This window comes from Pseudomonas sp. R15(2017) (assembly GCF_002112685.1).
GTDB classification, from domain to species: domain Bacteria; phylum Pseudomonadota; class Gammaproteobacteria; order Pseudomonadales; family Pseudomonadaceae; genus Aquipseudomonas; species Aquipseudomonas glycinae.
The window spans coordinates 335,438-562,495 of sequence record NZ_NEII01000003.1; the positions used below are offsets into that span (position 1 = coordinate 335,438).

220 protein-coding genes, 4 tRNA genes and 4 pseudogenes (1 of these 228 running past the window's edge) are annotated in these 227,058 nt (G+C 60.8%); 102 read left to right on the plus strand and 126 right to left on the minus strand.

All coding sequences use genetic code 11. The features are described 5' to 3' along the window. Positions 1-918, plus strand: the 3' portion of a protein-coding gene (locus CAF77_RS08460) for a leucine-rich repeat-containing protein kinase family protein (RefSeq protein WP_064380784.1). It extends 396 nt beyond the left edge of the window; the window shows 918 of its 1,314 coding nt (coding positions 397-1,314); its start codon lies off the left edge, out of view; its stop codon occupies positions 916-918. A 39-nt stretch (positions 919-957) separates the two neighbouring features. On the opposite strand, the gene CAF77_RS08465 is transcribed toward CAF77_RS08460, so the two are convergent. Beyond that, positions 958-1,662, minus strand: coding sequence for a YebC/PmpR family DNA-binding transcriptional regulator (locus tag CAF77_RS08465; protein WP_011335021.1), 705 nt, complete (start codon positions 1,660-1,662; stop codon positions 958-960). Between the two features lie 219 nt (positions 1,663-1,881). Here CAF77_RS08465 and CAF77_RS08470 point away from each other — a divergent pair, with 219 nt between their 5' ends. Further along, complete coding sequence (locus CAF77_RS08470; protein ID WP_064380786.1) at positions 1,882-3,285, plus strand: type VI secretion system Vgr family protein; 1,404 nt, start codon at positions 1,882-1,884, stop codon at positions 3,283-3,285. A gap of 3 nt (positions 3,286-3,288) precedes the next feature. Here the strand turns inward: CAF77_RS08470 and CAF77_RS08475 are convergent. Both CAF77_RS08475 and CAF77_RS08480 read right to left on the minus strand, forming a co-directional pair. Further along, a pseudogene (locus tag CAF77_RS08475) lies at positions 3,289-4,686 on the minus strand (FAD-dependent oxidoreductase). Positions 4,687-4,752: 66 nt separating this feature from the next. Then, positions 4,753-6,078 (minus strand): MFS transporter, encoded by a 1,326-nt coding sequence (locus CAF77_RS08480; protein ID WP_064380788.1) that lies wholly within the window; start codon positions 6,076-6,078, stop codon positions 4,753-4,755. Between the two features lie 289 nt (positions 6,079-6,367). Here CAF77_RS08480 and CAF77_RS08485 point away from each other — a divergent pair, with 289 nt between their 5' ends. After that, positions 6,368-7,240 (plus strand): LysR family transcriptional regulator, encoded by an 873-nt coding sequence (locus tag CAF77_RS08485; protein WP_064380790.1) that lies wholly within the window; start codon positions 6,368-6,370, stop codon positions 7,238-7,240. 136 nt (positions 7,241-7,376) lie between these two features. Here CAF77_RS08485 and CAF77_RS08490 read toward each other — a convergent pair whose 3' ends face one another. Next, complete coding sequence (locus CAF77_RS08490) at positions 7,377-8,237, minus strand: LysR substrate-binding domain-containing protein (RefSeq protein WP_064380791.1); 861 nt, start codon at positions 8,235-8,237, stop codon at positions 7,377-7,379. 113 nt (positions 8,238-8,350) lie between these two features. Between CAF77_RS08490 and CAF77_RS08495 the strand changes: the two genes are divergently transcribed. Next, the gene (locus CAF77_RS08495; protein WP_064380792.1) at positions 8,351-9,460 is read left to right on the plus strand and encodes a 2-aminoethylphosphonate--pyruvate transaminase; all 1,110 of its coding nucleotides are present in this window, start codon (positions 8,351-8,353) and stop codon (positions 9,458-9,460) included. A 153-nt stretch (positions 9,461-9,613) separates the two neighbouring features. After that, positions 9,614-10,441: a phosphonoacetaldehyde hydrolase gene (gene phnX / locus CAF77_RS08500; RefSeq protein WP_064380793.1), complete on the plus strand. Its 828-nt coding sequence runs from the start codon at positions 9,614-9,616 to the stop codon at positions 10,439-10,441. A gap of 103 nt (positions 10,442-10,544) precedes the next feature. On the opposite strand, the gene CAF77_RS08505 is transcribed toward phnX, so the two are convergent. Then, positions 10,545-10,850, minus strand: a complete 306-nt coding sequence (locus CAF77_RS08505; RefSeq protein ID WP_139831574.1) for a hypothetical protein — start codon at positions 10,848-10,850, stop codon at positions 10,545-10,547. Between the two features lie 16 nt (positions 10,851-10,866). Here CAF77_RS08505 and CAF77_RS28890 point away from each other — a divergent pair, with 16 nt between their 5' ends. After that, entirely contained in the window at positions 10,867-11,295 is a 429-nt protein-coding gene (locus tag CAF77_RS28890) for a hypothetical protein (RefSeq protein ID WP_139831575.1), read from the plus strand. A 241-nt stretch (positions 11,296-11,536) separates the two neighbouring features. Continuing rightward, the gene (locus tag CAF77_RS08510) at positions 11,537-12,091 is read left to right on the plus strand and encodes a cytochrome b (RefSeq protein ID WP_064380796.1); all 555 of its coding nucleotides are present in this window, start codon (positions 11,537-11,539) and stop codon (positions 12,089-12,091) included. On the opposite strand, the gene CAF77_RS08515 is transcribed toward CAF77_RS08510, so the two are convergent. Together CAF77_RS08515 and CAF77_RS08520 are read right to left on the minus strand one after the other, a co-directional pair. Further along, positions 12,088-12,996 (minus strand): 1-aminocyclopropane-1-carboxylate deaminase/D-cysteine desulfhydrase, encoded by a 909-nt coding sequence (locus CAF77_RS08515; protein ID WP_064380798.1) that lies wholly within the window; start codon positions 12,994-12,996, stop codon positions 12,088-12,090. The genes CAF77_RS08510 and CAF77_RS08515 overlap by 4 nt on opposite strands. 41 nt (positions 12,997-13,037) lie before the next feature. After that, positions 13,038-15,077, minus strand: a complete 2,040-nt coding sequence (locus CAF77_RS08520; protein ID WP_085654293.1) for an NADPH-dependent 2,4-dienoyl-CoA reductase — start codon at positions 15,075-15,077, stop codon at positions 13,038-13,040. Between the two features lie 205 nt (positions 15,078-15,282). On the opposite strand from CAF77_RS08520, the gene CAF77_RS08525 reads away from it, so the two are divergent. Then, positions 15,283-16,410, plus strand: coding sequence for a nitrilase-related carbon-nitrogen hydrolase (locus CAF77_RS08525; RefSeq protein WP_064380801.1), 1,128 nt, complete (start codon positions 15,283-15,285; stop codon positions 16,408-16,410). Between the two features lie 3 nt (positions 16,411-16,413). Then, positions 16,414-17,454: an AraC family transcriptional regulator gene (locus CAF77_RS08530; RefSeq protein ID WP_064380803.1), complete on the plus strand. Its 1,041-nt coding sequence runs from the start codon at positions 16,414-16,416 to the stop codon at positions 17,452-17,454. A gap of 4 nt (positions 17,455-17,458) precedes the next feature. On the opposite strand, the gene CAF77_RS28895 is transcribed toward CAF77_RS08530, so the two are convergent. From CAF77_RS28895 to CAF77_RS08540, 3 genes are all read right to left on the minus strand, one after another. Then, positions 17,459-17,647 carry a hypothetical protein gene (locus CAF77_RS28895; protein WP_139831576.1) on the minus strand — a complete coding sequence of 63 codons (189 nt, stop codon included), beginning with the start codon at positions 17,645-17,647 and terminating at the stop codon, positions 17,459-17,461. A 127-nt stretch (positions 17,648-17,774) separates the two neighbouring features. Further along, complete coding sequence (locus tag CAF77_RS08535) at positions 17,775-18,620, minus strand: DUF2242 domain-containing protein (protein ID WP_064380804.1); 846 nt, start codon at positions 18,618-18,620, stop codon at positions 17,775-17,777. A gap of 92 nt (positions 18,621-18,712) precedes the next feature. Further along, entirely contained in the window at positions 18,713-19,612 is a 900-nt protein-coding gene (locus CAF77_RS08540; RefSeq protein ID WP_085654294.1) for a LysR family transcriptional regulator, read from the minus strand. 122 nt (positions 19,613-19,734) lie between these two features. Here CAF77_RS08540 and CAF77_RS08545 point away from each other — a divergent pair, with 122 nt between their 5' ends. Beyond that, on the plus strand, positions 19,735-20,940 hold the full coding sequence (locus CAF77_RS08545) for an MFS transporter (protein ID WP_064380810.1): 1,206 nt from the start codon (positions 19,735-19,737) through the stop codon (positions 20,938-20,940). A 60-nt stretch (positions 20,941-21,000) separates the two neighbouring features. Here CAF77_RS08545 and CAF77_RS08550 read toward each other — a convergent pair whose 3' ends face one another. The 10 genes from CAF77_RS08550 to CAF77_RS08595 all read right to left on the minus strand — a co-directional run bounded on the left by CAF77_RS08550 (position 21,001) and on the right by CAF77_RS08595 (position 30,400). Next, positions 21,001-22,872 carry a SurA N-terminal domain-containing protein gene (locus CAF77_RS08550; RefSeq protein ID WP_064380813.1) on the minus strand — a complete coding sequence of 624 codons (1,872 nt, stop codon included), beginning with the start codon at positions 22,870-22,872 and terminating at the stop codon, positions 21,001-21,003. 231 nt (positions 22,873-23,103) lie between these two features. Next, entirely contained in the window at positions 23,104-23,376 is a 273-nt protein-coding gene (locus CAF77_RS08555; protein ID WP_002552737.1) for an HU family DNA-binding protein, read from the minus strand. Positions 23,377-23,524: 148 nt separating this feature from the next. After that, positions 23,525-25,921, minus strand: coding sequence for an endopeptidase La (gene lon / locus CAF77_RS08560; protein WP_064380816.1), 2,397 nt, complete (start codon positions 25,919-25,921; stop codon positions 23,525-23,527). 163 nt (positions 25,922-26,084) lie between these two features. Further along, on the minus strand, positions 26,085-27,368 hold the full coding sequence (gene clpX / locus CAF77_RS08565) for an ATP-dependent Clp protease ATP-binding subunit ClpX (RefSeq protein WP_007951558.1): 1,284 nt from the start codon (positions 27,366-27,368) through the stop codon (positions 26,085-26,087). 113 nt (positions 27,369-27,481) lie between these two features. Beyond that, entirely contained in the window at positions 27,482-28,117 is a 636-nt protein-coding gene (gene clpP, locus CAF77_RS08570) for an ATP-dependent Clp endopeptidase proteolytic subunit ClpP (protein ID WP_007951559.1), read from the minus strand. A 92-nt stretch (positions 28,118-28,209) separates the two neighbouring features. Next, the gene (gene tig / locus CAF77_RS08575) at positions 28,210-29,520 is read right to left on the minus strand and encodes a trigger factor (protein ID WP_064380817.1); all 1,311 of its coding nucleotides are present in this window, start codon (positions 29,518-29,520) and stop codon (positions 28,210-28,212) included. Between the two features lie 400 nt (positions 29,521-29,920). Beyond that, positions 29,921-29,996, minus strand: a tRNA-His gene (locus CAF77_RS08580). Between the two features lie 76 nt (positions 29,997-30,072). Then, a tRNA-Leu gene (locus CAF77_RS08585) sits at positions 30,073-30,157 on the minus strand. A 58-nt stretch (positions 30,158-30,215) separates the two neighbouring features. Continuing rightward, positions 30,216-30,291, minus strand: a tRNA-His gene (locus tag CAF77_RS08590). A gap of 32 nt (positions 30,292-30,323) precedes the next feature. Next, positions 30,324-30,400: transfer RNA gene (locus CAF77_RS08595), tRNA-Arg, on the minus strand. Between the two features lie 274 nt (positions 30,401-30,674). On the opposite strand from CAF77_RS08595, the gene folD reads away from it, so the two are divergent. After that, a complete protein-coding gene (folD, locus tag CAF77_RS08600; RefSeq protein WP_011335038.1) occupies positions 30,675-31,529 on the plus strand; it encodes a bifunctional methylenetetrahydrofolate dehydrogenase/methenyltetrahydrofolate cyclohydrolase FolD in 855 nt (284 codons plus the stop codon). A gap of 31 nt (positions 31,530-31,560) precedes the next feature. After that, on the plus strand, positions 31,561-32,697 hold the full coding sequence (gene pbpG / locus CAF77_RS08605; protein ID WP_139831577.1) for a D-alanyl-D-alanine endopeptidase: 1,137 nt from the start codon (positions 31,561-31,563) through the stop codon (positions 32,695-32,697). Positions 32,698-32,749: 52 nt separating this feature from the next. On the opposite strand, the gene CAF77_RS08610 is transcribed toward pbpG, so the two are convergent. From CAF77_RS08610 to CAF77_RS08620, 3 genes are all read right to left on the minus strand, one after another. Continuing rightward, positions 32,750-32,956: a hypothetical protein gene (locus tag CAF77_RS08610; RefSeq protein WP_011335040.1), complete on the minus strand. Its 207-nt coding sequence runs from the start codon at positions 32,954-32,956 to the stop codon at positions 32,750-32,752. Between the two features lie 12 nt (positions 32,957-32,968). After that, a complete protein-coding gene (locus CAF77_RS08615; RefSeq protein ID WP_064380821.1) occupies positions 32,969-33,175 on the minus strand; it encodes a DUF6021 family protein in 207 nt (68 codons plus the stop codon). Positions 33,176-33,269: 94 nt separating this feature from the next. Beyond that, entirely contained in the window at positions 33,270-33,941 is a 672-nt protein-coding gene (locus tag CAF77_RS08620) for a peptidase C39 family protein (RefSeq protein WP_064380822.1), read from the minus strand. A gap of 243 nt (positions 33,942-34,184) precedes the next feature. Here CAF77_RS08620 and CAF77_RS29335 point away from each other — a divergent pair, with 243 nt between their 5' ends. Beyond that, on the plus strand, positions 34,185-34,340 hold the full coding sequence (locus CAF77_RS29335) for a hypothetical protein (RefSeq protein ID WP_170928935.1): 156 nt from the start codon (positions 34,185-34,187) through the stop codon (positions 34,338-34,340). 74 nt (positions 34,341-34,414) lie between these two features. On the opposite strand, the gene CAF77_RS08625 is transcribed toward CAF77_RS29335, so the two are convergent. Both CAF77_RS08625 and CAF77_RS08630 read right to left on the minus strand, forming a co-directional pair. After that, positions 34,415-35,164: a TerC family protein gene (locus tag CAF77_RS08625; RefSeq protein WP_011335043.1), complete on the minus strand. Its 750-nt coding sequence runs from the start codon at positions 35,162-35,164 to the stop codon at positions 34,415-34,417. 29 nt (positions 35,165-35,193) lie between these two features. Continuing rightward, positions 35,194-35,433, minus strand: a complete 240-nt coding sequence (locus CAF77_RS08630; RefSeq protein ID WP_039767627.1) for a hypothetical protein — start codon at positions 35,431-35,433, stop codon at positions 35,194-35,196. A gap of 145 nt (positions 35,434-35,578) precedes the next feature. On the opposite strand from CAF77_RS08630, the gene nhaR reads away from it, so the two are divergent. Then, positions 35,579-36,478: a transcriptional activator NhaR gene (nhaR, locus tag CAF77_RS08635; RefSeq protein WP_007951569.1), complete on the plus strand. Its 900-nt coding sequence runs from the start codon at positions 35,579-35,581 to the stop codon at positions 36,476-36,478. On the opposite strand, the gene CAF77_RS08640 is transcribed toward nhaR, so the two are convergent. Beyond that, a complete protein-coding gene (locus CAF77_RS08640) occupies positions 36,475-37,635 on the minus strand; it encodes an MFS transporter (protein WP_011335044.1) in 1,161 nt (386 codons plus the stop codon). The genes nhaR and CAF77_RS08640 overlap by 4 nt on opposite strands. A 338-nt stretch (positions 37,636-37,973) precedes the next feature. Here CAF77_RS08640 and sstT point away from each other — a divergent pair, with 338 nt between their 5' ends. Next, positions 37,974-39,206: a serine/threonine transporter SstT gene (gene sstT, locus CAF77_RS08645; RefSeq protein ID WP_041475589.1), complete on the plus strand. Its 1,233-nt coding sequence runs from the start codon at positions 37,974-37,976 to the stop codon at positions 39,204-39,206. Positions 39,207-39,271: 65 nt separating this feature from the next. On the opposite strand, the gene CAF77_RS08650 is transcribed toward sstT, so the two are convergent. Next, positions 39,272-39,781: a DUF1993 family protein gene (locus CAF77_RS08650; protein WP_011335046.1), complete on the minus strand. Its 510-nt coding sequence runs from the start codon at positions 39,779-39,781 to the stop codon at positions 39,272-39,274. A gap of 126 nt (positions 39,782-39,907) precedes the next feature. Here CAF77_RS08650 and CAF77_RS08655 point away from each other — a divergent pair, with 126 nt between their 5' ends. After that, entirely contained in the window at positions 39,908-40,558 is a 651-nt protein-coding gene (locus CAF77_RS08655) for a YceH family protein (protein ID WP_085654296.1), read from the plus strand. Positions 40,559-40,574: 16 nt separating this feature from the next. Here CAF77_RS08655 and CAF77_RS08660 read toward each other — a convergent pair whose 3' ends face one another. Next, complete coding sequence (locus tag CAF77_RS08660; protein ID WP_085654297.1) at positions 40,575-41,093, minus strand: cupin domain-containing protein; 519 nt, start codon at positions 41,091-41,093, stop codon at positions 40,575-40,577. Between the two features lie 97 nt (positions 41,094-41,190). After that, positions 41,191-42,009: a shikimate 5-dehydrogenase gene (locus CAF77_RS08665; protein WP_064380830.1), complete on the minus strand. Its 819-nt coding sequence runs from the start codon at positions 42,007-42,009 to the stop codon at positions 41,191-41,193. 254 nt (positions 42,010-42,263) lie between these two features. Here CAF77_RS08665 and CAF77_RS08670 point away from each other — a divergent pair, with 254 nt between their 5' ends. The 3 genes from CAF77_RS08670 to CAF77_RS08680 all read left to right on the plus strand — a co-directional run bounded on the left by CAF77_RS08670 (position 42,264) and on the right by CAF77_RS08680 (position 43,351). Beyond that, a complete protein-coding gene (locus CAF77_RS08670; protein WP_007951578.1) occupies positions 42,264-42,614 on the plus strand; it encodes a hypothetical protein in 351 nt (116 codons plus the stop codon). 257 nt (positions 42,615-42,871) lie between these two features. Continuing rightward, entirely contained in the window at positions 42,872-43,066 is a 195-nt protein-coding gene (locus CAF77_RS08675) for a hypothetical protein (protein ID WP_007951579.1), read from the plus strand. A 102-nt stretch (positions 43,067-43,168) separates the two neighbouring features. Further along, positions 43,169-43,351: a hypothetical protein gene (locus tag CAF77_RS08680; protein ID WP_064380832.1), complete on the plus strand. Its 183-nt coding sequence runs from the start codon at positions 43,169-43,171 to the stop codon at positions 43,349-43,351. Here the strand turns inward: CAF77_RS08680 and CAF77_RS08685 are convergent. Further along, positions 43,348-44,409: an AI-2E family transporter gene (locus CAF77_RS08685; RefSeq protein ID WP_064380833.1), complete on the minus strand. Its 1,062-nt coding sequence runs from the start codon at positions 44,407-44,409 to the stop codon at positions 43,348-43,350. The genes CAF77_RS08680 and CAF77_RS08685 overlap by 4 nt on opposite strands. Before the next feature lie 156 nt (positions 44,410-44,565). Here CAF77_RS08685 and yegQ point away from each other — a divergent pair, with 156 nt between their 5' ends. After that, positions 44,566-45,894 carry a tRNA 5-hydroxyuridine modification protein YegQ gene (gene yegQ / locus CAF77_RS08690; protein WP_085654298.1) on the plus strand — a complete coding sequence of 443 codons (1,329 nt, stop codon included), beginning with the start codon at positions 44,566-44,568 and terminating at the stop codon, positions 45,892-45,894. A 6-nt stretch (positions 45,895-45,900) separates the two neighbouring features. Here yegQ and CAF77_RS08695 read toward each other — a convergent pair whose 3' ends face one another. Continuing rightward, positions 45,901-46,764 (minus strand): LysR family transcriptional regulator, encoded by an 864-nt coding sequence (locus CAF77_RS08695; protein ID WP_064380837.1) that lies wholly within the window; start codon positions 46,762-46,764, stop codon positions 45,901-45,903. A gap of 101 nt (positions 46,765-46,865) precedes the next feature. Between CAF77_RS08695 and CAF77_RS08700 the strand changes: the two genes are divergently transcribed. Further along, the gene (locus CAF77_RS08700; protein ID WP_234420577.1) at positions 46,866-47,759 is read left to right on the plus strand and encodes a DMT family transporter; all 894 of its coding nucleotides are present in this window, start codon (positions 46,866-46,868) and stop codon (positions 47,757-47,759) included. A 156-nt stretch (positions 47,760-47,915) separates the two neighbouring features. Here the strand turns inward: CAF77_RS08700 and CAF77_RS08705 are convergent, their stop codons facing one another. Next, on the minus strand, positions 47,916-48,629 hold the full coding sequence (locus CAF77_RS08705) for a FadR/GntR family transcriptional regulator (protein WP_085654300.1): 714 nt from the start codon (positions 48,627-48,629) through the stop codon (positions 47,916-47,918). 364 nt (positions 48,630-48,993) lie between these two features. On the opposite strand from CAF77_RS08705, the gene CAF77_RS08710 reads away from it, so the two are divergent. Both CAF77_RS08710 and gudD read left to right on the plus strand, forming a co-directional pair. Beyond that, positions 48,994-50,340, plus strand: coding sequence for an MFS transporter (locus tag CAF77_RS08710; RefSeq protein WP_011335053.1), 1,347 nt, complete (start codon positions 48,994-48,996; stop codon positions 50,338-50,340). A 14-nt stretch (positions 50,341-50,354) separates the two neighbouring features. Continuing rightward, positions 50,355-51,698, plus strand: coding sequence for a glucarate dehydratase (gudD, locus tag CAF77_RS08715; protein WP_064380841.1), 1,344 nt, complete (start codon positions 50,355-50,357; stop codon positions 51,696-51,698). Positions 51,699-51,819: 121 nt separating this feature from the next. Here gudD and CAF77_RS08720 read toward each other — a convergent pair whose 3' ends face one another. Beyond that, entirely contained in the window at positions 51,820-52,692 is an 873-nt protein-coding gene (locus CAF77_RS08720; protein WP_064380843.1) for a LysR family transcriptional regulator, read from the minus strand. Positions 52,693-52,852: 160 nt separating this feature from the next. Between CAF77_RS08720 and ampC the strand changes: the two genes are divergently transcribed. Further along, positions 52,853-54,019 carry a class C beta-lactamase gene (ampC, locus tag CAF77_RS08725; protein ID WP_064380845.1) on the plus strand — a complete coding sequence of 389 codons (1,167 nt, stop codon included), beginning with the start codon at positions 52,853-52,855 and terminating at the stop codon, positions 54,017-54,019. A gap of 72 nt (positions 54,020-54,091) precedes the next feature. On the opposite strand, the gene CAF77_RS08730 is transcribed toward ampC, so the two are convergent. Further along, complete coding sequence (locus CAF77_RS08730; RefSeq protein ID WP_064380847.1) at positions 54,092-54,658, minus strand: DUF4174 domain-containing protein; 567 nt, start codon at positions 54,656-54,658, stop codon at positions 54,092-54,094. 210 nt (positions 54,659-54,868) lie between these two features. On the opposite strand from CAF77_RS08730, the gene CAF77_RS08735 reads away from it, so the two are divergent. Next, on the plus strand, positions 54,869-55,333 hold the full coding sequence (locus CAF77_RS08735) for a GNAT family N-acetyltransferase (protein WP_064380849.1): 465 nt from the start codon (positions 54,869-54,871) through the stop codon (positions 55,331-55,333). Here the strand turns inward: CAF77_RS08735 and CAF77_RS08740 are convergent. From CAF77_RS08740 to CAF77_RS08750, 3 genes are all read right to left on the minus strand, one after another. After that, entirely contained in the window at positions 55,323-55,598 is a 276-nt protein-coding gene (locus CAF77_RS08740; protein WP_335743284.1) for a hypothetical protein, read from the minus strand. The genes CAF77_RS08735 and CAF77_RS08740 overlap by 11 nt on opposite strands. A 79-nt stretch (positions 55,599-55,677) precedes the next feature. Next, positions 55,678-56,463 carry a sulfite exporter TauE/SafE family protein gene (locus CAF77_RS08745; RefSeq protein ID WP_011335062.1) on the minus strand — a complete coding sequence of 262 codons (786 nt, stop codon included), beginning with the start codon at positions 56,461-56,463 and terminating at the stop codon, positions 55,678-55,680. A gap of 95 nt (positions 56,464-56,558) precedes the next feature. Then, a complete protein-coding gene (locus CAF77_RS08750; RefSeq protein WP_064384079.1) occupies positions 56,559-57,308 on the minus strand; it encodes a hypothetical protein in 750 nt (249 codons plus the stop codon). A 247-nt stretch (positions 57,309-57,555) separates the two neighbouring features. Between CAF77_RS08750 and CAF77_RS08755 the strand changes: the two genes are divergently transcribed. From CAF77_RS08755 to CAF77_RS08765, 3 genes are all read left to right on the plus strand, one after another. Further along, positions 57,556-58,704, plus strand: a complete 1,149-nt coding sequence (locus tag CAF77_RS08755; RefSeq protein WP_064380853.1) for an aldose epimerase family protein — start codon at positions 57,556-57,558, stop codon at positions 58,702-58,704. A 91-nt stretch (positions 58,705-58,795) separates the two neighbouring features. Beyond that, a complete protein-coding gene (locus CAF77_RS08760) occupies positions 58,796-59,617 on the plus strand; it encodes an aldo/keto reductase (RefSeq protein ID WP_064380854.1) in 822 nt (273 codons plus the stop codon). 29 nt (positions 59,618-59,646) lie between these two features. Further along, on the plus strand, positions 59,647-60,117 hold the full coding sequence (locus CAF77_RS08765) for a DUF1810 domain-containing protein (protein WP_064380855.1): 471 nt from the start codon (positions 59,647-59,649) through the stop codon (positions 60,115-60,117). On the opposite strand, the gene CAF77_RS08770 is transcribed toward CAF77_RS08765, so the two are convergent. Next, positions 60,082-62,442, minus strand: coding sequence for a DNA polymerase II (locus CAF77_RS08770; RefSeq protein ID WP_170928940.1), 2,361 nt, complete (start codon positions 62,440-62,442; stop codon positions 60,082-60,084). The genes CAF77_RS08765 and CAF77_RS08770 overlap by 36 nt on opposite strands. Before the next feature lie 189 nt (positions 62,443-62,631). On the opposite strand from CAF77_RS08770, the gene CAF77_RS08775 reads away from it, so the two are divergent. Next, positions 62,632-63,072: a CBS domain-containing protein gene (locus CAF77_RS08775; protein ID WP_064380861.1), complete on the plus strand. Its 441-nt coding sequence runs from the start codon at positions 62,632-62,634 to the stop codon at positions 63,070-63,072. 144 nt (positions 63,073-63,216) lie between these two features. Here the strand turns inward: CAF77_RS08775 and CAF77_RS08780 are convergent, their stop codons facing one another. Next, entirely contained in the window at positions 63,217-63,840 is a 624-nt protein-coding gene (locus CAF77_RS08780; RefSeq protein WP_011335069.1) for a glutathione S-transferase N-terminal domain-containing protein, read from the minus strand. A gap of 1,066 nt (positions 63,841-64,906) precedes the next feature. Between CAF77_RS08780 and CAF77_RS08785 the strand changes: the two genes are divergently transcribed. From CAF77_RS08785 to CAF77_RS08840, 12 genes are all read left to right on the plus strand, one after another. Next, a complete protein-coding gene (locus tag CAF77_RS08785; RefSeq protein WP_064380863.1) occupies positions 64,907-65,725 on the plus strand; it encodes a TonB family protein in 819 nt (272 codons plus the stop codon). Positions 65,726-65,786: 61 nt separating this feature from the next. Then, on the plus strand, positions 65,787-66,491 hold the full coding sequence (locus tag CAF77_RS08790) for a MotA/TolQ/ExbB proton channel family protein (protein ID WP_007959058.1): 705 nt from the start codon (positions 65,787-65,789) through the stop codon (positions 66,489-66,491). Beyond that, positions 66,491-66,892, plus strand: coding sequence for a biopolymer transporter ExbD (locus tag CAF77_RS08795; RefSeq protein WP_011335072.1), 402 nt, complete (start codon positions 66,491-66,493; stop codon positions 66,890-66,892). The genes CAF77_RS08790 and CAF77_RS08795 overlap by 1 nt, the downstream gene beginning before the upstream one ends. A gap of 207 nt (positions 66,893-67,099) precedes the next feature. Then, complete coding sequence (locus CAF77_RS08800; protein WP_085654302.1) at positions 67,100-69,805, plus strand: TonB-dependent receptor; 2,706 nt, start codon at positions 67,100-67,102, stop codon at positions 69,803-69,805. Positions 69,806-69,893: 88 nt separating this feature from the next. After that, on the plus strand, positions 69,894-71,765 hold the full coding sequence (locus CAF77_RS08805) for an extracellular solute-binding protein (protein ID WP_085654303.1): 1,872 nt from the start codon (positions 69,894-69,896) through the stop codon (positions 71,763-71,765). 1 nt (position 71,766) lies between these two features. Further along, positions 71,767-72,831: a microcin C ABC transporter permease YejB gene (locus CAF77_RS08810; protein WP_085654304.1), complete on the plus strand. Its 1,065-nt coding sequence runs from the start codon at positions 71,767-71,769 to the stop codon at positions 72,829-72,831. Continuing rightward, a complete protein-coding gene (locus CAF77_RS08815) occupies positions 72,831-73,853 on the plus strand; it encodes an ABC transporter permease (RefSeq protein ID WP_011335076.1) in 1,023 nt (340 codons plus the stop codon). Before CAF77_RS08810 ends, CAF77_RS08815 begins: the two co-directional genes overlap by 1 nt. Before the next feature lie 14 nt (positions 73,854-73,867). Continuing rightward, positions 73,868-75,481: an ABC transporter ATP-binding protein gene (locus CAF77_RS08820; protein WP_085654305.1), complete on the plus strand. Its 1,614-nt coding sequence runs from the start codon at positions 73,868-73,870 to the stop codon at positions 75,479-75,481. Positions 75,482-75,629: 148 nt separating this feature from the next. Then, positions 75,630-76,151 carry a DUF3455 domain-containing protein gene (locus tag CAF77_RS08825; protein WP_011335078.1) on the plus strand — a complete coding sequence of 174 codons (522 nt, stop codon included), beginning with the start codon at positions 75,630-75,632 and terminating at the stop codon, positions 76,149-76,151. Between the two features lie 42 nt (positions 76,152-76,193). Then, complete coding sequence (locus CAF77_RS08830; RefSeq protein ID WP_170928941.1) at positions 76,194-76,727, plus strand: sigma-70 family RNA polymerase sigma factor; 534 nt, start codon at positions 76,194-76,196, stop codon at positions 76,725-76,727. After that, complete coding sequence (locus CAF77_RS08835; RefSeq protein ID WP_085654306.1) at positions 76,724-77,419, plus strand: anti-sigma factor domain-containing protein; 696 nt, start codon at positions 76,724-76,726, stop codon at positions 77,417-77,419. The genes CAF77_RS08830 and CAF77_RS08835 overlap by 4 nt, the downstream gene beginning before the upstream one ends. 113 nt (positions 77,420-77,532) lie before the next feature. Further along, complete coding sequence (locus tag CAF77_RS08840) at positions 77,533-77,895, plus strand: hypothetical protein (RefSeq protein WP_085654307.1); 363 nt, start codon at positions 77,533-77,535, stop codon at positions 77,893-77,895. Positions 77,896-77,973: 78 nt separating this feature from the next. Here the strand turns inward: CAF77_RS08840 and CAF77_RS08845 are convergent, their stop codons facing one another. Further along, the gene (locus CAF77_RS08845) at positions 77,974-79,062 is read right to left on the minus strand and encodes a DUF1615 domain-containing protein (protein ID WP_064380878.1); all 1,089 of its coding nucleotides are present in this window, start codon (positions 79,060-79,062) and stop codon (positions 77,974-77,976) included. 194 nt (positions 79,063-79,256) lie between these two features. Here CAF77_RS08845 and CAF77_RS08850 point away from each other — a divergent pair, with 194 nt between their 5' ends. Continuing rightward, positions 79,257-80,786: an FAD-dependent oxidoreductase gene (locus CAF77_RS08850; protein ID WP_064380880.1), complete on the plus strand. Its 1,530-nt coding sequence runs from the start codon at positions 79,257-79,259 to the stop codon at positions 80,784-80,786. A gap of 128 nt (positions 80,787-80,914) precedes the next feature. Here the strand turns inward: CAF77_RS08850 and hemB are convergent, their stop codons facing one another. Then, positions 80,915-81,889: a porphobilinogen synthase gene (gene hemB / locus CAF77_RS08855; protein ID WP_064380881.1), complete on the minus strand. Its 975-nt coding sequence runs from the start codon at positions 81,887-81,889 to the stop codon at positions 80,915-80,917. Positions 81,890-82,142: 253 nt separating this feature from the next. Further along, on the minus strand, positions 82,143-82,841 hold the full coding sequence (locus tag CAF77_RS08860) for a glutathione S-transferase family protein (protein WP_064380883.1): 699 nt from the start codon (positions 82,839-82,841) through the stop codon (positions 82,143-82,145). A 295-nt stretch (positions 82,842-83,136) separates the two neighbouring features. Here CAF77_RS08860 and CAF77_RS08865 point away from each other — a divergent pair, with 295 nt between their 5' ends. After that, a complete protein-coding gene (locus tag CAF77_RS08865; RefSeq protein ID WP_011335086.1) occupies positions 83,137-83,811 on the plus strand; it encodes a hypothetical protein in 675 nt (224 codons plus the stop codon). Between the two features lie 27 nt (positions 83,812-83,838). On the opposite strand, the gene mnmH is transcribed toward CAF77_RS08865, so the two are convergent. From mnmH to CAF77_RS08880, 3 genes are all read right to left on the minus strand, one after another. After that, entirely contained in the window at positions 83,839-84,942 is a 1,104-nt protein-coding gene (gene mnmH, locus CAF77_RS08870; protein WP_064380885.1) for a tRNA 2-selenouridine(34) synthase MnmH, read from the minus strand. Beyond that, a complete protein-coding gene (gene selD, locus CAF77_RS08875; RefSeq protein WP_064380887.1) occupies positions 84,942-85,976 on the minus strand; it encodes a selenide, water dikinase SelD in 1,035 nt (344 codons plus the stop codon). The genes mnmH and selD overlap by 1 nt, the downstream gene beginning before the upstream one ends. Before the next feature lie 100 nt (positions 85,977-86,076). Next, complete coding sequence (locus tag CAF77_RS08880) at positions 86,077-96,600, minus strand: autotransporter-associated beta strand repeat-containing protein (RefSeq protein WP_085654308.1); 10,524 nt, start codon at positions 96,598-96,600, stop codon at positions 86,077-86,079. Positions 96,601-97,007: 407 nt separating this feature from the next. On the opposite strand from CAF77_RS08880, the gene CAF77_RS08885 reads away from it, so the two are divergent. Beyond that, positions 97,008-97,967, plus strand: a complete 960-nt coding sequence (locus CAF77_RS08885; RefSeq protein ID WP_085654309.1) for a nucleoside-specific channel-forming protein Tsx — start codon at positions 97,008-97,010, stop codon at positions 97,965-97,967. Between the two features lie 63 nt (positions 97,968-98,030). Here the strand turns inward: CAF77_RS08885 and CAF77_RS08890 are convergent, their stop codons facing one another. The 3 genes from CAF77_RS08890 to CAF77_RS08900 all read right to left on the minus strand — a co-directional run bounded on the left by CAF77_RS08890 (position 98,031) and on the right by CAF77_RS08900 (position 100,070). Then, positions 98,031-98,987, minus strand: a complete 957-nt coding sequence (locus tag CAF77_RS08890; RefSeq protein WP_064380892.1) for a zinc-binding alcohol dehydrogenase family protein — start codon at positions 98,985-98,987, stop codon at positions 98,031-98,033. Between the two features lie 31 nt (positions 98,988-99,018). Next, positions 99,019-99,192: a DUF1427 family protein gene (locus tag CAF77_RS08895; protein ID WP_007958996.1), complete on the minus strand. Its 174-nt coding sequence runs from the start codon at positions 99,190-99,192 to the stop codon at positions 99,019-99,021. Between the two features lie 89 nt (positions 99,193-99,281). After that, complete coding sequence (locus tag CAF77_RS08900; protein WP_064380894.1) at positions 99,282-100,070, minus strand: helix-turn-helix domain-containing protein; 789 nt, start codon at positions 100,068-100,070, stop codon at positions 99,282-99,284. 137 nt (positions 100,071-100,207) lie between these two features. On the opposite strand from CAF77_RS08900, the gene CAF77_RS08905 reads away from it, so the two are divergent. Both CAF77_RS08905 and CAF77_RS08910 read left to right on the plus strand, forming a co-directional pair. Beyond that, positions 100,208-100,435 (plus strand): DUF6555 family protein, encoded by a 228-nt coding sequence (locus tag CAF77_RS08905; protein WP_011335095.1) that lies wholly within the window; start codon positions 100,208-100,210, stop codon positions 100,433-100,435. A 38-nt stretch (positions 100,436-100,473) separates the two neighbouring features. Further along, on the plus strand, positions 100,474-100,746 hold the full coding sequence (locus CAF77_RS08910) for a hypothetical protein (RefSeq protein ID WP_074689143.1): 273 nt from the start codon (positions 100,474-100,476) through the stop codon (positions 100,744-100,746). Between the two features lie 24 nt (positions 100,747-100,770). Here the strand turns inward: CAF77_RS08910 and CAF77_RS08915 are convergent, their stop codons facing one another. The 3 genes from CAF77_RS08915 to CAF77_RS08925 form a co-directional block, all read right to left on the minus strand. Beyond that, positions 100,771-100,938 (minus strand): metallothionein, encoded by a 168-nt coding sequence (locus CAF77_RS08915; RefSeq protein WP_074689145.1) that lies wholly within the window; start codon positions 100,936-100,938, stop codon positions 100,771-100,773. Between the two features lie 482 nt (positions 100,939-101,420). Continuing rightward, positions 101,421-101,876, minus strand: a complete 456-nt coding sequence (locus CAF77_RS08920; RefSeq protein ID WP_039770319.1) for a DMT family transporter — start codon at positions 101,874-101,876, stop codon at positions 101,421-101,423. Between the two features lie 3 nt (positions 101,877-101,879). Beyond that, the gene (locus CAF77_RS08925; RefSeq protein WP_085654310.1) at positions 101,880-102,368 is read right to left on the minus strand and encodes a DMT family transporter; all 489 of its coding nucleotides are present in this window, start codon (positions 102,366-102,368) and stop codon (positions 101,880-101,882) included. A gap of 111 nt (positions 102,369-102,479) precedes the next feature. Between CAF77_RS08925 and CAF77_RS08930 the strand changes: the two genes are divergently transcribed. Then, positions 102,480-103,415 (plus strand): LysR family transcriptional regulator, encoded by a 936-nt coding sequence (locus CAF77_RS08930; RefSeq protein WP_064380899.1) that lies wholly within the window; start codon positions 102,480-102,482, stop codon positions 103,413-103,415. 137 nt (positions 103,416-103,552) lie between these two features. Here the strand turns inward: CAF77_RS08930 and CAF77_RS29665 are convergent, their stop codons facing one another. From CAF77_RS29665 to CAF77_RS08940, 3 genes and pseudogenes are all read right to left on the minus strand, one after another. After that, positions 103,553-104,374 (minus strand): methyl-accepting chemotaxis protein, encoded by an 822-nt coding sequence (locus tag CAF77_RS29665; RefSeq protein WP_371855536.1) that lies wholly within the window; start codon positions 104,372-104,374, stop codon positions 103,553-103,555. A gap of 84 nt (positions 104,375-104,458) precedes the next feature. Beyond that, a pseudogene (locus CAF77_RS29670) lies at positions 104,459-105,235 on the minus strand (cache domain-containing protein); the annotation flags it as partial. Positions 105,236-105,443: 208 nt separating this feature from the next. Then, positions 105,444-106,760: a Na+/H+ antiporter family protein gene (locus tag CAF77_RS08940; RefSeq protein ID WP_064380903.1), complete on the minus strand. Its 1,317-nt coding sequence runs from the start codon at positions 106,758-106,760 to the stop codon at positions 105,444-105,446. 1,457 nt (positions 106,761-108,217) lie between these two features. Between CAF77_RS08940 and CAF77_RS29675 the strand changes: the two are divergent. After that, positions 108,218-108,364: pseudogene (locus CAF77_RS29675) on the plus strand (HAMP domain-containing protein); the annotation flags it as partial. A 102-nt stretch (positions 108,365-108,466) separates the two neighbouring features. After that, positions 108,467-109,222 carry a methyl-accepting chemotaxis protein gene (locus CAF77_RS29680; RefSeq protein ID WP_371915537.1) on the plus strand — a complete coding sequence of 252 codons (756 nt, stop codon included), beginning with the start codon at positions 108,467-108,469 and terminating at the stop codon, positions 109,220-109,222. 66 nt (positions 109,223-109,288) lie between these two features. On the opposite strand, the gene CAF77_RS08950 is transcribed toward CAF77_RS29680, so the two are convergent. The 4 genes from CAF77_RS08950 to CAF77_RS08965 are packed head-to-tail and all read right to left on the minus strand — an operon-like array spanning position 109,289 to position 111,890. Continuing rightward, positions 109,289-110,602: a sensor histidine kinase gene (locus CAF77_RS08950; protein ID WP_085654313.1), complete on the minus strand. Its 1,314-nt coding sequence runs from the start codon at positions 110,600-110,602 to the stop codon at positions 109,289-109,291. Then, positions 110,599-111,267, minus strand: coding sequence for a response regulator transcription factor (locus CAF77_RS08955; RefSeq protein ID WP_011335105.1), 669 nt, complete (start codon positions 111,265-111,267; stop codon positions 110,599-110,601). The genes CAF77_RS08950 and CAF77_RS08955 overlap by 4 nt, the downstream gene beginning before the upstream one ends. A 3-nt stretch (positions 111,268-111,270) precedes the next feature. Beyond that, complete coding sequence (locus tag CAF77_RS08960) at positions 111,271-111,582, minus strand: PepSY domain-containing protein (protein ID WP_011335106.1); 312 nt, start codon at positions 111,580-111,582, stop codon at positions 111,271-111,273. Then, entirely contained in the window at positions 111,582-111,890 is a 309-nt protein-coding gene (locus CAF77_RS08965) for a PepSY domain-containing protein (RefSeq protein ID WP_011335107.1), read from the minus strand. Before CAF77_RS08965 ends, CAF77_RS08960 begins: the two co-directional genes overlap by 1 nt. Positions 111,891-112,036: 146 nt before the next feature. Here CAF77_RS08965 and CAF77_RS08970 point away from each other — a divergent pair, with 146 nt between their 5' ends. The 7 genes and pseudogenes from CAF77_RS08970 to CAF77_RS08995 all read left to right on the plus strand — a co-directional run bounded on the left by CAF77_RS08970 (position 112,037) and on the right by CAF77_RS08995 (position 118,973). Further along, positions 112,037-113,116 carry a patatin-like phospholipase family protein gene (locus tag CAF77_RS08970; RefSeq protein ID WP_085654314.1) on the plus strand — a complete coding sequence of 360 codons (1,080 nt, stop codon included), beginning with the start codon at positions 112,037-112,039 and terminating at the stop codon, positions 113,114-113,116. 86 nt (positions 113,117-113,202) lie between these two features. Continuing rightward, positions 113,203-113,559: a 6-carboxytetrahydropterin synthase QueD gene (queD, locus tag CAF77_RS08975; protein ID WP_007955941.1), complete on the plus strand. Its 357-nt coding sequence runs from the start codon at positions 113,203-113,205 to the stop codon at positions 113,557-113,559. Positions 113,560-113,644: 85 nt separating this feature from the next. After that, positions 113,645-113,779: pseudogene (locus CAF77_RS28920) on the plus strand (alpha/beta hydrolase); the annotation flags it as partial. Between the two features lie 195 nt (positions 113,780-113,974). After that, a complete protein-coding gene (codB, locus tag CAF77_RS08980) occupies positions 113,975-115,246 on the plus strand; it encodes a cytosine permease (RefSeq protein ID WP_011335109.1) in 1,272 nt (423 codons plus the stop codon). Between the two features lie 13 nt (positions 115,247-115,259). Next, positions 115,260-116,495, plus strand: a complete 1,236-nt coding sequence (codA, locus tag CAF77_RS08985; RefSeq protein WP_064380913.1) for a cytosine deaminase — start codon at positions 115,260-115,262, stop codon at positions 116,493-116,495. A gap of 113 nt (positions 116,496-116,608) precedes the next feature. Next, a complete protein-coding gene (locus CAF77_RS08990) occupies positions 116,609-117,265 on the plus strand; it encodes a carboxymuconolactone decarboxylase family protein (RefSeq protein ID WP_064380914.1) in 657 nt (218 codons plus the stop codon). A 136-nt stretch (positions 117,266-117,401) separates the two neighbouring features. Continuing rightward, complete coding sequence (locus CAF77_RS08995) at positions 117,402-118,973, plus strand: glucan 1,4-alpha-maltotetraohydrolase domain-containing protein (protein ID WP_064380916.1); 1,572 nt, start codon at positions 117,402-117,404, stop codon at positions 118,971-118,973. 7 nt (positions 118,974-118,980) lie between these two features. Here the strand turns inward: CAF77_RS08995 and CAF77_RS09000 are convergent, their stop codons facing one another. Continuing rightward, the gene (locus CAF77_RS09000; protein WP_064384080.1) at positions 118,981-119,973 is read right to left on the minus strand and encodes a diaminopimelate epimerase; all 993 of its coding nucleotides are present in this window, start codon (positions 119,971-119,973) and stop codon (positions 118,981-118,983) included. Between the two features lie 136 nt (positions 119,974-120,109). Between CAF77_RS09000 and CAF77_RS09005 the strand changes: the two genes are divergently transcribed. After that, positions 120,110-121,261, plus strand: a complete 1,152-nt coding sequence (locus CAF77_RS09005) for an MFS transporter (protein WP_064380919.1) — start codon at positions 120,110-120,112, stop codon at positions 121,259-121,261. Between the two features lie 133 nt (positions 121,262-121,394). Here the strand turns inward: CAF77_RS09005 and CAF77_RS09010 are convergent, their stop codons facing one another. The 5 genes from CAF77_RS09010 to CAF77_RS09030 form a co-directional block, all read right to left on the minus strand. Further along, the gene (locus tag CAF77_RS09010; protein ID WP_064380921.1) at positions 121,395-123,818 is read right to left on the minus strand and encodes a TonB-dependent receptor; all 2,424 of its coding nucleotides are present in this window, start codon (positions 123,816-123,818) and stop codon (positions 121,395-121,397) included. A gap of 98 nt (positions 123,819-123,916) precedes the next feature. Beyond that, complete coding sequence (locus CAF77_RS09015) at positions 123,917-124,900, minus strand: FecR family protein (protein WP_064380923.1); 984 nt, start codon at positions 124,898-124,900, stop codon at positions 123,917-123,919. Positions 124,901-124,940: 40 nt separating this feature from the next. After that, positions 124,941-125,441, minus strand: a complete 501-nt coding sequence (locus CAF77_RS09020; protein ID WP_039770278.1) for a sigma-70 family RNA polymerase sigma factor — start codon at positions 125,439-125,441, stop codon at positions 124,941-124,943. A 279-nt stretch (positions 125,442-125,720) separates the two neighbouring features. Beyond that, on the minus strand, positions 125,721-130,190 hold the full coding sequence (locus CAF77_RS09025; protein ID WP_085654315.1) for a hemagglutinin repeat-containing protein: 4,470 nt from the start codon (positions 130,188-130,190) through the stop codon (positions 125,721-125,723). 94 nt (positions 130,191-130,284) lie between these two features. After that, positions 130,285-132,012 carry a ShlB/FhaC/HecB family hemolysin secretion/activation protein gene (locus CAF77_RS09030; protein WP_085654316.1) on the minus strand — a complete coding sequence of 576 codons (1,728 nt, stop codon included), beginning with the start codon at positions 132,010-132,012 and terminating at the stop codon, positions 130,285-130,287. A gap of 237 nt (positions 132,013-132,249) precedes the next feature. On the opposite strand from CAF77_RS09030, the gene CAF77_RS09035 reads away from it, so the two are divergent. Together CAF77_RS09035 and CAF77_RS09040 are read left to right on the plus strand one after the other, a co-directional pair. Next, complete coding sequence (locus CAF77_RS09035) at positions 132,250-133,371, plus strand: HlyD family secretion protein (protein WP_064380928.1); 1,122 nt, start codon at positions 132,250-132,252, stop codon at positions 133,369-133,371. Beyond that, entirely contained in the window at positions 133,368-134,960 is a 1,593-nt protein-coding gene (locus CAF77_RS09040) for a DHA2 family efflux MFS transporter permease subunit (RefSeq protein ID WP_085654317.1), read from the plus strand. Before CAF77_RS09035 ends, CAF77_RS09040 begins: the two co-directional genes overlap by 4 nt. Before the next feature lie 4 nt (positions 134,961-134,964). Here the strand turns inward: CAF77_RS09040 and CAF77_RS09045 are convergent, their stop codons facing one another. Further along, positions 134,965-135,405, minus strand: a complete 441-nt coding sequence (locus tag CAF77_RS09045; protein WP_011335126.1) for a carboxymuconolactone decarboxylase family protein — start codon at positions 135,403-135,405, stop codon at positions 134,965-134,967. A gap of 240 nt (positions 135,406-135,645) precedes the next feature. Between CAF77_RS09045 and CAF77_RS09050 the strand changes: the two genes are divergently transcribed. The 4 genes from CAF77_RS09050 to CAF77_RS09065 all read left to right on the plus strand — a co-directional run bounded on the left by CAF77_RS09050 (position 135,646) and on the right by CAF77_RS09065 (position 140,009). Then, positions 135,646-136,152, plus strand: a complete 507-nt coding sequence (locus CAF77_RS09050; protein ID WP_085654318.1) for a sigma-70 family RNA polymerase sigma factor — start codon at positions 135,646-135,648, stop codon at positions 136,150-136,152. After that, positions 136,152-137,111 carry a FecR domain-containing protein gene (locus CAF77_RS09055; RefSeq protein ID WP_085654319.1) on the plus strand — a complete coding sequence of 320 codons (960 nt, stop codon included), beginning with the start codon at positions 136,152-136,154 and terminating at the stop codon, positions 137,109-137,111. Before CAF77_RS09050 ends, CAF77_RS09055 begins: the two co-directional genes overlap by 1 nt. 99 nt (positions 137,112-137,210) lie before the next feature. Continuing rightward, positions 137,211-139,640: a TonB-dependent receptor gene (locus CAF77_RS09060; protein WP_085654320.1), complete on the plus strand. Its 2,430-nt coding sequence runs from the start codon at positions 137,211-137,213 to the stop codon at positions 139,638-139,640. 78 nt (positions 139,641-139,718) lie between these two features. Next, positions 139,719-140,009 (plus strand): hypothetical protein, encoded by a 291-nt coding sequence (locus CAF77_RS09065; protein WP_085654321.1) that lies wholly within the window; start codon positions 139,719-139,721, stop codon positions 140,007-140,009. A 59-nt stretch (positions 140,010-140,068) separates the two neighbouring features. Here the strand turns inward: CAF77_RS09065 and CAF77_RS09070 are convergent, their stop codons facing one another. The 3 genes from CAF77_RS09070 to CAF77_RS09080 all read right to left on the minus strand — a co-directional run bounded on the left by CAF77_RS09070 (position 140,069) and on the right by CAF77_RS09080 (position 143,321). Continuing rightward, a complete protein-coding gene (locus CAF77_RS09070; RefSeq protein ID WP_085654322.1) occupies positions 140,069-141,640 on the minus strand; it encodes a GGDEF domain-containing protein in 1,572 nt (523 codons plus the stop codon). Between the two features lie 187 nt (positions 141,641-141,827). Beyond that, positions 141,828-142,601: an aldolase gene (locus tag CAF77_RS09075; protein ID WP_085654323.1), complete on the minus strand. Its 774-nt coding sequence runs from the start codon at positions 142,599-142,601 to the stop codon at positions 141,828-141,830. A 12-nt stretch (positions 142,602-142,613) separates the two neighbouring features. Next, positions 142,614-143,321 (minus strand): haloacid dehalogenase type II, encoded by a 708-nt coding sequence (locus tag CAF77_RS09080; RefSeq protein ID WP_064380946.1) that lies wholly within the window; start codon positions 143,319-143,321, stop codon positions 142,614-142,616. 109 nt (positions 143,322-143,430) lie between these two features. On the opposite strand from CAF77_RS09080, the gene CAF77_RS09085 reads away from it, so the two are divergent. Next, positions 143,431-144,288 carry a LysR substrate-binding domain-containing protein gene (locus CAF77_RS09085; protein WP_085654324.1) on the plus strand — a complete coding sequence of 286 codons (858 nt, stop codon included), beginning with the start codon at positions 143,431-143,433 and terminating at the stop codon, positions 144,286-144,288. A 21-nt stretch (positions 144,289-144,309) separates the two neighbouring features. Here CAF77_RS09085 and CAF77_RS09090 read toward each other — a convergent pair whose 3' ends face one another. The 4 genes from CAF77_RS09090 to CAF77_RS09105 all read right to left on the minus strand — a co-directional run bounded on the left by CAF77_RS09090 (position 144,310) and on the right by CAF77_RS09105 (position 146,855). Next, a complete protein-coding gene (locus CAF77_RS09090) occupies positions 144,310-144,714 on the minus strand; it encodes a hypothetical protein (RefSeq protein ID WP_256576144.1) in 405 nt (134 codons plus the stop codon). A 113-nt stretch (positions 144,715-144,827) separates the two neighbouring features. Further along, entirely contained in the window at positions 144,828-145,556 is a 729-nt protein-coding gene (locus tag CAF77_RS09095; RefSeq protein ID WP_064380951.1) for an alpha/beta hydrolase, read from the minus strand. A gap of 3 nt (positions 145,557-145,559) precedes the next feature. Further along, positions 145,560-146,057, minus strand: a complete 498-nt coding sequence (locus CAF77_RS09100; protein ID WP_085608250.1) for a PAAR domain-containing protein — start codon at positions 146,055-146,057, stop codon at positions 145,560-145,562. Between the two features lie 138 nt (positions 146,058-146,195). Continuing rightward, complete coding sequence (locus tag CAF77_RS09105; protein WP_085654326.1) at positions 146,196-146,855, minus strand: ribonuclease T2; 660 nt, start codon at positions 146,853-146,855, stop codon at positions 146,196-146,198. Between the two features lie 165 nt (positions 146,856-147,020). On the opposite strand from CAF77_RS09105, the gene CAF77_RS09110 reads away from it, so the two are divergent. The 6 genes from CAF77_RS09110 (at position 147,021) to CAF77_RS09135 (ending at position 152,328) form a co-directional block, all read left to right on the plus strand. Then, a complete protein-coding gene (locus CAF77_RS09110) occupies positions 147,021-147,503 on the plus strand; it encodes a hypothetical protein (protein ID WP_045121792.1) in 483 nt (160 codons plus the stop codon). A 95-nt stretch (positions 147,504-147,598) separates the two neighbouring features. Continuing rightward, on the plus strand, positions 147,599-149,302 hold the full coding sequence (locus CAF77_RS09115; protein WP_064380955.1) for a copper resistance system multicopper oxidase: 1,704 nt from the start codon (positions 147,599-147,601) through the stop codon (positions 149,300-149,302). A gap of 11 nt (positions 149,303-149,313) precedes the next feature. Beyond that, positions 149,314-150,204 carry a copper resistance protein B gene (locus tag CAF77_RS09120; protein WP_064380957.1) on the plus strand — a complete coding sequence of 297 codons (891 nt, stop codon included), beginning with the start codon at positions 149,314-149,316 and terminating at the stop codon, positions 150,202-150,204. A 31-nt stretch (positions 150,205-150,235) separates the two neighbouring features. Further along, on the plus strand, positions 150,236-150,610 hold the full coding sequence (copC, locus tag CAF77_RS09125; RefSeq protein ID WP_064380958.1) for a copper homeostasis periplasmic binding protein CopC: 375 nt from the start codon (positions 150,236-150,238) through the stop codon (positions 150,608-150,610). A 3-nt stretch (positions 150,611-150,613) separates the two neighbouring features. Continuing rightward, the gene (gene copD, locus CAF77_RS09130; protein WP_085654327.1) at positions 150,614-151,477 is read left to right on the plus strand and encodes a copper homeostasis membrane protein CopD; all 864 of its coding nucleotides are present in this window, start codon (positions 150,614-150,616) and stop codon (positions 151,475-151,477) included. 59 nt (positions 151,478-151,536) lie between these two features. After that, on the plus strand, positions 151,537-152,328 hold the full coding sequence (locus CAF77_RS09135) for a transporter substrate-binding domain-containing protein (protein WP_170928942.1): 792 nt from the start codon (positions 151,537-151,539) through the stop codon (positions 152,326-152,328). 3 nt (positions 152,329-152,331) lie between these two features. Here CAF77_RS09135 and CAF77_RS09140 read toward each other — a convergent pair whose 3' ends face one another. After that, entirely contained in the window at positions 152,332-152,541 is a 210-nt protein-coding gene (locus CAF77_RS09140; protein WP_064380963.1) for a hypothetical protein, read from the minus strand. Positions 152,542-152,694: 153 nt separating this feature from the next. Beyond that, a complete protein-coding gene (locus CAF77_RS09145) occupies positions 152,695-153,054 on the minus strand; it encodes a DUF6124 family protein (RefSeq protein WP_007955862.1) in 360 nt (119 codons plus the stop codon). 1,069 nt (positions 153,055-154,123) lie between these two features. Here CAF77_RS09145 and CAF77_RS09150 point away from each other — a divergent pair. The 3 genes from CAF77_RS09150 to CAF77_RS09160 all read left to right on the plus strand — a co-directional run bounded on the left by CAF77_RS09150 (position 154,124) and on the right by CAF77_RS09160 (position 156,516). Further along, positions 154,124-154,339 (plus strand): hypothetical protein, encoded by a 216-nt coding sequence (locus CAF77_RS09150; protein ID WP_085654329.1) that lies wholly within the window; start codon positions 154,124-154,126, stop codon positions 154,337-154,339. A gap of 278 nt (positions 154,340-154,617) precedes the next feature. After that, entirely contained in the window at positions 154,618-155,886 is a 1,269-nt protein-coding gene (locus tag CAF77_RS09155) for an ATP/GTP-binding protein (RefSeq protein ID WP_085654330.1), read from the plus strand. A gap of 3 nt (positions 155,887-155,889) precedes the next feature. Continuing rightward, on the plus strand, positions 155,890-156,516 hold the full coding sequence (locus CAF77_RS09160; RefSeq protein WP_085654331.1) for an RloB family protein: 627 nt from the start codon (positions 155,890-155,892) through the stop codon (positions 156,514-156,516). A gap of 467 nt (positions 156,517-156,983) precedes the next feature. Here CAF77_RS09160 and CAF77_RS28925 read toward each other — a convergent pair whose 3' ends face one another. Then, positions 156,984-157,379: a hypothetical protein gene (locus tag CAF77_RS28925; RefSeq protein WP_139831579.1), complete on the minus strand. Its 396-nt coding sequence runs from the start codon at positions 157,377-157,379 to the stop codon at positions 156,984-156,986. Between CAF77_RS28925 and CAF77_RS09165 the strand changes: the two genes are divergently transcribed. The 3 genes from CAF77_RS09165 to CAF77_RS09175 all read left to right on the plus strand — a co-directional run bounded on the left by CAF77_RS09165 (position 157,378) and on the right by CAF77_RS09175 (position 159,005). After that, complete coding sequence (locus CAF77_RS09165; protein WP_139831580.1) at positions 157,378-157,566, plus strand: hypothetical protein; 189 nt, start codon at positions 157,378-157,380, stop codon at positions 157,564-157,566. The genes CAF77_RS28925 and CAF77_RS09165 overlap by 2 nt on opposite strands. A gap of 8 nt (positions 157,567-157,574) precedes the next feature. Continuing rightward, positions 157,575-157,871 carry a hypothetical protein gene (locus tag CAF77_RS29495; RefSeq protein ID WP_085654333.1) on the plus strand — a complete coding sequence of 99 codons (297 nt, stop codon included), beginning with the start codon at positions 157,575-157,577 and terminating at the stop codon, positions 157,869-157,871. Between the two features lie 93 nt (positions 157,872-157,964). Further along, a complete protein-coding gene (locus tag CAF77_RS09175) occupies positions 157,965-159,005 on the plus strand; it encodes a hypothetical protein (protein WP_085654334.1) in 1,041 nt (346 codons plus the stop codon). Here the strand turns inward: CAF77_RS09175 and CAF77_RS09180 are convergent, their stop codons facing one another. The 24 genes from CAF77_RS09180 to CAF77_RS09290 all read right to left on the minus strand — a co-directional run bounded on the left by CAF77_RS09180 (position 159,006) and on the right by CAF77_RS09290 (position 176,466). After that, a complete protein-coding gene (locus CAF77_RS09180) occupies positions 159,006-159,986 on the minus strand; it encodes a hypothetical protein (protein ID WP_085654335.1) in 981 nt (326 codons plus the stop codon). After that, a complete protein-coding gene (locus CAF77_RS09185) occupies positions 159,959-160,663 on the minus strand; it encodes a hypothetical protein (RefSeq protein ID WP_085654336.1) in 705 nt (234 codons plus the stop codon). Before CAF77_RS09185 ends, CAF77_RS09180 begins: the two co-directional genes overlap by 28 nt. Next, complete coding sequence (locus CAF77_RS09190; protein ID WP_085654337.1) at positions 160,660-161,205, minus strand: DNA-binding protein; 546 nt, start codon at positions 161,203-161,205, stop codon at positions 160,660-160,662. The genes CAF77_RS09185 and CAF77_RS09190 overlap by 4 nt, the downstream gene beginning before the upstream one ends. Beyond that, positions 161,202-162,125, minus strand: a complete 924-nt coding sequence (locus tag CAF77_RS09195; protein ID WP_085654338.1) for a hypothetical protein — start codon at positions 162,123-162,125, stop codon at positions 161,202-161,204. Before CAF77_RS09195 ends, CAF77_RS09190 begins: the two co-directional genes overlap by 4 nt. Further along, positions 162,122-162,829, minus strand: a complete 708-nt coding sequence (locus CAF77_RS09200) for a hypothetical protein (protein WP_085654339.1) — start codon at positions 162,827-162,829, stop codon at positions 162,122-162,124. The genes CAF77_RS09195 and CAF77_RS09200 overlap by 4 nt, the downstream gene beginning before the upstream one ends. Before the next feature lie 8 nt (positions 162,830-162,837). Then, positions 162,838-164,535 carry a phage tail protein gene (locus CAF77_RS09205; protein WP_085654340.1) on the minus strand — a complete coding sequence of 566 codons (1,698 nt, stop codon included), beginning with the start codon at positions 164,533-164,535 and terminating at the stop codon, positions 162,838-162,840. Between the two features lie 9 nt (positions 164,536-164,544). Continuing rightward, positions 164,545-165,069: a phage tail protein gene (locus CAF77_RS09210; RefSeq protein ID WP_085654341.1), complete on the minus strand. Its 525-nt coding sequence runs from the start codon at positions 165,067-165,069 to the stop codon at positions 164,545-164,547. Further along, on the minus strand, positions 165,066-166,238 hold the full coding sequence (locus tag CAF77_RS09215) for a baseplate J/gp47 family protein (protein ID WP_085654342.1): 1,173 nt from the start codon (positions 166,236-166,238) through the stop codon (positions 165,066-165,068). Before CAF77_RS09215 ends, CAF77_RS09210 begins: the two co-directional genes overlap by 4 nt. Beyond that, a complete protein-coding gene (locus tag CAF77_RS09220) occupies positions 166,235-166,552 on the minus strand; it encodes a DUF2590 family protein (RefSeq protein WP_085654343.1) in 318 nt (105 codons plus the stop codon). The genes CAF77_RS09215 and CAF77_RS09220 overlap by 4 nt, the downstream gene beginning before the upstream one ends. After that, positions 166,549-168,534 (minus strand): phage tail tape measure protein, encoded by a 1,986-nt coding sequence (locus tag CAF77_RS09225; RefSeq protein WP_085654344.1) that lies wholly within the window; start codon positions 168,532-168,534, stop codon positions 166,549-166,551. The genes CAF77_RS09220 and CAF77_RS09225 overlap by 4 nt, the downstream gene beginning before the upstream one ends. 5 nt (positions 168,535-168,539) lie before the next feature. Then, complete coding sequence (locus tag CAF77_RS29340) at positions 168,540-168,680, minus strand: hypothetical protein (RefSeq protein WP_170928943.1); 141 nt, start codon at positions 168,678-168,680, stop codon at positions 168,540-168,542. 23 nt (positions 168,681-168,703) lie between these two features. Continuing rightward, a complete protein-coding gene (locus CAF77_RS09230; RefSeq protein ID WP_085654345.1) occupies positions 168,704-168,994 on the minus strand; it encodes a putative phage tail assembly chaperone in 291 nt (96 codons plus the stop codon). Further along, a complete protein-coding gene (locus CAF77_RS09235) occupies positions 168,991-169,506 on the minus strand; it encodes a lysis protein (RefSeq protein WP_085654346.1) in 516 nt (171 codons plus the stop codon). The genes CAF77_RS09230 and CAF77_RS09235 overlap by 4 nt, the downstream gene beginning before the upstream one ends. Beyond that, on the minus strand, positions 169,506-170,039 hold the full coding sequence (locus CAF77_RS09240) for a lysozyme (protein ID WP_085654347.1): 534 nt from the start codon (positions 170,037-170,039) through the stop codon (positions 169,506-169,508). Before CAF77_RS09240 ends, CAF77_RS09235 begins: the two co-directional genes overlap by 1 nt. Continuing rightward, positions 170,036-170,332: a hypothetical protein gene (locus CAF77_RS09245; RefSeq protein ID WP_085654348.1), complete on the minus strand. Its 297-nt coding sequence runs from the start codon at positions 170,330-170,332 to the stop codon at positions 170,036-170,038. Before CAF77_RS09245 ends, CAF77_RS09240 begins: the two co-directional genes overlap by 4 nt. Beyond that, on the minus strand, positions 170,329-170,541 hold the full coding sequence (locus CAF77_RS09250; protein ID WP_085654349.1) for a TraR/DksA C4-type zinc finger protein: 213 nt from the start codon (positions 170,539-170,541) through the stop codon (positions 170,329-170,331). The genes CAF77_RS09245 and CAF77_RS09250 overlap by 4 nt, the downstream gene beginning before the upstream one ends. Then, the gene (locus CAF77_RS09255; protein WP_065257744.1) at positions 170,541-170,993 is read right to left on the minus strand and encodes a phage protein; all 453 of its coding nucleotides are present in this window, start codon (positions 170,991-170,993) and stop codon (positions 170,541-170,543) included. Before CAF77_RS09255 ends, CAF77_RS09250 begins: the two co-directional genes overlap by 1 nt. A 6-nt stretch (positions 170,994-170,999) precedes the next feature. After that, positions 171,000-172,115, minus strand: coding sequence for a DUF2586 domain-containing protein (locus CAF77_RS09260; protein WP_085654350.1), 1,116 nt, complete (start codon positions 172,113-172,115; stop codon positions 171,000-171,002). An 11-nt stretch (positions 172,116-172,126) separates the two neighbouring features. After that, a complete protein-coding gene (locus CAF77_RS09265) occupies positions 172,127-172,810 on the minus strand; it encodes a phage virion morphogenesis protein (protein WP_085654351.1) in 684 nt (227 codons plus the stop codon). Then, a complete protein-coding gene (locus CAF77_RS09270; RefSeq protein ID WP_085654352.1) occupies positions 172,797-173,249 on the minus strand; it encodes a phage tail protein in 453 nt (150 codons plus the stop codon). The genes CAF77_RS09265 and CAF77_RS09270 overlap by 14 nt, the downstream gene beginning before the upstream one ends. After that, a complete protein-coding gene (locus CAF77_RS09275; protein WP_085654353.1) occupies positions 173,246-173,707 on the minus strand; it encodes a head completion/stabilization protein in 462 nt (153 codons plus the stop codon). The genes CAF77_RS09270 and CAF77_RS09275 overlap by 4 nt, the downstream gene beginning before the upstream one ends. 98 nt (positions 173,708-173,805) lie before the next feature. Beyond that, positions 173,806-174,525 (minus strand): phage terminase small subunit, encoded by a 720-nt coding sequence (gpM, locus tag CAF77_RS09280; protein ID WP_085654354.1) that lies wholly within the window; start codon positions 174,523-174,525, stop codon positions 173,806-173,808. Next, positions 174,522-175,541 carry a phage major capsid protein, P2 family gene (locus CAF77_RS09285; protein ID WP_085654355.1) on the minus strand — a complete coding sequence of 340 codons (1,020 nt, stop codon included), beginning with the start codon at positions 175,539-175,541 and terminating at the stop codon, positions 174,522-174,524. Before CAF77_RS09285 ends, gpM begins: the two co-directional genes overlap by 4 nt. A gap of 1 nt (position 175,542) precedes the next feature. After that, entirely contained in the window at positions 175,543-176,466 is a 924-nt protein-coding gene (locus CAF77_RS09290; protein WP_085654356.1) for a GPO family capsid scaffolding protein, read from the minus strand. Positions 176,467-176,628: 162 nt separating this feature from the next. Here CAF77_RS09290 and CAF77_RS29500 point away from each other — a divergent pair, with 162 nt between their 5' ends. The 3 genes from CAF77_RS29500 (at position 176,629) to CAF77_RS09305 (ending at position 179,784) form a co-directional block, all read left to right on the plus strand. Further along, a complete protein-coding gene (locus CAF77_RS29500) occupies positions 176,629-178,671 on the plus strand; it encodes a terminase large subunit domain-containing protein (protein WP_085654357.1) in 2,043 nt (680 codons plus the stop codon). Beyond that, on the plus strand, positions 178,610-179,452 hold the full coding sequence (locus CAF77_RS09300) for a phage portal protein (protein WP_256576145.1): 843 nt from the start codon (positions 178,610-178,612) through the stop codon (positions 179,450-179,452). Before CAF77_RS29500 ends, CAF77_RS09300 begins: the two co-directional genes overlap by 62 nt. A gap of 74 nt (positions 179,453-179,526) precedes the next feature. Next, positions 179,527-179,784 carry an ogr/Delta-like zinc finger family protein gene (locus CAF77_RS09305; protein ID WP_081794887.1) on the plus strand — a complete coding sequence of 86 codons (258 nt, stop codon included), beginning with the start codon at positions 179,527-179,529 and terminating at the stop codon, positions 179,782-179,784. A 40-nt stretch (positions 179,785-179,824) separates the two neighbouring features. Here CAF77_RS09305 and CAF77_RS09310 read toward each other — a convergent pair whose 3' ends face one another. Together CAF77_RS09310 and CAF77_RS09315 are read right to left on the minus strand one after the other, a co-directional pair. After that, the gene (locus CAF77_RS09310) at positions 179,825-180,010 is read right to left on the minus strand and encodes a hypothetical protein (protein WP_025111113.1); all 186 of its coding nucleotides are present in this window, start codon (positions 180,008-180,010) and stop codon (positions 179,825-179,827) included. A 102-nt stretch (positions 180,011-180,112) separates the two neighbouring features. Beyond that, complete coding sequence (locus tag CAF77_RS09315) at positions 180,113-180,460, minus strand: helix-turn-helix domain-containing protein (RefSeq protein WP_170928945.1); 348 nt, start codon at positions 180,458-180,460, stop codon at positions 180,113-180,115. A 92-nt stretch (positions 180,461-180,552) separates the two neighbouring features. Here CAF77_RS09315 and CAF77_RS09320 point away from each other — a divergent pair, with 92 nt between their 5' ends. The 8 genes from CAF77_RS09320 to CAF77_RS09355 all read left to right on the plus strand — a co-directional run bounded on the left by CAF77_RS09320 (position 180,553) and on the right by CAF77_RS09355 (position 185,674). Next, the gene (locus tag CAF77_RS09320; protein WP_085654360.1) at positions 180,553-180,753 is read left to right on the plus strand and encodes a DNA-binding protein; all 201 of its coding nucleotides are present in this window, start codon (positions 180,553-180,555) and stop codon (positions 180,751-180,753) included. Positions 180,754-180,782: 29 nt separating this feature from the next. Beyond that, the gene (locus tag CAF77_RS09325) at positions 180,783-181,262 is read left to right on the plus strand and encodes a YmfL family putative regulatory protein (RefSeq protein WP_085654361.1); all 480 of its coding nucleotides are present in this window, start codon (positions 180,783-180,785) and stop codon (positions 181,260-181,262) included. After that, on the plus strand, positions 181,259-181,624 hold the full coding sequence (locus tag CAF77_RS09330) for a hypothetical protein (RefSeq protein WP_085654362.1): 366 nt from the start codon (positions 181,259-181,261) through the stop codon (positions 181,622-181,624). Before CAF77_RS09325 ends, CAF77_RS09330 begins: the two co-directional genes overlap by 4 nt. Before the next feature lie 73 nt (positions 181,625-181,697). Continuing rightward, on the plus strand, positions 181,698-181,931 hold the full coding sequence (locus CAF77_RS09335) for a hypothetical protein (protein WP_085654363.1): 234 nt from the start codon (positions 181,698-181,700) through the stop codon (positions 181,929-181,931). A gap of 4 nt (positions 181,932-181,935) precedes the next feature. Continuing rightward, a complete protein-coding gene (locus tag CAF77_RS09340; RefSeq protein ID WP_085654364.1) occupies positions 181,936-184,731 on the plus strand; it encodes a toprim domain-containing protein in 2,796 nt (931 codons plus the stop codon). A gap of 16 nt (positions 184,732-184,747) precedes the next feature. Further along, the gene (locus CAF77_RS09345) at positions 184,748-185,041 is read left to right on the plus strand and encodes a hypothetical protein (protein WP_085649276.1); all 294 of its coding nucleotides are present in this window, start codon (positions 184,748-184,750) and stop codon (positions 185,039-185,041) included. 64 nt (positions 185,042-185,105) lie between these two features. Continuing rightward, complete coding sequence (locus tag CAF77_RS09350; RefSeq protein ID WP_085649277.1) at positions 185,106-185,402, plus strand: hypothetical protein; 297 nt, start codon at positions 185,106-185,108, stop codon at positions 185,400-185,402. Then, positions 185,399-185,674 carry a pyocin activator PrtN family protein gene (locus tag CAF77_RS09355; protein ID WP_085654365.1) on the plus strand — a complete coding sequence of 92 codons (276 nt, stop codon included), beginning with the start codon at positions 185,399-185,401 and terminating at the stop codon, positions 185,672-185,674. Before CAF77_RS09350 ends, CAF77_RS09355 begins: the two co-directional genes overlap by 4 nt. A 1-nt stretch (position 185,675) precedes the next feature. Here CAF77_RS09355 and CAF77_RS09360 read toward each other — a convergent pair whose 3' ends face one another. Continuing rightward, positions 185,676-186,800, minus strand: a complete 1,125-nt coding sequence (locus CAF77_RS09360; protein WP_085654388.1) for a site-specific integrase — start codon at positions 186,798-186,800, stop codon at positions 185,676-185,678. A gap of 102 nt (positions 186,801-186,902) precedes the next feature. Between CAF77_RS09360 and dusA the strand changes: the two genes are divergently transcribed. After that, positions 186,903-187,913, plus strand: a complete 1,011-nt coding sequence (gene dusA, locus CAF77_RS09365; protein ID WP_085654366.1) for a tRNA dihydrouridine(20/20a) synthase DusA — start codon at positions 186,903-186,905, stop codon at positions 187,911-187,913. Between the two features lie 75 nt (positions 187,914-187,988). Further along, on the plus strand, positions 187,989-188,369 hold the full coding sequence (locus CAF77_RS09370; protein WP_256576146.1) for a DUF2388 domain-containing protein: 381 nt from the start codon (positions 187,989-187,991) through the stop codon (positions 188,367-188,369). Here CAF77_RS09370 and CAF77_RS09375 read toward each other — a convergent pair whose 3' ends face one another. Then, complete coding sequence (locus CAF77_RS09375; protein ID WP_085654368.1) at positions 188,370-189,203, minus strand: undecaprenyl-diphosphate phosphatase; 834 nt, start codon at positions 189,201-189,203, stop codon at positions 188,370-188,372. A gap of 506 nt (positions 189,204-189,709) precedes the next feature. On the opposite strand from CAF77_RS09375, the gene CAF77_RS09380 reads away from it, so the two are divergent. The 3 genes from CAF77_RS09380 (at position 189,710) to CAF77_RS09390 (ending at position 193,178) form a co-directional block, all read left to right on the plus strand. Next, entirely contained in the window at positions 189,710-190,450 is a 741-nt protein-coding gene (locus CAF77_RS09380) for a winged helix-turn-helix domain-containing protein (protein ID WP_064381050.1), read from the plus strand. A 291-nt stretch (positions 190,451-190,741) separates the two neighbouring features. Continuing rightward, positions 190,742-191,401, plus strand: a complete 660-nt coding sequence (locus tag CAF77_RS09385; protein WP_064381052.1) for a helix-turn-helix domain-containing protein — start codon at positions 190,742-190,744, stop codon at positions 191,399-191,401. Positions 191,402-191,783: 382 nt separating this feature from the next. After that, entirely contained in the window at positions 191,784-193,178 is a 1,395-nt protein-coding gene (locus tag CAF77_RS09390; protein WP_011335155.1) for an undecaprenyl-phosphate glucose phosphotransferase, read from the plus strand. A gap of 362 nt (positions 193,179-193,540) precedes the next feature. Here CAF77_RS09390 and CAF77_RS09395 read toward each other — a convergent pair whose 3' ends face one another. The 6 genes from CAF77_RS09395 to galE all read right to left on the minus strand — a co-directional run bounded on the left by CAF77_RS09395 (position 193,541) and on the right by galE (position 199,740). After that, a complete protein-coding gene (locus CAF77_RS09395; RefSeq protein WP_085654369.1) occupies positions 193,541-195,619 on the minus strand; it encodes a YjbH domain-containing protein in 2,079 nt (692 codons plus the stop codon). Continuing rightward, complete coding sequence (locus tag CAF77_RS09400) at positions 195,616-196,347, minus strand: capsule biosynthesis GfcC family protein (protein WP_085654370.1); 732 nt, start codon at positions 196,345-196,347, stop codon at positions 195,616-195,618. Before CAF77_RS09400 ends, CAF77_RS09395 begins: the two co-directional genes overlap by 4 nt. A 29-nt stretch (positions 196,348-196,376) precedes the next feature. Continuing rightward, positions 196,377-197,042 (minus strand): YjbF family lipoprotein, encoded by a 666-nt coding sequence (locus CAF77_RS09405; RefSeq protein WP_084776947.1) that lies wholly within the window; start codon positions 197,040-197,042, stop codon positions 196,377-196,379. An 11-nt stretch (positions 197,043-197,053) separates the two neighbouring features. Beyond that, positions 197,054-198,169: a polysaccharide biosynthesis/export family protein gene (locus CAF77_RS09410; protein WP_176243895.1), complete on the minus strand. Its 1,116-nt coding sequence runs from the start codon at positions 198,167-198,169 to the stop codon at positions 197,054-197,056. 90 nt (positions 198,170-198,259) lie between these two features. Continuing rightward, positions 198,260-198,496: a hypothetical protein gene (locus CAF77_RS09415; RefSeq protein WP_003226528.1), complete on the minus strand. Its 237-nt coding sequence runs from the start codon at positions 198,494-198,496 to the stop codon at positions 198,260-198,262. A gap of 227 nt (positions 198,497-198,723) precedes the next feature. Continuing rightward, positions 198,724-199,740: a UDP-glucose 4-epimerase GalE gene (galE, locus tag CAF77_RS09420; protein ID WP_039772766.1), complete on the minus strand. Its 1,017-nt coding sequence runs from the start codon at positions 199,738-199,740 to the stop codon at positions 198,724-198,726. 379 nt (positions 199,741-200,119) lie between these two features. Here galE and galU point away from each other — a divergent pair, with 379 nt between their 5' ends. Both galU and CAF77_RS09430 read left to right on the plus strand, forming a co-directional pair. Next, a complete protein-coding gene (galU, locus tag CAF77_RS09425; protein WP_011335161.1) occupies positions 200,120-200,953 on the plus strand; it encodes a UTP--glucose-1-phosphate uridylyltransferase GalU in 834 nt (277 codons plus the stop codon). A 46-nt stretch (positions 200,954-200,999) separates the two neighbouring features. Then, positions 201,000-201,407, plus strand: coding sequence for a mannose-1-phosphate guanylyltransferase (locus tag CAF77_RS09430; protein ID WP_039772767.1), 408 nt, complete (start codon positions 201,000-201,002; stop codon positions 201,405-201,407). 3 nt (positions 201,408-201,410) lie between these two features. Here CAF77_RS09430 and CAF77_RS09435 read toward each other — a convergent pair whose 3' ends face one another. From CAF77_RS09435 to CAF77_RS09470, 8 genes are read right to left on the minus strand one after another with little or no spacing between them, the layout of a single operon-like run. Then, the gene (locus CAF77_RS09435; protein WP_085654371.1) at positions 201,411-202,559 is read right to left on the minus strand and encodes an SGNH/GDSL hydrolase family protein; all 1,149 of its coding nucleotides are present in this window, start codon (positions 202,557-202,559) and stop codon (positions 201,411-201,413) included. Positions 202,560-202,571: 12 nt separating this feature from the next. Further along, positions 202,572-203,615 carry an acyltransferase family protein gene (locus CAF77_RS09440; RefSeq protein WP_085654372.1) on the minus strand — a complete coding sequence of 348 codons (1,044 nt, stop codon included), beginning with the start codon at positions 203,613-203,615 and terminating at the stop codon, positions 202,572-202,574. A gap of 12 nt (positions 203,616-203,627) precedes the next feature. Then, positions 203,628-204,731, minus strand: coding sequence for a hypothetical protein (locus CAF77_RS09445; protein WP_011335164.1), 1,104 nt, complete (start codon positions 204,729-204,731; stop codon positions 203,628-203,630). Further along, positions 204,722-205,954 (minus strand): polysaccharide biosynthesis C-terminal domain-containing protein, encoded by a 1,233-nt coding sequence (locus tag CAF77_RS09450; RefSeq protein WP_064381064.1) that lies wholly within the window; start codon positions 205,952-205,954, stop codon positions 204,722-204,724. Before CAF77_RS09450 ends, CAF77_RS09445 begins: the two co-directional genes overlap by 10 nt. After that, complete coding sequence (locus CAF77_RS09455; protein ID WP_039772772.1) at positions 205,951-207,063, minus strand: polysaccharide pyruvyl transferase family protein; 1,113 nt, start codon at positions 207,061-207,063, stop codon at positions 205,951-205,953. The genes CAF77_RS09450 and CAF77_RS09455 overlap by 4 nt, the downstream gene beginning before the upstream one ends. 14 nt (positions 207,064-207,077) lie before the next feature. Next, positions 207,078-208,154 (minus strand): glycosyltransferase, encoded by a 1,077-nt coding sequence (locus CAF77_RS09460; RefSeq protein WP_064381066.1) that lies wholly within the window; start codon positions 208,152-208,154, stop codon positions 207,078-207,080. Between the two features lie 41 nt (positions 208,155-208,195). After that, the gene (locus CAF77_RS09465; protein ID WP_085654373.1) at positions 208,196-210,418 is read right to left on the minus strand and encodes a polysaccharide biosynthesis tyrosine autokinase; all 2,223 of its coding nucleotides are present in this window, start codon (positions 210,416-210,418) and stop codon (positions 208,196-208,198) included. Positions 210,419-210,456: 38 nt separating this feature from the next. Further along, positions 210,457-210,897, minus strand: a complete 441-nt coding sequence (locus tag CAF77_RS09470) for a low molecular weight protein-tyrosine-phosphatase (RefSeq protein WP_011335170.1) — start codon at positions 210,895-210,897, stop codon at positions 210,457-210,459. 291 nt (positions 210,898-211,188) lie between these two features. On the opposite strand from CAF77_RS09470, the gene CAF77_RS09475 reads away from it, so the two are divergent. Together CAF77_RS09475 and tal are read left to right on the plus strand one after the other, a co-directional pair. Then, the gene (locus CAF77_RS09475) at positions 211,189-212,133 is read left to right on the plus strand and encodes a glycosyl hydrolase family 5 (protein ID WP_085654374.1); all 945 of its coding nucleotides are present in this window, start codon (positions 211,189-211,191) and stop codon (positions 212,131-212,133) included. 188 nt (positions 212,134-212,321) lie between these two features. Then, on the plus strand, positions 212,322-213,248 hold the full coding sequence (gene tal / locus CAF77_RS09480) for a transaldolase (protein WP_085654375.1): 927 nt from the start codon (positions 212,322-212,324) through the stop codon (positions 213,246-213,248). A gap of 73 nt (positions 213,249-213,321) precedes the next feature. Here the strand turns inward: tal and rssC are convergent, their stop codons facing one another. From rssC to CAF77_RS09495, 3 genes are all read right to left on the minus strand, one after another. Next, positions 213,322-213,804, minus strand: coding sequence for an anti-sigma factor antagonist RssC (gene rssC / locus CAF77_RS09485; RefSeq protein WP_003226553.1), 483 nt, complete (start codon positions 213,802-213,804; stop codon positions 213,322-213,324). Further along, positions 213,804-214,985, minus strand: coding sequence for a two-component system response regulator RssB (gene rssB, locus CAF77_RS09490; RefSeq protein WP_041475374.1), 1,182 nt, complete (start codon positions 214,983-214,985; stop codon positions 213,804-213,806). The genes rssC and rssB overlap by 1 nt, the downstream gene beginning before the upstream one ends. Positions 214,986-215,307: 322 nt before the next feature. After that, the gene (locus tag CAF77_RS09495) at positions 215,308-215,997 is read right to left on the minus strand and encodes a VacJ family lipoprotein (RefSeq protein ID WP_011335174.1); all 690 of its coding nucleotides are present in this window, start codon (positions 215,995-215,997) and stop codon (positions 215,308-215,310) included. Positions 215,998-216,183: 186 nt separating this feature from the next. Between CAF77_RS09495 and CAF77_RS09500 the strand changes: the two genes are divergently transcribed. Together CAF77_RS09500 and CAF77_RS09505 are read left to right on the plus strand one after the other, a co-directional pair. Beyond that, positions 216,184-216,804 carry a hypothetical protein gene (locus CAF77_RS09500; protein ID WP_064381073.1) on the plus strand — a complete coding sequence of 207 codons (621 nt, stop codon included), beginning with the start codon at positions 216,184-216,186 and terminating at the stop codon, positions 216,802-216,804. Between the two features lie 108 nt (positions 216,805-216,912). Then, complete coding sequence (locus tag CAF77_RS09505; RefSeq protein WP_039772780.1) at positions 216,913-217,176, plus strand: DUF4404 family protein; 264 nt, start codon at positions 216,913-216,915, stop codon at positions 217,174-217,176. Positions 217,177-217,240: 64 nt separating this feature from the next. Here CAF77_RS09505 and queF read toward each other — a convergent pair whose 3' ends face one another. Then, positions 217,241-218,071 (minus strand): NADPH-dependent 7-cyano-7-deazaguanine reductase QueF, encoded by an 831-nt coding sequence (queF, locus tag CAF77_RS09510; protein WP_085654376.1) that lies wholly within the window; start codon positions 218,069-218,071, stop codon positions 217,241-217,243. A 61-nt stretch (positions 218,072-218,132) separates the two neighbouring features. After that, complete coding sequence (locus tag CAF77_RS09515; protein WP_064381078.1) at positions 218,133-218,666, minus strand: plastocyanin/azurin family copper-binding protein; 534 nt, start codon at positions 218,664-218,666, stop codon at positions 218,133-218,135. A gap of 154 nt (positions 218,667-218,820) precedes the next feature. On the opposite strand from CAF77_RS09515, the gene CAF77_RS09520 reads away from it, so the two are divergent. Both CAF77_RS09520 and CAF77_RS09525 read left to right on the plus strand, forming a co-directional pair. Continuing rightward, positions 218,821-219,501, plus strand: a complete 681-nt coding sequence (locus tag CAF77_RS09520) for a heavy metal response regulator transcription factor (RefSeq protein ID WP_064381080.1) — start codon at positions 218,821-218,823, stop codon at positions 219,499-219,501. After that, on the plus strand, positions 219,501-220,838 hold the full coding sequence (locus CAF77_RS09525) for a heavy metal sensor histidine kinase (protein ID WP_085654377.1): 1,338 nt from the start codon (positions 219,501-219,503) through the stop codon (positions 220,836-220,838). Before CAF77_RS09520 ends, CAF77_RS09525 begins: the two co-directional genes overlap by 1 nt. A 39-nt stretch (positions 220,839-220,877) precedes the next feature. On the opposite strand, the gene CAF77_RS09530 is transcribed toward CAF77_RS09525, so the two are convergent. The 3 genes from CAF77_RS09530 to CAF77_RS09540 form a co-directional block, all read right to left on the minus strand. After that, entirely contained in the window at positions 220,878-222,122 is a 1,245-nt protein-coding gene (locus tag CAF77_RS09530; RefSeq protein WP_064381083.1) for a lipoprotein-releasing ABC transporter permease subunit, read from the minus strand. Positions 222,123-222,185: 63 nt separating this feature from the next. After that, positions 222,186-222,869: a lipoprotein-releasing ABC transporter ATP-binding protein LolD gene (gene lolD, locus CAF77_RS09535; RefSeq protein ID WP_162831788.1), complete on the minus strand. Its 684-nt coding sequence runs from the start codon at positions 222,867-222,869 to the stop codon at positions 222,186-222,188. A gap of 7 nt (positions 222,870-222,876) precedes the next feature. Further along, positions 222,877-224,127, minus strand: coding sequence for a lipoprotein-releasing ABC transporter permease subunit (locus CAF77_RS09540; RefSeq protein ID WP_039772786.1), 1,251 nt, complete (start codon positions 224,125-224,127; stop codon positions 222,877-222,879). A 94-nt stretch (positions 224,128-224,221) separates the two neighbouring features. On the opposite strand from CAF77_RS09540, the gene CAF77_RS09545 reads away from it, so the two are divergent. Together CAF77_RS09545 and CAF77_RS09550 are read left to right on the plus strand one after the other, a co-directional pair. Next, the gene (locus CAF77_RS09545; protein WP_007968195.1) at positions 224,222-224,803 is read left to right on the plus strand and encodes a PilZ domain-containing protein; all 582 of its coding nucleotides are present in this window, start codon (positions 224,222-224,224) and stop codon (positions 224,801-224,803) included. A 14-nt stretch (positions 224,804-224,817) separates the two neighbouring features. Beyond that, on the plus strand, positions 224,818-225,540 hold the full coding sequence (locus tag CAF77_RS09550) for a glycerophosphodiester phosphodiesterase family protein (RefSeq protein WP_064381085.1): 723 nt from the start codon (positions 224,818-224,820) through the stop codon (positions 225,538-225,540). A gap of 42 nt (positions 225,541-225,582) precedes the next feature. On the opposite strand, the gene sthA is transcribed toward CAF77_RS09550, so the two are convergent. Next, the gene (gene sthA, locus CAF77_RS09555; RefSeq protein WP_007953019.1) at positions 225,583-226,977 is read right to left on the minus strand and encodes a Si-specific NAD(P)(+) transhydrogenase; all 1,395 of its coding nucleotides are present in this window, start codon (positions 226,975-226,977) and stop codon (positions 225,583-225,585) included. Positions 226,978-227,058 lie beyond the last annotated feature (81 nt).

Genomic DNA, 227,058 nt, shown 5'->3' on the forward strand with positions numbered 1-227,058 from the left:
ATGCTCGCCGGCAATCGTCTACGTACCCTGCCGCCGTCACTGAGCCAGTGCCATCGGCTGGAGCTGATCCGCATCGCCGCCAACCAGTTGACCGAGTTGCCGCAATGGCTGCTGACCCTGCCGAGCCTGACCTGGCTGGCCTACGCCGGCAATCCGCTGGAAACCGAAGCCGATGCGGCCGCCCTCGACAAAGCGCCACTGATCGACTGGTCGGCGCTGCAATTGGAGCAACGGCTCGGCGAAGGCGCTTCCGGGGTCATTTACCGAGCGCGGTGGCAGCCTGCGGATCAGTCGGCCATGCCTGTGGCGGTCAAGTTGTACAAGGGCGAGATGACCAGCGACGGCTCGCCGCTGCATGAAATGAACGCGTGCATCACCGCCGGGCTGCACCCGAACCTGATCCGCGTCGAAGGCCGCATCGCCCGGCATCCCGATGGCCAGCAAGGTCTGGTGATGCAGTTGATCGATCCGAGCTACCGCAACCTGGCCGGGCTGCCGAGTCTGGCGTCCTGCTCACGGGATGTGTATGCCGACGATTGCCGCTTCAGTGCCGAGGTTGCCTTGCGCATCGCCGGGGGCATCGCCTCGGTCGCCGGGCATCTGCACGGTCATGGCATCACCCATGGCGATCTCTACGGGCACAACATTCTGTTGAACGATCAGGGCGACTGTCTCCTGGGGGATTTTGGTGCGGCGTCATTCCATGCCACGGCGGATACACCTGAAACCCGCGCACTACAGCGTCTTGAAGTGCGGGCATTCGGGATTCTGCTGGGGGAACTGCTGGCGCGCATCGACTCGGGGTTGAGTGATGGACAGCGTCAGGTGCTGGAAGCCCTGGAACAGCGCTGCTGTCAGCCGGATGTGCTGGCGCGACCGGGGTTTGGCGAGATCAGCCAGGCGTTGCAACACGCCTGAAAAAAAATCGCAGCCCGAGGGCTGCGATTTTCTGGTGTGTCAGCCGGCCAGACCGACGAACATGTCTTGCACGTCGTCATGGTTGTCCAGGCCTTCGAGGAACGCCTCGACTTCAGCCATCTGCTCGTCGCTCAGACCGCTGACCGGGTTCTTCGGCTGGTAGCCCAGTTTGGCCGACAGCACGGTGAAGCCTTGTTCCGGCAGGGCTTTCTGCACGGCATCGAGGTCGGTCGGATCGGTCAGGAACAGGGTCGCTCCCTCTTCGCCAGCCTCGAAATCCTGGGCGCCGGCTTCGATCGCGGCCATTTCAGGATCGGCGTCCGGGGTGTCCGGCGACGCTTCGATCATGCCGACATGGTTGAAGTCCCAGGCAACCGAACCGGAAGCACCCAATTGGCCCTTGCGGAACGCCACGCGGATTTCCGCCACGGTACGGTTGATGTTATCGGTCACACACTCCACGATCAGCGGCACCTGGTGCGGTGCGAAGCCTTCGTAGGTGACGCGATGGTATTGCACGGTTTCGCCCAGCAGGCCAGCACCCTTTTTGATGGCGCGGTCCAGGGTTTCCTTGGGCATCGAGGCTTTCTTGGCCTGTTCGACCACCAGACGCAGGTGTGCGTTGGTCGCGGTATCGGCACCGTTACGCGCAGCAATGGTGATTTCCTTCACCAGTTTGCCGAAGATCTTGCCCTTGGCGTTGGCTGCCGCTTCTTTGTGTTTAACCTTCCACTGTGCGCCCATTACTCACTCTCTTGATCTGTGGCGCCGAGACATCTATTGGCCGACGCATGGCGCCAAGTTTATACGGCCTAAAGTCGGCAATCGACCAAAAATTCCGATGCGCATCGACATCTTCTACACGCCTTGTAGGGCGATTCTGAAAAACCGGTTTGCCACGTCCAATCAACGTCGCGTTTTCGTAACCTCTGTCGCCCGTATTGCCTGACAGAGCCCGCCCGAATGCTCAATGACAAGGAAAGTCCGTTTTCGCTGACCCTGGCCGAAGGCGGGATAAGCCTGCCGGTCCTGCGCTTCAGCGGTCATGAAGCGCTGAATCAGCCCTACCGGTTCGACATCGAGGTCATGGGCCTGGCGCCCGCCTGGTCACCCGGCGCTCTGCTGCACCAGGCAGCGTTTCTGCACCTGGATAACGATCACGGAATTCATGGTGTCATTCAAAGTGCCAGTTGCGAACACCGCGCCACACACCGGATCGCCTACCAACTGGTACTGATGCCGCGTCTGCAAGCGCTGGAGCAACGTCCCGTGCGCCGGGTCTTCACGCAATTGAGCGTACCGGCCATCCTTGAGCAACTGCTGTGCGAACATCACCTGCCCGGCGACAGCTACCGGATCGAGATGACCGTCGGCCACTATCCCCCGCGCCCGTTCTGTATTCAGTACGATGAGACCGATCTGAACTTCTTGCAGCGGCTTTGCGAAGAGGAAGGCATCCACTACCACTTCGAACATCAGCCGGACGGCCACGTGGTGGTGTTCGCCGATGACAGCCTGAGCCTGCCGCAACAACCGACGACCCTTCCTTTCAACACGCAGAACGATGGGCCCTGCACCGGCCTAAGCAGCCTGTTTCAACGCCATGAGGCGGTGCTGCCGCAGATGCCCGCAGGCGCGCGTGAGCGAGGGCAACTGATCGAAGGCCAGGAGGCCGCCAATCACACACTGAAAAATGCCGCCACAACTGGATTTCTGCCGGCGGCACAACGTCACGCCGTTCAGCGCAGTCGTCGTCTGCTGGAGCGCCAACGTTGCCGCGCACGTTCGATTCAGGGCCGCAGCGATTGTCTGCGACTGCTCAGCGGGCGTCTGTTGCACGTCATGGATCACCCGGTAAGCACCTTCAACGAACAGTGGCTGATCACAAGCTTGCGTCATCAGGGCCAGCAACCGTCGATTCTCGATCCATTGCCGACGGTCCGTCGCTACCACAACGATTTCACCGCGCTGCCCTGGTCGACCCCGTTTCGCCCACCACTGGAACAACCGCGCCCTAGCATTCCGGGCTATCACCCGGCGCAAGTGCTCGGCATCCCGGGACAAGCGGCGCAAGTGGACGATCAGGGGCGGATTGCCGTCCGGTTATGGCCCGACCAGCCTCAAGCCGACACCAGCGAAGGGCTGTGGTTGCCGGTGGTCATGCCCCATGCCGGCGGCCGCTTGCCTCGGGAAAATCTTCCCTGCGCCGGCAGCGAGGTCTGGGTGAGTTTTCTCGACAGCGATCCCGACCGACCGATCCTCTGCCTCGATGCTTGTCGGCTCCGCCAGGCACCGCCGACAGAAACCGAACCCGACGACGACCTCCTGCTCGACTGGCTGCTCAACCGTTCCGCCCCGCCAAGCTGACGCTCAAGCCTTGTCGGCCTTGCCCGCTGCCGCCGCGAATTTCGCCAGACGCACGTCAAGGTGCCGAGGCCGCCGACCGTGATCCTCGGCGCGTTCCTTGCGGCGAATGGCGTTGCGCACCATCAGCGAGCCGAGGTAGCGGATCGGCTCCGGCGGAAAGTATCCCAGCGGCCCGTTGACCAGCGGCGAACGCGTCCACGGGTTGTCGAGGCCCTGCACCAGCGAGGCGAGAATCTGCCCGCCCATGTGGCAGGGTCCGACGCCGCTGCCGGAATAACCGAAACCGTAGAACACGTTGCCGCTGTCACTCATCTGGCCGAAAAACGGCAGGCCGGTGACCGAGCGATCCGAAGGGCCGTTCCAGGTTGCGTCGACCTTCACATCGGCGAACGCCGGGAAGAAGTCGTCGAGGCTGCGCTTGAGCAGTCCGGTATAGGGCGAGGGCTGGTCGAACACCGGCAGCATCCGCCCGCCGTAAGCGAAGGTGTTGCCGCCCTTGCCGAGCATGATCCGGCCGTCCGGGGTGTTGTGGTAGTAGTGCACGAAAATCCGCGAGTCGAGCACGGTGACGCCGCTGGTCAAACCGATTTCCTGCAACAGATCCGGACGCGGTTCGGTGATCAGCATGTCGCTGGAGACAATCGCCACGCTGCGCTCGAACTGCGGGAAAGCGCGGGCCATCCACGCATTCATCGCCAGCACCACGCGGTCGGCGGTCACCCGGCCGTTCGCCGTGTGAAGGCGCGCCGGACGGCCCTCCTCCAGCCCGGTCATCGCCGTGCTTTCGTGAATTCGCACGCCCAACTGCAACGCCACCCGGCGCAAGCCACGCACCAATTTGCCCGGCTGCACACTGGCGGCGGCCGGCGAGAACCAGCCCTCCAGGTGTTTTGCCGAACCGGCCATGCGCTGTACATCGGCGACCGGCCGCTGGGTAAACGAGTTGATGCCATTGCGCTCCAGCGCCGCAATCACCGCGTCGGTGGAGCCGCATTGCGCGCGGTTGGTGGCGGTGTAAAGCGTGCCATCGAGGCGGTAATCGGCATCCACGCCGTACTACTCACAGAACTCGCCGATGGCGTGGATGCTGCGTTCCGACTCCTTGACCAGCCGCACCGCCTCTTCGACGCCGAACAGCCGCTCCAGGGTGAAATACTTCGCCGACCACGACAGCGCACAACCGCCGTTGCGCCCACTGGCGCCGGCGCCGCAAATGTCGGCTTCGATCAGCAACACATCGAGTTCGGGGTTCTGCTGCTTGAGCATGATCGCCGTCCACAACCCGGTGTAACCGCCGCCGACGATGCACACATCAGTGCGCACATCGCCTTGCAGCGGCGGGCAAGGTTCGGACGTATCGAGCTGCAAAGCCTGCTCCAGCCAAAACGGTCTCATGAACATTCTCCAGTCAGTCGGCCACGGCACAGCCTGCCGCGAGTGCCGCAGCAGGCCGCGAGGCAAGGGGTTTCAGTTACGCAGGGGTTTGACGGTCAGGGCGCGATTGGGCACGTAGGCGCGCGGTTCCATGACGCCGACCGGGCGACTGTTCCAGTGCGGAATCAGCACCAGCGCCGAGAACAGCGCGCAACCGGCGAACACGATGAACACGGTCACCGAGTCGAAGTAACCCGGCAGCAAACCACCGAGCACCGCACCGACCGAGCCGCAGCCGTTGACGAATCCCGCCGCCGTGGCGCCGGCCTTGGCCTTGCCGAAATCGATCGCCGCCGCGCCGCTGATCATCGAGTCCGGGCCGTACAGGGTCAGGCCCATTACGAACAACAATGCGACCACCAGCATCACGCTGCCGGTGTGCAAGGCGCCCATGAACAGCGCCAGCGTCACGGTCAATGCCAGCAGACTCAACACGCAGGCCGGCATGCGTCGGGCGCCGAACAGTTTGTCCGAGGCCAGGCCGATCATGATCGGACCCAGGAGACCGGCCAGTTCAAACGCCGTGGGGATGATCGCCGCGCCGACCTTGCCGACCGAGGGCATCTGTTCGAACACGATCACCGGGCCCCAGAGCAGAATCGCGTAACGCGCCGGTTTCAACAGGAAATACGCCAGACCCAGCACCAGCACCGTGCGGTTGCGCAGGATTTCCTTGAGCGGCTCCCACACGCTGAGTTTGCTGTTGGCTTCGGCTTCCTCGGCGCTGATGACCGGCTCCGGTTCCACCGCCGGCAGGCCGACATCTTCCGGTTTGTTGCGCTGAAAGATGAAGAACAACACCGCCACCGCCGCGACCACCGCCGCACTGGAAATGAACGCCGCGTGCCAGGTGCCGACCAGCGTGTACGCCCACCAACCGGCGAACGGCGAGGCCACCAATCCACCGAAGGCGTAGCAGGAACTCCACAACCCGAGCACTCGCCCGCGCTGTTCCGAAGGGAAAAAACTACCGAGGTTCTTGCACAACCCCGACCAACCGGTGGACTGCGCCAGCCCCTGAATCAGCATGCAAGTGGCGAAGATCGGCAAGGTGGCGAAGCTGCCCATCACCAGCGCTGCCGCAGCGGAAATCAGCAACCCGCCAAGCACCACGACCCGTGGGCCGAAGCGGTCGGCGAGCATGCCCCAGGTGAACTGGCCGATGGCGTAGGCCGCCAGGTAAATCGCGTCGAGGTTGGCCATGGCCATTTTGTCGAGGGTGAAGCTGGGGTCTTCGGCGATGCCCAGTTTGGCCACCGAAAAGGCTTTGCGGGTGAAATAGAACGCGGCGTAAGCGAGCCAGGTGACAGCGAAGATCTGCATGCGCCAACGCGCAAGGGTGCCGATGTGCTTGTTCATTGTGGTTCTGACCTCAGGGTGTGAGTGTGCCGGCAGAATCGATAAGTAAACGCCTGTGTTTTTTATTGTTGAGCACTGCGATATCACCCCGTCCCTTCGGTGATACCGGTCAGATGAGTCCTGGTGTTGCACGCACAGGCTCATGGCCAGCGTCGCTGCCCGACCGGGCAGTCAGCGTTGGCGTGAGCCGATCAAAGCAATTACTGTTTAATAAATAAAATCGATTTATCGTATTTCACACATAAGCTCAGCTTGTTACTGAAGTTCGCCTGTAAACGAGGAATCAGCCATGTCGGTTTCACACGCCCAGCTCAAAGCCTTTCACGCCGTGGCCGTGCACGGAAGCTTCACCAAGGCCGCCGAGCGGCTTTATCTGACGCAACCGGCGATTTCCGACCAGGTGCGCAAGCTGGAAGAACGCTTCGGCGTGTTGCTGTTCCATCGCAACAAACGCTCGGTGCGCCTGACCGATTTGGGCGAACGCTTGCTGGCAATCACCCAGCGTCTGTTCGTGGTCGAGGCCGAAGCCCAGGAGTTGCTGCAGGAATCCCAGGCCTTGCAGACCGGCAGCCTGATTCTGGCGGTGGATGCCCCGGTGCATGTGTTGCCGCAGATTGCCCGGTTTTGTGAGCGCTATCCGGGGATCAGCGTGAAGATCGAGACCGGTAACACCGATGAGTCGCTGTTTCGCCTGTTCAACTATCAGGCCGATCTGGCGTTGCTGGGGCGCGATGTCAGCGATGAACGCCTGTTGTGCGTGCCGCTGCGTAACGATCCAATGGTGGCGTTTGTCTCGCGCCATCATCCGTGGGCCGAGCGCGAGTCGATCTGTCTGGAAGATCTGGACGACACGCCGCTGGTGCTGCGCGAACACGGCTCGGTGACTCGCCAGACCCTGGAAGAAGAAATGGCCCGCGCCGGCTTCCGCATCCGCCCGGCGATCCAGGTCGAAGGCCGGGAAGCCGCGCGAGAGGCAGTGGTGGTGGGGATTGGCGTGGGGGTGGTGTCGGCGGCGGAGTTTGGTGCGGACTCAAGGGTTTGCGCGTTGCCGATCACCGATTGCACTCGGCGCTTGACCGAAACACTGGTATGCCTGCGCGAGCAGAGTTCGCGGAGGGTGGTGGCGACGTTTCTCGAGATGGTGCGCGAAAGCCTCGTCTAGATCGTTCCCACGTCGAGGCGTCGAACCGTCCGCGTGGGAATGCAGCCCGGGACGCTCCGCGTCCTATTCGAGAGCTGGAACGCGGAGCGTCCCTTGAGGCGTTCCCACGCAGAGCGTGGGAACGATCTGGTGGTGATCAGTTGGGGGCCAACCCGAAAAACGCCTGAATCAACCGCAACTCCCGCCGCCGCTCCACGCAGCCGATCATGTGCCGGTTCACCAGCCCTTCTCCCACGATGGGAACCGCAACGACACGGGGGTCATGACTGACCTCCACCGATGAAACCACGCCAACCCCCAACTCAGCCGCCACCGCCTCCGTCACCGCCTCGCGGCTATCCAGTTCCAGCAACACCCGTGGGCTGACCGACGCCTGCGCACAGGCCTGATCAAAGGTGCGCCGGGTAATCGAACTCGGCTCGCGCAACACCATGATCACCTGATCCAGCTCCTTGAGCCTGACCTCGCCACTGCGAGCCGCCCACGGATGCCCCGCCGGCACCAGCGCGCAAATCCGCGATTCACTCAGCGCTTGCAGATGCAGCCCTTTGCGCGGTTCGACTTCGGTCAGCACCGCCACGTCAGCATGCTCGGACAACAACGCCGCCAACGTTTCCTGGGCATTGCCCAATCGCAGATTCACGGTGATCCCCGGATAGCGCGCCCGCAGGCTGGCGAGCATCGGCATGACCAAGTGCGGGCCATCCGCCGCCACCTCAAGACGTCCGGTGAGCAATTGCCGATTGGCCTCAAGCAGCGCCTGAGCCTCTTCCGCCATGCCGAACATCGCCCGGGTGATCGCTGCCAGTTTGGTGCCCTCCTCGGTCAGCTCGACCCGGCGCGCCGTGCGTCGTAACAGGGTGATCTGGTAATGCTCTTCCAGCGCCTTGATGTGCCCGGTGACCGCCGGTTGGCTGATGAACAGGCGAGCGGCGGCACGGGTGAAGCTGCCTTCCCGGGCCACGGCGTCGAAGGCGCGGAGCTGGAACAGATTCATGAATAACCCTCACTGATGGCTGGCATAACAACAAACAATTTGATTGATGATCCGCCGAATTGCAACGTAGCCCCCGTAGCTTCATCCCACAGCGCTATCGCGAGGACACACGAATGAGTACTGCCGCACCCATCCTGCTCACTCCCGGCCCGTTGACCACCTCGGCCCGCACCCGCCAGGCGATGATGGTCGACTGGGGTTCATGGGATGACCGCTTCAACCAATTGACCGCCAGCCTGTGCGAACAACTGCTGGCGATTCTCAACGGCGCCGACAGCCACCACTGCGTACCGTTGCAGGGCAGCGGCACCTTTGCCGTCGAAGCCGCGATCGGCACCCTCGTCCCCCGCGACGGCAAGGTGCTGGTGCTGATCAACGGCGCCTACGGCAAGCGTCTGGCGAAAATCTGCGAAGTGCTCGGCCGCTCGTTCAGCACCTTCGAAACCGCTGAAGACGAACCGACCACCGCCGCCGACGTCGACCGGCTGCTGCGCGCCGACAGCGACATTACCCACGTCGCGCTGATCCACTGCGAAACCAGCACCGGCATCCTCAATCCGCTGCCGGAAATCGCCCAGGTTGTAGAGCAGCACGGCAAACGCTTGATCATTGATGCCATGAGCTCGTTCGGCGCGTTGCCGGTGGACGCGCAAAAAGTCCCGTTCGACGCGCTGATTGCCGCCTCCGGCAAATGCCTGGAAGGCGTACCGGGCATGGGCTTCGTGTTCGCCCGCAAGGAATCCCTGGCCGCAGCCGCCGGCAATTCGCATTCGCTGGCGATGGACCTGTTCGACCAACACAGCTACATGAAAAAAACCGGCCAGTGGCGCTTCACCCCGCCGACCCACGTGGTCGCGGCGCTGCACGAAGCGCTGCTGCAATACAACGAAGAAGGCGGCCTGCCGGCGCGACATGCGCGCTACGCCGCCAACTGCCAGGCGCTGATGGAAGAGATGGGCAAGCTCGGTTTGCGCAGTTTCCTGCCTGCTGCGATTCAGGCGCCGATCATCGCGACCTTCCACGCACCGAAAGATCCGCGTTACCAGTTCAAGGAGTTCTACGAACGGGTCAAGGCCAAGGGTTACATCCTCTACCCCGGCAAGCTGACCCAGGTCGAAACCTTCCGCGTCGGCTGCATCGGCCACGTCACCCCGGCGCAGATGCGCGAAGCCGTCGCGGCGGTGGGTGAAGTGCTGCGCGAGATGGAAGTGTTAGAGATTTAAACCACACCTCAAATCCCCTGTGGGAGCGGGCTTGCCCGCGATGAGGCCCTGGCAGTCGACATCAATGGTGAATGTCAGACCGCCATCGCGGGCAAGCCCGCTCCCACAGGGACAGCGAACTCCGAATTGCGTGTTATCACAGGAATTTTTGCCATGAACTACAACAACCCAACCCAGCTGCAAGCCGCCATCCTCGACTGGGCCGGCACCGTGGTCGATTTCGGTTCCTTCGCACCGACCCAGATCTTCGTCGAAGCCTTCGCCGAGTTCGATGTCCTGGTCTCCATCGAAGAGGCCCGTGGCCCGATGGGCATGGGCAAGTGGGATCACATCCGCACCCTGTGCAATCAGCCGCAGGTTGCCGAGCGCTATCGCAAGGCGTTCGGTCGCACCCCTACCGACGATGACGTGACCGCGATCTACAACCGCTTCATGCCGCTGCAGATCGAGAAAATCGCCGAGCACTCGGCGCTGATTCCCGGTGCGCTGGAGACCATCGCCAACCTGCGCCAGCAAGGGATCAAGATCGGTTCCTGCTCGGGCTATCCAAAGCAAGTGATGGACAAGGTCGTGGCACTGGCCGCCACCAATGGCTACGTCGCCGACCACGTCGTGGCCACCGACGAAGTGCCGAACGGTCGTCCATGGCCGGCGCAGGCGCTGGCCAACGTGATTGCGCTGGGCATCGACGATGTCGCCGCCTGCGTGAAGATCGACGACACCGTGCCGGGCATTCTTGAAGGCCGTAGTGCCGGGATGTGGACCGTGGCGCTGATTTGTTCCGGCAACGCGCTGGGTCTGGATTACGAGGGCTACCGCGCATTGGGCAGCGACGCGCTGGCCAGCGAACGCAAGCGCATTCACGCGCTGTTCGAAGGCTCACGCCCGCACTACATGATCGACACCATCAGCGATCTGCCGGAAGTGATCGCTGACATCAACCGGCGCCTGACCAAAGGGGAAATGCCGCAAAACAACTAACCTGACAAAAAAGGCCGCCAGCCGATAAAAGCAGGCGGCCTTTTATTTATAGATTACAAACTTTTGAAGAGACAACTTTCAACCCACAGTCATTACAACCGGATTACTCAGAAACCAAGTTACCCTGCGCATCAAAATTGAGCCCGTCCGGATACTTCACCGAACCATCTGCCAGTTGTTCGGTTCCGTCGGCCCAGACGATGCGTCCATCGGGATATTCGATTGTATTGTCTGGCCACACAATACGTCCGTCGGGGTGTTCAACCCTGCCGTCTATATGCTGAATGATCCCGTCCGGACGCGTCACTGCCGTCTGTTGCGCATTTACCAGACTTCCGTCGGCCAACAACGTGGAGCCATCTGGATGACGGCTGTTTCCAATCGCATTCAGCAAATTGATCAACGCCACAGGATCCACATTGATATTGAGCGTAGGCCACGGCATTGGCGGCCTGGCGACGGCGACTGGCTTGCTCGGCGCCACAGGAGGCTTGCTAGCTGGCGAAACAGGCCTGGCGGGAGAAGCAGGTTTTACCGGTGGCTTGACCGGAGGCACAGCTGGTTTGACTGGCGGTACGCCGGGTTTCACTGGAGGCTTTACCGGCTGCACAGGTGGCTTGACGGGCGGAACGGATGGCTTGACGGGCGGAACGGATGGCTTGCTCGCCGGCTTGGGGGGTTGCGTAACCGCAGGCCGCGGTTTTGGTCTGGGTACAGGCGCCTTAGCCATTGCTTTTTTGACAATACAGCCATGTTTATTATTAAGAAGAACATTAAAAGCCATTGCTGAATCCTTTTTCCAGTACAGCATCCTTGAACGACGCTATTGGTTTATTTATCGAGCCGAACTTTAACTATCGACTGCGCCCAACAATAACCACATGGCTTCACGCACTCAAACTTTCGCAAATACAAAATATAAACAATGCCTTGTTACAGCCACCCCGTCAGCGCAGGGATCATGTCACTGCAATGCCAATGATGTGCATCAATAAAAAACCGGATCGTGGAGGAAGAATGACCTTAATACGATTACAGTTAAGGCATGCCGTCACAGAACGGCACGCTTGAGCCCTGAACCGTGAGGAACGCCGTATGCCGTGGACAAATTCCGAATCCCGTTACAGCACCGTGTCGATCCTGTTGCACTGGTTGATGCTGGTGCTGTTGGTACTGGTGTACGCCAGCATGGAATTGCGTGGTCTGTTTCCCAAGGGCAGCGGCGGCCGCACGCTGATCCGCGAAGTGCATTACATGCTTGGGCTGACGGTATTCGTGCTGGTCTGGTTTCGCCTGTTCGCCCGCAGCCTGGGCCCGGCGCCGAAAATCTTCCCGGCCTCGCCACCGTGGCAAACCATCCTCGCACGCTTGATGCACTGGGCCTTGTACCTGTTCATGATCAGCATGCCGATCCTCGGCTGGCTGATCACCAGCGCCGAGGGCCATCAGGTGATGTTCTACGGTTTCGACCTGCCGTTGCTGGTGAGTGAAGACAAGGCCTTTGCCAAACAGGTTGAATATTGGCACGTACTGATCAGCACGATTGGCTACTGGCTGATCGGTCTGCATGCGCTGGCGGGGATCTATCACCATTACGTGGTGCGCGATAACACGTTGCTGCGGATGATGCCCAAGCGCAGCCAGGGTTAGCCGTCGAATCCGCGCCGGCCCTGCAAGCCGCCGGTGTGGACGAAGATCAAGCGTGAACCCCGGGCCAAGCGAGCCGCCTCGATCTGTTGCTTGAGCGCCAGCATGGCCTTGCCGGTGTACAGCGGCTCGAGGGGAATGCCGCTGGCCTGTTCGGTTTGCAAAATGAATTCAAGCAGCGCCGGATCGACCTTGGCGAAGCCGCCGCGGCTGGCGTCGATCAACTCATACCCTCCGGTTTCGCCGACAATCGCCTCGACATTGGCCGCGACGCCGTGATCGTCGGGCACGGCCATTGCGCCGTACACCGCATGTTGTCCGGCCTCGGCCAACACCAATCCCGCGAGCGTGGTGCCCGTGCCACAGGCCAGCCACCAACCGTGATAGTCGTCCCAGCCGAACTTGCCGAGTTGTTCACTGACTTGATCCTTCAGCGCCGCGCAACCCTGCGCACCCGGCAGACCACCGCCCCCTTCGGGCACCGGGTGCAGCGTCGGATATTGCTCTCGCCAAGGCTGCCAGAACCCCGGTTCGTGCCGCGCCCGATAACCGCCGTAACCGAGCCAGTGCAGTTGCATGCCGAAGTCGTGCAGATCCCTGACCGTCGGCGTGTCCTGCGGATGCCCGCGCAACAGCCCGACCGTCGTGAATCCCAGGCGCTTGCCCGCAGCCGCCAATGCATGCAGATGATTGGAATGCGCACCGCCCAGGCTGATGATGCCTTCGGCACCCGCGCGGTCGGCGGCTTTGAGGTGTTCTACAAGTTTGAACCACTTGTTGCCGCTGATCAGCGGATCAATCAAGTCCAGGCGCAGGATCGCGACTTCAATGCCGGCGGCGGTGAGCCAGTCCAGATGAAGCGGTTCGAGTGGGGCTTGAGGTAGCCAGTCGGTGGGAGGCAGAAACATGAAGGCCGGCTCTGTGCAAAGAGCCGGCATTCTAGGGTGGATCAGAGCTCGGCGGCCAGACGCGAACCCTGATTGATCGCACGTTTGGCATCCAGTTCGGCCGCCACATCGGCGCCGCCGATCAGGTGCACTCTCTGCCCGGCTGCCACCAGACCGTCGTGCAGCTCGCGCAGCGGATCCTGGCCGGCGCAGATGACGATGTTGTCCACCGGCAGCACTTGCGGCTCGCCGGTTTCGCCGATGCGGATGTGCAGGCCTTCGTCGTCGATCTTCAGGTATTCGACGCTGTTGAGCATCTGCACCTGCTTGTTCTTCAAACCGGTGCGGTGAATCCAGCCGGTGGTCTTGCCCAGGCCGTCACCGACCTTGGATTTCTTGCGTTGCAGCAGGAACACGTCACGCGCTGGTGCGTGCGGTGCAGCCTTGATCCCGGCCACGCCACCACGGGCTTCCAGATTCGTGTCGATGCCCCACTCTTTCCAGAACGCGGCGCGATCCTGACTGGTGGCCACGCCTTCATGGACGAGGAATTCCGACACGTCGAAACCGATACCGCCGGCACCAATCACCGCCACACGCTTGCCGACCGGTTTGCGCTCGAGCAGCACATCCAGATAGCTCAGCACTTTGGCGTTGTCGACACCCGGAATCGCCGGCAGACGCGGCGCAATGCCGGTCGCGAGGATGACTTCGTCGTAACCGCCCTCGACCAGTTTTGCCACATCGACGCGGGTGTTCAGACACACCTCAACGTTGGTGGTCTGCAACTTGCGTTTGAAGTAACGCAGGGTTTCGTAGAACTCTTCCTTGCCCGGCACACGTTTGGCGACATTGAACTGGCCACCGATCTCGCTGGCCGAATCGAACAAGGTCACCTGATGCCCGCGCTCGGCGGCCACGGTGGCGGCAGACAGACCGGCAGGACCGGCACCGACCACGGCGATTTTCTTGATCTGCTTGACCGGCAGGTAATTGAGCTCGGTTTCGTGGCAGGCACGCGGGTTGACCAGGCAGCTGGTGAGCTTGCCGCCGAAGGTGTGATCGAGGCAGGCCTGGTTGCAGCCGATGCAGGTATTGATTTCGTCGGCGCGGCCTTCGGCGGCCTTGTTGACGAAGTCCGGATCGGCGAGGAATGGCCGCGCCATCGAGACCATGTCGGCATCGCCTTCAGCGAGGATCTGCTCGGCGACTTCCGGGGTGTTGATGCGGTTGGTGGTGATCAGCGGAATATTCACCGAACCGCGCAGCTTGGCCGTGACCTTGCTGAACGCCGCACGCGGCACTTTGGTGGCGATGGTCGGGATCCGCGCTTCGTGCCAGCCGATGCCGGTGTTGATGAGGGTCGCGCCGGCCTGCTCGATGGCTTTTGCCAGGGTGACGATTTCTTCCCAGGTGCTGCCACCTTCCACCAGATCGAGCATCGACAGACGGAAGATGATGATGAAGTTCGGGCCCACCGCTTCACGCACCCGGCGAACGATCTCCACCGGCAGGCGCATGCGGTTTTCGTAGCTGCCGCCCCAACGGTCGGTGCGGTGGTTGGTGTGAGCGGCGAGGAACTGGTTAATGAAATAACCTTCCGAGCCCATGATTTCCACGCCGTCGTACTCGGCGGTCTGGGCCAGTACCGAGCAGGTGACGAAATCGCGGATCTGCTTCTCGATGCCTTCCTCGTCCAGCTCTTTGGGCTTGAACGGGTTGATCGGCGCCTGAATGGCGCTCGGCGCGACCTGTTTCGGACTGTAGGCATAACGGCCGGCGTGGAGGATCTGCATGCAGATCTTGCCGCCCGCCTCGTGCACGGCGCGCGTGACGATGCGGTGTTTGAGCGCTTCTTCCTCGGTGGTCAGCTTGGCTGCACCGGAATACACGCCGCCCTCGTCGTTCGGACCGATACCGCCGGTGACCATCAGGCCAACGCCGCCACGGGCACGCTCGGCGAAATACGCCGCCATGCGTTCGAAACCGCCCGGTTTCTCTTCAAGGCCAGTGTGCATCGAGCCCATGAGGGTGCGGTTGCGCAACGTGGTGAAGCCCAGGTCCAGCGGGGCCAACAGGTGCGGGTATTGAGTGGCGGTCATCGTTAACTCCACAGCGAGCGATCACGGAAAATGCGGGAGCTCTGCGTCCCCCGTCAGTCATGCTCGACAGATTAGGAGTCGCCTCGCTGTCACTCAATGACCGTAACTGACAAGTTATTGATCCAAATGCGCAGCACCCCTTGGCAAGCCGGGGCTGGCGCCCTACCCTGTCCGCACACCCTGTACCCGGTTGTTGTTGGATTTCATGCGCAAACTTCTGTACCTGACTTTTTCCATGGCGCTCATCGCCGCACTCACCTTCTACGCCATGTGGGCGGCTGACCGTCCGGCCGGTCATTACCTGTCGGACCTGCGGATCAAACTCGCGGTCGATCAGGGCACGCCCGCCGACCGTGGCAACCTGCTGGGCATCCAGCCCGAGCTGTTCCCCACCGACTACCAAAGCCCCGAACGCCTGCACCGCAAGCTCGCCGCCTATTTGCAGCAGGCGCAGGATCAGGGGCTGTTGAATGAAAAAACCGTGGTCATCCTGCCGGAGCATGTCGGCACCTGGCTGATGATCAGCGGCGAAAAAGACGAGCTGTACCAGGCCGCCACCCTCGCCGAAGCGATGAACTGGCTGGCAGCGAGCAACCCGGTGCAGTTTGCTCGCGCCTGGCTCACCGCCAAGGGCAGCAGCCGTCTGGATGACGCGCACCTGCGCATGAAGTCCCGGGACATGGCCAAGGACTATCAGGCGCTGTTCGGTGGTTTGGCCAAGGAGTTCCACGTCACTCTGGTGGCCGGCACGATCGTGTTGCCTGAACCGAACATCACCGACGGCCGGCTCAAGGCCGGCAGTGGCGCGCTGTACAACAGCACGGTGGTGTTCGGTCGCGACGGTGCCCCGCTCGGCCAGCCGCAGCGGCAGATGCGTCCGGTCTTCGATCAGGATGACTCCGGCACCCGCGAAGCGTCGCGGATCAATGTGATCGACACCCCGGCCGGACGCCTCGGCGTGTTGATCGGCAACGACAGCTGGTACCCGGACAACTACCGCAAACTCGACGAGCAAGGCGCGCAGCTGATCGCGGTGCCCGCGTTTGTCGTCGGTCATGGCGTGTGGGATCAACCCTGGAAGGGTTACAAAGGCTCGAGCGTGCCGGACTCGGTCAGCCTGAAACCAGGAGCAGTCAGTGTAGGCCAAGCCTGGCACCAACTGACCCTGACCGCGCAACCGCCGGCCAGCAAGGCGCAGGCCGGTATGAGTGTGTTTCTGCGCGGGCAGTTCTGGGACAAGCCGAGCGCCGGGCAAAGTTTCCTCAGTAGCAACGGCCAGCAATTCGCCGACAGCGAAGCCCGTGGCGCGCGCCTGCTGAACCTCTGGTTGTAACCCGTGAAGCCGCTGCCGATGCGTCTTGGGGATCTGTCAGTGGGCTTCGTCCACAGCCTGGCCGATGCCGTGCGCAGCCATGACATCGATCCCCTTCCCTTGCTCGAACAGTACGGCCTGGATGCCGCCCGGCTGGCCGAAGCCGGAGCGCGCCTGTCGATCCCGCGCTACATGCGCCTGGGACATGGCGCGATCCAGCTGACTGGCGATCCGGCATTGGGTTTGCGCATGGGCCAACTCAGTCGCTTGAGTCAGGCGGGGCTGGCCGGTGTGACTGCCGCGCAGGCCCCGACCGTGCGCGAAGCCGCGCGCTGCCTGACGCGCTTCGAACCCTTGTACGGCTCCAATTATCGCGGCCAGTCGAGTTTCCACGAGGACGCCAGCGGTGCGTGGCTGCGGTTCTATTCCATCAGCCCGTACAACGCCTACAACCGCTTTGTGGTGGATTCGATCATCGCTGGCTGGCTGCATCAGCTGTCCAGCATCAGCCCCGAACCGTTGCGCGCTGAACGGATCGAGATCGAATTTGACACCCCGGATTATCGCGACGCTTATGCGGTGCTCGGTGAATGCCCGATCCAGTTTGGCGCCGAACACAATCAACTGCGTCTGAGCCTCACCGACCTGGCCCGACGCAACCCGGAGCATTGCCCCAGCACCTGGAAACATTTGCTCGGCTTGTGTGAACGGGAACTGGAACAACTGACCCGCACCCGCAGCCTGCGCGAACGCATCACGCAATTGCTCGGGCCGTTGCTCAATGGTGGCCGGGAACCGGACCTGGAAGAAGTGGCGGCACGTTTGAAGCTGCCGACCTGGACGTTACGGCGAAAGCTGGCCGAAGAAGGCACGCAGTTTCGCGCGATCCTCAATGACACCCGCCGTGATCTGGCGATGACCTACATACGCGACACCGAACTGGCATTCGGTGAAATTGCCTACTTGCTGGGCTTTGCCTCGGCCGAAGCTTTCCAGCGCGCCTTCAAGCGCTGGAACGGCCAGACTCCGGGCGAATTTCGCCGTAGTCACCGCAAGACAGGCTGACGCCTCACAGCTCGGTGGCGTCTTCCGCAGGCTCTGGTGAATCCAGCTCAAAGGCCTGGAATTCCAGCAGTTCTTCTTGATAGTCATCCATTGCGTAATCCCCCTGACGCTTGCTTGAAATGGCCTGGAACAAATGACCAGCGCCTCGAGCATAAAGTGCCCGTGTGAAGGAAAAATGAAACACGGCCTTCATGAAATAAACGTAGCAGGCGGTCAGGGATTTATCGCGGGATATTTTTCGACGGGGCTGGCAGGAAGAAGCTCAAGGGAGACAACAAAACGCCACGCGTCCGACAGGAGCCGGAGGCGTGGCGTGAAGTTTACTGCCCGGACGCAGGCATGGCCGGAATCGGCTCGGACGGCGGCGGAATGTCCGTCGGGTTGGCCGGAGGGGTGATGGTTTCCGTTGCGGGCGCAGGCTCGGCAACCGGTGCCGGAGTGATCGGTGCAGCTTCGGCCGGCGGGGCTACCGGTTCGGAGCTCACCGGGGTTGCCTCTGCAGGCGCTGGCGTTGGCGCCGCAGCGGGCGCCGGGGTGGGTTCAGTCGCAGGGGCTGGAGCCAACGGAGCCGGCGCCGCCTTGGCTTCCGGCACACCCAGATCGGTCTTCGGTTTTTCGGTGATATGCGCAGCTTTCTTCGCGTCGGCTGGCAGGAACAGCTCGACCAGAGTGAAGAAACGTTCGTAGAACTTCTGCGAAGACACGGTTTCGCTGGCCACCTTGACCATCGAATCGTCAGACGAGCCGATCGGCATCGACACCGAGCCCAATACGCCGACACCGAGGCTGGCCGAGTTGTTGGTCTTCTTCAGCGCATAGCGGTCCTGCAAGGCGTTGGCGAACACGGTGGCGTGATGGCCGGCGCTGCCATCATCGGCGCACACCACGTTGAAGCTGATCTCCAGATGGGTTTCGCCGGTCTGCTGGAAGCTCTTGTGGCCGCTGACCAGTTTCGGGTCATTGCTGGTAATGATGTAGCCCTGGCTGAGCAACGCTCGGCGGGCCGCTTCGCAACTGGCGGTGTCGGTCACCGGGTAATTGCGCGAAAAGGTGCCGGAGTCGTCGAAATTCTCATGCTCGTAGATAGGCTTGTCCTTGGAGCAGCCGGCAGCGGCGGTCAGCAACAACGCCAACCCGATGAAACGCACGGGAATAGAATTCAACATTAAACATCCTGAGGGAAAACGGTCCGGGGCGTATTGTGCAACAGATCGCTGCCCCGCGGCGTATGGATTAGTGTCTTAAAACAGTTACAACTCTACCGGTCATGGACGACAGGAAAAAGTCGCGCCGATAAATGATCGATGAACACGCGCAATTTGGCGGTTGCATGCCGGCTTGATGGCCACAGGACCCAGAACTGCCCGACGTGCTCCAGATGCTCATCGAGCACGCGCTGCAGGCGACCCTGCTGCTGCGCCTCGAAGATCATGAAATCCGGCAGACAAGCGATGCCCATGCCCGCCAGCGCTGCATGCCGCACGGCTTCGATCGACGCACTGACCAGGCGTGTCGGCAAGATCGGCTCAGGAGCGCCCTCCTCGCGTTTGAACGGCCAGGACTCCAGTTTGCCGGTGGCGTGAAACGTATGGCGCAGGCAGGCGTGCTCCGCCAGATCAGCCGGGGTCAGCGGTTCGCCGCGCTCGCGCAGGTACGCAGGACTGGCCACCAACACCATGTGAAACTCGCCCAACGGTCGTGCCATCAGTCGCGAATCTCGCGGTTTACCCGTCCGGATCACCGCATCGAAGCCTTCTTCAACCACATCGACCATGCGATCGGTCAGGTCCAGATCCAGTTCGATCTGCGGGTACAACGCCATGAACTCGTTCATGACCGGCATCACCAGGTCATGCACCTGCGGCAGGCTGACCCGCAACTTGCCGTGAGGCGCCGCTGCGGCATCGCACAGTTCAAATTCCGCCGCCTCCACTTCGGCGAGGATCTTGCGGCAACGTTCAAGAAACAGCGCGCCTTCGCTGGTCAGCGTGATGCTGCGGGTGGTGCGGTGAAACAAGCGCACATTGAGTCGAGCTTCCAGGCGGGCGATGCTTTTGCCAACCGCCGACGAGGACACGCCCTGCAAGCGGCCGGCCTCGGTAAAGCTGCGGGTTTCCGCCACCTGCACAAACACTGAAATACTGCCCAGGCTGTCCATTCATCCCTCCCTGATTCGCGACATTCTTGTCCGAGATGTTCGGAACCCTAACCTGTTTTTCCCGAATGTGCAGCGCCCTAACCTATGGCCTTCGTCTCCTTTGGCAAAATGGAAACCCGCCCATGAACGATGCGCCACTCACTTCCCCCTCGCTCGCCGGCACGGTCGAGCCCGCGGAACGATTACCGCTGGGCGCATTGCTAGCGCTCGCCACCGCCGGGTTCATCACCGTGCTGACCGAGGCGATGCCCGCCGGCCTGCTGCCGCAAATGAGCGCGGGGCTTGATGTCTCTCAAGCCCTGATCGGGCAACTGGTCACGCTGTACGCCATCGGTTCGATGCTGGCGGCGATTCCGCTCACCATTGCCACACGGGGCTGGCGTCGGCGCCCGCTGTTGCTGGCGGCCATTAGCGGGTTTGCCATCGCCAACAGCATCACTGCGTTGTCCGAGCTGTACTGGCTGACCCTGATTGCACGCTTGATCGCAGGCGTGTTCGCGGGGCTGCTCTGGGCTTTGCTGGCGGGGTACGCGAGCCGGATGGTCACACCTCACTTGCAAGGCCGGGCGATTACGGTGGCCATGCTCGGGGCGCCGCTTGCGCTGTCGCTGGGCATTCCGGCCGGGACGCTGCTGGGCACGGCAGTCGGCTGGCGCCTGAGCTTCGCGATCATGACCGGGCTGACCGTGCTGTTGGTGATCTGGGTGCGTTGGCAAGTACCGGACTTCGCCGGTGAACGCGCCGGAAAGCGCCTGCCACTGCGTCAGGTGTTTACCTTGCCGGGCGTGCGATCCGTGTTGTTTGTGACTTTGTCCTACGTCGTCGCGCACAACCTTCTGTACACCTATATCGCGCCATTTCTGGAGCCATCGGGACTTGGCGTAGAAATCGACCGGGTGCTTCTGGTTTTCGGTCTGGCATCGGTACTGAGCATATGGATCGTCGGCAGCCTGATTGATCGCTGGCTGCGTCAGCTGGTACTGGCCAGCACCCTGTTGTTCCTGCTGTCGGCGATCGCACTGGGGCTATGGCGCGAATCGCCGGGAGTGGTCTACACCGCTACCGCTGTCTGGGGCCTGGCATTCGGCGCGATGCCCTCACTGTTGCAGACGGCCCTGGCGAAAACCGCCAGGGAGGCTGCCGATACCGCGCAATCGATGCTGGTGACCCTGTGGAATGTCGGCATTGCCGGCGGCGGGCTTGCGGGAGGCCTGTTGCTGAACAACCCGGGCGTCGGGAGTTACCCGTGGCTGGTCGCAGGTCTGTTGCTGCTGACTCTGCATGCGACCGTCAATGCCCGAAGTCATGGCTTCCCGAACGCGGGATAGCGCGCACAAAAAAGCCCCGGATTTTCATCCGGGGCTCGGGTCTTGCGGCTCAGCCAGGCATCAGAAACGCTTGATGTCGGCTTCGGCTTCCAGCTGCTTGCGGTACGCCGCGAAGTCTTGCTGACCCACACGCGATGCGAGGAAGCGACGGTATTGCGCTTTCTCTTCATCGGTCGGAGCCGCTGCTTCGTTCACGCCGTTCAGGCGCACGATGGTCAGGCTGCCATCCGCCAGCGTCACGCTGGTGAAGGTCGGCTTGTCCTTGGCAGCCGGCTTAGGCATGCGGAACAGTGCTTGCAGCACCGCCGGGTCAACGCCTTCCTGAGCGCGGTTCGCCGCTTCAGTGACTTTCCAGCTCTGACCATCCACCGCCTTGTCCAGCGGGGTCTTGCCATCACGCAGACTGGCGATCAGTTGCTCCGCCTTGGTCTTGGCAGCCGCGCTGGCGTGCTCTTTGGTCAACTGGGCGCGAATGGCGGTGGCCACGCTTTCCAGCGGCAATTGAGCAGGCTTCAGATGCTCCTTGGCGCGCAGCACGATCACGGTTTCCGGATCCAGCTCGATGGCGGTGCTGTTGGCACCCTCTTCCAGCACTTCGGTGCTGAACGCGGCAGTCACTACAGCACGGTTGGCTGCAACGCCTTCGCCACCTTCACGGCCGAACGGCTTGGAGGTGTGCACGGTCAGTTTCAGATCCTGCGCTGGCTGGGCCAGGTCGGAGGCTTCGAACGAAGAGTCTTCCAGTTGCTTGGTCGCCTCGACGAAACGCTGCTCGACTTGCTGGGTTTTCAGCTCGCGGGTCAGCTTGTCTTTCAGGCTGGCCAGGGTCGGCACTTCAGGCGCCTCGACACCCAGCAGCTTGATCAGATGGAAACCGAAGTCGGTGCGAACCGGCTCGGAAACCTGATCCTTGTTCAGCGAATACAGGGCTTTCTCAAAGGCTGGATCGTAAACGCCAGGACCGGCATAACCGAGGTCACCGCCGTTGTTGGCCGAACCCGGATCCTGCGAGAACTCCTTGGCCAGCGCCTCGAATTTCTCGCCCTTGGCCAGACGCGCCTGGACTTCTTCGATCTTCGCCTTGGCCTGGGCCTCGGTGGTCTTGTCGTTGACTTCGATCAGAATGTGCGCCGCACGACGCTGTTCCGACAGGTTGGCGATCTCTTTCTGATACGCCGCCTGCAGGTCTTCGTCCTTGACGGCGACCTGATCGAAGAACGAAGACTTCTTCAATTCCAGGTAATCGATGACCACTTGATCCGGGGTCATGAATTCCTTGGCGTGCTCGTCGTAGTAAGCCTTGACCTCGTCATCGGTCAGCTTCACGGCCGAAGGGTCAGCCTTGATGTTCAGCGTGGCGAAGTCGCGGGTCTGTTTTTCCAGACGGGCGAAGGCCAGCACCTGAGCGTCGGTCACGAAACCGCTGCCCGCCACACCGGCGCGCAGTTGGCCGATCAGCATTTCCTGAGCCAGCATCTGGCGGAACTGCATGCGGCTGTAGCCCAGTTGACGGATCACCTGATCGAAACGGTCGGAGCTGAACTTGCCGTCGACCTGGAATTCAGGCGTCTGCAGGATCACTTGGTCCAGGGCCGCTTCGGAGAAAGCGAATTTCGATTGTTCTGCGCCTTGCAGCAGCAGCTTGCGATCGATCAGACCCTTGAGGGCCGATTCGCGCAGCATTTTTTCGTCCAGCAAGGAAGCGTCGAAATCCTTGCCCAGTTGTTGCATCAGCTGACGGCGTTGCATATCCACCGCCTGGCTCAGCTCGTTCTGGCTGATTTCTTCACCGTTGACCTTGGCCGCCTCATTCTTGTGAGTCGTGGCCTGGAAAATGGCGTCGAAACCGGTCAGGGCCATCAGTGCAACGATGACTCCGATAATGGTCTTGGCAATCCAGCCTTGTGAATTGTCCCTGATATTCTGCAGCATGCGTCCCCCAGAAACGGTTGAACTTCAAAATTTGGCAACCGTGGAGTGTGGGTAGAATCCGGATAGAAGAAAGGCGCATCCGAGGATGCGCCTTCTCGTAACTGGCGGAGCGGACAGGGCTCGAACCCTCGATCCCGGTGTGACAGGCAACTGTTTCAACTACCTGCTCTACCGCTCCGCTGCCAAGTCAGGCATGACCCCGACCCGGATGGGTAAAATCCTGAATCAAACTTAGTTGACGGCTTCTTTCAGGGCTTTACCGGCTTTGAAACCTGGCTTTTTGGCTGCCGCGATTTCCAGAGTCTTGCCGGTCTGTGGGTTACGACCGATGCGAGCTGGACGATCAGTCACGGAGAAAGTACCGAAACCAACCAGAACAACGGAGTCGCCGGCCTTGAGAGCGCCAGTGACGGATTCGATTACAGCGTCCAGCGCACGGCCAGCAGCAGCTTTCGGGATATCAGCGGATGCAGCGATAGCATCAATCAGTTCCGACTTGTTCACTCTAAGTCCCCTTATATCTATTTGAGTATGATTCTAAGTTTTTTGGTGAAAGCAAAAACGAGTGCTGAATGGCCTACAGACACTTAAGAGCCGCTTTATAACAAGGGCTCTAAAAAGCTGTCAAGGAAGCCCCCCAGGCAAAAGCGTATTAATGCGTGCTAATTCTTTCCTTAGAGTCAGACTCACGTTTTTCGTCCTTGGCAACTATCTCCGGAGCCACATCCGGCAAGGGCTCCGGCGCGTATTGCAGCGCAATTTGCAGGACCTCGTCAATCCATTTAACCGGTTTGATCTGCAGATCCTGCTTGATATTGTCAGGAATCTCCTTCAGATCACGCACGTTCTCTTCCGGAATAATCACGATCTTGATTCCGCCACGGTGAGCGGCCAGCAGTTTTTCCTTCAGACCACCAATGGCGAGAACTTGACCACGCAGGGTGATCTCGCCGGTCATGGCGACATCGGCACGCACAGGAATACCGGTCAACGCCGACACCAGCGCAGTACACATGCCTACACCAGCGCTCGGGCCGTCTTTTGGCGTCGCGCCTTCCGGCATGTGAATGTGGGTGTCACGCTTCTCGTGAAAGTCCAGGGGAATGCCCAGGCTCTTGGCACGGCTGCGCACCACCGTCAGAGCCGCAGTGATCGATTCGACCATTACGTCACCCAGCGAACCGGTCTTGATCAGTTGACCTTTACCCGGCACCACAGCGGCTTCGATGGTCAGCAGTTCGCCGCCCACCTGAGTCCAGGCCAGGCCGGTCACCTGACCGATCTGATCCTGCTGCTCGGCCAGACCGTAGCGGAACTTGCGAACGCCGAGGAAATGCTCCAACAGATCAGCTGTCACTTTTACCGAGAAGCGTTTTTCCAGCGCGTGCTCTTTGACCGCCTTGCGGCAGACCTTGGCAATCTGCCGCTCGAGGCCACGCACACCGGCTTCGCGGGTGTAGTAACGGATAATGTCGCGGATCGCTTCTTCGTCGAATTCCAGCTCGCCCTTCTTCAGGCCGTTGGCTGCAATCTGTTTCGGCGACAGGTACTTGACCGCGATGTTGATCTTCTCGTCTTCGGTGTAGCCCGGCAGACGGATGACTTCCATCCGGTCCAGCAGCGCCGGCGGAATGTTCATCGAGTTCGAGGTGCACAGGAACATCACATCCGAGAGGTCGTAATCGACTTCCAGATAGTGGTCGTTGAAGTTATGGTTCTGCTCCGGATCGAGCACTTCCAGCAACGCCGACGCCGGGTCGCCACGCATGTCGCTGCCCATTTTGTCGATTTCATCGAGCAGGAACAGCGGGTTGCGCACACCCACTTTTGTCATCTTTTGAATCAATCTTCCTGGCATCGAACCGATGTAAGTCCGACGGTGACCACGGATTTCCGCTTCATCACGCACGCCACCGAGGGCCATGCGCACGAATTTGCGGTTGGTGGCATGGGCGATCGACTCGGCCAGCGAGGTTTTACCCACGCCCGGAGGACCGACCAGGCACAACACCGGGCCACGAATTTTCTTCACGCGTTTCTGCACGGCGAGGTATTCAAGGATGCGTTCCTTGACCTCTTCCAGGCCGTAGTGATCGGCGTCGAGAATGTCTTCGGCCCGGGCCAGGTCCAGACGCACCTTGCTCTGAGCCTTCCACGGCACCTGAACCAGCCAGTCGATGTACGAGCGCACCACGGTGGCTTCAGCGGACATCGGCGACATTTGCTTGAGCTTGTTCAACTCGGCAGTGGCCTTGGCCAGGGCATCTTTTGGCAGACCGGCAGCGTCGATACGCTTTTTCAGGTCTTCGATTTCGTTGTGACCTTCGTCGCTGTCGCCGAGCTCTTTCTGAATGGCCTTCATCTGCTCATTCAGGTAGTACTCGCGCTGACTGCGCTCCATTTGCTTTTTGACGCGGCCACGAATGCGTTTTTCAACTTGCAGCAGGTCGATCTCGGCGTCCAGCAAGGCGAGAACGTGCTCGACCCGGGCCGACAAATCGATGATTTCGAGGATTTCCTGCTTCTGCTCGATCTTCAGCGCCATGTGCGCGGCCATGGTATCTACCAGTCGGCCAGGCTCGTCGATGCTGTTAAGCGACGACAGGACTTCAGCGGGGACTTTCTTGCCCAACTGCACATATTGTTCGAACTGCGACAGCAGGCTGCGCACGAACACTTCCGATTCGCGCTCGGCGGCATCGAATTCGTCGATCAGCGACACTTCAGCACGGCAGTGGCCATCAACTTCGCTGAAGCGCTCCACAGCACCACGCTGCTCGCCCTCGACCAGAACCTTGACGGTGCCGTCCGGCAGCTTCAGCAACTGCAAAACAGTGGCGATAGTACCTACGCGATAGAGAGCTTCTTCACCGGGATCGTCGTCAGCCGGATTTCTCTGGGCCAGCAGCAGGATCTGCTTGTCGCCCGTCATCGCGGCCTCGAGGGCTTCGATGGATTTCTCGCGCCCCACGAACAGCGGGATAACCATGTGCGGATACACAACGACATCACGCAATGGCAGGAGAGGCAATTCGATGGTGGTCTTCATGATTTCGCCTCTACGGCGGCCATACGGCCGTAATCAGATGGAATTAAACTTGAAACCAAGATGGGGGCTGACTTGAAAAAAAACAAGCGCAAAGCGGATGTAAAAAACGACATAAAAAAAAAGAGGCCCGAAGGCCCCTTCCTTGTTCCGGCAGACCGGGCGCTTACGCGTCCGGCGCAGCCTTGGCAGCCGGCTCACTGTTTTCATAGATATACAGTGGCTTGGACTTGCCTTCGATCACGCTTTCATCGATCACGACTTTGCTCACCTCGGACTGTGAGGGGATTTCATACATCGTGTCGAGCAGCACACCTTCGAGAATCGAACGCAGGCCACGGGCACCGGTTTTGCGCTCCAGGGCACGCTTGGCGACCGATTTCAGCGCGTCGGAACGGAATTCCAGATCCACGCCTTCCATCTCGAACAGCTTGGCATACTGTTTGGTCAGCGCGTTTTTCGGCTCGGTGAGAATCTGCATCAAAGCAGCCTCATCCAGCTCGTCCAGCGTCGCGAGAACCGGCAGACGACCGACGAATTCCGGGATCAGACCGAACTTGACCAGATCGTCAGGCTCGACTTCACGCAGGGATTCACCGACTTTCTTGCCTTCTTCCTTGCTGCGCACTTCTGCGTTGAAACCGATGCCACCCTTGGTGGAACGGTTCTGAATGACCTTCTCCAGACCGGAGAATGCGCCACCGCAGATGAACAAGATGTTACGGGTATCAACCTGAAGGAATTCCTGTTGCGGATGCTTGCGGCCACCTTGCGGCGGAACGGAAGCGACCGTGCCTTCGATCAGTTTGAGCAAGGCCTGCTGCACGCCTTCACCGGAAACGTCCCGGGTGATCGACGGGTTGTCGGACTTGCGCGAAATCTTGTCGATTTCGTCGATGTAGACAATACCCATCTGGGCCTTCTCTACGTCGTAATCGCACTTCTGCAACAGCTTCTGAATAATGTTCTCGACGTCTTCACCCACGTAACCCGCCTCCGTGAGGGTGGTTGCGTCGGCGATAGTGAACGGAACGTTCAGCAAGCGGGCCAGAGTTTCGGCCAGCAGGGTTTTACCGGAGCCGGTCGGGCCGATCAGCAGGATGTTGCTCTTGCCGAGTTCGACGTCGTCAGCCTTTTTGTCACGCTGGTTCAGACGCTTGTAGTGGTTGTATACCGCTACCGCCAGAACCTTCTTGGCACGTTCCTGACCAATGACATATTGATCAAGGATGCCGCTGATTTCTTTAGGCGAAGGCAATTTATGCGCGCTGCTTTCGGCCTGTGCTTCCTGCACCTCCTCGCGGATGATGTCATTGCACAGGTCGACGCACTCGTCGCAGATAAAGACCGAGGGGCCGGCAATCAATTTGCGCACTTCATGCTGGCTTTTGCCACAGAAGGAGCAATAGAGCAGCTTGCCGTTGTCCTCGCCGTTGCGGGTGTCAGTCATTCGTTCGATCCAAATCCGATAGGCTTGCAACACAAGATGAAGGCTATTGCGGGCTTTTTCAAGCCCGCCGCTGATCAGACGCGCCGACCAAGCCTATTTTGAGTTGCTTATTTTTAAGCTGGGCGCTGGTTGATCACTTCGTCGATCAGACCGTATTCCTTCGCAGCTTCTGCACTCATGAAGTTGTCGCGGTTGGTGTCGCGCTCGATTTCTTCAAGCGTACGACCGCTGTGCTTGGCCATCAGCGTGTTGAGACGCTCGCGGATGAAGAGGATTTCCTTGGCATGGATCTCGATGTCCGACGCCTGCCCCTGGAAACCGCCCAGCGGCTGGTGAATCATCACGCGCGAGTTCGGCAGGCAGAAACGCTTGCCAGGTGCACCGGCCGTCAGCAGGAATGCGCCCATGCTGCACGCCTGACCGATACAGGTCGTCGATACGTTTGGCTTGATGAACTGCATGGTGTCGTAGATCGACATACCCGCTGTCACCGAACCGCCCGGGGAGTTGATATAAAGATGGATGTCCTTGTCCGGGTTTTCCGCTTCAAGGAACAGCAATTGCGCACAAATCAGGTTGGCCATGTAATCCTCTACCGGCCCAACCAGAAAGATTACTCGCTCCTTGAGAAGACGCGAGTAAATGTCATAGGCGCGCTCGCCACGAGCAGATTGCTCGACAACCATCGGGACCAGGCCGCCGGCGGCCTGGATATCAGAGTTCTGCTGAATATAGGAATTACGGAACATGCTCTGCAGTCACTCCCAAATAGTCATGTCTTGAATACGCATAAGCCAGCTCGAAGGCTGGCTTATGGTGTGTGCTTCTAACGCAAAAACAATCAGTCGGCTTTTGGAGCTTCTACCGGCTTGACCGCTTCTTCGTAAGAGACCGATTTGTCGGTCACGCTAGCTTTCTGCAGAACAGTATCCACAACTTGTTCTTCCAGCACAACCGAACGAACTTCGTTCAGTTGCTGCTCGTTCTTGTAGTACCAGGACACGACCTGCTCAGGCTCTTGGTAAGCCGAAGCCATTTCCTGAATCATTTCGCGAACGCGGGCTTCGTCTGGCTTCAGGTCGAACTGCTTGACCACTTCAGCCACGATCAGACCCAGGACAACGCGACGCTTGGCTTGTTCTTCGAACAGCTCGGCCGGCAGTTGGTCAGGCTTGATGTTGCCACCGAACTGCTGAACAGCCTGCACGCGCAGACGGTCAACTTCGTTGGACAGCAGAGCCTTAGGCACTTCGATCGGGTTGGTGGCCAGCAGACCGTCCATTACCTGATTCTTGACCTTGGATTTGATCGCCTGACGCAGTTCACGCTCCATGTTCTTGCGAACTTCGGTGCGGAAACCGTCGATGCCGCTTTCCTTGATACCGAATTGAGCGAAGAACTCTTCGTTCAGCTCAGGCAGTTTTGGCTCGGAAACGGTGTTTACAGTCACGGTGAACTCGGCGGTTTTGCCAGCCAGGTCCAGGTTCTGATAGTCCTCTGGGAAGGTCAGGTTCAGAACGCGCTCTTCGCCGGCTTTAGCGCCGACCAGGCCTTCTTCGAAGCCTGGGATCATGCGGCCGGAACCCAGTACCAGCTGAGTGCCCTTGGCGGAACCGCCAGCGAATACTTCGCCGTCAACCTTGCCAACGAAATCGATGTTCAGCTGGTCTTCGTTCTGGGCAGCGCGATCGGCCACTTCGAAACGGGTGTTCTGCTTGCGCAGGATGTCCAGCATCTTGTCCAGATCGGCGTCAGCCACTTCAGCGCTCAGACGCTCGACGGTGATGCCTTCGAAGCCGGCAACGGTGAACTCGGGGAACACTTCGAATACGGCTACGTATTCCAGATCCTTGCCAGCTTCGATCGATTTGGGCTCGATCGATGGCGAGCCAGCCGGGTTCAGCTTCTGCTCAACCACAGCCTCATAAAAAGACTTTTGAATGAGGTCGCCTACAGCATCGCGCTCTGCTTCTTGACCGAAACGACGCTTGATTTCGCTCATAGGCACTTTGCCTGGGCGGAAGCCAGCAATCTTGGCCTTTTTGGCAGTCTGCTGCAGACGGTTGTTGACCTGGCTCTCAAGTTGCGAAGCCGGCACAGTGACGCTCATGCGGCGCTCAAGAGCAGTAGTATTTTCAACAGAAACTTGCATGGATATTCCTCGTTGCACAGACGTTAGCCGGCCGTTTCCGACCCAAGAATCAAGGGCAAGCATTCTAGTAGGTCAAACTCAAGAAGTCACCCTACTGAAAACGGGTAAAAAAACAGCAGGCCATTTGAAGGCGGGGACAAACGGTTGCGCCTCGCCCTGTTAGCAAATACAGCCAATTCAAGCCAGAGCTCTGCGCCAACCTCTTCTATATATAGAGGCGGTTGAATCATCTCCCTGACAGTCGACCTTGCAAGCAAGGTTGGCAGGCAGCGCAGCATCATCGAGTAACATTGATACGACGAAGCGCCCTGCCCGGCGACCCGAAACCTGCAGCCGCCAAAATCCGAAACCGTAAAACAAAAAAGGCGCCAGACTGTTAAATCTGGCGCCTTTCGGAATATGGGGTGGACGATGGGGATCGAACCCACGACAACGGGAGTCACAATCCCGTGCTCTACCAACTGAGCTACGCCCACCATATTGCGTGCCAAAGAAGCCAAACAACTTCTTTGTAGAACTTCACCCGGCCAACGGCATGAATGAAGCTTTGATTGGTGCGGATGAAGAGACTCGAACTCTTACGCCTCGCGGCGCTGGAACCTAAATCCAGTGTGTCTACCAATTCCACCACATCCGCAGATGAAGCTTTTTAAAGCAAAGGCGCCAGACTGTTACATCTGGCGCCTTTCGAAATATGGGGTGGACGATGGGGATCGAACCCACGACAACGGGAGTCACAATCCCGTGCTCTACCAACTGAGCTACGCCCACCATATCGCGTTACTTGTGCCAATGCTGCCTAATGGCGCACCCGGCAGGACTCGAACCTGCGACCATCCGCTTAGAAGGCGGATGCTCTATCCAGCTGAGCTACGGGCGCCTTGTTAGCTGTACCCTTGGAGGACTACAAACTAAGTGCTTTCCAGCCTTGCAAAACGTTGATTTCGCTCGACCTTCTTAACCAGTGCTAGGCTGTGCCCGACAAGTGCGACGAATAGTATAGAGCGACCCGAGGGTCGTCAAATCCTTTTTAAAAAAAATTCATTTAATTAAAGGGCTTAGGGGAATTTGCTGACCAAGCGCCTTTGCCCTCACCGTTTGACATGCGAGAATGCGTTCTCTTTTTTTCCCCTCTCGATGGTTAATCACGCGCAATGACTGCACAACTAATCGACGGCAAATCGATCGCCGCCAGCCTGCGCCAGCAGATCGCCCAACGGGTTGCCGAACGTCGCCAGCAAGGTCTGCGCACGCCAGGCCTCGCGGTGATCCTGGTCGGCAGCGATCCTGCCTCTCAGGTTTATGTCTCGCACAAGCGTAAAGACTGTGAAGAGGTCGGCTTCCTCTCTCAAGCGTACGACCTGCCTTCCGAAACCACTCAAGAAGCGCTGACCGATCTGATCGATCGACTGAACGACGACCCGGCAATCGACGGCGTTCTGCTTCAACTTCCTCTGCCAGAGCACCTGGACGCTTCCAAACTGCTGGAACGCATCCGCCCGGACAAGGACGTCGACGGTTTCCATCCTTATAACGTCGGCCGTCTGGCCCAGCGCATTCCATTGCTGCGCCCGTGCACCCCGAAGGGCATCATGACCCTGCTGGAAAGCACCGGTGCCGATCTGTACGGAATGGACGCCGTGGTTGTCGGCGCGTCCAACATCGTCGGTCGCCCGATGGCGATGGAACTGCTGCTGGCCGGTTGCACCGTGACCGTGACTCACCGCTTCACCAAGGACCTGGCCGGCCACGTCGGCCGCGCTGACCTGGTGGTCGTGGCCGCCGGCAAGCCGGGCCTGGTCAAGGGCGAGTGGATCAAGGAAGGCGCGATCGTGATCGACGTCGGCATCAACCGCCAGGAAGACGGCAAACTGGTCGGTGACGTGGTGTACGAAACCGCCCTGCCCCGCGCCGGCTGGATCACTCCGGTGCCGGGTGGCGTCGGTCCGATGACCCGCGCTTGCCTGCTGGAAAACACCCTCTACGCGGCAGAAACCCTGCACGCCTGAGTCGTGTTTTCCATGCTCCGGGAACCCCGCCTTGTGCGGGGTTTTTCATGCCCTCGAAAAAACCTTTACCGTTCGCCGGAAACCCCTATTTTTACAGGGCTTTTCACGACTTTTTCATGCCTTGCGGACAACCATCGACAGTTCTTCAACCATACTCCTACAATGCGTCGTTTTTACGACACAGCCCGTTACAAAGAACGGCATTTCCAACCTTCATGAGTTCGCCCGCGTGAATATTCGTCTGTCCATCCTGAGCCTGGTTTTTGCATTTTCAGGCACACTCCTCACGCCCACGGTCAACGCCGCCGAAACCACCGCTGCCCCCCGAGACGCCTCGCAACTGAAGATTGCGTCTGGCAGCGCCCTGCTGATGGATCTGCAGACCAACAAAGTCATCTATTCCAGCAATCCGGACGTGGTGGTACCCATCGCTTCCGTGAGCAAGTTGATGACTGGCTTGGTAGTGGTCGAAGCCCACCAGAACATGGACGAATGGATTGACGTCGACATCAGCCATACCCCGGAAATGAAAGGTGTATTTTCTCGCGTCAAACTGCGAAGCGAACTGCCCCGCCGAGAGATGCTGCTGATTGCCTTGATGTCCTCGGAAAACCGCGCCGCCGCCAGCCTGGCCCACCACTATCCGGGCGGTTACGCGGCATTCATCGCAGCGATGAACGCCAAGGCCAAGGCGCTGGGCATGACCAGCACGCATTTTGTCGAACCCACCGGTTTGTCGGAGCGTAATGTCTCCACTGCCCGCGACTTGAGCAAGTTGCTGGTGGCCGCCCACAAACAACCATTGCTTATTGAGCTGACCACCACCAAGGAAAAGACCGTCTCGTTCCGCAAACCCAATTACACCCTGGGTTTCCGTAACACCGATCACCTGGTCAACAAGGCCGACTGGGATATCCGCATCACCAAGACCGGTTTCACCAACCCTGCCGGTCATTGCCTGGTGCTGGTGACCCGCATGGCCAACCGTCCGGTCGCCCTGGTGATTCTCGATGCGTTCGGCAAATACACCCATTTCGCCGATGCCAGCCGCATTCGCAGCTGGGTGGAAACCGGCAAGAGCGCCAGCGTCCCGGCGGTGGCCCAGCAATACAAGGCCGACAAAAACCTCAAGAGTCGCCAGAGCGGCGTGATCGAAGCCTCCAAATAATCCGTCACCCATGAAAAAGCCCCGACTCGTCGGGGCTTTTTCGTTTATGCACTCAGTCGTTGGGCAACGGCATCTTGTCGTCATCGGGAATACCATCACCGGCACTCGGGTCGCGCGCATGCTCTGGCGTTACCACCGCTGGACGCGCGAGCGGATCGCGCAGGGGGCTGTCCGGATCCAGCACCGGATCGACATCCGGCTCGGGGGTAGTGGGCACACTGTCAGGCTTGTGGTCGTCGAAACTCGAATCGGTACTCATACGCACCTCGCTTCAAGGCTTGAGATCAGCCAAGGGGTCATAAGGCTTGGCCGGACGCTTTGGATCATCGCCTGGCTGCACATCCTTCGGCGCCTTTGCCGGGCCAATGGGATCGACTTGCGGATCGTCCAGATCAGGCGAGTCCGGATCGAAACCCAGGTCGTCGCCACTGCCATGCTCGGAAGAATGCGGCCCACTGGGTGAATTTGGAATTGCCATGTTCATCTCCTGATACCAGGCCCGTAAAACACGGGACGCTACAGTTCAGAAGCGCGTCCCCCGCCAGGGTGCCCGACAAGCGACGAACGGAACCTCAATGCGCCGCCAGCGCCTTCCTCGCCTGCGCCGCTTCCCGCTCCTGCCCGGCTTGCGCCAGTGCGTCGGCAGCCTTGAGCCAGCGCTGTTGATCGACCGCCACCGGAATCTGCGTCGGCTTCTGAATCAACACCGCCCAGCCGCCGGATTTTTCCAGGGCCGACTCAAACGAGCTGAAGCTCATCAATTCACGGCGATTCATCCCGGCGCGCAGCAGCACTTTCTGCTTCAGACGATCATAGCCGGACAGGATCGCGTAACGCGGCTCCGCCCAAAACGCCGAGCCCTCACTGAAACGCACCATCACCGGGTACCCGGCCGCCACCTGAGTCAGCAGCGCCGGCAGATTGCTGTCCAGCGGATACACGACCATGCCGTATTCACGCGCCAGGCTCTGCAGATTCTGTTGCAACTTGTCCTCGGCGCCCGGCAAGTGCAGCGGTTTTTCCAACAGCCCCGGCGTGATCACGATGCCCTGCTGCGACAGCAGACTGGCCAGCACCTGTGGCCCGCTTTGATAGGCCTCACCGCGGTAGAAGGTGCCGCTGAGCTCGACACGTTCCGGCAGGCGCTTGACCTCCGGCGCCACACTGCCCGCACACCCCACCAATGCTGTCACGCAACCGGCCACCAGCAGCGCTGCGCGAATCCGGGAAAATAGCTGCACCATCATCACTCTCTTGATCAGTTACCGGTCATCGTGTTCCGGCTTGGTCGAGGATCATAGGACGGCGCAACGTTGCGGTATAGCCCAAAGCGGCAGATGCCAGAGCTGCATAGAGCGAACTGATTGATCACCACCGACCTTTGGTCAATAGCCTGAAACACACCAGCGACTAGACTGTCAGTCAGATAAGAGCCAAAGAGCGTTAGCCCGACGCAGGGCAAAGACGAGGCACAGATGAGCCTGACCATGACCATCGTAATGCTGATCGCCGGCTGGCTGGCCGTTGCCGCCGCCATGCTGTGGGGCGTGTTGCGGATTTCCCGCCGCCATCACCACCCGGTTCAACCTGCACCGACCAGGAAGATCGAGAAACACGACGCCCGCCACGCCACCGCGCACTGACGCTCTGCAACCAACAAAAACAAAAAGGCCGCCTGGACTCTCGCGAGTTCAGGCGGCCTTTGGTTTTCCAGCGATTACGCTTCGGCAGTCAGCTTCTTCTGCTTGGCGCGGCGCGACATCATGTTCAGCACTTCAATCGCAGCCGAGAACGCCATGGCGGCATACACATAACCTTTCGGTACGTGGGCGCCGAAGCCCTCTGCAATCAGCGTCATGCCGATCATGATCAGGAAGCCCAGCGCCAGCATCACCACCGTCGGGTTGTCATTGATGAACTTGGCCAGCGGATCAGCTGCAAACAACATCACCAGCACCGAGACAACCACTGCAATCACCATGATCGGCAAGTGTTCGGTCATGCCGACCGCGGTAATGATGCTGTCGATCGAGAACACCATGTCCAGCATCAGGATCTGCCCAATGGCGGCTGCAAAACCCAGGGTCACCGTCGACGTCGCGGTCTTCGGATCTTCCGGCGCCGGGTCCATGCTGTGATGGATTTCGGTCGTCGCCTTCCACACCAGGAACAGGCCACCGGCAATCAGGATCATGTCCTTCCAGGAGAACGCCTGGCCGAGGATTTCGATGACCGGCGCGGTCAACTGAACGATGAACGCGATGGTGCTCAACAAGGCCAGACGCATGATCAGCGCCATGCCGATCCCCAGACGACGGGCTTTCTGCCGGTACTGCTCGGGCAGCTTGTTGGTCAGGATCGAGATGAAGATCAGGTTATCGATGCCGAGTACGATCTCCATCACCACCAATGTGGCCAAGGCAATCCAGGCGGTCGGGCTGGAAGCGAGTTCTAACAGATATTCCATGGGTCAGTCCTGACTCTGTGTAAGACGGTTTAGATTTCCTGGGAGGACGATTCGGATTTTTCTTCGTCGTCTTTCGGTTCTTTCTTGCTGATCAGATTGCCGGTGGCATCGCTGAGCGCCTGCTCGGCGGCTTTGTGCGTGTCATCGATGGCTTGCTTGGCCGCTTCAGCCGCCTGCCCCATCAGTTGCTGGGCGCTCTTTTCGGCCTGATCGCAACCGGCCAGTACCAGTAAAGACGCGATCAATAACGCCGTAGTTTTCAGTTTCATGATGCTTCCCTCGATAGAACAGACAGCGCCGTACAGACCGGCCGTCGATGGCTGGGCATTCTAGGGAGACAAACACTTCAGGAAAATTCGTATTTTTAGCGGCTATACTTCGATTTATACGAACTGTATTGGACGGAGCGAACCCATGCTCAATTACCGACAACTGCACTACTTCTGGGTGGTGGCCAAGACCGGCAGCATCGTGCGCGCCTGCGAGCAGCTGAATCTGACGCCACAAACCATCAGCGGGCAGATTTCCCTGCTCGAACAGACCTACGGTATCGAGTTGTTTCAACGGGTCGGCCGGCAACTGGAGCTCACCGAGGCCGGGCGCCAGGCCCTGCCCTACGCCGAGCAGATGTTCCAGCTCGGCGGCGAACTGGAGTTGATGCTGCGCGCCCAGCCCAACGAACAGCAAATCCTGTTCCGGGTGGGCGTGGCGGACGTGGTGCCCAAATCCATCGTCTATCGCCTGATCGCGCCGACCATGGAATTGAGCGAGCCACTGCGCATCACCTGCCGCGAAGACAAACTCGAAAGGTTACTGGCGGACCTGGCAATCCAGCGCCTGGACCTGGTGATCTCCGACAGCCCGATGCCCTCGCACCTGGACATCAAGGGCTACAGCCAGAAACTCGGGGAATGCGGGATCAGCTTTTTCGCCACCGCAGAACTGGCGGCGCAATACGGTCAGGATTTCCCGCGCAGCCTCCACGGTGCGCCGCTGTTGATCCCCGGCGCGGAAACCGTGGTGCGCAGTCGTTTACAGCGCTGGTTCGCCGAGCAGCAGATTCAGCCGAGGATTGTCGGGGAGTTCGATGACAGTGCCCTGATGCAGGCGTTCGGCCAGTCCGGCAGCGGGATTTTCATCGGCCCGAGCGTGATTGCCGATGAGGTGAAGCGCCAGTACGGCGTCGAGTTGATCGGCCAGACCGATGCGGTGAGCGAGTCGTTCTACGCGATCTCGGTGGAGCGCAAGGTCAAGCACCCCGGTATCAAAGCGATTACCGAAGGTGCCCGACGCGAGCTGTTTACAGCCTTTTAAGCCGGCGCACAGGCGTCGCGCGGCTTGAGCACCATCAGCACCATGGCGAGGAAAATCGACAGCAGAATGAACCCGGCGGCGGCGAAGCCCACAAAGCCCAGACCGGCGCTGTCGATCACTCGACCGCCAATGATCGCGCCCAGACCAATCCCGAGGTTGGCCCCGGCGATGTTCAGCGACGCGGCGAAGGCCGGCGCTTCCGGTGCGGCTTTCATCAAACGCACATGGCTGACCAGGAACAGCGCCGCCTGGGTCACGCCCCAGATGCCCATCGCCGCCGCCAGACCCAGCGACGAATTGATGTTCGGCACCAGCGCCACCATCCCGGGGATCATGAACGCGCAGAACATCACCGACGCCATCAGCGGATGACGATCCACCGCGCGACCACCCAACGAGTTGCCGATCAGACCGACCGCGCCAAAGCCCATCAGGCACCAGCCGACCACGGTGCCATTGAAGCCAGCCAGACGCTCAAGGATGTCCGCCAGATAGGTGTAAGCGGTGAACATGCCGCTGAACACCAGGATCGACAGCAGTACATGACCCAGCATCAGCGGGCTGCGCAGGATCTTGAACTGCGAAGCGAAACTGACCTGATGCTGGTGCAGGCTGGTTTTCGGCAGGTAGACAAACAGCAGCAGCGCCTTGGCGAACGCGATCACCGCCAGAATGGCAAACGCGCTGCGCCAGCCGAACGCATCGGAAATCAGCGTACCAACCGGAATTCCGAACACGGTGGCGCAGACAATGCCGAAGCCGATCTTGGCGATCGCGCGACCGGCGTAGTCCGGGCCGACGATATCCACCGCCGTTTCGCTGGCCAGCGCCCAGAACACCGGCAACCCCAGCGCCGGGATCAGCCGGGCGATGGCCATGACCCAGATGTTCGGCGCCAACGCGGCCACGGTATTGGCCAGACCGAACATGATCAGGATGGTGATGAACAGCTTGCGGCGCTCGAAGCGGGCGAAATACGCGGTCAAGAAAGGACCGAACATCGCCACGGTGAAAGCGAATAGAGTCACCAGCAACCCGGCCTGCGGGATGGTGACAGCCAGGTCGCGAGCAATCGCCGGCAGCAGGCCGACAATGACGAACTCCGTGGTCAGCACCGTGAACCCGGCGGCAGACAACAGAAGGATGGGCAACAGCATGAGGAACTCCAGCAAAACGACGACACCAGCGTTGACCCGAGGGCCCGCTGGCAGAACTTGAAAATAAGGATGCGCAATCTTAACAGAGTGTTTCCCGAGTGACTTGCACAAACCTGTCTAACTTGTAGATGGATCCGGTGGCAGATCGTCACAGGCCTGAAGGAATCGGATGACCCTGTGATAAAGTCCGCGCCCTGCAAAACGTACACCCTGTTCAGCCACCCGTTTAACGGCGTGGTTGGCGCGTCAGTCCTTTCGGTTCGTGTCTGTGGCCTGCCCCCGATTCAACGCCCGGATTGCGCAACCTTGCACCCTATAAAAAAACAGAGATGCCGTTCATGACCGCTTCATCCCCTTCTCTATTGCAACGCCTCAAAAGCCTCAGCCTGGTCACCCAGATCCTTATCGGCCTGATTGCCGGCATCGCCCTCGCGCTGTTCGCGCCGGAAGCGGCCAAAGGCACGGCCTTCATCGGCAAGGTGTTCGTCTCGGCACTGAAAGCCGTGGCGCCGATCCTGGTGTTCGTGCTGGTCATGGCCTCGATCGCCAACCACAAGCACGGTCAGGAAACCCACATCCGGCCGATCCTGTTCCTGTATCTGCTGGGCACCTTCGCCGCCGCCGTGGTCGCGGTGATTGCCAGCATGATGTTCCCGTCGCATCTGGTGCTGTCCACCGACAACATCGCCGTAAGCGCGCCGGGCGGCATCAGTGAAGTGCTGCAAAGCCTGTTGCTGAGCGTGGTCGACAACCCGGTGAGCGCACTGATGAACGCCAACTTCATCGGCATTCTGGCCTGGGCCATCGGCATGGGCGTGGCGATCCGGCACGCGGGCGACACTACCCGCGAAGTGCTGGGTGATCTGTCCAACGGCGTGACAGTGATTGTCCGGGTCGTGATCCGTTTTGCGCCGCTGGGTATTTTCGGCCTGGTGGCATCGACCCTGGCCACCTCCGGGTTTGGTGCATTGATCGGTTATGCGCATCTGCTGGCAGTGCTGCTCGGCTGCATGCTGTTCGTGGCGCTGGTGATGAATCCGCTGATCGTGTTCTGGAAGCTGCGTCGCAACCCTTATCCACTGACACTTCAGTGCCTGCGCGAAAGCGGCATCACCGCGTTCTTCACCCGCAGCTCGGCGGCGAACATTCCGGTCAACCTGGAATTGAGCAAGCGTCTGGGCCTGCATGAAGACACCTACTCGGTATCGATCCCGCTCGGCGCCACCATCAACATGGCGGGTGCGGCGATCACCATCACCGTACTGAGCCTCGCGGCCGTGCACACCCTGGGCATTGCGGTGGACATCCCGACCGCGATTTTGCTCAGCGTCGTCGCGGCGATCTGTGCCTGCGGTGCTTCGGGTGTGGCCGGTGGCTCGCTGCTGCTGATTCCGCTGGCCTGCAGCCTGTTTGGCATCCCGAGCGAAATCGCCATGCAGGTGGTGGCAGTCGGCTTCATCATCGGCGTGCTGCAGGATTCGGCCGAGACGGCGCTGAACTCCTCCACCGACGTGCTGTTCACCGCCGCCGCGTGCCTGGGCGAAGAGCAGAAAGCCCAGCGTCCGGCGTAAAAGCCCGGCGCAACAAAAAGCCCGCCAAGGCGCAAACCTTGGCGGGCTTTTTGTTGCAGAACGTTTTAGAACGCGCCCATGTAATCGCGCTTGCCCACTTCCACACCGTTGTGACGCAGCAGGGCGTAGGTGGTGGTGACGTGGAAGAAGAACTGCGGCAGGCCGTAACTCAGCAGATAAGCCTGGCCGCTGAAGCGCTTCTCTTTCGGGGTGCCCGGGCGAGTCACGATCTCGATGCCTTCCTTGCCATTGATCTGCTCTGGCTTGATCTCGCCGATGAAGGCCAGAACCTTGGCGATCAGCGCTTGCAGCTCGGCGAAGGTGGTTTCGGTGTCGTCATATTTCGGGATTTCGATTTCGGCCAGACGCGAGGACACGCCCTTGGCGAAGTCCACGGCGATCTGCACCTGACGCACCAGCGGAAACATGTCCGGGTACAGACGCGCTTGCAGGAACGCGTTCGGGTCGATGTTTTTCTCGGTGGCGTGGGCTTCAGCCTTTTTCAGCACATCGCTCAGGGCGTTGAGCATTTGTTGGAAAACCGGGACGGATGCGGCGTACAGGGAAATGGTCATGGCAGTCTCACGTGGTGGCTGGTTGAATCGTGGGGGCGATTATAGCCATGCTCGCATGGCGGCGCGGCTTGTCTTTTATCCAGCAAGGATTAGGCTAGGCGCCTTCGACTGCAGAGGGAACGCGCGATGACCACAGAACTTGAAACCGCCACCAACGAACCACGGCTCAACGCCACGGAAATCCGCATTCTGGGTTCGCTGATCGAGAAACAGGCCACCAGCCCGGAAACCTATCCGTTGACCCTCAATGCGCTGGTGTTGGCCTGCAACCAGAAAACCAGCCGCGAACCGGTGATGAACCTGACCCAGGGCCAGGTCGGCCAGAGCCTGCGCGCCCTCGAAAGCCGTGGTTTCGCCAAACTGGTGATGGGCAGTCGCGCCGACCGCTGGGAGCACAAGGTCGACAAGGCGCTGGAACTGGTGCCGGCGCAATTGATTCTGACCGGGTTGATGTTCTTGCGCGGCCCGCAGACCGTCAACGAACTGCTGACCCGCAGCGGTCGCATGCATGAATTCGAAGACGCCGAACAAGTGGTGCATCAGCTTGAACGCCTGATCGCCCGGGAGCTGGCGGTGTTGATTCCGCGTCAGGCCGGCCAGCGCGAAGATCGTTACACCCACGCGCTGGGCGATCCGGCGGACATCGAGGCGATTATCGCGGCGCGGCAGAATCCGAGTGATCGCGGGGCTGCCAGCGGCGTGTCTGTAGAGCGCATCGAAGAGCTGGAAGCGCGGATTGCGGCGCTGGAAGAGCGTCTGGCCCGCCTCGAAGAATAAGCGCGTCGGGGCGGTGTTATTCGCCGTCCCAGTAATCCACCCCGTCCGACTGCCGCGCCACCGCCACGAATCCCGAGGCATTGCCTTCGGCATCGACATTGAAGTTGTCCATCACCGCGTATTTGTTCGAGTCCGGGTACTCGCAGATTTCCGGTTGCTGCTGGGTGCTGACGGCCAGATAGCGCAGTTCCGCAGCACTGGTGTTGATGATTTGATGCGCCGCTTCAGGGCCGCCCGGCGGGCAGGCGATCACGTCGCCGGCGCGGATCGGGAAACGTTCGGCGCCCAGGCGCACTTCCCCTTCCCCGGCCACCACGTAAAACATTTCCTCATTGACCCGATGACTGTGAAACGGACTGCCACGCATGCCCGGTGGCAGCGCATACAGGCGATAACCAAGCTTTTGCGCACCCAGTTGCTGGCCGACCCTGGCCAGGCGCTGCCGATAGCGCCCGGCGGTTTCGCCTTCGGGCGACAGGGCTTCGGGAAGCGGTTCGAGTTCGACGTCATTCAGGTTGAGAATGGGCGGATACATGCAAACCTCGGCTTTTGTGAAGGGCAAGTCTGTGCTTGCTGATCCAGCAGTATAGGCAACGGCAAATCCGGGCGGACTCACCGTTGTTCAGGCGCTATCAACTGCGGGCGAACGCCACCGCCGCATCGAACTGCTCGACCGTCGGCCGCACGCCGGTGTACAGCACGAACTGCTCAAGCGCCTGGATCGCGATTACCTCCAGCCCGGTGATCACTTTTTTACCTTCGGCACGACCGCGCACGATCAACGGGGTTTCCGAGGGGATCGCCACCACATCGAACACAGTGTCGGCAGACTTGATCACATCCACCTCAAACGACAGCTGCCCGGCTTCCGGTCCGCCGTCCATGCCCACCGGGGTCACGTTGACCAGCATCTGCGGCCGCTCGGCTCCCAGCTCTGCCTGCCAGCGATAGCCCAGGGAGTCCGCCAGCGCACGGCCGGCGCGCTCGTTGCGGGCGACGATCAAACCGTTTTTGTAACCGCCATCGCGCAAGGCACTGGCCACCGCCTTGGCCATACCGCCGCTGCCGCGCAGCGCGAAAGTCGTGTCCTTGGGCACCGCGTGGGTTTCCAGCAACTGGGCGATGGCAATGTAATCGGTGTTGTAGGCCTTGAGATGGCCGTTGGTGTTGACGATGGTGTTGATCGACTGAATCGCTGCCGCCGACGCATCCAGCTCATCGACCAGCGCAATGCTCGCTTCCTTGAACGGCATCGACACCCCGCAACCGCGAATCCCCAGCGCGCGGATCCCGCCGACCGCACCGGGCAGGTCCTGGCTGCTGAATGCCTTGTAGTAGAAATTCAGGCCCAGTTGTTCATACAAATGGTTATGAAAACGCAGACCGAAATTCCCGGGACGCCCAGACAGGGACATGCACAATTGGGTGTCTTTGTTGGGGTTCATCTGCATGGGAGGCTCCTTCGAATGCACTTTCGGATGGACGGGATTAGCCAGGCCATCGGGTTCTGAACGATCATAAGGCGGTCTGTTCCGGGCATCACAGCCGATGGCAGAAGTCCGGTAAATAAACCGGTACAGACCTTACACAAAATTTACCCAGCGGCCGTGCTGTTTTTCAAAATGTTGCTGTCTTAGAAGTATCCCCGCGCCATTCCGGGCCTGTTGCAGGCTCGGACGCCGGGTCGAAGAACCGAGGAATTATCATGATTCGTAAACTCCCCATCGTGGCCTTGTTGATTGGTGCATTCGCGATCACAGGTCAGGCAGAAGCCCACGGCGGTGGCTGGCAGGGCCCGGCGGTATTTGGTGCGATCGTCGGCTCGGCCATCATCGGCTCGGCGCTCATCAACCAGGATCGGCCGGTGTACGTCCAACAGCCCGTTTACGCTCAACCGGCACCGGTCTACGTGCAGCAACCGCCGCCACCGGTCTATTACCAGCCGGCCCCGGTTTATGTGCAGCAACCGGTCTACGTCCAACCGGCCCCGGTGTATTACGGCCCGCCTCGCGGGTATTACGGCCGGCCACACTACTACGGTGGCCCGCGCTGGTAACCGGTACACGAAGCCCCGCCTGATAGCGGGGCTTTTTATTGCGCGCATATTATTGCCGGCGGAAAATCCAACCGTCCGTCGGCCAAGGTCTGAAAAAATCTCGCCAAGGTCGCTGTGGGGACAGTTTGAACCGTTAAAGTCGGCATGATGGACTCGACCGTCGGGGAAAAACACAAACGGTCATCTATTTGTCATGACGGAACCGCACTCTGAATCCGTCCGCATACAACAGGTTGATAACAACAAGGACGACTTGAATGCCAACACAGAATCCGCACCGCATCGTCGGTTTATGCACCTCGAGCAAGGTCTACAACGCCCTGACCGAACTCAAGCACCTGGAAGGCCACCGCACCGCGAAGTTTCTCTCGCTGCTGGCGGAAAACCTGGTGCGCAAGGGGTTCCTCAACGAACACGAGATCGTGCACATGCTCGATCAAGTGGTGGATTGAGCCAGTCCTCACTGGCGTCAATGACCACTATCGAAAGCGTTGATTGTCCCTGAAACGGCCAATTGCCTAAGGTAGCCCCATCGATTGATGGAGGTACTTTTCATGGCTCAGGTTCAAATCATGTCCGTTATCGGCAGCGCCGTACCCGCCTCGCTCAGAGAACTGGGGCTGCTCGCCTGCTGGTATCTGGTGCGCGACGGCGAGCCGGTCAGCGGCCCGCTTACATCCCTGCCAGCGGCGCAGGCGCTGTCGCAGCAACTGCTCAACGGCCCGTTCAAGGCTTAAGGCAGCTGCACTTTCGGCTTACTTTCGATGAACAGCGCCCAACTCGACATGAACAGCGCCGCGATCAGCGGCCCGATCACGAAACCGTTGAGGCCGAACACCGCCAGACCGCCCAGGGTAGAGATCAGGATCATGTAGTCCGGCATCCGGGTGTCTTTGCCCACCAGGATCGGGCGCAGCAGGTTGTCCACCAGACCGATCACGAATACCCCGAACAACCCCAGCACCACGCCCTGCCAGATCATCCCGCTGAGCAGGAAGTAAATGGCGACCGGCACCCAGACAATCCCAGCCCCCACAGCTGGCAGCAACGACAGAAACGCCATCAGAACCGCCCAGAGCAACGCGCTGGGAATGTCGAGAAACCAGAAAATCGCCCCGCCCAGCGCACCTTGAGTGATCGCCACCAGCAGATTGCCCTTCACCGTCGCGCGTACCACGCGGTTGAATTTCAGCTGCAAACGACGCTTGTGATGCTCCTCCAGCGGGATCGCGGTGCGCACCTTGCGCGCCAGTTCGGCGCCGTCGCGCAGGAAGAAAAACAACAGGTACAACATGATGAAAAAACTCACCACGAATTCGAACGTGCCCTGGCCGAAACTGAACGCCTGGCTTGCCAACACCTGACTGCCCTGCATGGCGGCCTTGACGATCTTCTCGCGCAGGGCATTGAGCTCGCCCATGCCGAAACGGTCCAGCAGATGCTGAAAGTACGGTGGCAGGCTGTGCTTGAACTGCGCCAGATAAGCGCCGATATCGAGCTTGCCGCTTTCGATATTGTCGTAGAGCGTGGCCCCTTCCTGCACCAGCAGCACACTGAGGATGATCACCGGCAAGATCGCGATCACCAGGCAGATGCTCAAGGTACACAGGGATGTGAGGTTGCGTTGCCAGCCGAATTTCAGTTGCAACTGACGTTGCATCGGCGCGAACAGGATGCCGAGTATCACCGCCCAGAACACCGCGCCGTAAAACGGCAGCAGGATCCAGATAAAGGCGACCGTCACCAGAAACAACAGCACGGTGAGGGATTTGAATTGCAGACTCTTTTGGTTCATGTCCGGTCCAGGTCAGTCAGGCGCCACCCGCGCCCGTCCCGTTTAGTCAGCCAGCGTCAGCGCGAGTGCCCTGTTTCTTCATGGAGCATAGATCCAGATCAATAAACCCTCGGCGCAACTGCTCTACCCTGCCGCGCTTTTGCAACCGACGCCGCCATGACGACCTCCTTCACCCCCGAACTGCTCGCCCCCGCCGGCACCCTGAAAAACATGCGCTACGCCTTCGCCTACGGGGCCGATGCGGTGTATGCCGGCCAGCCGCGCTACAGCCTGCGGGTGCGCAACAACGAGTTCGATCACGCCAACCTGGCGCTCGGCATTCGTGAAGCCCAGGCCCAGGGCAAGCGCTTCTACGTGGTGGTCAACATCGCGCCGCACAACGCCAAGCTGAAAACCTTCCTCAAGGACCTGGCGCCGGTAATCGAGATGGCGCCGGACGCGCTGATCATGTCCGACCCGGGCCTGATCATGCTCGTACGCCGGCACTTTCCACAGATGCCGATCCACCTCTCGGTGCAGGCCAACACGGTGAACTGGGCGAGCGTCGAGTTCTGGCAGCAACAGGGGCTGAGCCGGATCATCCTGTCCCGTGAACTGTCGCTGGAAGAGATCGGCGAAATCCGCGAGCAAGTGCCGGGCATGGAACTGGAAGTGTTCGTCCACGGCGCGCTGTGCATGGCCTACTCCGGCCGCTGCCTGCTCTCGGGCTACATGAACAAGCGCGACGCCAATCAGGGCACCTGCACCAATGCCTGCCGCTGGAAATACTCGGCGCAGGAAGCCAGCGAAAACCATCTCGGTGAAATCGTGCAGACCTTCGAACCACAACCGACCCTCGGCCTCGGCGCCCCCACCGATCAGGTGTTCCTGTTGCAGGAAGCCAACCGTCCCGGCGAACTGATGCCGGCATTCGAAGACGAACACGGCACCTACATCATGAACGCCAAGGACCTGCGCGCGGTGCAGCACGTCGAGCGCCTGACCCGCATGGGCGTGCACTCACTGAAGATCGAAGGCCGGACCAAATCGCACTTCTATTGCGCGCGCACCACCCAGGTCTATCGCCGGGCCATCGACGATGCGGTGGCCGGTCGCGAATTCGACCGCAGCCTGATGACCGACCTGGAATCCCTCGCTCAGCGCGGCTACACCGAAGGTTTCCTGCGCCGGCACGTCCATGACGAATACCAGAACTATCAGAACGGCAGCTCGGTGTCGGAGCGTCAGCAGTTTGTGGGCGAACTGACCGGCGAGCGGCGGGATCGTCTGGCCGAGGTCAAGGTGAAGAACCGCTTTGCCGTGGGCGATCATCTGGAACTGATGACGCCCAAGGGCAATTTCCATTTTGATCTGCATGAACTGCAGAACCTGAAGGGAGACGCCATCGACGTGGCGCCGGGGGATGGGCACACGGTTTATCTGCCGATTCCGGATGCAGTGGATTTGCGCTTCGGCTTGTTGATGCGCGACGTGAGCGGAGCCTGATCCGGCTCAGACAAATTCCTCGCGCAACATCGCCACAAACGCCTCACGCGCCGGGTGCACCCCGGCGTTTTCATGCCAGTAGAACAAATTGTCGATGGCTGTCAGCTCCGGGAATTCGTAACCCGCACACCCCGCGCCTTTGGCGTACTGCTCGAACACGCCTTTGGGTACCAGCGCCACGCCGGCGCCGGCACTCACGCAACCGACAATCGCCCCGTAACTGGCCAGACTGACAATCGGCAGCGCCAGCCCCTGACGCAACAACCAATGCTCCAGCGCGGCGCGATACGGACAGCCTTGCGGCCACATGAACACGGTCTTGTCCTGCAAATCATCGAGGTCGCGCACCGGCCCGAACGAGGTCGATGCGATCAGCAGCAATTCTTCGCGATACATCGGCGTGCGTTTGAGCTGGGAGCGCTCGACGTCCACCGCGACGATCGCGCCGTCGAGCCGATGGCTGACGGTATCGTCGAGCAGTTGTCCCCAGGTGCCGGTGGTCAGTTCCAGCGCCACGTTCGGATAACGCTTGTGAAATTTTGCCAGCAGGCGCGGCAGACGCCCGGTCGCCGAAGATTCGATGGCGCCGATACGCAGCGGCCCGGACGGCTCAGAGGCAGGATCGACCGCGCGCTTGGCTTCAGCTGTCAGTGCCAGAATCTTCTGCGCATAAGCCAGAAATGTCTGCCCCGCCGGACTGATCCGCAGCCCCCGCCCTTCGCGCAGAAACAGCGCCACCCCCAGTTCCGCTTCCAGGGATTTGATCCGCGCTGTGATGTTCGACGGCACGCAAAACAGCTTTTCAGCGGCTTTGGCGATGCTGCCGACCTCGGCCACGGTCTTGAACATGCGGATTTGCGCCAGCTCCATAATCATCACTCTGAGTGAACAATTCGCGCAGTATAAGTCAGTTGTGGCGAATGATTGCCCGCCCGGATACTCGGCGCATCAACCCTCTTGGTGCCTCGCTCATGCGTTCCACTTCTCCTTTGAAAATCCTGTTGGCCATGGCCTTCGTGGTCGGCTGCTGGGCCTATTCGCCGACCGGCATCCATATCGGCCTGCAAGCCTACGATCCCGGTCATCTGGCGTTGCTGCGGTTTCTGTTGGCATCGCTGTTCATGGCCGTGATTGCTGGTTTCAAAGGCATTCACCTGCCGCGCCTGCAAGACCTGCCGCTGTTGTTTGCCCTGGGCTTTTTTGCCGTGAGCCTGCATCACGTCGTGTTGAACATCGGCCAGCAAAGCGTCAGCGCCGGCGCGTCGAGTGTGCTGGCGCAATCGACGCCGCTGTTCAGCACGCTGCTGGCGCGGTTTCTGTTCAAGGATCGGGTCAGCGTCTGGCGCTGGGGTTGTGTGTTGCTGGGGTTCGTCGGCGTGGTGATCGTGGTCAGCGGCGATCGCGGCCTCGGCAGCCTCGACGCGCATGGTTTATTGATCCTGCTGGCGGCAGTGTCGTGGAGCGTCTACTTCGCTCTGCAAAAACATCATGCCCGGCGTTATGACGGACTGACACTGGTTTGCTACACGGTGTGGTCAGGCACGTTGTTGCTGTTGATCTACTTGCCGGGATTGGCCGACAGCGTGGCCGGTGCGCCATTGCGGGTGCAATGGGCGGTGCTGGGTCTGGGCGTGTTTCCCAGCGCCCTCGCCTATCTGGCGTGGGCATTCGTGCTCAAGCATGTGGACCTGAGCCGGGCGACGATGACGCTGTATCTGATTCCGCCGACTGCGATGGGAATTGCTTCGGTGGGATTGGGTGAGAGACCGACGTTACTGGTGCTGGCGGGTTCGGCGGTGGTGCTGATCAGTGTGCTGGCGTTGAATCTGGAGCGGCCGATGGTGGTTCGGGCAACTCAGGCCTGATCCTGAATTGTTTCGAAGCAGAGGCCGCCTTCGCGGGCAAGCCCGCTCCCACAGGGTTCAGAGCCAGGCGTTGGATTTGGGGCTGACACAAAAAATGTGGCTTGATCCGGCCTGCGATCCGACGATGAGTCTGGCCCGCCCCCCCCTTCACTCAATTCAACCCTGAGCCGAAAACCGGTCACGACTGTTGGTCAAGTGCAGCCACATCGCCGCACGCGCCGCGTCCGGATCCTGGCGTTTGATTGCGTTGAAAATGGCCTCATGTTCCAGATTCGCCAGTTGCCCGAGCTTGCTCAAATCCACCGCCCCGCGTTCAGCCGCATTGACCCGGGTGCGCGGGATCATCGCGCTGCCAAGGTGTTGCATGATCTCGGTGAAGCAGACATTGCCGGTGGCTTCGGCAATCAACAGGTGGAAGCGCCGGTCGGCCTCGACGCAGCTGTCGTTGTTGGCCAGTAGACGCTGATAGTCATCGAGTGCCTGACGCATCTGCTCCAGCTGCTGTTCGGTGCGGCGCTGCGCGGCCAGTGCCGCCGCTTGAGTCTCCAGCCCCATGCGCAATTCGAGAATGCTGCGCACCCCCAGCGCGGTGTCGACATTCAGTCGCAACCCCTGCTCCGGTGCGCGTTCGATCACGAACGTACCGATGCCGTGCCGCGTCTCCACCAGCCCCGACGCCTGCAATTTGGAAATCGCCTCGCGCACGACAGTGCGACTGACGCCGTGTTCCTGAACGATCGAGTTTTCCGACGGCAACTTGTCACCGGGCAGCATCTGACCGAGCAAGATGCTCTGGGTCAGCTTCTCCACCAGGTCATGGGCCAGGTTGTGCGCGCGTTTGCGGGCGGGAGCGTCGAGGTCTTCTTGCATGGTCGGTTCCGGTGATCGGGGCAGACCGATCGTAGCACTGGCGGCAATGACTTGTATGAGCTCCTATGAATTCCGGGATTCAACTTGTATGACAACACTCAATTTTAGACAGACACTCTTCCATTTCGCCGGGCAATTACTCCACGATCACTGGCGTAAAACTCTACATCACACCTGATAGAACCTCTATAAAACCCAATAAAAACGGGATTGAAAATCTGAAAAAGCATAAAAACCGCTCTCCGTAGACAAATTTGATTGAGCACTCCCGCTTGTAGGACAAAAAAATCTAGTTGTATGATGTCTATCAACACGCAACACCCAGATTCACCCCGCATAAAAATAACGAGTGGGAGAAAACCAAGTGAAATCATCCATTGCCGGGATGAACGAGGGCGCCGATTCCGTGCTGTCCTCCGCCATTGCCAAAGTCAAACGCCACGTCCTGCCGCTGTTCGTCATCATGTTCATCGTCAATTACATTGACCGGGTGAACATCGGCTTCGTCCGCACCCACATGGAACACGACCTCGGCATCGGTGCCGCGGCCTACGGTTTCGGTGCCGGGCTGTTCTTCATCGGTTACGCGCTGTTCGAAGTCCCCTCCAACATGCTGCTGCAAAAGGTCGGCGCACGAATCTGGCTGACCCGCATCATGCTCACCTGGGGCCTGGTCGCCGCCGGCATGGCGTTCATCCAGAATGAAACCCACTTCTACATCCTGCGTTTTCTGCTCGGCGTGGCCGAGGCCGGGTTCTTTCCCGGGGTGATCTACTACTTCACCCGCTGGTTACCTGGGGCCGAGCGCGGCAAGGCGATTGCGATTTTCTTGAGCGGTTCGGCCGTGGCCTCGCTGATTTCCGGCCCGTTGTCTGGTCTGTTGCTGCAGATCGAAGGTCTCGGCATGCACGGCTGGCAGTGGATGTATTTCATTGAAGGGATGTTCTCGGTCGGCCTGTGCGTATTCGTCTGGTTCTGGCTCGACGCCAAGCCCCACGATGCCAAATGGCTGACCCGTGCCGAGCAAGACGCGCTGGTCAAAGCCATCGACGATGAACAAAAGGCCCGCGAAGCCGCGACCCCGATCCGGCCGTCGCTGGGCAAACTGCTCAAGGATCGTCAGATCATCCTGTTCTGCCTGATCTACTTCTTCATTCAATTGACCATCTACGCCGCGACGTTCTGGCTGCCGAGCATCATCAAGAAGATGGGCGAGATGAGCGACTTCCAGGTCGGCCTGTTCAACTCGATTCCGTGGCTGCTGTCGATCATTGGCATGTATGCGTTCGCCTCGTTCTCGGCGAAATGGAAGCATCAGCAGGCGTGGGTTGCCACGGCGCTGTTGATCGCCGCGGCGGGGATGTTTATGTCCACCACCGGCGGGCCGATCTTCGCTTTCGTTGCGATCTGCTTTGCTGCGCTGGGTTTCAAATCCGCTTCGTCGCTGTTCTGGCCAATCCCGCAGGCCTATCTCGATGCACGGATCGCCGCTGCCGTGATCGCACTGATCAACTCGGTGGGCAACCTCGGCGGCTTCGTCGCTCCGACCACGTTCGGCCTGCTGGAACAACACACCGGTTCGATCCAGGGCGGCCTCTATGGCCTGGCCGCGACCTCGATCATTGCCGCGATTATCGTGTTCGCCGCCCGCATGACACCCAAATCCGCACCTGACGTCGCCGTGGCCGATGCCGCGCCGAAACACGCTTGAAAGGACAATCCCAAATGACCGCACACGACATCGCCAAAGCCCCGATCATCACCGAGATGCAAGTCATCCCGGTCGCCGGCCACGACGGCATGCTGCTCAACCTGAGCGGCGCACACGGGCCGTTTTTCACCCGCAACATCGTCATCCTCAAGGACAACGCCGGCCACACCGGGGTCGGTGAAGTGCCCGGCGGCGAACGTATCCGCCAGACCCTAGAAGACGCCCGCAGCCTGGTGGTCGGCAGCCCGATCGGCACCTACCAGAAGATCCTCAACCAGGTGCGCCAGACTTTCGCCGACCGCGACGCCGGAGGCCGTGGCCTGCAAACCTTCGACCTGCGCATCACCATTCACGCGGTCACCGGGCTCGAAGCCGCCCTGCTCGACCTGCTTGGCCAGCACCTCGACGTGCCGGTGGCCGCATTGCTCGGCGAAGGTCAGCAACGCGATGAAGTGAAGATGCTTGGCTACCTGTTCTACGTGGGCGATCGCCGGGAAACCGACCTCGCCTACCGCAGCGAACCGGATGCCGACAACGACTGGTTCCGCGTGCGTCACGAGAAAGCCATGACCGCCGACGCCGTGGTACGCCTGGCCGAGGCGGCCCATGCGCGCTATGGCTTCAAGGACTTCAAGCTCAAGGGCGGCGTGCTCAGCGGCGATGCCGAAATCGAAGCGGTGACCGCACTGGCCGAGCGCTTCCCTGACGCCCGCATTACCCTCGATCCGAACGGCGCGTGGTCACTGAAAGAAGCGATCCGTCTGTGCCGCGATCAGCATCATGTGCTGGCCTACGCCGAAGACCCGTGCGGTGCGGAAAACGGTTACTCGGGCCGTGAAGTGATGGCCGAATTCCGCCGCGCCACCGGGCTGAAAACCGCCACCAACATGATCGCCACCGACTGGCGTGAAATGGGTCACGCGATTCAGCTGCAGTCGGTGGACATTCCGCTGGCCGACCCGCACTTCTGGACCATGCAGGGCTCGGTGCGCGTGGCGCAGATGTGCCACGAATGGGGCCTGACCTGGGGCTCGCACTCCAACAACCACTTCGACATTTCCCTGGCGATGTTCACCCACGTCGCGGCCGCCGCGCCGGGCGAGATCACCGCCATCGACACCCACTGGATCTGGCAGGACGGCCAGCGCCTGACCAAGGCACCGTTGCAAATCGTCGATGGCTGCGTGCCGGTACCAAAGAAACCGGGGCTGGGCGTGGAGCTGGACATGGATCAGGTGGCCAAGGCCCACGAGCTCTATAAAGGCATGGGGCTGGGCGCGCGGGATGACAGCGTGGCGATGCAGTTTCTGATTCCGGGCTGGACGTTCGATAACAAGCGTCCCTGCCTGGTGCGCTGACCCGGATTCAACGCAATTCCCTGTGGGAGCGAGCTTGCTCGCGATGGCGGAGTCTCAGCCGATAGATGTTTCGAATTTGAGGCCGTCATCGCGAGCAAGCTCGCTCCCACAAGAATTTTCACTAGCCGGACATTTCCAGCAACCAGTGCCTGAACGCCGCCATTGCCGACGTCTCCGGCCGTGACTGCAACCGCGTCAGCCAATAGCTGCCGGTGGTGATTTCGATGGCAAAGGGTTGGCGGATCAGGTCCGCCGCCAGTTGTCGGGCAAACATCAACGGCGGCGCCAGTGCCACCCCGCCGCCCTGCAACGCCGCCTCCATCATCGCCAGCGACGAGTCGAACACGATGCTCTGGGGCGGTGCGGCATGGGTCGCAAGACCGGCCGCATGAAACCACTCCGGCCACTCATCGGTGCGATAGGAACGCAGCAAACGCTGCTGCAGAAGGTCCCCCGGCATGTGCAGTTGCCGGGCGATTTCCGGCACGCAGAGCACCGACAACGGCGCCTCCAGCAAACGGGTCGCTTCAATACCGTGCCACGCCCCGGCGCCAAACCTGATCGCGTAATCCAGTCCCTCGGCGGCGACATCCACCCGATTGTTGTTGGTCGACAGCCGCAAATCTATGAGCGGATGTTTCGCCTGAAAGTCTGCCAGCCTCGGCAACAACCAGCCCACCGCGAAAGTGCCCACCGCGCCGACCGTGAGCATTTCCCGATATTGCCCGCCCGCCAGACGCTCGAGCATCTGCGCGATATGATCGAACGATGTGGTCAGCACCGGCAGCAGGGTTTCGCCCTCGCCGGTCAGCATCAGCCCACGGGGCAGGCGTTTGAACAGGATCACGCCGAGTTGCGCCTCGAGGCTTTTGACCTGATGGCTGACGGCCGCCTGGGTCACGCACAACTCCACGGCGGCGCGAGTAAAGCTCAAATGACGCGCAGAGGCTTCGAAGGCGCGCAATGCATTCAAAGGCAATTGAGGTCGAATCATGCCTAATCCCAAATTTTTCTAATGGCTCATCCGAGTTTTCATCGTTTGCCGAAAGACAGCGGACTGCCTAGATTTGGCGGCGCCGATCAGCAGCCCAATGAAAAAACGCTCGCAGTGTAGCGGGATAACACCATCAACACTCATGGAGAGTGGTTCAAACATGTCTTCGACCAACCTGAGAAAACTCACGTCCTACAGCGCTTTCGGACTTTTCTTCAGCGCCGCCACCTGCCTGGCCGCCCCACAAACCGACGATCAGTTGCAGGCGCTGGTCAAGGCCACCGTGACCCCGGTCATGCAGCAACAGGACATCGCGGGACTGGCCGTAGCCGTGACCGTCGATGGCAAGGCACATTACTTTAACTACGGTGTCGCCGACAAAAGCACCGGGCAGGCAGTGAGTGAAAACACCCTGTTCGAAATCGGCTCGGTAAGCAAAACCTTCACCGCGACCCTCGCCGCCTACGCCCAAACCAGCGGCAAACTGCAACTCTCCGATACGGCCAGCCAGCACTGGCCCGAACTGAAAGGCAGCGCCTTCGACCACATCAGCCTGCTGCAACTGGGCACGTACAGCGCCGGGGGGCTGCCGCTGCAATTCCCGGATGCTGCGGATTCTGCCGACAAGATGCTCGGCTATTACCAACAGTGGAAACCGACGTATCCGGCCGGCAGCCATCGCCTGTATTCCAACCCGAGCATCGGCCTGTTCGGCTACCTGGCCGCAAAAAGCCTCGGTCAACCGTTCAATCAGGTCATGACCGAAACCCTGCTGCCGAAACTCGGGCTCAAGCACACCTTCCTGTCGGTGCCCGCGTCTGAACAAAAGCTCTACGCCCAAGGCTATGACAAGAACAACAAACCGATTCGAGTCAGCCCCGGCGCCCTCGATTCCGAAGCCTACGGCGTGAAAACCAGCGCCGCCGACCTGCTGCAATACGTCCAGGCCAACCTCGACACCGCCAAACTCGAAACGCCTCTGCAAAAAGCCATCGCCCTCACTCACACCGGCTACTACACCGTCGGCGACATGACCCAGGGCCTGGGCTGGGAGCGCTACACGTACCCGATCAGCCTCGACCGCCTGCTGGACGGCAACTCGACGCCAATGGCCATGGAGGCGCACAAGGTCAAATGGCTGAATCCGCCACAGCCTGAACCGGCGAACGTGCTGCTGAACAAGACCGGTTCCACCGGGGGTTATGGCGCCTACGTCGCATTCGTGCCGTCGAAGAAAGTCGGGATCGTGATTCTGGCGAACCGCAATTACCCGAATGGAGAGCGGGTGAAGATTGCGCACAGGATTCTGGGGGAATTGACCCGGTAATCACGCCATAAAAAACGGGCGACCTGAGAAGGTCGCCCGTTTTACTTTTCTGATCACCCCTGAATCAGAACATCAATCATCCGGCATTTCCGGCGGCTTGGCCGGTTTGGTCGGCTTCGCCGGTTTTGTCCCTTTCGCGCCCTTGGCCGGCGCCGGTTCCGCAGCGGCCGGGGCGGTGACCACGGTGGAAGTAGTTTCTTTCTCGGCGGCAGGCAACGCATCAATGGTGTCGAAGATTTTCTTCAGGTCGACCGCCGCCGCTTCATCCCCCGAAGCCGTCAGTTTGGTCTCGCCATCCTTGCCCACCAGGAAGACTTTCGGATACGCCCCGGCGCCCAGCTTCAGCGAGCGCAGCAGCGCCATGGTTTGCTGCTGCTCGAGGCTTTTGCCATCGACCTGACCGCTCATGCTCAGAATGGTGTAAACCTTGATCTTGCGGTCGGCGATGCCTTGTTTGTTGGCCGGGTCGTCCAGCGCTTTTTTCAGGCTGACCCAATAAGAATCGACTGTGCTGGAAGCGATCACGATCAATGGGCGGTTAATGCCCTTGTCGACGTCCAGAGGGGAATCGCCGTCGGCGGCGAACAGGGGGCCGGCAATCGCCAGCAAGAGTGTCAGGGTCAGTGACCTGATGAGCATGCGCATCTCCTTTTGATATCCACGCTCTAATGATTGCGCATCGCGGCGATTGTTCCGGAGGCTGCCCGGCAAAAGTGTTTCGCCTTGCCCAAAGCTTAGGTCAGCACCGGTTTTGCGCAACCGGTTGGGCGCGATCATGTCGCGCATTTGATTACCTTTTATGACCGCATTAGGGTGGCTGTTCAACCTGTGAAATGGAGTTCAACGCGCATGCACATCGACTACCTGTGCGATCACCCCGAACTGATTGAAGAACTGGCCGAACTCAACTTCAAGGAATGGGGCCAGTACAAACCCGAAGACACCCTCGCCAGCCGCACCGAACGTATGCGCGCCGCCTGCGGCAAAGGTGCGATTCCCAGCGTGGTAGTGGCGATCGAAGACGGAAAACTGCTCGGCGGTGCGCTGCTGATCGACAGCGACATGGATGCCCGTCCGCAATTGACGCCGTGGCTGGCCGGGGTCTACGTGAAGGCCGAACAGCGCGGCCGCGGCATCGCTTCGCAACTGGTCAACCGCATCGTCGAGGAAGCCGCCGCACTGGGGGTGCCACAGTTGTACCTGTACACCGATGCCGCGCAGTCGCTATATGCGCGCCTGGGTTGGGAGGTGCTGGAGGAAATGGAATATGACGGATTGCCGGTGACGGTGATGAAGCGCTCTATCAGCCAGTGATCGCTTGGCTCAGCGCCAATTCCAGCGCCGCTTCCAGCCCGGAGAGTTCGACGCATCGGCCGCCAAGCCAAAGCATTCCGTCATCAAGGTTGACGCTCAATGTCACCGCTGGTTTGTCACCCGGATATTTGCGCAGCAGTAGATCAATACCGCCAGCGGTTTCATTGGTAGTGGAAGTCAGGTCCCACTGGCTGCCACTCAAGTCCAGCAGCGTCTGTTGGCGCTGCTGATCAACCACTAGAGGCGCGTAGAGCCAGTGGCTCATGCGTATTTCCCGGGGCTCGACCGTGATGGCGAGACGGCCATTGCAATGGAATGTGATTTCGCTCATGGCTGCCTGCCGATCAGAACGCCAGCTTGTAACCGATCAACACCAGCATCGTCGCCAGGCAAGGGCGCAGCAGTTCATCGGAGACGCGGCCGGTCAGGTGGCTGCCGAGCCAGATGCCCGGCAGTGAGCCGACCAGCAGAAAGCCCAGCACGCCCCAGTCCATGTTGCCCATGCTCGCGTGGCCGAGGCCGGCGACCAGGGTCAGCGGTACGGCGTGGGCGATTTCGGTGCCGACCAAGCGGCGGGTCGGCAGCAGCGGATAGAGGATGAACAGTGCGACAGTGCCGAGGGCGCCAGCGCCGATGGAGGTCAGGGCGACCATGGTGCCGAGGATCAGACCGGTGATCACGGTCATGACATTCAGGCGCGCACCGCTGGGGTTGTAGTTGCCGCCGGCACGTTTGTGGGCGAATTCCAGCAGGCGCTTCTTGAACAGAATCGCCAGCGCCGTGGCGAACAGCACGAAGCCCAGCGCCTGCTTGATGATGGCGTTCATCGCGTCCGGTGCGGTGTGCAGGGTGCTGAGGAACCACAAGGTCATGGCCACCGCCGGGACACTGCCCAGGGTCAGCCAGCCGGTGATGGCCCAGTCGATGTTCTTGTTCTTCCTGTGCACCAGCACGCCACTGGATTTGGTGATGGCCGCGTACAGCAGATCCGTGCCCACCGCTGTGGCCGGATTGATGCCGAACCACAGCAGGATCGGCGTCATCAACGAACCGCCGCCGACACCGGTCATGCCGACGATGAACCCCACCACCAGCCCGGCAATCACCAGGCCGAAATTTGCCAATTCCATTAAGACGTCCAGACAAACCACAGGAAAATCCGGCCCGCAGCATAACCAGTTTTCTTATAACGCCCTATATCGATCGGATCTATCGTTATGCCATTTCACTGCACTGGCAAAAAATTCAAAAACAACAGGCTCTGGGCGTAATTCAGCCCGATGCGCCGGTAGCGCTCGTCGAGCATCTGGGTCAGCAGATCCAGACGCGCCACGACTTTGCCAAACTCCGTGGCAAAACTCAGGTTGCTGCCCTCCTCGGAAATTTCGTTGGAAAACAGCAGCGGCTGGCCCTCCTTGTTCTGCCGTTGGGCGAGGATCCACGTGGCTTTCTCGATGTTGCGCGCGGCGTTGTTGACGAAGGTCGGGTTGATCGCATCGGTCATGTAGAACTCGGTGCGGTTGCCGTGGGCGGTGACCAACATGCTGCCGATCGCGTAGATGAACGCACCCACCCGGTCACCGAGAAATTCAGGGCTCATGGCATAGCTCAGCGCTGCCAGATCCTTTTTGCCGCCGAGGGTCGGCAAAGGTTGCTGTTGTTCGATGGCCAGCCGCACCTGTTTGACCGCCGTGCGAATGTCGAGAAAGCCGGATTTGCGCAACTCGTCCGGGTTGCGCAGGTACAACTTGCCCATCAAGCGATAGAGGCTGTCGAGGTTGTCACGCATCGCCAACGTGGCCATGCGGTCAACACTGGTCTGAAGAAATTCCTGAGGCCTGCCCTCGCGCATCTGGGTGATGAAATTGTTGCCGTCCTGATGGCTGCAACCGCCGAGCAGCAGCGTCGACAAAAAGGCCAGCAGCAGGCACGGGCGATAAATGAATGCAGCGATGGGGTGCAAAACTCTCGGCATGAATTCTTTGACGGACACGTTCCTGTGCGGCGGAAGTCACCGCACCCTGGCCATGGATAGAGCCGGGGATTTCGCAAAAGTGCAGTGCCGGCGTGGATTCCCGACCTTCGGCACCGCTGGCTCAATCAATTTAGTCCGACTTTATTTTTGCATTAATCGTTTAATCCGCTATAAATTCCCATTCATCCATTAATTAGCATGACTATTTAACGATTTTCAAAACAACAACAAAAAGGAAGGTCAACCCATGCTTCAATCCCGACACTCACTCTGCGGCCTCGGACTGTCCCTGATGATCGCCACCCTCTCCGCCCAGGCCGCCGGCCTGACCAGCGAACACAAAGCCTTCGGCAAAACCAATGACGGCACGCCGGTCGAGCAATACATCCTGCGCAACAGCCACGGCATGCAGGCCACGGTCATCACCTACGGCGCAACCTTGCAGTCGCTGCAGGTGCCGGACAAACACGGCAAGCTCGACGACATCGTCCTCGGCTTCGACGATGTGCAGGGTTACCAGAAAGGCACCGCGTACTTCGGCGCGACCATCGGCCGCTTCGGCAATCGCCTGGCCGACGGCGCTTTCGAACTCGACGGCAAGCGCTACCAAGTGCCGCAGAACGACAAGACCAACGCCTTGCACGGCGGCACTCAGGGCTTCGACAAAAAGGTCTGGAAGGCGAAAGAAACCAAGGACAAGGATTCGGTCGGCGTGACCCTGACCTACCTGTCGGCAGACGGCGAAATGGGCTTCCCCGGCAACCTCACCACCGAAGTGACCTACCGCCTCACCGACAGCAACGAGCTGCGCATCGACTACAAGGCCAGCACCGACAAACCGACGGTGCTCAACCTGACCAACCACAGCTACTTCAACCTCGCCGGCGCCGGCAATGGCGACATCCTCAAGCAAGTCGCCACCCTGCACGCCAGCCATTACACCCCGGTCACCGCCAAACTGATTCCGACCGGCGAACTGGCGCCCGTGGCCGGCACGCCGATGGACTTCACCAAACCGACCGCCATCGGCCAGCACATCAAGGCCGATCATCTGCAGTTGAAATTCGCCGAAGAAAAACAGGGCGGTTTCGATTTCAACTGGGCGCTGGACACCAAGGGAGACGTCAGCAAACTCGCCGCCGAAGTCAGCGACCCGCAATCCGGTCGCCACTTGCAGCTGTTCACCAACGAACCAGGCGTGCAGTTCTACACCAGCAACTTCCTCGACGGCACGGTCAAGGGCAAGGGTGGCAAGGTCTATCCGCACTGGGGCGCGTTCACCCTGGAAACTCAGCACTATCCGGATTCGCCGAACCAGCCGAACTTCCCAAGTACCCGACTGGATCCGGGACAGACCTACACGCAGAGCGTGGTGTTGAAGTTCTCCGCCAAGTAAGCACCTGACCTCCTTTCTGGAACCGGACGGAACCCGTGGGCTATCCTGCTGCCCACTTAAAGGTATCGACCGTTTCAGAAAGGAGGTTTGAATGCGTACCCTCGAACTGGCTGGCGTGCAGGTGCCGGTGATTGGCCAGGGCACCTGGCGCATGGGCGAAGACCGCTCGGCGCACAAGCGTGAAGTGGCGGCCCTGCGCAGTGGCATCGAACTGGGGATGACCCTGATTGACACTGCGGAAATGTACGGTGAAGGCGGTGCCGAAAGCGTGGTCGGCGAAGCCATCGCCGGCCTGCGCGATCAAGTGTTTCTGGTGAGCAAGGTCTACCCGCACAACGCCAGCCGCCAAGGCATTCCCCAGGCCTGCGAGCGCAGTCTGCGCCGGCTCGACACTGATTACATCGACCTCTATCTGCTGCATTGGCGCGGCCAGTATCCGCTGGAAGAAACCGTCGAGGCCTTCGAGCGCCTGCGCGAGGCCGGCAAGATCGGTCGCTGGGGCGTGTCGAATTTCGACGTCGATGATCTTGAGGAACTGTCGCATTCGGCCTGCGCCACCAATCAAGTGCTGTACAACCTGGAAGAGCGCGGTATCGAATTCGACCTGCTGCCGTGGTGCCAACAGCAGCGCATGCCGTTGATGGCGTACTGCCCGATCGGCCAGGGCGGCGCGATGCTGGCCGAGCCGGTGCTGAAACAGATTGCCGCTCGTCACGGCGTGACCCCGGCACAGGTTTCGCTGGCGTGGATTCTGCGTCAGGATGGGGTGATTGCGATTCCCAAGGCCGTGCGTCCGGAACACGTGCAGCTCAATGCACAAGCGGCGCAGCTGCAACTCGAGGCCGGGGATCTGGCGGCGCTGGACCAGGTGTTTCAGGCGCCCAAACGCAAGCAGCGGCTGGCCATGGTCTGAGCCACCGCCGACTGACAGAGGGCTTCGTTATGAGAAGCACTGATCAGGACGATCCATTCAACCTGCAACGCTTCGTGCTCGCCCAGGACCCGGTGTTCGAACGGGTCCAGCGCGAACTCGGCGAGGGCCGCAAGCGCAGCCACTGGATGTGGTTCGTGTTCCCGCAGTTCGCCGGGCTCGGCGGCAGCGAGATGTCGCGGCGCTTCGCAATCAGCTCGGCGCCGGAAACCCGCGCCTACCTTGCCCACCCGTTGCTCGGCGCCCGCCTGCGGATTTGCACGCAGCTGGTGCTGAACGTTCAGCAGCGTTCGATTGCCGAGATTTTCGGCCATCCGGACGACCTGAAATTCCATTCATCAATGACCCTGTTCGCCCAGTTCGCCGACGAAGACAGCCTCTGGCATCAGGCGCTGGAGCGTTTCTTTCACGGCATTCAGGACGAATGGACTTTGCAGTTGCTGGACTCAAAACAGGCCCAGTTGCCCCCCGATCAGGGTTGAGAAATCGTCGTCGACAAACGGCAGGATCGCATCTGCCACCGGTTGCAGCTGGCGGGTGATGTAGTGGTCGTAGTCGATGGCGGCGCGGCGCACTTCCAGCGGTTCGGGGCCGGCCAAGGTGATGACGTAGCTGATCCAGCCGCCGTTCTGGTACTGGCGCGGGCGACCGTGCTGCGCGTTGTAATCGTCCGCCAGCCGCGCGGCGCGCACGTGGGGCGGCACGTTGCGTTCGTAATCGTCGAGGGTGCGGCGCAGGCGCTTGCGGTAGACCAGTCGCTCGTCGAACTCGCCGGCCAGGGTCTTGCGCACATACTCGCGCACGTAATCCTGATACGGCTTGCGCTGGAAGATCCGCTCGTACAGCTCCTGCTGGAATTGCCGGGCCAGCAGCGACCAATCGGTGCGCACGGTTTCCAGGCCTTTGTAGACCATTTCTTCGCTGCCGTCAGCGCGGCTCACCAGACCGGCGTAGCGCTTTTTGCTGCCCTCCTCGGCGCCGCGAATCGTCGGCATCAAAAAGCGCTTGTAATGAGTTTCGAACTGCAATTCGAGGGCGCTTTCCAGACCGTATTGCTCACGCACATGCTCGCGCCACCAATCGTTGACGTGCTGCACCAAGGCCCGACCGATTTGCGCCGCTTCTTCCTGACCGTGGGAGCGACGCAGCCAGACGAAGGTCGAGTCGGTATCGCCATAAATCACCGCGTGGCCCTGGGCTTCGATCAACTGCCGGGTGCGCAGCATGATCTCGTGGCCGCGCAGGGTGATCGAGGACGCCAGCCGCGTATCGAAAAACCGGCAGCCGCTGGAACCGAGCACGCCGTAGAAGGCGTTCATGATGATCTTCAGTGCCTGGGACAACGGCGCGTTGTGTTCGCGCTTGGCGGTCTCGCGGCCCTCGGCGACCCGGGCGACGATGGACGGCAAGCAATGCCGGGTGCGGGAAAAGCGCGCACCGCGAAAACCCGGTACCGAATCGCTGTCGTCGGGATGCTGCAAGCCTTCGATCAGCCCCACCGGGTCGATCAGAAAGGTACGGATGATCGACGGATAAAGGCTTTTGTAGTCGAGCACCAGCACCGATTCGTACAGCCCCGGTTGCGAGTCCATGACAAACCCGCCGGGGCTGGCCTGCGGAGGATTGGTGCCGAGGTTCGGCGCCACAAAACCCTGGCGGTGCATCAACGGCATGTACAAATGCGTGAACGCCGCCACCGAACCACCGCTGCGATCCGCCGGCAGGCCGGTGACGCTGGCGCGCTCCAGTAAAAACTTCAGCAGCTCGGTCCTGGCGAAGATCCGCGTGACCAGTTCGCAGTCCTTGAGGTTGTACTTGGCGAGCGCCGGCTTGTCCTCGGCGAACATGCGGTTGATCTCGTCCATGCGCTGGTACGGGTTGTCGATGGACTTGCCCTCGCCGAGCAGGGTCTGGGCAACGTTTTCCAGACTGAACGAGGGAAAGCTCCAGGTCGCCGAACGCAGGGATTCAATGCCATCGATGATCAAGCGCCCCGCCGCTGCCGCGAAGTAATGATTGCGGCTGCCGTGTTCGCGCCATTGCATTTCCTCGCCGCCACGCCCGAGTTTGAGCGGCACGCCGAGGCGCCGGGCGTGTTCGTGAAGGATGCGCAGGTCGAACTGCACGAGGTTCCAGCCGATGATCGCGTCGGGGTCGTGACGGGCGAACCAGTCGTTGAGCTTTTTCAGGATCAAGGTGCGCGATTCGCAGTACTCGAGGTCGAAGTCGACGATGCTGTGATCGCCGTTCGGTGCGCCGAGCATGTACACCTGACGTTCGCCGCAGCCTTCCAGGGCGATGGAGTACAACTCGCCCTGCTCGGTGGTTTCGATGTCCAGCGAGACCAGCCGCAGTTGCGGGCGATAGTCGGGGGCAGGCTTGAGGTGGGCGTCGAGCAACACGCCGTCGGCATCGGGCGTGCCGCTGAACCACACCGGCGCGGTGATGAAACGTTCCATCAGGTAACGCTCGGGCGGTCGCACATCGGCTTCGAAGACATCGACACTGTGGCGGTTGAGCGCGGTTTCAAGGCGCATCAACTGACCATGCTGCTGGCAGTACAGACCGAGCACCGGGCGATGCTCGAAATCCTGCAAGGCCAGGGGGCGCAGTTCGACGTTCTTTTCGTCCGCCAGCACCCGCTCGGCCTGCTCGCGCTGCGCCGCCGGGATGAACGCCACCGACGGCTGATGCGGCAGACGCACACGGCGCGGCCCGGCGTCGGTCGCCAGCCAGAACTCGACTTCGGTGCCGGCCGGGGTGTCGCGCCAATGCCGGGTCAGGACGAAGCCCTGCTGTAAATCCACCACTGCAACCTCAGGAATTGATTCAGACGGGCATTCTACGCGGCATTGCCGTAACCCGTGAGAAAGGCCTCGCCATGAAAAACCCGGTCAAATGACGTTTTTTGCGTGTTATCTGCCGTTTTGCGGCCTTGCCCTGCGCGCCTGCGTCTACGATGCTTGGAGAACAACGACAACACCTGAGTAACCGCCATGAAAACCGTCGCCCAGCTGCTCAAGCTCAAAGATCCGAAAAATCAGGAAGTGCACCAGATCAAACCCGATCACATGGTGCTCGAAGCGCTGATGAAAATGGCCGAGAAGAACGTCGGCGCCCTGCTCGTGGTGGAAGACGACAAAGTGGTGGGCATCATCAGCGAGCGTGATTACGCGCGCAAACTGGTGCTGCACGGGCGCTCCTCGGTGGGCACGCCGGTGCGCGACATCATGGTGGCTAACGTGATCACGGTGGACACCCACCAGACCGTCGACACCTGCCTTGGCATCATGTCCGACAAACGCCTGCGTCACTTGCCGGTGGTGGAGAACGGCAAACTGATCGGCCTGCTGTCGATCGGCGACCTGGTCAAGGAAGCGATTGCCGAACAGGCCGAGCTGATCAAACAGCTGGAGCAGTACATTCGCGGGGAATAATGCCTTCACCCTGATCGTTCCCACGCTCTGCGTGGGAATGCCTCTTGTGACGCTCTGCGTCACGCTTTGGGACGCGGAGCATCCCGGGCTGCATTCCCACGCGGAGCGTGGGAACGATCAACGATCACCATCTGATTCGATTTCTTAACCGGGCCAATGCCGCGCAAAGACCGGCGCCAGCACCGGGTGCCGGTCGATGCGTTGCAGCCATGCATGGAAACCGGGTCGGGCCTGGCGCAGGTGTTCGCGGGCACCGGCCCAGCGCGTGACCACCGCCGCCAGCACGTCCAGTGCCCCCGGTGTTTCATCGTCCAGGTACAGCTCGGCGGAGAACTGATCGGCAAACACCTCCCAGCTCCAGTGCAGTCGTTCCCGCGCCCCCGCCATCAGATTCTGTCGCGAGGCCTCGTCCGGCATCACCAGCCAGCGTTCCGGGTAATCAATGATCCCAATGGCTGCATAACAATTGCTGACGATGTACACCAAGCCCCGAATCGCCTGATCGCGGTCAGCGCCGTTGGCTGGCAGCAGGCCGGATTGCGCAAAGCTTTGCCCCAGATGAATCAGAATCGCCGCACTTTCGGTGATGACACTGCCGTCCGGCAGTTGCAGGGTCGGGATCTGTTTGAGCGGATTGAGCCGCGCCAGCTCCTGGGCCGCTTCCGCACTGGCCTCGATATCGATGAAGCGGTAAGCCACCTGGCACAGCTCGAGCGCCGCCTCGATGGCCGCGGCCCCTGAATTGCGATGTCCGTAGAGCTGATACATAACCCCTCCTCCACTGCGAAAGGCGTCCTGCCTGGCCCTATTTATAGCTGTTGTATCGAATTTGGCACGGATTGCGCATTCATCGGCAGCTTGCGAATCCCTGATCTCGCAAAACAGCGCTGGCGGTGCCCATCCCGCACCAAGAGCAATCAGCGAACGCTATCCGCGTTCTTGTAAGGTGCGATACCGAACCAAAAGTTCGCGTATCCGAGCTGGCAACAAGGAGTTCACCGCGTGAATCTTCATCTGCTGCGCCACCCTCTTCTCTCGATGCCCGTTTACCTGCGCCGCGTTCGCCCGCCGAACAGTCCGTGCATTCCTTTTATTACCTGAACGCCTGCACTATTTATTTTTTAAATAGCACGCAAGAAGCCATTGCGTGCGCGCTGCATTAATTAATGCAAGAACACATTGTTCGACAATAACTTTCAGACAGCACACCGATACAACTTTTGCTGTTCGGCGTTAATGTCCAAAGCGCACCAAAACTGCACTATCAATCATTACCCAGAGCCGATTTTATTTAGACAAAAACAAGGAACATCGCCTGTGACCCGCTAAAACACAGACCCGCACCAAATCAGTCCGCCACGCACCATCACGCGTCCTGGCCGACACGAGAACAGCCGCTCTATCTCGCTGAACAGCGCGATACCGCGCCAAGCCTGTCTCGCCCTGAAAAAAGCCCTGAAAACAGGGCTGTCGGGAGGTTATGCGCCCATGAAAACCGGTGTGCTCAATGAAACTTATATAAATGCGACATACGTATCATCCGTGAAATAACCGCTACACATTTGTTTACTGTTTGGCACAGCGGTTGCTATTGCATCAACCATGAGGGCAAGAATGACATTCGCCACTCAGTCATAAAAGAACAGCCACGGACCGGATCAATGAACCATCGAAGTCGACATTACTGAAGCAATAAGCTGCACAAGCCCTGTTCAATAGATAGTTCAACTATCGGCTTCTGCACACCCGTATGAAAGTTGCGACCACTCACTCGAACAACGCTGTGTTGTTCGAACGGCACCTTATTGCCCTTCATCCACCCGAGGGAGCTTTAATGAACGATGCGGTAAAGCACAGAACGCCGCCGGGGCCAGTACCGAACGCAGCGCTTGCGTCGGTGGCGGGTCGGCCCGTCTACAAGGCCAACACGTCGCAGCCCGGCGGCCTGAACAAACAGCAGATGCTGTTGCTGGTGGCGGTGTCGGCGCTGATACACGGCGGCGCCTGGTGGTTTTTCCAGCAGGCGCGGGCCGAGCCGCTGCCCACGCCGCCGGAAATTCCGGAAATGACCGTCGAGCTGACCAGCCCGACACCGCCGGCCCCGCCGACACCGGAACCGCCGCCCCCACCACCGCCCCCTCCCGAACCGGAACAACCGGTGGAAGACGAGGACGCGGTCAAGCCGCCGCCCAAACCGGTGGAGAAACCCAAGCCGATCGAAAAACCGAAACCGGTCGAGAAACCCAAACCGGTGAAAAAGGCCGAGCCGCCGAAAGCGCCGCCCGTCCCTGCGCAACCGGCAGCGCCTGCCGCTCCGGCCACCCCGAGTGCGCCACCGGCACCTGCGGCGGCACCGGGCCCGGTGAAAGAGTCGGCGGCGATTTCCGGCCTCGCCAGCCTCGGCAACCCGCCGCCGGAATACCCGTCGCTGGCGCTGCGGCGCAACTGGGAAGGCAGCGTGGTGCTGCGGATTCAGGTGCTGGCCAACGGTCGCGCCGGTTCGGTGACGGTGACCAAGTCCAGCGGCAAGCCGCAACTGGATGACGCGGCAGTCGCGGCGGTGAAGGCCTGGAAGTTCATTCCGGCCAAGCGCGGCGACACACCGATCGACGGCTTCGCTACCCAGACCATCGATTTCAAATTGCCGCAATGACGGCGCGACAACCGAACTCACAACCGAACTCACAACCGATTAACGCAAGCGAGGTGTAGCCATGAACGATTCTCTGTCTTCGATGATTGTCCCCGGCGTGCTCTGGGGGCTGGTGCTGTTTTCCGTGGTCAGCTGGGCGATCCTGCTGGTCAAGTCGGCGCAATACCTGCGCCAGAAAACCCAGAACCGGCAGTTCAGCAAAGCCTTCTGGGGCGCGCCGGATCTGCTGACCGCCGCCGAACACGCCAGCCAGTATCCGGGCTCGCTGGCGCGGATCGCCAGCAGCGGTTTCGAAGCCCTGTTGGTGGAGGAATCCCCGCGCACCACCCAACAACTGGCGCACACCATCAACCGTTCCGATCGTCTGGAACGCAACTTGCGCCAGCAGATCCAGAAGGAACGTCGCTCGCTGGAAAACGGCCAAGCGATCCTCGCCAGCATCGGCAGCACCGCGCCGTTCATTGGCCTGTTCGGCACCGTGTGGGGAATCATGGAAGCCCTGCAAAGCATCGGCGCCAGCGGTTCGGCCAGCCTGGAAACCGTGGCCGGGCCGATCGGCCACGCGCTGATTGCAACCGGTGTGGGCATTGCCGTCGCGGTGCCGGCGGTGCTGATCTACAACTTCTTCCTGCGGCGCCTGAAGCTGGCTTCGGCGGACATGGATGACTTCGCCCACGACTTCGACGCCCTCGCCTCGCGCAGTGCGTTTTCCATCAGCCGCCAGGCCATCGCCAAATCCACGGCCGCCGTGCGGGAGGCCAGCTGATGTCCTTTTCCACTCAAGACAGCGATGAAGTGCTCAGCGAAATGAACGTCACGCCGCTGGTGGACGTGATGCTCGTGCTGCTGGTGGTGTTCATCGTCACCGCGCCGCTGATGACCAACGCGATCAAGGTCAACCTGCCAAAAACCGACGCCGTCGCTCCCGCCGAAAAGAAGGACCCGGTGGTGGTCAGCGTCGATCAGGACGGCAAGTTCTTTCTGGCCAAGACCGAGCTGGCGCCGGAATCACTGGAGGCCAGCCTCAAGGAGGTCAAGGCCAAGGATGCCGACGTACGCGTGCAGCTGCAGGCCGACTCCGCCGTGAATTACGGCCAGGTCGCCAAAGCCATGGCGTCCATCGAGCGCTCGGGCATCACCAAGATATCGGTGATGACCACCCGCTGACGGCGGTGCCGGGCGCGCTGTGAGGGACGCGCCCGGCACCGTTCGTTGAATCCCGTCGCAATCGGCCGACCGAAAAACGCTGCGCGTCTTCGGAGGGGATCGGCTTGCTTGAAGAAAGTGGTTTTCGCGGCGCGGCACCACCGTGCTCCGTGCAAAGAGGGCTCACAAGGCCATTTCGATAAACGTCTAACAAAGTCGGAAACAACCATGCTGATGAACACTCCACGCTTCACGCTCAAACCCTTGGTGGCAACGATTTCCCGCCACCGTTTCGTTCCGTTGTACCTGGTGGCCATGGGGATGGGCGCCGGGGTTCAGGCTGCCGAGGACGACAACGGCGTCCCGGCCGCCGCTGCGGTGGTTGCGCCGACCACGCAACTGCAACGGGTCGAAGTGACCGGTTCGGCGATTCGCCGGGTCGATGCGGAAACGGCGGTGCCGATCACCGTGCTCAAGGCCGATGAACTGCGCAAACAGGGCGTGACCACCACCGCCGAACTGGTGCAGCGCATCACCGGCAGCCAGTCGATCAACAACAGCGCAGGCTCGGTCGGCGCGGCCACCGGCGGCGCATCGTTTGCCGACATGCGCGGCATCGGCGCGAACAAGACGCTGGTGCTGCTCAACGGTCGCCGACTGGCCAACAACGCCCTGTCGGGCACCAACTCGGCCGGCGGCGCGGTGGATCTGAACATGATCCCGTTTGCCGCGATCGAGCGTGTGGAAGTGCTGCGCGACGGCGCCTCGGCCCTGTACGGCACCGACGCCATCGGCGGCGTGATCAACTTCATCACCAAGAAATCCATGACCGACGGCCAGCTCACCCTCGGCGGCGAAACCCCGACCCACAGCGGCGGCGGTGCGACCAAGGACATGAGCGCAAGCTGGGGCTACGGCGACCTGGAGCAGGACCGCTTCAACGTGCTCGGCGTGTTCAACTACAACAAGCAACAGAACCTCGACGCCAACGACCGCTCCTTCGCCCGTGACTACGTGCCCGGCCGAGGTCTCGACCAGACCTCCGGCACCGCGTTCCCCGGCAACTACAGCCAGAACGGCAACGCCACCAACCCGCTGGCCAACAGCAATTGCAACGGCCCCAACCTGGTGGCCCGCGACGGCCTCTGCCGCTTTAGCACCCGGGAATTCATCGACCTGGTGCCGCAGACCGAGAAGACGTCGTTCTTCGGCAAGACCACCGGCAAACTGGCCGACGACCACAACGTCAACCTTGAATACTTCTGGTCGCGCAACAACAACGCCACCGCTGTCGGCCCGGCGCCATTGACCGGCCTGAGCCTGGATTCGTCCTCGCCCTACTACCCCGGCAACGGCATCACCCCGGCGCCCACCGATTTTGCCCTCGACCCGACGCAACCGGTGGACGTGAACTGGCGCGAAACCGCCGCCGGCCCGCGTGAATCGAAAGACCAGAACACCAGCCAGCGCTTTTTGCTGAGCTTCGACGGTCTGGTGGGCGGCTGGGACTACAACGTCGGCGCCTCGTACAACCAGAACAAGATCGTCTCCAGCGTTACCAGCGGCTACGTCAGCGATCAGGCGATGATCGACGGTCTGGCCAGCGGCCTGCTCAACCCGTTCGGCCCGCAGACCAGCGCCGGCCAGCAATACATCGACCAGGCCGCGTACCACGGCGCCTATTCCACGGCGGTCGGTCGGGTCGCCGGTTTCGACGGGCGGATCAGTCGCGAAATCGGTGACTGGTTCGGTGCCGGTCCGTCCGGCCTGGCCCTGGGCGGCGAGTACCGCAAAGAGAAATTCCACCAAGACTACGAAGCCTTTGCCGGCGACATCCAGAGCCTGGGCATCGACCCGGCCGGCAGCGTCGAGGGCGACCGCAGCGTGAAAGCCGCCTACGCGGAAATCAACGTACCGGTACTCGACAGCCTGGAATTGTCCGCCGCCGTGCGTCACGACAAATACAGTGACTTCGGCAGCACCACCAACCCGAAATATTCGTTCCGTTATCAGCCGCTCAAGGAGCTGGTGGTGCGCGGCGCCTACAGCGAAGGCTTCCGCGCGCCGTCGCTGTATGAGCTGTATTCGCCGCGCAGCATCACCTACACCCAGGGCTACTACAACGACCCGGTGCTGTGTACCGGCGGCGTGGTGCAACCGGGCGGCAACGGCGGGCGCGATTGCGGTCAGCAGTTCCTCAACCAGATCGGCGGCAACGAAGACCTGGCCCCGGAGAAGGCGCGCAACGTCACGCTGGGCTTTGTCTATCAGCCGGTCAGCAATCTGTCCGTGGGCCTGGATTTCTGGTGGATTCACATCTCCAACCAGATCCAGCCGTTCCCGGAATCCACCGTGTTCGATCAGGCCGGCAGCTACCCTGACCGCTTTGTGCGCAACGCCGACGGCACGCTCAACTACATCGTCACCGGCAACGCCAACCTCGGCATCGTCGAAACCAACGGCGTCGATGTGTCGCTGGACTATCGCTTCCCGAACACGCCGTACGGTCAGTTCGGCTTGGGCCTGCAAGGCACCTATGTCGACGAGTACGACTTCCAGAGCACCATCAAGGGTCCGTTCACCGACAAGGTCGGCGACTTCAAGGGCGACGGTGTGATTGCCCGCTGGAAACACAACCTGACCGGTTCCTGGACCTTCGGTGCAGCCCGCGCGGCGCTGACCAACCGCTTCACCACCGGCTACAACGACTACGACCGCGAGACCAACGCGCGGGTCGCATCGTATTCGGTGTGGGACCTGTCGGCCGGCTACACCTTCGACAAGGTGCTGGACGTCGATGCCGGGGTGAAGAACCTGTTCGACCGCGATCCGCCGTTCTCCAACCAGGCTTACAACTTCCAGAGCGGTTATGACCCGCGCTACACCGACCCGCTGGGCCGCACGCTTTTTGCGCGCATGACGTACCACTTCTAAGGAACGAGCACTGCATAACCCTGTGGGAGCTGGCTTGCCAGCTCCCACAGGGGGTCCTTGTTCTTTCAGAGGTTTGAGGAGTGATCTCATGAGTTTTCTGCGCAACATGGCCGGCCTGCTGCTCGGCAGCGCGCTGCTGTGCAACGCGTCAGCTGCGCTGGCTGGCGGCAGCTACGCGATGACGGTGTACGGCGAAGCGCCGAAATACCCCGCCGGCTTCCAGCACTTCGACTTCGTCAATCCCGACGCCCCCAAGGGTGGCTCGCTCAGCCGCGCTTCGATGGAGATCGGTCAGTACAACTACATCACCCCGTATGCCGATCAGGGCATTCCCGTGGTGCAGGTCAACGACTGGGTGTATTCGCCGCTGGCGTTCCGCTCGCTGGACGAGCCCTACACCGTCTACGGTCTGGTGGCGCAAACCATGGAGCGCGATCCCGACGGTCTGTGGGTGCGCTTCAACCTGAATCCCGAGGCGCGTTTCGCCGACGGCACGCCGATCACCGCCGAGGACGTGCGCTACACCTTCGAACTGTTGATGACCAAGGGCAGCCTGAGTTATCGCCAGCAATACGCCGACGTGCAGGACGTGCTGATCGAAGGCCCGCGGCAGATTCGCTTCACCTTCAAGAACAACCTCAACCGCACCCTGGCGCTGGATCTGGCGTCGCTGCGACCGGTGCCCGAGCACTGGTGGAAAACCCGCGACTTCGCCAACGGCGGCGGTTTCGAACCACCATTGGGCAGCGGCCCGTATCGGGTGAGCAAGGTCGACGCGGGACGCAGCATCGGTTTCCAGCGCGATCCGGATTGGTGGGGCAAGGACCTGCCGGTCAGTCGCGGGATGTACAACTTCGACAGCCTGACCGTGAATTTCTACGGCGACACCGACGTCGCCCGACAACTGCTGCAGGCCGGCGCGTTCGACTACAACCGCGAGTTTTCCTCGTCCGGCTACGTGGTCGGCTACGACAGCCCGGCCCTGCGCGACGGTCGCCTGCAACAGGCAATTCTCGCCCCGGACAAACCGACCTGCGCCCAGGGTTTCGTGTTCAACCTGCAGAATCCGCTGTTCAAGGATCGCCGCGTGCGTCAGGCGCTGAGCCTGCTGTGGGATTTCGAGTGGACCAACAAGCAGATGATGCGCGGCTTCTACGTGCGCCAGAACAGCTACTGGCCGAAGAGTGAAATGGCCGCCACCGCACTGCCCGACGCCGGGGAGCTGGCGATCCTCGAACCGCTGCGCGGACAGATTCCGGACGAGGTTTTCAGCCGGGTCTATCAGGCGCCGAAAACCGATGGCAGCGGCTACATCCGCGACAAGCAGTTGCAGGCCCTGAAGCTGTTGGCCGAGGCCGGATGGACGCCGAAAAACAACCGACTGGTGAACGCCGCCGGCGAGCCCTTCGAATTCACCTTCCTCGACGGCCAGGGCGGCTTCGACCGCATGCTGCTGCCGTACAAACGCACCCTGGCGCAGATCGGCATCACCCTCAATTTGCGACGTATCGATTCGGCGCAATACATCAACCGGCTCAACGCCCGGGACTACGACATGATCGTCACCAGTTTCCCGCGCAGCGGCGATCCGATCGTCTCGCCGGGCCGCGAGTTGTACAGCCTCTACGCCTCACAGAGCGCCACGCAGGTCGGCAGCTCCAATTCGATGGTGCTGGCCGACCCTGCGGTGGACCGGCTGATCGACGGCCTGGTCCAGGCCAATACCCGCGACGCCATGGTGCGTTATGCCCGCGCCCTCGACCGGGTGCTGCAATGGGGTGACTACATGATTCCCAACTACTACTCCAAAGGCACACCGACGGTGTATCAGAACCGCTTCGGCATGCCACCGGTGCAGCCGATTTACAGCGAAGGCCTCGATACCTGGTGGGAGGTCTCGGCCAAGCCGCTGACCAACCAGCAGATGAGTGCCCTGCGCCAGCTCGCGGGGGGCCAGTGACATGTGGCGTTATCTGAGTCGACGTCTGTTGCTGATCATCCCGACGCTGCTGTGCATTCTGGTGGTCAACTTCGTCATCGTGCAGGCCGCGCCCGGCGGCCCGGTGGAACAAGCCATCGCCCGCCTGCAAGGCTTCGGCGGGCACAGCATGGGCGGCGCCAGCGAGGTCACGGCCATCGGCGGTGCCGGGCGCAGCAGCCGTGGCCTGGACCCGGCGCTGATCGAAGAGATCAAGCACCACTACGGCTTCGACAAACCGATGCACGAACGCCTGTGGCTGATGCTGAAAAACTACGCGCAACTGGACCTGGGCAGCAGCTTCTTTCGCGGTGCGAAGGTGACGGATCTGATCGTGCAGAAGCTGCCGGTGTCGCTGTCCCTTGGCCTGTGGGCGACCTTGATCACCTACCTGATTTCGATCCCGCTGGGCATTCGCAAGGCAGTCAAAAACGGCAGCGCGTTCGATGTCTGGAGCAGCACCGCGATCATCGTCGGTTACGCGATGCCGGCGTTTCTGTTCGCGATCCTCCTGATCGTGGTGTTCGCCGGGGGTAGCTACGTCAACTGGTTTCCGGTGCAGGGGCTGGTCTCGGACAACTTCGACAGCCTGAGCCTGTGGGGCAAGGTCGGCGACTACCTCTGGCACCTGGTGTTGCCGGTGACGGCGCTGGTGATCGGCGGTTTTGCGACGCTGACGATCCTGACCAAGAACAGCTTCCTCAACGAGATCAGCCGCCAGTACGTGATCACCGCGCGCGCCAAGGGCCTGACCGAAAGACGCGTGCTCTACGGCCATGTGTTTCGCAACGCAATGCTGCTGGTGGTGGCCGGAGTGCCATCGGCATTGATCGAGGTGTTTTTCGCCGGTTCCCTACTGATCGAAACCATCTTCAACCTCGACGGCCTCGGGCGCATGAGCTACGAAGCGGCGGTGTCGCGGGACTATCCGGTGGTGTTCGGCACGCTGTTTCTGTTCACCCTGTTCGGCCTGTTGATCAAGCTGATCGGCGACCTCTGCTACACCCTGCTCGACCCGCGCATCGACTTCTCGGCGAGGACTGCCTGATGTTCACACTCTCCCCTCTGGGCCGGCGGCGCATCGCCCAATTCAAGGCCAACCGTCGCGGGCGCTGGTCGCTGTGGCTGTTCATCGGGCTGTGCCTGATCTGCCTCGGCGGCGAACTGATCGCCAACGACAAGCCGCTGGTGATCCGCTACCACAACGCCTTTTACTTCCCGATCCTCAGCGATTATCTGGAAACCGATTTCGGCGGCGAACTGCCGTTCCAGCCGGATTACGCCAGCAATTACGTACACAAACTGATCGAGGATCAGGGCGGCTGGATGCTGTTCCCACCGATCCCGTTCAGCTACGACACGGTTAATTACGACCTCACGGAACCGGCGCCGAGCCCGCCGTCCTCCAGCAACTGGCTGGGCACTGACGATCAGGCCCGGGACGTGTTGGCGCGGGTGATTTTCGGCACGCGGATTTCGATTCTGTTTGCGCTGATCCTCACCGCCGTCAGTGCGCTGGTCGGCATCGTGGCCGGGGCGTTGCAGGGTTATTACGGCGGCTGGGTCGACTTGCTCGGGCAGCGGGTGCTGGAGATCTGGTCGGGATTGCCGGTGCTGTACCTGCTGATCATTTTGTCGGGGTTCGTCTCGCCGAGTTTCTGGTGGCTGCTGGGGATCATGGCGCTGTTTTCCTGGCTGGCACTGGTGGATGTGGTGCGCGCCGAGTTCCTGCGCGGGCGCAGCCTGGAATACGTCAAGGCCGCGCGGGCGCTGGGCCTGACGGACAGCGAGCTGATGCGCCGGCACATTCTGCCCAACGCCATGACCTCCACCCTCACCTACCTGCCGTTCATTCTGACCGGTGCCATCGCCACCCTCACCGCACTGGATTTTCTCGGCTTCGGCATGCCCGCCGGCACCGCATCGCTGGGGGAACTGATCGGCCAGGCCAAGCGCAATCTGCAAGCGCCGTGGCTGGGGCTGACGGCGTTTTTTGCCCTGGCGCTGATTCTGTCCCTGCTGGTGTTCATCGGCGAAGCCTGCCGTGACGCGTTCGATCCGCGATCCTGATCCCCGGAGCTGATATGACCGATAACCTGATTGAAATCCGCGACCTGCGCGTCGCCTTCGCCGGGCACGAAGTGGTGCACGGCGTGAACCTCGACATCCGCCGTGGCGAATGCCTGGCACTGGTCGGTGAATCCGGCTCGGGCAAGTCGGTGACGGCGCACTCGATCCTGCGTTTGCTGCCAGGCAAAACCGTCAGTAGCACGGGCAGCATCCGTTACAACGGCGTGGACTTGCTGCACGCCAGTGAACAGCAGATGCGCAGCTTGCGCGGCAACCGCATCGCGATGATTTTCCAGGAGCCGATGACCTCGCTGAACCCGTTGCACACGGTGGAAAAACAGATCAGCGAAGTGCTGGAGATCCACAAGGGACTCAAGGGCCGCGCCGCGCGCCAGCGCACGCTGGAACTGCTGGAACTGGTCGGCATTCGCCAGCCGTTGCAGCGTCTGAAGGCCTATCCGCACCAGCTCTCCGGCGGCCAGCGGCAACGGGTGATGATCGCCATGGCGCTGGCTAACGAACCGGAATTGCTGATCGCCGATGAGCCGACCACGGCGCTGGATGTGACCGTACAGCAGAAGATTCTCGAGCTGCTGATCGAGTTGCAGCAACGCCTCGGCATGTCGCTGCTGCTGATCACTCACGACCTCAATCTGGTGCGGCGCATCGCCCAACGGGTGTGCGTGATGCGCCACGGGGAAATCGTCGAACAGGCCGATTGCGAAATGCTGTTCCGCGCCCCGCAGCATCCCTACAGCCGGCTGCTGATCGAGGCGGAACCGTCGGGCGCACCGGTGCCGAGTCGCTATGATCACAACCTGCTGGAGGTGGACGATCTGAAAGTCTGGTTCCCGCTGCCCAAGGCGTTGTTCAGCCGCACCCAGCAATACATCAAGGCCGTGGACGGCGTGAGTTTCCGGCTGCAACGGGGCAAGACCCTGGGGATCGTCGGCGAGTCCGGCTCGGGCAAATCGACGCTGGGCCAGGCGATTCTGCGGCTGGTGGAATCCGAGGGCGAGATTTGCTTCGGCAACAAGCAACTGAGCCTGCTCAATCAGCGCTTGATGCGCCCGTTGCGCCGACAGATTCAGGTAGTGTTCCAGGACCCGTTCGGCAGCCTCAGCCCACGGATGTCGGTGCAGCAGATCATTGCCGAAGGCCTGCTGACCCACGGCATCGGCACGCCCGAAGAACGTGAGGCTGCGGTGATCCGCGTCTTGAAGGAAGTCGGCCTCGACCCGCAGAGCCGCCATCGCTATCCCCACGAATTCTCCGGCGGCCAGCGCCAGCGCATTTCCATCGCCCGGGCGCTGGTGCTGGAACCGACGCTGATTCTGCTCGACGAACCGACCTCGGCGCTGGACCGCACGGTGCAGAAACAGGTGGTGGAGTTGTTGCGGCAATTGCAGATCCGCCATGGGCTGACGTACCTGTTCATCAGCCATGACCTGGCGGTGGTGCATGCACTGGCGCACGATTTGATGGTGATCAAGGACGGAAAGGTGGTGGAACAGGGGTCGTCCCGGGAGATTTTTGCGGCGCCGCAGCATGCCTACACTCAGGAACTCCTGAAGGCCTCCGGCCTGGCATTGGCAAAAACCGGGAAAGAGCTGGTTACAACAATCTGACCAATGCTGAAGATCCCTGTGGGAGCGGGGTTGCAGTGTTTTCAAAATTATTTGTCGGGCCCTGCATCCAAACGCCTCCGTCGCGGGTAGTCCCTGTAACAGCCCTCTTTCGGCTGTCAGCGGTTTACCCTTTTTCGGAGAAACACTGATGAACATCACCCAACTGATCGGCTTCACCGGTTTGCTCGCCGTCGCCTCGACAAGCTTTGCCCAAAGCAGTTATCCCGATGCGATCAAGGTGCCGGACGGTCACAAGATCGCGATGGAAACCACCGGGGTCGGCGAGATCACCTACGAATGCCGGGACAAGGCCAATGTCGCCGGCCAGACCGAGTGGGTGTTCGTCGGCCCGAAAGCGGTGCTCAACGATCGCAGCGGCAAACAGGTCGGCACCTACTTCGGCCCGCCCGCCACCTGGCAGGCAAAGGACGGTTCGAAAGTCACCGGCACGCAACTGGCCGTAGCGCCATCGAGCCCGGGCAACCTGCCCTATCAGCTGGTCAAGGCCAACCCCGCCGAGGGCAAAGGCGCGATGAGCGGCGTGAGCTACATCCAGCGCGTCGCGCTCAAGGGCGGCGTGGCGCCGGGCAGCGAATGCACGGCGGCGAACAAGGGCAAACAGGAAGTGGTGAAGTACCAGGCCGACTACATTTTCTGGGCCGCGAACTGAGCCTGACTGGACGTTTGCTCGATGCTTGCTAGATTGCAGGACATGCCATTACCCGAAACCGCGTTCGATTACGAAGCCCGCCTCGCCGCCTGTGCTCGCGGCGAGCGCGGGGCCCTGCGCGAATTGTATGTGCAGGAAAGTCCGCGGCTGCTCGGTGTGGCCCGACGTCTGGTGCGCGACACGGCGCTGGCCGAAGACATCGTTCACGACGCATTCATCAAGATCTGGGCCGGCGCGGCGGGTTTCGATCCGGCGCGCGGTTCGGCCCGAGGCTGGATGTTCAGCGTGACCCGCCATCTGGCGCTGAATGTGCTGCGCAATCACGACCGGGAAACGCCGTTGAACGACAGCAACGAATCTCCGGCGATTGATGACGACTTCGATGCGCTGGCGCAATCGACCCGCATCCATCGCTGCCTGCATCAACTGGAACCGCAACGCCGCCGCTGCATCCTTCACGCCTACGTCGACGGTTACAGCCACGCACAGATCGCCCAACGCCTCGACACGCCGCTGGGCACCGTCAAAGCCTGGATCAAGCGCAGCCTCAATGCGTTGCGGGAGTGCATGGGATGACCACCGAATCGGCGCAGGAACGCGATGAACTGGCCAGCGAATACGTGCTCGGCACCCTCTCGGCCGAAGCGCGCGCCGAAGTGCAACGGCGGTTGCCCAACGAGCCCGAGCTGCAAGCGGCCGTGGACGCCTGGGAACGGCGCCTGCTGGAACTGACCGACCTCGCGCCGGCGCATCAGCCCTCGTCGCAGTTGTGGCAACGCATCGAACGCAGTGTCGGGCAACTCACCCATAAGAGGGCGCCAGAGATTTCCTGGTGGAACCGTCTGTCGCTGTGGCGCGGCTTGAGCGCTGCCGGACTGGCTGCAACCTTGTTATTGGGCTCGATCCTGTTGACCCAGACCACGCCGAAACCAAGCTTTCTGGTGGTGCTGGTCGCCCCGCAGGACAAGGCGCCGGGCTGGGTGATCCAGGCCAGCAGTCCGCGGGAGATTCAGTTGATTCCGCTGGGCGTGGTCGAGGTGCCGACGGACAAGGCGCTGGAATTCTGGACCAAGGCCGACAGCTGGCAGGGTCCGGTGTCGCTGGGGCTGGTCAAGCCAGGGCAAGCGCTGTCGATCCCGCTGGACAAACTGCCGCCGCTGCAACCTAACCAATTGTTCGAGCTGACGCTGGAAGGCGCCAACGGCTCGCCGATCGGTAAACCCACCGGGCCGATCCAGGCAATTGGCCGCGCAGTGAAGGTGCTGTGACAAACCATCATCGACGTCGATGTTCACCATCACGTCAATGAAGTTCTCTTAAAAAATCCCGGGCGTAACATCGGCTCCATACCAAACAAACAACACCCCCGGAGCACACAATCATGAAACGCCAAGTCATCCTCAGCATTGCCCTCTCGGTTCTGGCCTTCAACGCATTTGCCGCCAAACCGGCCCACACCATGATCGCCGAAGGCGGTTCGGATCGTCTGATCGAACAGCGCGTTGCCGAAGGTGGTTCGGATCGTCTGATCGAACGCCGCGTTGCCGAAGGTGGTTCGGATCGTCTGATCGAACGCCGCGTTGCCGAAGGTGGTTCGGACCGTCTGATTGAACGCCGCGTTGCCGAAGGTGGCTCGGATCGTCTGATTGAACGCCGCGTTGCTGAAGGTGGCTCGGATCGTCTGATTGAACGCCGCGTTGCTGAAGGTGGCTCGGATCGTCTGATCGAAAGCCGCGTTGCTTGAATGAATGGCTTGACCGCAACAACCCAGAAAAAACCCGGCTCCCGTCAGCCGGGTTTTTTTATACCTTTTTGATCGTCCTCAGCCCTTGGCCATGCAGCGCCGATAACGCTCGTCGACCCGTTTGGCAAACCACGCCGTGGTCAGTTTGCGGGTGATCTTCGGGCTCTGCAGCACGATGCCCGGCAACACCGCACGGGGCAGTGACTTGCCTTCCGCACGCTCCGCCAGCTCGAAGACCCGTTGATACAGTTTGGTCTCCTCGAAGGCCAGGCTATCGCCCTTCTCCAGTTGATCGCGGATCACCGGATTGCGCATGCCCAGTGATTTGCCGAGGGCGCGCACCGCCAGTTCAGTGCTGCCCGGCATGATCGCGCCCGGGCGGATCAGGTCGCCATCCAGCGCCAGCGGAATCCCCGACGCCCGGCTGACCGCGTTCTGAAACGCCGCATTGCGACTGGCGTACCAGCCGGCGTTGAAGTCGGCGAAGCGGTACAAAGGTTCGCGGTAACTCACCGGATAACCGAGCAAATGGGCGATGCCGAAATACATCCCGCCGCGACGGCTGAATACCTCGCGGCGAATCGTCCCGTCCACCGGGTACGGATAGTCCTTGGCGTGCTGTTCGGCGAATTCGATGCTGACCTGCATCGGCCCGCCGGTGTGCACCGGGTTGAAACCGCTGAACAGCGTGCGGCCCATCGGCACCGAGCCGATGAAGTCGTCAAAAATCGCACTCAATTCCTTTTCGCTGCGGGCGGCGCTCAGGCGTTCGCTGTAGGTCTTGCCGTTGGGCGAGCGCACCTGCAAGGCACCGCTGACCAACAGGCTCGGGATATGCACCTTGGCGGCGCGGCGGTCGATTTCGTCACGGGCGATCTTGCCCAGGCCGGGTACCGGCGGATCGACTTGGAAAGTGGATTCCTGCTCGGTGACGGCCAGCACCGAACACAGATTCTGTGTGGTCGGGCTGATGCCCTGGGCCGCGAACGCGGCGTAGATGTCGGTGGCCCAGCCTTGGCGGTCAACGGTTTTTGCTGGCAGCAGGCGCACGATCTGCGCCTTGACCTCGGCGGGCGGGCGCGGCGCCGGTTCTTCGCTGCGTTGACCGGCGCAACCGGCCAGTACCAGCAGCGCGGCGAGGCTGACGAATAATCGAGGGGTGTGCATAACGCTTCATCCAGTCCGTTGAGCCGGGTTAACCCTACGCTCAATCGCAGGGTGCAGGATAGGACTGCGGGCCGGCGGCGCTGTTCCATCGTCCCGTCTGGCAGGCCGACTGGCCGCCCTCGCCGTCTGATCCATACTTGCTGCTGCACACTTAGTTGCACGTCTCGGATCAGGACACGCGAGGAGGACAGACCATGAACCGCAGTGATGTTCTGATCATCGGCGCGGGCCCCACCGGGCTGGTGCTGGCCCTGTGGCTGAGCAAACTGGGCGTGCGCGTGCGCATCATCGACAAAGCTTCCGCTCCGGGCACCACTTCGCGGGCGCTGGCGGTGCAGGCGCGCACCCTTGAGCTGTACCGGCAACTGGATCTGGCCGACGCGGTGGTGCGCAACGGTCACCGGGTGGCGGCGGCGAATTTCTGGGTCAAGGGCAAACCCGTGGCGCAGCTGCCGCTCAACCGCATCGGCGAAGGCCTGACGCCCTATGCCTTTCTGGAAATGTACCCGCAGGACGAACACGAGCGGCTGTTGATAGACCGCCTCGAAGACTACGACGTGACCGTCGAACGCAACACCACGCTGGAGAGCTTCACGGAAAACGGCGATGGCCTCACCGCGCATTTGCGCCTGCCGGATGGCGAGCAGGAAATCTGCCAGGCCTGCTATCTGGCCGGGTGTGACGGCGCTCGTTCGGTTGTGCGCAAAACCCTCGACACCGGTTTTCCCGGCGGCACCTATCAGCAGATTTTCTACGTCGCCGATGTGCGGGCCAGCGGCCCGGCGCTCAATGGCGAGTTGCATCTGGATCTGGATGAGGCGGACTTTCTCGCGGTGTTCCCGCTGGCCGGTGAAGGCCGTGCGCGCTTGATCGGCACCGTGCGCGACGAACGTGCGGATCGCGCCGAAACCCTGGAATTCTCGGATGTCAGCAATCGCGCCATCGAACACCTGAACGTGCACATCGAGGACGTCAACTGGTTCTCCACCTACCGCGTACATCATCGGGTGGCGGATCACTTTCGCCAGGGCCGGGCGTTTCTGCTCGGCGATGCGGCGCATGTGCACAGTCCGGCCGGCGGTCAGGGCATGAACACCGGCATCGGCGATGCGATCAATCTGGCGTGGAAACTCGCGGCAGTGCTCGGCGGCGCAGCCACGCCCACACTGCTCGACAGCTATGAAACCGAACGCATCGCCTTCGCCCGGCGACTGGTGTCGACCACCGACAAGGTCTTCAGCTTCGTCACCGCCGAAGGCCGCATGGCCGACCTGTTACGCACCCGGCTGGCGCCGTTCCTGATTCCGAAAATGGCCTCATTCGAGAGCAGCCGCGAGTTCCTGTTTCGCACGGTGTCGCAGATCACCGTCAACTATCGGGGCATGGCATTGAGCGAAGGCGTGGCCGGGCACGTCCACGGCGGTGACCGCTTGCCGTGGGCCCATGATGGCGAGGGGGACAATTACGAGCCGTTGCGCCATCCGAGCTGGCAGGTGCATGTGTACGGCGACACCAGCGACGAGATGATCGCCTGGTGCAATGAACATCACTTGCCGCTGCACGTGTTCGACTGGCGTCCGGCGTTTGAAACGGCGGGCCTGGGGCGCAACGGCTTTTACCTGCTGCGCCCTGATACCTACGTGGCGATTGCCGACAACAGCGCGGATCCGAAGGTGATCGAGCGGTATTTCCGTGACCACGGGATCCGGCCGTTTTTCACCTGATTCAGAACACCACAAACCACTGTGGGAGCGAGCTTGCTCGCGATAGCGGTCTGTCAGTCAATGCAGGGTTGTCTGATACGCCGATATCGCGAGCAAGCTCGCTCCCACATTGGGTTTTGTGGTGTTGCTTAAATCCCGGCCAGGGCCAGGTCCATCGCAAAGTAGGTGAAGATCAGATCCGCACCCGCGCGCTTGATCGCGCCGAGGCTTTCGCGCACCACGCGATCTTCGTCGATGGCCCCGGCCTGGGCGCCGAACTTGATCATCGCGTACTCGCCGCTGACCTGATAAGCCGCCAGCGGCAGGTTCGAGGCTTCGCGGATGTCGCGGATGATGTCCAGGTACGCGCCGGCCGGTTTGACCATCAGCGCGTCGGCACCTTCCTGCTCGTCGAGCAACGATTCGCGCAGGGCTTCGCGGCGGTTCATGGGGTTCATCTGATAGCTTTTGCGATCGCCTTTCAACGCGCTGCCACCGGCCTCGCGGAACGGGCCGTAGAGCGCCGAGGCGAATTTGGTCGAGTAGGCCATGATCGGAATCTGCGTGAAGCCGGCGTCGTCCAGTGCCCGGCGAATCGCCCGCACCTGACCGTCCATCGCTGCCGACGGCGCGATCACGTCAGCACCAGCACGGGCTGCTGCCACCGCTTGTTTGCCGAGGTTGATCAGGGTCTGGTCGTTGTCGACCTCATGGTTGTGCATCACGCCGCAATGGCCATGGTCGGTGTACTCGCAGAAGCAGGTGTCGGACATCACGATCATGTCCGGCACGGCGTCCTTGGCGATTCGCGACATGCGCGACACCAACCCGTTTTCGCGCCAAGTGTCGCTCCCGTTGGCGTCCAGGTGATGGGACACGCCGAAGGTCATCACCGATTTGATCCCGGCGCGGGCGTAACGCTCGATTTCGCCGGCCAGTTTGCGCTCGGGAATGCGCATCACGCCGGGCATGCTCTTGATCGGCACGAAGTCGTCGATCTCTTCTTCGACGAAGATCGGCAGCACCAGATCGTTGAGGGAAAACTCGGTTTCCTGGAACAGGCTGCGCAGGCTCGCATTGCGGCGCAGACGGCGTGGACGTGCTTCGGGGAACTGACTGGACATGGGGCCTTTCCTGAAAACAGCGGATGAGACGAAAGTCGTAGGGGGCGAAGCTTATGCCTTGCGGGGGACGGGGTACAAACCTGGATCAATCAACAGTGCATTACCCAAGACGCAATAATCATCAGAACCACCCGATGACCTGTGGGAGCTGGCTTGCCAGCGATAGCAATGGGTCAATCAACATCGATGTTGACTGTGACAGCCTCATCGCTGGCAAGCCAGCTCCCACAGGGTCGGGTGTTTAACCTTGAAATCAGGAAGGAATGGTCAGGCCGCGCACAACCGCCGGCCGCGTGAGGAAGCGCTCCAGCACCCGGGTGACGTTCGGGAAGTTGTTGATGCCGACCAGATCGCCTGCCTCGTAGAACCCGATCAGGTTGCGCACCCACGGAAACGTGGCGATGTCGGCGATGGTGTAGCGCTCGCCCATGATCCAGTCGCGCCCTTCCAGGCGGGTGTTCAGGACGTTGAGCAGGCGGCGGCTTTCCTCGACGTAGCGGTCACGGGGACGCTTGTCTTCGTAATCCTTGCCGGCGAATTTGTTGAAGAAACCGAGCTGGCCGAACATCGGGCCGATGCCGCCCATCTGGAACATCAGCCACTGAATGGTTTCGTAGCGCAGCGCGCCTTCCTGGGCCAGCAACTGGCCGCTCTTGTCGGCGAGGTAGATCAGGATCGCGCCGGACTCGAACAACGGCAGCGGTTTGTCCTCGGGGCCGTGGGGGTCGATGATCGCCGGAATCTTGTTGTTCGGGTTCAGCGACAGAAATTCCGGAGACATCTGGTCGTTGGTATCGAAGCCCACGCGATGCGGCTCGTAGGGCAGGCCGATTTCTTCGAGCATGATCGAGACCTTGACGCCGTTGGGGGTCGGCAGGGAATAAAGCTGAATCCAGTCAGGGTACTGCGCCGGCCATTTCTGGGTGATCGGGAACGCGGACAGATCAGTCATGTGTAGCATCCAGTCACAAAATGAAAGGCCTGAGCATAATCCACGAACAGCGCTCTGGCTCGGGTTCTTTACGCCCTCGCCCGCCGGCTTACTTAAATCCGCAACATCCTGTGGTTAACCTTCCCTCCAACCGCGCAGCCTCAACGGTAAAGTGCGGCGCACTCAAGCGGATCGAACCAAACGGGCCTCAGGGGGCTCCAAGCAAGCCAGTGATGACAGGGAAAACAGCCGGCGCGCGTGCCCCGGTGCAGAGGTTTGTCAGCCTTAACCGAACAGACTGAAGACGCCTTATCCCATGACGAACTTGATGAAAGTCGCCAACCGCTTCAAACATCGCGCGTATGTGGCCCTGCCCACCCTGCTGGCGGTCAGCGCGCTGTTCCTGTCGCTGGAATCCAGCGAAAGCCGTGCGCAACCGGTGGACGGCACCCAGACCCTGGTGTTCCTGCGCCATGCCGAGAAACCGGCCGGTGGTCTCGGCCAGCTCAACTGCCAGGGCCTGAACCGGGCGATCGACCTGTCGACCCTGCTGCCGGAAAAATTCGGCAAGGCCGACTACGTGTTCGCCGCCAACCCAACGCGCAATGTCGAGGAAGGCGAACTGGACAACTCCTACAGCTACATCCGCCCGCTGATGACCATCAGCCCCGCCGCGATCAAACTCGGCCTGCCGGTGAACATCGAGTTCTCGGCCAACGACACCAGCGACCTGGCCCGGGAACTGACCGACGACAAGTACCACAACTCGACCATCTACACCGCATGGTCCCATGGTTACCTTCCTGAATTGATCAACAAGGTTGCCGGCAATGCGGTAGGCGGAAAACAGAAAATCACCGATGACTGGGAATCCAGCGACTACGACTCGCTGTATGTGCTGACCCTGACCTGGCACAACGGCAAGGCCAGCCTGCAGAGCCACAGCTACAAACAGGGGCTGGATAACGGCCAGGAAAGCTGTCCGACCTGAATTTGCCCGGGGCCTGCTCGGGCCCCTTCAGGCCGGGGGTTTGACCCGTTGACGCAGGTACTCGATAACAGCCCGCCGCTCCCCCGCAAACTCGATCCGCCCGCCCTTCTTCTCGCGCTGAAACACATACATGGGGTCGTAATACTCGCGCAGCAAACCCTCGATCCAAGCGCGATGCAACTCCACTGCCCCACTGCGGCCCTGCTCTGCCAGCGCCTCTTCCATCAACACCCGCATCCGTCGGTGCCGCTCGCCGCCCAGGCGTTTGTGCACGTTGTCGAGGCTCTCCAGCAAGCGCTCGCAAAACCGCCCGAAGCCTTCGTCCCCATGCACAGCCTGAAACTCGGCAGACAAATCCACCACGTAATCGCGCAGGATCCGCTCGACGCGCTGCTCGAAACGATCTTCCAGCCAGACCATCGGGTACTGCTGCATGCCCTGATACAACGGCAAGGGCAGCGCGCAGCTGCCCACCACCCGGCTCTCATCCTCCAGCACAAACTGATCGATGCCGGCGGCGCGTTTTTTCAGCAAGTCGATGGCCAGCCGATTCTCGAAATCGATGTTCGACGGCTGACCGGTGGCGCGCTTGCCGAAACTTGAGCCCCGGTGATTGGCATGGCCTTCCAGATCCACGCTGTTGCGCAGTTGCGCCAGCACTTCGGTCTTGCCGGTGCCGGTCATGCCGCCCAGCAACACGAAATCACAGTCGGTCAAGGCTGATTCGAGGGTGTCGATCAGAAAACCCCGCAGTGCCTTGTAGCCACCGCCGATACGCGGGTAATCGATGCTGGCTTCCGACTTCAGCCACTGCTGCACGATTTGCGAACGCAGGCCGCCACGAAAGCAATACAGATAACCCTCGGGATGCGTCCGGGCAAACTCCGCCCAGGCCTGGATACGCTCTTCCTTCACCGGGCCGGACACCAGTTGATGGCCCAGCTCAATGGCTGCCTGCTGACCGTGATGCTTGTAGCAAGTGCCGACCCGCTGGCGCTCGATGTCATTCATCAGCGGCAGATTGACCGCCCCTGGAAACGCGCCCTTGTGAAACTCGACCGGCGCACGGGCGTCCATCAGCGGCCGGTCGTTGAGGAAGATGTCGCGGTAGTCGGTGACGTCGATGGACATCAATTCACCTCGACCGCATGGCTCTGTCGCCCGATCAACTCACCGATCGGCTCAAGCGCGAGGCCGAGTTCGGCAGCGACGGCGAGGAATTCGGCATTGCCTTCAGGCGTCACGGCCACCAGCAGACCGCCGCTGGTCTGCGGATCGCACAGCACTCGCTTGTGCAATTCCTGGACCCGCCCGACGCGGCTCGAATAGCTGTCGAAATTGCGCAAGGTGCCACCCGGCACGCAGCCCTGTTCAAGGTAATACTCCACACTCGCCAGACGCGGTACCCGGTCGTAAAAAATGCGTGCTGTCAGGTGACTGCCGTCGGCCATTTCCACCAGGTGCCCGAGCAGCCCGAACCCGGTGACGTCGGTCATGGCGGTGACCCCGGCCAGTTTGCCGAAACGGCTGCCGGGCTTGTTCAGCGTACACATCCAGTCCCGGGCCACGCCGATGTCGTCGGGGCGCAGCTTGCCCTTCTTTTCGGCGGTGGTGAGGATGCCGATGCCCAATGGTTTGGTCAGGTACAGCAGGCAACCGGCGGTGGCGGTGTCGTTGCGTTTCATGAAGCGCTTCTCCACCAGCCCCGTGACGGCCAGACCGAAGATCGGCTCCGGCGCATCGATCGAATGCCCGCCGGCCAGTGGAATCCCCGCCGCATCGCACACTGCTCGCCCACCCCGTATCACGTCCCGCGCCACTTCCGGCGCCAGCACATTGACCGGCCAGCCGAGGATCGCAATCGCCATCAACGGATCGCCGCCCATGGCGTAGATATCGCTGATCGCATTGGTGGCGGCGATCCGGCCGAAGTCGAACGGGTCATCAACAATCGGCATGAAAAAATCCGTGGTCGAGACCACCCCGCGCTCGGCATCGATTTCATACACCGCCGCGTCATCGCGCGACGCGTTGCCGACCCACAGTTTCGGATCAAGGTTCTGCGCCCCGCTGCCGGCCAGAATCACTTCCAGCACCTTGGGCGAAATCTTGCAGCCACAGCCGGCGCCGTGGCTGTATTGGGTCAGACGGATGGGCTCGGGCATGGGGGCAGTCTCCGGGAGGCAGTGGGAGGGATTCTAGCAGAGGGGCCGGCGGGCAAAAAAAAGCCGCCCTTACGGGCGGCTGAAGTGCTTCGCTCCTGAATCAGAACCCGAGGCTGAAGCTGATGGTCATCGCATGGTCGTTGCTCTCGTTCGACAGCTGCCCCGAGTAACCGATACCGAGTTTGCCGGTCGGGCTGATCTGGAAGTCCACACCCGCTTCGACCACCGCACTGTCCTTGGCAATCGGCACGCCCTGGGTGTTGAACGAGGCGCCGCCGTCGATGAAGGTCAGGTCGGCGTCAGGCTTGGTATCACCGAAGGCATGCCGCCAGCCGAGGGCTGCGCGCGGGGTGAATTGCCCGCCGTTGGCCAGGGTGATGACCTTGCCGGCGCGCACGCCCAGGGTCGAGAAGGTGATGTCCTGATCGGACTCGGCGCGCAGGCGCCCCACTCCACCTTTCTCCTTGGCCTTGTCGCTGTCGTAGTTGACGTACGCCAGACCGGCGAACGGTTCCAGAGCGATCCCGGCCGCTTCGATGGCATAGCCGACTTCACCGAACACCTGGGCGCTGCGGGCGTCGTAATTGGCCTTCAACCGATCGTTGTAGGCGCCGACGCTGACGTCGCGTTTGGTCTCGATGTCATGCCAGCTGTACGCCGCGCCGAGGCGCACTGCCAAAGCATCGAATTGCGAGTTGAGGTACGCCGCCAGGTGGTAGCTCTCGACCGTGGCATTCGAACGACGATCATGGGCATCCAGATCGCTGCGGGTGTAGCCGGCGGCCATGCCGACGCGCCATTGGTCGTCGAGCTGCTTGTCGGTGCCGAGCATGAAACCGCTCAGGTTGCGATCCAGTTTCGCGCTGTTGCTATCGCCGTCCGACTCGCCCCAGGCGCCGAGCGCGCGGGCCCAGCCGACCATTTCGCCGTGGCAACCATTGCTGCTCAGCTGGTTTTCGCTAGGAGCCAGGGCGCGACGTGGATCGTCCGGCGCGCTGCACGACGGCTGGCGCATACGGTCGTTGACCGCGTCCCGCACGTAGCGCGAATCCTCGAGGATTGCGCTGGCGGTGCTGGCATGGATTTCCCCCGACAGGTTGTCGAAGGCGTTACGTGCCCCGGCCACGCTGAGGTTGATGATTTCGTTCTGCAACGCAGCGCCCGCCGCGCCGTTGCGCATCAACGCCGAGGCGGTATTGCGCTGGTTGCGGGTGGCGGCGACGTCGACGAACGAATTGCCGTTGCGGCTGACCACCAGGTTCACCGCGTTAGCGTCGTACACCAGCGCAGTATTGAGGAACGCGTATTGCGGCAGGTCGGCGGCGCTGAAGGTGCCGGTCACTCCGCCACCGGCGGTGATCAGCGAGTACACGGTATTGCCGGTGAACGGCGCCAGGCTGTTGACCTGCAGACCGCCGCCCAGGGTGGCGGTACCACCGACCGCCAGTGGTGTGGCGGTCGGCGAGCTGACCGTCAGGGCCAGCACACCGTCAGCGGCGTTGCTCAGGTTGCCGGCGACACTCAAGGTGCCATCCTCGCCACCGGAAGCCACCACGCCATGGTTGACTACCGAACCGACGCTGCCATTGCCGCTCAGGCCCGCGCCGTTGGCCACGGTGACCTGCCCGGCAAGCGAGGCCCGCGCCGCGCGGCTGCCGACTTGCAGCACGCCCTGGTCCACCGCCACGGTGCCGCTGAAGGGTTGATCACCGGTCAGCAGCAGGCGCGCGGCACCGCGTTTGGCCAGGGCGCCGACACCGCTGAGGCGTCCGTTGAACTGGCCGTTGGTGTTCTGCTGGAACACCAGCGATGCGTTGTTGAGGATGTTGCCTTGCAGGCTGGTGGTATTGCCGATCAGCGTACCGCCGCTGACCGTGGTGCCGCCGCTGTAAGTGTTGGCGCCGCTGAGGATCAGAGTGCCGGAATCCAGCTTCTCGATACCGCCAGTGCCCACCAGCGGTGCGGAGATTTCCGCGCTGCCACCGGCATTCACCCGCACCGGCGCGAGGCTGCCGGCCGGGCCGTTGACCGGGGTCAGCGTACCGCCAGCGCCTGGAACCAGGCTGTAACCGCTGGACAGGAACTGCAACCCGGTGAAGTTCTGATTGCCTTGCACCGTGACTGTGCCGCTCTGCCCGCCGAACACAGCGAACTGACCGTTCGATGCCAGCGCCTGGGTTCCGCTCGGATCGGTCCAGTTGGTGCCCGGGCCCCACACGCCACTGCCGCCACCGATGCTGCCATCCGGATTGGTGGTGCCGCCGTTCCAGAACTGCACTTCACCCGGAGTGTTCTGCACCAGCAGGTTGACCTGATTGGCCAGCGCGGTCTGCAGGGTCAGATTGGCCGCCGACACCGGCAGGCTGCCGTAGACCAGACCGTTGTCGGTCAGGCTGCCGCCGTAGCTGAACAGTTGATAGACCCCGGTGCCGAAGCCGCCGGCATTGCTGATGTTCAGCGTGCCGTCGAGGGTCAGGTTGCCCGCGACGTTGACCACGGTTGTGGAGCTGGCGGCCGAGCCGAGGCTGAAGTCCAGGTTGGTGCCTGAAGACAATGCCAGCGAACCCACCGACAACGGCGTTGCAGCGCCGCCACCGGTCAGCGTCGCACCGTCGGCCAGTTGCACGGTGCCTGCGAACACGCCGCTGCCGCCGATTTTCGCCCCGCTGGCCACGTTGACGTTGGCACTGTTGAGCACACCGTTGACGTTCAGCGCACCGGCCTGCACCGCGGTGTTGCCGGTGAAGGTGTTGTTGCCGGTCAGCAGCAAGGCGCCGGTGCCGGTTTTGTTCAGGTTGCCGGCGCCGGTCAGATTGCCGGTGTAGCTGCCGTCGCTGTTCTGCTCGAAGGTCAGCGCTGCGTTGTTGACGATGGCGCCTTGCAGGCTGCTGGTGTCGCCACGGGTGCTGCCGCCGTTCAGCGTGGTGCCGCCGCTGTAGGTGTTGGCGCCACTGAGAACGAGGTCGCCACTGCCGTTTTTCACCAGGCTGCCGCTGCCGGTGATCGCACCGAGCAGCGTGGTGTTCTGGTTGCCGGCCAGGGTCAATTCCGCACCCAGGTTGATGGCGTTGGCCAGTTGCAGCGCGCTGGTGCTGTCGAGGGTGCCGTTGCCCAGCACGCTGAGGGCGCCGCTGCTGATCGCGCTGTTGTTGCCCAGGATCAGCGAGCCGCCGGACAGTTGAGTGCCGCCGCTGTAGGTGTTGCTGCCGTTGAGGGTCAGGCTCGATGCGCCGGTCTTGATCAGACTGCCGCTGCCGCTGACCACACCGCCGAGGGTCAATGCGTTGGCGCCGGTGACGGTGAGTCCGCCGTTGAGCACCACGGCGTTGGCCAGGCTGACCGCGGTGTTGCTGTCCAGCGCCGTGCCGTTGGCGGCGGTCAACACGCCGGTGCCGAGGGCGGCGTTGTTGCCGACCACGATCTTGCCGCCATTGAGCGCGGTGCCGCCGGTGTAGCCGTTGGCGGCGTTGAGCACCAGGGTGCCGGTGTCGTATTTGCCCAGTGTGCCGGCGCCGTTGAGCGCCACGCCCACGGTGGCGGTGACGTTCGGATCGACCCGAACGGTGGCATTGCCCAGCGACCCGTTGACCAGATTCAGCGAACCGGCCGTGCCGTTCTGCAGGTTGTAGCCATCGGTGACGAATTGCATGCCAGTGATGGTTTGCGCGCCGTTGACCGTGACGGTGCCCGCCGTGCCCTGGAACACCGCGAAGTTGTTGGTCCAGGCCTGATTGGTGGTGCCGTTGACGTCGGTCCAGTTGGTGGTGCCGGTACCCCAGGTGCCGCTGCCGCCATCCACCGAGCCGTTGGCGACCAGTTGGTTGCCGTCCCAGAACTGCACGGTAACGCCTGGTGCGGTGACCAAAAGGTTGATCTGGTTGGCCAGTGCGGTTTGCAGGGTCAGGTCGCCCGGGGTGACGCTGCCCGGCACGGTGCCGATCAGCATGCCGTTGTCGGTCAGGCCGCCGGTGTAGTTGATCAACCGGTACACGCCGCTGCCGAAGCCGCCGATGTCGCTGACGTTGAGGGTGCCGTCGAGGGTCAGGTTACCGCCGACGTTGACCAGCGCGTTGCCGCCACCGGACACCGGTGTGCCGAGGCCGACATCGAAGTTGGAGTTGGCGTTGAACACCAGCGAATTCACCGACAGCGTGCTGCCGGTAGCGCCGGCCAGATGACCGCCATCCGCCACGGTCACGGCCCCGCCGAGCGAACCGCCGCCGGTCAGAGTGCCGCCGCTGTTGACCAGCACACTGGCGCTGTCCAGCGAGCCGCTGACGTTCAAGGTGCCGGCGTTGACCGTGGTGTTGCCGGTCAGGCTGTTGAGGCCGGTCAGGGTCAGCGTGCCGGTGCCGAGTTTGCTCAACTCGCCGGTGCCGGTGAGCACACCGCCGAAAATGCTGCTGGCGTTGTTGCCGCCGATGCTCAGCGTGTTGCCGCCGCCGATCAGTGCAGTGCCGCTGCCGGTCAGGCTGGCGAGGCTGCCGGAACCGCCGAGGTTGAGGGTCGCCGCAGCGCCGAGATTGACTCCGGCGTTGGTGCCCAGTGCCGAGTTGCCCAGGGTGGTCAGGCTGCCGGACTGCACATCGAAAGTGCCGCTGAAGGTGTTGTTGCCGGACAGCGTCAGGTCGGCCAGACCGTTTTTGGTCAGGGTGCCGGCCCCGGCAATCACGCCACCGAGGGTCAGGTTATTGTTACCGGCCACGCTCAGGTTGGCATTGACGTTGACGTTGTTGGCCAGCACCAGTGGCGCCGTGGTGTCGAGGGTCGAAGCGCCCGCCACGGTCACTGCGCCGGAGCCCAGGCCCGCCGCGGTGCCAAGGGTCACGGTGCCGGCGTTCAGCGTGGTGCCGCCGCTGTAGGTGTTGATGCCGTTGAGGGTCAGGTTGGAGGCGCCGTTCTTGATCAGACCGCCGGTGCCGCTGACCACGCCGCTGAGGGCTACGTCGCTGTTGCCGGTATTGGTCAGATTGGCGTTGAGCACCACGTTGTTGCCCAGCGACACCGAAGTGTTGCTGTCCAGCGCCGAGGCACCGGCCACGGTCAGGTTGCCCAGTCCGAGGGCGCCGTTGCTGCCGGCGGTCAGGGTGCCGGCGTTGAGGGTGATGCCGCCGAGGAAGTTGTTGGCCCCGCTCAGGATCAGGTTGGCCGCGCCGTTCTTGGTCAGGCTGCCGGCGCCATTGATCGCGCCGCTGAGTGTCAGATCGTTGCTGCCGACGATGCCGAGGTTGCCCGCCAGGTTGATCGCGTTACCCGCCGTGACAGCACTGTTGGCATCCAGGGTAGTGCCGTTCGCCGCGTTCAGAGTGGCCGAACCCAGCGCGCTGTTCGACGCCAGAACCAGTCCGCCCGCGTTCAATGCCACCGGGCCGAGGAAGGCGTTGTTGCCGCCGAGGGTCAGGTTGGCCGAGCCGTTCTTGATCAGCCCGCCGGTGCCGTTGATCACGCCGTTAAGGGCCAGCGCGTTGCTGCCAACGATCGTGAGGTTACCGTTGAGCGTGGCCGCGTTGGTCAGGGTCACGGCGGTGTTGCTGTCCAGTTGCGTGCCGGCATTGGCGATCAACGCACCGCTGCCCAGCGCGGTGTTGCTGCCGACCACGATTTTGCCGCCATCGAGTTGCGTGCCGCCGGTGTAGCTGTTGGCGCCGTTGAGTACCAAGGTGCCCGCGTCGAGTTTGTTGAGGATGCCGCTGCCGTCGATGTTCACCCCAACCGTGGCGGTCACGCCCGGATCAACGCGCATCGCCGTGGTGCCGCCGGCGCCGTTGACGGCGGTCAGCAGTCCCGAGGTGCCGTTGACCACGTTGTAGCCATCGGTGAGGAACTGCATGCCAGTGAACAGTTGCGTGCCGTTGACCGATACCGTGCCGGCCGTGCCCTGGAATACCGCGAAGTCGCCGGCCCAGGTCTGATTGACCAGACCATTGGCGTCGGTCCAGTTGGTGCCGGCGCCGTTCCAGGTACCGCTGCCGCCATCGACAGTGCCGTTGGGGATGGTCTGGCTGCCATCCCAGTAACGAATGTCCGAATTCGGCGCCGAGACCTGAATGTTGATCTGATTGGCGACCCCGGTCTGCACCACCAGATCGCCCAGCCCATAACCGACCGGCACGCTGGCAACGTCCAGGCCCAGATTGGTCAGGGCACCGGTGTAGTTGAACAGACGATACACACCGACGCCGAAACCACCGGCATCGGTGACGTTGAGATTACCGTCGAGGGTGAGGTTGCCGCCGACGTTCATCAGCGACGTGGTCGATGGCGTCCCCAGCGCCGCATCGACATTGCTGCCGGCTGCGAGCGTCAATGATCCGGCCGAGAGTGTATTACCCGACGACAGGGCCAGGTGACCGCCGCTGTTGATGGTCATCGCGCCGAGTGCCGAACCGTTGCCGGTGAGGGTGGCGCCGGTATTGACGTTGACCTGGGCACTGGCCAGCGAACCGCTGAGGTTCAGGGTGCCGCCGTTGACGGCGGTGTTGCCGACGATGCCGTTGATCCCGGTCAGGTTCAGGGTGCCGGTGCCGACCTTGGTCAGGCCGCCGTTGCCGCTCAGGTCGCCGTCGAAGGTGCTGGTGCTGCTGACTCCGCCCACGGTCAATGTGTTGCCGCCGCCGATCTGTACGCTGCCGCTGCCGCTCAGGCCGTTGAGGCTGGCGTTGCTGCCCAGATTGAGGCTGGCGCCGGCGCTGACGTTGGCGCCGGAGGTGTTGCCCAGCGCCCCGCTGCTCACGGTGGTGACGCTGCCGGCGGCAATGTTCAGCGCACCGGTGAAGGTGTTGTTGCCGCTGAGGGTCAGGTCGTCCAGGCCGGTCTTGGTCAGGCTGCCGGCGCCGTCGATCACGCCGCTGAGAGTCAGGCCGTTGTTACCGGCCAGGGTCAGCCCGGCATCAAGGGTGATGTTGTTGCCGAGGGTGAAGGCGCTGCTGTTGTCCAGTGTCGCGGCGCCACCGACGGTGAGCGTGCCGCTGCCCAATGCGCCGGGCGCGCCGACGGTCAGGTTGCCGGCGTTGAGCGTGGTGCCGCCGCTGAAGGTGTTGGTGCCGTTGACGGTCAGGTTGGCCGCCCCGTCTTTCACCAGTTGGCCGGTGCCGCTGAGCACGCCGCCGAGGGTCAGGTTCTGCGTGCCGCCGACGCTCAGCGCCGCATTCAGCACGACCGCGTTGGCCAGACTGACCAGCGGCGAACTGCTGTCGATTGTTGCCGCACCGCCGACGGTCAAGGCGCCGGTGCCGAGCGCCGAGCTGTTGCCGACGGTCAGGGTACCGGCGTTCAGGGTGGTGCCGCCGACGTAGGTGTTGGTGCCATTGAGGTTCAGATTGGCCGCACCGTCTTTCACCAGGCTGCCGGCACCGGCGACGGTGCCGGTGAGGGTCAGGTCCGCGCTGCCGCCGACATTGAGCGCGCCTGCGAGGTTGACCTGATTGCCCAGAGTGACGGCGGTATTGGTATCCAGCGTGGTGCCGGCCGCTGCGTTGAGTGCACCGCTGCCCAGCGCGGTGTTGCTGCCGACGATCAGTTTGCCGACGTTCAGCGCGGTGTTGCCGAAGTAGGTGTTGGCGCCGTTGAGGATCAGGTCGGCCGGGCCGCTCTTGGTCAGGCCACCGACCCCGGAGACCACGCCCGCGAGGGTCAGCGCGTTGCTGCCACCGATGGTCACGTTGCCGCCGAGGTTGACGTTGTTGGCCAGGCTCGCCGCTGTGCTGGCATCCAGCGTGGTGCCATTGGCGGCGTTGAGTACGCCAGTGCCGAGGGCGGTGTTGGAGCCGACGACCAGAGTCCCGGCGTTCAGCGAAGTAGCGCCGGTGTAGGTGTTGTTGCCGGTCAGGGTCAGGGTTGAAGCACCGGTCTTGATCAGGTTGCTGGTGCCACTGATCACGCCGCCGAGGGTCAGCGGGTTGGCGCCGCCGGTGGTGAGGTTGGCGTTCAGCGCGATGGCGTTGTTCAGCGCCACGTTGGCGCTGCTGTTGAGCGTGCCGCCCGCCCCGCCCACGGTCAGCGTGCCGGTGCCAAGTGCCGCGCCGTTGCCGACGGTCAGGCTGCCGGCGTTGAGTGCAGTGCCGCCGGTGAAGGTGTTGGCGCCGTTGAGGGTCAGGTTGGCCGTGCCGTTCTTGATCAATTGACTGGCGCCGCTGATCACCCCGCCAAGGGTCAGTGCATTGCTGCCGCCGATCCCCAGATTGTTGTTGAGAATCACGTTGTTGTTCAGCGTCACCGCGGTATTGCTGTCGAGGGTCGCCGCGCCGCCGACGGTGATATTGCCGCTGCCCAGCGCAGCGTTGGCACCCGCGGTGATGGTGCCCGCGTTCAACGCAACAGCACCGAGGAACGTATTGGTGCCGTTGAGAATCAGGTTCGCCGCGCCGTTCTTGGTCAGCCCGCCGCTGCCGCTGACCACGCCGCCGAGGGTCAGGTTGGCGCTGCCGCCAATGTTCAGGTTGCCGCCGAGGGCGACGGCGTTGCTCAGCGCCACAGTGGTGCTGGCATCGAGGGTGGTGCCCGCCGCCGTGGTCAGCGCGCCGGTGCCCAGCGCGGTGTTGGAGCCGACGATCAGCGTCCCGGCATTCAGTGCCGTGCCGCCGGAGAAGGTGTTGTTGCCGCTGAGGGTCAGGTTCGCGGTGCCGTTCTTGATCAGGTTGCCGGCGCCGCTGATGACCCCGCTCAAGCCCAGTGCCTGAGTACCGCCGATGGTCAGATCCGCCGCCAGCGCCACCGCGTTGGCCAGGGTCACGGCGGTGGTCGCATCCAGAGTGGTGCCGGCCGCCGCGTTCAAGGCGCCCGTGCCGAGGGCGGTGTTGCTGCCGACGAGCAAACTGCCGCCGTTGAGCGCGGTGCTGCCGCTGTTGGTGTTGTTGCCGGTCAGGGTCAGGCTGGCGCTGCCGCTCTTGGTGATCGCCCCGGTGCCGGACAGGACGCCGGCCAGGGTCAGGGCATTGCTGCCGAGCACGTTCAACGTACCGGTGATACCGACGTTGTTGGCCAGGGTCACGTTGCCGGTGCTGTCGAGGCTGGTGCCGTTGCTGGTGTTGAGCACCCCGGTGCCCAAGGCGTTGTTGTTGCCGACGCGCAAGGTGCCGGCGCTGAGGCTGGTGTTCCCGGTGTAGGTGTTGATGCCGTTGAGGGTCAGGCTGCCGCTGCCGGTTTTGGTCAGATTGCTGGCGCCGCTGATCACCCCGCCCAGGGTCAACGCACCGGTGCCGGTTGCGGTCAGGGTGCTGTTGAGCGTGATCGCGTTGGCCAGCGAAATCGGCGTCGTTGCCGAGATGCTCGAAGCGCCGCCGACCGTAATGCCGCCAGTGCTGAATGCCGAGTTGTTACCCACAAGCACTGTGCCGCCGTTGAGCACGGTGTTGCCGGTGTAGGTGTTGATGCCATTGAGGTTGAGCTGGCCGCTGCCGATCTTGGTCAGGCCGCCAGTACCGGAAATCACGCCGTTCAGGGTGGTGCCGTTAATGCCCTGCAAGGTCAGGCCGCTGGCGCCCAGATTGATCTGGTTGGCCAGCGACAGTCCCGCGTTACTGGCCTGGAGGATCCCGCCGTTGGACGTCAGTACACCGCTGCCGAACGCCGCGTTGTCGTTGAACTGCGCAACACCGCCATTGAGGGTGGTCGCCCCGCTGACCAACGGCCCCTGCAAGGTCCAGGTGCCGCTGTTGAGGGTCAGGTTGTTGAAGTTGACGTAGGTCGCGCTGGACGCGGTGCCGGTCCCGGTGACGCCACCACCGACGCCGATCGGGTTTTGCAGGATCAGCGTGTTGGTGCCGCCCGCGCCGCCATCGATGGTGCCGGTCGGGGCAAAGGTCAGGTTGATGCCGACCAGGCCACCGAGGCCGACGGACACTTGCACACCGTCACCGACGTTAACGCTGGAACCGGTGATCGCGTAGAAGGTGTTGGTGCTGCCCGCGCCCATCGACACGCCGCCGGTGATGTTACCGGCGTTGGTGAAGGTGTTGCCTGCTGCCGACGTCTCGAACGCAATCCGGCCGTTGATCGTGCCGCTGGCACTGTTGGTCATGTTGACTTGCGAACCACCATACACCCCGACCACCGGGGTATCGGCCAGGGTGATGCCGCCGACCGACAGCCCGGTGGACGTAATGGTGCCGTTGTTGGTGATGGTCGTGGTACCCGCCACCGCGTTGTTCACGCCGATAGCCAGGCCGTCAATGCTGGTCAGGTTGAGGCCGAGCAACATCCCCGTGCCACGCATGATCCCGCTGGCATTGTTGACCACGCTGACCGTGCTGGTCGCGCCGGTGCCGATGAATGCACCGCCACTGAGGATCGACACCAGGCCCAGCAAGGCCGGGTCGACGGTGCCGGAGTTGTTCAGGGTGATATTGGCCCCGGTCAGGTTGATGACCTTGCCGCCCAGCGTCGCATTCATCTGCGCGCCCGAGTTGACGTTGACCGTCAGGCCGCTGGTGGCGCTGCTGTAGTCATTGAGAAACAGCGGCAGGGTCGGAACACCCGAACAGGTAATCGTGGAACCCGCCGCCGAGCAAGTGGCGAACGCCTGCTCGCTGACACCACCGAACAGCAGTCCGGCGACGCTCAGATGCACAGCAAGGGACAGTGGGGAAAAACGCGAAACGAGGGCGACACCAAACCTTGCTTCCACGGGCTACTCCTTTCGTGGTCGATTTCGTCCTTGAAGCGTGCAACTGCGGCAAGATTCAGCACGCGTATCAAGCGTATGACGGTCATCAGATAACCGTCCCATTCCAGACACACGCTAGTTGATGCCCTGCGATGGGGCACCGGTTAAATAGTGTTAATACTTTTGTGCGATAAGGCCCTGCGCCGATACTTCCGGCCGTTCTGAGCAAGGGCTTGAGGACGATTTGAGGCGCTTTTAAGGGGAGTTGATCGAATCGCCAGGTAAACCCGTGAATCAATCGATTTTTCAGTGACTTGGAAAACTGGTACGGCTTGTGCAAACGTTTGCGAGTCGCTAATGACCGCATTTTCGTTACAAAACCGTACAGGGCCCATCATTCGGGCCTTGATCTGCAAAAAGGACTTTGAATGTACGTTTCTTACTGCCACCGCCGTCGCGGTGCACGCACCTTTGCTGTTTCCCTGCTACTGGCCGGCGTTACCGGAGTTCTCAGTCACACCGCACTGGCGCAACCTGCCCTGCCCGAGGAATCCGCCCAGGGAGAAGCCCTCAGCCCTGAAGCCAGCCCGCCGCAAAAAGGCGCGTACCTGTCGGACTGGTACAACCAGGACCTGATGCTGATCGGCAGCAAGGACATCAGCTTCGGCCCGCAACCGGCCGACGACATTTACCTGGAATACGAGTACTTCGGGCGCAAGGGGCCGTTCGAGCTGTATGGCTACATCGACATTCCGAAGATCTTCAACATCGGCAACAGCCACGACAAAGGCGTATGGGACCATGGCTCGCCGGTGTTCATGGAGCACGAGCCGCGCATCTCCATCGACTACCTCGCCGGGCGCAGCCTGGCCATCGGGCCGTTCAAGGAATGGTACGTGGCGTTCGACTGGATCTACGACCACGGCAGCCGCAGAGAGAACCGCGCCAACACGCTGTACAGCGGTTTAGGCACCGATATCGACACCCATTCGCGGGTCAATCTGTCGGCCAACCTGTACGGGCGCTACCAGTGGGAAAACTACGGGGCCAGCAACGAGTATTCGTGGGATGGCTACCGCGCGCAGCTCAAGTACATCGTGCCGATCGACAAATTCAGCAACGGCGCTTCGCTGACCTACATCGGCTTCACCAACTTCGATTTCGGCTCGGACCTGCACAAGGACAACCCGGCACGCACCGCCAATGCCACGGTGGCGACCAACGTGTTGCTGTACTCGTTCACGCACCTGCGTTTCACCCTGGTCGGCCGTTATTTCCACAACGGCGGCAACTGGGAGGATGGCAGCGAGCTGAATTTTGGCGACGGCAACTTCCGGGCGCGCTCAAATGGCTGGGGGTATTACGCGGGGGTCGGTTATCAGTTCTAGGTACGCTCTGAAATCACCAGGGTCCCTGTGGGAGCGGTCTTGCTCCCACAGGGTTGTAGCGCATTACGGGATGAGGATGACCTTGTCGCCACTGCCCTGATTCACATCGGCATACCGCGCCAGCCCTTCGGCCAGCGGCGCTTCGACCAGCCCTTGCGGCAGTGGCAGCAGGTCTTCGTCGAAGAACCGGCCAAACTGATCCAGCATCGCCGCGCAGGCTTCAACGCCATACAGCAACGAGTTGATGCCGACCACCGAACCGCCCTTGCGATAGAGCGCCAGCGCGGGCAGTTGCACATGCCCGTCCACCGGCGCAGCGATGATCGCAATGCGCCCGAACGGTGCCAGCGCCGGCACCGACGCTGGCAGCCAGAACCCGGTGGTGTCGAAGATCACATCGGCACCGCCGCGATACACCGCATCGACCTGCGCCCCCAGCTCCTCGGGCTTGTCCAGCTGAATCGTCTGATAACCCTGCGCCTGCAGATCCTTGACCTGCTCCGGCCGCCGCGCCGCCGCCAGCAACTGCGCGCCGCGCACCTTGGCCAGCGCCAGCGCCGCCGTCGCCACCGCCCCGCCGCCGATCACCAGCAGACGGGTTTGCGCACTGACCAGACTGCGCTCGAGCGCATCCCACGCCGTGGTGTAAGGCACCCCGAGGCTGGCGGCCTGAGTGAAACTCAAATGCGAAGGTTTATGCGCCACGCCCTTGGCCGGCAGTTTGACGAACTGCGCGTGGGAGCCATCGGCGAAAAAACCCAGCTCACGCCCGGTGCCCCAGACTTCCTGACCGATCAACGCCTGCGGCCCTTCGACCACCACACCGGCAAAGTCCCGACCGGGAATACGCGGCAGCGTGGTGTACGGAAAACGCCCGAGCACATTCTTCACATCGCTGGGATTGAGACCCGCAGCCTTGATCTGCACCAGCACCTCGTCAGCGCCCGGCACCGGCGTCGGCACCTCGACGAAGCGCAGGGACGACAGGTCGCCGGTTTTATCGAATTGCAGTGCTTTCATGAGTTCATCCACCGAATGGGAAAAAGGAAATTCAGGACAGCCAGCCACTGACCAGTTGCCGGCCCATCGGCCACAACTGCTCGCCCGCCAGCATGCCCAGCAGGCCCACCAGCGCGATGGTCGGCGGCGCCGGAGAACGGACATCCAGCGCGCCATACAGCAGGCCGACACCCAGACCGACGCCCAGTGAAATCAGGTAATTCATGGGATCACTCCGCCACACAAAGGGAATGGGCAAAGTCTAGGGAAAGGCGGCGACCGGCATCGGCCAAGGACTTCTGAATTTCGGCCAAATCAGTCGGCGAGCGGCCCGCCATCGAATTGCGAAGGCGCGACACCCAGCTCGCGGCGGAACATGTCGCTGAAACTGCTCGGCGAATAACCCAGCTCACGGGCAATCGCGCTGACCGGCACGCCCTGAATCAACTCCGCCACCGCCGTCGCCAACTGCACCTGACGCCGCCACTCGGCAAAGCCCATGCCCAACCCTTCCTTGAACAACCGCGCCAGGGTGCGCACGCTGGCCCCGGCGTTTTCCGCGTGCTGCTCGAAAGGAATGTCCAGCGACGGCGCCGCCATCACCGCCTGACACAGACTCATCAACCGCCGGTCGGCATCGTCCGGCAACGGGATCTTCAACTGCGAACGCCTTGCGCGTTTCAGCTCCAGCAGCGCCAGCCCGACCAATGCCTCGTAATACTCGGCATCACCGCTGTCGCCCTGCGCCACCAGACCGACAATCAACTCGCGCAGCAGCCCGCCGACCTCGATCACCTGCACCGTCTCATCCAGCGTCGCCGCCAGCGCCGGACGCAAGTAGATATTGCGCATCTGCAAATCCGACACCACCCGAATCCCGTGCGGCACCCCCGGCGGCAACCACACCGCCCGCTGCGGCGGCACCACCAGCGCCTCGTGCGGGGTCTCGACCCACATCACCCCGCTCATTGCATACAGCAACTGCCCCCACACATGCTCGTGCGGCTCGATAAACAACCCACGCGGATAGGTGCGCGCCAGTGGCTGCACCGGCACATCGGTATCACTCAGATCAGGGGGCGCAGCGAGGGCCATGGCGAACATTCATCGGGGTGGGCGAAAGCGCCATGGTAACCAGTCCGACCGGAACCTCGCCATTGATAGATACCGTCGGACAATCCGAGTGAATTTTCCCGCAGCCCAGCGATCCTTCTATTACCACAGGGAGGAAGATGGGCTTTATGAACAACGCAAAACTGTACGTCATCGATTACACCCTTCACGGCGCGCCAAAGTCGTTCATTATCCGCTCGGACAAAATGGACAACACCGAGGCGTGGCACTGGGCAAGCTGCGACGCAGGGGTCGGCCGCATCCCGCGTTTCGGCCGGGAGAAAGTGCAGAAGACCAGCAAGCCGATGGCAGAAAAATTCGGCGTGGAAAACGTCACATGGCGACCGGCAAGCTAAGCTTGCGCGCAGGCGGGGACTCTTTCGGGGGATTACACATGACAACCATCAACAGCCCGGCGCACCTGGACTACGGCCTGGACACCCTCTTCGGCCGCATCACCAAAAGCGTCGACTGCCCGGTTGGCCTGGAACCCGTCGAAAACGACCCCTACCGCTTCGCCCTGCGCGTCCCGCCCCCCTTGCCGGAAGACCTCGAAAAGGCCAAAACCATCGTCGTCAACGTCGGAGGCCGCCGCCTGCACGGCAACGTCCGCCATACCGAACGCCTGGACGACGACAGCCTGAAACTGGAAGTGGAGCCTGATTAGGCTCCACCTTTTCAATACCCGAGATTACTTGGGATGCGCACACTGACACCCCTTGCCCGAACACTCCTCACCACTTTTGTGATGATGCGCACAAGCCTCACAGCAATAATGCTTACCGTGCGCCACATAAGAATGCTCACCCTCCTTGATCGTGCAACGACATCCCGGACAATCGCATTTTCTATCTGCCATGAAACAGACTCCTCTGGTGGTGGTTGCCTGAGGCCGAAAGAACAGCCGTGCTACCAGTGTAGAACGTGAAAACCACCTAACCTCCCACCCCACCCCACACCACTCACCAGTCACCAGTCACCAGTCACCAGTCACAACGATGAGCGTTAGCTCGAGTACCGCTTTTGACGTGCCGGCCCCATCGGCAGGCTGAGTGGAGGGATTTATCCGGGGGTGGGCGCGTAGCGCCGTTCGACGAAGTCGAACACATCGAGAGGAGGTGCAGCGAAGCAAACCGGAGGCGATGCCCCCGGATGAATCCCGTAACGAAGGAACCCCGAGCCCCAGCGAGGGGCCGAACGCCGGGGCCCAGACCTTTGGTTACTTTGGGGCGTTTGCCAAAGTGACTCGCTGTAAGAGCGAAACCGCCAGCAGCCGCACCCGAAGAAACGGATATACACGCAAAACGAACAAAAGCCTGGTCGGCCCAAAGGCCGCCACGCTCAAACAGCCTGCCGCACGCTACTGCGATACATGAACACCAACGCCAGCCCCAAACAAACCATCGCCAAAACCCGACTCGAAGACAACTCAATAGCGGGATTCCCCAACCACCCAAAATTATCAATCAACATCCCCATCCCCAACTGCCCGACAATCACCGCCACCGTCGCCACAGCCGCACCAACGCGCGGCACTGCGCCAACCATGACCATCATGTAAACCACACCGAACAGCGCCCCACTCAACTGCCACTTCGGCACCTCCAGCAAACTCACCGCCTGAGCAGGCTCAAAAAACAAAATCAACAACCCCGTAGAAACGGCGCCGACGACAAACGTCAACAAACTGCTGCGCAACACCCCAACGGTTTCCCCAAGACGCCCATTGATCGCCGCCTGAACACTCAACACCGCACCGGCCAACACCACCACCGCCAACAAAATAACCAGACTCATCACTCACCCCCGCGCAATCAAAACCAAAGCCGCCACAATCAACCCCAACGCCAGCCACCGCTCAGCATTGACCTTCTTGCGCGTAGCCCCAAACCACCCGAAATGGTCGATCAACACACTTTTGCCAACCTGCCCAGACAGAATCGCAATCATCGTCATCGCAATCCCGATATGCGGCGTCGCCAGCGTCAACACCACCACATACATCGGCCCCAGAAACCCGCCGATCAACTGCCAGCGCGGCAGATCCGTCAGCGCCGGCCCCTTCTGTGGCCCCGCAAACAGCAACAGCAAAAACAGAATCGCCGAGCCCACCCCGAAGATGCTCAAGGTCGCCCACAAGTGCCCGACCTGCTCACCCAACGGCCCCAGCAACCCCGCTTCCATCGACAAACCCATGCCGGCCAGAATCACCAGCGGCAACAGCAGCAAACGCAAACCCGGCCGGGCGACCGGGGCCGGCGCGGCACTCACTTCATCAAACGACTGCATCCAAAAAACCTCTGAAGGAAACGATGGCGCAGATTATCGGCTGGCGCAGCTGTGCGATAAATGGGAGCATCCGGACAACACTTTTGCGCAACTCGCACAACAGGACAAACGATGCACGGGCTCAACGAACTGGGATTCAAGGCGCTCAGGCTGTTTGTGGCGGTGCTCGACCACGGCAGCTTTTCCGAAGTCGCCCGCCGCGAGGGCGTGGCGCCCTCCTCGATTTCCCGGCAGATCCAGTTGATGGAACAGGCGCTGAACCAGCAGTTGCTCTACCGCCACACCCGCGCAGTCACGCCGACCGAGGCCGGGCGCATGCTCGGCCACCACGCGCGGCTGGTGCTGGTACAACTGGAGGAAGCCGAACAGGCGTTGCAGGAACAGCAAAGCGAACCGACCGGTCTGGTGCGGATCAACGCCCCGGTGGTGTTCGGCCAGCGCCACCTGACGCCATGGCTGGGCCGTTTGTGCGAGCGTTATCCGAAGCTGCAACTGGATATCCAGCAGACCGACCACTACATCGATCCGCTGCAGGAAGGTGCCGATCTGCTGTTTCGCATCGGCCCGCTGCACGACTCGAGCATGCAGGCGCGGATCCTCGCGCCGCACCGCTTTCAGGTCGCGGCCAGCCCGGCGTATATCAAGCGTTTCGGCGCGCCCCGGCATCCCGAAGACCTCGCCCGCCACCAGTGCCTGGCCTACAAGGGCGCGGCCGGCTTGCAACGCTGGTTCTTCCGTCAGGATCAGGGCGAGTGGACGCCGTATGCAGTCAAGGGCCCGATCACCGGTAACCACGCGGACACGTTGACTCAAGCCGCTGTGCAAGGGCTGGGGCTGGTGATGTTTCCGTCATGGCTGATCGGTGAGGCGGTGCGTGAGGGCACGCTGGTGCCGGTGCTGAAGGATTATCAGGTGTCGAACAGTGTCGAGCCGCAGCAGATTGCGGTGCTGTGGCCGGGGAGCCGGCGGTTGTCGGTGAAGGTGCGGACGGTGATTGATTTCTTTATTGAGTGTTTTGGAGAGGTGCCGTATTGGGACAGCCCCTAAATACTCAAGCACCACACCCCCTGTGGGAGCTGGCTTGCCAGCGATGAGGCCGGCAATCCGGCATTGATATTGACTGACTTGCCGCCATCGCCGGCAAGCCAGCTCCCACAGGGTTTTGTGTCTGGACCAAGGTAGCTTCAGATACGGAACTGGCCGACCAGCTTGCCCAGCCGCTGCCCCAAATCAGCCAGACTGCGCGAGGTCTGCGCCCCCAACTGTGTCTCATCCGCCACGTTATCCACCGCCACCGCAATCTGGTGCACGCTGCGGTTGATCTCTTCCGCCACCGCCGTCTGCTCTTCAGCGGCACTGGCAATCTGCGCGTTCATCGAGTTGATGGTCGCAATCAGATCCGCCATCGCATCCAGCGACGCCCCCGCCTGATTGGCCTGCGCCGAAGTACCATCACCCGCCTCGCTGGAACGGCGCATCGCTTCAACCGCCGACTGCGTCCCCGCCTGCAAGCGATCGATCATCCCCTGAATTTCCTGAGTGCTGATCTGCGTGCGCGAAGCCAGCGCCCGCACTTCATCCGCCACCACCGCAAACCCGCGCCCGGCCTCGCCGGCCCGAGCGGCTTCGATGGCGGCGTTGAGTGCCAGCAGGTTGGTCTGTTCGGCGATCGAGCGAATCACCCCGAGCACGCCGACAATCGACGACACGTCCTGCTGCAGGCTGTCGAGGGACACACCGCTGCTGCGGATGTCGTCCACCAGCGCATGAATCTGCTTGATGCTGCCAGCCACCACACGCTTGGCGGTCTGGCCTTCTTCGTCGGTCTGCTGCGCGGCGACGGCGGCGTTCTGCGCGCTCTTGGCGACTTCCTGAGCGGCGGCGGACATTTCGTTGATCGCCGTGGCGACCTGATCGGTTTCGTGGCGCTGACGCTCCATGGCCTGATCGGAGCGCTGGGCCTGATCCGACACCTGCGTCACCAAACCGGTCAGTTGCGAAGTCATTTCGGTGATCTGCCGCACAAGACCATGGATCTTGTCGACGAAACGGTTGAACGAGCCGGCCAGTTCGCCGAGTTCGTCCTGGCTGGTGATGGTCAGACGCCGGGTCAGGTCGCCCTCGCCCGCCGCGATGTCATCGAGGTTGGCTTTCATCAGGGTCAGCGGTCGCAGGATGGTGTTGGCCAGCAGCATCCCCGCCGCCGCGATCACCAGCAGCACCACCACCGCCACGCCGACGATGCTCAGCACCACGCCCTGCATGCGTTCCTGCACCTTGGCCTCGACCACCGCCACTTGCGCTTCGATGCCATCAAGGTTGACCGAAGTACCGACCGCCATGTCCCACTTCGCCAGGTATTCGGTGTAACCGAGTTTCGGCACCAGCACTTGCGCGTTGCCCGGCAGCGGCGAGCTGTATTGCAGGTAGTGAGTGCCGTCCTTCGCGACTTTCACCAGGTCGCGGTTGACGTAGACGCCGTTCGGGTCGCGGTTGTCCTTGAAGCTTTTGCCCACGCCTTCGGGATCGTTGGCCTTGAACAGGCGCACGGTCTCGGAGTCGTAGCCGAAGAAGTAGCCGTCCTTGCCGTACTTGATGCTCGACAGCAGCTTGATCACCTGCGCCCGCGCCTCGGCGTCACCGGGAGCGGCAGCGTCGTACAACGGTTTGATGGTAGTCATGGCCACGGCGACGTAGCTGGCCAGGGTGGCCTTGGCGTCGCCGAGCAGGCGTTCGCGGGTCTGCTGGACTTCATTGCGCGCCTGTTCCTGGAGGATGAACAGCGTGGTCAGGCTGATCACCAGCGCAAAGAGCAAAACCGGAAGGACGGCAAGGGACAGGACTTTAGCCTTGAGACTCAGGCGCATGGGGGCTCACTCTTTTGGTTTTATTGGCGTGGTTAAAGGATTTAACGGCACGCGAAACCAAAAGTTGAGCTGCGGCTTGAGATCGACACCTCGACGCCGATCGTTCCCACGCTCTGCGTGGGAATGCAGCCCGGGACGCTCCGCGTCCCAAAGCGTGACGCAGAGCGTCACAAGAGGCGTTCCCACGCAGAGCATGGGAACGATCACGTCAGAGGACCATCGCGGCCACCCAGCCAAACGCCAGCAGCGGCAGGTTGTAGTGCAGGAAGGTCGGGACCACAGTGTCCCAGATGTGATGGTGCTGGCCGTCGATGTTCAGACCGGAGGTCGGGCCGAGGGTCGAGTCCGATGCGGGCGAACCGGCATCGCCCAAGGCACCGGCCGTGCCGACGATGCAGACAATGGCAATCGGGCTGAAGCCCAGTTGCACGCAAAGCGGCACGAAAATCGCCGCCAGAATCGGCACCGTGGAAAACGACGAGCCGATGCCCATGGTCACCAGAAGCCCGACCAGCAGCATCAGCAACGCACCGATGCCCTTGCTGTGATTGATCCACGACGCCGAAGACTCGACCAAAGTCTGCACCTCGCCAGTGGCCTTCATCACTTCGGCGAATCCGGAAGCGGCGATCATGATGAAGCCGATCATCGCCATCATCTTCATGCCTTCGGTGAACAGGTCATCCGTCTCGCGCCATTTGACGATGCCCGACGCCGAGAAGATCAGGAAACCGGCCAGCGCCCCGATAATCATCGAATCCAGCAGCAACTGAATAATGAAGGCTGCGGCAATGGCGACACCGGCGATCAACAGGCTTCGCGGGTTGTACTGCACCGCCACCTGCTCGACCTGCTCGATTTTCCCCAGGTCGTAGACGCGCTTCTTGCGATAACTGATAAAGGCGATGCCCAGCCCCACCAGCATGCCCAGCGCCGGAATGCCCATGGCATGGGTGACGTTGATCCCGCTGATGTCCACGCCACTGCGGGCAACGTTGGCCAGCAGGATCTCGTTGAGGAAAATATTGCCGAAGCCCACCGGCAGGAACATATACGGCGTGATCAGGCCGAAGGTCATGACGCAGGCGATCAGGCGTCGGTCCAGTTGCAGCTTGGTCAGTACATAGAGAAGCGGCGGCACCAGCAGCGGAATGAACGCAATGTGAATCGGCAGGATGTTCTGCGAAGCGATCGCCACCACCCACAGCAGGCCGATCAGCAGCCATTTGACGCTGCCGCCACCGGTCGCATGCTGACGATCGACCATCGCCAGGGCCTTGTCGGCCAGCGCGTGGGCCAGGCCGGACTTGGCAATCGCCACGGCGAAAGCGCCGAGCAACGCGTAGGACAACGCCACCGTCGCCCCGCCACCCAGGCCACTGTTGAAGGCCTTGAGCGTGGCGTCGATGCCCAGACCACCGGTCAGGCCACCGACCAGCGCACCGACGATCAACGCGATCACCACATGCACCCGGGACAGGCTGAGGATCAGCATGACGCCGACCGCAGCAATCACTGCATTCATTTCACTACCTCGAAAACACGACGGTGAAGCCATTCACCGCCAGACAGAATGAGTCCGGCCGACAAGCCACGAAGGTCGCCAGCGGATCTGCATAGAGGGTCTTATTAGAAGGGCGCGCACTGTGCCGCAGCGCGGGCGCAGTGTCAAAGCGACGGGTCGCAACACTGTGTAACTTTCCATGATCAATCCGCTGAACAGGGCATATCCGCCACAACATGCGTCAATTCGCCCTATTGCATTTACGCCATAAAGAAAGCCGGAACGCGGCCGTTACAGTGCAAAGTCTCAGATATTTATCGAATAAGGACGTTTCCATGTCACTCAGACAACTTTCCATCCAATGGAAAATCACCCTGCTCGCCGGGCTCTGCCTGGCCGGTATCGTGACCCTGTTGGTGGGTCTTTCGCTGTATCGCATGGAGCACAGTTCCGAACTGGTGAAAGCTTCGAGCATGGAAATGCTCACCGAATCGGCCCAGGCCCGCATCGAATCCCAGGGCGAAGTCCAGGCGGCGGGCATTCGCCAGCAATTCATGGACGCCTATCAATATGGCCACGGTTTCTCGCGTCAGGTGCTGTTCCTGCGCGAACAGGCCGAGAAGCGCTTCCTCGATGCCTTCGACCTGCGCGAAGACATGACCCGTCAGGTGAAATCGGCCTTGCAAGCCAATCCGGATCTGCTCGGTCTGTCGCTGGTGTTCGAGGCCAACGCGCTGGACGGCAAGGACGAGCTGTTTGCCGGCCAAGCTGAACTGGGCAGCAACGACAAGGGCCGCTTCGCCCTGTACTGGTCGCAGCCGACCCCGGGCAAGGTGACCTCGATGGCCCTGCCGGAAAGCGACATGACCGACACCAGCACCGGCCCCAGCGGCCAGGCCGCCAACGCATGGTTCACCTGCCCGCGCACCACGCTCAAGCCATGCGTGATCGAACCCTACTTCTATGTGATCGACGGGCAAAAGGTGCTGATGACCAGCATCGTGTTCCCATTGATGGTCAACGGCAAAGTCATCGCCTCGCTGTCGGTGGACATCAACCTCAACAGCCTGCAAGCGATCAGCCAGAACGCCAGCAAAAAGCTCTACGACGGCCAGACCGCCGTGAGCATCGTCAGCCCCGCCGGCCTGCTCGCCGGTTACAGCCCGGACGCCAATAAACTCAGCCAGCGCCTGGATGCCGTGGACACCACCAGCGGCGCCGAACTGCTGCGTCTGCTCGCCTCGAACCAAACCGTCAGCAGCCTGCACAGCAACGCGCAACTGAAAGTGCTGTCGCCGTTCCAGCCGATTCCCGGCGGCCCGTCGTGGGGCGTGCTGCTTGATGTGCCGGAAAAAGTGCTGGTGGAGCGCGCCGAAGCGCTCAAGCAACAACTGGATGCCAGCAACACGTCGGGTACCCTGATCGAACTGAGCCTGGGCGTACTCGCGGCGCTGATCGGCCTGTTGCTGGTGTGGCTGATGGCGCGCAGCGTGACCAAACCGATCCTCGGCGTGGCCCACATGCTGGAAGACATCGCCAGCGGCGAAGGCGACCTGACCCGGCGTCTGGCCTATGACAAGAAGGACGAGCTTGGCCAGTTGGCCGGCTGGTTCAACCGCTTTCTCGACAAGCTGCAACCGATCATCGCCGAGGTGAAACGCTCGGTGCAGGACGCGCGCAACACTGCCGATCAGTCTTCCGCGATCGCCACCCAGACCAGCGCCGGCATGGAGCAGCAATACCGTCAGGTCGATCAGGTCGCCACCGCGTCCCACGAAATGAGCGCCACTGCCCAGGACGTGGCCCGCAGCGCTGCGCAAGCCGCCGAAGCGGCCAAGGATGCCGACCGCGCCACCCGTCAGGGCCTGACCGTGATCGACCGCACCACCGCCAGCATCGACACCCTCGCCGCCGACATGAGCGCGGCGATGGTGCAAGTCGAAGGCCTGGCCGCCAACAGCGAGAAGATCGGCACCGTGCTGGAAACCATTCGCGCCATCGCCGAGCAGACCAACCTGCTGGCCCTGAACGCCGCCATTGAAGCCGCCCGTGCCGGTGAAGCCGGACGTGGTTTTGCGGTGGTCGCCGACGAAGTGCGCAACCTCGCCCGCCGCACTCAAGAGTCGGTGGAAGAAACCCGCCAGGTGATCGAGCAACTGCAGAACGGCACCCAGAACGTGGTCGGCTCGATGGGCAACAGCCATCGCCAGGCTCAGGGTAGCGTTGAACAGGTCGGTCAGGCCGTGACCGCGCTGCGCCAGATCGGCGATGCGGTGACGGTGATCAGCGACATGAATCTGCAGATTGCCAGCGCTGCCGAAGAACAGAGCGCGGTGGCCGAAGAGATCAACAACAACGTGGCGACGATTCGTGATGTGACGGAATCGCTGTCGGGGCAGGCGAATGAATCGGCGCGAGTGAGTCAGTCGCTCAATAGCCTGGCGAATCAGCAGCAGAGCTTGATGGATCAGTTTCGGGTCTAGGGTTCATCGCAAAGTCCCTGTGGGAGCCCGCCTGGCTGCTCCCACAGGTTTGTGGAATGACGGAAATCAGCGTTTAGGCAATTCGATCACCACCTTCAAACCGCCCCACTCACTCTCACCCAACACCAGCAACCCACCCCAGGTGTCGACGATGTCGCGCACAATCCCCAGGCCCAAGCCATGCCCGTCGGTCTGCTCGTCCAGTCGCGTACCACGACTGAACACCTGAGCACGCTGCAATTCGGGAATCCCCGGCCCGTCATCTTCCACGCTCAGCACAAAGCCTTCCGCCGTCTCGACCACGCTCAGCCGCACCTCGGCATCCGCCCACTTGCAAGCGTTGTCCAGCAGGTTGCCGAGCAGTTCCAGCAGGTCCTCACGATCCCACGGCAATTGCAGGCCCGGCGGCGCCACATAACTCAGCTCCAGATGTTCGCCGTGGATCATGTTCAACGTCGACAGCAGCCCCGGCAGTTCTGCGTCGCAATCAAACAGTGCTCCCGGCAACGCATCGCCAGAGAGCCGCGCACGATTGAGCTCACGGTTCAGCCGTTGCTGAACCTGCTCCAGTTGTTCCTTGAGAATCTTGCGCAGCTCCGGGTGTGCATCGAGCCTTTCACTCGACGCCAGACTGAGCAGCACTGCCAAAGGGGTTTTCAGCGCATGCCCGAGATTGCCCAGCGCATTGCGCGAGCGCTTGAGGCTGTCTTCGGTGTGCGCCAGCAAGTGGTTGATCTGCGCCACCAGCGGCTCCAGTTCCGCCGGCACTTGTTCATCGAGTTGTGAACGCTGGCCCTGCTGCAACTGGGCGATCTGCTCGCGGGCCTTTTCCAGCGGCCGCAAGGCGCGGCGAACGGTCAGACGTTGCAACAACAGAATCAGCAGCAACCCGGCCAGCCCGAGGCCAAGGCCGATCTGGCGCATGCGCTGGAAACTCTCGCGCACCGGCGTGTAATCCTGGGCCACGCTGATGGAAATCGACTGACCGAGCCGTCGATAGTCCGAGCGCAACACCAGCAGTTGCTGACCGTCCGGCCCCAGTTGCAGGTTGCTGTGCAGACCGGAGCGTTCGAGCAACGGCAGATCCTGATCCCACAGCGAGCGGGATCGCCAATGGCTGTCGGCGAAATCGATGCGGAAGTAATGCCCGGAAAACGGCCGCTGATAGGCCGGCGACAAGTGCCGCTCATCCAGCTGCAAACCCTGTGGCCCGCGAACCAGCGCCACCAACAGGCTCTCGCTGTCGTTACGCAACCCGGCTTCGAGATAGCGCTGCAACCCCACTTCGAACAACCACAGACTGGTTTGCGCCAGCAGTACGCCGACGACCACCAGCACGCTGATCAACCCCAGACTCAAGCGGCGCTGGATCGATCTCACGAAGCCTGTCCGCCAAACAGATAACCCTGACCACGACGGGTTTCGATGACGCTCTTGCCGAGCTTGCGCCGCAGGTGATTGACGTGGACTTCCAGCACGTTGGAGTCGCGTTCGGTCTCACCGTCGTAGAGGTGTTCGGCGAGATGGCTTTTGGAGAGGATCTGTTCCGGGTGCAACATGAAGTAGCGCAACAGACGGAATTCGGCGGCGGTCAGCTGAATGTCGGCACCGTCGCGCACGACACACTGGCGGCCCTCGTCCAGGTGCAGCCCGGCGGCCTTGAGCGTCGGCTGGTTGGCCTGGCCCTTGGAGCGGCGCAGCAGCGACTGAATGCGCAAATACAGTTCTTCCGGGTGAAAGGGTTTGGTCAGGTAATCATCGGCGCCGGCCTTCAGACCTTCGATACGCTCGGCCCAGGAATCGCGGGCGGTGAGGATCAGCACCGGAATCGTCAGACCGCCGGCGCGCCATTGCGCCAGCACCTCAAGCCCTGGCACGCCGGGCAAACCGAGGTCGAGGACGATCAGGTCGTAGGGCTCGCTGCTGCCCTGATAGACCGCATCGCGCCCGTCCGCCAGCCAGTCCACCGCGTAGCCCTGACGTTGCAGGCCGGCGAGCAGTTCGTCGGCCAGCGGTACGTGGTCTTCCACCAGAAGCAAGCGCATCGGTCAATCTTCCTTGTCTTTCACGAGTTCGCCGGTGTCGGCCTTCAGATGCAGCTCACGGGCCACGCCTTCGACGGTCAGCAACTCGACTTCATAAATGTAGACGTCGTGTTTTTCTTCCAGCTCGACTTCCAGCAGTTTCGCGCCGGGATAACGGTCCATCGCCTGCTGCAATACCTGCTCCAGCGGCAGGATCACGCCCTGCTTGCGCAGATTGAGGGCTTCGTCGGGACCCAGGTCGCGAGCCATGGCCGTCGAGCAAAACATCACCAGCGCCAATGCTGTACAGCGGGTGGCGCGAACATTCACCTTCATTACGTATCCTGATGATCCTTGAGCACTTGCCCGCTCACCGCGTCCAGTTCCAGATCCCATTCCAGGCCCTGCGGATCACGCAGTTCGATCTGGTAGATGTACTTGCCGTACTGCTCTTCCAGCTCGGTGTCGGTGATCGTTGAACCCGGGTGTTTGGCCAGCGCGGTGGCGTTGAGCTTCTCGAAGGAGACGATAGTACCAGCGTCGCGCAGACGCAGGGCTTCATCCGGGCCGAGATCGCGGGCGTGAACGGTGCTGGCGGCGAGGCCGATGATCGAGGCGAGGGTCAGGGCAGTCAGGGTTTTCATGGTGTCTCCGTATTTTTATGTATTGCTACGGGCGGCACCTTAACGGTGCGAACTTAACTGAAACTGAATGGCCATCATTGGGCCTGCTCCTGCAGTCACGGCAACATGTGCTTATAATCTTTCGCTTGCTAACGATCGAGACCGGTATGACCGCCATCCACATCAAGTTTCCTGCCCTCACCCTCAAGGCCGGCCCCCGGGCCATGGCGCGCATTCGTGCCCAAGGCCTGAACGCCGCCGACGTCGGCACCCTGCCCGGCGCTGCCGGTGGGCCGAAGGCGCTGGGGATTCAGGGGCTGGATCTGGCGTTGTTCGGCGAATGGTTGCCGGCGGCGCCACGCGAGCGTTCGCTGATCGGTGCGTCGGTGGGCTCCTGGCGCTTCGCCAGCGCTTGTCTGCCGGACGCCGCCGAAGGCATCCGCCGCCTCGGTCATCTGTACACCGAGCAGAACTTCAACAAAGGCGTGACCATTGCCGAGGTCAGCCGCAGCTCGCGACGCATGCTCGACGACCTGCTCGACGGACGCGATGCCAGCCTTTTGACCAACGCCCATTACCGCTTGAACATCATGGTGGTCAAAAGCCACGGAGGGCTGGCGGACGACCATCGCGGCCGGCTCGGGCTGGCGCTGGGCTCGGTGATCGCCGACAACCTGCGGGGCCGCGCGCGGCTGTCGCGGCACTTCGAACGGCTGATCATCCACGACCCGCGCCTGGCGCCGCCGGTGCATGCGCTGCACGACTTCCCGTCGCGCTTCGTCGCCCTCGATGCCGGCAACCTGCGTCAGGCGCTGCTGGCGTCCGGTTCGATCCCGATGGTCATGGAAGGCGTGCGCGACCTGCCGGGCGCCGGTGCCGGCACCTTCCGCGACGGCGGTCTGCTGGACTATCACCTCGACCTGCCCTACAGCGGCGACGGTATCGTGCTGTATCCGCACTTCACCGACCGGGTGATTCCGGGCTGGTTCGACAAGACCCTGCCGTGGCGCAAAGCTTCGGTCGAGCGTTTGCAGGACGTGCTGTTGCTGGCGCCATCCAAGGAATACCTGGCGCGCCTGCCCTACGGCAAACTCCCCGACCGTAACGACTTCAAACGCTTCATGGGCGATGCGCCGAGCCGACAGAAATACTGGCGCGCGGCGATGGACGAAAGTCGCCGATTGGGTGATGAGTTCCTTGAACTGACTGCCAATGGTCGCCTCGCCGAGCGCTTGCTGACCCTTTAGTCAGCACAGCCGAAGACAAGCTGGTAAACTCGCCGCCTGCCCGAATTCGCTGCGGCGAACGCCATCTGAACAGAGCTGAAATCACTGTGGAAATCTTCAAGGAATTTACGTTCGAATCCGCCCACCGCCTGCCCCACGTACCGGACGGCCACAAGTGCGGACGCCTGCACGGTCACTCGTTCAAAGTGGCGATTCACCTGAGCGGCGACCTCGATCCGCACACCGGCTGGATCCGTGATTTCTCCGAGATCAAGGCGATTTTCAAGCCGCTGTACGAGCGTCTCGACCACAACTACCTCAACGACATTCCGGGCCTCGAAAACCCGACCAGCGAAGTGCTGGCCAAATTCATCTGGAATGAATTGAAGCCCCTGCTGCCGGAACTCAGTGCGATCCGCATCCACGAGACCTGCACCAGCGGTTGCATCTATCGCGGCGAGTGAATCCCGCGACACAAAAAAACCACCGAGACCGGTGGTTTTTTTACGCCTATGCTTTTTGGCTCGAACCCGCCAAGAGGACAGGCCCATGACGGACTGGCTGCTGGATCAGGTCTTTGATTTCAACGGGCGACGGATTCGCCACGGCGTGCGCGGCGACGGCCCGCCTCTGGTATACGTGTACGGCACGCCCTTCTCGTCTTACGTGTGGCACCGCATCGCGGCGCTGCTGCAGTTCCTCTGATCAATCCCGTCCCCCCGTGGCAACAGCTCTGCTCCCACATGGTTCGGTACGGCGCCCGATGCACTGCTTTCGCGCCGATCATCCGGGTCTCGTCTATAAATACCCGCAACATTGCGTTTGGCACGACCGCTGCAACCTCTTCGCGTCCTCCCCTTTCCAGCAAGGAACGCCCCCATGACGCAAAACGATCCCGGCAACGATTACCCCCTCAGTGAAGTGCCGATGCACGCGCGCAAAGGCCTGGCCTCCACGGCGATGGTGCTGCTGGGCTTCACCTTTTTCACCGCGACCATGTTTGCCGGCGGCAAGCTCGGCGTGGCGTTCAACTTCGGTGAGATGCTCGCCGTCATCGTCATTGGCAATCTGCTGCTCGGCGTGTACGCCGCAGGCCTGGGTTACATCGCCTTCAAAAGCGGGCTGAATTCGGTGCTGATGGGGCGCTTCTGTTTTGGTGAAGTCGGCAGCAAGCTCAGCGACCTGATCCTCGGGTTCACCCAGATCGGCTGGTACGCCTGGGGCACCGCGACGGCGGCGGTGGTGCTCGGCAAGTATTTCGACCTGAACGAAGCCACGGTGCTGGGGCTGATGGTGCTGTTCGGCCTGGTGTTCTGCGCCACGGCGTATGTCGGTTATCGCGGGCTGGAGATTCTGTCGTACATCGCGGTGCCGGCGATGATGTTGCTGCTGATGCTGTCGATGTGGGTCGCGACCGTGAAAGTCGGCGGCCTCGACGGTTTGCTCAGCGTCGTACCGACGGGTTCGCTGGACTGGTCGACCGCCATCACACTGGTGTTCGGCACCTTCGTCAGCGGCGCGACCCAGGCCACCAACTGGACGCGTTTTTCCCGTTCGGCGCGGGTCGCGGTGCTGGCCAGCCTGATCGGTTTTTTCATCGGCAACGGCCTGATGGTGCTGATCGGCGCCTATGGCGCAATCGTCTACCAACAGCCCGACGTGGTCGAAGTGCTGCTGTTGCAGGGCTTTGCCATGGCGGCGATGGCGATGCTGTTGCTGAACATCTGGAGCACCCAGGACAACACCATCTACAACTTCGCTGTCGCCGGCTGCAACCTGCTGCGCACCGGGCGCCGCAAGACCGTGACCCTGGCCGGCGCCGTGATCGGCACGGCGCTCGCGTTGCTGGGCATGTACGACATGCTGGTGCCTTATCTGATCCTGCTCGGCACGGTCATCCCACCGATTGGCGGCGTGATCATGGCGGACTTTTTCTTCCGCTGGCGCGGGCGTTATCCGCGTCTGGCCGACGCACGGTTACCGGCGTTCAACTGGCCGGGGCTCGCGGCTTACGCGGCCGGAACCGTCGCCGCGTTCGGCTCGCCGTGGGTCGCGCCGCTGGTGGGGATCGCCGTTGCCGCGTTAACGTATATCGCAGTGACCGGTCTGCTCGGCGCCCGCAACGCGGCCGCCCCTCTACAAGATCTATAAAAGGATTCGCCCGATGCACATCATCAACGCCCGACTGCGCAACCAGGAAGGTCTGCACGAATTGCACCTCGAAGACGGCCTGATCCGCAGCATCGCGCGCCAGACCGAAGCGCCGACCCTGGGCCCCGACGACCTCGACGCCGGCGGCAACCTGGTGGTGCCGCCCTTCGTCGAGCCGCACATTCACCTCGACGCCACCCTCACCGCTGGCGAGCCGCGCTGGAACATGAGCGGCACGCTGTTCGAAGGCATCGAGTGCTGGGGCGAGCGCAAGGTCACCATCACCCAGGAAGACACCAAAACCCGGGCGAAGAAAACCATTCAGACCCTCGCCGCCCACGGCATCCAGCATGTGCGCACCCACGTCGACGTCACCGACCCGCAACTCACCGCGCTCAAGGCGATGCTCGAAGTGCGCGAGGAAAGCCGTCACCTGATCGACCTGCAAATCGTCGCGTTCCCTCAGGAAGGCATCGAGTCGTTCCGCAATGGCCGCGAGCTGATGGAAGAAGCGATCCGTATGGGCGCGGATGTGGTCGGCGGGATTCCGCATTTCGAGTACACCCGCGACCAGGGCGTCAGCTCGGTGAAGTTCCTGATGGATCTGGCCGAGCGCACCGGCTGCCTGGTGGACGTGCACTGCGACGAAACCGACGACCCGCATTCGCGCTTCCTCGAAGTGCTGGCCGAAGAGGCCCGCAGCCGCGACATGGGCGCCCTCGTAACCGCCAGCCACACCACTGCGATGGGCTCCTACGACAACGCCTACTGCGCCAAACTGTTCCGCCTGCTCGGCCATTCGGGGATCAGTTTTGTCTCCTGCCCGACCGAAAGCATTCACCTGCAAGGGCGCTTCGACAACTTCCCGAAACGCCGCGGCGTGACCCGCGTCAACGAACTGCTCGAAGCGGGCATGAACGTCTGCTTTGGTCAGGATTCGATCGTCGATCCGTGGTATCCGCTGGGCAACGGCAACATCCTGCGGGTCCTCGAAGCCGGCCTGCACATCTGCCACATGCTCGGTTACCGCAACCTGCAAAGCGCGCTGGATCTGGTCACCGACAACAGCGCCAAGGCCATGCACCTCGGTGAGCGCTACGGTCTGGAACAGGGCCGACCGGCGAACCTGCTGATCCTGTCGGCGGACAGCGATTACGAAGTGATCCGCAGCCAGGGCCTGCCGCTGTATTCGATCCGCAACGGCAATGTGCTGATGAAGCGACAGATGCCGGTGGTGGAATTCGTCTAAGGTGTAGAAGTCGGCGCCGCAACGGCGCCGACTGCTTCCGATGGACGCCTGTCATGCCGTAGTTCGCGCGCTGTTGCCCCGCTGCCATCCTCATTGATCCGTGAGGACGCGACATGAATCAAAAGACCACTTCCGATCCCATGGCCACGCTTTACCAGGAGGGCCGCCATACGTTTGTCGAACTCGTACCCGATGGCGGGGCCAGACTCGACGCCCTGTTCCATACCGTTCCCGCATTGGGCCAACTGGCCGTCGGCGTGGTGTACGGACATTTACACTCGCGGCCTGGTCTTGATCCGCGATTGCGCGAAGCGGTGTCCCTTGCCGCCATTGTCGCCTCGGGCATGTTCGGGCCACCGCTGAGCGTGCACCTCAAAACCGGCCTGGCATCGGGCCTCGCACCGGGTGAATTGACTGAAATACTGCTGCAGGCTTCGGCCTTCGCCGGTTTCCCCCGAGCGGTCAGTGCGGCGGAGCAACTCAATCATCTGTTTGCAGACGCGGGCCTTGAATCACCACCGCCCCCCACCCCGAGAGAAGTCACTTCGAGATTTTGCGCAGACGTTCGCGCGGGCCATCCACCGATTCCGCTGAGTGCCGCAGTGAAACGCCAGTTACGTCAGGCAGACCGTTTGGCGCTGCAAGCCTGCACAGCGCAGGCTGTAATCGTCGAGTGTTTTCAAAGCCCCGAGACGCAACCCAAAGCCCTGCTGTACGTGACGGTGGTCGATAACACTGTTGTCGCCATAAAGCTGTTCAAGGCCCAATGAACGGTTTCATGGTTATGGATCGGGTCGGTTTTATCGCAAAAGGATAGCGTCGACCTGTCAGATCTGACAGGCGACAAGCGCTGCGCGCAGGCCCACAGTAAGTCCCAAGGGATCCATCGTTCCCGGGGGGACGATCATGAAAGGGACTTCACCCATTCGCCTCATTTTCGCTGTCTGTCTGGCCATCGCCACGGCGACAGCGGCGATGGCCGGCGTTCGCAACGGCAGCGGCACAGAGATTCTGCTGCAAGTTTTTCACTGGAATTCCAGCCGCAACCAAACGCCCTGGTATTCAGTGCTGGCGCAACAGGCGCCAACAATTGGCAAAGACGGATTTACCCTTGCCTGGTTACCGCCAGCCTGGACGGACAGCTCAAGCTGGATCGACAGCCAGGCCCAGACCTCAGGTGGTGGCGAAGGCTACTTCTGGAGCAGCTTCGACAAGAACAGTCGTTACGGCAGTGATCAGCAACTCAAACAAGCGGTGCTGGCGCTCAACAACGCGGGGGTGAAAGTCGTCTACGACGTGGTGCCCAATCACATGAACGATAAAGCGGTCTATTCGATGTTCCCGAGAGGGAGCAACGAGTGGCGGCAAGACTGCGCGCAATGTGACGAAGGTGATGCATTCATGGATGGCTCAGCGGATCTGAACACCGCCAGTGCGCGAGTCTTCGACACCTTCAAAAAAGAATTCATCAATCTGCGCGACAACTACGGTGCTCAAGGCCTGCGCTTTGACTTCGTCCGAGGCTACGCACCGGAAACCGTGGATCGCTGGATGAACGCCTTCGGCAACCTGAAATTCTGCGTCGGCGAGAACTGGAAAGGCCCCAACGAATATCCGCCGGGCGACTGGCGACACAATGCGAGCTGGCAGGATGTGCTCAAAGACTGGTCGGATCGCTCGCACTGTACTGTGTTTGATTTTGCCCTCAAGGAGCGTATGCAAAATGGCTCGCTCGCCGAGTGGCGCCACGGCTTGAATGGCAATCCGGATCCTGCCTGGAGAGCAATCGCAGTGACCTTCGTCGACAATCATGACACCGGTTATTCGCCTGGGGCCTATGGTGGCCAACATCACTGGGCGTTGCCCGATCCACTGGTCAATCTGGCTTACGCCTACATCCTCAGCAGTCCCGGCACGCCGACCGTGTACTGGCCGCACATGTATGACTGGCAGCGCGATCAACTGATCCGGCAATTGATCAAACTGCGCAAGGGCGCTGGTATCCGCGCCGATTCGCCGATTCGCTTCAACACCGCCTATTCGGGCTTGGTTGCTACCACCTCGGGGATGAGCGGGACGTTGGTGATTGCGCTGAAATCCGATCTGCAACAGTTGCCGCAGGGCATGGGCACGCCGACCTTGAGCTGGGACAACGGCGATATCCGGATCTGGAGCACAGCGGTCGAACCGGCTGCACTCAACGTCAACGTCCACTGCGACAATGCCAATCCACAATCCGGTGAACGCGTCTATGCCGTCGGATCGTCGCTGGAGTTCGGCGCGTGGGATCCACAACATGCAATTGCGCTGACGCTGAACAATAACCGCTGGAGCGCAACGGTCGAGGTGCCGGGCCAGCAAAGACTGGAGTGGAAATGCATCGTCCGTGGCCAGACTCCGGCAGCGGTGTACTGGCAGGCGGGTGCGAACAACGTATTCACCAGCGGAGCCGTGAGCGACACGGTCGGGCGCTTCTGACCCTCAGCTATGTTTCATTTCGCATTGCAGTGCCGAACAGGCGCACGCCGGCCAACTCGTCATCGCGCTCCTCCAGCAAAATCGGCGCCGTACCGCCCGGCATCACCACTTGCACCTCTCCCGCCGACACCCAACCCACTCGCCATGCAGCGCTCGCCACCGCGCTGGCGCTGGTGCCTGAGGAAGCGGTCGGTCCCTCGCCCCGTTCGAACACCCGCGCCACAATGCGCTGATCCCCGGCGCGCGTCGCCCATTGCAGGTTGACCCCGGCCGGGCACGGCTGGCCGGCGCCGGTGGGCATGGCATAGGCGATAGCGGTCAGACTGTCCGCCAGCGGCGGTTCAAGCATCTGCGCGTTGCTCGGCAGTGCGGCTTCATCCTGCACCAGCGTCACGCAATGTGGATTACCGATCCGCACAAACTGGCTGTGCGCCCAGGCGGGATCGAGTTGCGCCAACGGCCGAACACGGTTGACCTCCACGCCGTTGAACGGCACCGGTTCAACCCCAAGCGCACCGACGGCCACCGGGCCGAAACCGGGCTGGCCGAGGTCCAGCCAAAAGCCGTGCACGCCCGCCACCTGCGCTGGTTTGACCGAGGTCGGCACGGGTGATGGCGCATCCTGTTTGTCGTGATGCACCCGCAGCGTCGCCCCCTCCTCCGGCATCAGCCCTTGTTCAAGCAGCGCCCGGGAGAAAATCGTCAGGCCGTTGCCGCTGCGCTCGGCCAGCGTGCCGTCGGTGTTGACGATCAGCAGGTCGAAGGGGGGCGCGGATTGAAACGGGCCGATCAACAGGCCATCGCTGCGATGGGATTTGCTGCCGACGGGACGTTGACCGTCGGGCCAATCGCAACACTGCGCGATGGCTGCGGTACTCCACGTCTGGCGCGACGACGCGCATTGCGCGGCGCTGGTCGGTAAGTCGATACCGGCATCGCGTAGCGCCCGAGGCGAAACGACCCCGTAGATATTGCCCCGTGCATCGTAGAACTGCGTCATGAACCCGCCCTTGTTTTTCCCGTCGACAGGGACGCCACTGTAAATCGCAACGCCCTGCAGACGCGAGCGGGCTCGCTCCATCGAAAGAGCTGTGCAAGGATGTCCGCTGCTGAAACGTTTTTTGCCAAGGATCGTTATGACCAGCCTCACCCCTCAAGACACGTTCGTTCCCGGACGCCTCGAACAGATGTCCACGCGCATCGCCTTCTTCATCGCCGGGCTCGGCATCGCCGCGTGGGCGCCGCTGGTGCCCTACGCCAAGGCGCGCGCCGGGCTCGATGAAGGGACGCTGGGGTTGCTGTTGCTGTGCCTGGGCGTCGGTTCGATTCTGGCAATGCCGCTGGCGGGGATTCTGGCCACCCGGTTCGGCTGTCGGAAGGTGGCCACCGGCGGCACGCTGCTGATCTGCGCGGCATTGCCGTTGCTGGCGACGGTGTCGTCGATTCCGGCGCTGATCGCCACGTTGTTCATGTTCGGCGCCGGGCTCGGTACGGTGGATTCGACGGTGAACCTGCAAGCGGTGATCGTCGAGCGGGCCAGCGGCAAGAACATGATGTCGGGGTTCCACGGCCTGTTCAGCCTCGGCGGGATCGTCGGTGCAGCGGGCGTGAGCGCCCTGCTCGGTCTCGGGCTGTCGCCATTGGCGGCGATGCTGGTGGTGGTCGTGGTGTTGATCGCCGCGCTGTTCAAGGCGGTGCCGCACATGTTGCCTTACGGCAGTGAAAGCACCGGCCCGGCGTTCGCGGTGCCCCACGGGATTGTGCTGTTCATCGGCGGCATGTGCTTCATCGTGTTCCTCACTGAAGGCGCAGCGCTGGACTGGAGCGCGGTGTTCCTGGCGCAGGAGCGCGGAATCGACACGGCCTATGCGGGATTGGGTTACGCAGCGTTCGCATTGACCATGACGGCCGGTCGTTTGACCGGTGACCGGATTGTCCGGGCATTGGGCGCAACCCGGATCATTCTGTTTGGCGGTCTGCTGGCGGCGGCGGGACTGTTTCTGGCGACCTTCGCCCCGAGCTGGCAAGCCGCGCTGCTCGGTTATGCGCTGGTCGGTGCTGGCTGTTCGAACATCGTGCCAGTGCTGTACACCGCGGTGGGCAAGCAGACGGTGATGCCGGAAAGCATCGCGGTGCCGGCAATCACTACGTTGGGGTATGCGGGGATTCTGGCGGGGCCGGCGGTGATCGGCTTTGTCGCCCACGCCAGCAGCCTGAGTTTTGCCTTCGGGTTGATGGCGACGTTGCTGGTAGCGGTGGCGATTGGCGGGAAAGCTCTGAAGGTCTGAGCCTGATCTGATGTGTTCAGATCGTTCCCACGCTCTGCGTGGGAACGCAGCCAGGGACGCTCCGCGTCCCAAGAAAAGCGGACGCGGAGGTGTTCCCACGCAGACGGTTCGACGGAGGAACCATCAGTGCAGATCAGAAGCCTACGCTGGCCTGCACGAAGAACGTCCGCGGCGTGCCCACGTAGATCCCCGAGTTGTTGTCGCTGGAGCGGGTGAAGTACTGCTTGTCGAAGATGTTCTTCACCCCGGCGCCGAGCTTCAGGTTCGACAGCTGCGGACCGAAGTCATAGCCGCCGCGCACGTTCCAGGTCACGTAGCCCGGAATGTCGCCGTACTGCCCGTCCGCCGTGCCTTCGGTGATGTAATTGCCATTGAAGCTGCCATCAGCATTCACGCCGGTGCCCGGCGAGCGCTGTTTGGACTGGGCGAAGCCGTCGATGTTGTAGGTCCAGCGGTTGATGTCGTAACGCAGGCCGACGGTCGCCACCTGACGCGAGTAGAACGGCAGGTCGCGGCCCTTGAAGCCCGGAATCTCGCCTTCGTAGGTCGCGCGGGTGTAAGTGAAACCGGCGTTGGCGGTCAGGCCATCAAGGCGCGGGTCAAGCGCCGCCATGTCGTAGTGCACCGACGCTTCGATACCCTGGTGCTTGGTCGCGCCGAGGTTGGTCCAGCCCACGTCGTTGCTGATGTATTGCAGTTCGTCATCGAAGTCGATGTAGAACAGCGTCACTTCCCCGCCCCACACGTCATCGCTGTAGCGCGTGCCGATTTCGTAGGTCTTGGCTTTCTCCGGCTCCAGACCATTGGCGGTCTGGTCACCCGAGCCGCCCTGGCCGAGCTGGAAGTACTGCAGGCTGCCGAACGAGGTCTCGTAGTTGGCGAACAGCTTCCACGCATCGGACAGGTGATACATCACGCTCAGGGCCGGCAGCGGCTCGTTGCTTTCGATGCTGCGGTTTTTTTCCGGCACGCGTTTGCCGGCGGTGTCGAGCACGGCGCGATCATGCCAGTCGGTGCTGATGTGTTCGAAGCGAATGCCCGGAGTCACGGTCCAGTTGCCGACGTCGATCTTGTTGTCGATGTACACCGAGTTGGCCTCGGTGCCACCGGTGCGGTCCTGGAACACATGACCGTCGGAGGTCTGGGTGACCACTGGCACATTGTTGACCAGCGCCAGACGGCTCGACTGCTCGTGCATCGCCTCTTTCAAATAACGGTAACCGACGCTGACTTCCTGAGTGGTCGGGCCGACGTCGAACACACGCGAAACGCGCGGCTCGATGCCCAGCGTGTAATAGGAGCGCGGAAACGAGCTGAGGGTTTTCTGATCGCGAGCGGCGATGGTGCTGCCGCGAAAGCTGTCGGAATAGTAGGTCAGCACTTCCGCCTGGGTACGCTCGTCGATCTGCCGGATCCACTTGAACGACACGTCCTTGCGGCGGCCGCTGAAGCCGTCGTAGTCGCGGTCGGACTGGAACGGTTTGTCGTCGTACTGCTTCTGCGTCAGGCCGCCGGGCATGTCCGCGCTGGCGTCGTAGTAGTGAAAGTTGAGGCTGAAATCGTCCTGATCGGTCGGCGCCCAATGGGTCTTGAGGATCACGTCGTCGATGTCGTTGCCGTTGTTGCGCTCGCGGTAACCGTTGCCGTTGACGCCCGAATACAACAGCGCCATGCCGATGCCGTTGTCGGCGGTACCGCCGAGGAACGCGGTGTCGATGTGTTTCCAGCCACCATGCTGCGAGGTTTCCAGGGTGGTGCCGATTTCACCGGTGGTTTTTTCCGGGATCGCGCGGGTCACGAAGTTGATGACACCGCCGACGTTCTGCGGCCCGTAACGCACGGAGCCGGCACCACGGACCACGTCGATGCTGTCGAGGTTGCCGGAAGAAATCGGCGCCATCGACAGTTGTGGCTGGCCGTACGGCGCAAACGCGGCCGGCACGCCGTCGATCAACACCGTGGAGCGTGGCGACAGGCGCGACGTCAAACCCCGCACGCCGACGTTCAGCGATATGTCGCTGCCGCCGGTGCCGTTGGCTTCCTGCACCTGCACACCCGGCACGCGGCGCAGCACGTCGCCGACGTTCATCGCGCCCTGCTCGACCATCGCTTCACGGCGGATCACCGTGCGCGCGCCGGGGTGGTTCTGCACCACGGCGGCGTCGGCGTCGCCGAGCCAGTCGCCGACCACCTTGATGTCGGTCACGCCCAGTTCCAGCGGGCCGCTGGCAGCGGAAGTCGGGGCCGGTGACAAAGTCACCGAGCCTTCATTGATCTGATAATCCAGGCCGCTGCCTTGCAGCAATTGGCGCAGGGCCTGCTCCGGAGAAAGGTTACCGTCCACCGCTGGCGCCTGTTTGCCGGCGACCAGGTCCGGGCTGAAAAACACCTGCAATGACGTTTGCTGACCCAGTTCGCTCAGGGCCTGGCCCAGCGGCTGTGCGCGGATGTGAATGGCTTCGGCGGCAAAAGCCATCGGCACGGCGGCGTTGACCGCCAGCGCAAGCGCCAGCGGTAACCAAGGAGATTTTTTGTTGTTGGCGGTGGAGTTTTTCACGTCGAACGGAGTCCTGTGGATCGCAAGAGTGTGCGGCTGTTAATGCAAACCAGTTGCAGTTGAACAGGAAGACGACGAACTCGAAAAAAACCTGAATTTTATTTTGAAATTATTTCCTGGCTGCCGTCGGCAAGGGTGCGCACGGCCACCGGAAGGATGCTCGGCAAGGCCTTGAGCAAGGCATCGGTGTTGTCGGATTTGAACACGCTGGTCAGGCGCAAATTGGCCACGGCCGGGTTGGCGACTTTCAGCGGCTTGTCGCGATAACGCGACACTTCCTCGGCAACTTCGCTGAGGCTGGCGTTGTTGAACACCAGTTTGCCGCTGCGCCAGGCCGTCAGTTCCACCGGGTTGACCGCGTAGGCTGGCGCCACTTTGCCCTGGGCATCGACCCGCGTGCCAAGGCCGGCAGTGAGACTGATGAAATCGGCATCGGCCGCATCCCGGCCCTGCACCTTGACAGTGCCCTGCTCCACCGCGACCCGAGTCTGGGTCACGTCGCGCCGCACATCGAAACGGGTGCCGGTGACCGTGACCTTGCCGCTGCCGGCCTCGACCACGAACGGGCGGGACGTGTCGTGCTCGACGCTGAACATCGCTTCGCCTTCGGTCAGCTCGATGAGACGCCGATCCTTTTCGAAACGTACCTGCAAACGGCTGCGGCTGTTGAGGTCGATCACCGAACCGTCCGGCAGCGCCACATGCTTGCGCTCGCCCAGCGCGGTGGCGAATTCGGCGCTGTAACCTTGCGGGTGATTCAAACCGCTGAACAGCCCGAGCCCGAGCGCCACCGCGACTACGCTGGCCGCCACGGCATAACGCAACAACGGACGGCGTTCGCGCCGCGTCGGCGGGGTTTCGCACAAAGCTTTAAGCCGTGGCGCCGGCAGCAGATCCGCCGCCGTCCACAAGCCTTGCAGCAACTGGAATTCGTCACGGTGCTGCGGATGTTCGTTCAGCCACGCGTCGAAGCGCTGCTGTTCGTCGACGCTGACGGTCGGCTCCTGCAAACGCACAAACCAGCCTGCCGCGTCATCGCGCACCGTTGTTTGCCCGCACGCGCAATCACGAGTATCCGTCATGGAATGTCCTGTTTGGCTGGGGGTGAAAAGACGCCGCGGCTCATGATTGCGCCCCGTCCAGGCGATCACGCAGATGCCGCAGGGTGCGGATCATATACTTTTCCACCATGTTCCTGGACAGGCCCAGGCGCTCGGCGATTTCCGCCTGGGTCAGGCCTTCGATCTTCTGCCAGACGAAAATCCGTCGGCAGTTGACCGGAAGCTCCGTGAGCGCGCGTTCGATGGAATCGGCCAGCTGGATCGCATGCATGTAATGCTCCGGGTCGCCGGTCGGCGCCTCACTGAGATCGATCGCCTCCGACTCCATGGCGCCCCGCCGGTCCTCACGCCGATAGCCGTCCACCGCGATATTGCGCGCGGTCTGGTGCAAATACGCCCGGGGTTGCTGTACCGCCGACGAATCGGATTCGAGCACCCGCACAAAGGTGTCGTGCGCCAGATCCTCGGCCTGCGAGCGATTGCGCAGGCGACGGGTCCAGGTGCCGATCAACTCTTCGTAATGCTCAAGAAAGCCGGGTCTGCGGGGCAGCATGGGGATCATTGCGGCGTGCTGAAGAAAGGGGCGTGAATAGTAATGCTTCCTATTAAGGCGAAGCAATGGATTCCTCGGGTGTGCCGACGAAGCTGTTTTCCTCTATCCCTTCGGCGCTCTAATTCGCGGCAATCCCTGCCTTGCGTGGGCAGAACCACCCGCGTACCAAGCCCCCTGGTATTCACCGTCCATGGTTCTAATGAAAAGCACCGCGACAGTCGCGGTGCAGTTTCCATCCCGCCAGGCTGCCAAGCCACTCTGGCTGAACAGCCCTTGATGCATGGCGGCTCAGCCTTTTTCGTCAATACCCGCTTGAGTTGCCTGGCTGTCGAAATGACCGCTCAGGGTCACCGGACCAACTTTCAGGTTGCCGTTTTCAAGGGACACCTTCGGTGCGTTTTCTTCGGTTTTGTGCGGCAGATCCAGGCCGGCTTTTACGCCGTAGTCGAGGTTGCTCAGGTCGCTGCTGCTGACTTTCGAGCCGCCCAGATCGACCTTGCCTTCGGTGGCGGAAATCCGCGCGCCGGTCAGCTGGGTAGCGCCGCCGACGGTGAGATTCACACCCTGACCAGCACTGATACCGGACGCCTGTTTCACGCTGTCCTTGTGTGCGTATTCGCCATCGGCTTTCAGCGTTGCCTTGTAGTCGGTGCCAGCCAGTTTGCCCTTGTCGTCGGCCGGGGTCTTCTTGGCGGTCAGGCCCAGATCGACATCGACCTTGGCGTGAGAGCTGGAGTCCTGACGGCTTTCGACCGACAGATCACCCGCCACTTTGCCGCTGACATTGCGCGCATCAATCCGCGCAGCGTTCAGGCTCGCATCACCGCCACTGTTCAACACCACCGTGTCGGCCTTGATCTGGCTGTTCTGCTGGGTAGTGCCTTGCAGGTAGTCCACGCCGACTTTGGCTCCGGCATTGAAACCGTGATCGCTGCTGACTTTTTCATCGGCGGCGGTCGGTGTGCTTTTGCTCAGATTGCCACCGGCATTCAACGCGACGTTCCAGTTGTTGCGGTTGTCGGTGGACTGCGCGGATTCCTGAACGAAACCGCCCTTCTGCGCGTCGATGCTGACGTTTGGCGCGCTGACCTGAGTGCCCTGCAGGCGCACTGAATCGCCGCTCAGGGCGATGCCGTTCTGGCTGTTGAGCTGACCACCGGTGAGGGTCTGGGTGTTCTCGTTGACCCGACCGATGTTGAAGTTGCCGCTGAGGTTGCCGCCCTGATCGCGGCTCTTCTCGCTGCTGGTTTTGCTGCCGCCGGCCTTCAGGCCGCCGCCGAGATTGCTGCCGGTGGCGACGTGCGAATCGGTAGCTGCTTGCAGATCGAGTTTGCCGCCAGCTTTGAGGTCGATAGCACCAGCGCTGTCGATCTTCGTGCCTTGCTGCACCTGATTACCGCCGCTGCTCAGTTGCACCGGGCCGTTGCCGCTGATACTGGCGACATGCGCCTGGCTGTCGGTGTTCTGGTGGCCTTTGTGATCGAGCTGGAACCCGGCGCCGAGATCGACATTGGTGCCGTCAGTGCCCGGCAAGGTGCCGACGGTCAACGAGCCGTTGCCACGCAGGCCGGAGCTGTCGCTGCTCTGCCGGTCGTTGGCCTGATTCAGGGCCAGATCACCGCCGGTCTTGACGCTGACACCGCCCTGGCCGCCGTCGAAACGGCTGCCTTCGAACTGGGCATCGCCGCCGACATGGATGTTCACGCCCTGGTTGCCAGCGTAACCGCCGACCACCGCGGTGGAGCTGTCCTTGCTCGACTGGCTGCTGCCCCCCGCGCCGCTGCCGGCCACGTTCACGTCTTCACCGGTCTTGGTGTAGACGCGCACATCGACCTTGGCATCTACCGAGTTGTCGGTGCTGCTGTGGGAGTTGTTCGCCGCGTCGGCCACCAGTTTGTCGGCGCTGATGTTCACTTTGCCGGCGCTGGCGTTGTACTGGGTGCCCTGATCGTGCAGCGTGCCGCCGACCTTCACGTCCACGGTCTCGCCGTCGAACCGGCTGACCACCGCATTGCTGCCCTGCTCGGTTTTATCGGCGCTGGCATGACCGATTGCCACGTCGATACCGACGTTCGGCTGGCCGAGATTGGCCAGTGCGTCCTTGTCCGGCACTTTGCCGTCGAGCACTTCTTTCACGGCGCCGGCAATCGGCCGGGCGATGTCTTTGTACTCGACGTTGGCGCCGATGTCGGCCGACCAGTTGCTCTCGCTGTGAGTGCTGTTTTCAGTGTTGCTGGCGGCACGGTTGTCGACTTCGTTGGCGGCGACGTTCAGAGCGTTGCCGGACTTGAGTTGCGCGCCTCCGGTGGCGAGTTTGTCAGCGTTGATGTTCAGGCTGCCGCTGCTCTGCACGCCGGTGGTTTGCGCAGTAGTTTTAGCGGTGGTGTCTTGAGAAGTGCTGTGCGAGAAATCCACACCGCTGCCCGCGCGGTCGAGGCCGCCGGTGTAGTAGAAACCGCCGCCGGTGCTGCGGGTTTCGGTCGAGGTGTTGTGGCTGTCCTGCTCGGCCAGCAGCGAGACGTTCTTGCCGCTCAGGGTGGTGTCGCCGGCGGTGGATTTCACCTCGGCGCCCTTGAGCGTCACGTCGCCGCCCGCCTTCACTTGCACAGTGCCGCCGCTGAGGCTGGAGCCCTGCTGAGTGACGTCGCTGACGGTGACGGTTTGCGCCTTGTCTCGGTAATGCACGCCGGCGCGATACTGCTCCGCCGTTTGCTCCTTGGCGTAAGCGTCGAAGCCACGGGTCTGCGTGCTGTTGCTGCTGTCGTGGGTGTTCTGCGTCGAATGCACATTCACATCACCCGCCGCATCCGCCGTCAGCGAACCGCCGGCCTTGACCGTGGAACCGGCGACTTCGATGTCCTTGGCGCTCTTGAGCTTGAGGTTGCTGTCGGAAGCCAGCTCGCTGCGCACCGTGGTGCTGTCCTTGCTGTTCTGCCGGGACTCGTCCTTGGTGATACCGAAGAACTTGCTGTCCTTGTCGTGGTTGTTGCTGTGCGAGGTGTCCTGCACGCCGTCGATGGTCAGCGAGCCGTTGTCGCTGATCACGCTGGCGTCCTGGCCGCCGCGCACCTGGCTGCCGCTGATGCGCACGTCGTCGGCCTTGACCACCAGTTTTCCGGCCGCGTTGATCTTGCTGCCCTGATGCTGGGTCTGGCCCTTGTCGGCGTCGCCGGTCTTGCCGAAGAAACCGCCGCCGACCAGGTCACCGGAATAGCGGTTGTCGCTGCTGCGATGGGTGCGGGTCGCGGTGGTGATTTCCACTTGCTTGCCGGCCAGTTGCAGATCGCCAGCGCTGTTCAATTCAGCACCTTCGGAGCGCAACAGTGCCGCGGTTTGCAGGGCAATGTTGCCGGCCTTCAACTGGCTGGTGACGCTGCGCTGTTCTTCGCTGCTGCTGTCCCAATCGGCTTTCCACAGGTGCTTGCGGTGCTTGCCCTGATCGGTCTGGGTGTGGCTTTCAGTGGCAGCGGTCAGGCGCAGGTCGCCGCCGCTTTGCACGCTGAGGTTATTCTTCGCCTCGACCTTGGCGGCTTTCAGTTCGGTGTCTTTGCCGGACGACAGTTGCGCGTCGCGGCTGGCGACGATCTGGCTGCCGTGCTGGCGCGAATCGCTGTCGGTCTTGGTCCGCTCGTAGGTTTCCCAGGTGATGCCGATGGTGCTGTTGTTCCAGTTTTCACGCTGCTCCTGGAGCTTGCGGCTTTCGACGGTGGTCAGGGTCAGATTGCGTTTGGCCTCGACCTTCACGTCACGACCGCTGACATCGGTGGCGGCCAGCGTCAGGTCCTTGCCGCTGTGCAGGCCGACGTCGCCCTGGCTGCTGCGAATGCCGGCACGGGTCACGTCGAGGCTGTCCGGGATCGCCTGGCCGCTGACGCTCAAGTCGCCCGCCGAACGGATCTGCACGCCGTCACGTCCGGCGACTTGCACCGCGCCCACTTTCACGCCCGCGCCTTCAGCGGTGCTGACGATGTTGATGCGCCCGGCCTGCATCGCGCCGAACAGGCTGGCGTCGATCCGTTGATCGGTGGTGTTGCCCGCCGGGTCCACGGCTTTCACCTGGCCACTGGCGTAGTCGATCTGATTGCGTCCGACGGTGAGGTTCAGTTGATCGCGTGCAGTGATCGCGCCCTGGCTGTCGATGCGCGGGGCGATCAGGTTGATCGAACCTTCGCCGTTGCGCAGGCCGCCGCCCTGAATCTGCAACTGACCGGTGGCGTCGCGGGTGCTCAGGGCTTGCAGTTTGCCGTCGTTCAGCTCGGGCCGGCCGACCAGCAGATTGGCGTTGGGCGTGTTGATGAAGCTGCCGCCGTTCACCGAAATGCCGTTCGGGTTGGCGAGTACGTAGTCGGCGGCGCGACCGAAGATTTCCTGGGCGCCGTTGATGGCCGACGGGTTGCGGCTGATCACTTCGTTGAGGATCACGCTCGCGGCCTGGCCCTGCAATTGCGGATTGGCCGCCAGTTGCCCGGCGAGCTGCGATTGCCCGGCCTGCAAGGCGTTGTTCAGCACCAGGCCCTGACGGTCGACGTTGTAGTCGAGGAACTGGTTATGCGACAGGCCGTGTCCGTTGGGCGCAACGATGTTGACGATCGGGACGCCGCCCTGGGTTTGCAGTTGCGCGGTGCCGCCGGGGCCGGGCGCGACCACCACACCGCCGGCCATGGCGCCCGGCAGGTGAGCGACCAAAAGCAGGCTGGCGATGGCCCAGCGCAGTTTGCCCCGTGGGGAAAGATGAAACGCAAAGGTATTCATTGGCATAAAAAACTCTCCATGTAGTGCGGCATCACGTTGCGCGTTGAGTTAAAGGCCACGGCTGTCGCGCTCAGGTCCGATGGCTGTTGTTCACTGACGTTCATATCTGCAATCCGACCCGCATCAGCCAGGTTTCGGGCTCGCGGTGCAGGCCGGTCGGGGTGTTGAGGCTGCGTTGGTAATCGACATCCACTTGCAGGTTTTTCCAGCCCAGGTTGAGGCCGATGCTGGCACCGCTCAGGCGTTGAACCGGGGCGCCGTGATCGGCCTTGATCCAGCCGTGGTCGAGGCCGACGCGCGGAGTGAGCTGCACCGGCAAATCGCTGCGCAGCGGCAGGCGCAAGGTGTTGCGCCAGATCGCGCCGCTGGCGCCGGACGCGCTGCTGACCCGGTAACCGCGCACGGCGGAATCATCGGTGCCGAGCAGTTGTTCGATGGCTGGCAGCGGATCCGGGCTGTACTGCAAATTGAGTTGGCTCTGCCATTGCCAGGCTTGCGCGCCGAGCTGGCCGTTGCGCCACTGGCTGAGGCCGGCGCGGTACTTGCGAAACTGTGCCTTGGGCAGGTTTTTGACCTGGCGATCGGCATCGTCGTCGGCGCCGAACCAACGCATACCCTGGGCGTAATTGACGTCGAGGTTCCACACCGCGCGGTCGAGCCAGAACAGATTGAGCCCGGCTTCGGCCACGGTCAGGGTCGGGCTTTGAATACCGAGGCGGACGTTTTCCAGATAGCTGTCAACGTCCTTGCGCGCCAGTTGCAGGTTGGCGCTGAGCTGATGGCTCTGGTCGCGCCACAACACCCGGTCGGCGCGCAGGCTGAGCTGATCGGTGATGCCGGTGCTGTACAGGGTCGCCGTGCTGAGCTTGAACGGCGCGCGGTATTCGGCGTGGCTGGCGAAGGTGCTGAACGTCCAGTAACCGTAGGGGATCGCGTAGTAGAGGCTGGCGTTGCGGCTGTAGCGGTCGCCCTGGTTGAGGGTGTCGCTGGCGCTGAGACTCAACAGGTCGTTGAGTTCGAGCGGACTGTCGAGGGTCAGACTCAGCGTGTCGCGATCACGACCGGTGCTGGCGCTGCCGAGGTTGTCGAAACCGGCACCCAGGGCCCAGCGTGACTGCCCCGAGGTCCGCGAACGCAGGATGATTTTCGACGCGCCGGGCTGGCTGCCAGGAGCGATGTCGGCGGTCAGATCAAGCGAGCGCAGGCGGTTCAACTGATCCAGTCCCTGCTCCAGATCCCGCAGGTTCAGCGGTTTGCCGAGCATTCCGGGGAACGCCCCGCCGAGCGACACTGGCAGGCTTTGGTCGGCCAGCTCGATGGACTCGATGTAGCCTTCGTCGATCAGGATATCCAGCGATTGCCCCGCCGCTGGAGCGCTGCTCAGGTATGGCCGGCTGGCGATATAGCCCTTCTCCACGTACAGCGCGGTGATGGTCGCCAGCAAATGGTTGATCTGGCCGACGCCCATGCACGGCGCCAACAGCGGTTTGATCCGGGCGTTGAGTTTGTCTTTATCGATCAGCGTAACGCCGCCGACGCGCGTACCACTCAAGGGCCAGCAGCGCTCATCAGGTTTGATCGACTCAGGAATGGCCGGATTGACCGGCGTCGGGCCAAACGCGCCGCGCTCCAGCTGGCGTTTGCGCTGTTCGAGTTGCAGTTGTTGCAGGTCACGCTGTTGCAGTTGCTGCTGGCGCAGCACTTCCTGGCCAGGGGCTGGAGTTTCGGCGGCGAGAACGCTGGGCGCACACACACTCAACAACAAGGCCGACAACAGCGGGCGAGGCAGGGAACGACTACGAGAAACAACGCAAAGCGAATACGGCACTCAACATCCTTGCAATCAACTGGCGTAATGCCACCCCATCAATTGCGGTGATAGTCAGAGCCTTCCTACACAAATGCAAGACGCTTCCTACAGCGCTTACATTTCTTAAACAAATGGTCAGCTTCTTTTTTCAACGGTCTTCATCTGACGATCGGCGACAAAAATCAATTGCCACAAAATATTACTCGCGTCATATTACGGTCGTAATAGCCATTCCGCTTCTTCAGGTATTACGCCATGACCAGCATGCCCACCGTAGAACCCGATCTCGCCGCTCCGGTCAGCGCCCCCAAACCTCCCCTGCTCAAACGCCTGCTGTTGCCGACTGCGGGACTGGCTGCGCTGGTATTCGCCGGGTTGTATGCCGTGCATTGGTGGGGCACGGGGCGGTTTCTAGAGGAAACCGACGATGCCTACATCGGCGGCGACGTCACGGTGATCGGGCCGAAGGTCGCCGGTTACATCGAAGAAGTGCTGGTCAGCGATAACCAGAAGGTGAAGGCCGGCGACGTGCTGATCCGCCTCGACGCCCGCGACTACCGCGCCAATCTGGCCAAGGCCGAAGGCGCGGTCGCCGCCGAGGAAGCGCTGCTGGCCAACCTCGACGCCACCGAACAACTGCAGCAAGCGGTGATCGGTCAGGCCCGCGCCGGCATTGATGCCGCCAGCGCCGAAACCGCCCGTTCGCGGGATGACAACGCGCGCTACAAACGTCTGGTGACCACCAACGCAGTCTCGGTGGAAAGCGCGCAACGGGCCGACGCCACCTTCAAGACCGCACAAGCCTTGAGCGCCAAGGCCCAGGCCGAACTGCTGGCCGCGCAGCGCCAGCTCACCGTGATCGAAACCCAGAAACAACAGGCCCGCGCCGCCCTCCAGCAAGCCCGGGCGGAACGGGATCTGGCGCAACTCAACCTCGGCTACACCGAACTGCGCGCTCCAGTTGACGGCGTGATCGGCAATCGCCGCGCGCGGGTCGGCGCCTATGCGCAGGCCGGTTCGCAACAGTTGTCGGTGGTGCCGGCCAGTGGTCTGTGGGTCGATGCCAATTTCAAGGAAGATCAACTGGCGCGGATGAAACCCGGCCAGCGCGTGAGCATCCGCGCCGACGTGTTGTCCGGCCAGGAATTCCACGGTCGCCTCGACAGCCTCGCCCCCGCCACTGGTTCGCAATTCAGCGTACTGCCGCCGGAAAACGCCACCGGCAACTTCACCAAAATCGTTCAGCGGGTGCCGGTGCGGATTTTGCTCGACCCGGCGGACGGCGTGCTCGGCCATCTGCGTCCGGGCCTGTCGGTGACCGCTGAAGTCGACACCCGCGCCCAACCTGAAACCACTGCCGTGGCCAGCGCGCCATGAGCACCGCCCTCACCGCCGCCGCGCAGCCATTCAATGCCGCCGACATGACGACCGCGACCAAAGTGTTCGCCTTCGCCACAATGTGCATCGGCATGTTCATCGCGTTGCTCGACATCCAGATCGTCTCGGCCTCGCTGCGCGATATTGGCGGTGGGTTGTCCGCCGGCACCGATGAAACGGCGTGGGTGCAGACCAGTTACCTTATCGCCGAAATCATCGTGATTCCGCTGTCCGGATGGCTGTCCCGAGTGTTCTCCACGCGCTGGCTGTTCTGCGCTTCAGCGGTCGGCTTCACCCTCGCCAGCCTGCTCTGCGGCATCGCCTGGAACATTCAGAGCATGATCGCTTTCCGCGCACTGCAAGGGTTTCTCGGCGGCTCGATGATTCCGCTGGTGTTCACCACGGCGTTCTTTTTCTTCACTGGCAAGCAGCGGGTCATCGCCGCTGCGACCATTGGCGCCGTGGCTTCGCTGGCACCGACGTTGGGCCCGGTGATCGGCGGCTGGATCACCGACATTTCCTCCTGGCACTGGCTGTTCTACATCAATCTGGTACCGGGGATTTTCGTCGCCGTGGCGGTGCCGATGCTGGTGAAGATCGACCAGCCGGAACTGTCGCTGCTCAAGGGCGCGGATTATTTGAGCATGGTGTTTCTGGCGCTGTTTCTCGGCTGCCTGGAATACACCCTCGAAGAAGGCCCGCGCTGGAACTGGTTCAGCGACCAGACGATCCTCACCACGGCGTGGATCAGTGCGCTGGCCGGTGTGGCATTCGTGGGCCGCACACTGCACGTGGCCAATCCGATCGTCGACCTGCGCGCGCTCAAGGATCGCAACTTCGCCCTTGGCTGCTTCTTTTCCTTCGTCACCGGCATCGGCCTGTTCGCGACGATTTACCTGACGCCGCTGTTTCTCGGCCGGGTGCGCGGCTACGGCGCGCTGGACATTGGTCTGGCGGTTTTCTCCACCGGGGTGTTCCAGATCATGGCGATTCCGCTGTACGCCTTTCTGGCCAATCGCATCGATCTGCGCTGGATCATGATGGCGGGCCTGGCGTTGTTCGCCTTGTCGATGTGGGAATTCAGTCCGATCACCCACGATTGGGGCGCCGGAGAATTGCTGCTGCCACAAGCCCTGCGCGGGATTGCCCAGCAACTGGCGGTGCCGCCGGCGGTGACATTGACTTTAGGGGGCTTGGCACCCGCGCGCCTGAAGCATGCGTCGGGCCTGTTCAACCTGATGCGCAATCTGGGCGGTGCAATCGGGATTGCGGCGTGTGCGACCATTCTCAACGACCGCACCAACCTGCATTTCACCCGGTTGGCGGAGCATCTGAACAGCAGCAACGAAGCGGTGAATCAGTGGCTGGCCCAGGTCGGCGGCAACTTCGCCGCACTGGGTCAGAGCGGCGACGTCGGCCTTACCGCCAGCCTGCGTCAGCTATGGCAGCTGACCTACCGTGAAGCGCAGACGCAAACCTACGGCGACACGTTCCTGATGATCATGGTGTGCTTCGGCATCGCCACGGCGATGGTGCCCTTGATGCGCAAGGTGCAACCACCGGCCGCGCCGAGTGCCGATGCACATTGATCGATCAGGCTTGCGGAGTTTTACGGAAGCCCACGGCCAGGCGATTCCAGCTGTTGATGGTGCTGATCGCGACCGTCAGGTCGACCATTTCTTGGGGCGAGAACTGCGCAGCGACCACTTCGTAGTCTTCGTCCGGGGCGTGGGTCAGGCTCAGTTGGGTCAGGGATTCGGTCCACAGCAGCGCGGCGCGTTCACGTTCAGTGAAAAACGGCGCTTCACGCCACGCGGTCACGGCGAACAACCGGCGTGGGGTTTCGCCGCCCTTGATCGCGTCGGCGGTGTGCATGTCGATGCAGAACGCGCAGCCGTTGATCTGCGAAGCGCGCAGCTTGACCAGTTCGATCAGGGTCTTTTCCAGCGGCAGTTTCGAGACGGCGGTTTCCAGGGCGATCATCGCTTTCAGGGCATCTGGGGACGCGGTGTAGAAATCGATACGAGGTTTCATGGCGACTCTCCGGGGCAAGTGAATGTGGGGCTACGTTAGTCCCGGCGCCCGGACCGGCAAATAGCCAATCTCCCGGAAGATGGGTAGGCCACTGCGTCGGTGTCAGAAAAGAAAGTGTGAATAGGCAATTGCCAGCACTCGTTGCGCGCCACTAGAATGCGATCAATTCTTAATTGCACCCTAATCGCACTCTCGATTGCATCTCTGGCAACGGACGCCCGAAACGAGTACCTGCCCTCCATGTCGTCCCTCGATCAGCCGTTGAATCAGCAAGTCCAGACGCTCTATAGCGAACACCACGGGTGGCTGCAGGGCTGGCTGCAGCGCAAGTTGGGCAGTCGCTGCGATGCGGCCGATCTGGCGCACGACACGTTTTTGCGCCTGCTCACCCGTCAGGTGATCAAGCCGTTGGGCAGCGAGCCCCGGGCGCTGCTGACGCACATCGCCAAAGGCCTGATGATCGACCGTTGGCGGCGTCAGGACCTGGAGCGCGCGTACCTGGAAACCATCGCGCACCTGCCCGCCGCCGAAGTGCCGTCGCCGGAAACCCGCTACCTGATTCTGGAAACCCTGTGGCGCATCGAAGCGCTGCTGCGCGAACTGCCCGAGCAGACCCGCGACACTTTCCTGCTGTCGCAGATCGAAGGCCTGACCTACGCGCAGATCGCCACACGCCTGGGGGTTTCGCTGATCACCGTCAAACGCCACATGCGTGCCGCGTTCATTGCCTGCCTGAGTGTCGCCTGATGCATTCGTCGATGATCAATCCGCAGATTCTCGGCGAAGCCGCCGACTGGCTGGTGCAACTGCATTCCGGCACCGCCACCCCGTCCGACCATCAGGCAATCGCCCAATGGCGCACCCGCAGCGCCGAGCACGCCATGGCCTGGCAACGGGCCGAAGCGCTGTTGGGGGATTTGCGCAGCGTGCCGGCCAACGTGGCGATCCAGACCTTGAAACGCGCCTCGCGCAAAGAAGGCCTGAGCCGCCGCCAGACCCTCACCCGCCTCGGCTTGCTGTTAATGGCCGGGCCGCTGGGCATCGCTTCGCAGCATGTACCGTGGCAGCAATGGACCGCCGACCAGCGCACCGCCGTCGGCGAACAGAAGAACCTGCAATTGCCGGACGGCACGCAATTGGTGCTCAACACCGACAGCGCCGTGGACATCGCTTTCAGCCCGGTGGAGCGTCGCGTCCTGCTGCTCAACGGCGAAGTGCTGATCAACACCGCCGCAGATGCCAGCGCCCGTCCGTTCATTGTCGAAACCCCGCAAGGTGTGGCCCGCGCACTGGGCACGCGATTCTGCGTGCGCACCGAGGGCTCGCGCAGCCAGGTGTCAGTGCTCGAAGGCCAGGTTCAGATCACCCCGCAACTGCTCAAACACAGCGCGATTCTCCAGGCCGGTGAGCGTCAGCGCTTCAAGCTCAACAGCTTCGACAGCAGCGAAACCTTCGACACCGCGTCCCTGGCCTGGGACAAAGGCATGCTGCTGGCCAGCAACATGCGTCTGGACGAATTGCTCGGCGAATTGAGCCGCTACCGTCACGGCGTCCTGCGTTGCCATCCGGACGTGGCAGCGATGCGCGTATCCGGAGCGTTTTCCCTGCGCGACACCGACGCCAGCCTGCGTTTGCTCAGCGATACCCTGCCGCTGAACATCAACAGCCTGACCCGCTATTGGCTGTCGGTGGAACCGCGTGTCTGAGCCCTCGGAAAATATTTTCAATATTCCCTGATACCTTTTCGCGACTCGTCCGGTGAGTGGATAGACCTTCCGATTCCACGCCCCCGACAGGAACACCGAATGACCGCAATGCCATCGCCCCGCCCCGCCACGTTTGCGCTCAAGGCCCTGAACCTGAGCCTGGCCCTGGCCTTCAGCGCACTGCTGCCGAGCGCCGCCCAAGCCGCCGACAGCGTCAGTGAAAGCGCCAGCCGCAGCGTCAACATCGGCCCCGGCCTGCTCAGCCATGTGCTGGCGCAATTTGCGGTCAGCGTCGGCGTGCCGCTGTCGTTCGATCCGGCGCAACTGGGCAATCGCCAGAGTCCCGGCCTGCAAGGCAGTTACACCGCACAGAGCGGTTTTGCTAGGTTGCTGGAAGGCAGCGGTTTCGAACTGATCAGCACCGGCCACAACGGTTACACCGTGGCGCCGAAAGTTGCGGCGGACGGCGCGCTGGAACTGGGCGCCACCAACGTCAGCGCCCTGCGTGACGACAGCGGTGACACCTACGGCGGCGAACAGGTCGCCCGCCGCGCGCAGATCGGCATGCTCGGCAACCAGGAGGTCAACGACCTGCCCTTCAGCGTCACCAGCTACACCGCCAAGACCATGGCCGACCAACAGGCCCAGACCGTCGGCGATGTGTTGCTCAACGACGCCTCTGTGCGCCAGTCCAACGGCTTCGGCAACTTCTCGCAGATGTTCATGATCCGCGGCCTGCCGCTGGCCTCCGATGACATTTCCTATAACGGTCTCTATGGCGTGCTGCCCCGGCAGATCATCGCCGTCGAAGCGCTGGATCGGGTCGAACTGTTCAAGGGCCCGAACGCGTTCGTCAACGGCGTGACCCCGAGCGGCAGCGGCATCGGCGGCGGGATCAACCTGCAACCCAAACGCGCGATGGACACGCCGACCCGCAGCGTCACCCTCGACTACAGCGCCGACGGTCGGGTTGGCGGCCATCTGGATCTGGGCCAGCGCTTTGGCGAGGACAACCGCTTCGGCGCGCGGGTCAACCTGATGCAGCGCGAAGGTGACACCGCCGTCGATGACGAAGACCAGCGCTCGTCGCTGTTCAGCGTCGGCCTGGACTATCGCGGCGATCGCCTGCGGGTCTCGACCGATTTCGGCTATCAGAAGCAGGTCATCAACCAGGGCCGCTCGGTGGTCTATGTCGATTCGAGCTTGGCAAAAGCGCCCAAGGTGCCGCACGCCAACGCCAGCTACGCCCAGAGCTGGAGCTACTCGCAACTCGAAGACACCTTCGGCATGGCCCGCGCCGAGTACGACCTCAACGACAACTGGACCGCCTACGTGTCCGGTGGCGCCAAGCACACCCGCGAGAACGGGGTTTACTCGTCGCTGACCGTCACCGACCTCAACGGCAACGCCCGTGGCGGCATGCTCTATTCGCCCCACGACGAGGACAACCAGAGCGCCATGGCCGGGCTCAACGGCCGTTTCGATACCGGCCCTGTCACGCACCAGTTGAACCTCGGCTGGGCGGGCATCTGGGGCGAGCAGCGCTCGGCGTTCGAAACCATTGGCACCGCCGGGCGCTACAGCACCAACCTGTACAACGTCACCGACAAGCCGCGCCCGGCGCCCACCTCGTTCGCCAGCGACATCAGCGACCCGCGCATCACCGGCAAGAACACCCTGCGCAGCGAGGCGATTTCCGACACCCTCGGCTTCGTCGATGACCGCATCCTGCTGACCCTCGGCGTGCGTCGCCAAGAATTGAAAGTCGACGGCTGGAGTACCGCCACCGGCGCCCGCACCTCAAGTTATGAAGAGTCGATTACTACCCCGGTCTATGGCCTGGTGATCAAGCCGTGGGAACACGTGTCGTTCTACGCCAACCGCATCGAAGGCCTGGCCAAAGGCCCGACGCCGCCGACCACCGCGATCAACCGCGACGAAACCTTCGCCCCGGTGCGCAGCAAACAGATCGAAGCCGGCGTGCGCCTGGACATGGGCAGCTACGGCGCCAACCTCGGCGTCTATCGCATCGAACAACCGTCGAGCTACACCCAGGACGGAATCTTCCGGGTCGACGGCCAGCAGACCAACAAAGGCGTGGAACTCAACGTCTACGGCGAACCGCTCGACGGCCTGCGCCTGCTCAGCGGCGCAACCGTGATGAAGACTGAACTGGAAGGCAGCAGCAACGGTGTGAATGACGGTAATCGCGCCATCGGGGTGCCGCGCTTCCAGTTCAACCTCGGCGCCGACTGGGACATTCCGGGCCTCGAAGGCGCGGCCCTCAGCGCGCGGATGTTGCGCACCGGCGGCCAGTACCTGAACGCGGCGAATACTCAAAGCATTCCGGCGTGGAACCGCTTCGACCTGGGCACGCGCTATGCCTTCAAACTGGATGAAAAGCAGATCACCCTGCGGGCCAATCTGGAGAACGTCGCCAACGAAGCCTATTGGGCCTCGGCCAACGGCGGTTACCTGACCCAGGGCACGCCGCGCACGCTGAAGGTTTCGGCCACCGTGGACTTCTGACCGCTCGTCATCCGGCCGGCACCAAGGGTTCGGCGCGTCTGACCAATATCAGGTAAATCCCCTTTCCGGAGACAAACCATGATGACGCGCAAACTCACCTCGCTGTTATTGATCGGCCTGCTGGCCACAGGCTCAGCTGCGACGTTCGCCGCCAATGACGGCGCCGATGCCACGGGCACCAAATCCGGCTCCACCAACAGCTCGCCCATGCCACCGGACAACACGCCGGGCTCGCCGTCCGGCGGCAGCGGCGCAGGCAATGGCACCGGCACCAACGGTGGCGCCAGCGGTTCCGGTTCGGGAGCGGGAGGTGGCACCGGTTCGGCCGGTGGCGGCACGGGCGGTGCCGGCGGTGGCACGGGCGGCTGAACGAACAAGAGCAGGTCATGGTGAAGGCCATGGCCTGTGTCTGAACCGATTCGATTTTGTCAGCGATCCGAACGCATCAGTTCGCCAACGCTAACGTCCATTGACAGCACGGCCGCGCGGTTGCGGCCGGCGTTCTTGGCCTGATACAGCGCCGCATCCGCGCGTTGAATGAACAGTTCCGGGCTGTCGTTGCCGGTCGGAATAAACGCATAGCAACCCAGGCTCACCGTGAGATACCCGGTGGGCGAACCGCTGTGGGTGATGTGTTTGTCCATCACGCTGCGGCGGATCTGCCCGGCAATTGCCAGTGCGCCGTTGATGTCGGTGTCCGGCAGCAGCACCGCGAACTCTTCACCGCCATAGCGCACCGCCAGATCGGACTTGCGCTGGCAGCAGTTCTTCACCACCTGCGCGACCTGCGTCAGGCAATGGTCGCCAGCCACGTGGCCGTAGGCATCGTTGTAGCGTTTGAAAAAATCGATATCGAGCATGATCAGGCTGACCGGGCTCGACTGCCGCGCACCGCGGGCAAATTCCACCTCCAGCGAGCGCTCGAACAGACGCCGGTTGGCCAGTCCGGTCAGGCTGTCGTGGGTGGCGATCTGTTCCAGCGCCTGCTGGGCCTTGCGCAGGTTTTTTTCGATCCGCTCGCCATCGCGCACCTGATGAATGAACACCCAGCCGAACAGCCCCACGCCGAGCATCACCAGCGCCACGATCACGCTGGACTGAAACGCCCGGTCATACCAGCCCTGGAGGATCGTGTCCCGGGACGAAGACGCCGCGACCACCAACGGGTAGCTTTCCAGCTGCCGGTAACCATAAAGACGCGCCACACCGTCGACCACCGAATCGATCATCGCGGTGCCGGCGGAGGCGTTGGGTAGCAGCTTCTGATAGATCTCGCCCTTGGCCAGCGAGGTGCCGATCAGAGACTCGTCGAACGGCCGACGGGCGAGCAACGTGCCGTCAGTCATGCCGAGAAACATCGTGCCGTTGTCATCCAGACTGAAGCTTTTGAAGAACTTGTCGAAGTACGACATCTTGATCCCGGCCAGCAACACGCCCTGGAAATTGCCGGCGCGGTCGTTGACCCGTTTCGAGATCGGGATGATCCACTCGCCGTTCTCGCGGCTGCGGATCGCCGGGCCGATGTGCGCCACACCCGACACGTTCTGCTGGTGAAACTTGAAGTACTCGCGATCGGCCACGCCATTGCCGCGCGGCAGATCCGGGAACGAGGTAATCACCCACTGCCCTTCGCGGTCGAACAGGAACATGCCGTGCAACTGCTCGAGTTGTTGCACTCGCCGCGCGAAGGTTCGCTGCAATCGCGGCTTCTGCGCCGCACCGTAGCCATCTTCCTGAACCCAGTCGACCAGGCTGGTCATCACCAGATCCGCCGCCAGAAACGTGTCTTCAGCCTGCTGCGCCATCGCCCGGGTCAGGTTGGCCGACGACACCTGCGCGTTGGCCAGATCCTGGCGCCGCGACTGTTCGATCTGCAAATACAGCAGACCGGACAGGCACAGACACACAGCAACGATGAACAACACCGCCGCCTTGCGCAGGGGCAAACGCTTGAGGGTGCCGCCGGGGGCCTGATGCGGATCGTGAATGGGGATAGGCAAAAGCGTGTCCTGGGCAGGTACGACAGGGGCAAAAGCCCGAAACCCTTGTTCTTGTGAGCGTAGCCCACCGGGTTGTGTGGGGCAACCAAGTGCCCTCGCGACGATCCCGACCCAGTTGCTATCGGCGCGCAGGGCAATTGGATGACCTGCGACGCAAATTATTTTTGCCTGCCCGTTTTTGCCCGCATCAGCCCTGACGGGCCAACCGCCGCATCGCACTGTGCAGATGCGCCCGCGCACTTTCTGGATCGCCCTCGCGCATCTGCTCGTACGCCCGCTGCGCCACCGCGTGCGGCACCGGTTTCAACACCCGTTGCGTGGCCATCGCCAGCAGTTGCACTTGCGCGGCACGCTCCAGGTAATACAGATCGTCCCAGGCTTCAGCGATGGTCGGCGCCGCGACAATCACCCCGTGATTTTTCAGGAACAGAATGTCGGCCTCGCCCATGACCCCGGCAATCCGGTCGCCCTCGCGCTCATCCAGCGCCAGCCCGTTGTAATGCTCGTCCACCGCCGTGCGCCCGTAGAACTTCAGCGCGGTCTGGCTCAGCCACAACAGCGGCGGCCCCTCCAGCAGGCACAACGCCGTCGCGTTCGGCATATGGGTGTGGAACGCGACTTTTACTCGGGGCAGTCGCTGATGCAGGCGCGCATGAATATAGAAAGCAGTCGCTTCCGGCTGACCCTCGCCGTCCACCACGTTGCCGGCGAAGTCGCAGACCAGCAGGTTATGCGCCGTGACTTCGGCAAACGCATAGCCGTACGGATTGACCAGAAACAGGTCAGCATGCCCCGGCAACATCGCCGAAAAGTGATTGCAGATCCCCTCTTCCAACCCGTGCAGCGCCGCCAGTTGAAAGCACGCCGCCAGCTCTTTGCGAGCGGTGATGACGGCTTCGCTGTCGAGGTTCAACGAGGCGTAACGCGCGGGTCGGGCGCTGCCGGTCAGGGTATGGGCCATGGCGAACCTCCTTTATGACCAGCCAAGGGATGCGAACAGCGGAAGAACTGCGTCCAGCGTGTTGAGGATCGCGTCGGGTCGATAGTCCGGCAGCAACTGACGACCGGTCCCTCGATCAATCCATACGCAGCGAAAATGCATGTCGCGGGCCGCCGTGTGGTCGAGCATCGGGCTGGCGCAGATGTGCACCACCTGATCGCGGCTGACGCCCAATTGCTCATGAGCGTAGTCGAACAGCCGCGGCGCCGGTTTGTAGGCACCGGCCTGTTGCGCGGTGATCACCCGGTCGATATGGCCGCCGAGTTGAGCGACGTTGCCGGCGATGATGTCGTCATCGGTGTTGGAGACGATGCACAGCTTGAAACCCTTGGCCTTGAGCTGCGCGAGGGTCTCGACGACCTCGGGAAACGGTGGCATCTGCGGAATCGCGGCGGCCAGGCGCTGACTGTCTTCGCTGGCACTCGCCAGGCCCAGTTCTTCCAGGGCCAGTTGCAGGCCGAGAGTGCTCAGCTCGCGAAACGAGCGGTGCGGCGGTGTCTGTTCCAGGCGATGTTCGTGGCGGTCGTAAACCTCGATCAGGCGCCCGGCATCGACCCGGTGTTCGCCCTTTTCGCTGAGGATCCGCTCGGCCACGGCGCGCAGGCCTTCGTCCCATTGAATCAAGGTGCCGTAGCAATCGAAGGTCAGCCATTGCGGGCGCGGTGTGTTGATCAAGGTCATGGGGAATTCCTCTGCAAGTGAGGGCTTCAGCTTATGAACTCGGGGTGATAGTGTGAAATTAAATAAATAGCCGACCGTCAGTTGCCAAACAAATATCGAGGCCGCCGCCATGCTGGATCTGGAACTGCTGAAAACCTTCGTCTGCGTGGTCGATGAAGGCAGCTTCACCCGCGCCGCCGAACGCGTCCACCGCACCCAATCCACGGTCAGCCAACAGGTACGCAAACTCGAAGACCTGGTCGGCCACGCCCTGCTGTTGCGCGACCGCACCGGGTTGAACGTCAGCGTCACCGAGCACGGCGAACTGCTGATCCACTACGCCCGTCGATTACTGGCCTTGTCGGCCGAGGCCAGCGAAGCCCTGGCCAGCGATCTGGATCTGGAAATCCTGCGCATCGGCATGCCGGAAGACTTCGACGCCCGACGCATGGCGCTGATCCTCGCCGGCTTCACCCGCAGCCACCCGCAAGCGCGACTGGAAACCGTCAGCGGCATGAGCCTCGACCTGCGTCAACGCCTCGACAGCAGCGAAATCGACATCGCCCTGATCAAACGCGAACCCGACAGCGGCCCCGCCTGGGCGACCTGGCCGGAACGACTGGTGTGGGTCAAGGGCGTGGAATTTGATGCGTCCACTGGCGTGTTACCGCTCGCGCTGTTTCCCCAGGGCTGCCTGTACCGACAACGGGCAATCCGCCTGCTCGACGTGGCGCAACGCCCCTGGCGTGTGGCCTTCGGCAGCCACAGCCTGACCGGCATTCAAGCGGCGGTGGCCTCAGGGCTCGGGGTTTCGGTGCTGCCGGCATCGGCGGTGTTGCCGGAGCATCGGGTGTGCACGGACTTGCCGCCGCTGCCGCCGACGGAGCTGGCATTGGTCAGCCGCGAGGGGGTGTTGAGTGGATTGCAGCGAGGGTTGGTGGAGTTTTTGCGCGGGGAATTGGGGGTGGATGCGGGGGGATTCGCTTGATCCCCCCGACTGGCGCGGAGCTCAGGGCTTGTTGACTTCGCGCAGCAGGTCTGCGACCGGGAGGTTCATGGTGTTTGAGTAGTAGGGTTTGTAGCCGTAAGCGGTGACGACGACTTTGCAGGGGATTTGTTGTTTGTCTGAGAGGAGTTGGTTCAGTTCGGCCGCTGACAGATTTCTGTCCGTACTTCTATCGCTAGAGGTTTCGATCAAAAACGCGCTGGTCAGATAGGAAAATCCCGTTTTGTTCGCCTGCCCCTTGTCCGAGGTAATCAAACCGAGGGCAGAAAACTGCATTGATTTATCAACCGCAAAGTCTTCGTCGTCTCCCAAGGCGCACTCAAGAGTACCCGACGCCATTCCTTTACGTTCGCCTCGGTCAAAAAGATCCAGAACATCCACGTCCGATTGATACCGAATGTCGTACAAGAGCGTTCGTTCTCTTACAACAGACACAAAGATCAAATTTGCCGGAGGCTTTACATGATCCTTTGCACACCCGGAGCAGATGACCAGAAACATGCAAAGAAGAAATTTATACCTCACGAGAACTCCTCCATGATCGATTCAAGCAGCAAGTCGCTGGCCGATTTATTGCCATCTATTCGCGCAGTAAACAGCCCCAACGCGTCGGCATGGTTGGCATCTACGTTAGCGTTCAGCGAAGGACCACAAGAAATCAGCCACTTTTCACCAAAGTCAGCCACCCCATCCGAAGGATCTCGTTGAGTAGGCGTGGCTTTAATGTTGATCCAGTCTGCCGCAACGGGTTCGGGACGTTCACGGTAAATGTCCGATCCCAGCCACACCAGAGCTCCTTCACCTACAGGGTCAAGGGTAATCAGCATTTGAACTCTGTAACCCCACTCCGACATTATTTTTGTCAGATGCGCACCGTTCCATCCGCCCAAGCTATGACCAACGATATAGACAGGACAACTTTTGTAGGGAATCAGGCTTAGAACATGTCTCTGAATATCCTTTTTTCCCCTGACCTCGTTGTAACCCAACCATTCTGACTTGTATCTTCCCTCGCTCTTCAGTGTTTCTGTACGACTGTCAAGATTCAGCTTTGCAAAACGGATATTTCTGTATGGCCCTGAAAAGTAGTAACTCTCCTTATCCCCAGCGCCTCCCACAAACACAACAACCGCCTTGGTACTCTCCACCGGCACAGCCTTCACACTGACATCCTTCTTGTCCGTCAGCGTATGTTCCTTGTGCAGCTTGTAATTGTTGCCTTTCTCGCACGTAACCGTTTCCGCACCCATGCCTCATTCCTCCAGAAACAGTTTGATGGTTTCCGGAAGATGCGAACTGATCGTGTGGGTAAAACCGGCGGCGTCAGACACCCCGTGTTCCATCCGACCGTCCGCGCGCTGAATCATGTACGGATGATTCGGCATCGGTTCGCCGGTCGTGTCGTTCACCAACTGCAACTTGTCGGTGAAGTGCACCGGCATTGGCAGCAGGCCGCTGAAGGGAGCGTTCACCACGGTATCGCCGATGATGACGGTACCGGAGCCGCCCACTACCACATTCCCGTGACCACCGGTGCTGTCCAGGGTTGCGGCGTTCAGGCCATTGATAAAAACCGTCGAGGCAACGCCACCGGTAATCGGGCTGCCGCACGCCGACTTGTCGGTCATTCGTGCAGCGGGCAGCCCGTCGAAATTCACATTCGGCGAACCGCTGACAATCGGGTTGGTGCCATGCCCCGGCAATGGGCAAGCGGTCGGGTCGGTCACTCGGGCAGCGGGTTTTCCGCTCATGAAAAAGCTCCTTGCAGTATCGCGTCATCATCCGTGGGGCGCGCAGCATGAACAAAGTCCTTCCATTGATCAAACCCGATTGCAAAAAAACAGGCGCCTGAAAAGGCGCCTGTTTTTTATGGCCAGTAACCGATTGCGTTATCGCGACGGCGGTACCCGGATATCCCCCGCCCGGCACTGGGTTTTCACGCCCTTGCCGCAGGCGCCGAATTGCAGGTCCTTGCCCATGCACACGCGCACTTCCGAGAGCTCCGGGCCGTTGCAGATCACGGCGATGCCGTCTGACGGGATGCCCGGATTGCTCCTGCGGAACAGGTCGGCAATTTCCTGCGCTTCGAAGTAATAAGAGCTACTGAACGGTTGCAACTCTTGCGGGATGTTCACCGCCGCCACGGCTTTGTCCGCTTCGTCCAGATAGCCCATCGCGCCGAGGCCGCTGCAGGTGCCGTGTTTGCTCCATTCGTGATCGAGCAGTTTTTTGGTCGGGAACAGCGTCAGGCCTTTGGCCGTTTCGGCGGCCGACAGGTTAGTCAGCGGCGGACAGGATTCCGGCCAGCCGCCCTTGGCGTATTGCGGCCAGAGGCCATGCAGGACAAAACCGTAACCCTTGCCGGTGCATTGCGGGTCGTCCTTGTGGGTCAGGCAAAAGGTTGGCGACCAGGACAACGTCAGCAGATAGTAATCGAACACCCCCGCCACCGATTCCGCCTTGTTGGCAGACGACTGGCGTGCCGAACTCAGGCCGATGCTACCGACCGTCAGCGCAATCAACGCCATAATTGTAAAAAGCTTTTTCATGTTCCCGTTCCTTGGGACGCGTGCGTCCGTGGTTTCTGTGGTCTGACCGTCACGTGGTCAGGGGCTGATTGAGTCACGCTTGTGTTGCAGGCGCATGACGCAGGGCAAAACCTGCATTACTTTGAAAGGACTACGATGTTGTTGAATTCAACACAGGGAACCGACATGAGTAAAGCAGACGAACTCGCCGCGAAACTCAAACAAACCCGGCACACCCATGCTGACGAAATCACCTGCGCCGAACTGGAGATCGATTGCTGGCCGGCTCAGGTCTACGCCTTGTATCACCGCATCGAGGGCTGGTTGCAACCGGTGACCGAGGTAGGCCTGAAGATTCGGCGAAATCCTACCCATGTTTGCGAAACTTCGCCGGATGGCGAGACCCACGACTACGCCATCGACCAGTTGATCATCGAAGCCAACCACCACAGCCTGACGTTCGACCCCATCGCCCGCTTTACCGAAGACGGCTCGGGGCGTGTGCAAATCGTCCTGCCGGGCCGCGAAGCATCGCTGCTGCGCACGGTCGATGAACACGGCGAAAGTCATTGGTGGTTGCAGACGCTCGAGACCGGGCAACAGCTGGATGCGATTGCGTTGACGGAAAACAACCTGTTGTTGGTAGTCCAGGAAGGGCTCGGTTTGTAGGTTGAACCTGACACAACTGTAATCCGCCCCTCAGCCAGCTGAAAGCTGCCGCTGGTTAGCCTCCTCGTCATTGGTCAAACGGGGACTTCCAGCGCATGCCATCCACCACCTCAAGACGCACCTTCGTCAAAGGCCTCGCCGCCGGCAGTCTGCTCGGCGGCCTCGGCCTGTGGCGCACGCCGGTCTGGGCCTTGAACAGCCCCGGCCAGATAAATGAACTGAGCGGCACCGACTTCGAGCTGTTCATCGGCGAAACCCCGGTCAACTTCACCGGCCAGCCGCGCACCGCGATGACCATCAACGGCAGCCTGCCCGGCCCGCTGCTGCGCTGGCGCGAGGGCGATACGGTGACGCTGCGGGTGCGCAACCGGCTCAAGGACAGCACGTCGATCCACTGGCACGGCATTCTGCTGCCGGCCAACATGGACGGCGTGCCGGGCCTGAGTTTCAAGGGCATCGAGCCGGGCGGCGTGTACGTCTACCAGTTCAAGGTTCGCCAGCACGGCACCTACTGGTATCACAGCCATTCCGGCTTGCAGGAGCAGGCCGGCGTTTACGGGCCGCTGGTGATCGACGCGCGGGAGCCGGAGCCGTTCCACTACGACCGCGACTACGTGGTGATGCTCAGTGACTGGACCGACGAAGACCCGGCCAGCTTGATGAAGACCCTGAAAAAACAGTCCGACTACTACAACTTCCACAAACGCACCGTCGGCGATTTCATCCACGACGTCGGCGAAAAAGGCTGGGGCGCCACCGTCGCCGATCGCACGATGTGGGCGCAGATGAAGATGAATCCCACCGACATCGCCGACGTCAGCGGCGCCACGTACACCTTCCTGATGAACGGCCACGCCCCGGATGACAACTGGACCGGCCTGTTCCGCCCCGGTGAAAAACTGCGGCTGCGGCTGATCAACGGCTCGGCCATGAGCTACTTCGACGTGCGCATTCCCGGATTGAAAATGACCGTGGTCGCCGCCGATGGCTTGCACGTCAAACCGGTCAGCGTCGACGAGTTGCGCATCGCCGTGGCGGAAACGTATGACGTGATCGTCGAACCCGCCGCCGACGCCTACACCCTGTTCGCCCAGGCCATGGACCGCACCGGCTACGCCCGAGGAACCCTCGCCGCCCGCGCCGGTTTGTCGGCTCCGGTGCCGGCGCTGGACCCACGCCCGCTGGTGACCATGGACGACATGGGTATGGGCGGCATGGACCATGGTTCGATGGACATGAGCGCCATGGATCACTCAAGCATGAACATGGGTCCGATGCAGTCGCACCCCGACAGCGAAAAGGACAACCCGCTGGTGGACATGCAAGCCATGACCACCGCCGCGAAACTCGACGACCCCGGCCTCGGCCTGCGCAACAACGGTCGCCGTGTGCTGACCTACGCCGACCTGCGCAGCACGTTCGAAGACCCGGACGGCCGCGACCCGAGCCGCACCCTCGAGTTGCACCTCACCGGCCACATGGAGAAATTCGCCTGGTCGTTCAACGGCATCAAGTTCTCCGACGCCGAGCCGCTGCGCTTGAAGTACGGCGAGCGGATTCGCCTGGTGCTGGTCAACGACACGATGATGACCCACCCCATCCACCTGCACGGCATGTGGAGCGATCTGGAAGACGAAAACGGCAATTTCCAGGTGCGCAAACACACGATCGACATGCCGCCCGGCACCCGCCGCACTTACCGCGTGACCGCCGACGCGCTCGGCCGTTGGGCCTATCACTGCCATCTCCTGTACCACATGGAAATGGGCATGTTCCGCGAAGTGCGGGTGGAAGAATGAGGACGCCGACCATGACTCGATTTGCCGCGTTTTCGTTGTCACTCCTGTCGATGGCCCCGGCCTTCGCCGCCAGCGACATGCAGGGCATGGACCACAGCCAGATGGCTGATATGCAGGGCATGGATCACAGTCAGATGGCTGATATGCAAAGCATGGACGACGGCATGATGCAGCCCGCTGCGCCGACCGAAAGCCGCACGCCGATTCCGGCACTGACCGACGCCGACCGCGCTGCCGTGTTCACCAGCCACGCCGGGCATCAGGTCCACGACAGCGCCATCAACACTTACTTCCTCGCCGACAAACTCGAATGGCAGGACGCCGACGACGCCAGCACCCTGGCCTGGGATTTGTCCGGCTGGATCGGCGGCGACATCGATCGACTGTGGCTGCGCTCCGAGGGCGAACGCAGCAACGGCAAAACCGAAGACGCGGAAATCCAGGCGCTGTGGGGCCACGCGATTTCGCCGTGGTGGGACGTGGTCAGCGGCGTGCGCCAGGACTTCAAACCCGGCGCTCCACAAACCTGGGCCGCGTTCGGTCTGCAGGGGATGGCGCTGTACAACTTCGAAGCCGAAGCCACGGCGTTCCTCGGCGAAAACGGCCAGAGCGCGGTGCGGCTGGAGGGCGACTACGACATCCTGCTGACCAATCGCCTGATCCTGCAGCCGACCGCCGAACTCAACGTCTACGGCAAAAACGACCCGCAACGCGGGATCGGTTCGGGCCTCGCGAACACCGAAGCCGGGCTGCGCCTGCGCTATGAAATCCGCCGCGAATTCGCGCCCTACATCGGCGTGACCTGGAACCGTAGCTACGGCCACACCGCCGATTACGCACGGGAAGAAGGCGAGGATCGCAGCGAAGCGCGACTCGTCCTCGGCGTGCGGCTGTGGTTCTGAATCCCATCAAAAAACAACACCGAGGTCTTGCATGCGCACATTGAAAATCTCCCTCGTCCTCGCCAGCGGTTTGCTCCTGAGCACCCTGGCCCAGGCCCATCCGAAACTGCTGTCCTCGACCCCGGCCGAAGGTGCCGACGGCGCAGCGCCCGGCAAGATCGAACTGCGGTTTTCGGAGGATCTGCTGACCCAATTCTCCGGCGCCAAACTGGTCATGACCGAAATGCCCGGCATGGCCCACTCGCCGATGCCGATGAAGGCCAAAGTCAGCGCCGGCAGCGACCCGAAAACCATGCTGGTCACCCCGCTCTCGCCTCTGCCGGCCGGCACCTACAAGGTCGAATGGCGCGCAGTGTCGTCGGACACGCACCCGATCACCGGCAATGTCACGTTCAAAGTGAAGTGAGCGATGGCTGAACTGATCAACATCCTCCTGCGTCTGGCGTTGTATGTGGATTTGCTGCTGTTGTTCGGGCTGACGTTGTTCGGCCTGTACAGCGTTGAAGCGGTGCTGCGGTTTCGGCCGATGCTGCGCGGGATGGCGTTGATCGGGGCATTGCTGTCAGTGGCCGGACTGGTGCTGATGACCCGCGCCATGAGTGGCGAAACGGAATTCGCGGCGCTGTGGCCGCACCTGCAAATGATGGTTTTGGAAACGAACGTCGGGCTGGCGTGGGCGCTGCGGATGATTGCGCTGATCGCCGTGATGATCGGGCCGGGATTGTGGCTGGCATCGATGGCCAGCGCCGTCGCCCTCGCCTCCCTGGCCTGGAGCGGACACGGCGCGATGGATAACGCGTGGCATCTGCTCAGCGACATTCTGCACCTGCTCGCGGCGGGTGCGTGGCTGGGCGCGATGCTCGCGTTGATCTTGATGGCTCGGCTCGACGCACTGTGCAGCGAGGCGCGCATTCGCTCGCTGGCGGATTCCGTCAAACGCTTCGAAGGCGTCGGCGCGGCAATTGTGCTCATCCTCTCGGTCACCGGCGTGGCGAATTACCTGTTCATCGTCGGCCCGACACTGGGCGAAGTCCTGCTCGGCACCTACGGGATTCTGCTGGCGATCAAGGTTGCGTTGTTCGGGGGCATGCTGGTGCTGGCCGCGCTGAACCGCTTCCACCTCGGGCCGTTGCTCGAACAATCGTTGCGCGCCGGGCAACATCAAGTGGCAGCCAATGCCTTGCGTCGCAGCGTGGCACTGGAGCTGATGATTGCGCTTCTGATCGTGGGACTGGTGGCGTGGCTGGGCACGTTGAGCCCGGAACCGGAGTGACACCCGGCAAACCCATTCACTACACTGGCCTGCACTCCCACTGCACAAGCCCGATCTCCATGACAATTCCAAAAAGCACGATGATCTTCTGCGGCCTGCTGGCCATCGCCGGCGCCGCCCAGGCACAAGCACCGGCCTCGCACCTCGACACCATTCAGCAACAGGGCCAGTTGCGCGTCTGCACCACCGGCGACTACAAGCCCTACACCTTCAAACGCCCGGACGGCGGATTCGAAGGCATCGACATCGCCATGGCGCAAACCCTGGCCGACAGCCTTGGCGTCAAGGTCGAATGGGTGCAGACCACCTGGAAAACCCTGATGCCGGACATGCAGGCCGGCAAATGCGACATCGGCGTCGGCGGCATCTCGGTAACCCTCGAACGCCAGAAAAAAGCCTTCTTCAGCAACACCCTCGACGTCGACGGCAAGATCCCGCTGGTGCGCTGCGCCGACCAGTCCAAATACCAGACCATCGACCAGATCAACCAGCCGAACGTGCGCCTGGTCGAACCCGCCGGTGGCACCAACGAAGCCTTCGTCCACGCCTTCCTGCCCAAGGCGCAACTGGCGTTGCACGACAACGTGACCATCTTCGAACAACTGCTCGACAACAAGGCCGACGTGATGATCACCGACGCCTCCGAAGCCCTCTACCAACAGAAACTCAAACCCGGCCTGTGCGCCGTCAACCCGAGCCAGTTCATGCAATACGGCGAAAAAGCCTACCTGCTGCCGCGCGACGACATCAGCTGGAAACTCTACGTCGACCAGTGGCTGCACCTGAGCAAAGTCACCGGCAAATACCAGAAAGTCCTGAGCGAATGGATCGCCGTACCCGCGGCTCAGTAACCCTCAATCGTCATGCATCAGGCCGGAGCTGTACTGGTTGAAACTGTTACCGATATTGCTCCCGCCGAACTTCAACGTATTCACGTTCCGCGCCTCCGGCGACTGACAGTCGCTGGAGAAACAACTGGTGGTGGTCAGGCCACCGGAGCCGGAGCAGGCGCTTAGAACTGAGACGGTTGCGACGATCAACAGCGCTTTGAGTGGATTGTTCATGGTGTGTGGCGCTCGGGTGGGGTCGGGATCTTGTGGATGGATCGTAGGCCTGTGCGGGTGGCGGGAAGATGAAACTTACGGGGGTTTCAGCGTGGGTTCAGGTTGAACCCACGCCTGACGATCCCCCCCTCCGCGACAGAGGGTTGCCCGAATCTACTTCGGCTCGACGTTATCCAGCGCCTGATTCACCGCCAACGACCCCAACATCACCAACTGTGCAATGCCGATGGCGGTTTTGCGGTGGGCGGGTTCCAGGGTGGCGGCGAAGTTGTTGAGCATTTCGGAGGCTGATCCCAGGGATTCGCTGGCATTGGCGAGCAGGGATTCGGTGTCGTAGGCCGGGTTGGCGAAGTACATCGGGTCATGTTGGGTGTGGCTGCCCATGATCCGTTGCTGTGGGGTGAGGTAGTGATCGAGCGCGCGTTCGGCGGCTTCGTTCAGGGTTCGTGAATCGGGGAATTTGTAGGGGGAAACTGGATCGGTTTCTGGTGGGTTGGGTGTTGGTTTGAACATGGAGTAACTCCCGACGGATAAGAGGTTAGGAGCCGCCACCTTCGCTACCAAACTAGGGTGGAGGCCATACGCAGGTTGGTAGACCGGCCGTCAGGAACCCCGGCGCATCCGAAGATGCCCTGCGCATGACCACCATAAAACGAAGGCATTGAAAGCCTCCGCAAGACAGTAGTCTTGTGCTTCTGACGGAATCCGGGCTACCAAACCCGATCACTGGATTTCAGTGACCCAAGAACGATAGAACCCCCGTGCTAGAGGCACAAGCCGGCGGATTCTGTCTTAGGTGTAGGGGGTGGCGCAAGGATGTGTAGGGCCTGGATGACGAGAGAATGAGTCATTTAAACAAGCGAGTTTTTTTGGTTTAAAACATGCGCAAGGATTTGTGACTAGCGAATAGCCGCACCTACCGCCGCGCCACAGTCAGACCGATGATGGATCGAACTGACCCTTCTTTTACCTCCCGCAAATAAAGACCCTAATGCCTCGCCCCCAACCCGTGTACCAATTGCGTACCAACTCTTTTCTTCTCCCTCCTTGTCCCATCCCCGCTGCCGACTGCGTTAGCAAATTTTAAGCAGCGGTTTCCGGCTCCAATCCTGGCACTGTCTATCGATCGCTCCAGCGTATTTCGTGAGTGTTAAAACCGCGCGCACGAAAGGCCAACGAATCGCCCCGTCTGTGCTTCACTCCGTTTTCAGGTTGACCCCTGGGAAAAAGGTAATTTTGGTAATTTCCTTTTTTTTCGTCATAAAAACCTAATAGAATCAGTATGTTAGATGGATCTAGCAAAGGTAATAATAGGGTAATAAGGAGGTTAGAAAATTACCCTTAGTCGTAGTAATTTCACCCACCTACGAAACCCTTTAAAATCAGGCACTTGGCGAAATATTACCTCCGGCCTTACCAAATATTACCTTCAAAGGTAATACCTCAAAGCCACGGTCTATAAGGGCTGCAGCCAGCTTTTTGCACCGTCTTACCAAAATTACCTTTTTCCCAGCCTTGAACTGGAATCAGCCCCCTCAGATGCCCCTGCTATGCTTTCTGCATTCCAAATGGAGTCGAATACATGGCCAGCGAATATTCCCTTTCCGTCGTCCTCGAAAAAATGTACGAAAACCAGCTAAGCCTTGAAGCCGCGTTGATGGAATTGGTGCTGCTCGTCGAGCAACAAGGCTTCGAGACCGCAGGAGAGAACGCTCGCGGGGCCCTAGAGCGTATTGGGGAGAACGCAGGGTTCATCAACCAGGGCGTAGCACGATTGAGAAAACTGGAAAAGGACTAACTCGTGACGCTCGTTGTAAATTGCCGCTTACGACCAAAGCTGTCGTGCCTTCAAATCACCTGCTACCACCAGCCCCTTCCTGTGACGATCAGCGATCCTCAAGGAGCTTCGGAGTTACAGTTTTGGGAGCAAGGATCATCACGCCAACATTGATTTTGCTCGTAGGCAGCACACCGAGCTGAAGGTTACAACCTTGGCCAGCTGCGAAAAAATTGCACCTAATCGTATTTTTTGGCCTACTGTAAGCTTCAATTTCTCTGCTACAACGGATTTCATGCATGCTGATCGAATTTTCTGTCTCAAATTTCAAGTCATTTCGAACTCGGCAGACCCTATCAATGGTGGCATCTCCTCGTCTTGGGAAACGGGAGAACGTCATCTCGCCGGACGTTGAGGGAGAAAAATTACCAAAATTGCTCAAAGTGGCAGCGATATACGGACCCAATGCATCTGGAAAATCCTCGCTTTTAAGTGCGATCGACTTCGTACGGGATGTCGCCACAAAAGCACTACATCGGCCCGACAAGTTATTAACAGCCAGCCATTTCCGATTCGACGCTGACTTAGAAGACGAGCCTAGCAACTTTGAATATCACTTCATCCAAAAAGGGATGCGCTATCAGTATCTGGTGAGCGCAACGCAAAATAGAATAGTATTCGAGGAATTAACAGCTTTCCCGAGTGGAAAAGAGCGGCTTTTGTTTAAGCGAAGCTTAATAGACTCGAAGGAAGTATACGAGTTTGGATCTACTCTTGAGGGTGGCGAGCAAGTTCATGAAGCATGGCGAAAAATTACTAGTCCGCGTTCATTATATTTAGCACAGGCTGCTCAGAACAGCAGCGAAGATATGATGCAACTGAAAATTCCATTTTCTTGGTTCGATCATTCGTGCCTTGTTATTGATCAAAACAGTTTGAGTGGATGGTCCCGCGCTAGTCGAAAAGTGCTAGCCGCGATGCCGGACACGGCTGCAGACTTATCAAGTTTCTTAGGTGACGTCGATATTCCGATTGAATCGATATATATCACTGCAAAAGATGGAAGCTATGAAGAATCGCTTGGCGAAGCATTCCAAGGCCTAGAAGACTTCAATTCCTTTGACAAGGATACCAAAACAACGCTGACCCATAAAAGTGCTCTTGGCGATGCGGACTTTGATTTCAGCGAAGAGTCTGAAGGAACAAAAAATCTAATCGGCTTTTGGTTGCCATGGTTCACCCTTGGACTTAGAAATAATAAAAACGACAACCTCACATTGATCATTGACGAGCTAGATAGTAGCTTGCACCCGAAAATAGTGGCCAATATTGTAAAGAGACATATAGCTACAACACTTCGCTCACAGCTGATTTTTACGACCCATGACACTCATCTCATGAATTCAAAAATCCTAAGACGAGATCAGTTCTGGATTACTGAGCGTGATAAAAATGCTGCAACAAGACTATTTTCAGTTCATGATTTTGAAGGCCGAGAAGGTGAAGACTTAGAGAGGCGCTATTTTGCTGGTCGCTACAGAGGCCTCCCATTAACCAAGGATGTTTGAATCATGGCCAGAAGCGCGAACTCCTTCGCCAGAGGGGAACCGAAATTCGCTGTTGAAAAGAAAATATTGGTTCTTTGCGAAGACAGCAAATCAGGAAAACAATACTTACAAGAAGCAGCAGACTATTTCAGAGCGGCATTATTGGTGGAAGTAGCCCACCCCGGAGTCACGCACCCCAGCGGTATTGTGGAACACGCGATAAAGCGTCAAAAAAAATATGACGAAGTGTATTGCGCAATTGATCGAGACAGTCATATCTGTTTCAACAAAGCTTTAGATATGGCTCACGCACACAAAAAAATCACGATAGTTCCATCCTATCCATCTTTCGAGTTTTGGATACTACTGCATTTTGGATATTGCCGGAAACCATTTAATCGTACAGGAACTCGATCTCCTGGCGCAGGCGTAATTAAAGAAATTAAAACTCACGACCTCCTTTCAGATTATGACAAAGGAAAAGATCGAAGCTACTTCCAAGAACTGCTAGGAGAGCCATTCGACACTGCAAGAAGAATAGCACCGAGAGTTCTTAAGGATGCAAAAGATAGTAACCAACCAAACCCCAGCACCGAAATTCATCTTTTAATCGATAAATTTGAACTGCTATCTGAACCTCAAGCCAAATAACACTAAAGAAAAAGTCACTTTAAAGTTCGGCATTACGCATTACGTTAATGCCGAGCTTTCCACCGTTTGAGGTTTTGGCTTTAATTCGGATACAATCCATTAGATTAAGCACAATACAAATTGTGCCATGGCCGTCCATCAAATTGTTCCCATTAATGCATCACGACTATTAGTAAACGGATCAGGCCGTTCATACCGCTTTTTCATTCACTCCCGCGTATAGCCGATTGCTGTCGTATGAATTAGCCTTATCGCGCTGAGCTTGTGCAATGCCCTAAACGCCGTGAAAGCCAACTGAGCCGGGTTTAATGGCGAATTTTGATACCCTTTTTGTAGGACTCCAATCTCTTCCTGCACGAACCGCTGAGAAAACAAAAAACCCGCAAAACATAACTTTTCAAATGAATAACCTTGTATTCAGGGGCCTCCAGTAGTCGGGTAGCGGCTTAACGCAACCTCAGTACTGCTCAACGTTGCTTCACATCTTTGCAAAATCTTTCTCTCAGTGAAATTGTGGTGTGGCCCCGGATCAGTCCATCAGCTGTGGGCAGGGCCTTCATTCGTACTACATCCACTTTTGCAAAAAAAAAGAGTGCAAAGCCCGTCGGCGGGAGGGGGATAAGTGCTTTTTCAGCAGTTTTTTTTGTGGCGGCGGAATTTTCTGTGAGCGGGCCAGCGATCGGCGTCCCGGCGATCGATCCAGGGCCGATTGCCGTCAGTCGCCCGCTTGATGTAAGGGAGTGAGCTGATCGATATACTGTTTTTATATACAGTACATCGAGAAGGTATGCATGACCGATGAATAGAGAATCAGCGGGAATCGTAACCCCGGAGTCATCTGCAATTGTGCAGTGGCGGGTCATGTTGCGCGATGAAGCCGCTTTGCTCGCAATGCCCGGTGCCCATCACAAAGCGTTGCTCAGGCAAGCCCATGCTCTGCACCAGGAACATCTGATCGATGCTGATCACCTCAGCGATATGCTTGAACTGGCGGACGCGGCGCTGGCCTTTGCTGTCGAGTCGCTTCTTGATCTTGATGGTGACGAGTAGGAAGCCCCATGCACGTATTGGTCACACCCATGCGCTTACGTGGCGTCGCGCTGGATCCGAGGGAGCGGCGCCGCTATCCGGCAATCCGGGGCAATGTCATGGTTAACTCTACTGACTGCCATGAATTAGGCCGGGCAGCAAACGTTGCTCGGATTATGGTAGGAATGCCGCTCGATCCGGATCCTCTGCCGCCTTTGCTTGATGCAACTCTGGCAGGAATGGCCGTCACAGGATTTGTGTTAAGCGGTATTGAGTACATCGATGGTTGCGCATACGCTCAATCTTGGTGGTGTAGACAGGGATAAACATTCGTTTGGTGAACACCCAATGCTCTGCGTATGAATGACAACCATTGGATTCAATATGAAAATTAAAAAAACATACTTCAAGGATAGATCATGAACGCCGACTGGAATTCATTTTTTAGCACTCTTTCACAATCAGCAGCTGCAATCGTAGGTATTTTCGGCGCTTTCATTATCACTAAGATTTTCTCTAATCAGACAGTATTCTACGAAAAAAAAGCTAAACTCAGCGACTTGTTAGTTCAAGCTCAAAAAATTAAAGACAATGCAAGGGACTACGACATTCTATGGTACAACGACCACTACAATAGACCTGAGTACAGAAAGTTTCATGAGCATCTATACGAGAATTTTGCTACTTGCGAATCAATCGAAGATCTTCCGGACAACACCCTAAGCGAATTTATTTTTAATAATGACTTTTCGGATTTGGCGGAGCGTAGCGATATAGAATTTGAACTGCGTTTTATTGCAGATCAAGTGTTCAAAGAGAATAAATTAATTCGTGAGAAACGGGAGCGTGACGAAAAAGCAGAAGCTGAAGCAGAACAAGCAATGAAAACATCGCCGCTGGCAAGTCATTTGTCCGGGTTGAATATTGCTGCCATGGCTAAAGCTGCGTCGTATTTTAGTCAAATGGACATGTATGGAAATCAAGACGGTCGTGCCTTCCACAGTACTTGTGGAGATATCGGAACAGCAGCTCCCGGCGCTCTGACCATATTCAAAGATAACTTTTATAAGGTGTATCGGGACGCAAAACATCACTCTCGACTATCAGCTGATTTTTTAACCTCTGTGAGAAATAACCCTGAATCTCCTAGACAAATAGGAGTCGCCCTAGTGCTCGTTCTAATAATTTTCTTTTTAGGTATTATTTATCCATTGAGTTTTATTCCTGCTATTGGTAAGCCTGTATTAGGTTTTTCGCTACCTATAATATATGCGAATTTATTTTCTTTTAAAGGCTTTCTGCTGTGCGTTATCGGTCTTGCATTTAGCTTTACTGTCGCACTGTTCTTTCATACCCATATTCGGATGAAATACCCAAAGAGAAAAGTTGCGGAAGTAGAGAAGCTTACCGATGTGACGTACTACTGCAATGCATTTAAATTCCTTGATGACACTGAATAGTTAATATAGCGTTATGTTTCTGAGCATTGCAGATAGTTGTGAGGCCTTGCTGGCGTCGTTAGTAAATCCCATTGCGCTTGCGGGGCTGGGCGCCGGCCCCGGAATATGAGTGTGTACAGCTAGCTCACTACTTAGCTCTTGCACTAAATCAATGAGTTCAATTACTACCTGCAAAACGTTGACACTTTCTGATCCTATCCACGTTTGGGGCGCCAAAAGTTTTTGATTTTTACCAGCCAAACTCTGACGCACTCCTTCGATGCGCTCCTGCATATCGCCGCCCACGGTGGCGTTGTGCTTCTGCCCGACGACCAAGTTCAAGTCCCGGCCAGTTGCCTGGTGCAGATCATCCACCGCCGCCACGCTCGCAGTTCCGCCTGACAGCAATTTGACCGCGCCCAGCGCCTCGATCTTTTTCACACCACCCACCGTCTCGGTCGAATGGTCATCAACCGCCCGCGTGTGGCTCTGGAACTGCTCGCGGTTGTCCATGGCTTCAACCTCGCGCTCGATCGCTTGATCCCGGATCTTGCCATCGGTCTGGCGTAACCAGTTGCCGTCCGCGTCGACGCGCTGCTGGGCAGTGCCGCTGTGCTGCCACACCTGGTCACCCTTCGGCACCTTGGGCATGCTCAGGCCGTGCGGCAGGATCGACTGAATGTAGGGCTTGTTCGGCAGGCCGTAGGCGAAGCACACCACCACCCGCGTGCCTTCCTCCGGAAAGGCGTAAATGCCCATTTCCTCGCCGCCGGTGGGCAGTGGCAGCGGCACGCCGGTCAACGGCGGCATGGCCGGGTCTGGCGCGTCGTCGGGGCCAAGAACAACAATGTCCACGGCATAGCGCGGGCGAAAGTCGTCGCATAATCCAGCGTCCGCCGGCGCATCGGCCACGGCGGTGACTTGGGCGAATCGCGGCAAGTGATAGCCGCCGGTGAGTTCGGGAAATTGGCGCTCTACAGCGCGGCGAATTGCGTCTTCCATCGGATAGCCATCTGGTCATTGGCGAGCGCCACACTGGTGACGCGCTCGCCGGCGTTGATCGTTGCACCAGGTCGCAGCCCAGGAAGGGCCGCCACCATCGCGCTCTGGTTGCCCTGGTAGCCGTCGAACAGCTCCGTGGGGATTTGCAGCGGCGCCCGGGCGCCAAAAAAACTGTCGGCCCAACTGCCGGCGAACACTTCGCCGTTGCCCAGCTGGTGCCAGGTGAAATCCGGAATGCTGAACACACGGGCCAGGCTGTCCATCGCCTGGTAACCGGCGGCAAGGCTGTAGAAATACGGTGCTTTCACGCCGGCATAGGGTTGATCCGGAACACGAAAGCGCAGGCCGGTCTGCTCGCTGATAGCGGCGAGCACGGCGCGCAGGTCGACGTGGCGCAGGTTCAGCGGCAAGGGGTTGGCCAGCACAGCGGCCAGCTCGCGGCAGAACAACACCTGCTCCACCGCATTGGCGGGGGTGCAACGCTCGACGTAGCCGATGAAATGGCGCTGCAGTGTCCGATCGTTGTAGCCGATATCCAGCGTCACCAGTCCTTTCAACGGTTCGGCAGACTGCACCGTAAAATTCGCCCGCCCTGGGCTGGTGGCGTCCAGGCGAACGTCTTCCTTGACCAGGGGAACCGGCGCGCCATTGATCGACAGGATCTTGTGCAGCTTCACTTCTGCTCACTCCCGAGCCACTTGTCCACACGGCCCAGCACCTTTTCAAACCCGCTCAGTTCCGGGTTGTCTGCCGATCCTGAACTGCCACCACCTTCACCGACCGCGCTGCCCGGGGCGCCTTGGGCGTCGACTTTGTTGCCGGCACGTCGTCCCTCGACCTTTTCCGGGTTCGATTCGCGCTCGCTCAGGGTGAATTGCACCAGCCAGGCTTTCAGGGTGTCGGCTTCCCGGGCGCTGACACCCTCGGAGAACTCCACCTGGCGCACGCCGAAGGCCTCGGCGGTATCATTCACCACGCGGTACAGATGGAGCTGGCCACCGCTCGCCGTGGCTTCGGCCATGCGCATCAAATCAGTCAATTGCACCCGATCGACGAAGGGGATCATCAGCGACACGGCCAGCGTCTTGGGCTTGAAGCCCTTGTGCGCCTTGTCGGTGTTGCTGGTCTGCCCGGACATGTCGCCGCTTTCGATTCGCAGATTGGCCGTGACCTTGAGGTTCTTCCCCTGCACTTTTTGCCCGTCGAGTAACAGCGTCATAGGCCCACCAGCTCCTGTACAAAACTCAGCCCTTCCTTGGTGCCGACCAACAGCATTCCCGCGCACTGCACCCATTCATGCCCCGGCGCGTCACCGCTCAGCAGCTCCTGGCGCAGCTCGCTGGAATTACCCGGGCCGATCAGCCGCGCGCGGATGCTGATATCCGGATTGCCCTCGGCCAGCAGGTTTTTCAGGTCGGTCAGTTGTTGATCTCGTCCCTGCTGCTGGGCGGCCTTGCGAGCGGCCAGCGCTGCCAGATCGGCCAGCGGTGAACTGTCGGCGGCGTAGCCCTCCAGCACGGCCAACTGGCCAGCCATGGACTGTTTCGCAGCCTTCACCACCGTGCAACGCTCCAGCGGCAGGGCTTGCCAGCGCGGGAGCGGGCCGGCGCTGGGAATCTCCCACTTGTCGCTCTCCAGTTTCATCAGGTGCTGGGCGCGCCGCTCCGTGCGCACCAGGTCGGGAATCGGCAGCAATGCATTGAACCGGGACAGGCCGCTGGCCAACTGTTCCAGGCGCGTGCCCAGGAACAGGATCGACAAGGCATATTGCGGCCCCGCCGGACGCCCGTTGTCGGTAGCGTCCTCCAGCTTTCTGGCCAGATGTTCCAGCACGTTCGGCGCCGAAAGGAACCGCTGATAGCCTTGGCCCTGGCCGATGCCACTTTGAAATGGCGTCACCACCAGGCACGCCGGCACCTGGCCCAGTTGATCGGCCAGCGCCGCCCGACCGGCTTCAATGGCGCCTTTCGCCGCTTCTGCGACTGGCCCCGGGTTGGTGTTGACCAGCCCGTCCAGACCGGCCAGCCGTTGCGCGGTGCTGGCCAGCTCGCCGGTGGCCAGATCCTTGGCAGCGGACAGCCCGCCCATCCATTGCGTGGCCTGCTCGGGCCAGCGCATCGTCACCGGCGCCCAGCTCATGCCGGCGGCGTCCAGGTGATGGCCTTCATCGCCTTGAGGTTTTTGTCTTTCAGGGCCTTTTCAACGGCCTGGCGCAACAACTCGGCGCACTGCTGGGCGCCTTGACGAAAGCGCACCAGGTCGTGGCTGACCTTCTGCAGTTGGGCGATGGTGTGGGGCCGGAAGGCCAGCACCTGGTCAGCATCTGTACACGGGTAAACGTCATCCTGTCCCAGCAACACCTGGGCGTTCAGATTCACCTGGTCATCGATGGCGCTGCTGTAACGGTAAGCGTCGCCCAGGGCGTTGGAGTTGAAACCGCCGGCGACATACGCGGCGCAATCGGCGGCGATCGCCTGCAGCTTTTTCTCCCGGAGCGCGGCCAGCACGGCATCGATATCGTCGACCCATTCGCCGCCCTTCCAGATCTGGTTCGGACCGGGCTTTTTCATGGTGAAACCTGCCGGCACCGGCTCGAAGCCTTCGAGCGTGCGCGGCTCGCCGGTCGCGGTGTTGTACACCACCACGCCGCCGAAATAGTCCACAAGCTGCCAGGCCTCGCCGTTCCACCAGGCTGCTTTATGTTCGGGGATCTGCGGCGGCGCTATCTCCACACAGCCGCCCGGGATCATGTACACGCCCGGTTCCAGCGGCGATTCGTCAGCGGTCACGGTGCCCACCAGGATTCCCAGGTGGTTGGTCTGATAGACGATTTTCTCGCTCATGCTCGATCTCAATACTTGATACAGAAAAGTAGGGCCATGTTCTTGGGCCGGGTTTCAGTGCCGCCGGTAGCGGTTACGGTTATGCCGTGGGTGTGGGCACCGCCTCCGCCTACGCCGACGTTGTGTGAGTGAAGTCCAGCAGCACCGATTCCCACGTTGTGAGCGTGGTTGCCCTGGTAATCGGTTCGGTAAGGTCGGTTATCCGCATTGATTCCAAAATTTTGCTCGAGCGTGGTCGCGCTGCCGCCCCCAGCCCCCGCTGCAACGGAAATGCCTTGGCCGTTATCGACGTATCGGAAGCCGTGGTCGTGGTTACCTTGGGCATCCGTCCAGGCGCTGTGGACGTGGTTGCCTTGGGCATCTGTCCAAGCGCTGTGCAGGTGATCGCCTACTGCAGCGGCTGAGGCGGTGTGCGCGTGGGAATGGATCATCATGTCCTGAAAGGTGCCGAAGGCACGGCCCGCGTCGAGGCCGCGTCCGTCGTCCCAACCGCGCAGGAACAGGCCGCGCAGATCCGGCAAGTTGAAGGTGGTCGAACCATCACCGGCCCCGTACAGCGTGGCGATGCGGGCGAACAAACCGGCAAAGACCGTGCGCGAAATGGCAGCACCATTGCACGCCAGCCAGCCAGTTGGCGGCTTGTTCATGCCGAACGCCGAGACCATGCCAGTCATCGATTCGCCGACCTGTTTCTGCAGCTTGTTCAACGCTGCAGTGGTGGCCAGGATCTCGCTGCTGTTGGTTTCCGGATCGTCGCTCTTCGCGTTCGGCAGGTTGCCCAGCTCCACGTCTTCTTTCGTCGTGCCCCGGGCGCGCAGGTTGGCGTAGTCACCGTCCCGCGCCGCCCAGTACTGGATCAGCGGCCCATTGACCGGCTCGGGCTGACGCATGTCCGAAAAGCCCACCGATGACAAGTAATGCGCGACGGGCACGCAGTAGTGGCGCGCGCCGGCGGAATCGGTGTAGTCCGCCGGTTCACCGAACACCACTTTCCACGACGCCACGCGATCGCTCAACTGGCGTTCCAGGCACACGTCCAGGGTGATTTTTCCCACCGGGATAACGCCGGTCACCGGCAGCGGCGCCGTGAGCGCAACACGAATGCCTTCGATATAGGCCACGCCCGGGCGCAACTGAAACCCGTTGGCCGTCTTCTCGAACTGCAGCGAATCGCCGAAGAAACAGGCGCGCCCGTACAGCTCACGGTTGCTCAGGCGCTCGCGCTCATCGATGCCGGCCAGGCGCACAGTAAAGTCATGCTGCCAAGTGCTGGCATCGATGGTGATGCCGGTCAGCGCCTGGGCGCCGTCGAACGCCACCAGAAAGTTGCGGGTGACGTTGTTGCCGATCTGCATTGGCGGAATGTTCTTTCGCTTTTGCTGCAGCGGCACGTAGGACACGGCGAACAACAGGCCGTCAGCGTCTTCAAGGCCAATCCAGTTAAAGTCCCAATCGCCGACGTCCGATCCCAGCTGCGCGCTGTAGACGATCTGGTTGGGGTTTACAAAACCGGCGCTTTCCTTGGGGATCTCGTAGGTGTGGACGATCTGGCCCACTGGTGGCTTGCCGGCGGCTCGATCTACCGGCGCTTCGGTGGCCAGCCCAGGCACGTTCGCGAAAATGAATTTCGTGATGACCAGGGGCTTTTTCTGGCTTTGTTTCAGGGCTATTTGGCCTTCGCCGGCCAACGTAATACTGGCGCTCACTTTGCGCTCCTACAGGCTGGCGACCAGCGTTTGCTGGTCGTCGTTGAAGTCGATCAGGCCCATTTGCAGGCCCACGGGGGTGATGGTCACGAAGTCATAACGCCGGCACGTCCGACCGTATTGCTGAATCAGCACGCGCAGCAGCTCGGGATTCAGCGACAGCTGCGCGTTGCTGAACTTGAGCAGCACCACGTCCCAATCCCGATCAGGCTGGCGCTCCTCGATCTCCACGTAGCCGACACCCAGGCGCTCGAAAATGCGTTTCATGCCGGCGGTGCTGCCGGCGTCGACCGAATTGATGAAGGCGTATTTCACGCGCAGCCGAAACAGGCTTTCCGGCTCGCCGGTGAAGCGCGTCACGTCCCGCTGCCAAGCCCACAGTTCAAGGATGCTCAGGTGGCAGGTGTCCGGATCGATCTGCGAATAGGGCCAGCGCAGCCAGCCGGTGACGGTTTCCCACCAGGACTGTGCAGCCGCGACCAGCTTGGTCAGCTCGGCGCCGCCGAGCCAGAAAGGCAATTTGATCTTGATCACTGGATCACCACCGTCAGGTTCTCCAGACGGGGTATGGACAGACCGTTCACCACATCCACCATCGGAGTGATTTTCACCGCTTCAATGTTGGGGAATTGTTCGTGCAGTTCAGTGCAAAGGCGGCTTTTGCTGAATCGCGCTTGCGGATACGTCAGTGTGGGCTGGTAGTCGCGGGGTGTGCTTTCGCGAAAGGCCGCACGTACAAAAAACTCCACCTCCTGTTTGAGTGTGGCTTTCTGCTCTGGCGTCTGATTGGAGAACGGCCAGACGTTCACCACAATGTTGGAGAGGGTTTCCGGCATGACCATGGCCAGCAGGTCATCGCCGTGGCCGTGGTTGCCCTGGTCGCGGATATGCGCGTTGATCTTTTCCAGATAGCTGGCCGCCGGTACACCCGCATCAAACAGGATGTAGGCATTGGCGCTGCCTGGCCCACGCGGGGCACCGTGTTCGAAGTACACGCCATCCGGACGCACGCCCGGGAAGGCGGAAATCATGGCGCGATACACCGCGTCGGTGTGCCACTGGTTGACCGCCGAGAACTGGTTACGCACGCGCAGGCGCAACTGGTCGTTGGGTTCCGGATCTGCGCCTGGTGAAGCCAGCCACCCGTCTTTATTCACCACCTGGACAATGCCGGGAATCGGCACCGGCAGGATCGCGTAGTAACCCGGGGCCAGATTAAAACCGCTGCCCGCCTCGATCGCCTCGACCGGAACGTCCAGCTGGAGCTGGCCCTGCTGGAACGTCGCCGGCGCCGTAGTGACCAGTTGGTAAACGTTGCCGTTGATTGCGGCGGACTGCACCACAATGCCCTTTTCCAGCTCCAGCACACCGTCCGGAATGGCCCGAGTGAACAGCAGCTTTCCCTGGGCCTTGGTCGCGCCCTTGCGCTCGACGTTGACCGCCCATGCGAGCGTGTCCAGCCAGGCGTCGACCGCTGTTTTCACAAAGAAGTTGGGCAGCACGGTCAGGCACAGGAAATCCAGCAGCCACAAAACCGGCTTGGTCACCAGTGCGGTCATCACCCGCCAGAACGGCGAATAGCTGCTGGTGTTGGCCACTTTCGCGCCTTGGGCTTCAACTTCCTTTTCCCACTCGGCCTTCAATCCCGCCTCAGTGGTCGGGATGCCGGCGTCGGCGATCACCTTTTTAAAATCGACGCTCACAGACTTACCTCAATCGATCCGAACTTCAGGGTTTTGGCGGTCACCAGGTAAACGCCTGGTTCCTGTTGGGTGATGCGTGCCGTCCCCGGCACCAGGCGCACGTCGCCCTCCACCAGCAGTTCCATCCGCTGGATGCAATCGCGCTGACGCAGGCGATCGCGCTCGGCCACCAGCGTCACCAGCAGCCCGCTGTCGCGGATCATGTGGGCGATGTCCTGGGCGATGCAGGCGCGGTCATCGATCAAACGGGGCTGGTTGGAGGGATCGAGCGCCAGGTCGTTGCCGACGATCAGCAGATCCACGTACTCACTCATCCGCCCACCGCCATGGCGACCATGTTTTCCATCTCCAGGGGCGTCATCTGCTTACCGGTGTTGATAGTCACGTTCTCTACATGCGTGCCCTTGTTCTGGCTGCTGTTGTTGTTCTGGATGCTGGTCAGCAGGCCACCCGGCGGCACCGCAGACGGACGCGCCGGCGACAGGCTTGGAATGGCCGCATTGATGGTCTGTTGGGCTTTCTGCGCAGCGTTGGCGGTGTCGGAAGCGCTGGCAGCGGCGTCGACGCCTGGCACTTCGGGCATGCCGCCGAAGCGCGCTTCGATATTCACGCCCGGGATGCTGTTCAGCAGCTCGATCACGCCGTTAACGGCCTTGGTGAAAATGCCGACGATGCTGTCCCACGCGGCCTTGGCCATGCCCGACCAGCCGCCCATGGAGTTAAACCAGTCGGATAGCTTCTGCAGCTTGTCGGCGACGAACTGGAACGCGGCCGTGTTCATCAGGGCGCTCGTCCACTCGTTCCAGAAGGCGACCGCCGCCACAATGACCGCCACCAGGGCGACGATCCCGACCACAATCCACACCACCGGGTTGGCCAGCAGCGCCGCGTTGACCAGCCAGATCGCGCCCTGCCACAGCATCATGGCGCCGCGAATAAGCGCCAGGCCGGCGCTCAGCGTGTAGATCACCGCAACGTAAGCCAGGATGGCCAGCTTCTGCAGGATGAACACCGCGACGGTGCGCAGCCCCATCAGCTGGAAGACTTTCCAGACGGTCAGCATGCCCAACCAGGTCATGCGGGCAATGCCCACCACCATGGTCAGCGCCGACATCGCGGCGACAATGCCCATGATCGTCAGCGCGGTGATGCCGATCACGCGGGTGATGTTCGGGAACAGCTGCGACCAGCGCACCAGGGTTTTGCCGATGTCCACCATCTTGGCCATGAACGGCGACAGCACCGGGATCAGCACCTGACCGAACACCACTCGCATGACTTCGACCAGGGACGCCCACTGTTGCCACGGGTCGACCATCGCCCGGGCCATCTGCTCGGCGTTCTCCAACCCTCGCACCTTGCCCAACTGCTCGATGCCGTTGCGCAGCCGATCGGTGTCCTTGGCCAGCGCGCCGATTACCTGGGCGCCTTCGCCGCCGAAGGCCTCCATCAGCTTGGCCCCGGCTGACGCGCTGGTGAGGTCGCCGAACTTGCTCTGGAGCTTGTCCAGGATGGTCATCATCGGCAGTACCTTGCCCTGCTGGTCGGTGAACTTCATGCCGAGCTTTTCCGAGGCGGCGCCGATGTTCTCGAAAAACGCCTTGTAGCGTCCGCCGGCGTCGCCACCTTCCATGGTGCTGCTCAGCGTGCCGATCACCGCCATCTGTTCAGCCAGATCGACGCCGGACGTCGTGGCGATCGCCCCGGCTTCCTTGAAGGCGTCTTTCATGGCCGCGCCGCTGGTACGGAACAGCTGCACCGCCAGCGCCGTCTGGCCGCCGAGTTTTTCCACCCACGCGCCCTTCCCCATCGCATCGGCTTGGGATTTCTGCAGGTTGTAGAGCGTGCCGACGTATTCGCCCATGGTTTCGGCGTCGGTCTTGGTGGCCTTGGCCAGCAGGTTGCTGGTGTTGGTGAAGGTCGCCAGCTGGTTGCCGGCAAGGCCCTTGATGGCGCCCTCAATCAGGTAGGCGGACGCCACAAAGTCCTTGGCGTTCTCGCCATAGTTCACCGCGAACTCCAGTGACTTGGCGTTGAGCGCCGACAGCGCGTCCTCGGCTACGCCCAGCGATCGGACGTCGCCCAGGGCGCGATTGACCTCCAGCGCCGGTTCCATGGATTCGCGAATGGCGACCACGCCCGCCGTCAGACCGCCCAAGCCCAGGCCGATCGTCTTGATGTGCTTTTCGCTTTGATCGGAAAGCTCGGCAAAACCCATTTTCACCTTGCCCAGGGGCGCGGTGACCTTGTCTTGCAAGCTCAGGATGAAAGCTAGGCTGGCGCTACGGTCTGCCAAAGTCGTTACCCGTTCAGCGCAATGGCGATGCCGTTAGCAACGGCAAACTCCATGCGTCTCCAGTGTTCGTCCTCCAGCCACTTGGCCGTCCCCATCGCCTCGGGCGTGGGTTCGGCACCAGGTAGCCAGCGGTGCGTCAGGGCCATCAACTGGCCCAGGCCGTTTTCGCTCAGGCGCTCAGCGTGCTCGAGCGCTTTTTTACGATCACCTCAACGTTGGGCGCGTATTCCTCCAGCAGCGCGCCGGCGAGCTGCATCACCATCACCGGGTTGGCCAGCAGCGGTTTCAGCGTGGCCTTTTCCTCTTGCTTGACGGTGGTCATCAACAGGTTGTTGCCCGGGGCGACCTTGTTGGTTTGGGTCAGGGCGTTGAAGTACTTGGTCACGTCCGCAGGCGTCAGGTTGAAGGTGAATTCCTGTTCGCCGACTTCCAGGGTGATTTCGGTGTTTTGCTGGCTCATGGGGTATCGCTCTTGTTGAGGTTGGGAAAAGTTTTGTCCTGAGGCGCCGGCGATCGCCGGCAAACGCCCAGGACGTATTGCTGCAGTCCGACGATCATTTGCCGGCTTTGGGCGAGTTGATCTCTGAGGGTGAAATAATCCTGTCGAGCGTTTGCAGCGAGTTCGGCGCGTCCTGCATCAGCCACGCGGGCGGCGCCGGCGGTGGCGGACACAGATCCGGAGGCGGGACAGGTGGCGCTGACGTACAGCCGGCCAGTGCCATCGCCAACAGCGCGGCGCAGGCGTTCGTTTTCAGTGCGTGCATCGGTCAATTCCTTGGTGTTTCGTTGGTCGATCGCGTCCCGCTCAGCGAGCATTTCGCCGCTGATGCGTGCCGCTTCGCGCAGGCCGCTGGCCTCCCATTGCGCGCTGTCGCGCTCGCGCCTGGCTTCGTCGCGCTGGCCTGTAAGCACGTCAAAACCGATCCAGGCAACCAGGCACAGCACGACCAGGAACAAGGCTCCGCGCAGCATCAAAGGCCCTCCGCACACAGCCGGGATTCGGCCAGTCGGCGGTTGTGAAGCCCTGGTACAAAGCGCTTCTGGCCCTTGGTATCAGTCACAAAGGCCCATACCGGTGTCTTGCCGTCCGGCGCCCATGCCAGGGCTTTGCAGCCCTCGGCGATGCGACCGGCGTTGATAAGCGCGACCGCTCGACTGGCGCAGGTGCTGGTCACGCCGAAGTTGTGGCCGTGGCTGGTGAGTGCGTCGAACGTGTTCTGGCCCACGTTCGGGTTCGTGATGCACTCGGCCAGCTGCAGCTGCGTTTTGCGGATCACCAGCTGCTCCACCTCGGCGCACTTGGCGGGCGACCAGTAGTCGCCGACGACGACCGGGTACGGGCTGGTAAATCGGGTGATGCCTTTGCAAACCGTGGGCAGTCCGCCGGCGAGCTTGTCCGCGTAAACGGTGTTCTGGCCGTTGCCTTCCCAGGTGCCCAGGAAGATCACCAGCGGCGTGCTGGCCAGCGCGATCACACCGGCCATGATCCTGCCGCGCAGGCTCATGGGAACCACACCCGCAACACTGCCGGCACGACCATCTGTAGCACGGCGCCAACCAGCGTCAGGATGGTCAGCAAGCGCCCGACTTTGGAGCCGATCACGTTGACCGCCAGGGTCAACGCCTGCTGTCCCTTGTTCAGTTCTTTGAGCTGGCCAGTCATGTTTTCGAATTGCTGCTCAAGCTTGGTCACGCGAGTCGGCACGGTGTCGTGACGACCTTCAAACTCGTTCATGCGGTGCTCGATCACGGCGATTTGCCGCTCCAGCGTTCCCAGACGCGAAGTTTCAGTGGTCATCGGCGCTCACTCTTTTCGACGTCCGTCTGGCACGGGACGCACCGGGTTATGCCACCGTGCGCCTGGCGCGCCGGCGGGATTGGTTTGTCGCAGTCCTGGCAATGGGTCAGGCTCGGCCCGACCGGTACGGGCTTGCTCAGCTGGGCCTTGATCGCCTGGTCACGTTGGCGTTGCTCCAGCTCCTGGGCACGGTCGAACCAGTCCACCATCAGCGCAGCCCCTCGGTTTCAGCAGCGGCCAGGTACGGCACGCCATTGATACGGATGAAATCCGGGCTGGTGACGTCGAACGGAACCTTGTGTTTGCTCTTCTCGCCGCCCTTGGGATCGATCGACAGCAGGCTGGAGACCTTCACCCGGCAACCGAACGCTTCCACGCGCATTTCTTCGTCCTCGCCGGCCTTGGCAAAGAACACCGCGTCGAAGGGTTTCAGCTCGCGGAAACTGCCCGCCGAGCGGGCGGCATCCACCAGCAAGTTGAAATTGGTGCTGTCCAGTTCCAGTTCGCCAGCGGCGGCGACGTCGCCGTCCACGTAGCCGTCCGGCACACCACGGGTTTGGGCCACTGCCGAGTTGTCGGTGATATCCAAAGTGCAGCTTTCAACGTGCAGTGCGATGTCGCCCAGGTTCACGTCAAAGTTCTTGCCGCCAATCTTCGCCATGGGGCGTTACTCCGTTTTCTCAGTGGAAAGATCCAAGGCGATGTTCGCGGTCAGGTCTTTCGGACAGTTGTGGGGTTTGAGCTTGATGTAGGCCGCGACCTTGGTTTTGCTCAGCCAGGTCAGCACCAGGTCGCCGTCCTTTGGCGGCTCGATGTCGCCGGGGAACACCTGGCCCGCGAAAGTGACGGACTTGGCCATGGCGCGCAGCGGCGCCATCAACTGGTTGGTGTTGACGGCCATGCTGTTGGGGGTGTTGTTCAAGCGGCGATCGGCGACGCGACGAATCAGCAGCGGGCGGATCTGCCGAGCGGCCTTGTCGGTGATGCGCAGGTACTCCACGACCTGAAAGTCACTGCCGGCGGCGTCCAACATGTTGCCGTCGCCCCAGTACACGCCCGGGTAATCCGGATAGGTCTGCGAAACCGAGTAGCGCGCCCGATCCAGCTCGCTGCGCACAGCCGAGGTCAGCGGGACTTTTTCACCATCGATCGGAACAGGGCCAAGGCCCAGCACGGCACCGGTAGCCACGCGCATCGGGCTGTCAGCGATGCTCACGGAAGCATTGGCCAGGCGACCGGCCAACACGCCCAGGTCATTGCCGTGCAGCTGCGGTACGACCAGCACACGCGGCGCGGCGAGGTTGGCCAGCAACGCTTTGCGTTCGCTGACGTACTGCGCCCAGGTCTGTTCGGCGGTGACGCCAGGCGCGGACGCCATGACGAACACGCGGCGTCCGTAGGTGTTGTTCAGCGCGATCGCTGCGTCATGCATCGCCGACAGCTCGACGGCTGCGGTCACCGTTTTGGTAATCACCACGGCTTCCACGGAGTAACCCTGCTGCTGGGCTTTCTCCAACGCCTCGTCCCATTTGCCCTCGGCGCCGATTGGAGCCGCGACACATGCCCAGCGCTGGCCACCGTTGAGACGGGCGGCGGTGATTTGAGTTTTCAGGTCGCTGGCCGGAACGCCCAGTTCGGCGTCCAGATCGCTGTCTGTGTTCAGCGGCAGGATCTGGCCGACGTTCTTGCCGGCGGGGCCGATGAAAAGAAAGTAACGCTCAATCTCGCTCACAGGCCCCTGGCCCAGGTTGAGATTGTCGACGGTGACTTGACCGAGTGCCATGCAGTGCCTCGTTAGCGGGGTGAAGTTAGGATTTGTTGCAACATCTGGCTAATCAGCAGGTCGGTGTCGCGTTCGGTTTCGGCGCCGATGAACTGGCGTTTCGGGAGCGTGATTTCCCAGCTCTGCGCGCCCGATGACTCACTGCGCTGGTCGTCCAGGATGCGAATCAGCAAACCTGCCTTGGCGTAATTCACGTGTTCTTGAATCCACGCCACTGACGGCCTGGTCAGTGTCTTTTTGCCGACCTGACGCACGCGAAAGCCCAACCGGCGCAGGCGCTTTGCCTGTTTCTCGGTGGCCGCGAGGCCTGGCGGGGTTTTGTTCCAGCGGCGCATCTGCGCGGCAGTGCGGCGCTCGCTGAAGCCGTAGTGCTGCTGGGCGGCGACCCATCGGGTCAGGGCGTTTTTCCAGCCCAGTTCCGCTTCGTCAGTGGTCACGCGGGTGACCACCATCAGCTTGGCCAGGCCGGCTTCCATCTTCTTTTTGCCCTTGCTCTCGCCCTGGCGCGGGGCGAACGCCGAACCGTCCACGTTCTGCTGGGCGCGCTGACGCTTGCGGCTCATCGTCCGCACACGCTTGGTCACCTGGTTCAGCAAACGCCGGCGCAATTGAGGCGGCAAAGCCAGCAAAGCCAGTTGCTCACGCACGCCCAGGCGTCCCCGGACGTCGAGTTCGAACGTGCTACGCCCCGCCACTGGTGGCCACCTCGCCGCGCTCAGCGACCCACAGGTCAAATGGGATGAACGCCCAGGTCTTGCCGAAGGCTTGGATCTCGCCGTCCGGTTCTTCAGAGAGATACTGCGGCTCGACGAATTCCAGCGTGACTTCCACGTCGAACAGATCGCTGTCCAGGGGCTCCACGGCGAATTCCGGCGCCGGCAGTTCGTGGCGGTCGCGGTCGGCGTCGTGGGTCTCCAGCCAACTGCCCACCAATGCCATCATGCGGGCCGGATTGGCGGCGAAACGCTCCAGGACAATGACGGCGCGATAGTGCATGTCGGCAAAGTGCATGCCGTCGACGTCGGGTTTCCAGATCAGCGACAGCTTGACCTGCTCCGTCCAGCTGTCGAGCTGTTCAGGCTCGACCAGGCGGCGTTCCTGTAGGTAGGCGGTCAACGCCTGCAGCTTGGTCATAGCAGTGCCGCCGTAATGCGGCCACGGCCCTGCAGGGCGCGCACAGCCTGCTGACTGAATGCCAGAAACGTGTCTTCACGCTCCGGCGCTTCCTTGCCGGTGTTCTCGGCGCTCTCGCGGCGGGTCACGGTCGCGAACTGCTGCAGGGCGCTGGCCTTGGCGCGGCAATACACGGCGCGCTTGTACAGCTTGGCTTTGAATGCGCGCTCAGGTAGCAGCATCGGATCGGCTGTTTCCACAGCGACGATGCCCGCTGCCTGCCAGCTGGTTTTGAGCTTGGCCAGGTCGGTATTGACCTCGGCCATCGCGATAAACAAAGCGTCGGTCAGCAGGTCGCCCAGGAACTCCGCCGGCAGGCGATAGCCCTTCTGAAACTCGGCCACGGAGAGGTTCGGCCAGAAGCCGTCGTTCTCGATCGCCTGTTCCACGATGGTGGTGGGTTTCCCGGAAAAGCTCATTGCTGACCGCTCGAATTAGGGCGGGGAGACTGTTTTTCGTGGGGCTGTCCATAAATGGCAGACACACGTCCACAGTTCCCCGCTGGGGGGGTAGTCGGTTATTGGGCGCCGGTGACGGCGGGTGTTTGTTTGGCGATCGCCTTACGGCACTTCGCAATGCGTGTCTCGTTGCCGGCCTTGGCGTGCAACTCGGTAGATCGCTCCAGGTGCTTGAGCGCCGTTTCCCACTGCTCGGCCTCCATGGCGCGCATGCCGATCAACTTGTGGTACTTGCTCGGGATCTGTTCGGGCAGATCCCATTCGCCGTCGACACGCGGCAGCAGGTCGGACAGGTACGGTTCCGGGCTGCGCTGGGCGTTGTATTCACGGAAAGCCCATTCGATCACCGCGTCCGCCACGAACGTCTGCACGTTGCGTTTGAAGCGCTCCGGCATTTCCTGGCCCTGCTCGATCGCGAAGTCCGCCAGTTCCAGACCGTCTTCGAACTGCTCGGTGTCGAACAGCCAGACCATCACCTGCACCAGGACGGGGTTCTGCATCACCAGGCCCGAATCCATGTAGCGCTGGATGAAGTCCTGGTACTTGGGCAGCAACTCAGTTCGCTTAAGCGTTTGCTTGCTCGCCAAGTTCTTTAAATCGCTCAAGCGCTTCAGGTCTTCATCTAGCGAGGCCTGCATCAGCAGCAGGTGTTTTTTCGCGTTGGCTGGGCTGCTCAGGGCTTCTGCCGGCGAATACGCCAGCGGTGCCGCTGCAGCAGCGATCACTGCGGCGGTTCCCTGAGCCAAAATGCTGCGCTTGTGGGCAAGGGCCAGGCTCACTTCACCAGCTCCACGTTTTCGGTCAGCGCGATCTTTTCCAGCTGCTCGATCACGTAGCCCTCGTTGCGGCTGTTGTAATCCTCGACGCGGGAACGTTTCGGGTTGTCCACGGTTTGCTTGCGCCAGCTGGAGTCCTGGAAGTAAATCGACAGGTTGTCCCAGCTGGTGACCAGCACGCCGTTGACCGGGAAGAACGGCACGCTAAAGCTCGGCAGACCGCCGTAGGTGGCGATCACCTGGGCGTCCTCGATGCGCTCTTTCTCGGTCGGGGTGTCGCCTTGTTTGGCATAGAGCTTCGCCTTGTCAGCGGCCAGCAGGTCGGTGCCAATGATCGCTACTAGGTCGCCGCTGTCGCGCAGACGCTCGTCCACCATTTGCTTGGTGTCATGCACCAGGGCGTCCAGGTTCTCGTAATCACCACCCGGCCCCATGGTGACCTTGCCAGGTGTATTACCTTCCTTGAGAACCTGCTGCGGCGCCTGCTCGCGCAGTTGCTGCAGCCAGCCTTTGTTCACGTCCTGCAGCATCGGATAGGTTTCGATATCGGTCTGCGCAGCCGCTTTCACACCGTGGAAGCCGACCATGATGCGATCCAGGGCGATCTGTTTCTGCACAGCAGCCGAATACTTCTGATGGAAGTCCGGAAACTTGGCCCAGGCATCGATCTTCGCGTAGGGCAGGCCCACATCCGATTCGGTCGAGGAAAGCTCGTAGGTGCTGTTATCCAGCGCCGAAGCGTCCTTCGCCACGCGGTCGGTGGTCTTGGTGTTGGTGCGGCCTGTCACCGGGCCAGACACGCCAATAAACACCTTCTCGCCCTTGACCTCGGTCACCGGAATGACGTTGATGCGTTGCAGGAAGTCCGACTTGGCGGTGATAGCCTCGTTCAGTTCCTGGGCGATCGACGGTTCAACAGAGAACATCTTGCTGGCCAGCTCGACACCGTAGGTCTCGGCGATCGCCAGCTGCATTTCGGCGTACATCTTGGCGCCGTAGGCGCTCAGTGAACGGGCCATGTCAGAGCACCCGCGCTTTGGATTTGTCGGCGGCGCCGGTGGTGCGCGGCAGTTGGCGACCGGCAGGGGTGTTCTGCAGCGCAGTAAACTGCTTCTGCAAGCTGGTCAGCGCTGCAAGCACTGCCTTGTTGCCGCCGCCATTGCGCTTGAATTCGCGCTGTTCCTCGGCAGTGGTGACGATCTCGTCGACAGCCGTGCTGACGTCATCGATCGGGGCTTGATCGGGTTCCGGTGCGTCTTCGGCTGCAGGCTCGATCACGGCCTGAATGCCGGCAGCGACGACCAGCAGCTGGGCCAGCAGGGCTTTCAAGGCCGTTGCGGTAGCTTCATCCAGTGGGGGTTTGCTCTCGGTTGGGGTTTGCGGAGTGGTTTCGGTGGGCGTGTCTTCAACGCCGAAACGCTTGAACAGGCGGGTAAACATGGCGGCCAGGCGCCCGATCTCACCCTGCGGCTCGATTTCGCGCAGGGGGCCGAGTTCTTGCGAGGCGGCGTAGTACGCGGCGCGACTGGTGCGATTGGAGAAATACAGTTCTTGCGTGCCGAGGCTCGCCGGCGAATCAGTCACCGCCAGGCCAGTCAGATAGGCCTTGCCGCTGCCGGCGAAATTCGGGGTGATTTCAATGCTGCTGAACAGCTTCTGGCCCTGGTCGTTGAGGTACAGAAGGCGATCGTTCGGTTTCAGCTGAGCTTCCAGCGCGATTTGGCCAGGCTCCAGATCCTCACCCTCTTCAACCAAACGCACGGCGAATACAGTGCCGTGCGAGCCTGGCCAGCGCTCGTGGTCGCACCAGATCACAGCGGTGTATTTCGCCGGTGTGTACGTCTCGGCGATGTCGCGCAGCTCCTGGGGCAGGATCTCGCGGCCATCGACGGTCGGGCCGCTGGTGGCAACACGTTTCCAGTAGGAGACAAGGGAACGGGGCATGGTCGGTGACTGCGCTCAATCGTTGAATGTGCCGCCACGATAGGGAGCCGAAATCCCCCAAACAAACGCTTTGCTTCGGCACGATTCGTAGAAGAAAACTCTACGAAGAAAGCCGCATTTCAGTCCGCGTTTCCGGCGTTTTCGCCGCATAGACTGCGGCCCATGAACTACCCGACCGAAGTCAAAGAAGCCGCAAAACGCCTCTACCTGCGCCGCTGTTCGGTGAAGGAAATCCAGGCGCATTTGAAGCTGCCCAATATCCGAATCGTCTACTACTGGATCCGCCAAGGCGGCTGGGACGAGATGCTGACGGACGAAGAACCGTTGAGCGCCGTCAACCGACGAATCACCCTGATTCTGGAGAAGGTCGAGCCGCTGACGAAAGCCGAACTGGACGAACTGGAGCGGCTGACAAGCCTGCTTGAGCGACTGAAAAAGCTGGCGGCCAAACCTGCGCAGGCGGCGGCAACAGATCGTCCGGACGAGCCTCGCGAACGTCAGCCTGGTCAACGCCGTGAGCGTGGCGAGGGCGGCGGCAAGAAGCGCGAAAAGAAGGCAAAGAACGACATCAGCGGCCTGGCCGAAGTGGACTTCCTGGATAAGTTCATCTCGAAAATGTACGGCTACCAGAAAGAGCTGTTCGAGGCGAAACAGAACCCGCTGACCCGCCGTGTCCGGAACATTTTGAAAAGCCGTCAGGTCGGCCTGACCTACTACTTTGCCGGCGAAGCGTTCATGGACGCCGTGTTGAGCGGTGACAACCAGGTGTTCCTGTCGGCCAGCCGATCGCAGTCGGAGATCTTCCGCAGCTACATCATCCAGTTCGCCCAGCAGTGGTTCGGCATCGAGCTGACAGGTAACCCGATCACCCTCAGCAACGGCGCCGAGCTACGCTTTCTCAGCACCAACAGCAGCACCGCCCAGGGCTACCACGGCCACGTCTACGTCGACGAATACTTCTGGATTCGCGACTTCGAAAAACTCAGCACCGTCGCCAGCGCCATGGGTACCCACAAGAAATGGCGCAAAACCTATTTCTCGACGCCCAGCGCGGTGTCGCACCAGGCGTACCCGTTCTGGTCGGGTGAAGAGTTCCGCAACAGCAAGCGCGGCAAGAAGGCCGGCGGCGTGTGGCCGACCGAAGCGGCTTACACGCAGGGCGCGCTGTGCCCGGACGGCCAGTGGCGCAAGACCATCACCCTGGACGATGCGATCGCCGGCGGCTGCGATCTGTTCGACCTCGAGCAGCTGCAGCTGGAGTACGACGAAGACAAATTCCAGCAACTGTTCTACTGCAAGTTCATCGACAGCACGCAAAGCGCGTTCAGTCTCAAGGATCTGGAGCGCTGCTACTCGGATCTGTCGTTGTGGGAGGACTACAACCCGGATCTGGATCGCCCGTTCGGCAACAGTCCGGTCTGGCTGGGCTACGACCCAAGCCGCACCCGCGACGACGCTACCTGCGTGGTCATTGCGCCGCCACTCGAACCCGGGGCGAAGTTCCGGATCCTGGAGAAGCACAGCTGGCGGGGCCACTCGTTCACCTACCAGGCCGCGCAGGTCAAGAAGCTGACCGAGCGCTTCAACGTGCAGCACATCGGCATCGATGTCACCGGCGTGGGTTACGGCGTGTTCGACCTGGTGCGGGACTTCTACGCCAAGGCAACACCGATTCACTACAGCCTTGAGGCGAAAAACGCCCTGGTGCTGAAAGCGCAGGACACGATCCAAGGCAGTCGCATCGAGTGGGACGCCGGTTGGACGGACATCGCCCAGGCATTCCTGACCATCAAGCGCGGCGCCACCAACAGCGGGCAGATCACCTACAGCGCATCCCGTACCGAAGCCACCGGTCACGCCGACATTGCTTGGGCGGTGATGCATGCCCTGTCCAACGAACCTTTGAACACCAACAAGCGGCGCCGTAGCCGCTACGTCACGAGTAACCAGAGCAGCCATGGCCAACCGCAAACGCAGAAAGCACCACGTAGCCCAACCACAGCAACAGCCAATGCGCTCGTTTACGTTCGGGGAGCCGGAGCAGGTGCTGTCCGGCAACATCGGCGAGTACGTGGGCGTGTTTCCCAGCGACGACGGCAAGATCTACAAGCCGCCAGTATCGCGGGCTGGCCTGGCGAAGCTGTTGCGCGCCAACGCGCACCACGGAGCCATTCCGAAGTTCAAGCGCAACCTGTTGCTGCGTGAGTTCATCGCCTCGGCCGGCTGCAGCACGGAGACGATGGGCCGTGCCGGGCTGGACTACATGGTGTTCGGCGAAGCGTACTTCTACAACGACACCAACGCGTTCGGCCAGGTGCTGGAGCTGCAGCACCTGCCGGCGATCAACATGCGCGTGAAGGTCGACGGCGGTTTCGTGATGCTGCTGCCTGACAACAAGGAAATGGAGTTCGAGGCGCACGAAATCTCCCACGTCCTGGACTACGACGTGGAACAGAACATTTACGGGATTCCGGACTATCTGGGCGGCCTGCAGGCGTTGCTGCTGAATGAAGCCGCCACCCTCTTCCGCCGGCGCTACTACAGCAACGGCGCGCACGCCGGCTACATCTTCTACACCAACGATCCCGACCTGACCGAAGAGGACGAAGACGAGCTGCGCGCCCAAATCAGCGCCAGCAAAGGTGTGGGCAACTTCCGCTCAATGTTCGTCAACATCCCCAACGGCAAAGAGAACGCAATCCAGATCATCCCGGTGGGTGACTTCCAGGCGAAAGACGAACTGGAGAAAGTGAAGAACATCACCCGAAACGATGTCATCGCGGCCTGGCGGATGAACCCCGCACTGGCCGGCATCATCCCGGAAAACACCGGGGGATTCGGTGACATCGAGAAGATTGATCGCGTGTACACCAGCAACGAGATTCGACCGATCTGTCAGTTGTTCAATCAGCTGAACGACCGGCTACGCGAAGATAGGCGGTTTGGCTGGAAACCTGTACCTGATGCAGTGGATGTCACTGCATGAATCAGTAAGCGCAGCGGATGCCACTACAAAATGTGGCAATATGGTGGCGATCAGCTGCCCCTGGGGAGGGACATATGCGAGTGACATGTAAGTGTGGAAACAAGGGATTAATCCGCGATAGCAAGCCGCAATCGCCAGATTTCGTGACGCTCTATTGCCAGTGCCTGGACGTCCAGTGCGGGCATACATGGGTCGCCCATTTGACGTTTTCCCACACGCTGAGTCCATCAGCGCAGACCTTCGACCGATTACTGTTCGATCGTCTCCGGGAAATGCCCAGGGCGAAACAGCGGGAGTTGTTCGAGCAGCTCGGAGCACAGGCAGTTGCGTGACAGTTCAATCGCCGACACCGAAACGTCGGCGATCAAGACATCAGCTGTTGGCTGACTCTTCAGGATTGATGGCAAGAATTTCAGATAGCCGACGAAGCTGACCTTGCTCCTTTTCACTCAATGACCGGTATAGGCCAATGAGGCGGCGTTCCGCTTTGCTCAGGTTGTGCCATTCGAACTCGGCAAATCCCAAGCAAAGAGGTTCTTTTTTGATGCGATCCAACATGCTGACTACTCCATAAAGTGCATGGCTGAATCGGCATTGACGGAGTGAGGATCGGCTTTAGAACGTGGGGGCGACCAATGTCGTACAAGCCTTTGTTGCGAGTTAATTCTTTTGACGGGCAGCGTCATCGGCCATCGCCTGGAGAAAACGACGTATCGCTTCCTGGTCAAACGGCGTGATGCTTCTGTATTGGTTTATCAGCTCTTCTTCTGCCGCTGACAACATTTGACCTATTGGCGTCGAACGCTGCCCAGTCAAGATGTAAGCCGCATCAGCTCCATGCTCTTCAAGCGCGCTTACGTATCGAAGATCGAGCGAACTCGCCCCCAGTTCATAGTTTTTTTGCGTCCCACGACTGACGCCTAAACGCACTCCAAACTCTGTTTGATTCAGCCCTAGGCGCTCGCGCTCTTCCCTCAGGCGATCGCCTACTCGATCAGCAATGATCATTTTTTTATTCACCACCATTGACTTGATCATTTTTTTGACCAAGAATCACCACAGACAAACACAAGTAAACACAACTGAACAGAGTGCGCACTATGCCCGCCACCATTACACCCGAGCAAGCCCGAGAGGCGTTGGATCGCAAAGGAATGAGCATCGCGGAATTCAGCCGCAAGCACGACTTGAACAAAAATTTAGTCAGCGACCTTTTGAATGGAAGGATCAAAGGTCGCCGTGGGGAGGCACATCGCGCCGCCGTACTACTCGGCATCAAAGACGGCGTGATCGAACAGTAACGATCTGTATTAACAGGGAACAGTAGAAGATGAAAAGCCCAGTTCTAAAGACGCGCAAGGAAGCAATGCGCGAGATCATTCGCAGTTTTCCCGAGGGACGCGAAGGCGCTGCCGATCACTTGGGAATGAAAGTCAAAAAGTTCGACAACCACGCCTACGAGAATGCCGGTTGCAGTCCACTGACGGATGTCCAGGTTTACATGCTGGAGCAAGCCAGCGGCACTAACCACTTTCCGAACTACGTGGCGCAAATGTATGGCGGTTTGTTTGTGGCCGTTGCCGACCCGGAGAAGCTGGACAACGTCGAACTGTATGCCCGGTCGGTGCAGGTATCGGCCAAGCGCGGTTGCGTTGACCAGGCGATTGCCCAGGCATTGGAAGACGGCTCTATCAGCATGGATGAAGCCGAACACATCCTTGCTGCTCACAACCTCCACATGGCCGCACGTCACGCTGAAGTGCTGGCCGCTATCGACCTGTACCGCGCCAAACCAGGGAACAACCAATGAACAATCTGCTTGCCGTACAGGAGTACCAGGACATGCTCAAAACCGCGGCTTTTGCGTTTCTTGAACGTCATCAGTGCGAACACCTGGGCGACGATCAGCAACTGTTCAAACGTGCTGTTCAGCACCTTGTAACGGATTACAACGCCACGCCGCAGCACGCCGAACGCCTGGTGCATCTGGCCAACAGTGAAATGTCAGCGGTCAGCGATCGGCAGCGACTGGATGTCATCAACAGCACATCCACGCACACCGTGATTTTCGATACCGCCACCGGCAACGCCTGGGCAATCCCGGTCAGCCTGATCTACGAACGCATCCTCATTGCTCCCGATAACGGGCGCTTTCGCATCACCGCTTCCTAACACCTAACCAAAAAATCCCCGATCCCCATTGCCGTGGGTTTGGGTGAGCTGCGCCCGAAATTGAGGTTTGACGATGGAAAACGCCCTGAATATCAACGCAAAACTGACGCCTGTAGAGGCTCAAGCGCTCTTGGCCAACCTGCGCGAGCAGTACCGTCTCAACTTCAACGAACTCTGGTACGCAGACCAATTCCGCCTGATTCCCGATGGCCTGCGCCACGGCTCAATCCTCGCCCACTGCCCCGTGATGGCCGCTCAGAAACACCTGATTGGCGCCCTCTCCTACTGCCTCAAGAAAGCGAAGTAACCCCATGAAAGAGCAACTGCGCAGCGACGTGATCGAGCGCCTGAAAACCGATTACGGGCTCAAGCATCGGACGAGCACTGACTACATGCGCGGCGGCACCTGCCCGAAGTGCCGTCAGAAAACGCTGTACACCCGTTTTGATGCTCCGTGGTTGGTTATCTGCGGCAGACCTGAAAAATGCGCTCACACCCTACATGTGAAAGAGCTGTACGAAGACCTGTTCGAAGACTGGAGCAAGCGTGCGCCGGCCACCGACCAACACCCCAACGCGACCGCCCGTGCCTACCTGGAATTCGCCCGAGGCTTTCGCATCGAGCTGATCCAGGGCTGGTTCACCCAGGAAAGCTTTTACTCCCCCGACCACAACGCCGGCAGCGCCACCGTGCGCTTTGCACTGGCGAAAGGCGGCTGGTGGGAACGCCTGATCGATCGGCCGCACCGCTTCGGCAAGATGAAAGCGCGCTTCAAATCCAAGGACAGCTATCGCGGCGTCTGGTGGTGCCCGCCCTGCGTGGACCTACTGGAAGCGAAAGAAGTCTGGATTGTTGAAGGCATCTTTGACGCCATCGCACTGGTGCACAACGACATCGTCGCAGTATCGGCCATGTCCTCGAATGCCTTCCCTGAAGAATCACTGCGAGCCCTCGCCCGTGACCGCGACGGCAAGTTGCCCAAGCTGGTCTGGGCGCTCGACAACGAGTCTGGCGCCCACGCCTACACCAAACGCTGGGCGAAGCAAGCGCGAGCCCTGGGGTTCGTCTGTGAGGCGGCGCAGATCCCTCTGCGTGACGGCCGCAAGACCGACTGGAACGATCTACATCAGCGCTGGAATTTCATCGAAGACGAGAGCCAACGAGCCGACCAGATCGCGGCTGATCTGAAACAGGCGCGTCACCTGGGCGCCCTGCTGCTTGCCGAAAGCGCGGCCGAAAAAGCGTTGCTGATGTACGACTGGAACAAGCGTGGTGAATTCCACCTAGGCTTCGGCAGTCGCCTGTACTGGTTCAAGTTGGACATGGAGAAATTCAACCGGGCGATGCAGGACATCGAGGACAGCGAGAACCACGACGACCAGTTGCTCAACCAAGCACAGCAACGCGAGAAAGCGCTGCAGCAATCGGGCAGCGTGGTCGAGATTGCCAACTGCTACCCGCAAGCCCTGTATTTCCAGCGCAACGAAGTGACGGACGAGTCCTGGTATTACCTGCGCGTCGATTTCCCGCACGACTCCGAGAGCGTGAAGAACACCTTCACCAGCGGCCAGCTTTCAGCCGCCAGCGAATTCAAAAAACGCCTGCTCGGCATGGCCGCCGGTGCCATGTACACCGGCAGCGGCCAGCAGCTGGACAAGCTGATGAAGGACCAACTGTTCGGTATCAAAACCGTGTCGACGATCGACTACGTGGGCTACAGCAAGGAATATGGCTGCTACGTCTATGGCGACTTGGCGATCAAGGACGGCACGACCTACAAGGTCAACAGCGAGGACTATTTCGAGTTCGGCAAACTGCGCCTGAAGACCCTGCAAAAAGGCGTGCCGATCAAGCTGCAGCGCGATGGCAAGGACTTCAACGAAGCCTGGCTGCCATTGCTGTGGACCTGCTTCGGTGCCCAAGGCCTGGTGGCCCTGGTGTTCTTTTTCGGCTCGTTGTACTGCGAGCAGATCCGCGCACGCTACCAGTCGTTTCCGTTTTTGGAAGCCACCGGCGAGGCCGGCGCCGGCAAGACCACCCTGCTCAACCTGCTGTGGAAACTGCTCGGCCGTGAAGGCTACGAAGGCTTTGACCCAATGAAGTCGACGAAAGCCGGTCGCTCGCGGTTGATGGGCCAGGTGTCGGGCATGCCGGTGGTGTTTCTGGAAGCCGATCGCCACGGCGATGACCGATCCCACGCCAAGACCTTCGAATGGGACGAGCTCAAAGACTTCTACGGCGGCGGCACGCTGGCCACCAAGGGTGTGAAGACCGCCGGCAACGAAACCTACGAACCCCCGTTTCGCGGCACGATCGCCATCAGCCAGAACGCGGCCGTGGTCGCTCATGAAGCGATCATGACCCGGATCGTCAAGCTGCACTTCGTCAGGCCGACAGTGACGCCGCAAAGCCGTGCTGCAGCGGACAAGCTGAACGCCCTGGACGGCGGCACGCTGAGCCACTTCCTAATTCGGGCCGTCGGCAAAGAGTCAGCCGTGCTCGAGCTGTTCGCCCAACGCATGCCCGAACACGAAGCCAGGCTGCGCCGCCTGCACACCCACTGCTTTGCCTGCGGTACGGAGTATCTCAACGAGCAAGGCAACTGCAGCAGCTGTGGATACGACCTGCGCGGGTACATCCGCGTCGAGCGGATCAGCAAGAACCATGCGCAGCTGCTGTCGCTGCTCGATGCCCTGCGCTTGATTCTGAAACTGGACGACGCCCAGGTATCCGCGACCCAGCGCCAGATCGTGCGCATGGCCATCGAGCGCCAGGCCTCGATCAGCTCCGACCATCCGGCGGTGGCCGAGTTTTGGGAGGTGTACGACTACCTCCAGTCGCTCAGCGAAGACCCGGTGGTCGACCACAGCAGCGACCCGAACGTTATCGCGATCAACCTCAACGAATTCAGCGAACGCGCCGCCGAACACAAACAGAAACTGGCCGACGTGGCCACGTTGCGCGACCTACTCAAGGAATCCCGTTCGCACAAATTTCTCGATGCCAATAAGGCCGTGCACAGCGCAGTACGTGCGGCATTGAACGCCAAAACCCCACTGGCGCCAGGCCGTCCGACGACGGTCAAGTGCTGGATCTTCAAAGCGTGAAAAGGAGGCTACACCGATGCAAATCCAAGTTTTTATGGGGAATGCCGGCGACGGCAACACGAACAAGCTGCAGGAGATCATCGATCGCCTGAATGCACTTGGGAAGAGCCAGCCGGTGATTCAAGCCGGGGCTTACGGCGAGGACGGGCTGCTGCAGATTCTTGAAGTTCGTGCTGCAGGTGGCCAGCGCGAAATCCTGGTGGACTCATGCAGCCCACAGCAGATCTTGACCGTACTGGAATGGCAATCCTGTACCGAGGAAGACCCGAATTACGCTGACCTGGTTATTCACCTGGCCCGTCGGGACTGACGGAATAGAAGCGATGTCGAGGAGATGCAGCTCCCCGACATCAACCACCACTGAGGGCAACACCATGGAAGCGCAGCACCAAAGCAGCAGTGATCCGAAGGCTAACACACTCAACAACAGTGACCCGCACGCTCGGCATCTGATGGCTATCAGAATCGTAGGCACAGCGCTGTTTGACTATCGAGTACGGAAAACTGAAGCAGCGCGGATCCGGCTTGAATGCCTTACCACTTTCGCCAAGGAGTTGGGCGACATCGATGCGGCAGAGTTCGCTGTTGTCGCTCAACTACTGGCAGGCAAATCAACAACAGACCGCCCCCCAATTGATCGAACTTACTCACTCGAAGGTATCGCACTATGAAAACGCTGTTTGTACTGATGGCCCAATACAATGGCCAAGTGGTAATTCCCCTGGATCGAGTGTGCCAGGATTATTTCACGCACCTGACAACGGATATGTTTCAACGAAAAGTTGGTGCAGGGCAGATAAAGCTCCCGATTACTCGCATGGAGTCGAGCCAGAAAAGTGCGAAAGGTGTTCATATTGCAGACCTGTCGGCCTACCTGGATGAACAGCGCGCTGCAGCAGTCGAAGAAAGTAATCAACTGAATAGCGCGCCGCGCAGCAGCTAATTCACCTCAACGTTTTGGCGCCCAGTTTTACGGGCGCCTGCAGGATGCGCTCGAACCATTCCCAAGTTGCATACACATCCCCTCGTCCGCGCAAGTGGGTATAACGGCGCATTGAGTTCCAGTCTCGATGGCCCGACACGCTCGCCACTCGTGGAATATCCCAATCCATTTCAAAAAGACGACTGACGCCTTCGTGGCGCAGATCGTGAAAGTGCAGATCTTCAATGCCCAGGATTTTGCAGGCCCTTGTCCAGGACGTCGACACGGATTCAGCGCTGTAAGGAAAGATCTCAGGCAACACTTTAGGCATGGTTTGAAGGATCTCCCATGCTTCTGGCGGCAATTGACACCAAACGTCGTTACCGATTTTTTGCCCAGGGTTCTTCATGTCACGAACCAGAACCCGATGGCCTGCTTCATCCAAGTCATCCCACCGGATCCGGGTAATCTCTTCTTGCCTACGCGTGGAAAACAACGCGAATCCAGTCAGCTTTAGCATGTTGATAGAAGTCGGACGACGGCTTTGAATACTCCGAAAGTGCGTCAGCAGTTTGTCGAGTTCTTCCAAGCTGGGCCGGCGATCGCGCTCGCGACTTTTCATGTTGTAACCGAGCTTTTTCAACACTCGGCGGGCGTCCGGCATTGCGTGCGGATCAACCTCATACCCCCAAGCGGGCCGAGCTATCGAGAGAACCGCACCCAAGTGCGCGAGATCGTTGCCGGCGGTTTGAGGCTGAACGCCCCCGCCCTCCTTGCCCATGCGCCATAACGCGTATTCGACCAGGTGCTGGCTGCTTACATCTCTGTCGTTCAACTTCCCCAGGTAGCATTCGCTGATCGCCTTCAACGTGCCGAGCTTCGTCTTCCCGAGAGGGCGCGCCTTGGTCATCTCGGCCAAGTACCGATCGATCATTTCCTTAATCGTCGCACCCGGTCGGTTCGCTCGCTCGATCGCACCTGGTTCATCCAGTTCGGTTTCTCTTTTACGTACCCAAGCCTGTGCGGCCTGTTTTCGGGCGAAGGTCTGGCTCTCTTGGTAAACTTGCGCCCCATCGCGAAACAGGCGTATCTGTGCCGTGTAACTGGTGCTGCCGTCGGTGCGTTTCCGTGCTCTGATCGTGGCCATAGTCAACTGGTACAATTTGATAGGTGGTTGGTACATTGTACCAACCGACCTCAGAAAACGCCTATTTACCCCCTGAAACCGGCTTAGAACACGTAGAGCAAAATGGTACAGAATTCAGCTACATACCCAACAAACACCGGCTCTACGCTGTCTAGAAGGTTCTCCGTTGCGCCCATGATGGATTGGACTGACCGTCACTGCCGGTTCTTCCTGCGCATCTTGTCGAAAAACGCCCTGCTCTACACCGAGATGGTCACCACCGGCGCTCTGCTCAATGGCGATCACGAGCGGTTCCTCCGTCACAACGAAGCCGAGCATCCCCTGGCGTTGCAGTTGGGCGGTAGTGTTCCGCTGGACCTGGCCGCTTGCGCGCGTATGGCGCAGGAGCACGGTTACGACGAGGTGAATCTGAACGTTGGCTGCCCGAGTGATCGGGTGCAGAACAATATGATCGGGGCGTGCCTGATGGGGCATCCGCAATTGGTGGCGGATTGTGTGAAGGCGATGCGTGATGCGGTGTCGATTCCGGTGACGGTGAAGCATCGGATCGGGATCAATGGGCGGGACAGTTATGAGCAGCTGTGCGATTTCGTCGGCACGGTGCGGGATGCCGGGTGCACAAGTTTTACGGTGCATGCGCGGATTGCGATTCTGGAGGGGTTGTCGCCGAAGGAGAACCGTGACATTCCGCCGTTGCGTTATGACGTGGCGGCGCGGTTGAAGGCGGATTTTCCGGAGCTGGAGTTCATTCTGAACGGCGGGATCAAGACGATGGAGGCCTGCCATGAGCATTTGCAGACCTTTGACGGCGTGATGCTGGGGCGCGAGGCGTATCACAATCCTTATCTGTTGGCCGAGGTGGATCAGCAGTTGTTCGGCAGTATCGCGCCGGTGATCAGCCGGGCCGAGGCGCTGGCGCAGTTGCGGCCTTATATAGCCGAGCATTTGCTGGCCGGCGGGGCAATGCATCACATCACCCGGCATGTGCTGGGCCTGGGCACCGGGTTCCCGGGGGCGCGCAAGTTTCGTCAGTTGTTGTCGGTGGATATCCACAAGGCCAAGGATCCGCTGGCGTTGCTGGATCAGGCGGCGGAGTTGCTGGCCGGGCGTTGATCGACGCTTGGAGCGTGTGGGCAACGAATGAGCGTTGCCCGGTGTTTTGCTGTACTGACAGGATGTCTTTTGGTTATGCCCACGTTCAGCTGTGTTTTATTCAAGCGTTTCACCCTCCTCGCTTTACTCTCGACTCTCTCTGCAAGCGCCTATGCATCCTGTGATTTTGCGAAGGGGTGCGGCAACGGGGAAAATGGCCCTTTTCAATCTACCCAGATGTCTGGTTTTCTGGTTTTCACGACGACGATGGTCACAGTCGACGGGATGTCGGACATTTCCGGACTGAAAAAACGTGTGTATTCGGTAGAGGAAATTGAAGCGGCACGTTATTTCCTCGCCAGTGACGGCGTGCTGCAAGCCGCGTATTTCACCTCGGCGTTGCAGCGGTTTCGTCAGGATTCGCCCGACTCTGAATTGAATGACCTCGCCGTCGCTGCGCTGATCAGCAGTCAATGATCAGGCGGCTGCGGCCGCCGTCCAGTTGACCCAGCCGAACTGCCAGGTGGCGAGGATCAGCAAGCCGAAGCCGATCCGATACCAGGCGAAAGTGGCGTAGCTGTGGTTCGCAATGAACTTCAGCAGGCCGCGCACGGCGATCATCGCGAAGATGAACGCTACGACGAAGCCCAGTGCGAAGACCGGCAGGTCGCTGCTCTGGAACAGTTCGCGGTACTTGTAGCCGGAATAAACCGCGGCACCGACCATGGTCGGCATTGCCAGGAAGAACGAGAACTCCGTGGCGGCCTTGCGTGACAGGCCGAACAGCAGACCGCCGATGATGGTGGAACCGGAGCGCGACGTGCCCGGAATCATCGCCAGGCACTGTACGCAACCGATCTTCAGCGCGTCGGCCCACTTCATGTCGTCCACATGGTCGACACTCACTACATGATCGCGCTGCTCGGCCCACAACATCACGATGCCGCCCACCACCAATGCAACCGCTACGGTGATCGGATTGAACAGGTATTCATGAATCGTGTCGGCGAATAACACGCCAAGTATGACCGCCGGGAAAAAGGCGATCAGCAGATTACGGGTAAAACGCTGGGCATTACTCTGGGTCGGCAGGCCTTTGAGGATCTCGAAGATCTTCGGGCGAAACTCCCAGACCACGGCCAGAATGGCGCCCAGTTGAATGATGATATTGAACGCCATGGCGCGTTCGCCGCCGAACTCCAGCAAGTCGGCAACAATAATCTGGTGGCCCGTACTGGAAATGGGCAGGAACTCGGTCAGGCCTTCTACCGCCCCAAGAATCAGCACCTTGAACAAGGTCAGTAAATCCATTAATCCTCCGTCAGAGCGCTCTTTGCGGGCGCCCTGTTAAATGCATTCAGGCATTGAGTATCTGAAGTAAAACAATTGGCAGATGCGCACCCATTGCCCGACTCGGGGACGGAGAATATGTCTTATCAAAAGCCACACTCAAGGCATGTTAATAAACGTCCGCATGTGAACTTGTCGACGTTATAGCCAAAACACAGGCCTCACCATAAAATGTGACCCACCTCACACTGCTCTGATACGTATGCAGTTGAGTGATGGCCAAGGGACATAAAAACAGGTCGCGATAATTACAAAATAGTGGCACCATTCCATATTGCCACCATCTAACGACCTCAATTCCGTTAGTTCACAGCCCCGAAAAAATCAACTAAAAGCTTGAAAAGCTTAATTATTGTTAGAAAACTCGGGAGCCACGTCTAAAATCCGCGCAAATGTTACCAATTGTCAGTCACAGATGAGAACCGGTGCTTTAACATCCCGATGTCAGCACCTTTTCGAGTCAATGCATGATGCTCACAGGTAACTTAGCGACTAGAAGTCCGCGCCGCACAAGCGACGAACCAGGTGTTCTCACTCTGGGTCGTACCCGTGGCGTGGCTGAACACTTTAGCGCGCTAATCACGAAGCATGTGCAGACTGATCTGGCCATTGAAACTGGTTCTTACGCTAGTTCATATCAGCCAAATGAATATCACGGCTTGTATCGAGCCATATTCATTGTCATCGACAGCCCTCAGGCTCTTGAAGACAACCTGGCACTGGTGGAAAACCTGCGCAGCGACAACTTGAAGCCGATCATTTGTGCCGTAATCACCGGCCGCGGCGCGTTCAACAAGATCAAGTATTTTCTAGCAGGTGCCGACTTCTGTATCAAACTCAATACCTTGTCCGATGAAAGCGCCGAACTGCTGGGCGAGTTCTTCAACAGTGAAGAATGGCAACGCGATATCAGCCTGGTGCTGGATCCCACCCGCATCTGCCTCTCGGACACCAGCAAGAAACTCGATATCTCCTTTGCCGAAATGAAGATCCTGCAAGCCTTTGCGCAGACCGGCAATCACATTCTCAGCCATGATGAAATCGCCGGCATCATGGGGCTCAACACCCATTTCTACGACCCTCGGGCGCTGGAAAAATCCATCAGCCGCTTGCGTGGGAAAATCAAGGACGTGTACGGTACGAACGCCATACAGAGCATTCGCGGGTATGGCTATCGTCTGATGAGGGGGTTGATCTCAACTCCTTGATTCAGGGAAAACACTCTTTTGCAGCATACGAGGGAACGTCTGATGCAACGCTTCAAATATCCGCTTTCTCATAGTTTTAACCGCGTCACATATCTAATAAAAAGCTGTCAATTGCATGAGCGCTGCAACACTTAAACATAACAATAAACCATTACTCTAACGCAGACCGAGTGGAACTTATCGAGGCCATCTTTGGGCCCAGACCCTGCCTGATCGATTAATTCCGAGGAAAACATTGCTCGCCTGCCATTATTTTTTCGCCAAATTTGGTGTGTACTTTAGGAGAGAGACATGGAAACCAGCACGACCCTCCCAAGAAAATACTTTGTTGTCGTGACTAACAGCTCAGCGTCGCAGCGCGAACTCGAGAGCATTCTCTCCAGTGAGCGTTTCAATTCGTTTGGCACGTCTCAGGCACAAATGTTTATTGAAGGTGTTGCTTCGCCCTCTTCCACTCCGATGCTGATGGAGTTCACTTACCCACGCGGCACAAGGAAGCATGTCGCACCCAGCATTGAACATGATACCCAGCGCATATTGGCCACCCTCGAATCGGAATGGCTGGCAGCACAATCGGCGCATTCATTCCACAATTCCACGGCCATGTCCGAAAATCCCACTGACACTTCCCGAACGATCGAATCCGACTCGCCCTGCACTGAAGCCTGGCATCTGGACAATGATCAGGGTGCATTGACGAAAGAGGGTGTCGAGATCAGTCTCACCGGGCTCGAAACCGCACTGGTGCGCAAGATGCTGCACCATGAAGATCGTGTTGTCAGTCGCGACGATCTGATCCTCAGCATCGGCCGCGAGCCGGAGCAATACCGGGGACTGGAAATGTGCCTGAGCCGTCTTCAAGACAAATTCAAGAACGCCAGCAACGGTGAACGATTGTTTCGTGCCGTACGCAACCGCGGATATTGCCTGATCCAGGAAGTTGTTGCCTAAACAACATCCCTCACTACAAGACAAACAGATACAAGTGCGATTACAAAAATAAAAAAGCACTCTGTTTGGTTTCACCCCTCCCTGGTTATACCCGCCTCCTGACCCCACCTACGATAGCAAACACAATATTGATTATTCACCCCCTGCCTTTCGACCTTTTCTAACGTTTGAATATTGGAAATTTAAATAAGTTGGCACTGTGCCATCTTGTTAAAACTCGTCAGACAGCATCCCCGGCAATAACTTAGTCTATTGACTGACGACAGTTCCGCATTCCGGCGTTGTTACCTCAGGACACTGGCTCAAACAACAATAACAAGTCTGCTTAACAACTCGGTTTTCTACTGTCGAAACCTGAATGGACGTCTTTTGGGGATATCGTATGGATCTTTCTCTTCGTATCAATCGAAACACCGGCCTCAAGGGACTGACCTTTTGGGGCCAATGGGCGCTGGCACAGAGTTTCATTGTTTCCCTGTTGTTCATACTGGCCGAACAGCACACGGGCACCGTCGAGTTCTACTATCGGATGTGCACGATCCTGGCGGTACTGGCCTCGGTGCCGGCTTATACCTTCAGCGGCGCGTATCGAAAGCGAGACAATTACCTGACCGGGCTGGGTCGACTGTTCATGGGCTGGTTCATGACCATGGCTGGGCTGGCGTTCATCGCCTTCATCTGCAAGGCCGATGCGCTGTTCTCCCGCCAGGTCATCCTTGAGTGGGCGGTGTACGGTTTCCTCGGTCAGGCGCTGCTGTACGCACCGCTGCATGCGTTCTCGAAGTTCTACCAGCGGTCGCGCAAAAGCGAACACAAGACCCTGATCGTCGGCACCGGCGAACTGGCACTGGGCCTGGCGAAGAAATTGAGCCAGCACGAAAACCTGCCGCTGGTCGGCCTGGTCAGCAACGGCGATACCCCGTCGCTGGAAGCGGACGCCCCGCGCGTTGTCGGCGCTCAGGACGAACTGCTCGAGCTGATCCAGACCCACGACATCCGCCGCTTGTACATCACCCTGCCGCTGTCGGAAGCCGCCAAGATCGAAGCCATGTATGTGGACTTGCTGGATGCCAACGTTGACGTGGTCTGGGTGCCGGACCTGAACAGCCTGACGCTGCTCAACCACTCGGTGAAAGTCGTGGACGGTCTGCCGGCGATCTACCTCAATGAAAGCCCGCTGACCAGCCGCCCGACCGCAGCGCTGAGCAAGAGCCTTGTTGAAAAAGCCGTCGCCCTGTTGGCGATCATCCTGTTGAGCCCGGTGCTGCTGGCCGTGGCGTTGGCGGTGAAGCTCACCTCGCCGGGTCCGGTGTTTTTCAAGCAGGATCGCCACGGCTGGAACGGCAAGGTGATCAAGGTCTGGAAATTCCGCTCGATGCGCGTGCACGATGACCGTGAGGTCAAACAGGCCAGCCGCAACGATTCGCGCATCACGCCAGTCGGTCGCTTCATCCGTCGCACTTCGCTGGACGAGCTGCCGCAACTGTTCAACGTGCTGCAAGGGCACATGGCGCTGGTCGGCCCACGTCCGCACGCCGTGGCGCACAACAACTACTACTCGGGCAAGATCCTCGCCTACATGGCCCGTCACCGAATCAAACCGGGCATCACTGGCCTGGCGCAGATCAGCGGTTGCCGGGGCGAGACAGACACCCTCGACAAGATGGAAAAGCGCGTCGAGATCGACCTGAAGTACATCAACAACTGGTCGCTGTGGCTGGATGTGAAGATCCTGGTGAAGACGCCGTTCACCCTGCTGTCGAAGGATATTTACTGAAACGCAGGGCTTGAGGAGGCAACACCGCAAGGGGACGAAAGTCCCCTTTTTTGTGGGCGGGATTTGGGGGTTGGCGGAGGGCTCTGCGGCCGAGGAAAGTCTGATGATTTGATGTCGGCTGAGCGGACGCCTTCGCGGGCAAGCCCGCTCCCACAAGGATCCGGGGAATGGCGAAGATTAAGGCATCACCTGAAACCCTGTGGGAGCGGGCTTGGTCCGGGCGGCGATCCGACGAAAGCGTCGGATCATTCAACACCAGGCTAGAGCCTGCCAACCTCACCAGCTGCATCAAGATCCCTCTCCACCACAAACCAAAACGGGAGCCCACAGGCTCCCGCTTTAATTCTCCGCTCCCCCCAAACCTACTCGGTAATCTTCCCGAAGTTCCGGTAGAACATGTCCCCTTCCCGACTGTCCGTCATCGAATGCAGCTGGAAGCTGCGGTTGAGCCGCGCGCCACCGTCACGGGTCAGCGGTGCCCACACCAGGTTGGCGCGGCGCATGGTCGACATGCTCATCATTTCGTCGAACGGAATCGACAAATACAGCCCCTTGTCGAAACTACCCTCGCCATACTCGGCGCTGCCGGCGGTGGTGATGGTCGCCCAGGCGCCAAAGCGTACGCCGTTGAAGAACTCGCGGGAGATATCCACCGTGCCGCCAAAGTCGCCCGCCAGGTAACGGCCGACGCTGACCGCGGCCAGCGTGTCGAACGGCAGGTCGGTGTAGCCGGTGATGTGACCGGTCCAGACCGAGTAATCCTGCAGGCCGAAACCCTGGTCGAATTCACGCTGCCGCACGTAGTTCAGGTCCGCACCGATCGACCAGCGCTTGCCGGTAGGGCGAAACAGCACCTCGCCCCCGACCCCGGCGAACATCGATTCCAGATAACCGCCGTAGACCATGCCGTACAAATCCTTGTCCAGTTGCTCGGCATGACTGACCTGGAACAGCGGCATGGTGGTGTCCGACGTGGTCAGGTACTGACGCAAGTCGGTGCGCACACGCGGCAGGCCGCTGGGCGCGTCGTAGGTGAACTTGTCGAAGTTGTTGATCAGGTTCTGACTCAGCAGACCGTTCCACCAGGTGTTGCGGTTGAAGCGGTATTCGGCGTCCAGATCCGCCGTGAACTGATAGAGCAAACCATCGGGGCCGCCGACGTTCTGTTTGAAGCCCAGGCCGACGCCGTAATTGAAGTGCTGCGGCGCCTCGGTGTAGAGGGTTTTCTCGTTGCGCGGCATCGCCGGGTTGATCTCGGTGGTGCGGTGCAGCGACTCCAGCGGCTCTTCGTTGTTGATCACTTCGCGGAAGGTCTGCCGGGGCACACTGGTTTCTTCCAGCGGCAGGTCGTAGCGCTTGTTGACCACGGTGAACCAGTCGATGTCGTCGTTGACGCTGTTGTCGAGGATCCGGCTCGCGCGGCCGACGGCCTTCGGCGAATGGAAATAACGCTGCTGCTCGCCGTACACGATCAGTTCGGAATCGCGCTGGGTGATGCGCTCGACCTTGTAGCCGGCGTTCTGCTGCAAGCGGCGCGACACGTCGGCCCAGTTGACCTCGTCCATGGTCGCGGTTGGCGCCTTCGCCGGCAGCGGTTCGGCCGGTGGGTCGAAGGTCTTGGCCGGGGCCTTGCGGCTGACGAAATTGGTGTGGAACGTGATGCCGAACATCGCCGTGTTGCCGCGCTCCCAGGCCGCACTCACATCGACAGAATCGGTCACCTTGAACACCGCGCCGAGGTTGATCGGCGAGTCCTGCTTGATGATGTTGTCCTTGGGCTCGTGCTTGTAGTCGTTGCCTTCGTATTCGAGTTTCAGGCTGAGCCGGTCCCAGGGCGTCTGGTAACTCACACCGCCGAAAAACGACGGCTTGCCGCGAAAGTACGAGCCGGCGTTGACGTCACCGGTGCCTTCCAGATCAGGGCGAGTGTTGAAGCGGTCACTGATCGAACCCAACGGGTTGTCGACATCGCCGCGATTGCCGATGTAACCCCAGGCGATGCCGGCGCTGAAATCGAAATTGTCCCAGCGCTTGTTGGCCACGAAGAATTCACTGGCAAACAGACCGGTACCGCCGATGTCTCGAAAGCCCAGCGCCACTTCCGGCGCCCAGTGGCTTTCCTGCCACAGCCGGACCTTGGCGTCGACCGCCTTGTCCTTATAGCTCTGGCTGCCGCTCAGCGCTTCGGAACCGTACGGACGGTTGGTGATGGCGGTGTAGCGAAACGAACCTTCCAGCCAGTCGAGCGGCTGCAACGAAACGCTGTATCGGCTGTACGGTTCGGTACGGTTGGCGTTGACGCTCAACTCACCGGCGGGCGACATGCGCGCGGTCGGGGTCTGCAACAGACCGACGCCGCCGAAGTCATTCTGGGTAATCCGTGGCTCGGCATGCACCAGGCCACACGGCAATAACAACACAGCTGCAAAACGCAAATTCAACGAACCACCTCAGCCAACTGCGTGGCAATCAATTCGGCCAACTGCTGATTCAGTTCAGGGACAGGCGGATCCAGATCATCGTTTTTCACCGGCACCAGAATCTTGCTGCCGGCCACGGGCATCTGCCCGCTCTCGCGGTTCCAGTGGGCGATGCCGACCCGCCGCGATTCGCCGTTGGGCTGGATCAGCCACAGGTAATCGGCATCGGCGTCGGCCTCCAGCAACGTGCAGCCCTGCAGGTATTCGCGGGCCTCCTGCAACGGCTGATAAGGCAAGCGGCACGGCTCGGCGACGGCGCCCAGCACTTCGACTTCGTCGACCCGTTTCGGGTAGATCAGTTGATCGCCATCGTCGAGACGGATGTTGCGGGCGAAGCCGACTTCCACCGCCACCGGATCGAGATCGGCGATCTGCCGCCCGGTCACCGGCATCTGCCGGACCTGCTCGGCCAGACGCTGGGCCAGCGCCGCCCGACTCGGCTTGTCGAACAGCATCGCCATGCGCTGCAGCACATCCAGATCGAATAGCACGCCGACCTTGAGCCGCGTCTGTTCCTCCAGCAGCGACTGACGCAACAGGACGCCCGCCAGCCAGTAGCCTTCGGCATTCGGCACGGCTTCGCCTATCACATCGCGCAAACGTCCGCCCGCCGGCAATTCGATCGGGCCCGGGTTGGCGACATCACCGCTGACGATGACTGCTGCCTCGCTGATCCCAGTGAGTAACATCAAGCACGCCGAGAGCGCTCTGAGCCGCTTCACGGCAGATGCCTGCGGTCAGGGGTCAGTTGCACGATCCTGACCCGCAACTGAGAGGTCAGTTGCTGTTCACTCTGCACAATGAAACCGTCCACCGGATCGACCCAGTAACGGTTGGTCGCGCGCAGGCCGATGGCCGGCGCGTCAATCTGCTCGTCGACACGCAGCACGGAGTATTCCTTGTCGAGAATGTCGAGGGTTTCCAGGGACTTTCGGGAGAAGCGGCTGTTGACGATGATCCCGACTTCCTGGCCCTTGTAGAGGTCGATCCAGCGGCGGCTGGTGTAGCCGTCGGTGATGCGATGCAGGCCCTGTTTGAATGGCGAGTCATCGGACAGGCGCGTGCCGTCCAGATCGCCGTCCACGCCGAGGCCGACAGTGCGCATGGCCAGGCCGTCGCGCATCAGCAGCACCTGCTTGCCGGAGGCGACCCAGAACTGCAGGTCCTCGCGCTCGCGCACCAGCGCCAACACCCCGGAACCGGACGGCGTGGTCAGTTTGAGCTGGGGATACTTGACCCCCGCGACCTGCTCCGCCGACACGTCCAGTTCATCCGGCCCGATGACGGCGGATTTGAGGTTGTTCAACGAAGCGCTCATCAGCGGATTGCAGCCACTCAACAAAACGGCCGCCATCAGGCACACGCCCACTTTCAACGTTTTCACAGTCGGCGGCCTTATTTGCTGTTGTTACTGTATTCGCTCCAGTTCTTCGCAGCGGAAGCCCCGGTCCCGACAATCGATGCCGACGGCACCAACTGGCTGATCAGGCGATTCCAGCGAGTCACGTTGGCAGGCCCGACGTAGACCACGTCCTGGGGCCGCACTTCGAAGTGCGAAGCGAGCGCCATGGCGGTCGGCGATTCGGCTTCCAGCTGATAGATTTTCGCCGGCTCGACGTCGAGGTTTTCCACCCCGCGAATCACATACACGGCGTTGCCGTTGGAGGTGGTCTGGCTCAAGCCACCGACCGACCCGAGCACGTCGGACAGGTTCATGGTGGCGGTCTTGAAGCTCAGCGCACGGGGTTGGTTGACCTCGCCCATCACGTAGATGCGCTTGTTGTCGTTGTACGGCAGATACAGCTGATCGCCTCCCTTGAGGTAGACGTTCTGCAATTCGGAATCCTGCTGATTGAGCGCATCGAGATTGAGCGGATAGACCCGCCCGTTGCGCGTCAGCATCAGCCCCGACAAATCGGCATTGTTGGTATCGACACCGGCCGAGCCGAGGGCTTCGACCACGCTCAGCGGGTTGGTCGAAATCGCCTGGGGGCCGGCCTTGGCCACAGCGCCCGAGACCACGACTTTCTGACTGGCGAAACGCAGCACCGCGACATCCACTTGTGGCTCGGCAATGAACGCCGAGAGGCGTTGCTCGATGTCCGAACGCAGTTGCTGGATGGTTTTGCCGGCGGCCTGGACTTCCTTGATGTACGGGTAATACAAGGTGCCGTCGGAACGCACCAGACGACCGTTGGCGTCGATCTGCTGCTGCGCACCCGAAGGGGCGGTCAGCTCGGGATGATCCCAGACCGTGATGTACAGGACATCGTTGCTGCCGATGCGGTATTCGGCCGGGGTCGCCAACAACTCCGCCGGCACCGACTCACGCTTGTACGTGGCGCGGTTCATGGCGATGAGTTTGGGGGTGATCGGAATGAGCTCGACCCGGCTGCTTTCGCTGGCGCCCTGGCGCGTGATGCTACTGGTGCTCAGGTACTGGCCGGGGGAGAACATGCAACCTTGCAAAGCGATACTTGCCAACAATAAAAGAGAAAAACGACGGGTCATAATGGCACTACGCTATTCAAGGGCGAATCCAAAAACAAAGTCACCCGACTTTCGTCGGGCGACCCTGTACTGCACCAACAGATACTTCAGTTAGTTGTGCGTGCCGGTTGTACCCGTGGTACCGGTGGTACCCGTTGTACCGCCGTTGGCACTTCCACCACTGTTGGACGCCGCTACAGCACTGGCGACCATGGCAGTACTGGCAGCAGGCGCTGTAGAAGCCGCGACACTGCCAGATACATTGGTCACTGCTGTAAGCGGCGCTTCAGCTGCGGAGGCCCAGTTGCTCAACATCGTCAACAGGGCGATCGCCATCACTTTCTTCATATCAACTCCTTTCTAACATTGCACCTGAACATCGGGTGTTGGTTAGAGGTGGTAGAGTTCAAGTCGCAAAAAGCGCGAACAAGATCCGTTGTTCTTTCACAGTCTTACCCAACTGATAAAAGTCGAACGGCAGGTTTATATCTACGGACTTGCAAAAGGCATTGCCAGTCTAATTTCCCGACGATATCTAACAACCTGACTGAAACTAACATTGCACTAAAACGCCATCATCCCTGATAACCCCGGGGATGATTCGATTGCCAGCGCCAGGTATCGGTGACCATGTCCTGCAAGTTGCGTGTGGCTTTCCAGCCGAGTTCCTTGGCGGCCTTGGAGGCGTCGGCCCAGCTTTCAGCAATGTCCCCGGAACGCCGTGGCATCACCCGGTAAGGCACCGGCTGCCCACAGGCCTGTTCGAAAGCCCGCAGCACCTGCAACACGCTGTAGCCGTCGCCGGTGCCGAGGTTCCAGGTATGAATGCCAGTGCGGTCTGCGATGGTTTGCAGGGCTTTCAAGTGCCCGTCCGCCAGATCGACGACGTGGATGTAATCACGCACGCCGGTGCCGTCGACCGTCGGGTAATCGTCGCCGAAGATCGACAATTCCTTGAGGCTGCCGACCGCCACCTGGCTGATGTAAGGCACCAGATTGTTCGGAATGCCGTTGGGGTCTTCGCCCATCTGGCCGCTGTGATGCGCGCCGATCGGGTTGAAGTAGCGCAGCAGCGCGATGCTCCAGCGCGGTTCGGACTGGCACAGGTCGCGCAGCACGTTCTCGACGATCAGCTTGGACTGGCCGTAGGGATTGGTCGGAGTGCCGGTCGGGAAATCCTCGCGGATCGGCATCTGCGCCGGCTCGCCGTAGACCGTGGCGGACGAGCTGAACACCAGCCGGAACACCCCCGCCGCTGCCATTGCCTGGCACAGCGTGATGCTGCCGCTGACGTTGGTTTCGTAGTATTCGAGCGGCTTGCGCACGCTCTCGCCCACGGCCTTGAGCCCGGCGAAGTGCAGCACGGCATCGATGGCGTGCTGCTGGAAAATCCGGTCCAGCAGGGCCCGGTCACAGACATCCCCGCGAATCATCAGCGCACTTTTGCCGCAAATGGCTTCCACCGCGTGCAAGGCGGCGTCGCTGCTGTTGCAAAGATTATCCAGAACTACAACTTCATAACCTGCTTCAAGTAGTGCAAGTGTGGTGTGCGAGCCGATATAGCCGGCGCCACCCGTTACCAGAATCTTCATAGCGCGGTCCATAAGTGGGAAAAGTGCCAACTCGCGTGTCAAGCGCTGTTTGTTTAATGTGTGTCTTGATTCACACAAACAGCGCGACAACAACCAGAAACAAAAACAGTTCAATCACTGGCTATAAATATTTTTACAAGCCAAACTGTATTGCCTGGTACTTATTAGCACTCCCGCGCATTCATCACTATCAACGGATGCCGACTAAAAATAACCAATAACTGTCAAACCGACATCTCATAACATTGTCGTGTTTTACACTCATTGCTATTTGCCACTCATCTCCCGAGTCAGGTATTAAAGTACAGCTTCAATAACTTGCAACCTTCGTTATTGCAATAAACGATGGCAGTGCGCCATGAATGACCAGGAAACTTTTATGATCCGTAAATGTTTGTTCCCCGCTGCCGGTTATGGCACGCGTTTCTTGCCGGCCACCAAAGCCATGCCCAAGGAAATGCTGCCGATCGTCAACAAGCCGTTGATCGAATACGCCGTTGAAGAAGCACGGGACGCCGGCCTGCAACACATGGCCATCGTCACCGGCCGGGGCAAGCGCGCACTGGAAGACCACTTCGACATCAGCTACGAACTCGAACACCAGATTCGTGGCACCGAGAAAGAGAAGTTTCTGGCCGGCACTCGCGAGCTGATCGACACCTGCACCTTCTCCTACACCCGTCAGGTGGAAATGAAAGGCCTGGGCCACGCGATTCTCAGCGGCCGCCCGTTGATCGGCGACGAGCCCTTCGCCGTGGTGCTGGCGGACGACCTGTGCCTGAACCTGGAAGGCGACGGCGTGCTCACGCAGATGATCGAGCTCTACAAGAAATTCCGCTGCTCGATCGTCGCCATCCAGGAAGTCCCGCGCGACCAGACCCACAAGTACGGCGTGATCGCCGGCGAGGCAATTTCCGAGGGCATCTACCGGGTCAACCACATGGTGGAAAAACCGGCCCCGCAGGACGCACCGTCGAACCTGGCGATCATCGGCCGCTACATCCTCACACCGGACATCTTCGACCTGATTGCCGACACCGAGCCGGGCAAGGGCGGCGAAATCCAGATCACCGACGCCCTGATGAAACAGGCGCAGAACGGTTGCGTGCTGGCCTACAAATTCAAGGGCCTGCGCTTCGACTGCGGCGACGCCGAGGGTTACCTGCAGGCGACCAACTTCTGCTACGAAAACGTTTACCTGAAGGGCCGCTGAGCGGCCCCACTGATCCATCGCAGCACGCACAGCCACCGAGGCAACCATGAACATTGCACAACATTCCGCAGAGATTGAACGTGAGGTGGACAACCTCGGGGTGATGAGCTGGTTATCCCGCCATCAGCCATTGCCCAGCGCCAATGGCCCGTGGCTGGGCACCCTGCTGCTGGTCGACCGCCTCGGCGTGTTTCCCTCGTCCGGGGACATACGCCGACCGATGCGCGATCCCTATCCCCTGCTCGCCCACCTGAAACGGATTTACGGCGAGCAGGCGCTGGAGGTCGATGACCGCGACGGCCTGAAGATGATCTTCAGCGACTGGCGTTTCCGCGTGCGGATCTGCTGCAACGACCCGGCGATCATCGTCAATGTGGAAACCCGTTGCGTGACGCAGTTGATGCCGCAGAAAACCGCAGAACTGCTGAGCCATCTGGATCTGTTCGACAACTGACGGCTACTTCGAAGTCTCGCCACAGCTGTCCTGTGGCGAGACTTTTTGCTGTCCGCCCACGACCCAACGATAGAAGTAATCGGCAATCACCCGCCCGCCCGTGGCCGGCAGCGGATGAATCTTGTCCGGCCCGATCATGGCCGCCGAGTAGCGTTTGACGTCGGTGCCGAACGCGCATTGCAGATTGGCGTAACCCAGACGCTGCTCACGGGCCCAGGGCTCGATGACCTGCGCATAAGCCGACATCGGATACGCGCTGGAGCGGGTGGTGTCCTGACGCAGGATCAGGTTGATGCTTGCCGCCGGTTGAATCTCGCGGAGCATGCCGACCAGCCCCTGAACGTTATGCAGGTACTGCTCGGGCTTCACGCCGAAACCCTGATCGTTGCCACCGAGCATGATCAGGTAAATGTCTGCGGGGATCTTCGACACCACGGCTTTCCACTGCGCCTGCCAGCGGGCATCGTCGTGGTAGAAATCAGCGGATGCCGCGCCGGACGCCGCCAGTTTCGAGACCCGAACCCCGTCCTGATCGTTGCTCAACCACAGGCCGAACAAGGTCGGCGCGCCTTTCACCACTTCCAGCCTGAACGCCCAATCGGTCGCGGCCGACGTACCGGGCAGCGGGACTTCCTGTACGCCCTCGCCTGCGAGTTTCAACGGCCGCCAATCGGCGGAAGGTGACCAGCGATAACGCAGCTCACTGGACTCACCGTTGCCGAGGTAAAGCAGTTTCGCCTGAGTGACCGCGGTGTTGATGGCAGGCGTCGGACTGGCCTCGACTTGCAGCCAAGCACCGGGCCGGCCGGTCACCGTGCGGCTGTCGGGGCTGGCCTGGCCGAGGCCGGAGACCTGCCAGTCGCCGCCGAAGTATTTTTCGCTGCTGCGGGTGTACTTGAAATGCGTGCCGCCGAGCGCTGCGCCGTGGTTGAACCCGACATACCCCGGCCCGGCAAACCCGACCTCCCCGGCCACGCGTTGCACCAGTTTGTTCAGGTAGAAATCCTGCCCCGCGCTGTAGCTGTCGCCGATCACCGAGATCGACAACACCTTGCCGGCCTTGCCTTCGCGCCACTGGCCAAACCGCTCGCGGGCGTCACCGACCTGCACCACCGACGCCGCCACCGGCGGCACCTCATCAACAGCCAGCATGAATCGCTTCCTTCATCCGTTCTGCGCCACCGGTGCGATGGTCGCCGCCGGTTTCTTTTTAGTCGCCGCACGTTCGCCGAGAAACAGCACTGAAGTGAAGTTGAAGCGACTGAAAATCATCGACAACACCACCGGCCCGAGCAAACCACACGTCAAACCGCAGAACACCAGCACGCTTTCGTCTTTCACACCCAGGCGGCCGAGGATCGAACGCGACGTAGCGGCGAACAACACGTGAAACAGGAAAATCGCGTAGGAATAACCGCCAAGCCAGGTCAGCGCCTTCGAGCGCATTTCACTCGACAGCAACGCGATGCACGACACGCAGCCCACCGTCAGGCCGATCAGGCTGCGGCGGTCGACAATCATCTCGCGATCCACCGCCGCCACGTACAGCAGCGTCAGCGAGATCAGCACAAACACCAGCGGGCCGATCACCTTGAACGTCTGCTTCAGCTCGCTGACTTTCTCCTGGCCGATCATGCCTGCCACGAAGAAAGGCAGCAGATAAATCGCCCCGTTGATACCCAATGCGTCCACGGGAAACGGCGGCAACAGGAACACCGCCGCCGCGAAGGCGAACAAAAGGTACAGGCGCGTCGGTGTACGCAGCAGCCCACGCCATTCCAGCAGGCCGACGAACATGAAAATGATGAACACCGCCTGCAGGAACCAGAAGTGGTTGATCGGCACGTAGAACGACAACAGCGCATCCATCACGCTGACGTCCTTGTTCACCCCCGGCCCGACCGCCTGCAACACCGAGAACGGCACACCGACGCAAAACAGCGGCACGATCAGCCGCCGCACCTTGCCGCTGAAGAACGCGGAAAAGTCATTGCCGCGAATCTTGTAGAGGGAATAGATGTAGCCGGAGATGAAGGTGAACAGCGGCATGCGCACGTACACCATCGAATCGGCGATCACCCGGAACGGCGAGCCGATGTCGATTTTCAAACCACCGCCCAACGGCCCGATCACGTGATAGAGCACCAGCAACAGGCACGCCAGGCCACGCAGGGTTTCGATCTCCAGGGACTTTTTCTTGCTCGACATAAAGCACCCGCCTCAATTCAGAATTCTTGATTCAACCTTCACCGGCTTGTTCGCCCGCAGCATCAACCCCAGGCCCACGAACAGCACCGGCACCACCATCGAAAAGTGCCGGGCGAACGAGCCGAAGTCCGGTTCGAACAAGCCTTGAACCAGCAGAAACGCCAGCGGAATCGCGATCAGTTCCTTGGGTTTGGTCTGGATCGGCGCGCCCTTGTAATCGGTCGAGGTGATGACTTTGAACAGCAGCAGCGCGGTCATGATCATCAACGCCACGAAGATCACCTGGCCCGGCCCGGACAGCAGGATCAGCTCAACGGGAAACGACAAGCGGAAGAAAATGATCATCGAGTCCAGGGCCTGCGAGACGAAGTCGCTGCCGCTGAGCCACGAGACGATCAACGATTTGGAACCCTCCTCGCCCGCCGTGCGCAGTTCGTTGTTGCTGGCGCGAATCGATGACACCGGAAAGCCCAGCGCCAGCTGAATCGCCATGGCAACCGCGAGATAAAACAGGAACAGCATCAGGAAGAAGGTCGTGCGCGAGACGTATTTCTTCATCACGCAGACGCCGACCCAGGACAGCGAAAACAGAATCCAGTAAGGCCGGATCAGCACGCCGTAGATCACCGCCGAGAGGAAAAATCCGCCGCGATATTTGCGCGTCAGCGAGCTGAACAGAATGCTCAACACCGCCACCGACACGATGATTTCCTTGGTCAGGTTTTCCAGAAAAAACGAACGCACGATGCCCCACAGGCACAGGGTGCCGAAGATGGTCAGCGGCATGCGCCGGAACACCACCACGGGAATCGCCGTGAGGAAAAAGTTGCAGAACATCCCGTAGGCCCAGGCGTTGGTCAGGTTGATCCCGGTGGGCCGCAGCAGGAATGCCGAACACTCGTAGGACGAGCGATCCGGCGAGAACGGGTTCCAGAAATTACAGTTGTCGGCCCGGGCATAGGACGACCACAGGGTCATCGCGTCCGGGCCCGGATCGCGCGGCACCAAGAGCGGCATCGCCACCGACAGAAACAGCCCGGTGAACAGGATCAGGAACGACAGCGACGAATCGAGACGGCGGCCGCGAAACTCGATGCACGGCAGTTTCAGGCCCATGACACGACAGCCTTTTTCGCCCGCGTGGCACGGGTCAGCAGCGCAATCACGCCGAGCTGCACGATGATCGCAAACACGTTGCCCCAGGCCGCGCCGTAGATCGACCAGTGCTTGATCAGCAAATAACTGACCGGCACTGAAACCAACAGACAAATGGCCGCGCTGGCGAGGGATACCCGACTGTTTTTCGAAGCGATCAACCCGCCCCAGACGATGTCACCAATGGCACGCAGGGCGAAGGAGAAAATCAGCACGCCGAGGATGCCGTTGTCCGGACGCGGAACGCTGGTGGCGACGTAATCGAGCACCACGTTGAAGAACAGATAAATGCCCACCGCGACCGCCGCCGACACCGCCAGCGACCGCGCGACCCATTTGTTCACGAACAACTGCCGGACCGTGAACGGTTGCTGATCGGCTTGATAACGCTTGGCAAGCAGCGGAATGCCGACCACCGCCACCACCGCGTACGACAACGCCTGCAAGGTGTTGGCCGCCGACCACGCGTACACGTATTTACCGAGGCTTGCGTAGGGTTCGAGGTCGATGATCAGAAAGCGCTCGGCGTACTGACTCAGGGCGATCAGACCCGTGCCGAGATAAAACGGCAACCCGGCTTTCCACACGGCGGCGGTGGCCAGCGTTCCCTCTTCCCGCCCGCGATGAACATTCACCACGATCAGGTAACCGGCGACGATCACCAGCACGTTGGCGATGACCCACAGCCACAGCACGCTGGCGATTGCGGACACCCAACCGAGCGCCATGCCGCCCACGGCCAGCAGCGCCCAGAGCCCGGTCTTGATGAAAAACAGCAGCGCACCCGCCGTGGCTTTCTGCGCGGAAAACACGAACGAGTTGATCTCGAACGACAGGTGTTCGGTGAGCAGCACCAGCGTCACACAGGCGATCAGTGCGGTGGTCGCCTCCACCGACTGGAACAGCGAATAGATCACCACCGTCAGCACCGACAACGCCAGGCCCACGGCCAGGTACAGCAGCAGCACCTTGTCCACGACCCGGCGCGAACTGCCGCCGACGCTGATCAACCGGTTGATCTCGGAACTGAAACCGACGCTGTAGAACTTCGACGCGATCAACGACGCCGCAACCACCACGCCGTAGAAACCCAGCGCCTCGTAACCGAGGTAATGGGTGATGGCGAGCACCAGCAAGAACTTCGCGCCCAGTGCCCCGCCCCGCAGCAACAGCCGGAATATCATCGAATGACGCCCTTGATGATGTCGTCCATGGCCACGGTTTTCGCCTCGATCTCGCGGCAGGTGTCGGTCAGGCGTTTGCCGAAATTCGACAGCGCGTCAGGCGCGTAAACCGTGTCGATGATGGTGTCGACATTGATGTCGCCGCCGTTGATGACCCAGTCCTCGACGCCCATGTCCTGATAGGCGCCGAAGCCTTTGCGTTCGTAGCTGATGTGGTACGCCGGCACGCCCGAGAGCAGCGATTCGATCGCGCCGTGCAGGCGTACGGAAATCACCAGGTCCGGTTGGTATTTGGCCAGCGTTGCCTTCAGCGGCAGCAGGTCCTCGGTGATGCCCAGTTCGCGATAGAACGCGCCGTCATCGTTACCGCGCACGGCGCTCTGTACGGCGCAGACCACTTTGCTTTTGTTCTTCAGGCGCTGCAGCAGCACCTTCAGGTTGGCCACATAAGCCAGCTTCTTTTCCTTGCTCCACGCTGGCGGCTTGCGCAGCACCACGCACACCGTGGCCGGCGTCGAGGCGCAGCGGGTGAACTTGGGTTGCTGAAGGATCTTGCCGGCCAGCGCCTGCACTGCAAGATCCGGCGCGCGGTAGACGTTTTCACAGGCATCGAACAGCGCCGAGGAACGGTTATCGCGCACGAACACCGCATCGGCGCTGGCGTAGTGGCCGACGATCTTGTCGCTGTCGCCGTGGAACGGCCCGATGCTTTGCGGCAGGTACACCGACGGCACTTTGCTGAGGATCGCGGTTTCCAGTTGCTTGGCGTGGCCGAGTTTCAGCTTGATGTGCTCGAAGGCACTTTTCGAGCGCATGTAGCCGCCGCCGACGCCGACGATCAGATCGGTTTTCTTCAGCAGATCCGCCAGCCCGGCGTAGGACTGATTGAGAAACACCGCCTGTTTGACTCGGCCCAAACCCTTGGCCGCCATCACCGGCGCGTCGAAACGCGGGTGCGGCAGGTACTTGAAAGAGTCCGGATCGGACGCAACCACGCTGATCGCGGTGTCTTCGCCAAAGTTGCGCTGCACCAGGGCGATGGCCAGATCGACCAACAGACCATCGCCAGAATTGGAGGCACTGTAGCCATGCAAAATCGTTACGTTCATGAGCGGAGTTCTACTTAATAAGAGGGAGCGGAATACACGTCGTAGGTCTGGCGGATCATCAACGCGGCGCTGAAACGCTCGCGGACGATGCGCCGACCTTCGATGCCGAGGGCCGACAACGCAGGCTTCTGGATTTTCTTCAGGCGCTCGGCCAACGCCTGGTGGTCACCGGCAGGGAACACGTAACCGGACACACCATGGGTCACCAGTTCGGGCAACGACGTGCAGTCGCTGGCGATCACCGGCAGGCCCAGCGCCATGCCTTCCAGCGGCACCATGGCAAAGCCTTCCCAGCGGCTCGGGACGATCAGCGCATCGGCTTTCCGATACAGCGCGTGTACCTCGGTTGGCGTCACCCAGGGCAGGTATTCCACCCCGTCCAGCGGCGGACATTCGACGACGTCCTCGTTCACCGCGCTGCCCACCACCGTCAGTCTCAGGTCGCTGCGCTGTGCTTCGCTGTAGGCCTTGAGCAATACGTCGAAGCCTTTCTGGTAGTCGAGGCGACCGACGAACAGCAGATGAATCGGTGCCGGATCAACGACTTTGCGTTCTTCATCCTTGTGGTCGATGCCGTTGTAGATCAACGTCATGCGCTGGCGCTCGATGCCAAACTTCGCGGCCTTGTCCAGCTCGAACTGGCTGACACAGATGATCTTGTCCGTGACCTTCTGCAGCACCCGCTCGATCCACGCATAGACTTTCTGCTTGATCGGCGAGCTTTCCATCAGGAACGAAAACGCATGGGGGCAGTAGACGATTTTCGGCTTGCGCCATGGCCGCAGGAGCACGCATACGCAACGGCCGATCACCCCGGAAAAGGTGCTGTGCAAATGCACCACATCCGGTTTTTCCTTTAGCAGGACCCGCGCCAGTTGCCAGGCGAAACGCAGCAGCGACGGCACATTCCGCCCGCTTCGGGCGAAGGTGCGGATCCGCTGTGGATCGATGCCGTGCAGTTCTTTCTTCTGGTCGAGCGGGACCAGATACACCAGCTCATAGCGCCCGTCTTCCGGAGCCGCCGAAATCGTGCGGATGACTGTCGCCACCCCGCCTTTGATCGTTTCCGCCACGTGCAGTATTTTTTTCACAACCCACCCACTTTCATGCCTGTAAGGACCGTCGCTGAGATTCAGGACTGGTCGGACGCGTATTCGTAGTTGTAATAGCTGCCGTTGCCGTAATAGCTGGCCGCGCGCTTCTCGACGCCGTTGAACACCGCGCCCTTCAACTCGATACCGTTCTGGGCGAAACGCCGGATCGTCATTTCGATTTCCTTAGCCGGGTTCACCCCGAACCGCGCAACGATCAGACTGATGCCGGCTTCGCGACCGACAATCGCCGCATCGGTCACCGCCAGCAGCGGTGGCGTGTCGATGATCACCACGTCATAGCGCTCGCTGAGTTGCGCCAGCAGTTCGCGGAAATTGGCGTGCATCAACAGTTCGGAAGGGTTGGGCGGGACCTGGCCACGGCTGATGAAGTGCAGGTTGTCGACTTCGACCTTGTTGATCGCCTGTTCGAGGGTGCAGCGCTTGACCAGCAGATCGGACAAACCGTTGGTGATCGGCGTGTTCAGCGTCTTGTGCAGATGCCCTTTGCGCATGTCGGCGTCGATCAGCACCACGCGCTGCCCGCTCTGGGCCATGACCGCTGCGAGGTTGGAAGAGACGAAGGTCTTGCCGACCTGCGGGCTCGGGCCGGAAATCATGATGCGGTTGTTGGTCGAATCCAGCGCCGCGAAGTGCAGGCAGGTGCGCAGGCTGCGGATCGATTCGATGGACAGGTCCGTCGGGTTGCGCAGGGCCAGCAGGTACGCCGGCGTGTCCGCCGCGACTTTGGCCCGGACTTTTTTGCTGTCCTCTTCCTGTTGCAGGGCGCTGTAGGGAATCGACGCGTAGACCGGCAAGCCAAGCTGCTCTATGGCTTCCGGCCCTTCCAGGCCCTTGCTCAGGGATTTGCGCAACAGCACCAGCGCCACGCCGACGAAGGCGCCGAGGAAAGTGGCGATCAACACGATCAGGGCTTTTTTCGGTTTGACCGGGCTGGTCAGGTCGACGTCCGCCGTATCCACCAGGCGCACGTTACCCACGGCACCGGCGCGAATGATGTCCAGCTCCTGGGATTTGTTCAGCAACTGGGTGTAGATCTGCGAAGCGACTTCGACATCGCGGGTCAGGTTGAGCAGTTCCTGCTGCGTGGCCGGCAGGTCCTGCACCTTGCCTTCCAGCGAACGCTGCTGCTGGGTCAATTCACCGATCTGGGTCATCAGCGCGCGGTAGGCCGGATGCTGTTTGGTGAACTTGCGGTCCATCTCCGCCTGTTGCAGTTTCAACTCGGAAATCCGCGTTTCGAGCGCCACGGACTGACCGAGCACCGATTGGGTTTCCAGCGAGATGTTCACGGTCTTGCCGTGGGTCTGATAGGCGTTGAGCGCGTCGCTGGCCTTGGCCAGATCACGCTTGACCTGCGGCAACTGGCTTTGCAGGAAGGCCAGGCTCTGCGCCGCTTCGGCGGAGGTGCGGCGCACGTTCTGATCGACGTACAGCGCGGCGATCTTGTTGAGGATCTTCACCGCTTCGGCGGCGTCGCTGCTGGCCAAAGCCAGACGGATGATGCCGGACTCCTTGCCTTGCTCGGAGATGTCCAGCGCGTCCTGATAACCCTGAATGGTCACGATTCGGGGGTAGCGCACCACTTCGAAACGGGTCCCGGGGTTGGCCAACAGCTGCGTGATCTGCCCTTCTACGCCGTCCTGGGCGAAGGCTTCGCCTGCCACGCCGTCGACCAGCAAGTTGTCGTTGTCGTCCAACAGCTGAAAGCGATGCTGCTCGCCGGCAATCAGGGTGAGCTTCTTGCCCAGCAATTCCTTGGGCAGATTGAGCTTGGCAAACTCCAGGCGTTCACCGCCCCAGGCGTAGCTGCTCAGGCCGAAACGCGGCGGCGCGACGCTGAGTTCGGTCTCACCGCGATAACGCCGGGAAAGAAAGCCGCCGATCAGCGGAAAGGTGTTGGGGGTGACGTCGATGTCCAGGCGCAGGTCGTCGACTGTCTTGCCGATCACCGCGCGGGATTTGATGATGCCGATTTCGGTCACCGACGGCGATTGCCCGCCGAGCATGCTGTTGAGGTCGGAAAAACCGAGCATGTCGTTCTTTTTCGGTTCGACCTGCACCAGCGCGTTGGCCAGATACACCGGCGTGGCCAAAATCGCATAGGCCACACCGGTCATCATGAACGCGCCGGTGAACGCACCGATCAACCACTTCTGATCGATCAGGCTGCCGAAGATGCCGAGAAGATCAATACTGTCTTGATCATTTTCACGGGTGCCGATTACTGACGGTAACTGCATAAGTCTTTCTTACCATTCACTGAACTGAAGAATATTCATCAACGCGCCAGGCGTTGCGCCCATGAGCTAACAGCATCTTCAATCAATGCATGGGCATGAATAAAAGCGGCTTGCCCCTGACGATACGGGTCCTGTATTTCTCGTTCGCTCTGCCACTTGCCCAGCAGAAACACTTTGCCCCTGGCGTGAGAGGCAATCTTCAGTACTTGATTAACATGTTGTTTTTCCATCACCAGAATCAGGTCTGATTCATTGACGATGTCCGCTGTCAGTTGCCGCGCCTTGAACCCTTCGGCACTGTGGCCGCGCTCTTCCAGCACCTGGCGCGCGGTCGACTCCATGCCTTCGCCGACCCGCGCAGACAGGCCCGCGGAGGTCACACTGATCGCCGAGGGGGTCAGCGCATTGCGCAACAGAAGTTCCGCTGTCGGACTTCGGCAGATATTGCCTACGCAAACGACAAGAATCTTTTTGAACAAGGTTTACTTTCCCGTGTAATGTCAATCGGCCAACATGCCTTGCAAATTCGAGTGAACCCGCAAGACCTTCCTTCACTCGGAAATAGATTCACCCCTTAATACCGATGCATTAAGTACCACGGCCTCTAAAAGTCTCCCAACCAGAATTACCGGACTAAAAATAACTGTGATTTTCAGGCGAAAGTTTTCCGACAAAAAATAACATTCGTGCACTTAGTATCCTGATCGCCCTCGAAACCTGTGTAACGAGATAACCCTTCGCTAGATGTCATTCTCATCAGGAGAGCCGACATGAAATCAGCACATCTCAAACATCTGGGTGCCGCCACCCTGTTGATGCTCAGTGCTAACGCACAGGTTCACGCCAGTACGCTGTTCCCATCATTGCCCACCCGAACCATCGGCGTGCAGGTCAAGATCCAGAACTTCACCCCGACCGACGCCGAGCAGATCAAAGCGGCCGGATTCAGCTTTGTGCGCTTCGGCGTCTGGAGCGACAGCCTCGGCGCCAAGGCCTATCAGAAACAGATCAGCGATGCGTTTGCGGCGGCTCGCTCCGCCGGGTTGCCGGTCTTGATGACCGTGCGCGCCACCAAGCCGTTGAGCGGCGACCTGGCGACCGCCGGCGAGGCCTTCGCCAACGCGGTAACCGGGCTTGAGCAAAGCTGGAGCGCGCAACTGGTAGGGATCGAAATCTGGAATGAGCCGGACCTCGACACTTACTGGCCCACTGGGGACTTCAAAAACACCTTCGTGCCGTTCATGACGGCCATGTGCAAGACGCTGCAAGGCAAGCCGCAATCGACGCCCCTGGTGGGATTCGGTTTCGCCCGTCCACCGACGGCCGGCTCCGCCTCGACCGTGGCACTCAACAGCATTCTCGGCACGTATCCCGAGTGCCTGGATGCCATTTCCTATCACCCCTACGGCATGACCGCGACGCAGATCAGCAACGCGCAGACCTTCATCCAGCAAAACTTCCGTCTGCCGGGTGTTATCAGTGAATGGGGCGTCTCGGCGCTCGCTTCAAACGGTGGGCCGGAAGGGCAAGCCAGTAAAATCTCCGCGTTCATCGCCGATGTTAAAAAACTCAACATTCCGCTGACGTCGATTTATGAATGGAAGAACAGCGAATCGGGCAGCAACGACCGGGAGAAGAATTTCGGCCTGCTGACCTCCGACGGCCAGCCGAAACCGGCACAGGCGGCGGTCTCGACTCATTTGAACGCCGATTGAGCGGTACAGCGGGTCGGTTGCTTTGAACCTGTGGTCCTTTTTGGCATCGTATTGATCGATAACGCGCCCCGCCTTTCAAACAGCCGTTTTCAGGTTGTTGCCACCGGGGCGCTCGATACGCCGACATGCCCTTGAGTGGCTGTCGGCGCTCGGGTAATGTCACCAGACCCATAGGACAGAGCACGCTCATGACTTCCAAGCTGGAACAACTCAAACAGTTCACCACCGTCGTGGCCGACACCGGCGACTTCGAAGCGATTGCCCGGGTCAAACCGGTCGACGCCACCACCAACCCTTCCCTGCTGCTCAAGGCAGCGGCGATTCCGGCCTACGCCGAACTGCTGAACGCCAGCGTGCGCGACTGCAAGGGCGATGTCGGCCTGGCCAGCGACCGTTTCGGCGTCGCGGTCGGTCAGGAAATCCTTAAAGTGATCCCGGGCCGCATTTCCACTGAAGTGGATGCGCGCCTGTCGTTCGACCAGGACGCGGTGCTCAAGCGCGCCCATCGCCTGATCGAGCTGTATGACAAGGCCGGCGTTGGCTGTGACCGCGTGCTGATCAAGATCGCCTCGACCTGGGAAGGCATCCGCGCCGCCGAGATCCTCGAGAAGGAAGGCATCCAGACCAACCTGACCCTGCTGTTCTCCTTCGCTCAGGCCGCTGCCTGCGCCGATGCCGGCGTGTTCCTGATCTCGCCGTTCGTGGGCCGCATCTACGATTGGTACAAGAAGGCCAACGGCAACGACTACACCGGTGCCGACGATCCGGGCGTGCAGTCCGTGACGCGCATCTACAACTACTACAAGGCCAATGACTACAAGACCGTGGTCATGGGCGCGAGCTTCCGCAACCTCAGTCAGATCGAGCAACTGGCCGGCTGCGACCGCCTGACCATCAGCCCGGACCTGATCGAGAAACTGGCGGCCGACACCGGCAAGCTGGAACGCAAACTTGCTCCGGGCCATGCCGGCGAAGCGCGCCTGAGCCTCAACGAAGCGCAATTCCGCTGGTTGTCCAACGAAGACGCGATGGCTACCGAGAAACTGGCCGAAGGCATTCGTCAGTTTGCCCGCGACCAGGAAAAACTCGAGGCGCTGCTGCAAGCCAAGCTGTAATCAGCCGAGCGCAAACGCAAAAAGGGCGAACCCTCACAGGTTCGCCCTTTTTTGTGCCTGGCGGATTGATCGATCAATGCCGCTCGAGGGCATTCACCAGGTCATGGAAGGCTTCGCGGTTGGAGTCGTTCAGGCCCATGAGGATCTTGTGCGCTTCAAGCACCTTGATCCGCACCACCTCTTCCGACTGATCCTGATCCGGCAGATCATCAAGGCATTCCGGGCACGGCACGGGATGATTGACGATATTGAACACCTGCTCGAAACCCATCGACTGCAACAGACGGGTGATGTCCTCGTGGGTGGTGACCACGGTCGGCAGCAGGCCGACCTTCTGCCGCGACAGGATCGACAGCTTGGCCAACAGGCCCAGGGTGGTGCTGTCGATGCTGCGGGTTTCGGTCAAATCGATCACGATCGCGTTGAAATTCAGCGCGGTGAAGATTTTTTCAATAGTCGCATCCAACGCCGAACACAGGGTCAGGCGAACTTCACCGACGAACTTCAGGACGAAGGTGCCGTCCTGCTCGGCGAACTGGATTCTACCGGTACTCATCAAAGATTCCTGCTCAACACCAACAGGGCGATATCATCCGGCATCTCCCCTAGCGTGGCCAATCCAAAAACCTGCCGCAGACCATCCAGGCTGCCGCCCGCCGACTTCACCTTTTGCGGCAAAGCGGCTTCTTTCTCTTTGAGTGTGGGCTCTGGCAAAAGATCCAGAATGCCATCAGACATCAGCGTCAGGCTGAACGTCGGTGGCAGCTCAAGCACGTGGTCTTCGTAGGTGGCTTCGTTGAAAAGCCCCACCGGCAGACCGCGCCCTTCGAGGTAGCGAACACTGTCAGGCGTGTACAACACAGGCAACGGCAGATGGCCGCCGATGCTATAGGTCAACAAACCGGTCTCCTCGTCGATGACTCCACCGACCATTGTGACGTGTTTACCCAGCTTACAACTGATCAGCCCCCGGTTGATATGACCGAGGACTTCCGAAGGCTTGAATTCCGGCAGCGTGCCGTTGCGCTTGGATTCGAACAGCAAGCGCGTGGTCATGAACTTCAACAATACGGTGACGAACGCCGAAGAAGCACCGTGACCGGAAACGTCCGCCAAGTAGAACGCCACCCGGCGCTCGTCGACCCGAAAGTAGTCGACAAAATCACCCGACAGGTACAGCGACGGGATGATCTGGTGCGCGAACCTGAACTCGTCGATGGCCCACGGACTTTCCGGCAACATGTTCATCTGCACCTGGCGACCGGCGTTCTGGTCCTCCTGGAGCAGGTTCAGGCTGGCTTCGAGTTCGCGGTTGGCCTTTTCCAGTTTCTCGCGGTAGCGCTGGTTTTCCAGCAGCAGGCGCGCACGATCCAGGGCCCGGCGCACGGAATGCTCGAGCACGGCCAGATCTTCGAGAGGCTTGATCAGGTAATCCGCCGCGCCCAGTCGCAGGGCCTCGACCGCGTCGTTCATCACGCCGGCGCCCGAGACCACGATCACCGGAGTCTGCGGTGACCGCTCAGTGACCTGACGGATGAGTTCGAGACCGCCCATCTGCGGCATGCGCAGATCGCAGATGACCAAGTCGGGCGTGTCTTGCTCGAATACCTGAAGACCCTGCTGGCCGTTACTGGCCTGCAAGACGCTGAAACCACTGTCTTCCAAATAGGCCGCGAGGCTCGCGCGCACTACTTCGTCATCATCGATTATCAGCAGCGTGGCACTGGTTTTTGGCATGTGGGCAAACGGCGCCAGAATTAGGTTGGCGTAGCAGGCGGGGCAACGGCCCGGCACAGACTACTGGATTCGCTTTCTAGCCTCTCTGCTGCACCGCTTCGGAGCGTTCGTCCCGCACACGGTTGCACCAGAGGTGCCCTTCTAAGGCGCAGACGGTACTCCCATCCTTCGAGCGTTTCAAGCATGCGCCGATGGTCGCTTGGAGACTTTGTTTGTCAAATCACTCGCAGTTATAAGAACGGCTTCAACCGTAACCCAATCATTGGACGCACCCACAAAAAAGGCGACCTCGCGGTCGCCCTTTCATATCGATCAATCGAGATCAGAAATCGTCTTCAACCTGCCCGTCCTTGACCTTGAACTCGCGGTTCTGCAGGTAGGCGTTGCGGATGAAGGTGTACTTGTCGCCGCTGATCAGCTTCTCGCTCGACAGCAGGCTGGCGCGGGTATCAACGATGTTCAGGCCGAAAATCGAGTTACGCACCGGCACATCGTTGATGTAGCGGTACGGGCCGGTGAAGCTGTCGACGTACTTGGACGGCGCGTCGCGCAGGGTGCTCGGGCCCATCAGCGGCAGCATCACGTAAGGACCGCTGCCGACGCCCCAGTAGCCGAGGGTCTGGCCGAAGTCTTCGTCGCTGCGGTTCAGGCCCATTTTGGTGCCGACGTCGAAGAATCCGAGCAGGCCGAAGGTGGTGTTGAAGATCAGGCGCGCGGTGTCGACGCCGGCCGCAGCCGGTTTGGCCTGAAGAATGTTGTTCGCCAGGTTGGTGACATCACCGACGTTGCGGAACATGTTGTGGATGCCGTCTTCCAGGAATTGCGGAGTAACAAATTCGTAGCCCTGCGCCAGCGGCTTCAGCGCATAGGTGTCGACGAAATCGTTGAACTGGAAGATCGGACGGTTGACGCTTTCCCAAGGGTCTTCTTCCGTTGCGGCTTGAGCGGCGAACGGCACCAGCATCACGCTGGCACATACACAAAGCTGAGCAAGAGGATGGCTCCAGCGCATAGAAAACTCCTTGGATAGTACGGACGCAGCACCTGGGCCGCGGCGATTAGTGCGTCAGTATAAGACGGAAACGGCACTTTAGGCAGTTCCCCCGGTGAAACCCTCTGTAGGACGTTTCGTCACTGGCCTGTCATGCAACTGTCACCGATGTTGCCTAGCCTGATCGCTATTTCAGGGACGTTTTCCATGCCTCAAGCCGAAGCCTTGCCCCTCGCGGCACCGACGCTGACCGCCGTGCTGTTCGGACTCAGCGGCTGTCTGGTGGACTTCGGCGCCCGCGCCCGTCATCACACCAGCGTCGGCCCGGAACACGCCGACGTCACACCCGGCGCCCTGGACAGCCTGCGCAGCCTGCAGCGCCAGCAAATTCCCTGCGCCTGGCTGGATGAGTTGTCTGCAAGCTTCACTCAAGTGCTGTCATCCACACTGCCTGACTGGATCAAACCGTCGCAACATTCGGCAACAATCAATCCATGGCCGGCGCCAAACGCCTGCTGGCAAGCGCTGATGGGCTTGAATGTCGGTCGCCTCGACGGTTGCGTATTGGTCAGCGGCGAACCGCGCCTGCTGCAATCGGGCCTGAATGCCGGGTTGTGGACCATCGGCCTGGCGTCCTGCGGTTCACTGTGCGGCCTGGCGCCAAGCGAATGGCAGGCCCTGAGCCAGAAGGAGCGCGAACAGCTGCGCGGCAAGGCGACGGTGCAGCTGTTCGGCCTGGGCGTGCACTCGGTGATCGATCATCTGGGCGAACTCGACACTTGTCTGGCGGACATCAACCTGCGCCGCCTCAAAGGCGAAAAGCCCTGACCGGGATCATGCAGGTTGGCCAAGAGTGGATTAGTCTTAAGGAGAGCCATAGACCTTTGGCGCACGGCTGCGGTCTATGCCAGTGCCTCTCGATAAAAGGAAACAACCATGCCCGCTCAAGAACTGCAGAAACAGCTCAATGCCCTGCGCGAGCAACTGGATCAAAATCCTCCGCTGACCGAAGCCGAGCGCGCTGATCTACATGCCCTGATGGAACAGATCGAACTGGAACTTGAACTGGAAACCAAAACCAAGGACTCCAACATTGCCGATGGCGTGAACCTGGCCGTTGAGCGCTTTGAAGTTGATCACCCTACCATCGCCGGTACATTGCGCAACATCATGAATTCCCTGGTCAGCATGGGTATCTGAAACCCCGCGAATACAAAAAAGCCCTGCCATCACTGGCAGGGCTTTTTCATGTCCGCGAGGCGGGTTACTGACGAACCAGACGGTGGTTCGGCAGTTGCACGCTTTCAGTGCTGCGGTACGGGTTGATGTCCAGGCCGCCCCGGCGCACATAACGCGCAAACACCGTGAGTTTTTCCGGCTTCAGCAGGCGCTGCAGGTCGAGGAAGATTCGCTCCACGCACTGCTCGTGGAAGTCCGAGTGCTGACGGAAGCTGACGATGTACTCCAGCAGGCTGGCGTGATCCAGCGCCGCGCCACGGTATTCCACCACCACGCTGCCCCAGTCCGGCTGACTGGTCACCGGGCAGTTGGATTTGAGCAGATGGCTGTGCACGCTCTCCTCCACCACCCGCGAATCGTCGCAGCGCAGCAGCTCAGGACGCGGGTGTTCGTAGTTGCTGACGCTGATATCCAGATCGTCGATGCACACGCCCGGCAGCGCCACAACGCCTTCGGCTTCGACGTCTTTCAGGCTGCGGACGCGCACGCCCACCGGTTTGCCGGCAGCAGCGGACAAATCCTTGACCAGCGTCGCCTCCAGGCTCGCGTTGTCGGCGAACGGCGTCTGGTTCAGCGAGTTCAAGTACAGCTTGAAAGACTTGGATTCGATGATGTTCGGCGAATCCGCCGGAATGCTGAATTCACCGATCGCCACCACCGGTTTACCCGACGGCAGCAGCCACGACAGTTCGAAGCAGTTCCAGACATCCACGCCTTTATACGGCAGGGTCTCGGCGGTCAGGCCCAATTCGGCCCATTTCGCGGTGCGCGGGATCGGGAACAGCAGGGACGGCGTGTACGTGGCGATGTATTCGCTGGATTTGCCCAGCGGCGAATGTTCGGCTGCGGGATGCATGGCGGAAACCTGACTGAAGAATCAGCGGATTCTACCAGTCTTTGCTTCCGCCTTTGAGTGCTTACTGACTGACAGTCAGTTTGCCGACCATTCCGGCCTGGTAATGCCCGGGAATATTGCAGGCAAACTCCAGGTTCACCGCTTTGCTGAAGGTCCAGGTCAACTCGGCGGTCTTGCCCGGTTCCACCAGCACGCTGTTGGGGTCGTCATGCTTCATGCCATGCCCCATCGAGCCGTGATCCATGCCCGCCATGTCGTGGGACATTTCCTTCATGCCGGTCGGCGTCAGCACGCCGCTTTGCTGCATCTGCAACATTTCCTGCTGATGTTTTGCATGCATCGTTGCGTCGCCGAGGTTGAATTCGTGCAACAACTGGCCTTTATTCACCAGCACAAAACGAACGGTCTCACCGGCCTTGATCTCGATCGCCTTCGGATCGAAGCTCATGTCGCCCATCACCACTTCAATGCTGCGGGTGGCCTTGGCCGCCGGGGCCGGCTGGCCGAAGTCATAGGTGTGCGCCGGCGACGCCCACAGCGGCGAACTCAGCGCCAGCAGACACGCGGCAAGGGCCAGACGGTTGCGCAAAAACATAGTCGTACTCCAATAAATCAAGGTTCAGCCTGTGGGAAACTCTAGCCCGCCTGCGCTGGCAGCGAACTGACAGAGAGATTACAACTTTGTCAGTTTGGCGCTCACCGCGTGAGCCCACGGTATAACGTCCTCGTTCCCGCTACCCGAGTTGCCCATGAAACTGCTGATCGTCGAAGACCAACCCAAAACCGGCCAGTACCTGCGCCAGGGCCTGACCGAGGCCGGTTTCAACACCGAACTGGTGGCCGACGGCACCACCGGCCAGCAATTGGCGTTGAGTGGCGACTATGCGCTGCTGATCCTCGATGTGATGCTGCCCGGACGCAATGGCTGGCAGATCCTGCAAGCGGTGCGCAGCGCCGGCCTGGAAACGCCGATCCTGTTTTTGACCGCCAAGGACACCGTGGAAGATCGGGTGCACGGCCTCGAACTGGGCGCCGACGACTACCTGGTCAAACCGTTCGCTTTCTCCGAACTGCTGGCGCGGGTGCGCAGCCTGTTACGCCGCGGCAGTTCCACGCCCCAGGAAACCAGCCTGCGCCTGGCCGATCTGAGCCTGGATCTGATCCGCCGCCGGGTCGAACGCAACGGTCAACGTATCGACCTCACCGCCAAGGAGTTCGCCCTGCTGGAAATGCTCCTGCGCCGCCAGGGCGAAGTGTTGCCTAAATCGCTGATCGCCTCGCAGGTCTGGGACATGAACTTCGACAGCGACACCAATGTGATCGAAGTGGCGATTCGCCGACTGCGCCTGAAGATCGATGACGACTTCCCCAACAAACTGATTCACACCGTGCGCGGCATGGGCTACGTCCTTGAAGAGCGTGCCGACTGATGCGCCGATTGTCCTTGAGCGGTCGGCTGGCGCTGCTGTTCGCCGGCTGCACCGCAGTGGTTTCGCTGGTCGCCGGGGTTGTGTTCAATCGGGCCAGCGAAGGCCACTTCATCGAACTCGACCAGCAATTGCTCGAAGGAAAACTGCTCAGCGTGCGTCAGACGCTGCGCAGCGGTAGCGACGCCGCGCACATCACCGATGAATTGAGCCAACAGGGCGATGTTTCGTTGCGTATCAGCAGCTCTGAGGGGCAGCGCTGGTTCGGCCGCTCGTTGCATGCCCCGGCGAACCTGCCGCAACAGCCCGGCCTGGCCACCATCAGCGACAACGGCACCGACTATCGCCTGCTCAACGCCGCGCTTGAACCGGGAAAACCCGATTCCCCGCAATTGACCTTGCTGCTGGACATCACCCACCACCAGCACTTCCTGCAACGCATGCAGCATCTGATCTGGCTGACCGTCGGCCTCTCGGCGCTGGCTACCGCGCTGCTCGGTGCCTGGGCCGCCCGCAGCGGTCTTCGCCCGCTACGACGAATGAGTGCGGTCGCCCGTGGGATTTCGGCGCAATCGCTGAATGCCCGACTGCCGGAAGCCCGAATGCCCGCAGAACTCGCGGAATTGGCCCACAGCTTCAACGCCATGCTCGGACGTCTCGATGACTCCTTTCAGCGGCTGTCAGCGTTTTCTGCTGACATCGCCCATGAACTGCGCACCCCATTGTCGAACCTGCTGACCCACACTCAGGTCACTCTCACCCGCCCTCGCCCCCTCGAAGACTATCGCGAGGCACTGCACAGCAACCTGGAAGAGCTGCAATGGATGGCGCAGTTGGTGAACGACATGCTTTATCTGGCCAAGGCTGACCACGGCTTGCTGATGCCCAAGCGTGAACCGCTGGAGCTGGCGGAAGAAGCCGATGCGTTGCTGGAGTTTTTCGCGCCGCTGGCCGAAGACGCCAAGGTCAGCCTGAGCCGTGACGGTGCGGGGCGGTTCGAGGGGGATCGCGCGATGTTGCGTCGGGCGCTGTCGAATCTGCTGGATAACGCGTTGCGCTTTACCCCTGCTAACGGCGAAGTGCGCGTGCAGGTGGCCGAGCAGGCGAAATCCTTGAGGGTGACCGTGGAGAACAGTGGTGAAGGGATTTCTGCGGAGTTGTTGCCGCGTTTGTTCGACCGCTTCTACCGGGCGGATCCGGCGCGCCAGGAAGGCAGCAGCGAGCATGCGGGATTGGGGCTGGCGATTACTCAGTCGATCATCCGGGCCCATGGCGGGCAGATTCATTGCGAATCGGCTCAGGGCTGGACGCGGTTTGTGATTGAGTTGCCTCGAAGCTGATCGTTCCCACGCTCTGCGTGGGAACGAGCATCAGGATGCTTAGGAATAGCGCAATGCGTGCGCCGGTTCGATCTTCGCCGCCCGCCACGCCGGGTAAACGGTGGCCAGGAAGCTGAGGATGAAGCCCGCCGAGCAGATCAGCAGCACGTCGCCGCCCTGCAATTCCGATGGCAAGTTGCTGACGAAGTACACGTCCGAACTGAAGATGTGCTGCCCGGTCACTCGCTCCACCCAGCCCACCATCTCACTGACATTCAGCGCAGCAATCACGCCCAGCACGCCACCAATGATGGTGCCGACGATGCCGATCACCGTGCCCTGCACCATGAAGATCGCCATGATCTGCCGTGGTGTGGCGCCGATAGTGCGCAGGATCGCAATGTCCGCGCCCTTGTCGTTCACCACCATGATCAGGGTCGCGATGATGTTGAACGCCGCCACCGCGACGATCATCAACAGCAACAAGCCGATCATGGTTTTTTCCATCTTCATCGCGCTGAACAGGCTGCCCTGGGTGTGGGTCCAGTCGTCAGCCTTGAAGTCGGCGCCTAATCCGGTGGCAATGTCCGACGAAACCTTCGGCGCGGCGTACAGATCCTTCACCGCCAGTCGCACGCTCTGCACCTGATTCGGCTCCCAGTGCTGCATGGTCGCGGCGTCGGAGACGTGGATCAGGCCCATGGAGCCGTCGAGTTCGGCACCGACCTTGAACACGCCGACCACGTTCAGACGCTGCATGCGCGGGGTGATGCCGCCCGGTGCGGTGCTGACTTCCGGCACGATCAGGGTGATCTTGTCGCCGACATTGAGACGGAAACGCCGGGCGGTGATTTCACCCAGCACTACGCCGAATTCACCCGGTTTCAAGGCATCGAGACGGCCCTGAACGATGTGCTGGGCAACGATCGACACCTTGCCTTCCTGGGCCGGATCGACGCCGCTGATCTGGATCGGCTGCATCATGCCCTTGTAGGACAGCATGCCTTCCATCTCGGTGAACGGCACGGCGGCCGTCACTTCCGGGTTCTTCATCGCGGCGGCGGCCACTGGCTGCCAGTCATCGATCGGCTTGACGCCAACGATGGTCGCGTGCGGCACCATGCCGAGGATGCGCGAGCTCATTTCACGCTGGAAGCCGTTCATCACCGACAGCACCACGATCATCGCCAGCACGCCGAGGGCGAGGCCGATCATCGAGGTCATCGAAATGAACGAAACAAAGCGATTGCGGCGCTTGGCGCGGGTATAGCGCGTGCCGATAAAGATCGATAACGGTCTGAACATTCGCTGGGGCACCGTATAAAAATAAAAGACCCGATGCCTTTTCAGGCACCGGGTTTCAAGCCGTCAGATGGGGGTCAGGCAACCTTCCTGCAACTGCAGGACGCGGTCCATCTGGCGAGCCAGGTTCATGTCGTGAGTCACCACCAGAAACGCCGTGCGCATCGAAGTGCTGAGTTCCAGCATCAGATCCTGAATGCCTTCGGCGGTGTGGGAGTCGAGGTTGCCGGTCGGCTCATCGAGCATCACCAGCCCTGGATTGTTGACCAGAGCACGGGCGATGGCCACACGCTGGCGTTCGCCACCGGACAGCTCTGCCGGTTTGTGCTCCAGGCGATGGCCCAGGCCGACCCGCTCCAGTAACGCCGTGGCACGCTGACGTGCTTCCGGGATCGCGGTCTTGCCGATCAGCAGCGGCATGCAGACGTTTTCCAGCGCGGTGAATTCCGGCAGCAGGTGATGGAACTGGTACACGAACCCGAGGGCGCGGTTACGCAGCAGGCCACGCTTCTTCTCGCTCAGCGCCGACAGCTCTTCACCGTCGAGCCAGACACCGCCCTTGGTCGGCGTGTCGAGACCGCCCAGCAGGTTGAGCAAGGTACTTTTGCCCGAACCGGATTTGCCGACGATCGCCACCCGCTCGCCTGGATGCAGTTCCAGTTGCAGGTTGGCCAGCACTTCCACCGACTCCGGGCCTTCCTCGTAGGATTTGCCCAGGTTGCGGCAGCTCAAGATTGCTTTTTCACTCATGCCCGACTCACTCATAACGTAGCGCCTCCGCCGGCTGGGTGCGCGCGGCACGCCAGGCTGGATACAGGGTGGCGAGGAAACTCAGGACCAACGCAGCGGCGCAGACCATGACCACGTCCTGGCTCTGCACCTGCGACGGCAGGTAATCGATGAAATACACGTCGGCGTTGAGGAATTTGTGTCCGATCACGCCTTCGAGGGCCGAAATCGCGGCGCTGACGTTGAGCGCGGCGAAGATCCCGACCACGGCGCCGATGGCCGTGCCGACCACGCCGATCACAGTGCCCTGCACCATGAACGTGCGCATGATCGTGCCCGGTGTGGCGCCCAGTGTGCGCAGAATGGCGATGTCGCCCTTCTTGTCGTTCACCACCATTACCAGCGTGGAAATGATGTTGAACGCCGCCACGGCGACGATCAGCAGCAACAGCAGGCCGATCATGGCTTTTTCCATGCGGATCGCCTGATACAGGTTGCCGTGGGTACGGGTCCAGTCGCGGGCGTAGTAACGGTCCTCGCCGAGGCGCTGGGCGATGTTCCACGCTTCACGCGGCGCCTGGAACAGATCGTCGAACTTCAGACGCAGACCCTGTACCTGATCAGGCTTCCAGCGGTGCATCTTCGCCAGATCCTGCAGGTTGGTGACGCCCAGATAGCCGTCCAGTTCGCCAGCGCCGACATGGAAGATGCCGACCACAGTGAAGCGCTTCATGCGCGGGAACATCCCCGCCGGGGTCACGCTGACCTCCGGCGCGACGAAGGTGATCTTGTCACCGAGGCCCACGCCGAGCTTGGTCGCGGCCTTGTCGCCGATCACGATGCCGAAGCTGCCCGGCGTCAGGTCGTCGAGTTTGCCCTGCTTCATGAAGTTGTCGATGATCGAGACATTGCGCTCCAGCGCAGGGTCGATGGCATTGAGCAACACCTTGGACACCTGGCCGTTGTTGGTCAGCAACCCCTGCATCTGGGTGAAAGGCGCGACGGCCGCCACCTGCGGGTTCTGCTTGACCTTGGCGGCCAGGCTCGGCCAGTCGTTGATGGCCTCACCGGACTCGATGGTCGCGTGGGGCACCATGCCCAGCACGCGGGTGCGCATCTCATGATCGAAGCCGTTCATCACCGACAGCACCACGATCATCACGACCACGCCAAGGGCGAGCCCGATCATCGAAGTCAGGGAAATGAATGACACAAAATGATTGCGACGTTTTGCACGGGTATAACGCGTGCCGATAAATACGAAGAGAGGTCTGAACATGTCGGGGCTTGTTCGGAGGGAAAAGGAACGTCCTTGTGGCGGGGGTCGATAACCAGCTTTACACTCAGACCACCGCCGCTACCATGGGTTCGCCATGTCGACATTAGATGAAGAAGATCGCCGCGAATACTACCGTATCGAGGACATGATCGCACTGGAAATTCGGCCCCTGTCCGCTCCCGAAGCCGCAGGCCAGGAAGTGTTGCAGGATGCTTCCCCGCTATTCAACCTGCTCAGCGAACTGCACCTGAGCGAATTCGAGTCGCAGCACCTGCTGCGCCAGATCAGTGAGCGCGACCGCGCCATCGCGGCGTTCCTGAAATCCCAGAACAAACGCATCGACCTGCTCAGCCAGGTAGTCGCCCTGACCGTGCTCGGCCATATCGGCGAACCGCAACCGGTGATCATCTCCGAGGGCGGCATCGACTTTCAGCACCCGACCCCGATCGCCACCGGCGCTCACCTGTCGGTGAAACTGGTGCTGATGCCCCAGGCCCTCGGCTTGTTGTTGCGCGCCCGCGTGACCCATTGCGACCGCAAGGGCGACGGCTACGACGTCGGCACCGAGTTCGAGCACCTGACCGACGCCCAGCGCCAGTTGCTCGCCCGCTATATCTTGCAGAAGCAGGCCCAGGAACGACGTCTGGCCCGCGAACAGAACGAATCAGGCATTTAAATTAAGGAAGAACCGTGACCCTTATCTACGGCCACCGCGGCGCCAAGGGCGAAGCACCGGAAAACACCCTGAGCAGTTTTCAGGAATGTCTCAAGCACGGCGTACGCCGTTGCGAGCTGGACCTGCACCTGTCCAAGGACGGCGAGTTGATGGTCATCCACGACCCGACCCTCAAGCGCACCACCGACCGGCGCGGCAAGGTGGTCGAGCACACCGCCGCCGAGCTGGTGACCTACGACGCGCGCAAGGGCGGCCCGGGCTGGATCAAGCCATGCCCGATTCCGACGCTGGAAGAACTGTTCGAAAAGTGTGATTTCGAGCACTGGCAGCTGGAAGTCAAAAGCGCTTCGCGCACCCGCGCCGCGACCACCGTGCTGGCGATCCGTGAAATGGCGGTCAGGCACGGACTGCTCGACAAGGTGACGATCACCTCGAGTTCGCGGGAAGTGTTGAAGGCTGCACTGGATCTGGTGCCCGACGTATCACGCGGCCTGGTGGCCGAGTACGCCTGGCTCGACCCGTTGAAGGTCGCACAGAGTTACGGTTGCGAGATTCTGGCGTTGAACTGGACGCTGTGTACGCCGGAACGCCTGCAAAAGGCGCAGCGTCAGGGGCTGCATGTGTCGGTGTGGACCGTCAACGAGCCTGCGCTGATGCGCAGACTCGCCGACTTCGGCGTTGACAGCCTGATTACAGACTTTCCCGGTTTGGCCACTGCCACCCTCGGGAATGGCTGAAATCGGTCTCCCCGGCCGGCTCAGGCCACCGGCCGGAGCCCGTCAAAAAAGCCGGTTGAGGCCGTCGTACGCCGCTACCCGATAGGCTTCGGCCATGGTCGGGTAGTTGAACGTCGTGTTGACGAAGTACTTCAGGGTGTTCAGTTCGCCCGGCTGGTTCATGATCGCCTGACCGATGTGCACGATCTCCGACGCCTGATAACCGAAGCAGTGAACGCCCAGCACTTCCAGGGTTTCACGGTGGAACAGAATCTTCAGCATGCCTTGCGGCTCGCCGGCGATCTGTGCACGCGCCATGCTCTTGAAGAACGCCTTGCCCACTTCGTACGGCACTTTGGCCTGGGTGAGCTCCTGCTCGTTCTTGCCGATCGAGCTGATCTCCGGAATGGTATAGATGCCGGTCGGCACGTCATTCACGAAACGCCAGCTTCCATTGTCGACGATGCTGCCGGCGGCCGAACGGCCCTGGTCGTGGGCGGCACTGGCCAGGCTCGGCCAGCCGATCACGTCACCGGCGCCATAGATGTTCTGCACACAGGTGCGGTAGTTCTCGTCGACTTCGATCTGGCCACGGCTGTTGACCTTGACCCCGATGTTTTCCAGACCCAACTGGTCGGTGTTACCGGTACGACCGTTGCACCAGAGCAAGGCGTCGGCCTTGATCTTCTTGCCGGACTTCAAGTGCAGGATCACGCCGTTGTCCACGCCTTCGACGCGGTCATATTCTTCGTTGTGACGCACGGTGATGTTGTTGTTGCTGAAGTGGTAGCTCAACGCCTGGGAAATTTCCGAGTCGAGGAAGCTCAGCAACTGACCGCGGTTGTCCACCAGTTCGACCAGCACGCCCAGACCGCTGAAGATCGAGGCGTATTCACAGCCAATCACGCCGGCGCCGTAAACGATCAGTTTGCGCGGGGTGTGGCCGAGGCTGAGGATGGTGTCGCTATCGTAGATACGCGGGTGGTGGAAATCGATGTCCGCCGGGCGATAAGGACGCGAACCGGTGGCGATGATGATGTGCTTGGCCACCAGTTTCTCGACCACGCCGTTGGCGCAGACCACTTCGATGGTTTGCTCGTCGGCGAAGCTGCCGGTGCCGAAGAACACGTCGACGCGGTTACGGGCGTAGTAGCCGGTACGCGAAGCGACTTGCTTGGAGATGACTTTCTCGGCGCTTTTCAACACGTCCGGAAAGGAGAACCAGCGCGGCTCGCCGATCGCCCGGAACATCGGGTTGGTGTTGAACTGCATGATCTGCCGCACCGAATGACGCAGGGCCTTGGACGGGATGGTGCCCAGGTGGGTGCAGTTGCCGCCGACCTGGCGACGGCTGTCGACCATCGCCACCTTGCGCCCTGCTTTGGCGGCGTTCATTGCCGCGCCTTCTCCCGCCGGGCCGGAACCCAGCACCACCACGTCGTAGTTGTAGACAGCCATGCGTACTCCTCAGAACAGGCCGCGGTGCCAGCAGCACCGGCGGCTAAATCACGCCGAACGACGGCGCGAAGGAACAATTGG

Bases quoted from the DNA above. Each gene is read 5' to 3' on its own strand.
- CAF77_RS08465 (WP_011335021.1), bottom strand. From the start codon at position 1,662: ATGGGCGCACAGTGGAAGGTTAAACACAAAGAAGCGGCAGCCAACGCC.
- CAF77_RS08470 (WP_064380786.1), top strand. From the start codon at position 1,882: ATGCTCAATGACAAGGAAAGTCCGTTTTCGCTGACCCTGGCCGAAGGC.
- CAF77_RS08480 (WP_064380788.1), bottom strand. From the start codon at position 6,078: ATGAACAAGCACATCGGCACCCTTGCGCGTTGGCGCATGCAGATCTTC.
- CAF77_RS08485 (WP_064380790.1), top strand. From the start codon at position 6,368: ATGTCGGTTTCACACGCCCAGCTCAAAGCCTTTCACGCCGTGGCCGTG.
- CAF77_RS08490 (WP_064380791.1), bottom strand. From the start codon at position 8,237: ATGAATCTGTTCCAGCTCCGCGCCTTCGACGCCGTGGCCCGGGAAGGC.
- CAF77_RS08495 (WP_064380792.1), top strand. From the start codon at position 8,351: ATGAGTACTGCCGCACCCATCCTGCTCACTCCCGGCCCGTTGACCACC.
- phnX (WP_064380793.1), top strand. From the start codon at position 9,614: ATGAACTACAACAACCCAACCCAGCTGCAAGCCGCCATCCTCGACTGG.
- CAF77_RS08510 (WP_064380796.1), top strand. From the start codon at position 11,537: ATGCCGTGGACAAATTCCGAATCCCGTTACAGCACCGTGTCGATCCTG.
- CAF77_RS08515 (WP_064380798.1), bottom strand. From the start codon at position 12,996: ATGTTTCTGCCTCCCACCGACTGGCTACCTCAAGCCCCACTCGAACCG.
- CAF77_RS08520 (WP_085654293.1), bottom strand. From the start codon at position 15,077: ATGACCGCCACTCAATACCCGCACCTGTTGGCCCCGCTGGACCTGGGC.
- CAF77_RS08525 (WP_064380801.1), top strand. From the start codon at position 15,283: ATGCGCAAACTTCTGTACCTGACTTTTTCCATGGCGCTCATCGCCGCA.
- CAF77_RS28895 (WP_139831576.1), bottom strand. From the start codon at position 17,647: ATGAAGGCCGTGTTTCATTTTTCCTTCACACGGGCACTTTATGCTCGA.
- CAF77_RS08535 (WP_064380804.1), bottom strand. From the start codon at position 18,620: ATGTTGAATTCTATTCCCGTGCGTTTCATCGGGTTGGCGTTGTTGCTG.
- CAF77_RS08540 (WP_085654294.1), bottom strand. From the start codon at position 19,612: ATGGACAGCCTGGGCAGTATTTCAGTGTTTGTGCAGGTGGCGGAAACC.
- CAF77_RS08545 (WP_064380810.1), top strand. From the start codon at position 19,735: ATGAACGATGCGCCACTCACTTCCCCCTCGCTCGCCGGCACGGTCGAG.
- CAF77_RS08550 (WP_064380813.1), bottom strand. From the start codon at position 22,872: ATGCTGCAGAATATCAGGGACAATTCACAAGGCTGGATTGCCAAGACC.
- lon (WP_064380816.1), bottom strand. From the start codon at position 25,921: ATGAAGACCACCATCGAATTGCCTCTCCTGCCATTGCGTGATGTCGTT.
- clpX (WP_007951558.1), bottom strand. From the start codon at position 27,368: ATGACTGACACCCGCAACGGCGAGGACAACGGCAAGCTGCTCTATTGC.
- clpP (WP_007951559.1), bottom strand. From the start codon at position 28,117: ATGTTCCGTAATTCCTATATTCAGCAGAACTCTGATATCCAGGCCGCC.
- tig (WP_064380817.1), bottom strand. From the start codon at position 29,520: ATGCAAGTTTCTGTTGAAAATACTACTGCTCTTGAGCGCCGCATGAGC.
- folD (WP_011335038.1), top strand. From the start codon at position 30,675: ATGACTGCACAACTAATCGACGGCAAATCGATCGCCGCCAGCCTGCGC.
- CAF77_RS08610 (WP_011335040.1), bottom strand. From the start codon at position 32,956: ATGAGTACCGATTCGAGTTTCGACGACCACAAGCCTGACAGTGTGCCC.
- CAF77_RS08615 (WP_064380821.1), bottom strand. From the start codon at position 33,175: ATGGCAATTCCAAATTCACCCAGTGGGCCGCATTCTTCCGAGCATGGC.
- CAF77_RS08620 (WP_064380822.1), bottom strand. From the start codon at position 33,941: ATGGTGCAGCTATTTTCCCGGATTCGCGCAGCGCTGCTGGTGGCCGGT.
- CAF77_RS29335 (WP_170928935.1), top strand. From the start codon at position 34,185: ATGACCATCGTAATGCTGATCGCCGGCTGGCTGGCCGTTGCCGCCGCC.
- CAF77_RS08625 (WP_011335043.1), bottom strand. From the start codon at position 35,164: ATGGAATATCTGTTAGAACTCGCTTCCAGCCCGACCGCCTGGATTGCC.
- CAF77_RS08630 (WP_039767627.1), bottom strand. From the start codon at position 35,433: ATGAAACTGAAAACTACGGCGTTATTGATCGCGTCTTTACTGGTACTG.
- nhaR (WP_007951569.1), top strand. From the start codon at position 35,579: ATGCTCAATTACCGACAACTGCACTACTTCTGGGTGGTGGCCAAGACC.
- CAF77_RS08640 (WP_011335044.1), bottom strand. From the start codon at position 37,635: ATGCTGTTGCCCATCCTTCTGTTGTCTGCCGCCGGGTTCACGGTGCTG.
- sstT (WP_041475589.1), top strand. From the start codon at position 37,974: ATGACCGCTTCATCCCCTTCTCTATTGCAACGCCTCAAAAGCCTCAGC.
- CAF77_RS08650 (WP_011335046.1), bottom strand. From the start codon at position 39,781: ATGACCATTTCCCTGTACGCCGCATCCGTCCCGGTTTTCCAACAAATG.
- CAF77_RS08655 (WP_085654296.1), top strand. From the start codon at position 39,908: ATGACCACAGAACTTGAAACCGCCACCAACGAACCACGGCTCAACGCC.
- CAF77_RS08660 (WP_085654297.1), bottom strand. From the start codon at position 41,093: ATGTATCCGCCCATTCTCAACCTGAATGACGTCGAACTCGAACCGCTT.
- CAF77_RS08665 (WP_064380830.1), bottom strand. From the start codon at position 42,009: ATGCAGATGAACCCCAACAAAGACACCCAATTGTGCATGTCCCTGTCT.
- CAF77_RS08670 (WP_007951578.1), top strand. From the start codon at position 42,264: ATGATTCGTAAACTCCCCATCGTGGCCTTGTTGATTGGTGCATTCGCG.
- CAF77_RS08675 (WP_007951579.1), top strand. From the start codon at position 42,872: ATGCCAACACAGAATCCGCACCGCATCGTCGGTTTATGCACCTCGAGC.
- CAF77_RS08680 (WP_064380832.1), top strand. From the start codon at position 43,169: ATGGCTCAGGTTCAAATCATGTCCGTTATCGGCAGCGCCGTACCCGCC.
- CAF77_RS08685 (WP_064380833.1), bottom strand. From the start codon at position 44,409: ATGAACCAAAAGAGTCTGCAATTCAAATCCCTCACCGTGCTGTTGTTT.
- yegQ (WP_085654298.1), top strand. From the start codon at position 44,566: ATGACGACCTCCTTCACCCCCGAACTGCTCGCCCCCGCCGGCACCCTG.
- CAF77_RS08695 (WP_064380837.1), bottom strand. From the start codon at position 46,764: ATGGAGCTGGCGCAAATCCGCATGTTCAAGACCGTGGCCGAGGTCGGC.
- CAF77_RS08700 (WP_234420577.1), top strand. From the start codon at position 46,866: ATGCGTTCCACTTCTCCTTTGAAAATCCTGTTGGCCATGGCCTTCGTG.
- CAF77_RS08705 (WP_085654300.1), bottom strand. From the start codon at position 48,629: ATGCAAGAAGACCTCGACGCTCCCGCCCGCAAACGCGCGCACAACCTG.
- gudD (WP_064380841.1), top strand. From the start codon at position 50,355: ATGACCGCACACGACATCGCCAAAGCCCCGATCATCACCGAGATGCAA.
- CAF77_RS08720 (WP_064380843.1), bottom strand. From the start codon at position 52,692: ATGATTCGACCTCAATTGCCTTTGAATGCATTGCGCGCCTTCGAAGCC.
- ampC (WP_064380845.1), top strand. From the start codon at position 52,853: ATGTCTTCGACCAACCTGAGAAAACTCACGTCCTACAGCGCTTTCGGA.
- CAF77_RS08730 (WP_064380847.1), bottom strand. From the start codon at position 54,658: ATGCTCATCAGGTCACTGACCCTGACACTCTTGCTGGCGATTGCCGGC.
- CAF77_RS08735 (WP_064380849.1), top strand. From the start codon at position 54,869: ATGCACATCGACTACCTGTGCGATCACCCCGAACTGATTGAAGAACTG.
- CAF77_RS08740 (WP_335743284.1), bottom strand. From the start codon at position 55,598: ATGAGCCACTGGCTCTACGCGCCTCTAGTGGTTGATCAGCAGCGCCAA.
- CAF77_RS08745 (WP_011335062.1), bottom strand. From the start codon at position 56,463: ATGGAATTGGCAAATTTCGGCCTGGTGATTGCCGGGCTGGTGGTGGGG.
- CAF77_RS08750 (WP_064384079.1), bottom strand. From the start codon at position 57,308: ATGCCGAGAGTTTTGCACCCCATCGCTGCATTCATTTATCGCCCGTGC.
- CAF77_RS08755 (WP_064380853.1), top strand. From the start codon at position 57,556: ATGCTTCAATCCCGACACTCACTCTGCGGCCTCGGACTGTCCCTGATG.
- CAF77_RS08760 (WP_064380854.1), top strand. From the start codon at position 58,796: ATGCGTACCCTCGAACTGGCTGGCGTGCAGGTGCCGGTGATTGGCCAG.
- CAF77_RS08765 (WP_064380855.1), top strand. From the start codon at position 59,647: ATGAGAAGCACTGATCAGGACGATCCATTCAACCTGCAACGCTTCGTG.
- CAF77_RS08775 (WP_064380861.1), top strand. From the start codon at position 62,632: ATGAAAACCGTCGCCCAGCTGCTCAAGCTCAAAGATCCGAAAAATCAG.
- CAF77_RS08780 (WP_011335069.1), bottom strand. From the start codon at position 63,840: ATGTATCAGCTCTACGGACATCGCAATTCAGGGGCCGCGGCCATCGAG.
- CAF77_RS08785 (WP_064380863.1), top strand. From the start codon at position 64,907: ATGAACGATGCGGTAAAGCACAGAACGCCGCCGGGGCCAGTACCGAAC.
- CAF77_RS08790 (WP_007959058.1), top strand. From the start codon at position 65,787: ATGAACGATTCTCTGTCTTCGATGATTGTCCCCGGCGTGCTCTGGGGG.
- CAF77_RS08795 (WP_011335072.1), top strand. From the start codon at position 66,491: ATGTCCTTTTCCACTCAAGACAGCGATGAAGTGCTCAGCGAAATGAAC.
- CAF77_RS08800 (WP_085654302.1), top strand. From the start codon at position 67,100: ATGCTGATGAACACTCCACGCTTCACGCTCAAACCCTTGGTGGCAACG.
- CAF77_RS08805 (WP_085654303.1), top strand. From the start codon at position 69,894: ATGAGTTTTCTGCGCAACATGGCCGGCCTGCTGCTCGGCAGCGCGCTG.
- CAF77_RS08810 (WP_085654304.1), top strand. From the start codon at position 71,767: ATGTGGCGTTATCTGAGTCGACGTCTGTTGCTGATCATCCCGACGCTG.
- CAF77_RS08815 (WP_011335076.1), top strand. From the start codon at position 72,831: ATGTTCACACTCTCCCCTCTGGGCCGGCGGCGCATCGCCCAATTCAAG.
- CAF77_RS08820 (WP_085654305.1), top strand. From the start codon at position 73,868: ATGACCGATAACCTGATTGAAATCCGCGACCTGCGCGTCGCCTTCGCC.
- CAF77_RS08825 (WP_011335078.1), top strand. From the start codon at position 75,630: ATGAACATCACCCAACTGATCGGCTTCACCGGTTTGCTCGCCGTCGCC.
- CAF77_RS08830 (WP_170928941.1), top strand. From the start codon at position 76,194: ATGCCATTACCCGAAACCGCGTTCGATTACGAAGCCCGCCTCGCCGCC.
- CAF77_RS08835 (WP_085654306.1), top strand. From the start codon at position 76,724: ATGACCACCGAATCGGCGCAGGAACGCGATGAACTGGCCAGCGAATAC.
- CAF77_RS08840 (WP_085654307.1), top strand. From the start codon at position 77,533: ATGAAACGCCAAGTCATCCTCAGCATTGCCCTCTCGGTTCTGGCCTTC.
- CAF77_RS08845 (WP_064380878.1), bottom strand. From the start codon at position 79,062: ATGCACACCCCTCGATTATTCGTCAGCCTCGCCGCGCTGCTGGTACTG.
- CAF77_RS08850 (WP_064380880.1), top strand. From the start codon at position 79,257: ATGAACCGCAGTGATGTTCTGATCATCGGCGCGGGCCCCACCGGGCTG.
- hemB (WP_064380881.1), bottom strand. From the start codon at position 81,889: ATGTCCAGTCAGTTCCCCGAAGCACGTCCACGCCGTCTGCGCCGCAAT.
- CAF77_RS08860 (WP_064380883.1), bottom strand. From the start codon at position 82,841: ATGACTGATCTGTCCGCGTTCCCGATCACCCAGAAATGGCCGGCGCAG.
- CAF77_RS08865 (WP_011335086.1), top strand. From the start codon at position 83,137: ATGACGAACTTGATGAAAGTCGCCAACCGCTTCAAACATCGCGCGTAT.
- mnmH (WP_064380885.1), bottom strand. From the start codon at position 84,942: ATGTCCATCGACGTCACCGACTACCGCGACATCTTCCTCAACGACCGG.
- selD (WP_064380887.1), bottom strand. From the start codon at position 85,976: ATGCCCGAGCCCATCCGTCTGACCCAATACAGCCACGGCGCCGGCTGT.
- CAF77_RS08885 (WP_085654309.1), top strand. From the start codon at position 97,008: ATGTACGTTTCTTACTGCCACCGCCGTCGCGGTGCACGCACCTTTGCT.
- CAF77_RS08890 (WP_064380892.1), bottom strand. From the start codon at position 98,987: ATGAAAGCACTGCAATTCGATAAAACCGGCGACCTGTCGTCCCTGCGC.
- CAF77_RS08895 (WP_007958996.1), bottom strand. From the start codon at position 99,192: ATGAATTACCTGATTTCACTGGGCGTCGGTCTGGGTGTCGGCCTGCTG.
- CAF77_RS08900 (WP_064380894.1), bottom strand. From the start codon at position 100,070: ATGTTCGCCATGGCCCTCGCTGCGCCCCCTGATCTGAGTGATACCGAT.
- CAF77_RS08905 (WP_011335095.1), top strand. From the start codon at position 100,208: ATGAACAACGCAAAACTGTACGTCATCGATTACACCCTTCACGGCGCG.
- CAF77_RS08910 (WP_074689143.1), top strand. From the start codon at position 100,474: ATGACAACCATCAACAGCCCGGCGCACCTGGACTACGGCCTGGACACC.
- CAF77_RS08915 (WP_074689145.1), bottom strand. From the start codon at position 100,938: ATGGCAGATAGAAAATGCGATTGTCCGGGATGTCGTTGCACGATCAAG.
- CAF77_RS08920 (WP_039770319.1), bottom strand. From the start codon at position 101,876: ATGAGTCTGGTTATTTTGTTGGCGGTGGTGGTGTTGGCCGGTGCGGTG.
- CAF77_RS08925 (WP_085654310.1), bottom strand. From the start codon at position 102,368: ATGCAGTCGTTTGATGAAGTGAGTGCCGCGCCGGCCCCGGTCGCCCGG.
- CAF77_RS08930 (WP_064380899.1), top strand. From the start codon at position 102,480: ATGCACGGGCTCAACGAACTGGGATTCAAGGCGCTCAGGCTGTTTGTG.
- CAF77_RS29665 (WP_371855536.1), bottom strand. From the start codon at position 104,374: ATGACTTCGCAACTGACCGGTTTGGTGACGCAGGTGTCGGATCAGGCC.
- CAF77_RS08940 (WP_064380903.1), bottom strand. From the start codon at position 106,760: ATGAATGCAGTGATTGCTGCGGTCGGCGTCATGCTGATCCTCAGCCTG.
- CAF77_RS29680 (WP_371915537.1), top strand. From the start codon at position 108,467: ATGGAGCAGCAATACCGTCAGGTCGATCAGGTCGCCACCGCGTCCCAC.
- CAF77_RS08955 (WP_011335105.1), bottom strand. From the start codon at position 111,267: ATGCGCTTGCTTCTGGTGGAAGACCACGTACCGCTGGCCGACGAACTG.
- CAF77_RS08960 (WP_011335106.1), bottom strand. From the start codon at position 111,582: ATGAAGGTGAATGTTCGCGCCACCCGCTGTACAGCATTGGCGCTGGTG.
- CAF77_RS08965 (WP_011335107.1), bottom strand. From the start codon at position 111,890: ATGAAAACCCTGACTGCCCTGACCCTCGCCTCGATCATCGGCCTCGCC.
- CAF77_RS08970 (WP_085654314.1), top strand. From the start codon at position 112,037: ATGACCGCCATCCACATCAAGTTTCCTGCCCTCACCCTCAAGGCCGGC.
- codB (WP_011335109.1), top strand. From the start codon at position 113,975: ATGACGCAAAACGATCCCGGCAACGATTACCCCCTCAGTGAAGTGCCG.
- codA (WP_064380913.1), top strand. From the start codon at position 115,260: ATGCACATCATCAACGCCCGACTGCGCAACCAGGAAGGTCTGCACGAA.
- CAF77_RS08990 (WP_064380914.1), top strand. From the start codon at position 116,609: ATGAATCAAAAGACCACTTCCGATCCCATGGCCACGCTTTACCAGGAG.
- CAF77_RS08995 (WP_064380916.1), top strand. From the start codon at position 117,402: ATGAAAGGGACTTCACCCATTCGCCTCATTTTCGCTGTCTGTCTGGCC.
- CAF77_RS09000 (WP_064384080.1), bottom strand. From the start codon at position 119,973: ATGACGCAGTTCTACGATGCACGGGGCAATATCTACGGGGTCGTTTCG.
- CAF77_RS09005 (WP_064380919.1), top strand. From the start codon at position 120,110: ATGACCAGCCTCACCCCTCAAGACACGTTCGTTCCCGGACGCCTCGAA.
- CAF77_RS09015 (WP_064380923.1), bottom strand. From the start codon at position 124,900: ATGACGGATACTCGTGATTGCGCGTGCGGGCAAACAACGGTGCGCGAT.
- CAF77_RS09020 (WP_039770278.1), bottom strand. From the start codon at position 125,441: ATGATCCCCATGCTGCCCCGCAGACCCGGCTTTCTTGAGCATTACGAA.
- CAF77_RS09025 (WP_085654315.1), bottom strand. From the start codon at position 130,190: ATGCCAATGAATACCTTTGCGTTTCATCTTTCCCCACGGGGCAAACTG.
- CAF77_RS09035 (WP_064380928.1), top strand. From the start codon at position 132,250: ATGACCAGCATGCCCACCGTAGAACCCGATCTCGCCGCTCCGGTCAGC.
- CAF77_RS09040 (WP_085654317.1), top strand. From the start codon at position 133,368: ATGAGCACCGCCCTCACCGCCGCCGCGCAGCCATTCAATGCCGCCGAC.
- CAF77_RS09045 (WP_011335126.1), bottom strand. From the start codon at position 135,405: ATGAAACCTCGTATCGATTTCTACACCGCGTCCCCAGATGCCCTGAAA.
- CAF77_RS09050 (WP_085654318.1), top strand. From the start codon at position 135,646: ATGTCGTCCCTCGATCAGCCGTTGAATCAGCAAGTCCAGACGCTCTAT.
- CAF77_RS09055 (WP_085654319.1), top strand. From the start codon at position 136,152: ATGCATTCGTCGATGATCAATCCGCAGATTCTCGGCGAAGCCGCCGAC.
- CAF77_RS09060 (WP_085654320.1), top strand. From the start codon at position 137,211: ATGACCGCAATGCCATCGCCCCGCCCCGCCACGTTTGCGCTCAAGGCC.
- CAF77_RS09065 (WP_085654321.1), top strand. From the start codon at position 139,719: ATGATGACGCGCAAACTCACCTCGCTGTTATTGATCGGCCTGCTGGCC.
- CAF77_RS09075 (WP_085654323.1), bottom strand. From the start codon at position 142,601: ATGGCCCATACCCTGACCGGCAGCGCCCGACCCGCGCGTTACGCCTCG.
- CAF77_RS09080 (WP_064380946.1), bottom strand. From the start codon at position 143,321: ATGACCTTGATCAACACACCGCGCCCGCAATGGCTGACCTTCGATTGC.
- CAF77_RS09085 (WP_085654324.1), top strand. From the start codon at position 143,431: ATGCTGGATCTGGAACTGCTGAAAACCTTCGTCTGCGTGGTCGATGAA.
- CAF77_RS09095 (WP_064380951.1), bottom strand. From the start codon at position 145,556: ATGGGTGCGGAAACGGTTACGTGCGAGAAAGGCAACAATTACAAGCTG.
- CAF77_RS09100 (WP_085608250.1), bottom strand. From the start codon at position 146,057: ATGAGCGGAAAACCCGCTGCCCGAGTGACCGACCCGACCGCTTGCCCA.
- CAF77_RS09105 (WP_085654326.1), bottom strand. From the start codon at position 146,855: ATGAAAAAGCTTTTTACAATTATGGCGTTGATTGCGCTGACGGTCGGT.
- CAF77_RS09110 (WP_045121792.1), top strand. From the start codon at position 147,021: ATGAGTAAAGCAGACGAACTCGCCGCGAAACTCAAACAAACCCGGCAC.
- CAF77_RS09115 (WP_064380955.1), top strand. From the start codon at position 147,599: ATGCCATCCACCACCTCAAGACGCACCTTCGTCAAAGGCCTCGCCGCC.
- CAF77_RS09120 (WP_064380957.1), top strand. From the start codon at position 149,314: ATGACTCGATTTGCCGCGTTTTCGTTGTCACTCCTGTCGATGGCCCCG.
- copC (WP_064380958.1), top strand. From the start codon at position 150,236: ATGCGCACATTGAAAATCTCCCTCGTCCTCGCCAGCGGTTTGCTCCTG.
- copD (WP_085654327.1), top strand. From the start codon at position 150,614: ATGGCTGAACTGATCAACATCCTCCTGCGTCTGGCGTTGTATGTGGAT.
- CAF77_RS09135 (WP_170928942.1), top strand. From the start codon at position 151,537: ATGACAATTCCAAAAAGCACGATGATCTTCTGCGGCCTGCTGGCCATC.
- CAF77_RS09140 (WP_064380963.1), bottom strand. From the start codon at position 152,541: ATGAACAATCCACTCAAAGCGCTGTTGATCGTCGCAACCGTCTCAGTT.
- CAF77_RS09145 (WP_007955862.1), bottom strand. From the start codon at position 153,054: ATGTTCAAACCAACACCCAACCCACCAGAAACCGATCCAGTTTCCCCC.
- CAF77_RS09150 (WP_085654329.1), top strand. From the start codon at position 154,124: ATGGCCAGCGAATATTCCCTTTCCGTCGTCCTCGAAAAAATGTACGAA.
- CAF77_RS09155 (WP_085654330.1), top strand. From the start codon at position 154,618: ATGCTGATCGAATTTTCTGTCTCAAATTTCAAGTCATTTCGAACTCGG.
- CAF77_RS09160 (WP_085654331.1), top strand. From the start codon at position 155,890: ATGGCCAGAAGCGCGAACTCCTTCGCCAGAGGGGAACCGAAATTCGCT.
- CAF77_RS09165 (WP_139831580.1), top strand. From the start codon at position 157,378: ATGTTGCGCGATGAAGCCGCTTTGCTCGCAATGCCCGGTGCCCATCAC.
- CAF77_RS28925 (WP_139831579.1), bottom strand. From the start codon at position 157,379: ATGACCCGCCACTGCACAATTGCAGATGACTCCGGGGTTACGATTCCC.
- CAF77_RS29495 (WP_085654333.1), top strand. From the start codon at position 157,575: ATGCACGTATTGGTCACACCCATGCGCTTACGTGGCGTCGCGCTGGAT.
- CAF77_RS09175 (WP_085654334.1), top strand. From the start codon at position 157,965: ATGAACGCCGACTGGAATTCATTTTTTAGCACTCTTTCACAATCAGCA.
- CAF77_RS09180 (WP_085654335.1), bottom strand. From the start codon at position 159,986: ATGGAAGACGCAATTCGCCGCGCTGTAGAGCGCCAATTTCCCGAACTC.
- CAF77_RS09190 (WP_085654337.1), bottom strand. From the start codon at position 161,205: ATGACGCTGTTACTCGACGGGCAAAAAGTGCAGGGGAAGAACCTCAAG.
- CAF77_RS09195 (WP_085654338.1), bottom strand. From the start codon at position 162,125: ATGAGCTGGGCGCCGGTGACGATGCGCTGGCCCGAGCAGGCCACGCAA.
- CAF77_RS09200 (WP_085654339.1), bottom strand. From the start codon at position 162,829: ATGAGCGAGAAAATCGTCTATCAGACCAACCACCTGGGAATCCTGGTG.
- CAF77_RS09220 (WP_085654343.1), bottom strand. From the start codon at position 166,552: ATGAGTGAGTACGTGGATCTGCTGATCGTCGGCAACGACCTGGCGCTC.
- CAF77_RS29340 (WP_170928943.1), bottom strand. From the start codon at position 168,680: ATGGCCCTGACGCACCGCTGGCTACCTGGTGCCGAACCCACGCCCGAG.
- CAF77_RS09230 (WP_085654345.1), bottom strand. From the start codon at position 168,994: ATGAGCCAGCAAAACACCGAAATCACCCTGGAAGTCGGCGAACAGGAA.
- CAF77_RS09235 (WP_085654346.1), bottom strand. From the start codon at position 169,506: ATGCTGCGCGGAGCCTTGTTCCTGGTCGTGCTGTGCCTGGTTGCCTGG.
- CAF77_RS09240 (WP_085654347.1), bottom strand. From the start codon at position 170,039: ATGAGCCTGCGCGGCAGGATCATGGCCGGTGTGATCGCGCTGGCCAGC.
- CAF77_RS09245 (WP_085654348.1), bottom strand. From the start codon at position 170,332: ATGACCACTGAAACTTCGCGTCTGGGAACGCTGGAGCGGCAAATCGCC.
- CAF77_RS09250 (WP_085654349.1), bottom strand. From the start codon at position 170,541: ATGGTGGACTGGTTCGACCGTGCCCAGGAGCTGGAGCAACGCCAACGT.
- CAF77_RS09255 (WP_065257744.1), bottom strand. From the start codon at position 170,993: ATGGCGAAGATTGGCGGCAAGAACTTTGACGTGAACCTGGGCGACATC.
- CAF77_RS09260 (WP_085654350.1), bottom strand. From the start codon at position 172,115: ATGGCACTCGGTCAAGTCACCGTCGACAATCTCAACCTGGGCCAGGGG.
- CAF77_RS09270 (WP_085654352.1), bottom strand. From the start codon at position 173,249: ATGACCAAGCTGCAGGCGTTGACCGCCTACCTACAGGAACGCCGCCTG.
- CAF77_RS09275 (WP_085654353.1), bottom strand. From the start codon at position 173,707: ATGAGCTTTTCCGGGAAACCCACCACCATCGTGGAACAGGCGATCGAG.
- CAF77_RS09285 (WP_085654355.1), bottom strand. From the start codon at position 175,541: ATGGCCCGTTCACTGAGCGCCTACGGCGCCAAGATGTACGCCGAAATG.
- CAF77_RS09290 (WP_085654356.1), bottom strand. From the start codon at position 176,466: ATGCCCCGTTCCCTTGTCTCCTACTGGAAACGTGTTGCCACCAGCGGC.
- CAF77_RS29500 (WP_085654357.1), top strand. From the start codon at position 176,629: ATGAACTACCCGACCGAAGTCAAAGAAGCCGCAAAACGCCTCTACCTG.
- CAF77_RS09305 (WP_081794887.1), top strand. From the start codon at position 179,527: ATGCGAGTGACATGTAAGTGTGGAAACAAGGGATTAATCCGCGATAGC.
- CAF77_RS09310 (WP_025111113.1), bottom strand. From the start codon at position 180,010: ATGTTGGATCGCATCAAAAAAGAACCTCTTTGCTTGGGATTTGCCGAG.
- CAF77_RS09315 (WP_170928945.1), bottom strand. From the start codon at position 180,460: ATGATCATTGCTGATCGAGTAGGCGATCGCCTGAGGGAAGAGCGCGAG.
- CAF77_RS09320 (WP_085654360.1), top strand. From the start codon at position 180,553: ATGCCCGCCACCATTACACCCGAGCAAGCCCGAGAGGCGTTGGATCGC.
- CAF77_RS09325 (WP_085654361.1), top strand. From the start codon at position 180,783: ATGAAAAGCCCAGTTCTAAAGACGCGCAAGGAAGCAATGCGCGAGATC.
- CAF77_RS09330 (WP_085654362.1), top strand. From the start codon at position 181,259: ATGAACAATCTGCTTGCCGTACAGGAGTACCAGGACATGCTCAAAACC.
- CAF77_RS09335 (WP_085654363.1), top strand. From the start codon at position 181,698: ATGGAAAACGCCCTGAATATCAACGCAAAACTGACGCCTGTAGAGGCT.
- CAF77_RS09340 (WP_085654364.1), top strand. From the start codon at position 181,936: ATGAAAGAGCAACTGCGCAGCGACGTGATCGAGCGCCTGAAAACCGAT.
- CAF77_RS09345 (WP_085649276.1), top strand. From the start codon at position 184,748: ATGCAAATCCAAGTTTTTATGGGGAATGCCGGCGACGGCAACACGAAC.
- CAF77_RS09350 (WP_085649277.1), top strand. From the start codon at position 185,106: ATGGAAGCGCAGCACCAAAGCAGCAGTGATCCGAAGGCTAACACACTC.
- CAF77_RS09355 (WP_085654365.1), top strand. From the start codon at position 185,399: ATGAAAACGCTGTTTGTACTGATGGCCCAATACAATGGCCAAGTGGTA.
- CAF77_RS09360 (WP_085654388.1), bottom strand. From the start codon at position 186,800: ATGGCCACGATCAGAGCACGGAAACGCACCGACGGCAGCACCAGTTAC.
- dusA (WP_085654366.1), top strand. From the start codon at position 186,903: ATGGTACAGAATTCAGCTACATACCCAACAAACACCGGCTCTACGCTG.
- CAF77_RS09370 (WP_256576146.1), top strand. From the start codon at position 187,989: ATGCCCACGTTCAGCTGTGTTTTATTCAAGCGTTTCACCCTCCTCGCT.
- CAF77_RS09375 (WP_085654368.1), bottom strand. From the start codon at position 189,203: ATGGATTTACTGACCTTGTTCAAGGTGCTGATTCTTGGGGCGGTAGAA.
- CAF77_RS09380 (WP_064381050.1), top strand. From the start codon at position 189,710: ATGATGCTCACAGGTAACTTAGCGACTAGAAGTCCGCGCCGCACAAGC.
- CAF77_RS09385 (WP_064381052.1), top strand. From the start codon at position 190,742: ATGGAAACCAGCACGACCCTCCCAAGAAAATACTTTGTTGTCGTGACT.
- CAF77_RS09390 (WP_011335155.1), top strand. From the start codon at position 191,784: ATGGATCTTTCTCTTCGTATCAATCGAAACACCGGCCTCAAGGGACTG.
- CAF77_RS09400 (WP_085654370.1), bottom strand. From the start codon at position 196,347: ATGTTACTCACTGGGATCAGCGAGGCAGCAGTCATCGTCAGCGGTGAT.
- CAF77_RS09410 (WP_176243895.1), bottom strand. From the start codon at position 198,169: ATGACCCGTCGTTTTTCTCTTTTATTGTTGGCAAGTATCGCTTTGCAA.
- CAF77_RS09415 (WP_003226528.1), bottom strand. From the start codon at position 198,496: ATGAAGAAAGTGATGGCGATCGCCCTGTTGACGATGTTGAGCAACTGG.
- galE (WP_039772766.1), bottom strand. From the start codon at position 199,740: ATGAAGATTCTGGTAACGGGTGGCGCCGGCTATATCGGCTCGCACACC.
- galU (WP_011335161.1), top strand. From the start codon at position 200,120: ATGATCCGTAAATGTTTGTTCCCCGCTGCCGGTTATGGCACGCGTTTC.
- CAF77_RS09430 (WP_039772767.1), top strand. From the start codon at position 201,000: ATGAACATTGCACAACATTCCGCAGAGATTGAACGTGAGGTGGACAAC.
- CAF77_RS09435 (WP_085654371.1), bottom strand. From the start codon at position 202,559: ATGCTGGCTGTTGATGAGGTGCCGCCGGTGGCGGCGTCGGTGGTGCAG.
- CAF77_RS09440 (WP_085654372.1), bottom strand. From the start codon at position 203,615: ATGTCGAGCAAGAAAAAGTCCCTGGAGATCGAAACCCTGCGTGGCCTG.
- CAF77_RS09445 (WP_011335164.1), bottom strand. From the start codon at position 204,731: ATGGGCCTGAAACTGCCGTGCATCGAGTTTCGCGGCCGCCGTCTCGAT.
- CAF77_RS09450 (WP_064381064.1), bottom strand. From the start codon at position 205,954: ATGATATTCCGGCTGTTGCTGCGGGGCGGGGCACTGGGCGCGAAGTTC.
- CAF77_RS09455 (WP_039772772.1), bottom strand. From the start codon at position 207,063: ATGAACGTAACGATTTTGCATGGCTACAGTGCCTCCAATTCTGGCGAT.
- CAF77_RS09465 (WP_085654373.1), bottom strand. From the start codon at position 210,418: ATGCAGTTACCGTCAGTAATCGGCACCCGTGAAAATGATCAAGACAGT.
- CAF77_RS09475 (WP_085654374.1), top strand. From the start codon at position 211,189: ATGAAATCAGCACATCTCAAACATCTGGGTGCCGCCACCCTGTTGATG.
- tal (WP_085654375.1), top strand. From the start codon at position 212,322: ATGACTTCCAAGCTGGAACAACTCAAACAGTTCACCACCGTCGTGGCC.
- rssC (WP_003226553.1), bottom strand. From the start codon at position 213,804: ATGAGTACCGGTAGAATCCAGTTCGCCGAGCAGGACGGCACCTTCGTC.
- rssB (WP_041475374.1), bottom strand. From the start codon at position 214,985: ATGCCAAAAACCAGTGCCACGCTGCTGATAATCGATGATGACGAAGTA.
- CAF77_RS09495 (WP_011335174.1), bottom strand. From the start codon at position 215,997: ATGCGCTGGAGCCATCCTCTTGCTCAGCTTTGTGTATGTGCCAGCGTG.
- CAF77_RS09500 (WP_064381073.1), top strand. From the start codon at position 216,184: ATGCCTCAAGCCGAAGCCTTGCCCCTCGCGGCACCGACGCTGACCGCC.
- CAF77_RS09505 (WP_039772780.1), top strand. From the start codon at position 216,913: ATGCCCGCTCAAGAACTGCAGAAACAGCTCAATGCCCTGCGCGAGCAA.
- queF (WP_085654376.1), bottom strand. From the start codon at position 218,071: ATGCATCCCGCAGCCGAACATTCGCCGCTGGGCAAATCCAGCGAATAC.
- CAF77_RS09515 (WP_064381078.1), bottom strand. From the start codon at position 218,666: ATGTTTTTGCGCAACCGTCTGGCCCTTGCCGCGTGTCTGCTGGCGCTG.
- CAF77_RS09520 (WP_064381080.1), top strand. From the start codon at position 218,821: ATGAAACTGCTGATCGTCGAAGACCAACCCAAAACCGGCCAGTACCTG.
- CAF77_RS09525 (WP_085654377.1), top strand. From the start codon at position 219,501: ATGCGCCGATTGTCCTTGAGCGGTCGGCTGGCGCTGCTGTTCGCCGGC.
- CAF77_RS09530 (WP_064381083.1), bottom strand. From the start codon at position 222,122: ATGTTCAGACCGTTATCGATCTTTATCGGCACGCGCTATACCCGCGCC.
- lolD (WP_162831788.1), bottom strand. From the start codon at position 222,869: ATGAGTGAAAAAGCAATCTTGAGCTGCCGCAACCTGGGCAAATCCTAC.
- CAF77_RS09540 (WP_039772786.1), bottom strand. From the start codon at position 224,127: ATGTTCAGACCTCTCTTCGTATTTATCGGCACGCGTTATACCCGTGCA.
- CAF77_RS09545 (WP_007968195.1), top strand. From the start codon at position 224,222: ATGTCGACATTAGATGAAGAAGATCGCCGCGAATACTACCGTATCGAG.
- sthA (WP_007953019.1), bottom strand. From the start codon at position 226,977: ATGGCTGTCTACAACTACGACGTGGTGGTGCTGGGTTCCGGCCCGGCG.